The sequence below is a fragment of the Xylanimonas ulmi genome (assembly GCF_004216535.1).
Taxonomy (GTDB): domain Bacteria; phylum Actinomycetota; class Actinomycetes; order Actinomycetales; family Cellulomonadaceae; genus Xylanimonas; species Xylanimonas ulmi.
Map to the genome: position 1 here is coordinate 2803388 of NZ_SGWX01000001.1, position 230686 is coordinate 3034073.

203 protein-coding genes, 7 tRNA genes and 2 riboswitches (2 of these 212 cut by a window edge) are annotated in these 230686 nt (G+C 73.4%); of the genes, 92 read left to right on the top strand and 118 right to left on the bottom strand.

Annotated elements, in window-relative coordinates; all coding sequences use genetic code 11:
• From EV386_RS13010 to EV386_RS13020, 3 genes are all read left to right on the top strand, one after another.
• A protein-coding gene (locus EV386_RS13010) for a winged helix-turn-helix transcriptional regulator (RefSeq protein WP_130415626.1) crosses the window boundary here: on the top strand, positions 1-515 show its 3' portion. 1 nt of this gene lie to the left of the window's left edge; 515 of the gene's 516 nt are visible here — the last part of the coding sequence; only part of the start codon is in view: it crosses the left edge, with 2 bases visible at positions 1-2; it ends in the stop codon at positions 513-515.
• Between the two features lie 109 nt (positions 516-624).
• Positions 625-1890 carry an NAD(P)/FAD-dependent oxidoreductase gene (locus EV386_RS13015; RefSeq protein WP_130415628.1) on the top strand — a complete coding sequence of 422 codons (1266 nt, stop codon included), beginning with the start codon at positions 625-627 and terminating at the stop codon, positions 1888-1890.
• Positions 1891-2006: 116 nt separating this feature from the next.
• Positions 2007-2858: a hypothetical protein gene (locus EV386_RS13020; RefSeq protein WP_130415629.1), complete on the top strand. Its 852-nt coding sequence runs from the start codon at positions 2007-2009 to the stop codon at positions 2856-2858.
• Positions 2859-2926: 68 nt separating this feature from the next.
• Here the strand turns inward: EV386_RS13020 and EV386_RS13025 are convergent, their stop codons facing one another.
• From EV386_RS13025 to EV386_RS13050, 6 genes are all read right to left on the bottom strand, one after another.
• On the bottom strand, positions 2927-4087 hold the full coding sequence (locus tag EV386_RS13025; RefSeq protein ID WP_423218978.1) for a 3-deoxy-7-phosphoheptulonate synthase: 1161 nt from the start codon (positions 4085-4087) through the stop codon (positions 2927-2929).
• Between the two features lie 332 nt (positions 4088-4419).
• Positions 4420-4914, bottom strand: a complete 495-nt coding sequence (locus EV386_RS13030; RefSeq protein ID WP_130415631.1) for an NUDIX domain-containing protein — start codon at positions 4912-4914, stop codon at positions 4420-4422.
• 84 nt (positions 4915-4998) lie between these two features.
• Positions 4999-5940 (bottom strand): ribokinase, encoded by a 942-nt coding sequence (locus tag EV386_RS13035; RefSeq protein WP_130415633.1) that lies wholly within the window; start codon positions 5938-5940, stop codon positions 4999-5001.
• Positions 5937-6893 carry a nucleoside hydrolase gene (locus EV386_RS13040; protein WP_130415635.1) on the bottom strand — a complete coding sequence of 319 codons (957 nt, stop codon included), beginning with the start codon at positions 6891-6893 and terminating at the stop codon, positions 5937-5939. Before EV386_RS13040 ends, EV386_RS13035 begins: the two co-directional genes overlap by 4 nt.
• Before the next feature lies 1 nt (position 6894).
• Positions 6895-8292 (bottom strand): C4-dicarboxylate transporter DcuC, encoded by a 1398-nt coding sequence (gene dcuC / locus EV386_RS13045; protein WP_130415637.1) that lies wholly within the window; start codon positions 8290-8292, stop codon positions 6895-6897.
• A gap of 102 nt (positions 8293-8394) precedes the next feature.
• The gene (locus tag EV386_RS13050; RefSeq protein ID WP_130415639.1) at positions 8395-9393 is read right to left on the bottom strand and encodes a LacI family DNA-binding transcriptional regulator; all 999 of its coding nucleotides are present in this window, start codon (positions 9391-9393) and stop codon (positions 8395-8397) included.
• Positions 9394-9602: 209 nt separating this feature from the next.
• Between EV386_RS13050 and EV386_RS13055 the strand changes: the two genes are divergently transcribed.
• The 4 genes from EV386_RS13055 to galE all read left to right on the top strand — a co-directional run bounded on the left by EV386_RS13055 (position 9603) and on the right by galE (position 13072).
• Positions 9603-9675, top strand: a tRNA-Lys gene (locus EV386_RS13055).
• A gap of 147 nt (positions 9676-9822) precedes the next feature.
• The gene (locus EV386_RS13060) at positions 9823-10575 is read left to right on the top strand and encodes a glycerophosphodiester phosphodiesterase (RefSeq protein WP_242607958.1); all 753 of its coding nucleotides are present in this window, start codon (positions 9823-9825) and stop codon (positions 10573-10575) included.
• 168 nt (positions 10576-10743) lie between these two features.
• Positions 10744-11991, top strand: coding sequence for a M15 family metallopeptidase (locus EV386_RS13065; protein ID WP_130415643.1), 1248 nt, complete (start codon positions 10744-10746; stop codon positions 11989-11991).
• A 58-nt stretch (positions 11992-12049) separates the two neighbouring features.
• Entirely contained in the window at positions 12050-13072 is a 1023-nt protein-coding gene (galE, locus tag EV386_RS13070; protein ID WP_130415645.1) for a UDP-glucose 4-epimerase GalE, read from the top strand.
• Between the two features lie 96 nt (positions 13073-13168).
• On the opposite strand, the gene EV386_RS13075 is transcribed toward galE, so the two are convergent.
• The 3 genes from EV386_RS13075 to EV386_RS13085 are packed head-to-tail and all read right to left on the bottom strand — an operon-like array spanning position 13169 to position 17403.
• On the bottom strand, positions 13169-13846 hold the full coding sequence (locus tag EV386_RS13075) for a hypothetical protein (RefSeq protein ID WP_130415647.1): 678 nt from the start codon (positions 13844-13846) through the stop codon (positions 13169-13171).
• A 1-nt stretch (position 13847) separates the two neighbouring features.
• Entirely contained in the window at positions 13848-15902 is a 2055-nt protein-coding gene (locus tag EV386_RS13080) for a primary-amine oxidase (protein WP_130415649.1), read from the bottom strand.
• Between the two features lie 10 nt (positions 15903-15912).
• Positions 15913-17403: an APC family permease gene (locus EV386_RS13085; protein ID WP_130415651.1), complete on the bottom strand. Its 1491-nt coding sequence runs from the start codon at positions 17401-17403 to the stop codon at positions 15913-15915.
• Positions 17404-17606: 203 nt separating this feature from the next.
• Here EV386_RS13085 and EV386_RS13090 point away from each other — a divergent pair, with 203 nt between their 5' ends.
• Together EV386_RS13090 and EV386_RS13095 are read left to right on the top strand one after the other, a co-directional pair.
• On the top strand, positions 17607-19148 hold the full coding sequence (locus tag EV386_RS13090; RefSeq protein ID WP_130415653.1) for an APC family permease: 1542 nt from the start codon (positions 17607-17609) through the stop codon (positions 19146-19148).
• Positions 19148-19906 (top strand): helix-turn-helix domain-containing protein, encoded by a 759-nt coding sequence (locus tag EV386_RS13095; RefSeq protein ID WP_130415655.1) that lies wholly within the window; start codon positions 19148-19150, stop codon positions 19904-19906. The genes EV386_RS13090 and EV386_RS13095 overlap by 1 nt, the downstream gene beginning before the upstream one ends.
• Before the next feature lie 3 nt (positions 19907-19909).
• On the opposite strand, the gene EV386_RS13100 is transcribed toward EV386_RS13095, so the two are convergent.
• Positions 19910-20260 (bottom strand): metallopeptidase family protein, encoded by a 351-nt coding sequence (locus EV386_RS13100; protein WP_130415657.1) that lies wholly within the window; start codon positions 20258-20260, stop codon positions 19910-19912.
• A gap of 36 nt (positions 20261-20296) precedes the next feature.
• On the opposite strand from EV386_RS13100, the gene EV386_RS13105 reads away from it, so the two are divergent.
• The 5 genes from EV386_RS13105 to EV386_RS13125 all read left to right on the top strand — a co-directional run bounded on the left by EV386_RS13105 (position 20297) and on the right by EV386_RS13125 (position 21576).
• A tRNA-Glu gene (locus tag EV386_RS13105) sits at positions 20297-20372 on the top strand.
• Positions 20373-20470: 98 nt separating this feature from the next.
• Positions 20471-20544 (top strand) — tRNA-Asp (locus EV386_RS13110).
• Between the two features lie 49 nt (positions 20545-20593).
• Positions 20594-20666 (top strand) — tRNA-Phe (locus EV386_RS13115).
• Between the two features lie 143 nt (positions 20667-20809).
• The gene (locus EV386_RS13120) at positions 20810-21226 is read left to right on the top strand and encodes a phage holin family protein (RefSeq protein WP_130415659.1); all 417 of its coding nucleotides are present in this window, start codon (positions 20810-20812) and stop codon (positions 21224-21226) included.
• Entirely contained in the window at positions 21223-21576 is a 354-nt protein-coding gene (locus tag EV386_RS13125; protein WP_130415660.1) for a DUF3618 domain-containing protein, read from the top strand. Before EV386_RS13120 ends, EV386_RS13125 begins: the two co-directional genes overlap by 4 nt.
• 122 nt (positions 21577-21698) lie before the next feature.
• Here EV386_RS13125 and EV386_RS13130 read toward each other — a convergent pair whose 3' ends face one another.
• Entirely contained in the window at positions 21699-21908 is a 210-nt protein-coding gene (locus tag EV386_RS13130) for a BldC family transcriptional regulator (RefSeq protein ID WP_130415662.1), read from the bottom strand.
• A gap of 298 nt (positions 21909-22206) precedes the next feature.
• Between EV386_RS13130 and EV386_RS13135 the strand changes: the two genes are divergently transcribed.
• Positions 22207-22404 (top strand): DUF3073 domain-containing protein, encoded by a 198-nt coding sequence (locus tag EV386_RS13135; protein ID WP_130415664.1) that lies wholly within the window; start codon positions 22207-22209, stop codon positions 22402-22404.
• 84 nt (positions 22405-22488) lie between these two features.
• On the opposite strand, the gene purM is transcribed toward EV386_RS13135, so the two are convergent.
• The 6 genes from purM to EV386_RS13165 form a co-directional block, all read right to left on the bottom strand.
• A complete protein-coding gene (gene purM / locus EV386_RS13140; RefSeq protein WP_130415666.1) occupies positions 22489-23613 on the bottom strand; it encodes a phosphoribosylformylglycinamidine cyclo-ligase in 1125 nt (374 codons plus the stop codon).
• 28 nt (positions 23614-23641) lie between these two features.
• The gene (purF, locus tag EV386_RS13145; protein WP_130415668.1) at positions 23642-25189 is read right to left on the bottom strand and encodes an amidophosphoribosyltransferase; all 1548 of its coding nucleotides are present in this window, start codon (positions 25187-25189) and stop codon (positions 23642-23644) included.
• 10 nt (positions 25190-25199) lie between these two features.
• Positions 25200-25529, bottom strand: a complete 330-nt coding sequence (locus EV386_RS13150) for a hypothetical protein (protein WP_130415670.1) — start codon at positions 25527-25529, stop codon at positions 25200-25202.
• A 101-nt stretch (positions 25530-25630) separates the two neighbouring features.
• On the bottom strand, positions 25631-30415 hold the full coding sequence (locus EV386_RS13155; protein ID WP_130416930.1) for an ExeM/NucH family extracellular endonuclease: 4785 nt from the start codon (positions 30413-30415) through the stop codon (positions 25631-25633).
• A 195-nt stretch (positions 30416-30610) separates the two neighbouring features.
• Positions 30611-30982 (bottom strand): sterol carrier family protein, encoded by a 372-nt coding sequence (locus EV386_RS13160; protein WP_130415672.1) that lies wholly within the window; start codon positions 30980-30982, stop codon positions 30611-30613.
• A gap of 19 nt (positions 30983-31001) precedes the next feature.
• The gene (locus EV386_RS13165; protein WP_130415674.1) at positions 31002-32492 is read right to left on the bottom strand and encodes an RNB domain-containing ribonuclease; all 1491 of its coding nucleotides are present in this window, start codon (positions 32490-32492) and stop codon (positions 31002-31004) included.
• A 216-nt stretch (positions 32493-32708) separates the two neighbouring features.
• Here EV386_RS13165 and EV386_RS13170 point away from each other — a divergent pair, with 216 nt between their 5' ends.
• The 3 genes from EV386_RS13170 (at position 32709) to EV386_RS13180 (ending at position 34875) form a co-directional block, all read left to right on the top strand.
• Entirely contained in the window at positions 32709-33530 is an 822-nt protein-coding gene (locus tag EV386_RS13170) for a formate/nitrite transporter family protein (RefSeq protein ID WP_242607959.1), read from the top strand.
• Positions 33531-33760: 230 nt separating this feature from the next.
• Positions 33761-34351, top strand: coding sequence for an NADPH-dependent FMN reductase (locus EV386_RS13175; RefSeq protein WP_130415676.1), 591 nt, complete (start codon positions 33761-33763; stop codon positions 34349-34351).
• Complete coding sequence (locus tag EV386_RS13180) at positions 34348-34875, top strand: flavin reductase family protein (RefSeq protein WP_130415678.1); 528 nt, start codon at positions 34348-34350, stop codon at positions 34873-34875. Before EV386_RS13175 ends, EV386_RS13180 begins: the two co-directional genes overlap by 4 nt.
• Before the next feature lie 51 nt (positions 34876-34926).
• Here EV386_RS13180 and EV386_RS13185 read toward each other — a convergent pair whose 3' ends face one another.
• The 10 genes from EV386_RS13185 to EV386_RS13230 all read right to left on the bottom strand — a co-directional run bounded on the left by EV386_RS13185 (position 34927) and on the right by EV386_RS13230 (position 46599).
• Positions 34927-36906 (bottom strand): YjhG/YagF family D-xylonate dehydratase, encoded by a 1980-nt coding sequence (locus EV386_RS13185; protein ID WP_130415680.1) that lies wholly within the window; start codon positions 36904-36906, stop codon positions 34927-34929.
• Positions 36903-37814, bottom strand: coding sequence for a dihydrodipicolinate synthase family protein (locus tag EV386_RS13190; protein WP_130415682.1), 912 nt, complete (start codon positions 37812-37814; stop codon positions 36903-36905). Before EV386_RS13190 ends, EV386_RS13185 begins: the two co-directional genes overlap by 4 nt.
• A gap of 174 nt (positions 37815-37988) precedes the next feature.
• Positions 37989-39329 carry an ABC transporter substrate-binding protein gene (locus EV386_RS13195; protein WP_130415684.1) on the bottom strand — a complete coding sequence of 447 codons (1341 nt, stop codon included), beginning with the start codon at positions 39327-39329 and terminating at the stop codon, positions 37989-37991.
• Positions 39330-39497: 168 nt separating this feature from the next.
• Positions 39498-41018, bottom strand: a complete 1521-nt coding sequence (gene arfA / locus EV386_RS13200) for an arabinosylfuranosidase ArfA (protein ID WP_130415686.1) — start codon at positions 41016-41018, stop codon at positions 39498-39500.
• A 78-nt stretch (positions 41019-41096) separates the two neighbouring features.
• Positions 41097-41999, bottom strand: coding sequence for a carbohydrate ABC transporter permease (locus EV386_RS13205; protein ID WP_130415688.1), 903 nt, complete (start codon positions 41997-41999; stop codon positions 41097-41099).
• Positions 41996-42970, bottom strand: coding sequence for a carbohydrate ABC transporter permease (locus EV386_RS13210; protein WP_207216536.1), 975 nt, complete (start codon positions 42968-42970; stop codon positions 41996-41998). Before EV386_RS13210 ends, EV386_RS13205 begins: the two co-directional genes overlap by 4 nt.
• A gap of 227 nt (positions 42971-43197) precedes the next feature.
• Positions 43198-44196 carry a LacI family DNA-binding transcriptional regulator gene (locus EV386_RS13215; RefSeq protein WP_130415690.1) on the bottom strand — a complete coding sequence of 333 codons (999 nt, stop codon included), beginning with the start codon at positions 44194-44196 and terminating at the stop codon, positions 43198-43200.
• A 54-nt stretch (positions 44197-44250) separates the two neighbouring features.
• Complete coding sequence (locus EV386_RS13220) at positions 44251-44574, bottom strand: hypothetical protein (protein WP_130415692.1); 324 nt, start codon at positions 44572-44574, stop codon at positions 44251-44253.
• Between the two features lie 174 nt (positions 44575-44748).
• Positions 44749-45267 (bottom strand): gamma carbonic anhydrase family protein, encoded by a 519-nt coding sequence (locus EV386_RS13225; RefSeq protein ID WP_130415693.1) that lies wholly within the window; start codon positions 45265-45267, stop codon positions 44749-44751.
• A gap of 69 nt (positions 45268-45336) precedes the next feature.
• Positions 45337-46599, bottom strand: a complete 1263-nt coding sequence (locus tag EV386_RS13230; RefSeq protein ID WP_165399938.1) for an LLM class flavin-dependent oxidoreductase — start codon at positions 46597-46599, stop codon at positions 45337-45339.
• A gap of 220 nt (positions 46600-46819) precedes the next feature.
• Positions 46820-46932, bottom strand: a riboswitch (SAM riboswitch).
• A gap of 206 nt (positions 46933-47138) precedes the next feature.
• On the opposite strand from EV386_RS13230, the gene EV386_RS13235 reads away from it, so the two are divergent.
• On the top strand, positions 47139-49358 hold the full coding sequence (locus EV386_RS13235; protein ID WP_130415697.1) for an NADP-dependent isocitrate dehydrogenase: 2220 nt from the start codon (positions 47139-47141) through the stop codon (positions 49356-49358).
• A gap of 97 nt (positions 49359-49455) precedes the next feature.
• Here EV386_RS13235 and EV386_RS13240 read toward each other — a convergent pair whose 3' ends face one another.
• Positions 49456-49845, bottom strand: a complete 390-nt coding sequence (locus EV386_RS13240; protein ID WP_242607960.1) for a hypothetical protein — start codon at positions 49843-49845, stop codon at positions 49456-49458.
• A gap of 99 nt (positions 49846-49944) precedes the next feature.
• On the opposite strand from EV386_RS13240, the gene EV386_RS13245 reads away from it, so the two are divergent.
• Positions 49945-50868 (top strand): CE1 family esterase, encoded by a 924-nt coding sequence (locus tag EV386_RS13245; protein ID WP_165399939.1) that lies wholly within the window; start codon positions 49945-49947, stop codon positions 50866-50868.
• Positions 50869-51041: 173 nt separating this feature from the next.
• Here the strand turns inward: EV386_RS13245 and EV386_RS13250 are convergent, their stop codons facing one another.
• Positions 51042-52295, bottom strand: coding sequence for an ATP-binding protein (locus tag EV386_RS13250; RefSeq protein WP_242607961.1), 1254 nt, complete (start codon positions 52293-52295; stop codon positions 51042-51044).
• A 199-nt stretch (positions 52296-52494) separates the two neighbouring features.
• On the bottom strand, positions 52495-54801 hold the full coding sequence (purL, locus tag EV386_RS13255; protein WP_130415702.1) for a phosphoribosylformylglycinamidine synthase subunit PurL: 2307 nt from the start codon (positions 54799-54801) through the stop codon (positions 52495-52497).
• Between the two features lie 252 nt (positions 54802-55053).
• Here purL and EV386_RS13260 point away from each other — a divergent pair, with 252 nt between their 5' ends.
• Together EV386_RS13260 and EV386_RS13265 are read left to right on the top strand one after the other, a co-directional pair.
• Positions 55054-55440, top strand: coding sequence for a hypothetical protein (locus EV386_RS13260; RefSeq protein ID WP_130415704.1), 387 nt, complete (start codon positions 55054-55056; stop codon positions 55438-55440).
• A gap of 67 nt (positions 55441-55507) precedes the next feature.
• Entirely contained in the window at positions 55508-55903 is a 396-nt protein-coding gene (locus tag EV386_RS13265) for a hypothetical protein (protein WP_130415706.1), read from the top strand.
• Between the two features lie 42 nt (positions 55904-55945).
• On the opposite strand, the gene EV386_RS13270 is transcribed toward EV386_RS13265, so the two are convergent.
• Positions 55946-58057 carry an acyl-CoA dehydrogenase family protein gene (locus EV386_RS13270; RefSeq protein WP_130415708.1) on the bottom strand — a complete coding sequence of 704 codons (2112 nt, stop codon included), beginning with the start codon at positions 58055-58057 and terminating at the stop codon, positions 55946-55948.
• Entirely contained in the window at positions 58054-58776 is a 723-nt protein-coding gene (locus EV386_RS13275) for a TetR/AcrR family transcriptional regulator (protein WP_130415710.1), read from the bottom strand. Before EV386_RS13275 ends, EV386_RS13270 begins: the two co-directional genes overlap by 4 nt.
• A gap of 158 nt (positions 58777-58934) precedes the next feature.
• On the opposite strand from EV386_RS13275, the gene EV386_RS13280 reads away from it, so the two are divergent.
• The 4 genes from EV386_RS13280 to EV386_RS13295 all read left to right on the top strand — a co-directional run bounded on the left by EV386_RS13280 (position 58935) and on the right by EV386_RS13295 (position 64337).
• A complete protein-coding gene (locus EV386_RS13280; protein ID WP_130415712.1) occupies positions 58935-60272 on the top strand; it encodes an acetyl-CoA C-acetyltransferase in 1338 nt (445 codons plus the stop codon).
• 33 nt (positions 60273-60305) lie between these two features.
• Positions 60306-61679, top strand: a complete 1374-nt coding sequence (locus tag EV386_RS13285) for a 3-oxoacyl-ACP reductase (protein WP_130415714.1) — start codon at positions 60306-60308, stop codon at positions 61677-61679.
• Positions 61676-62704: a MaoC/PaaZ C-terminal domain-containing protein gene (locus EV386_RS13290; protein ID WP_130415716.1), complete on the top strand. Its 1029-nt coding sequence runs from the start codon at positions 61676-61678 to the stop codon at positions 62702-62704. Before EV386_RS13285 ends, EV386_RS13290 begins: the two co-directional genes overlap by 4 nt.
• An 82-nt stretch (positions 62705-62786) precedes the next feature.
• Complete coding sequence (locus tag EV386_RS13295) at positions 62787-64337, top strand: amidase (RefSeq protein WP_130415718.1); 1551 nt, start codon at positions 62787-62789, stop codon at positions 64335-64337.
• A 3-nt stretch (positions 64338-64340) separates the two neighbouring features.
• Here the strand turns inward: EV386_RS13295 and EV386_RS13300 are convergent, their stop codons facing one another.
• The 3 genes from EV386_RS13300 to EV386_RS13310 form a co-directional block, all read right to left on the bottom strand.
• Positions 64341-65495 (bottom strand): sensor histidine kinase, encoded by a 1155-nt coding sequence (locus tag EV386_RS13300; RefSeq protein WP_130415720.1) that lies wholly within the window; start codon positions 65493-65495, stop codon positions 64341-64343.
• Positions 65492-66205 carry a response regulator gene (locus EV386_RS13305; RefSeq protein WP_130415722.1) on the bottom strand — a complete coding sequence of 238 codons (714 nt, stop codon included), beginning with the start codon at positions 66203-66205 and terminating at the stop codon, positions 65492-65494. The genes EV386_RS13300 and EV386_RS13305 overlap by 4 nt, the downstream gene beginning before the upstream one ends.
• Before the next feature lie 245 nt (positions 66206-66450).
• Positions 66451-67887 (bottom strand): aminotransferase class V-fold PLP-dependent enzyme, encoded by a 1437-nt coding sequence (locus EV386_RS13310; protein WP_130415724.1) that lies wholly within the window; start codon positions 67885-67887, stop codon positions 66451-66453.
• Between the two features lie 10 nt (positions 67888-67897).
• A riboswitch (SAM riboswitch) is annotated at positions 67898-68010 on the bottom strand.
• Between the two features lie 192 nt (positions 68011-68202).
• Here EV386_RS13310 and EV386_RS13315 point away from each other — a divergent pair.
• Both EV386_RS13315 and EV386_RS13320 read left to right on the top strand, forming a co-directional pair.
• Positions 68203-68682 carry a rhodanese-like domain-containing protein gene (locus EV386_RS13315; protein WP_130415726.1) on the top strand — a complete coding sequence of 160 codons (480 nt, stop codon included), beginning with the start codon at positions 68203-68205 and terminating at the stop codon, positions 68680-68682.
• The gene (locus EV386_RS13320; RefSeq protein ID WP_130415728.1) at positions 68679-69959 is read left to right on the top strand and encodes an O-succinylhomoserine sulfhydrylase; all 1281 of its coding nucleotides are present in this window, start codon (positions 68679-68681) and stop codon (positions 69957-69959) included. The genes EV386_RS13315 and EV386_RS13320 overlap by 4 nt, the downstream gene beginning before the upstream one ends.
• 2 nt (positions 69960-69961) lie before the next feature.
• Here EV386_RS13320 and EV386_RS13325 read toward each other — a convergent pair whose 3' ends face one another.
• On the bottom strand, positions 69962-70633 hold the full coding sequence (locus EV386_RS13325; protein WP_130415730.1) for a hypothetical protein: 672 nt from the start codon (positions 70631-70633) through the stop codon (positions 69962-69964).
• A gap of 258 nt (positions 70634-70891) precedes the next feature.
• On the opposite strand from EV386_RS13325, the gene EV386_RS13330 reads away from it, so the two are divergent.
• The 6 genes from EV386_RS13330 to EV386_RS13355 all read left to right on the top strand — a co-directional run bounded on the left by EV386_RS13330 (position 70892) and on the right by EV386_RS13355 (position 76700).
• Positions 70892-71653, top strand: a complete 762-nt coding sequence (locus EV386_RS13330; protein WP_130415732.1) for an SPFH domain-containing protein — start codon at positions 70892-70894, stop codon at positions 71651-71653.
• The gene (locus EV386_RS13335) at positions 71650-73284 is read left to right on the top strand and encodes a hypothetical protein (RefSeq protein ID WP_130415734.1); all 1635 of its coding nucleotides are present in this window, start codon (positions 71650-71652) and stop codon (positions 73282-73284) included. Before EV386_RS13330 ends, EV386_RS13335 begins: the two co-directional genes overlap by 4 nt.
• Before the next feature lie 158 nt (positions 73285-73442).
• Positions 73443-73958, top strand: coding sequence for a helix-turn-helix domain-containing protein (locus tag EV386_RS13340; protein ID WP_130415736.1), 516 nt, complete (start codon positions 73443-73445; stop codon positions 73956-73958).
• Positions 73959-74152: 194 nt separating this feature from the next.
• The gene (nrdI, locus tag EV386_RS13345; RefSeq protein ID WP_242607962.1) at positions 74153-74710 is read left to right on the top strand and encodes a class Ib ribonucleoside-diphosphate reductase assembly flavoprotein NrdI; all 558 of its coding nucleotides are present in this window, start codon (positions 74153-74155) and stop codon (positions 74708-74710) included.
• A gap of 33 nt (positions 74711-74743) precedes the next feature.
• Positions 74744-75877, top strand: a complete 1134-nt coding sequence (locus EV386_RS13350) for a TIGR04053 family radical SAM/SPASM domain-containing protein (RefSeq protein WP_242607963.1) — start codon at positions 74744-74746, stop codon at positions 75875-75877.
• A gap of 73 nt (positions 75878-75950) precedes the next feature.
• Positions 75951-76700, top strand: coding sequence for an MBL fold metallo-hydrolase (locus EV386_RS13355; RefSeq protein ID WP_130416935.1), 750 nt, complete (start codon positions 75951-75953; stop codon positions 76698-76700).
• Positions 76701-76724: 24 nt separating this feature from the next.
• Here the strand turns inward: EV386_RS13355 and purQ are convergent, their stop codons facing one another.
• The 10 genes from purQ to EV386_RS13405 form a co-directional block, all read right to left on the bottom strand.
• The gene (gene purQ, locus EV386_RS13360) at positions 76725-77438 is read right to left on the bottom strand and encodes a phosphoribosylformylglycinamidine synthase subunit PurQ (protein WP_130415740.1); all 714 of its coding nucleotides are present in this window, start codon (positions 77436-77438) and stop codon (positions 76725-76727) included.
• Entirely contained in the window at positions 77438-77695 is a 258-nt protein-coding gene (gene purS / locus EV386_RS13365; RefSeq protein ID WP_130415742.1) for a phosphoribosylformylglycinamidine synthase subunit PurS, read from the bottom strand. Before purS ends, purQ begins: the two co-directional genes overlap by 1 nt.
• A 180-nt stretch (positions 77696-77875) precedes the next feature.
• Positions 77876-78880, bottom strand: a complete 1005-nt coding sequence (locus EV386_RS13370) for an ABC transporter substrate-binding protein (protein WP_130415744.1) — start codon at positions 78878-78880, stop codon at positions 77876-77878.
• Positions 78881-78936: 56 nt separating this feature from the next.
• Positions 78937-80139 carry a cytochrome P450 gene (locus EV386_RS13375; RefSeq protein ID WP_130415746.1) on the bottom strand — a complete coding sequence of 401 codons (1203 nt, stop codon included), beginning with the start codon at positions 80137-80139 and terminating at the stop codon, positions 78937-78939.
• 10 nt (positions 80140-80149) lie between these two features.
• Positions 80150-81127 carry a PDR/VanB family oxidoreductase gene (locus EV386_RS13380; RefSeq protein ID WP_130415748.1) on the bottom strand — a complete coding sequence of 326 codons (978 nt, stop codon included), beginning with the start codon at positions 81125-81127 and terminating at the stop codon, positions 80150-80152.
• 81 nt (positions 81128-81208) lie between these two features.
• Positions 81209-81970: an IclR family transcriptional regulator gene (locus EV386_RS13385; protein ID WP_130415750.1), complete on the bottom strand. Its 762-nt coding sequence runs from the start codon at positions 81968-81970 to the stop codon at positions 81209-81211.
• Positions 81971-82069: 99 nt separating this feature from the next.
• Positions 82070-83038 (bottom strand): phosphoribosylaminoimidazolesuccinocarboxamide synthase, encoded by a 969-nt coding sequence (locus EV386_RS13390; RefSeq protein ID WP_207216537.1) that lies wholly within the window; start codon positions 83036-83038, stop codon positions 82070-82072.
• Between the two features lie 10 nt (positions 83039-83048).
• Positions 83049-84368 carry a phosphoribosylamine--glycine ligase gene (gene purD, locus EV386_RS13395; protein WP_130415752.1) on the bottom strand — a complete coding sequence of 440 codons (1320 nt, stop codon included), beginning with the start codon at positions 84366-84368 and terminating at the stop codon, positions 83049-83051.
• A gap of 149 nt (positions 84369-84517) precedes the next feature.
• A complete protein-coding gene (gene adhP, locus EV386_RS13400; protein ID WP_130415754.1) occupies positions 84518-85555 on the bottom strand; it encodes an alcohol dehydrogenase AdhP in 1038 nt (345 codons plus the stop codon).
• A gap of 214 nt (positions 85556-85769) precedes the next feature.
• The gene (locus tag EV386_RS13405) at positions 85770-87062 is read right to left on the bottom strand and encodes an adenylosuccinate synthase (RefSeq protein ID WP_130415756.1); all 1293 of its coding nucleotides are present in this window, start codon (positions 87060-87062) and stop codon (positions 85770-85772) included.
• A gap of 129 nt (positions 87063-87191) precedes the next feature.
• On the opposite strand from EV386_RS13405, the gene EV386_RS13410 reads away from it, so the two are divergent.
• Positions 87192-87611, top strand: a complete 420-nt coding sequence (locus tag EV386_RS13410; protein ID WP_242607964.1) for an STAS domain-containing protein — start codon at positions 87192-87194, stop codon at positions 87609-87611.
• A 45-nt stretch (positions 87612-87656) separates the two neighbouring features.
• Here EV386_RS13410 and EV386_RS18850 read toward each other — a convergent pair whose 3' ends face one another.
• Together EV386_RS18850 and EV386_RS13420 are read right to left on the bottom strand one after the other, a co-directional pair.
• Positions 87657-91001, bottom strand: a complete 3345-nt coding sequence (locus EV386_RS18850) for an NPCBM/NEW2 domain-containing protein (protein ID WP_130415758.1) — start codon at positions 90999-91001, stop codon at positions 87657-87659.
• 229 nt (positions 91002-91230) lie between these two features.
• Positions 91231-93435, bottom strand: coding sequence for an ATP-binding SpoIIE family protein phosphatase (locus EV386_RS13420; RefSeq protein WP_130416937.1), 2205 nt, complete (start codon positions 93433-93435; stop codon positions 91231-91233).
• 110 nt (positions 93436-93545) lie between these two features.
• Between EV386_RS13420 and EV386_RS13425 the strand changes: the two genes are divergently transcribed.
• Positions 93546-93938 carry an STAS domain-containing protein gene (locus tag EV386_RS13425; protein WP_130415760.1) on the top strand — a complete coding sequence of 131 codons (393 nt, stop codon included), beginning with the start codon at positions 93546-93548 and terminating at the stop codon, positions 93936-93938.
• 138 nt (positions 93939-94076) lie between these two features.
• Here EV386_RS13425 and fbaA read toward each other — a convergent pair whose 3' ends face one another.
• Positions 94077-95099 (bottom strand): class II fructose-bisphosphate aldolase, encoded by a 1023-nt coding sequence (fbaA, locus tag EV386_RS13430; protein ID WP_130415762.1) that lies wholly within the window; start codon positions 95097-95099, stop codon positions 94077-94079.
• Positions 95100-95420: 321 nt separating this feature from the next.
• Here fbaA and yhfZ point away from each other — a divergent pair, with 321 nt between their 5' ends.
• Genes yhfZ through EV386_RS13470 form a run of 8 tightly spaced genes read left to right on the top strand, consistent with a single transcriptional unit; the run spans position 95421 to position 102986 of the window.
• Positions 95421-96314: a GntR family transcriptional regulator YhfZ gene (yhfZ, locus tag EV386_RS13435; protein WP_165399940.1), complete on the top strand. Its 894-nt coding sequence runs from the start codon at positions 95421-95423 to the stop codon at positions 96312-96314.
• 12 nt (positions 96315-96326) lie between these two features.
• Positions 96327-96707: a PRD domain-containing protein gene (locus EV386_RS13440; protein ID WP_130415767.1), complete on the top strand. Its 381-nt coding sequence runs from the start codon at positions 96327-96329 to the stop codon at positions 96705-96707.
• On the top strand, positions 96704-97063 hold the full coding sequence (locus EV386_RS13445; RefSeq protein WP_130415769.1) for a DUF2620 family protein: 360 nt from the start codon (positions 96704-96706) through the stop codon (positions 97061-97063). The genes EV386_RS13440 and EV386_RS13445 overlap by 4 nt, the downstream gene beginning before the upstream one ends.
• Positions 97063-98460 (top strand): YhfT family protein, encoded by a 1398-nt coding sequence (locus EV386_RS13450; protein ID WP_130415771.1) that lies wholly within the window; start codon positions 97063-97065, stop codon positions 98458-98460. The genes EV386_RS13445 and EV386_RS13450 overlap by 1 nt, the downstream gene beginning before the upstream one ends.
• 20 nt (positions 98461-98480) lie before the next feature.
• A complete protein-coding gene (locus EV386_RS13455) occupies positions 98481-99449 on the top strand; it encodes a phosphotriesterase family protein (RefSeq protein WP_130415773.1) in 969 nt (322 codons plus the stop codon).
• 26 nt (positions 99450-99475) lie between these two features.
• Positions 99476-100561, top strand: a complete 1086-nt coding sequence (locus EV386_RS13460; RefSeq protein WP_207216538.1) for an aminotransferase class V-fold PLP-dependent enzyme — start codon at positions 99476-99478, stop codon at positions 100559-100561.
• 5 nt (positions 100562-100566) lie between these two features.
• Complete coding sequence (locus EV386_RS13465; protein WP_130415777.1) at positions 100567-101733, top strand: alanine racemase; 1167 nt, start codon at positions 100567-100569, stop codon at positions 101731-101733.
• Positions 101730-102986, top strand: coding sequence for a phosphopentomutase (locus tag EV386_RS13470; protein WP_130415779.1), 1257 nt, complete (start codon positions 101730-101732; stop codon positions 102984-102986). Before EV386_RS13465 ends, EV386_RS13470 begins: the two co-directional genes overlap by 4 nt.
• A gap of 182 nt (positions 102987-103168) precedes the next feature.
• Here EV386_RS13470 and EV386_RS13475 read toward each other — a convergent pair whose 3' ends face one another.
• Positions 103169-103774, bottom strand: coding sequence for a TrmH family RNA methyltransferase (locus EV386_RS13475; RefSeq protein ID WP_242608103.1), 606 nt, complete (start codon positions 103772-103774; stop codon positions 103169-103171).
• A gap of 139 nt (positions 103775-103913) precedes the next feature.
• Complete coding sequence (gene purT, locus EV386_RS13480) at positions 103914-105191, bottom strand: formate-dependent phosphoribosylglycinamide formyltransferase (protein ID WP_130415781.1); 1278 nt, start codon at positions 105189-105191, stop codon at positions 103914-103916.
• Positions 105192-105222: 31 nt separating this feature from the next.
• On the opposite strand from purT, the gene EV386_RS13485 reads away from it, so the two are divergent.
• Both EV386_RS13485 and EV386_RS13490 read left to right on the top strand, forming a co-directional pair.
• Complete coding sequence (locus EV386_RS13485; protein WP_130415783.1) at positions 105223-106077, top strand: VTT domain-containing protein; 855 nt, start codon at positions 105223-105225, stop codon at positions 106075-106077.
• Between the two features lie 23 nt (positions 106078-106100).
• Positions 106101-106874 carry an HAD-IIA family hydrolase gene (locus EV386_RS13490; protein ID WP_130415785.1) on the top strand — a complete coding sequence of 258 codons (774 nt, stop codon included), beginning with the start codon at positions 106101-106103 and terminating at the stop codon, positions 106872-106874.
• Positions 106875-106894: 20 nt separating this feature from the next.
• Here EV386_RS13490 and EV386_RS13495 read toward each other — a convergent pair whose 3' ends face one another.
• The 6 genes from EV386_RS13495 to EV386_RS13520 all read right to left on the bottom strand — a co-directional run bounded on the left by EV386_RS13495 (position 106895) and on the right by EV386_RS13520 (position 112429).
• Entirely contained in the window at positions 106895-107677 is a 783-nt protein-coding gene (locus EV386_RS13495) for a YwiC-like family protein (RefSeq protein ID WP_130415787.1), read from the bottom strand.
• Between the two features lie 93 nt (positions 107678-107770).
• Complete coding sequence (gene pyrE / locus EV386_RS13500) at positions 107771-108358, bottom strand: orotate phosphoribosyltransferase (protein WP_242607965.1); 588 nt, start codon at positions 108356-108358, stop codon at positions 107771-107773.
• Positions 108359-108462: 104 nt separating this feature from the next.
• A complete protein-coding gene (locus EV386_RS13505; RefSeq protein WP_130415789.1) occupies positions 108463-109236 on the bottom strand; it encodes an SDR family NAD(P)-dependent oxidoreductase in 774 nt (257 codons plus the stop codon).
• An 85-nt stretch (positions 109237-109321) separates the two neighbouring features.
• Positions 109322-110866: a tripartite tricarboxylate transporter permease gene (locus tag EV386_RS13510; RefSeq protein WP_130415791.1), complete on the bottom strand. Its 1545-nt coding sequence runs from the start codon at positions 110864-110866 to the stop codon at positions 109322-109324.
• Positions 110859-111401 carry a tripartite tricarboxylate transporter TctB family protein gene (locus EV386_RS13515; RefSeq protein WP_130415793.1) on the bottom strand — a complete coding sequence of 181 codons (543 nt, stop codon included), beginning with the start codon at positions 111399-111401 and terminating at the stop codon, positions 110859-110861. The genes EV386_RS13510 and EV386_RS13515 overlap by 8 nt, the downstream gene beginning before the upstream one ends.
• On the bottom strand, positions 111398-112429 hold the full coding sequence (locus tag EV386_RS13520; RefSeq protein ID WP_130415795.1) for a Bug family tripartite tricarboxylate transporter substrate binding protein: 1032 nt from the start codon (positions 112427-112429) through the stop codon (positions 111398-111400). Before EV386_RS13520 ends, EV386_RS13515 begins: the two co-directional genes overlap by 4 nt.
• A 113-nt stretch (positions 112430-112542) precedes the next feature.
• Here EV386_RS13520 and EV386_RS13525 point away from each other — a divergent pair, with 113 nt between their 5' ends.
• A complete protein-coding gene (locus EV386_RS13525; RefSeq protein ID WP_242607966.1) occupies positions 112543-113964 on the top strand; it encodes a sensor histidine kinase in 1422 nt (473 codons plus the stop codon).
• Positions 113961-114674, top strand: a complete 714-nt coding sequence (locus tag EV386_RS13530) for a response regulator (protein ID WP_165399941.1) — start codon at positions 113961-113963, stop codon at positions 114672-114674. Before EV386_RS13525 ends, EV386_RS13530 begins: the two co-directional genes overlap by 4 nt.
• 5 nt (positions 114675-114679) lie before the next feature.
• Here the strand turns inward: EV386_RS13530 and EV386_RS13535 are convergent, their stop codons facing one another.
• The 4 genes from EV386_RS13535 to EV386_RS13550 form a co-directional block, all read right to left on the bottom strand.
• Positions 114680-116491 carry a dipeptide ABC transporter ATP-binding protein gene (locus EV386_RS13535; protein ID WP_130415799.1) on the bottom strand — a complete coding sequence of 604 codons (1812 nt, stop codon included), beginning with the start codon at positions 116489-116491 and terminating at the stop codon, positions 114680-114682.
• A complete protein-coding gene (locus EV386_RS13540; protein ID WP_130415801.1) occupies positions 116488-117369 on the bottom strand; it encodes an ABC transporter permease in 882 nt (293 codons plus the stop codon). Before EV386_RS13540 ends, EV386_RS13535 begins: the two co-directional genes overlap by 4 nt.
• On the bottom strand, positions 117366-118331 hold the full coding sequence (locus EV386_RS13545) for an ABC transporter permease (protein ID WP_130415803.1): 966 nt from the start codon (positions 118329-118331) through the stop codon (positions 117366-117368). Before EV386_RS13545 ends, EV386_RS13540 begins: the two co-directional genes overlap by 4 nt.
• 94 nt (positions 118332-118425) lie before the next feature.
• The gene (locus EV386_RS13550) at positions 118426-119955 is read right to left on the bottom strand and encodes an ABC transporter substrate-binding protein (protein WP_165399942.1); all 1530 of its coding nucleotides are present in this window, start codon (positions 119953-119955) and stop codon (positions 118426-118428) included.
• Between the two features lie 243 nt (positions 119956-120198).
• Here EV386_RS13550 and EV386_RS13555 point away from each other — a divergent pair, with 243 nt between their 5' ends.
• The 3 genes from EV386_RS13555 to EV386_RS13565 all read left to right on the top strand — a co-directional run bounded on the left by EV386_RS13555 (position 120199) and on the right by EV386_RS13565 (position 123769).
• Entirely contained in the window at positions 120199-121026 is an 828-nt protein-coding gene (locus tag EV386_RS13555; protein WP_130415805.1) for an exodeoxyribonuclease III, read from the top strand.
• 150 nt (positions 121027-121176) lie between these two features.
• Positions 121177-122148 carry a zinc-dependent alcohol dehydrogenase gene (locus EV386_RS13560; RefSeq protein ID WP_242607967.1) on the top strand — a complete coding sequence of 324 codons (972 nt, stop codon included), beginning with the start codon at positions 121177-121179 and terminating at the stop codon, positions 122146-122148.
• Positions 122141-123769, top strand: coding sequence for a xylulokinase (locus tag EV386_RS13565; protein WP_130415809.1), 1629 nt, complete (start codon positions 122141-122143; stop codon positions 123767-123769). Before EV386_RS13560 ends, EV386_RS13565 begins: the two co-directional genes overlap by 8 nt.
• Positions 123770-123796: 27 nt before the next feature.
• Here the strand turns inward: EV386_RS13565 and clpB are convergent, their stop codons facing one another.
• Positions 123797-126463 (bottom strand): ATP-dependent chaperone ClpB, encoded by a 2667-nt coding sequence (gene clpB, locus EV386_RS13570; RefSeq protein WP_130415811.1) that lies wholly within the window; start codon positions 126461-126463, stop codon positions 123797-123799.
• 107 nt (positions 126464-126570) lie between these two features.
• Positions 126571-126927, bottom strand: coding sequence for a cupin domain-containing protein (locus tag EV386_RS13575; RefSeq protein WP_130415812.1), 357 nt, complete (start codon positions 126925-126927; stop codon positions 126571-126573).
• 119 nt (positions 126928-127046) lie between these two features.
• Between EV386_RS13575 and EV386_RS13580 the strand changes: the two genes are divergently transcribed.
• The 3 genes from EV386_RS13580 to EV386_RS13590 all read left to right on the top strand — a co-directional run bounded on the left by EV386_RS13580 (position 127047) and on the right by EV386_RS13590 (position 130572).
• A complete protein-coding gene (locus EV386_RS13580) occupies positions 127047-128105 on the top strand; it encodes an alpha/beta hydrolase (RefSeq protein ID WP_130415814.1) in 1059 nt (352 codons plus the stop codon).
• Positions 128106-128244: 139 nt separating this feature from the next.
• The gene (locus EV386_RS13585) at positions 128245-129957 is read left to right on the top strand and encodes an AlkA N-terminal domain-containing protein (protein ID WP_130415816.1); all 1713 of its coding nucleotides are present in this window, start codon (positions 128245-128247) and stop codon (positions 129955-129957) included.
• Between the two features lie 48 nt (positions 129958-130005).
• Positions 130006-130572 carry a methylated-DNA--[protein]-cysteine S-methyltransferase gene (locus EV386_RS13590; protein WP_130415818.1) on the top strand — a complete coding sequence of 189 codons (567 nt, stop codon included), beginning with the start codon at positions 130006-130008 and terminating at the stop codon, positions 130570-130572.
• On the opposite strand, the gene mnhG is transcribed toward EV386_RS13590, so the two are convergent.
• From mnhG to dcd, 8 genes are all read right to left on the bottom strand, one after another.
• A complete protein-coding gene (mnhG, locus tag EV386_RS13595; protein ID WP_130415820.1) occupies positions 130521-130931 on the bottom strand; it encodes a monovalent cation/H(+) antiporter subunit G in 411 nt (136 codons plus the stop codon). The two genes, EV386_RS13590 and mnhG, sit on opposite strands and share 52 nt — an antisense overlap.
• Entirely contained in the window at positions 130928-131404 is a 477-nt protein-coding gene (locus tag EV386_RS13600) for an MrpF/PhaF family protein (protein WP_130415822.1), read from the bottom strand. Before EV386_RS13600 ends, mnhG begins: the two co-directional genes overlap by 4 nt.
• Positions 131401-132042: a Na+/H+ antiporter subunit E gene (locus tag EV386_RS13605; protein WP_130415824.1), complete on the bottom strand. Its 642-nt coding sequence runs from the start codon at positions 132040-132042 to the stop codon at positions 131401-131403. The genes EV386_RS13600 and EV386_RS13605 overlap by 4 nt, the downstream gene beginning before the upstream one ends.
• Positions 132042-133730 (bottom strand): Na+/H+ antiporter subunit D, encoded by a 1689-nt coding sequence (locus tag EV386_RS13610; protein WP_130415826.1) that lies wholly within the window; start codon positions 133728-133730, stop codon positions 132042-132044. Before EV386_RS13610 ends, EV386_RS13605 begins: the two co-directional genes overlap by 1 nt.
• Entirely contained in the window at positions 133727-134296 is a 570-nt protein-coding gene (locus EV386_RS13615) for a Na(+)/H(+) antiporter subunit C (protein ID WP_130415828.1), read from the bottom strand. The genes EV386_RS13610 and EV386_RS13615 overlap by 4 nt, the downstream gene beginning before the upstream one ends.
• A 7-nt stretch (positions 134297-134303) precedes the next feature.
• Entirely contained in the window at positions 134304-137420 is a 3117-nt protein-coding gene (locus EV386_RS13620; protein ID WP_130415830.1) for a Na+/H+ antiporter subunit A, read from the bottom strand.
• Positions 137421-137426: 6 nt separating this feature from the next.
• On the bottom strand, positions 137427-138560 hold the full coding sequence (locus EV386_RS13625) for a hypothetical protein (RefSeq protein WP_130415832.1): 1134 nt from the start codon (positions 138558-138560) through the stop codon (positions 137427-137429).
• Between the two features lie 145 nt (positions 138561-138705).
• On the bottom strand, positions 138706-139281 hold the full coding sequence (gene dcd, locus EV386_RS13630) for a dCTP deaminase (RefSeq protein ID WP_130415834.1): 576 nt from the start codon (positions 139279-139281) through the stop codon (positions 138706-138708).
• Positions 139282-139404: 123 nt separating this feature from the next.
• On the opposite strand from dcd, the gene EV386_RS13635 reads away from it, so the two are divergent.
• Positions 139405-139478, top strand: a tRNA-Gly gene (locus tag EV386_RS13635).
• 19 nt (positions 139479-139497) lie between these two features.
• Here the strand turns inward: EV386_RS13635 and EV386_RS13640 are convergent.
• The 3 genes from EV386_RS13640 to EV386_RS13650 all read right to left on the bottom strand — a co-directional run bounded on the left by EV386_RS13640 (position 139498) and on the right by EV386_RS13650 (position 143183).
• Entirely contained in the window at positions 139498-140544 is a 1047-nt protein-coding gene (locus tag EV386_RS13640) for a pirin family protein (protein ID WP_130415836.1), read from the bottom strand.
• 998 nt (positions 140545-141542) lie between these two features.
• Complete coding sequence (locus EV386_RS13645) at positions 141543-142571, bottom strand: hypothetical protein (RefSeq protein WP_242607968.1); 1029 nt, start codon at positions 142569-142571, stop codon at positions 141543-141545.
• A 60-nt stretch (positions 142572-142631) separates the two neighbouring features.
• Positions 142632-143183 carry a DinB family protein gene (locus EV386_RS13650; protein ID WP_130415838.1) on the bottom strand — a complete coding sequence of 184 codons (552 nt, stop codon included), beginning with the start codon at positions 143181-143183 and terminating at the stop codon, positions 142632-142634.
• A 67-nt stretch (positions 143184-143250) separates the two neighbouring features.
• On the opposite strand from EV386_RS13650, the gene EV386_RS13655 reads away from it, so the two are divergent.
• Positions 143251-143853, top strand: coding sequence for a TetR/AcrR family transcriptional regulator (locus EV386_RS13655; RefSeq protein ID WP_130415840.1), 603 nt, complete (start codon positions 143251-143253; stop codon positions 143851-143853).
• A 3-nt stretch (positions 143854-143856) separates the two neighbouring features.
• Here EV386_RS13655 and EV386_RS13660 read toward each other — a convergent pair whose 3' ends face one another.
• Positions 143857-144687: a helix-turn-helix transcriptional regulator gene (locus EV386_RS13660; protein WP_130415842.1), complete on the bottom strand. Its 831-nt coding sequence runs from the start codon at positions 144685-144687 to the stop codon at positions 143857-143859.
• A gap of 382 nt (positions 144688-145069) precedes the next feature.
• Between EV386_RS13660 and EV386_RS13665 the strand changes: the two genes are divergently transcribed.
• Positions 145070-147691: a helix-turn-helix transcriptional regulator gene (locus EV386_RS13665; RefSeq protein ID WP_130415844.1), complete on the top strand. Its 2622-nt coding sequence runs from the start codon at positions 145070-145072 to the stop codon at positions 147689-147691.
• 108 nt (positions 147692-147799) lie between these two features.
• On the opposite strand, the gene EV386_RS13670 is transcribed toward EV386_RS13665, so the two are convergent.
• From EV386_RS13670 to EV386_RS13680, 3 genes are all read right to left on the bottom strand, one after another.
• Positions 147800-148861 carry a helix-turn-helix domain-containing protein gene (locus tag EV386_RS13670; RefSeq protein ID WP_165399943.1) on the bottom strand — a complete coding sequence of 354 codons (1062 nt, stop codon included), beginning with the start codon at positions 148859-148861 and terminating at the stop codon, positions 147800-147802.
• A 169-nt stretch (positions 148862-149030) separates the two neighbouring features.
• Positions 149031-149432: a hypothetical protein gene (locus EV386_RS13675; protein ID WP_130415848.1), complete on the bottom strand. Its 402-nt coding sequence runs from the start codon at positions 149430-149432 to the stop codon at positions 149031-149033.
• Positions 149433-149566: 134 nt separating this feature from the next.
• Positions 149567-150421: a sugar phosphate isomerase/epimerase family protein gene (locus EV386_RS13680; RefSeq protein ID WP_130415850.1), complete on the bottom strand. Its 855-nt coding sequence runs from the start codon at positions 150419-150421 to the stop codon at positions 149567-149569.
• 137 nt (positions 150422-150558) lie between these two features.
• Here EV386_RS13680 and EV386_RS13685 point away from each other — a divergent pair, with 137 nt between their 5' ends.
• The 4 genes from EV386_RS13685 to ppdK all read left to right on the top strand — a co-directional run bounded on the left by EV386_RS13685 (position 150559) and on the right by ppdK (position 155469).
• Positions 150559-151023 (top strand): PTS sugar transporter subunit IIA, encoded by a 465-nt coding sequence (locus EV386_RS13685; RefSeq protein WP_130415852.1) that lies wholly within the window; start codon positions 150559-150561, stop codon positions 151021-151023.
• Positions 151024-151098: 75 nt separating this feature from the next.
• Positions 151099-151839: an HAD family hydrolase gene (locus tag EV386_RS13690; RefSeq protein WP_207216539.1), complete on the top strand. Its 741-nt coding sequence runs from the start codon at positions 151099-151101 to the stop codon at positions 151837-151839.
• Positions 151840-151849: 10 nt separating this feature from the next.
• On the top strand, positions 151850-152785 hold the full coding sequence (locus tag EV386_RS13695; protein ID WP_130415854.1) for a pyruvate, water dikinase regulatory protein: 936 nt from the start codon (positions 151850-151852) through the stop codon (positions 152783-152785).
• Positions 152782-155469: a pyruvate, phosphate dikinase gene (ppdK, locus tag EV386_RS13700; protein WP_130415856.1), complete on the top strand. Its 2688-nt coding sequence runs from the start codon at positions 152782-152784 to the stop codon at positions 155467-155469. The genes EV386_RS13695 and ppdK overlap by 4 nt, the downstream gene beginning before the upstream one ends.
• Positions 155470-155572: 103 nt before the next feature.
• Here the strand turns inward: ppdK and EV386_RS13705 are convergent, their stop codons facing one another.
• The 4 genes from EV386_RS13705 to EV386_RS13720 form a co-directional block, all read right to left on the bottom strand.
• Positions 155573-157555 carry an NHL domain-containing thioredoxin family protein gene (locus EV386_RS13705; RefSeq protein ID WP_130415858.1) on the bottom strand — a complete coding sequence of 661 codons (1983 nt, stop codon included), beginning with the start codon at positions 157553-157555 and terminating at the stop codon, positions 155573-155575.
• Between the two features lie 227 nt (positions 157556-157782).
• On the bottom strand, positions 157783-157965 hold the full coding sequence (locus EV386_RS13710; RefSeq protein ID WP_130415860.1) for a hypothetical protein: 183 nt from the start codon (positions 157963-157965) through the stop codon (positions 157783-157785).
• Positions 157952-158188, bottom strand: coding sequence for a hypothetical protein (locus EV386_RS13715; RefSeq protein ID WP_130415861.1), 237 nt, complete (start codon positions 158186-158188; stop codon positions 157952-157954). Before EV386_RS13715 ends, EV386_RS13710 begins: the two co-directional genes overlap by 14 nt.
• A 164-nt stretch (positions 158189-158352) precedes the next feature.
• Positions 158353-158670 carry a hypothetical protein gene (locus EV386_RS13720; protein WP_130415863.1) on the bottom strand — a complete coding sequence of 106 codons (318 nt, stop codon included), beginning with the start codon at positions 158668-158670 and terminating at the stop codon, positions 158353-158355.
• A gap of 435 nt (positions 158671-159105) precedes the next feature.
• Here EV386_RS13720 and EV386_RS13725 point away from each other — a divergent pair, with 435 nt between their 5' ends.
• The 7 genes from EV386_RS13725 (at position 159106) to EV386_RS13755 (ending at position 167019) form a co-directional block, all read left to right on the top strand.
• Complete coding sequence (locus EV386_RS13725; RefSeq protein ID WP_130415865.1) at positions 159106-159933, top strand: ABC transporter ATP-binding protein; 828 nt, start codon at positions 159106-159108, stop codon at positions 159931-159933.
• Between the two features lie 68 nt (positions 159934-160001).
• Positions 160002-161033 carry an aliphatic sulfonate ABC transporter substrate-binding protein gene (locus tag EV386_RS13730; protein WP_130415867.1) on the top strand — a complete coding sequence of 344 codons (1032 nt, stop codon included), beginning with the start codon at positions 160002-160004 and terminating at the stop codon, positions 161031-161033.
• Entirely contained in the window at positions 161033-161884 is an 852-nt protein-coding gene (locus EV386_RS13735; protein WP_130415869.1) for an ABC transporter permease, read from the top strand. The genes EV386_RS13730 and EV386_RS13735 overlap by 1 nt, the downstream gene beginning before the upstream one ends.
• Complete coding sequence (acs, locus tag EV386_RS13740) at positions 161881-163947, top strand: acetate--CoA ligase (protein WP_130415871.1); 2067 nt, start codon at positions 161881-161883, stop codon at positions 163945-163947. The genes EV386_RS13735 and acs overlap by 4 nt, the downstream gene beginning before the upstream one ends.
• Positions 163944-165065, top strand: a complete 1122-nt coding sequence (gene sfnG / locus EV386_RS13745; protein ID WP_130415873.1) for a dimethylsulfone monooxygenase SfnG — start codon at positions 163944-163946, stop codon at positions 165063-165065. Before acs ends, sfnG begins: the two co-directional genes overlap by 4 nt.
• On the top strand, positions 165062-166384 hold the full coding sequence (locus tag EV386_RS13750) for an O-acetylhomoserine aminocarboxypropyltransferase/cysteine synthase family protein (protein ID WP_130415875.1): 1323 nt from the start codon (positions 165062-165064) through the stop codon (positions 166382-166384). The genes sfnG and EV386_RS13750 overlap by 4 nt, the downstream gene beginning before the upstream one ends.
• Positions 166385-166581: 197 nt before the next feature.
• Positions 166582-167019, top strand: coding sequence for a CoA-binding protein (locus tag EV386_RS13755; RefSeq protein ID WP_423219002.1), 438 nt, complete (start codon positions 166582-166584; stop codon positions 167017-167019).
• Between the two features lie 19 nt (positions 167020-167038).
• Here the strand turns inward: EV386_RS13755 and EV386_RS13760 are convergent, their stop codons facing one another.
• From EV386_RS13760 to EV386_RS13785, 6 genes are all read right to left on the bottom strand, one after another.
• Positions 167039-167605, bottom strand: a complete 567-nt coding sequence (locus EV386_RS13760) for a hypothetical protein (RefSeq protein WP_130415879.1) — start codon at positions 167603-167605, stop codon at positions 167039-167041.
• 57 nt (positions 167606-167662) lie between these two features.
• Complete coding sequence (locus EV386_RS13765) at positions 167663-167884, bottom strand: hypothetical protein (protein ID WP_165399944.1); 222 nt, start codon at positions 167882-167884, stop codon at positions 167663-167665.
• Positions 167885-167886: 2 nt separating this feature from the next.
• On the bottom strand, positions 167887-168186 hold the full coding sequence (locus EV386_RS13770) for a helix-turn-helix domain-containing protein (protein WP_130415883.1): 300 nt from the start codon (positions 168184-168186) through the stop codon (positions 167887-167889).
• On the bottom strand, positions 168186-168746 hold the full coding sequence (locus EV386_RS13775) for a DUF2975 domain-containing protein (protein ID WP_130415885.1): 561 nt from the start codon (positions 168744-168746) through the stop codon (positions 168186-168188). The genes EV386_RS13770 and EV386_RS13775 overlap by 1 nt, the downstream gene beginning before the upstream one ends.
• An 84-nt stretch (positions 168747-168830) precedes the next feature.
• Complete coding sequence (locus EV386_RS13780) at positions 168831-169673, bottom strand: aldo/keto reductase (RefSeq protein WP_130415887.1); 843 nt, start codon at positions 169671-169673, stop codon at positions 168831-168833.
• Between the two features lie 73 nt (positions 169674-169746).
• Positions 169747-170892 carry a hypothetical protein gene (locus EV386_RS13785; RefSeq protein WP_242607969.1) on the bottom strand — a complete coding sequence of 382 codons (1146 nt, stop codon included), beginning with the start codon at positions 170890-170892 and terminating at the stop codon, positions 169747-169749.
• 155 nt (positions 170893-171047) lie between these two features.
• Between EV386_RS13785 and EV386_RS13790 the strand changes: the two genes are divergently transcribed.
• Together EV386_RS13790 and EV386_RS13795 are read left to right on the top strand one after the other, a co-directional pair.
• Positions 171048-171263 (top strand): hypothetical protein, encoded by a 216-nt coding sequence (locus tag EV386_RS13790; RefSeq protein WP_130415889.1) that lies wholly within the window; start codon positions 171048-171050, stop codon positions 171261-171263.
• Between the two features lie 94 nt (positions 171264-171357).
• Positions 171358-171630 carry a hypothetical protein gene (locus EV386_RS13795; protein ID WP_130415891.1) on the top strand — a complete coding sequence of 91 codons (273 nt, stop codon included), beginning with the start codon at positions 171358-171360 and terminating at the stop codon, positions 171628-171630.
• Between the two features lie 14 nt (positions 171631-171644).
• Here the strand turns inward: EV386_RS13795 and EV386_RS18855 are convergent, their stop codons facing one another.
• Both EV386_RS18855 and EV386_RS13805 read right to left on the bottom strand, forming a co-directional pair.
• Positions 171645-174011 carry a YhgE/Pip family protein gene (locus tag EV386_RS18855; RefSeq protein WP_130415892.1) on the bottom strand — a complete coding sequence of 789 codons (2367 nt, stop codon included), beginning with the start codon at positions 174009-174011 and terminating at the stop codon, positions 171645-171647.
• Positions 174008-177058: an MMPL family transporter gene (locus EV386_RS13805; RefSeq protein ID WP_130415894.1), complete on the bottom strand. Its 3051-nt coding sequence runs from the start codon at positions 177056-177058 to the stop codon at positions 174008-174010. Before EV386_RS13805 ends, EV386_RS18855 begins: the two co-directional genes overlap by 4 nt.
• Before the next feature lie 79 nt (positions 177059-177137).
• Here EV386_RS13805 and EV386_RS13810 point away from each other — a divergent pair, with 79 nt between their 5' ends.
• Positions 177138-177764, top strand: coding sequence for a TetR/AcrR family transcriptional regulator (locus EV386_RS13810; RefSeq protein WP_165399945.1), 627 nt, complete (start codon positions 177138-177140; stop codon positions 177762-177764).
• Positions 177765-177777: 13 nt separating this feature from the next.
• On the opposite strand, the gene EV386_RS13815 is transcribed toward EV386_RS13810, so the two are convergent.
• Positions 177778-178509 carry a GntR family transcriptional regulator gene (locus EV386_RS13815; protein WP_130415898.1) on the bottom strand — a complete coding sequence of 244 codons (732 nt, stop codon included), beginning with the start codon at positions 178507-178509 and terminating at the stop codon, positions 177778-177780.
• Positions 178510-178669: 160 nt separating this feature from the next.
• Between EV386_RS13815 and EV386_RS13820 the strand changes: the two genes are divergently transcribed.
• The 3 genes from EV386_RS13820 (at position 178670) to uxuA (ending at position 182340) form a co-directional block, all read left to right on the top strand.
• Positions 178670-180073: an MFS transporter gene (locus EV386_RS13820; protein WP_278025447.1), complete on the top strand. Its 1404-nt coding sequence runs from the start codon at positions 178670-178672 to the stop codon at positions 180071-180073.
• A complete protein-coding gene (locus EV386_RS13825; protein WP_130415902.1) occupies positions 180070-181089 on the top strand; it encodes an L-idonate 5-dehydrogenase in 1020 nt (339 codons plus the stop codon). Before EV386_RS13820 ends, EV386_RS13825 begins: the two co-directional genes overlap by 4 nt.
• A gap of 129 nt (positions 181090-181218) precedes the next feature.
• Positions 181219-182340 carry a mannonate dehydratase gene (gene uxuA, locus EV386_RS13830; protein ID WP_130415904.1) on the top strand — a complete coding sequence of 374 codons (1122 nt, stop codon included), beginning with the start codon at positions 181219-181221 and terminating at the stop codon, positions 182338-182340.
• A 96-nt stretch (positions 182341-182436) separates the two neighbouring features.
• Here the strand turns inward: uxuA and EV386_RS13835 are convergent, their stop codons facing one another.
• The 5 genes from EV386_RS13835 to hisC all read right to left on the bottom strand — a co-directional run bounded on the left by EV386_RS13835 (position 182437) and on the right by hisC (position 190360).
• Positions 182437-184608: a bifunctional copper resistance protein CopD/cytochrome c oxidase assembly protein gene (locus EV386_RS13835; RefSeq protein ID WP_130416945.1), complete on the bottom strand. Its 2172-nt coding sequence runs from the start codon at positions 184606-184608 to the stop codon at positions 182437-182439.
• A 612-nt stretch (positions 184609-185220) separates the two neighbouring features.
• Positions 185221-186858: a dihydrolipoamide acetyltransferase family protein gene (locus EV386_RS13840; RefSeq protein ID WP_130415906.1), complete on the bottom strand. Its 1638-nt coding sequence runs from the start codon at positions 186856-186858 to the stop codon at positions 185221-185223.
• A 34-nt stretch (positions 186859-186892) separates the two neighbouring features.
• A complete protein-coding gene (locus EV386_RS13845) occupies positions 186893-187873 on the bottom strand; it encodes a transketolase C-terminal domain-containing protein (protein ID WP_130416946.1) in 981 nt (326 codons plus the stop codon).
• Positions 187874-187971: 98 nt separating this feature from the next.
• The gene (gene pdhA / locus EV386_RS13850; RefSeq protein ID WP_130415908.1) at positions 187972-189123 is read right to left on the bottom strand and encodes a pyruvate dehydrogenase (acetyl-transferring) E1 component subunit alpha; all 1152 of its coding nucleotides are present in this window, start codon (positions 189121-189123) and stop codon (positions 187972-187974) included.
• A gap of 160 nt (positions 189124-189283) precedes the next feature.
• The gene (hisC, locus tag EV386_RS13855; protein ID WP_242608106.1) at positions 189284-190360 is read right to left on the bottom strand and encodes a histidinol-phosphate transaminase; all 1077 of its coding nucleotides are present in this window, start codon (positions 190358-190360) and stop codon (positions 189284-189286) included.
• A gap of 156 nt (positions 190361-190516) precedes the next feature.
• Between hisC and EV386_RS13860 the strand changes: the two genes are divergently transcribed.
• The gene (locus tag EV386_RS13860) at positions 190517-190918 is read left to right on the top strand and encodes a phage holin family protein (protein WP_242607972.1); all 402 of its coding nucleotides are present in this window, start codon (positions 190517-190519) and stop codon (positions 190916-190918) included.
• Here EV386_RS13860 and EV386_RS13865 read toward each other — a convergent pair.
• On the bottom strand, positions 190884-192854 hold the full coding sequence (locus tag EV386_RS13865; protein WP_130415912.1) for a lipase family protein: 1971 nt from the start codon (positions 192852-192854) through the stop codon (positions 190884-190886). The genes EV386_RS13860 and EV386_RS13865 overlap by 35 nt on opposite strands.
• Positions 192851-193111, bottom strand: coding sequence for a hypothetical protein (locus tag EV386_RS13870; protein WP_130415914.1), 261 nt, complete (start codon positions 193109-193111; stop codon positions 192851-192853). Before EV386_RS13870 ends, EV386_RS13865 begins: the two co-directional genes overlap by 4 nt.
• Positions 193112-193364: 253 nt before the next feature.
• On the opposite strand from EV386_RS13870, the gene purB reads away from it, so the two are divergent.
• Positions 193365-194843 carry an adenylosuccinate lyase gene (gene purB / locus EV386_RS13875; protein ID WP_242607973.1) on the top strand — a complete coding sequence of 493 codons (1479 nt, stop codon included), beginning with the start codon at positions 193365-193367 and terminating at the stop codon, positions 194841-194843.
• A gap of 16 nt (positions 194844-194859) precedes the next feature.
• Here purB and EV386_RS13880 read toward each other — a convergent pair whose 3' ends face one another.
• Complete coding sequence (locus EV386_RS13880) at positions 194860-195285, bottom strand: helix-turn-helix domain-containing protein (RefSeq protein WP_130415916.1); 426 nt, start codon at positions 195283-195285, stop codon at positions 194860-194862.
• Positions 195286-195813: 528 nt separating this feature from the next.
• Positions 195814-196332 carry an HAD domain-containing protein gene (locus EV386_RS13885; protein WP_130415918.1) on the bottom strand — a complete coding sequence of 173 codons (519 nt, stop codon included), beginning with the start codon at positions 196330-196332 and terminating at the stop codon, positions 195814-195816.
• Positions 196333-196720: 388 nt separating this feature from the next.
• Here EV386_RS13885 and EV386_RS13890 point away from each other — a divergent pair, with 388 nt between their 5' ends.
• The gene (locus EV386_RS13890) at positions 196721-197989 is read left to right on the top strand and encodes a hypothetical protein (RefSeq protein WP_130415920.1); all 1269 of its coding nucleotides are present in this window, start codon (positions 196721-196723) and stop codon (positions 197987-197989) included.
• Positions 197990-197991: 2 nt separating this feature from the next.
• A complete protein-coding gene (locus tag EV386_RS13895) occupies positions 197992-198339 on the top strand; it encodes a hypothetical protein (protein WP_130415922.1) in 348 nt (115 codons plus the stop codon).
• Between the two features lie 149 nt (positions 198340-198488).
• Here EV386_RS13895 and EV386_RS13900 read toward each other — a convergent pair whose 3' ends face one another.
• Both EV386_RS13900 and EV386_RS13905 read right to left on the bottom strand, forming a co-directional pair.
• Complete coding sequence (locus EV386_RS13900) at positions 198489-199049, bottom strand: GNAT family N-acetyltransferase (RefSeq protein WP_130415924.1); 561 nt, start codon at positions 199047-199049, stop codon at positions 198489-198491.
• Between the two features lie 155 nt (positions 199050-199204).
• Positions 199205-199933 carry a hypothetical protein gene (locus EV386_RS13905; protein WP_130415926.1) on the bottom strand — a complete coding sequence of 243 codons (729 nt, stop codon included), beginning with the start codon at positions 199931-199933 and terminating at the stop codon, positions 199205-199207.
• A gap of 58 nt (positions 199934-199991) precedes the next feature.
• Between EV386_RS13905 and EV386_RS13910 the strand changes: the two genes are divergently transcribed.
• From EV386_RS13910 to EV386_RS13915, 3 genes are all read left to right on the top strand, one after another.
• Complete coding sequence (locus tag EV386_RS13910; RefSeq protein WP_130415928.1) at positions 199992-200279, top strand: hypothetical protein; 288 nt, start codon at positions 199992-199994, stop codon at positions 200277-200279.
• Positions 200280-200498: 219 nt separating this feature from the next.
• Positions 200499-200627: a hypothetical protein gene (locus tag EV386_RS18860; protein WP_278025448.1), complete on the top strand. Its 129-nt coding sequence runs from the start codon at positions 200499-200501 to the stop codon at positions 200625-200627.
• A gap of 19 nt (positions 200628-200646) precedes the next feature.
• On the top strand, positions 200647-200868 hold the full coding sequence (locus EV386_RS13915) for a hypothetical protein (protein ID WP_130415930.1): 222 nt from the start codon (positions 200647-200649) through the stop codon (positions 200866-200868).
• Positions 200869-200871: 3 nt separating this feature from the next.
• Here EV386_RS13915 and EV386_RS13920 read toward each other — a convergent pair whose 3' ends face one another.
• The 7 genes from EV386_RS13920 to EV386_RS13950 form a co-directional block, all read right to left on the bottom strand.
• Entirely contained in the window at positions 200872-201486 is a 615-nt protein-coding gene (locus EV386_RS13920; RefSeq protein WP_130415932.1) for a hypothetical protein, read from the bottom strand.
• Between the two features lies 1 nt (position 201487).
• Entirely contained in the window at positions 201488-201943 is a 456-nt protein-coding gene (locus tag EV386_RS13925) for a hypothetical protein (protein WP_130415934.1), read from the bottom strand.
• 35 nt (positions 201944-201978) lie between these two features.
• Positions 201979-202584 (bottom strand): hypothetical protein, encoded by a 606-nt coding sequence (locus tag EV386_RS13930; RefSeq protein WP_130415936.1) that lies wholly within the window; start codon positions 202582-202584, stop codon positions 201979-201981.
• A gap of 263 nt (positions 202585-202847) precedes the next feature.
• Positions 202848-202920, bottom strand: a tRNA-Arg gene (locus EV386_RS13935).
• A 263-nt stretch (positions 202921-203183) separates the two neighbouring features.
• A tRNA-Ser gene (locus EV386_RS13940) sits at positions 203184-203275 on the bottom strand.
• 67 nt (positions 203276-203342) lie between these two features.
• The gene (locus tag EV386_RS13945) at positions 203343-204224 is read right to left on the bottom strand and encodes an EamA family transporter (protein WP_242607974.1); all 882 of its coding nucleotides are present in this window, start codon (positions 204222-204224) and stop codon (positions 203343-203345) included.
• A gap of 13 nt (positions 204225-204237) precedes the next feature.
• The gene (locus EV386_RS13950; protein ID WP_130415940.1) at positions 204238-205161 is read right to left on the bottom strand and encodes a Ppx/GppA phosphatase family protein; all 924 of its coding nucleotides are present in this window, start codon (positions 205159-205161) and stop codon (positions 204238-204240) included.
• 144 nt (positions 205162-205305) lie between these two features.
• On the opposite strand from EV386_RS13950, the gene EV386_RS13955 reads away from it, so the two are divergent.
• Positions 205306-205761 carry a DUF805 domain-containing protein gene (locus EV386_RS13955; RefSeq protein ID WP_130415942.1) on the top strand — a complete coding sequence of 152 codons (456 nt, stop codon included), beginning with the start codon at positions 205306-205308 and terminating at the stop codon, positions 205759-205761.
• 87 nt (positions 205762-205848) lie between these two features.
• Here the strand turns inward: EV386_RS13955 and EV386_RS13960 are convergent, their stop codons facing one another.
• The 3 genes from EV386_RS13960 to EV386_RS13970 all read right to left on the bottom strand — a co-directional run bounded on the left by EV386_RS13960 (position 205849) and on the right by EV386_RS13970 (position 209265).
• Positions 205849-206784, bottom strand: a complete 936-nt coding sequence (locus tag EV386_RS13960; protein WP_130415944.1) for a carbohydrate ABC transporter permease — start codon at positions 206782-206784, stop codon at positions 205849-205851.
• Positions 206781-207770, bottom strand: coding sequence for a carbohydrate ABC transporter permease (locus EV386_RS13965; protein ID WP_130415946.1), 990 nt, complete (start codon positions 207768-207770; stop codon positions 206781-206783). Before EV386_RS13965 ends, EV386_RS13960 begins: the two co-directional genes overlap by 4 nt.
• A gap of 106 nt (positions 207771-207876) precedes the next feature.
• On the bottom strand, positions 207877-209265 hold the full coding sequence (locus EV386_RS13970; RefSeq protein ID WP_130415948.1) for an ABC transporter substrate-binding protein: 1389 nt from the start codon (positions 209263-209265) through the stop codon (positions 207877-207879).
• A gap of 302 nt (positions 209266-209567) precedes the next feature.
• Here EV386_RS13970 and map point away from each other — a divergent pair, with 302 nt between their 5' ends.
• Positions 209568-210347, top strand: coding sequence for a type I methionyl aminopeptidase (map, locus tag EV386_RS13975; RefSeq protein WP_130415950.1), 780 nt, complete (start codon positions 209568-209570; stop codon positions 210345-210347).
• A 153-nt stretch (positions 210348-210500) separates the two neighbouring features.
• Here map and EV386_RS13985 read toward each other — a convergent pair whose 3' ends face one another.
• From EV386_RS13985 to serS, 3 genes are all read right to left on the bottom strand, one after another.
• Positions 210501-210785: a GIY-YIG nuclease family protein gene (locus EV386_RS13985; RefSeq protein ID WP_242607975.1), complete on the bottom strand. Its 285-nt coding sequence runs from the start codon at positions 210783-210785 to the stop codon at positions 210501-210503.
• Between the two features lie 192 nt (positions 210786-210977).
• Positions 210978-211865, bottom strand: coding sequence for an HAD family hydrolase (locus EV386_RS13990; RefSeq protein ID WP_242607976.1), 888 nt, complete (start codon positions 211863-211865; stop codon positions 210978-210980).
• On the bottom strand, positions 211862-213133 hold the full coding sequence (gene serS / locus EV386_RS13995) for a serine--tRNA ligase (RefSeq protein WP_130415952.1): 1272 nt from the start codon (positions 213131-213133) through the stop codon (positions 211862-211864). Before serS ends, EV386_RS13990 begins: the two co-directional genes overlap by 4 nt.
• A gap of 342 nt (positions 213134-213475) precedes the next feature.
• On the opposite strand from serS, the gene EV386_RS14000 reads away from it, so the two are divergent.
• The 4 genes from EV386_RS14000 to EV386_RS14015 all read left to right on the top strand — a co-directional run bounded on the left by EV386_RS14000 (position 213476) and on the right by EV386_RS14015 (position 220584).
• Entirely contained in the window at positions 213476-214048 is a 573-nt protein-coding gene (locus EV386_RS14000; RefSeq protein ID WP_130415954.1) for a hypothetical protein, read from the top strand.
• 7 nt (positions 214049-214055) lie between these two features.
• The gene (locus EV386_RS14005; protein ID WP_130415956.1) at positions 214056-214748 is read left to right on the top strand and encodes a hypothetical protein; all 693 of its coding nucleotides are present in this window, start codon (positions 214056-214058) and stop codon (positions 214746-214748) included.
• Between the two features lie 200 nt (positions 214749-214948).
• Positions 214949-216061, top strand: a complete 1113-nt coding sequence (locus EV386_RS14010) for a diacylglycerol/lipid kinase family protein (protein ID WP_130415958.1) — start codon at positions 214949-214951, stop codon at positions 216059-216061.
• A 23-nt stretch (positions 216062-216084) separates the two neighbouring features.
• Positions 216085-220584 (top strand): hypothetical protein, encoded by a 4500-nt coding sequence (locus EV386_RS14015; protein ID WP_130415960.1) that lies wholly within the window; start codon positions 216085-216087, stop codon positions 220582-220584.
• A gap of 12 nt (positions 220585-220596) precedes the next feature.
• Here the strand turns inward: EV386_RS14015 and EV386_RS14020 are convergent, their stop codons facing one another.
• Positions 220597-221478 carry a glycosyltransferase gene (locus tag EV386_RS14020; RefSeq protein ID WP_130415962.1) on the bottom strand — a complete coding sequence of 294 codons (882 nt, stop codon included), beginning with the start codon at positions 221476-221478 and terminating at the stop codon, positions 220597-220599.
• 116 nt (positions 221479-221594) lie between these two features.
• Positions 221595-222428, bottom strand: a complete 834-nt coding sequence (locus tag EV386_RS14025; RefSeq protein ID WP_130415964.1) for a DUF5926 family protein — start codon at positions 222426-222428, stop codon at positions 221595-221597.
• A gap of 95 nt (positions 222429-222523) precedes the next feature.
• On the opposite strand from EV386_RS14025, the gene EV386_RS18535 reads away from it, so the two are divergent.
• On the top strand, positions 222524-224071 hold the full coding sequence (locus EV386_RS18535) for a CoA transferase (RefSeq protein ID WP_207216540.1): 1548 nt from the start codon (positions 222524-222526) through the stop codon (positions 224069-224071).
• A gap of 192 nt (positions 224072-224263) precedes the next feature.
• Here the strand turns inward: EV386_RS18535 and EV386_RS14035 are convergent, their stop codons facing one another.
• Positions 224264-225946, bottom strand: a complete 1683-nt coding sequence (locus EV386_RS14035; RefSeq protein ID WP_130415966.1) for a glutamyl-tRNA reductase — start codon at positions 225944-225946, stop codon at positions 224264-224266.
• A 49-nt stretch (positions 225947-225995) separates the two neighbouring features.
• Here EV386_RS14035 and EV386_RS14040 point away from each other — a divergent pair, with 49 nt between their 5' ends.
• From EV386_RS14040 to EV386_RS14055, 4 genes are all read left to right on the top strand, one after another.
• Positions 225996-227237 (top strand): uroporphyrinogen decarboxylase, encoded by a 1242-nt coding sequence (locus tag EV386_RS14040; protein WP_130415968.1) that lies wholly within the window; start codon positions 225996-225998, stop codon positions 227235-227237.
• Entirely contained in the window at positions 227234-228727 is a 1494-nt protein-coding gene (locus EV386_RS14045; protein WP_130415970.1) for a protoporphyrinogen/coproporphyrinogen oxidase, read from the top strand. The genes EV386_RS14040 and EV386_RS14045 overlap by 4 nt, the downstream gene beginning before the upstream one ends.
• A gap of 64 nt (positions 228728-228791) precedes the next feature.
• Positions 228792-229862 (top strand): hydroxymethylbilane synthase, encoded by a 1071-nt coding sequence (hemC, locus tag EV386_RS14050; RefSeq protein WP_130415972.1) that lies wholly within the window; start codon positions 228792-228794, stop codon positions 229860-229862.
• Positions 229859-230686 carry the 5' portion of a uroporphyrinogen-III synthase gene (locus EV386_RS14055; RefSeq protein ID WP_130415974.1) on the top strand. It continues 153 nt past the right edge of the window, so the window shows 828 of its 981 coding nt (coding positions 1-828); the start codon lies at positions 229859-229861; the stop codon falls past the right edge of the window. Before hemC ends, EV386_RS14055 begins: the two co-directional genes overlap by 4 nt.

Here is a 230686-nt window from a genome sequence, read left to right on the forward strand (position 1 = left end):
TGGTCGCCAAGATCCGGATCGAGGACCGTGGCTGCCCGCTGTCCGCCGCGCTCTCCTACGTCGGCGAGTGGTGGACGATCCTGATCCTGCACGACTGCTTCGACGGCTACTCGCGCTTCGACGAGTTCCAGTCGAATATCGGCCTGTCGTCCAGCGTGCTCACCTCACGCCTGACCACGCTCGTCGAGCGCGGCGTCCTGGAGCGGAGCCTCTACCAAACCAAGCCCGCCCGCTACGAGTACGTGCTCACCGACCTCGGCCGGTCACTACGCCCCGTGCTCGTGGCGATGGCCGCGTGGCGCAACGCCCAACTGGCGGCGCAGGACCGGCAGATGATCCTGGTCGACACCCGCACCGGGCGCGAGGTTGAGCCGCAGGTCATCGACCCCGTCAGCGGCGACCGCGTCGACGCGGAGCACTTCGCCTTCACGGCCGGCCCCGCGGCGAGCGACGCCATGCGACGCCGGTACACAGACCACGACGGCTCCGCCCGCCCCGAGCACGCCGTACCGTGACGCCTGCCACACCTTCGCCCGCACTCGACGTGCCCCCTCGCGCGGGCGCCGCCGGTGCGGGCAGGATCGTCGGGAACCGCCCCACCGCTCCACGCCTTCGGAGGCCTGTATGACCGCGGAACCGATCGTCGTCGTCGGTGGCGGGCTCGCCGCCGCCCGTGCCGTCTCGACGCTGCGCGAGGAGGGCTACGACGGCGACCTGGTCATCGTGACGAGCGAGCCGCACCTGCCCTACGAGCGCCCCCCGCTGTCCAAGGACTACCTGCGCGGGCATGGCGAGCGCGGCGCCATGTTCCCCTTCGACGACGACTGGTACCGCAGCCACGACGTCGAGGTGCGCACGCACGCCACCGCCGTCGGACTCGCGCCCGACGACCACCGCGTCACGCTCGCCGACGGGAGCACGCTGCCGTTCGGGAAGCTCCTGCTCGCCACCGGCTCGACGCCGCGCACGCTGCCCATCCCCGGCGTCGACCTGCGCGGGGTGCACCTGCTGCGCACGCTCGACGACGCCGACCGGCTCGCCGGGGTGCTGTTGCGCTCGGCGCTCGACGGCGTCGACGGCACAGGTCCGCGCGAGGGCGCCGTGAGCGTCGCGGTCATCGGCGACGGGTGGATCGGACTCGAGGTCGCGGCCTCGGCGCGGCAGCTCGGGCTGGAGGTGACCGTCATCGGCCGGTCCGCGCACCCCCTCAGCCGCGTCCTCGGCCCCGAGATGGGCGAGGTCTACGCGCGGGCGCACGAGCGGCACGGGGTGCGGCTGCGGCGGCGCGCCGACGTCGTCGGGCTCACCGGGCAGGGCGGGCGCGTGACCGGCGTCGACCTGGCCGACGGCTCGCACGTCGATGCCGAGGCCGTCGTCATCGGCGTGGGCGCCTCACCCAACGTGGGACTCGCCGCGAGCGCCGGACTGTCGCTACGCCCGGCCGCCGAGGGGGGCGGCGTCGTCGTCGACGCGACCCTGCGCACCACCCACCCGGACATCTGGGCGGCCGGTGACATCGCGTCGATCCCGTCGGCGACGTACGGCCGGCCGCTGCGCGTCGAGCACTGGGCGCGCGCCAACGACTCGGGCCCGCACGCGGCGCGCGCGATGCTCGGCGCGGGCGACGCCTACGACGTCCTGCCGTACTTCTACTCCGACCAGTACGACCTGGGCATGGAGTACACGGGGTTCGTCGACGGGCCGGGCGGCTACGACGAGGTCGTGGTCAGCGGCTCGGTCGACGACGGCGAGGCCTTCGCCTTCTGGCTGCGCGGCGGCGCCGTCCAGGCCGGCATGGGCCTGAACGTCTGGGACCGCATGCCCGAGGTCGAGCGCATGATCCGCGCAGCAACCCCACCGACCCGCGCGGCGCTGACGTCGTTCGTCTGACGTCGAGCGTCCCGGAACGTCGGCATCCGGGACCGGGAAGCCGACGTTCCGGGACGCTCGAACGGCGCCCGCGGGGGTCCTGTGGATGAGGGGCGGGCGGGGGTGGCGAGACGGGGTTGAGTGTTCCACGTGCCGCGCGCGGCGTGTACGACACGGGCGACGCCGGCCCCGGTGACCGCTATGACCAGCGCCGACAACGGGCGGCGCTGCTCGGCCCGCTCGCGTTTCCCGGCGCCGTCGCCGTCGGTGTGAGCGCGCTCATCCTGCACGGCGTGGCCGGGGCGCCCACCGAGGCGCCGCCGGAGGTCACCCTCCCGGACGGCTCGTCACGGATCGGCGGCGGCCCGGTCCTCGTCCGCCGCCTACCGCTCAGACGCTGGAACATCATCGACGGCATCCCGGTCGCGACGGTCGAGGACGCGCTCGCGCAGGCGGTGCCGCGACTCGGGCAACGGCACGCGCTCGCACTCCTCGACTCGGCACTGCACCAAGGGCTGATCACGCAGGACGGCGTCGCTCGCGCACACGCCGCGGCGGCGGGTCGGCGTGGCGTGGCGCGCACCCACGCGTGGTGGGGGTGGGCCGACGCGCGTGCCGAGTCGCCCGCCGAGAGCTGGGCGCGGGCCGGGTGCCTCCGCCTCGGCATCGCGCCTGACGTCCTCCAGCTCCCCGTCGTCGGGTCGGGTGGCCGAGTCGTCGCGCGCGTCGACCTCGCGTGGCTCCTGAGCGACGGCGGTTGGCTGCTCGTCGAGGTCGACGGGCGCGACGTCCACTCCACGCCCGAGGCGCAGTTCCGCGACCGCAGACGGCAGAACCTGCTCGACACTCGCCGCACGGTGCTGCGACGGTTCACCGGCCGTGAGGCCTGGAACGGCGAGCTGGCCGCCGCCGTCGCGCGCGACCTGCGCGCAGCGTCTTGGCGCCCCCGTCCGCAGACCCGCCCCCTCGCCCTCCACCTCGACGGCTGAGCACGTGCTGGCGAGCGTCCCGCAACGTCAGCCATGGGGACCCGGAGGCCGACATTGCGGGACGTTCGTCAGCGGATCGTCGAGCGGCGCGCGCGGACCGACGTCGCCAGCTCGCGCAGCAGGCCCTCGGTGGTGTCCCAGTCCATGCACTTGTCCGTGACCGACTGGCCGTAGACGAGCGTGTCGAGCGGGCCGGGCGCCTGCGCTCCCCCGACCAGGAAGCTCTCCATCATCAGGCCTGTGATGCCGTGCTCGCCCTGTGCCAGCCGCTCGGCGATCTCGCGCACGACGGCGGCCTGGCGCACATGGTCCTTGCCCGAGTTGCCGTGCGAGGCGTCGACGATGACACCGGCCTCGACCGCGCCGCCCAGCCCCGAGCGCGCCGCGACATCGAGCGCCGCCGCGACGTCCTGCGGCGAGTAGTTGGGCCCGCCGCGCCCCCCGCGCAGGATGACGTGGCAGTCGGGGTTGCCGGCCGTCTCGACGGCGGCCGCGCGGCCCTCGGAGTCGGCGCCGAAGAACGTGTGCTCGCTCGCCGCGGTGACGCAGCCGTCGACGGCGATCTGCACGTCGCCGTCGGTCGCGTTCTTGAACCCGACGGGCATCGACAGGCCCGACGCGAGCTGGCGGTGCACCTGCGACTCGGCGTTGCGGGCGCCGATCGCGCCCCAGGTCACGGCGTCGGCGATGTACTGCGGGCTGGTGGGCTCGAGGAACTCGGTCGCGGCGGGCACTCCGGCGTCGAGCACGCCGAGCAGCACCTCGCGCGCCAGGCGCAGGCCGTGGCGCACGTCGTGAGTGCCGTCCAAGTGCGGGTCGTTGATGAGGCCCTTCCACCCCACAGTGGTGCGCGGCTTCTCGAAGTAGACGCGCATGACGACGACGAGGTCGTCGGCGAGCTCCCGCGCCAGCGGCGCCAGGCGCGCGGCGTAGTCGAGCGCCGCCGCGGGGTCGTGCACCGAGCACGGGCCGACGATCGCGAGCAGGCGGTCGTCCTCGCCGCGCAGCACGTCACGCACCTCACGGCGCGACGTCGTGACGAGGTCGCTGCGCTCGGTGCCCAGCGGCTGCGCCAGACGCACGGCGCGCGGGGCGGGCAGCGCGTCGAGCGCGCGGATGCGCAGGTCGGAGGTCTCGGCCAACAGCTCAGCCTTCCGCAGGTCGGACGCGTCGGTCGCGCCCGGGGCGTCGGCAAGGCTATCGCTGGTGACGGTCTGGCTCATCGTCATGAGTGCGTGGCTCCTGGATTCCGGGTCGGGCGGGGCGCTTGTCGTGACCGGCCCTCCCGCATGCCCGGGTGATCCCGAGCGGCGACCGGAGCGCCTCGTCTCACGACGAAGGCCCTCGACGCCGCGCGTCGAAGGCCTGTGCTGGCTCCGGTGGGTTCGTTGGTCAGGCGTTCGCCCGCCACGCTCCACACGGAGCCGGCGTAAAGCGCCAATACCAACGGGTGTTCACGACGTCGACGGTACGCCACGCCTGCGCGCGGGCCAAACCCGTGTCCACGATGCGAGTCACACGATCAGCGCGGGGCGCGGCCCTCACGCGCGGGGCGCGGCCCTCAAGCGCGGAACACGGCGGCCCCGCCGCCCGCCTCGAACGCGTCCAGGAGCGCGAGCCGCTCGCGCGTCGACGGCTGCAGGTCGGCGGGCAGCGCGTCGCGCGCGAACCAGCCGACGGCGAGGTTCTCGTCGTCGCCCACGTGCGCCGCGGCCGCGGCCTGCGGGGAGGCCGGGCGCGCGGTGAACAGCAGGTCGAGGTACACCGACCGGTCGCCGTTCGCGTACTCGATCTCGTCGGTGGTCGACACGGCCGCGAGCGCCTCGACGACGACGGCGACGCCCGCCTCCTCGGCGACCTCGCGCGCGACCGCGATCCCGGGCTCCTCACCGGGGTCGACAAAGCCGCTGATCAGGGCCCACAGCCCCGAGTCCACGCGCTGGGCGAGCAGCAGCAGCCCGTCGTCGTCGCGCACGACGGCGGTCACGCCGGGCAGCCAGAGCAGGTCGGCGCCCACGCGCTCGCGCAGCCCCGCGACGTAGGGAGGGATCGGCATGAGCCTGAGCCTAAGCGTCCGGCGGGCGCGGGGCCCGACGCCGCGGCGACGGCGCGGGTCCACGGGGGACCCGCGCCGTCGGGCTCAGCGCGCCGTCTCGTCCCCCACGGCGGGCAGTGGAGTCGCGGCGTCGGGGTAGGAGGCCTGCGCGCCCGCGCCGGTCACGGCGTAGGCGCCCACCCGTGCGGCGAACCGCGCCGCGTCGACGAGGCCCACCCCGGCGGCGAGCCGCTGCACGAGCGCGCCGACGAACGCGTCACCCGCGCCCGTGGTGTCGAGGGCCGACACGCGCGGGGCGGGGATGGCGACGACGTCGGGCGGCCCCGCCTGCGCCGTCGCGCACGGCGTGGCGACGAGCGCGCCGACGGCGCCGAGCGTGACCACGACCGAGCGCACCCCGGCCCGGACCAGCGCCGCCGCGACGTCCTGGAGGTCACCCGCGTCGGGCGGCGCGCCCAGGAGCGCCAGGGCGCCGCGGGCCTCGTGCTCGTTGACCACGAGCGGGTCCGCGAGGCGCAGCACGTCCGGGTCGAGGTCGACCACGGGCGCGAGGTTGAGCACCACGCGGGCGGCGGCGGCGCGGGCGGCGGCCTCGACCCCGGACGTGGGGATCTCCCCCTGGAGCAGCACCACGTCGGCGGACGCGATGGCCGCGGCGTTCGCGGCCACCGCGGCGTCGTCGACCGCGGCGTTGGCCCCGGGGACGACCACGATGGTGTTCTCGCCGTCGGCCGAGACCGTGATGAGCGCGAGCCCGGTCGGGCCGGCGACCACGCGCAGCCCGGACAGGTCGATCCCGCTGGTGCGCAGCGTGCTCGTGGCGACGTCGGCGAACTCGTCGTCGCCGACCGCGCCGACGAACGCCACTCGCGCGCCCAGCCGGGCCGCCGCGACCGCCTGGTTGGCGCCCTTCCCGCCCGCGAGCACGGCCATCGACTGACCGGCGACGGTCTGCCCGGGGGCCGGATGCGCGGTCACGCGTGTGACGAGGTCTGCGTTGACCGAGCCGACCACGACGACGCTCATGTCGCCTCCTCCTGGCCGTCCGGCGCCCACCGCGCGCCCAGGAGCACGTCGAGCACACGGCGCATGACCTCCTCGCCGTCGGCGCAGACCGCGGCACGCGCGTTGGGCTGACCCTTGCGCGGCACGCGGAACTCGCAGACGGTCTCACCGCGGGTGTGCGTCCCGTGCAGTTCGACGGCCATACGCACATCCTGCAACTCGAACAGCTGCGGCCATGCGAGGTAGGCGGCGGCCGTGGGGTCGTGCAGTGCCATGGGGCGCGGGGTGACCTTGTCGATCATGCGCAGGTAGAACCCGACGTGATCCGCCAGCAGCGCCGCGTGCGGCTGGCCCGAGGCGCGCAACGCGTCCTCCTCGGCGGTCCGGATCGGCACCTGGCGGGTCACGTTGAGCCCGAACATCTCGATCGGGATGCCCGAGCGCAGCACGGCGTCGAGCGACTCCGGGTCCGCGAAGGTGTTGAACTCGGCCGCCGCGGTGTGGTTGCCCGTCGTGGCCGACCCGCCCATGAACACCAGACGCTCGACGCGGTCGGCGAGGTCCGGGCGCAGGTTGAGCGCCATGGCGATGTTGGTCAGCGGCCCTGTCCCCAGGATCGTCAGGGGGCCCGCCTCAAGTGCGCGCACCAGCGCGCTGATCGCGTCGAGCGGCTCGACCGTGCGCCGGGCGGCGGGCGGGAACGCGCGGCCCACGGTGCCCATCGCGGCCCCGCCGAGCAGGTCCTCGATGGTCTGGGGGTCCTGCGCGAGCGGTTTGGCGGCGCCGCGGTAGACGGGCGCCTCGATCCCGAACGCCTCGACGACGGCGAGGGTGTTGGCGGTGGTGTTCTCCAGGCTCGTGTTCCCGACGACGGTCGAGATCCCCACGAGGTGGTAGTCCGTCGCGCGCGAGACCACGATCATGGCCAGCGCGTCGTCGAACCCGGTGTCACAGTCCATCCACAGGCGTCTCATCTCACGCCCCCACGATGAACCAGGTCATGACCATGGACATGACGATCCCCACGGCCATCGGCACGCACGTGCGCGCGATGAGCTGGCCGACCGACACCTTGACCGCGCCGCACACGATGAGCACGACCGCGGCGACGGGCGACATCGCGCGCGTGAGGTTGCCGACGAACTGCATGGGCAGGATGAGCAGCGCGCCGTTGACGCCGGTCGCCTCCGCGACCTTGGGGGCGATCTCGACGAGCGAGTAGAACGGCGCCACACCACCGGTCAACAGCGCGAGCAGCAGCATCGCGCCGGCGAACCCGAGGAAGAGCACGAGCGCGACCGAGTCGAGGTGGGCGACGGCGTCGGACAGCGCGGACACCACGCCGATCTGGATGATGCCCTCGACCAGCACGTTGGCCGCGACCACCAGGGCGACGACGACGCCGAACCCGGTGCCCATGCCCTTGAAGAACACCATGATGTCCTCCAGGCGGGCGCGGACCGAGCGGCGACGGATCATCTCGGCCGTCGCGGCGATGAGCACCGAGAGCAGGGTGACCGGGATGAGCTCGGCGCTCAGGTCGATCGAGGTGAACTGGCGCAGCAGGAACGGGATGAGCACGAACAGCAGCGGCAGCACGGGCAGGATGGCGTACCACGACGGCGCCGACGGCGCCTGCTCCTGGCTGGCGTTCCCGGCCATCACGTCGACGACGCCGAAGTCACCGCCGCGGGCGGCCGTGCGCCGGTCCATGTAGCGCTGCCAGAAGTAGTGCGCGACGCCCATCACGATGAGCGTGGGGATCGAGATCAGGGCGTGCATGCCGAACACATAGTGGTCGAGCGCGATGCCGAGGCGCTCGGCGGCGATGATGTTGTCGGCGCCGAGCGGGGTCGGCATGATCGTCGCCGTCGTCGCGATGACCGCGGCGGCGGTGATGGGCTTGATGCCCGCGCCCACCATGGCGGGCAGCAGCGTCGCGATGAGCAGCACGGCGAGCGCTGACGCGGACGGCACCGCGAGCGACATGAGGTTGCCGACCCAGAACACGAGCGGCACCAGCAGGTAGGTGACCTTGATCTTGAGCAGTGGTCTGGTCAGGATCGTCGTGGCCATCTGGTTCGCCCCGATGTGCGACATGTAGGCCGAGAACCCGAACAGCACCATGATGATCATGCCGATTCCGGCGGTGGTGCGGGACAGGATCGCGGCGACGTACCCGAACTGATCGAGCCAGGCGTTGCCCGTCGCGGCGATCTCGTACGAGCCCGTGCCGGTGTGACCGAGCACGGGCGCGACCATGAGGATGAGCAGGCCGCCCGCGAACAGGGCGACTGTCGCGTTGACCTTCTTGTGCATGAGCACGCCGACCAGCAGGATGCCGGAGACGGCGAGGAGACTTTCGAGAATCACTTCGGCCCTTTCGTGTAACCGATTCCATGACGAGCGCACGACGCCGCGCCAGGTCGGAAACCTGTCTTGACGCGGGGGAACGCCTCCGTCAGGGGAGGCGCGTCATGCGGCGGGCCCGGTGGACTCACGCACCACCAGGGCGGACTCGAGCACGACGGACGACGCAGGGCGGCCGGCGAGGATATCGAGGATGATGTCGACCGCGAGCGAGCCCATGCGCGCCGGGTCGTGAGTGATGACGGTCAGCGCGGGGCGCAGCCAGCGATACGCGGCGACGTCGTCGTACCCGATCACCGACAGATCGCGCCCGACGGCGATGCCCCGTTCGCGCAGCACGTCGAGCACCCCGAAGGTCATCAGCGAGTCAGCCGCGAGGATGGCCGTCGGAGCGTCGGGCAGGTCGAGCAGCGCCGCGGCGCCGCGGGCGCCGCTGTCCGCCTGGAAGTCGCCCGTCGCGACCAGCTCCGGGTCGCTGTCGAGGCCGCACTCGGCGACCGCGGCGCGGTAGGCGTCCAGCCGCTCGCGCCCGGTCGAGGTCTGCGGCGGCCCGGCGACGATGCCCACGCGTCGATGCCCGAGGTCGGCGAGGTGTGACACCGCCGCGGCGACGCCCGCGCCGTTGTCGGACGTGACGGAAGGCACGTCGACGCCGTCGATGGTCCGGTCGACGAAGACGATGGGGACCCCGAGTGCGAGCAGCTCCCCGAGCGACCCGCCGCCGTCTCCCTGCGGGGCGACGATCATCCCCGCCACGCGATGGGAGTACAGCAGATCGAGGTAGTGGTCCTGCTGCTCGGTCGACTCGTTCGCGTTGCCGAGGAGCGTCGCGAGCCCGGCCGCGAGGGCCTGCCGCTCGGCGCTCTGGGCGATGTCGGCGAAGAACGGGTTGCGGATGTCGGAGACGAGCAGGCCGAGCGTGTCCGCGTGCGGCTTGCGCAGCGAGCGCGCCTGGGCGTTGAGCCGGTAGCCGAGCGCCGACGCCGCCTCGGTGACCCGCCGGCGTGAGCTCTCCGACGTGGCGGGATGCCCGGAGAGCACGCGCGACGCGGTGCCGACCGAGACGCCGGCGGCCGCGGCGACGTCACGGATCTTGACGACCACGGCGTCCTCCTTCGCACTCAGCCCGGCTCGGTCGCGCCGTGGAACCGATTCAACGTAGCAACTCCGCCGACGCCCAACGGCCGTGCGGCACGATCCGAGCCCCGTTCGGCGCGCTTCGGCGCCATCGCACCCGAAGGGGGGCCGCCATCGACTCCTCCGGCGCGAGCCTGACTCCCACCAGGGACCGACCGTGCCGTAATCTCAGGGGTGCCTCGATAGCTCAGTTGGCAGAGCAGCGGACTTTTAATCCGCGGGTCCAGGGTTCGAGCCCCTGTCGGGGCACAAAGATGCAGGTCAGAGCGTTGCGCGATCGAGCCAACGTCCCACGATCAGACTCTTGCCAGACAAAGCCCGCGAGAGTCGGCCTCGCACGCCGTCGGAGTGAACGCCTCCGTAGCGCCCGCGCCGTCGCGGTGCCACGATGTGCGCGTGCCCTCCCCGGTGATCCCCCAGGTCGTCGCGCACCGCGGCAACAGCGCGGTCGCGCCCCAGAACACCCTTGCCGCCTTCGAGTGCGCGTGGCGCGCCGACGCCGCGATGATCGAGTGCGACATCCAACTCTCGTCCGACGGCGCCATCGTCGTCATCCACGACGAGACGGTCGACGACACGACCGACGGCCGCGGCGAGGTCGCCGAGATGTCGCTCACCGACCTGCGCGCGCTCGACGCGGGCGGATGGTTCGCGCCAGCCTTCGCGGGCGAGCGCATCCCCACGCTCGGCGAGGTCCTCACCCTCCTGGGCGACCGCCCCGGCACGGGCCTGCTGCTGGAGCTCAAGGGCGTCTGGTCGACCGCCGACGCCGCGCGCGTCACCGCAGCCATCGACTCCGCCGGCCTGGGGTCGCGCACGATCGTGCAGTCGTTCTACCCCGAGACGGTGATCGCGCTGCGCGAGGCCGCGCCCCACCTGCGCCGCGGCTGGCTCATCGAGCAGCGCCACGAGCCGCTCGCCGACCTGTGCGCCCAACTCGACGTCATGACGTGCAACCCGGACGTCGACCTGGTGCTGGCCGACGACAGCCTGGTGCCGCTGCTGCACGACGCCGGGCTGCAGGTGATGGTGTGGACCGCCGACGACGTCGCGCAGTGGGAGGCGCTCGTGGCCGCGGGGGTCGACGCGATCATCACCGACCGGCCCGACCGCCTCGCGGGCTGGCTCGCGGGCCGGTTCGCCGCCTAAGGCGTCACTACTCAGCGCCACCCTCAAGATCACCTCGCGCCACCCGGGTGTGGCGCGCCGCCACTCAGACGGTCCTCTCGCCCTCCCCTAGTCGTCCCGCGCCCTGCCCTCGGTCACTACGCGCCAGTGGTTTGGTCAGACCACTCACGCCACGACCGAGGAGCCGTCTTGCCTCAGTGCCACCCGACCCGTGCCTCGCTGCGCCAGCCGACCACGCGCGCACGCCGCGTCCCGCGCCGCCGCGCCATGACGACCGGCCTCGCCACGGCCGCCGTCGCCGCGCTCACCGCCACGACGGTGGTCCCCGAGTCCCTCCCCGCCGCGCCGGCCCAGGCCCAGCGCGCCGCCGACACAATCGACGCCCACGCCGTCACCATCTCGGGGACCGCGCCCACGCCGTCGCCCGAGGCCGTCGTGGTCACCGCGGCGCCGCAGACCACGCCCGAGGTCGAGGCGGCCGTCGCCCAGGCGTCAGGCGTGCTGGTCAAGGCCGAGCACGTCGCCGCCGAGAGCGCCGACGCGCCCGCCGAGGACGTCGAGGAGATCGCCCAGACCACCGCCGTCGTGCGCGAGCTGCTGCGGCGCGCCGCGCCCGAGTCCCCGTCGGACGCCGCCGCGGCCGCGCAGGACGCCGCCGAGGCGGCGCTCACCCAGGCCGCCCCCTCGGTCGAGCCCACGGACCTGCCCGAGCCCGCCGACGCGACCGCCGCCCCCGCGCAGGCCGAGAATGCCCCCGAGACGGCCTCCACCACCCGCACGCCGAGCGAGGCCGTCATCGCGGCCGCGGACGCGGCGGTGACCGCGGCGGCCGACGCGGCCGACGTCGCGCTCGGTCCCGCGCTGGCCGTCGCGGCCGCCCTGACCCAGCAGTCCGAGACGCTGAAGGGGCTCATCGAGACCGGATCGTCAACCGTTGTGGTGACGCCCGCGCCGCCGACGGCGGAGCAGATCGCGGCGGAGAAGGCCGCCGAGGCCGCGGCCGACGCCGCCCACCTGGCCGAGCTGGCCGCCTCGGCGGCCGGGTACGGCAACGGGCAGATCCCGGCGAGCGTGCTGCGCGAGCTGCCGTGGGCGCCGGGCGAGTCGCTGCGCGCCGACGCGGCGGTCCAGCTCGAACGCCTGAACGAGGCGTTCTTCGCACGGTTCGGCACGCACCTCGACGTCGTCGACTCCTACCGCTCGTACGCGGCGCAGGTCGCGACCAAGCGCGCCCGCGGGTTCTGGGCCGCCGTCCCGGGCACCTCGAACCACGGGTGGGGCGTGGCGGTGGACCTCGGCGGGAGCGTCGCGCGCTTCGGCGGCGAGGGCTACGCGTGGCTGGCCGAGCACGCCGCGGCCTTCGGCTGGGTCAACCCGGACTGGGCCCGGCCCGGCGGCAGCAAGCCCGAGCCGTGGCACTGGGAGTACACGGGTTGAGCGGACGGTGCGGACAAAGCGCGCGTCGCCCGCCCCGGTCCCCGCTAGCCTGTCAGCCATGCGCGTTCTGGTCGCCGGTGGTGCCGGCTACATCGGGTCCCACACGGTCCTCGCCCTTCTCGCCGCCGGGCACGACGTCGTCGTCGTCGACAGCTTCGCCAACGCGAAGCCGGCGGTGGTGGGGCGCCTCGAAGAGCTGTCCGGGCTCCCGATCCCGGTGCACAGGTTCGACCTGACCGACGCCGAGCGCACCGACGCGCTCTTCGAGGCCGAGCACTTCGACGCCGTCATCCACTTCGCGGGGCTCAAGGCGGTCGGCGAGTCGGTCGCCAAGCCGGCCCTGTACTACCGCAACAACGTCGACAGCACGCTCTCGCTGGTCGAGGCGATGGCCCGCCACGACGTGCGCCGGTTCGTGTTCTCGTCCTCAGCCACCGTGTACGGCGAGAAGGCGCCCGTGCCGTACCGCGAGGACTGGGAGTACCTGGAGTCCACCAACCCCTACGGCCAGACCAAGGTGATGATCGAGCGGATCCTCACCGACGTCGCCGCGGTCAACCCGGCGTGGCGGGTGGCGCTGCTGCGCTACTTCAACCCGGTCGGGGCGCACGCGTCGGGCCGCATCGGCGAGGACCCGTCGGGCATCCCCAACAACCTCATGCCGTTCCTGTCCCAGGTCGCGGTGGGCCGCCGCGAGCGCCTGACGGTGCACGGCGACGACTACCCGACGGCCGACGGCACCGGCGAGCGCGACTACATCCACGTCGAGGACCTCGCCACGGGGCACGTGGCCGCGCTCGACCACCTCGACGCGATGTCGACGCCGGTCCGGGCGTTCAACCTCGGCACCGGCACGGGCACCTCGGTGCTGGCGCTGCTGCGCGCGTTCGAGCGCGCCGTGGGCCGCGAGCTGCCCTACACGGTCGGCCCGCGCCGCGACGGCGACCTGCCCGCCTCGTACGCCGACCCGACACGCGCCCACGTCGAGCTGGGCTGGCGCGCGACGCGCACCATCGACGACATGTGCGCCGACAGCTGGCGCTGGCAGTCCCAGAACCCCACGGGCTACCCCGAGGCCTGAGGCCGCCCGTCCACGCGGCAGTTCGTCGTCAACTCGTGCGCTCGGGCTGCCGCGCTGACGACGAACTGCCGCGTTGACGCGGTGACGCGGTGGCCCTCAGTGCGCGAGCGCCATGAGGGCCACGGCGCCGGCCCCGGCAAGCGCCTCGGCGCGGGCCAGGGCGCCAGGGCCGAGCCCCGTGGCGCGCCTGACCGCGCCGGGCGTGTGGTCCAGGGCGCGGTATGGCTGGGGAATGCGGCCCGGCGCATGGTCTGAGGCCCGGGGTGGCTCGGGGACGCGGCGGAGGGTCAGCGCGACTCCCGCGACGACGACGGCCGTCGCCCCGGCCAAGGCGACCGTGGTCAGTGGATCGGCCGCCAGGTCGCCGAGGCTTCCGAGGCTCCCGGAGTGGCCCGCGTGACCCGCGTGACCCGCCAGGCCACTGGCGCGCCCGCCAGCGCCCGCGCCCGGGGCGACGCCACCGAGCCCGCCGGCGCCCGCGAGCGTCAGCGCGGCCATGACCAACAGGCAGGACACGTGCAGCAGGTGCAGCGGCCGGCACGCGCTGTCGAGGTCCCGGCCGACCGCCGCGGCGACGACGCCCGCGCCGAGCATCGCCGCCGCCCAGAACGGCGCGGGCAGCCCGCCCGGCAGCACCGCGAGGTCGGCCATGGCCAGGGTCATGAGCGCGCCGGTCGCCACGGCGATGACCCGGCCCGTCCCGGCGGGGCGGCGGGCGGCGCACGCCACCGTCACCGCCGCCGGGACCAGCGCCACCACGTGCAGCCCGTGCATGTCAGCCGTGGTGGTGCGGGCAGGGGCCGTCGCCGTGGGCGCCGCCGCAGCACTGCCCGGCCAGCGCCCCACCAGGAGTCTCGCCAGGCGCCCCGGTCGAGGCGAGCGACGACGCGCAGTGCGACGACGTCGAGGCGGGCACGTTGAGTGTGGGGTTGCGGTCGAAGAACCCATAGGGCTTGAGCGTGAACTTCGCGTAGTCGACGGGCATGACGGGCCAGTCCTCCGGGCGCGGGAAGTGCGTGAGACCGAACGTGTGCCATAGGACGACGTCGGCGCCCTCAAGTGAGCGGTCGGCCGCCTGGAAGGCCGGCAGCCCGCCCCCGCCCGCGTGCTGGTTGACGTGGGTGCCCGCGGCGTAGCGCTCGTCGTCGGCGAACTGGGTGACCCACACGTGCTTGGTCGCGAACGCGGCGCGCGCGGCGATCGAGGACTCGGGCGCCGCCATGAGGGTCGGCGTCTCCTGCGGGTAGAGCGCGTAGGCGGTGGGCCGGCCGAGGGCGTTGACGCGCTCGGTCGAGCTGATGTGCCAGGTGCGGCCCACGGCGCCGTCGGCCAGGCGCGCAGCCTGTGACTCCGAGGCCAGGCGCGTGCGCCGCGAGGTGAACGCGTTGCCCCACGGGTTGGCGCCGCTGACCGGCAGGCGCACGGCGTCGACCTCGTCGACGGCGTTGGCCGTGCCGTCGACGTCGAGGTCGAGCCGGGCGGAGAACAGGTGCTGGTGGTAGGGGGCGCCCAGGCCCGGCGCCACCTCGGAGGCGAACGGGTACGGCTGCCCGTCGGCGCCCGCGCCCGGGTAGGCCGAGGAGAACAGGAATCCGGTGAGCTTGGCCTCGCACTCGATGGTGCCGTCGAGGTACAGGTACCAGTAGAAGCCGTAGTCGTAGTTGCCCACCGTGGTGAAGAACGAGATGACCATGCGCCGCTGGCGGCGGGTCTCGTTGACGCCCGTGAAGATGTCGGAGTGCTTCCACAGCACCCCGAAGTCCTCCTCGTGCATGCAGACGCCGTTCTTGACCACGCGCGGCGCGCCCGACTCGTCGGCGAGCGTGACGTCGAGGTAGTGGATCTCGCCCAGGCAGTCGCAGCCCAGCTCGAGCGAGTTCACGTAGCGGCCGAACAGGTACTCGCCCGTGTCGAAGTAGTTCTGCCAGTAGCGCGTGGGCGACGGGTCGGCGTAGGGCACGACCATCTCGGAGATCGAGGCACGGTAGACGACCGGGCGCTGCTCGTCGCCGTCGGCGATCGACATGCGGTGCAGCACCAGGCCCTCGCGCGCGTCGAACGCCACGCGCAGGCGCCAGCCCTCCCACGTGACCTCGCCGTCGTCGGACACCTGGAAGCTGGCGCCCTGGGGCTGGGTGATCTCGATGGGCTTGAGCGTGGTGCGCGGCGGGCCGGCGAGCGCGGGGTCGGTGTAGTTGCCGTGCTCGGCCGGCACGGGCATGCGCGCGTGGTCGATGACGCGGGTGACCTCGCCCGTGGTGAGGTTCACGTAGGCGACCAGCCCGTCGACCGGGTGGGCCCAGGGGTGGTCGGCCTCGTGGTCCATGCGGAAGCCGAACACGCGCGCCATGCGCTTGCCGACCTCGTCCTCGTGGCCGAAGGAGCCGGCCGACAGCGGCACGGTCACGACCTGCTCCGGGGTCAGGCCGCGCGCGGCCAGGGCCGCGACCCACTCGGGCGAGGCGGCCACGATCCCGGGCACCAGCTCGAACTCGGCGTCGAGGATGGGCAGCTGGCCCACCTGTGCGGTGTCGAGCCGTTCGACCGAGACGAGGTCGCCGCGCGTCACGTCGACGACGGCGTCGTGCTGGACGCCCGTGGCGAGCTCGAGGAGCTGCACGCGCACCTGGCGGGTGGGCAGGTCGCCGTCGCCCGACTCCCAGGCGAGCACCTGGGCCTTGGGCGCCTCGAGCAGCCCGACGTAGACGAACTTGGTGGTCTCGCGCACCAGGCCGGCGTCGGCGACGATCGCGGCGGCGGCCGTGATCTCGTCGGCCGCGAGCGTGGCGAGCGGGTGGGGGGCGGTCAGGGTGGGGGTCGTGGCGGTCATCGTGGTCCTCTCAGGCGATGGCGTCGGTGATGCGGGCGTAGGTCTGGGGGCGCCGACGGCGCAGCACGGTCGCCTGCGCCCAGCCGACCGCGGGCAGCGCCACGACCAGGGCGAGCAGCACGCCCGACACGACGCCGAAGCGCTGGGCGCCGGCGGCGTCGACGTCGCCGACCAGCAGGGGGAAGTTCGCGACGATCGCCGCGGCCGCCCCGGCGAGCCCGAGCAGGCCCAGCGCGGGGGCGACGAGGGTGTGCCAGGGGCGGGCGTCGACCCGCGTGCGGCGGAACCACACGATGACGGCCAGCGAGGTGACGGCCATGAGGATCGTGATGGCGAGCGTGGCCACCCCGGCGAACCACGTGAAGACCTGGAGCACCGGGTCGAGCCCCAGCGCCGCGAACACGACCACGAGCGCGACCGCCGTCGTCGTCTGGACCAGCGAGGACGCCGACGGCGACAGGTGCCGCGGGTGCACCGCGCCCACCGCCGCGGGCAGCAGGCCCGCGTTCGACAGGGTGTGCTGGTAGCGCGTGATGACGTTGTGGAAGCTGAGCACGCAGGCGAACATGCTGGTCACCAGCAGCACCTGGACGACGACCTGGCCCGCCGTGCCGAGGTACTTGGCCGCGGTCGCCACGATCATGCCGCCCGGGTCGGCCGCGGCGACGTCGAGCACGTGGTCTGGACCCCACGCCATGACCAGGCCCCACGAGGCGAGCGTGTAGAAGACGGCGACGCCGATCACGGCGGCGTAGGTGGCGCGCGGGATGGTGCGCTCGGGGTCGCGGGCCTCGTCACGGAAGATCGCCGTCGCCTCGAAGCCGATGAACGCGGCGATGGCGAACATGAGGCCGATCGCGGGCGAGCCCGACAGCACCGCGGACGGCGCGAACGGCGCGGCGGACAGACCCTCGTTCCCGCCTGTGATCAGCACCCCGGCCACGATCGCGAGCACGATCCCGACCTCGCCCACCAGCAGCGCGCCCAGCACCTTCGAGGACAGGTCGATGTGGCGGTAGCCCAGCACGCCCACGACGGCGACGATCGCCAGCGCCCACGCCCACCAGGGCAGCGTCGGCAGCCCGAGCCCGGCGAGCGTGCCCGACATGATGAACCCGATGTACCCGTACACGGACACCTGGATGGTCGTGTAGGTCAGCAGCGCGAGGTACGCGGCGGCCAGCCCGGGGCGGCGCCCGAGCCCGTACCCGACGAACGAGAAGAACGCCCCCGGCCGCGGCACGACGCGCGTCATGGCCGCGAGGCCGACCGAGAACAGCAGCAGGATCACGCCGGACAGCGCGTACAGCGCCGGGAACCCGACGCCGTTGCCGAGCAGGATGCCGAGCGGGGCGGCCCCGCCGACGACGGTCAGCGGCGCCGCGGCCGCGACGACCATGAACACGATGGCGACCGGGCCGAGCCGCCCGGTCAGGGCGCGTGGCCCGGCGGCGGGCGGGGCGGCCGGCGCGGGGCCGGCGGTCGAGGTGGGGGCGGTCATCGGACCTCCTGGGTGGGGCGCTGCGCGCAGCGGCGGGTCGTGGCGTGACCAGGGTCGTGGGCCGCGGTTGCCCCGCCGTCTCGGCCCCGTAAACCCTGGCGGCGTGTGTGTGAGACACGTGCGCGCGCCCGTCTCGTTCGCGGTCACATCGCCGAAACACAAGCCGGGGCCCGGCGCAACGAGCCCCCGGTACGGTCGCGCGCGTGAGATCCCGCCCCGTCGTCGCCGTCCGCTCCCCCGTGCACGGTCTGGCGCGGCGCTCGCTGCCCGCGCTCGACGTGCTCGCCCAGCCCGTGTCCGCGGTCGCCCCGGCCGCCGCGGCGACGACGCTGCCGCTGCTCGTCGCGACGGTCGCGGGCGGCGGGTCGGTGCTGGCCTCGGTGACGATCGCGCTGGCGCTCGCGGGCGCGGTGGCCGCGTGCGTCAACCAGTTCACGCGCCGCATCGCCGCGACCGGCTCGCTCTACACGTTCGTGGTGCGCGGGCTGGGACCGCGCGCCGGGGTCGTCACCGGCGTCGCGATGCTGCTCGGGTACGGGTTCATCACGATGTTCGCGCTGGCCGGGGGCGGCTGGTACGCCCAGCTCCTGCTCGCCCGCGCGTGGCCCTCGCTCGCGCACGACGGCGCCGCGGGCGACCTGCCGGCGCTGGTCGTCGTCGTAGGGCTGGGCGCCGTGGCGTGGTGGGTGCTGCGCCGCGGCATCCGGCGCTCGGCGCGCGTCGCGCTCGTGGCCGAGGTCGTCTCGATGACGCTCATCGGGGCGCTCGTGGTCGCGCTGCTGGTCACCGCGGGCCCGCCGTCCGCGAGCGCCCTGACCCCGCACACCTCGCCCGGCGACGTCGCGGTGGGCGCCGTCGTCGCGCTGACGGCGTTCGTCGGCTTCGAGAGCGCGGCCACGCTGGGCGCCGAGGCGCGCCGCCCGTTCCGCACCGTCCCGCGGGCGATCATCTGGACGGCCCTCGGCGCGGGGGTGCTCTATCTGGGCGCCGCCGCGGCCCAGCTCGTCGGCTACGCCCAGGTGGGCCTGGACCTGGCCGCGGGCGTCTCGCCCTCCGACGAGCTCACCGCGGCCTTCGGGGTCGGCTGGGCCGGGCCGGTGCTCGACGTCGGCGTGGTGGCCTCGTTCCTCGCCTGCGCGATCGCCTCCAGCACGGCGCTCGTGCGCGTGCTGTTCACCATGGCGCGCGAGGGTCTGGTCCCGAGCGCGCTCGGGCGCGCGCACCCCGAGCACGGCACGCCGTCGACGGCGCTCGCGATCGCGCTGCCCGTGCTGACCGCGGCGCCCGTCGTCGCGGTCATGGCCGGCGCCCGCCTGTGGCCCACGATGCAGGCGCTGCTCGTGGTCTCGGCCGGTGGGTACGTGACCGCGTACGCGCTCGTGTGCGCGGCGGTGCCGGCGTTCCTCGTGCGCGTCGGGGAGGTGACGCGCCCGGCCGTGGTGCTCGCCGGGGTGACGGCGACGGCGCTGGGTGGCGCTCTCCTGGCCACGCTGGCGCTCCAGACCGGCGCCGCCCGGCGCGCGGGCGCGGCGCTGTTCGTGGCGCTGCTGCTCGCGGGCGCCGCGATGGGGCTGGGGCGCCTGCGCCGTCGTCCACACCTGCGCGCGCGGCTCGGGGTGCATGACGAGCCCGTCGTCGCCGACCTGCTGGGCGCGTCTGCCTGGACGCCCCCGCCGGGCACGCCCACCAACCCGGGCACACCGGGCTCGCCCCGGACGCCCGCCGTCGATGGCGAGGCCGCCTGATGGGCCGCCCGATCTTCGCCCGCCCCGACGCGGCTGCGCGTCTCCTGGGCGCGACCCCACCGGCCGAGGACGAGGTACGGGGCCGTCAGCCGCGCGTCGTGCGCCATGCCCTCCAGGTGCTCGAGTGCGTCGCGGCGTCGGGGGGTGGGATCACCGCGCAGGAGGTCTCGGCGGCGCTCGGCCTCTCACGCGCCACCACCTACCGGCTGGTGCAGGTGTTGGTCGAGGACGAGTATCTGGTGCGCTTGCCCGATTTGCGCGGGTTCGCGCTGGGCAGCCGGGTCGCGGCGCTCGCGAGCGCGCCGCCCCCGCCCGCGCGCCCGCCCCGCGCCGCGCGCGAGGTGTTGGCGCGCCTGCGCGCGGGCCTGCGCGGCGGCGTCCACCTGGTGCGGCTCGACGGCCAGGGGCCGGTCGTGGGCGACGAGGACCCGGACTTCCCCTTGGCGGCGGACGCCGACGTGCGCGGGCTGCTCGACGGCGTCTGCGCCGACCTGGCCGCAGCCGCAGGCGACGCGGCGCGCTCCGCCGGCGACGTCGCGCGCACCGCAGACACAGCCGTCGCGCGCACCGCGGGCACAACCGACGTCGCGCGCACCGTGGGCGCGTGGACGGCGCTGGCCGCCGCCGTCGTCGACGAGGACGGCGCCCCGGTCGCGGCGCTTGTCGCGCTCGCCCCCGCCGACCGCCTCCCCGACCCGGATGCGGCGGCCGAGCGCCTGCGCGCGGCGGCGGACGACCTGGGGCCGCTGCTCGCGTGAGGCTCAGTCCCAGCCGAGTTCGTGCAGCCGCTCGTCGTCGATGCCGAAGTGGTGGGCGATCTCGTGGACCACGGTGATCGCGACCTCATCGACGACGTCCTCGCGCGTCTCGCAGATGGCCAGGGTCGGGTTGCGGAAGATCGTGATGCGGTCGGGCAGGGCGCCCGCGGCCCACGACAGGTCACGCTCGGTGAGCGGGACGCCCTCGTAGAGGCCGAGCAGTTCGGGGTCGGAGGCCGGGGCGTCGTCCTCGACCAGCACGACGACGTTGTCCATGACCGCGGTCAGGTCCGCCGGCACCAAGTCGAGCGCGTCCGACACGGCGTCTTCGAAGTCGGCGCGCGAGAACTCCATCCCCCCATCCTCCCCCAGGTAAGATCGACGCGTCCTGCCCCCATCGTCTAGCGGCCTAGGACCCCGCCCTTTCACGGCGGTAGCACGGGTTCGAATCCCGTTGGGGGTACCAAGGGAGTGTCTTCGCGCAGGTCAGGGGCCGATTTAGAGTTTGGCTCGCTCGTGGGGTACGCTTCTACCCGGCCCAAGCGAGGAGATCGCGAAGGCCAAGGCCCTGTAGCGCAGTTGGTTAGCGCGCCGCCCTGTCACGGCGGAGGTCGCGGGTTCAAGTCCCGTCAGGGTCGCGCATGCGGCGCCCGGTGTCGGCAACGGCCACCGGGCGTTGGTGTCCAAGGCTCTGTAGCTCAGTTGGTAGAGCGCACGACTGAAAATCGTGAGGTCAGGGGATCGACGCCCCTCGGAGCCACCCAGGTCGCCGCGCCACCGCGGCCGCTCGTCAAGCCCCCCGATCCGCACGGATCCGGGGGCTTTGTCGTTCCCGGCACTCCCGCAGCGCCGACGTTGTCGGCTGGGATTGCCGCGACCAGCGTGAACGGGTTGAGTGTGACCATGGATGACCGGGACGACTCCCCCACCCTCGGCAGGCTCGTCGAGCAACTCTCCGAGCAGACCACCCGGCTCGTGCGCGCGGAGATCGCTCTCGCGAAGGCGGAGATGTCCGCCAAGGCCAAGGCCTCCGGGATCGGCGTCGGGCTCATCGCGTGCGCGGGCGTCATCGTGGCCTATGCGATCGGCGTGCTCATCTGGTCCGCCGTCCTCGGCCTGGGCGAGGCGTGGCCGCTGTGGCTGTCGGCGCTGGTCATCAGCGTCGTCATGCTGCTGGCGGCGGGCGGGCTCGTCGCAGGCGGCGTCAGACTGCTTCAGCGGGCCGCCAAGCGCCCCGAGTCGATCGACCGGGTGAGGTCGGACATCGACACGGTCCGCAGCCACCTCGCCACTGCGTCCCACAAGGAGGACCAGCCGTGACTGCGGACCAGCTCCCCCAGCCCGCCGACGGCTCGGCCCCCGGCACGGGCGCGGCCCCCACGGGCAAGGCGCCCACCACGGCCGACCTTCAGGCCGAGGTCGCGCGCACCCGCGCCGAGCTCGGCGCGACGCTCGACGCATTGTCCACGCGCCTGTCCCCCGCCTATCAGGCGAACCGGCTCAAGGACTCGACCCAGCAGGCCGCCACCGACGCGGCGGCGTTCCTCACCGGCAGCGGGCTGCCACAGGACGACGCGCGCCGCGCACGCAACGCCAAGGCGCTACTCGTCGGCGCGGCCGCCGTGGCCGTGACGGTCGCGATCGCCGTCGCACGTCGCGTGCGGCGCTGACGGACCTGTCAACGGACGCCTCATCATGAGACGTCCGTCACAGTGTCACCTCGCGGCGCATCGCTGTCACCTGCGGTCCGCCGGGGAAGCCTCCCGGATCGGCAGCCCCGCCGCGACGACGCCTACTGCACCTGGGTCTCGGCGTCCTCCGACGCAGCGCCCAGCAACGCGCGCACCTCGGCCTCCTTGTATCGCCGGTGACCGCCGAGCGTGCGGATCGACGAGAGCTTGCCCGCCTTGGCCCAGCGCGTCACCGTCTTGGGGTCGACCCGGAAAAGGCTCGCGACCTCGGCCGGCGTAAGCAGAACCTCGGACTCTCCGTGGATCGACATCCGGTACCTCCCTGTCGCAGCAACTGATGACGGGGCTCCATGGCGAGCCCGCGACGCGCGTACGACCGCGTTCACTCATTGTCGCCCCATGGCCGATATGTGCGACTTGGGGGTGGATGAAAACGTCTCATCCACCCCACCGCGTGACACTCCGTCTCGCCGCGGGAGACCGGTTCCGGACGCCGGAGTGGAGAGAATGCCTGGCGCTCATGTACCGTTGGACCTTGAACAGACACGCACTTGATCCGGGGCCGCACGTCTGAGACGTTGCCGCCCCGCTCCACGTTGAGGGGGAGCCATGGGCCGCGGCCGTCAGAAGGCGAAGCAGACCAAGGTTGCTCGCGAGCTGAAGTACTTCAGCCCTGCGACGAACTACCACGCGCTGGAGCAGGAGTTGCGAGGCAGCGGGCACACCGACGTCGCGACCGAGGACCGGTACTCCGCGCATACGGAGGACTACGACAACCCCTCGGCGTGGGACGACGACGAGCGCTGACCCCAGCGCCTCACCGCACGTGACGAAGGGCCGGACGGCTGTGCCGTCCGGCCCTCGTGCGTCTGCGGTGGTGGTTTCGGGTGGTCAGAAGCGGTAGTCGCCCACCAGGCGCACCGCGCCGCCGTCGACGCCCTTGGTGCCGGCGACCAGGTTCGCCGCCGCGTCGTCCGCGCCGAGCTCGGCGACCGTCCCCAGCTCCCACGCCGGCACACCCAGCGCGGCCAGCCGCGCGAGCACGGCGTCGACGCCGTCAGGACCGACCACCGCGACCATGCCGACGCCCAGGTTGAGCGTGCCCTCCAGGTCGGCGGTGGGCACCTGGCCCAGCGCGCGCACCAGCCCGAAGACGGGCGGCGCCTGCCAGGTCGAGCGGTCGACCGTGGCCACGAGCCCCGTGGGCAGCACGCGCGCGAGGTTGGCGGCCAGACCGCCGCCGGTGACGTGCGTGAAGGCGTGGATCGCGGCGCCGGCCGCGGCCGTCTCGTTGTGCTCCAGGAGCGCGAGGATGTCGGAGGCGTACACGCGCGTGGGCTCCAGCAGCTCCTCGCCGAGCGTGCGGCCGAGGTCGTCGACGTGCCGGTCGAGCGACCAGCCCGCGTGCTTGACGACGGCGCGCACCAGCGAGTAGCCGTTGCTGTGCAGGCCCGAGGAGGCCATGGCGATGAGCACGTCGCCCGCGCGCACACGGTCGGGACCCAGCACGCGGTCGGCCTCGACGATGCCGGTCACGGCGCCGGCGACGTCGTACTCGTCGGGCGCGAGCAGTCCGGGGTGCTCGGCGGTCTCGCCGCCGACCAGCGCCGCGCCCGCGACCTCGCACGCCTGGGCGATGCCGCGCACGATGTCGGCGACGCGCTCGGGGACCACCTTGCCCGTGGCGATGTAGTCGGTCATGAACAGCGGCTTGGCGCCCACCACGACGATGTCGTCGATGACCATGCCGACCAGGTCGAACCCGATGGTGTCGTGCTTGTCGAGCGCCTGGGCGATGGCGACCTTGGTGCCGACGCCGTCGGTCGAGGTCGCCAGCAGCGGCGCGCGGTACTCCTTGAACGCCGACAGGTCGTACAGGCCGGCGAAGCCGCCCACACCGCCGAGCACCGCGGGGCCGTGCGTGCGGCGCACGGCGTCCTTCATGAGCTCGACGGCCTTGTCGCCCGCCTCGGTGTCGACGCCGGCGGCGGCGTAGGTCAGGCCTTCGGTGGTCACTCAGTCTCCCTGCGTTCGATGGTCGCGCTCACGGGTGGGCCAGGGCGCTCGCGCCGCCCACGGCGACCGAGAGCGAGCGAAGCCCGTCCTCGGGGGCGCCGAGCGGCAGCTCCTCCTGCTCCAGCAGGTGCTTGCCGAGCTGGTCCTCGGGCGGCAGCTCGATCGGGTACTTGCCCGTGAAGCACGCGGCGCACAGCTGCGAGGCGGGCTGCTGGGTCGCGGCGATCATGCCGTCGAGCGAGATGTAGCCGAGCGAGTCGGCGCCGAGCGACTGGCCGATCTCCTCGGTGGTCAGCCCGTTGGCGATGAGCTCGGCGCGCGAGGCGAAGTCGATGCCGTAGAAGCACGGCCACGTCACGGGCGGGGACGAGATGCGCACGTGCACCTCGGCGGCCCCGGCCTCGCGCAGCATGCGCACGAGCGCGCGCTGGGTGTTGCCGCGCACGATCGAGTCGTCGACGACGACGAGCCGCTTGCCGCGGATGACCTCGCGCAGCGGGTTGAGCTTGAGCCGGATGCCGAGCTGGCGCAGCGTGTCCGAGGGCTGGATGAAGGTGCGGCCCACGTAGGCGTTCTTGGTCAGGCCCTGGCCGAACGGGATGCCCGACTCCTGCGCGTACCCGACCGCGGCCGGGGTGCCCGACTCGGGAGTCGGGATGACCAAGTCGGCCTCGACGGGGTGCTCCTTGGCGAGCGTGCGGCCCATCTCGACGCGCGCCGAGTGCACCGAGCGGCCGGCGATGACGGTGTCCGGGCGGGCCAGGTACACGTACTCGAAGACGCACCCGGCGCGCTGCGGCTCGGCGAACTTGCGCGAGCGCAGGCCGTCGCCGTCGATCATGATGAGCTCGCCCGGCTCGACCTCGCGCACGTAGCTCGCCCCGACGATGTCGAGCGCCGGCGTCTCGGACGCCACGACCCAGCCGCGCGCCAGGCGCCCCAGCACGAGCGGGCGCACACCCTGCGGATCGCGCGCGGCGTACAGGGTGCGCTCGTCCATGAAGACGAGCGAGAACGCGCCGCGCAGGCGCGGCAGCACCTCGAGCGCGGTCGCCTCGAGCGTGTGGTCGGGGTCGCCCGCCAGCAGCGCGGTGACCAGCGCGGTGTCGGTGGTGTTGCCGCGCGCGAGCTCGCCGCGGCGCTGCGCGCCGTAGCGCTCGGCGACCAGGTTCACGAGCTCGGCCGAGTTGGTGAGGTTGCCGTTGTGCCCGAGGGCCACGGTGCCCGACGCCGTCGCGCCGAGCGTCGGCTGGGCGTTCTCCCAGGTGACGCCGCCCGTCGTCGAGTAACGGCAGTGCCCGACGGCGATGTGGCCGTGCAGGGCGTCGAGCGCGGTCTCGTCGAAGACCTGCGAGACCAGGCCCATGTCCTTGTAGACGAGGATCTGCTCACCGTTCGAGGTCGCGATGCCCGCCGACTCCTGGCCGCGGTGCTGCAGCGCGTAGAGCCCGAAGTAGGCGAGCTTGGCGACCTCCTCGCCCGGGGCCCAGACCCCGAAGACGCCGCAGGCGTCTTGGGGGCCCTTCTCGCCGGGCATCAGGTCATGGTTGAGGCGACCGTCAGGGCGCAGAGGCATGCCCCAAGTATCACACGGAGCGCTTGGCGTCCCGCCGTCGGATGCTCCGGCGGTCGACGACGCTCGCCGCCAGTCCGGCGATCAGCGTGGTCAGCGCGGTGGCGCCCATCACCGTCACGGTGAGCCACACGCCGGGCTTGCTGAGCGCCTGGTCGCGCGCCGGGTCGAATGTCGCGAGCATGTACAGCCCGACCGCCAGGCCCAGCACGAGCCCGGCGACGACACCGACGACGAAGAACCCCTTGTAGCGCGGCGCGCGGCGCACGTGCGCGGGGTCGATGACGGCGCGGACCTCGACGTCGTCGGCCTCGGGGATGTCCGGTTCGGGGGTGGTGCTCACCAGGCCAGGGTATCGGCGCGCGGGCCCGGCCCTGTCACGCCCGAGGCCGGGCCCCTCCGTGGGAGGGACCCGGCCTCGGTCTGACACGTCAGGCCTCGACGTCAGGCGATGGCGCCCAGGTCGACCCAGGGGCCGAACGGCGTGGCCCCCGGCTCCTGGTTGCGCGTCCACCACTGGGCCCGCCACAGGTGGCCGTCGTGCGCCACCGTCTCGTTGCCCGTGTAGACCCACGAGTCGGTCCACTCCAGGACCGTGCCCTGCGAGGTCTGCACCTCGGCCCCGACCTCCATCCACGAGCCCCACGGCGAGGCGTCGGGCGCCGCGCCCTGGGTCCACCACTGCGCCTGGTAGACGGCACCCTGGTAGGTCACCCGCTCGCCGCCCGTGTAGACGGCGCTCGGCGAGAACGCCGGGTACTGCGGCGCCGCGGCCTCGACGGTCAGCGGCAGCAGCGTCGTCGTGCCCGACGGCGCGGACACCACCTTGAGCGCGTACTCGCCGGCGGCGGTGTCCGCCGGGATCGTGACCGCGACGTCGGCGCCGCCCGCGGTCACGGGCGCCTCGCCCAGGTCGACGCCCTCGGCCGAGGTGTCGTCGGCCGGCACGAGCGAGACCGCGGCCGCCGTGTTGACCGGCGAGCCCAGCGAGGTGAGGTCGAGCCCGCTGAGCGACGCCGAGGCCGTCGCGCCCGCGGCGACCGTCGCGGGCAGCTCGCCCACCACGGTCCGGGTGCGGGCGAAGGACGGCGTCAGCGGCGAGTTCGCCTGGATGTAGTCGATCCAGGCGTCCCGGTCGACCAGGCCCGAGTCGCGCACGTCGGTCGCCTGCGTGAACGCGCGGAAGTTGTCGCCGCCCGTGCCCAGGAAGTTGAACGTGGCCACCCGGAACGTGTCGGTGGGCTTGACCAGCGTGCCGTTGACGTAGACCGCCAGCACGTTGTCACCGGGGGTCGCGTTGGGGTCGGCCGTGCGGGCCACCCAGGTGACGTTGTCGGACAGGCCGAGGGCCAGGTACGGGCGCGAGGGTCGCGTGCCGTCCGGGTTGGTCTGCCACTGCTGCTCCAGGACCTGCGTGAGCTGGGCGCCGGTGAGCGTCAGCGTCCAGAGGTTGTTGACGAACGGCAGCACCGCGTTGGCCTCGGCGTAGGTGATGACGCCGTCCTCACCGACCTGCAGGTCGGCGCGCAGGCCACCCGGGTTGACGACGCCGATCTGGGCGCCGCCGCGCTCGGGCGAGGCGAGCGAGTCGCGCAGCGCGTTGCCGACCAGGTTGCCGAGCGTGGACTCCGAGGCGCGGTCGTCACGCGTGCCGCCCGTCCAGACGCCGTCCGAGACCGCGCCGCCCGCGAACGCGGTCGTGATGTCGGCCGTGACCTTGCCCACCGGCTGCGAGCCGATCACGTCGGCCTGGGCGAGCGCCGCGTCGACGATGGTCTTGACCTGCGCGACGCGCGGGTAGGCCGCCACCAGCTCGTCGGCCGGTGTCGTCGTGCGGGCGACGTTCTCGACCGTGTAGTCGGTGACCTCGAACGTCTCGGGGTCGATCGTCAGCGACGTGTGGCCCACGAACTCGCCGTAGTTGCCCGTCTGGATGATCGGGCGCGTGCGGTCGGTGCCCGTGATGGGCGCGTCCCACGCGTACTGCTTGTGGGTGTGGCCCGTGAGGATGGCCGCCACGCGCGGGTCGGTGTCGGTGACCACGTGTGCGAACGGCCCACCCGCCGCCACCTCTTGCTCGAGCGTCGCGCCGTCGGGCGTGCCCGCCGAGGCGCCGTCGTGCACGAGCGCGATGACGACGTCGGCCTCGCCGTTGGCGGGGTCGCCGTCCTTGAGCTGGGCCGTGACGCGGTTGAGCGCCTCGACCGGGTCGCCGAAGTCGAGTCCGGCCACGCCCGCGGGCGTGACCAGCGTCGGGGTCTCCTGCGTCACGACGCCGACGAAGCCGACCTCCACGCCCGCGACGTCCTCGACGTCGTACTCGGGCAGCGCGGGCGTCGTCGTGCCCTTGGTGTAGACGTTGGCGCCGAGGTAGGGGAAGTCCGCGGTGTCGGCCACGCGGCCGGTCAGGTCAGCGAAGCCCTGGTCGAACTCGTGGTTGCCGACCGCGCTGACCGACAGGCCCAGAGCGTTGAGCACGTCGAGCGTCGGGGTGTCCTGCTGCAGCGCCGAGGCGAACAGCGAGGCGCCGATGTTGTCGCCCGCCGAGACGAAGACCGTGCCGTCCGGGTTCTGGGCGCGCAGCTGCTCGACCGTGCCCGCGACGTTGACGGTGTTGGCGTCGATCCGGCCGTGGAAGTCGTTGAGGTTGACGATGTCCAGGTCGATCGGGCCGTTCGCGTCGCCCTCACCCTTGGCCAGGCCCACGATGACGGGGTCGTGGTCGGAGGACGCGTACACGTCGGGCGCGTAGAACAGCGTGCCGTGGTAGTTGTACCGGCTGTACTGCAGCGCGACGGACTCCTCGGCGTTGATCTCCCAGACGTCCGCGCCCTGCGCGCGCGCCAGGGCGGGGCCGTTGAGCAGCACGTGGTCGAGCGACCCCGACAGGCCCGAGAAGGAGTACGACCACTGGTTGGTCGCCAGGTGCGAGGCGGCGTCGGTGTAGCCCGCCGCGTAGAGCACCTGCAGCGGGTCCTCCTGCGTGTAGGAGTTGAAGTCGCCGATGAGCGCGACCGACTCGTCCGGGTCGGTCACCGTGGCGAGCCAGTCGCGCAGCGCGGTGGCCTGACGCACACGCGACTCGGTCGAGGCGCCCTGGCCGTCGCCCGTGTCGGCGTCGCCCGGCCACGGGCCCGCCGAGCCCTTCGACTTGAGGTGGTTGACGACGACGAACAGCGGGTCGCCGCCGCCCACGGGGGCGAACTCCTGGCCGATCGGCTCGCGCGCGTTGTCGAACGCCTGGCCCACGGCCGACTGGTCGCCCAGCGCGCGCGAGTCGCCCACACGCTCGACGGAGGCCGGCTTGTAGATGAGCGCGTTGGTGATGACGTCCATGTCGGACGCCGGGGGCAGGTCCGCCGACGACGGCACGAAGGCCCACACCTGGCCGCCCGCGGCGGCGTTGAGGGCGTCGACCAGCGTGGCCAGCGCCTCGTCGTGCGGCTCGCCCAGCGCGGCCGAGTTCTCGATCTCCAGCAGGCCGACGACGTCGGCGTCGAGCGCGTTGATGGCCGCGACGATCTTGTCCTGCTGGCGCTGGAGGCTCGCCGCGTCCCACGCCCCGCGCGGGCCGTTGCCCGGGCAGGAGTTGACGGCGATCGGGGCGCCCGTGCGGTCGGCGTAGTACGAGCAGCCGCCGAAGTCCGCGCCCAGCGTGGTGAAGTAGTTGAGCACGTTGAACGTGCCGACCTTGAGGTCCCCGCCGACGTTCTGCGGGGCCGTGGTGCGGGTGTTCTCGAAGGCGACCGGCTTGGCGCCGTCGGCCGTGACCTGGCGCGTCGGGTCGAGCTTCCACACGTCGTTGCGGTAGTCGACGATGACCGGCTCGGTGAACGTGACCGCCGCGCCCACGCGCACCGGCTCGGTCAGCGAGACGTACGGCGGCGTGAGGCCGCTGTTGGCCGACGACAGGAAGTTGGTCGTGGCGCCGTCGTCGAGCACGACGCCGCGGGCGGCGTTGTCGGCCTCGACCGCGGCGGCCTCGGGCGTGCCCGGTCGGGCGACGTCGGTCGGCTGCAGGAGCGGCGTGTCGCCCGCGGCGAGCCCGACCTCCGAGTACTGGTTGGCCGTGTAGGTGTTCGAGACCGTGAACTGGCCCGGCGCGTAGAGCATCGACTCGAGCGACTCGCGCTGGGGGCCGGCGGCCGGCCAGTCGACGCTCGCCGGGGTGACGGGGGCGGCGTCGGGCAGGACCGTGAGGCTCTGGGCGCTGTCGACCGAGAGCTCGGTGAGCCCGTGGTATTCGCTCACGGTGCCCGTGACCTGGACGGTCTGGCCGATCTGGACGGCGCGGACGGTCGAGGGCGAGTAGACGAAGAGCGCGTCGGAGGCCGTGTGCGTCGCCAGGTCGATCGCCCCGCCCGTGCCGGGGGTCTGGACGACGTAGCCGTCGAGCCCACCGGTCGGGTAGGCGGCCGTGATCACACCCGAGGTGGTGACCGTCTGGCCCACGAGCGGCGAGGCGTCCCCCGCGCCCTGGATCTGGGCGATCGTGTGGGTGTCCTGACCCGGCGTGGGGTCCGTCGGGTCGGTCGGGTCGGTCGGGTCCGTGGGGTCCGTGGGGTCCGTCCCGCTGTCGCCGCTGTTCGACGGCGTCGGCGCGCCCGCCACGAAGTCGGCGCCGTTGACGCCCGTGTTGGCGTGGCCCGTGCGCGCGATCGAGGTGGCGTTGCTGGTCGCCGGCGCGGCGGTGGCGCCCGCCCAGGCGTTGACGCCGCTGCCCCAGCCGACCAGGTCGACGACGTCGGGCAGCGCCGCGCACGCGGCCCCGGCGCAGTTGATGCGGGTCGTGCCCTGCACGAGCGCGACCTTCGCGCCCGTGCCGGACATCGCGATCGTGCCGGTCACGTCGGCCGCGGGCAGCGCGGGCAGCGCGGTATTGGCGCCGAGCGCCTCGCCCACCAGGAAGGAGCCGTGCGCGGGGATGGTGCCGGTCAGGTTGGTCTGGGCGCCGTTCGCCCACGTGCCGCCCGACGAGGCGTACTGGATGGACCAGCCGTCCAGGGTGACGGGTTGGTCGGTCGTGTTCCACAGCTCGATGAAGTCCTGGTTGAGCGGGGCGCCGCTGTTGCCGCCGCCGCCGTAGACCTCGTCGATGACGACGGGCGACTGGGGGGAGACGCTTGCGGCGGCGGGCGCCGCGAGCGCCAGGGTGGTGGGGAAGGCGATCGACGCGGACAGCAGCGCGGCGAGGCCGCCCCTGCGTCGTCGTCCTGCCGGGGACGTGATGGTCACACTGGCTCCTTGATGGATGCGCTGGTAGCGGAGTCACGCAATCAGGCGCAGGTGAACTCGCGGTAACCACCACGTCACGGGCCGGCGTCCACAGAACAACGTCGACAGGGTGACCGGGCTCACACTGCGAGGGGAACCGTAGCGGCCAGGGCGGAGCCTGGCACGTCGGCCCCCCGGCGTGCCCGAGGCTCAGCGGTCCCGGGCCGCCTGCAACGGGAGCAGCCCCGACAGGTCCGCGCGCTCCCCCGACGCCCGCACGCGGCCGTCGGCGACGGCGTCGTCCCAGGTCACTCGGCCCGTGACGAGGCCCAGCCACGTCTCGACGTCGGTCTCCACGACGTTGGGCGGGGTGCCGCGCGTGTGCCGCGGCCCGGGCACCGCCTGGACGGCGCCGGCCGGAGGCACGCGCACCTCGACGGCGTTCCCGGGCGCGACGTCGGCGAGCTCCTCCAGCGTGAAGCGCACCGCCGTCGTCGTCTCTCGCCTCGCGGCCTCGCCGCGCAGCCAGGCGCCGACGGCAGCGCGGCCTGCGGCCGGGTCGGTGCGGCGGCGTGGGGGCATGACGCGACCCTACGCGGCGCTACAGCGTGAACCGGACCCGTCGGTCCGGGATCGACGCCTCGGTCAGCGTCACGCGCGCACGCTCACCCAGCGGCAGGTTCTCGCCGTCGACCCGCGCCCGCACGGCCGGGTCGCGCAACACCACCTCGCCACGCGTCGCGGGGCGGCCCTCGCGCTCCACGACGTCGACCACGACGGCGTCGAACCGCTGGCCCACACGCGGGCCGAGCAGCGCCGCCTCGACGATGTCGACGCACGAGCGCGCGAAGGACGAGGCGACGCGGCCGGTCGCGGCCATCGTCTGCGGCAGGCGCGGCAACGCGTCGACGACCCAGCGCGGCACGTCCCGACCCGCCGAGTGGGCCAGGCACACCTCGGCGCCGTAGCGGTCGACCAGGCGGCGCAGCGGCGCGGTGACGTGCGCGTACTCGGACGCGATCGCCGCGTGGCGCGAGACGCCGTCGACCGCGGGTGAGCCGGCGTCGGGCAGGCGCACCGGCACGCCGTCCGGGCCCGGGACGCCGAACGCGAGGTAGCCGGCGCCGCGGAACAGCGTGGTGGCCTCGTTGAGGAACGCGGCGTGCGCCGGGCGACGCGACTCGAGGCGGGTCAGCAGATCGGGGTACGGCAGGTCATACGGCCAGTCGATGCCGAGCGCGTCGGCGGTGCGGTGCAGCCGCGCGAGGTCGCGCGGGTCCGCGGGCGGCAGCGTGCGAAAGACGCCGACGCCGACCTCGCGCATCATGCGGGCCGCGGCGATGCCCGCGAGCAGCGAGATCTGCGCGTTCCAGCCCTCGACGGGCAGTGTGCGGCGGAAGGTCAGCCCGAACGACCCGTCGCGACGTTGCGCGACCTCCTGCTCCGGCACGTCGAGCGAGACGCCGCCGCGGTCGCGCTCACGCGCCTGACGCAGGCGGCCGACGTCGGCGAGGAGCTGGAGCGACTCGGGAGCGGTGCCGTCGTCGAGCGCGGACTGCGCCTCGCCGTAGGTGAGGCGGGCGCGCGAGCGCACCAGGGCGCGCGCGACGCTCGCCGAGGTGATCTCGCCGTGCGGGTCGAGGCCGATGGTCCACAGCACGGCCGGGCGGTCCTGCGACGGCAGCAGGCTCGCCGCGCCCTCGGACAGCACTGGCGGGTGCAGCGGCGTGCGCGTGTCGGGACCGTAGACCGTGGTGCCGCGGCGGTTGACCTCACGGTCGAGCGCGCTGCCGGGAGTGACGAACGCCGCGACGTCGGCGATGGCGTAGCGCACGATGTACCCGTCGCCCGAGGAGGCGACGTGCACGGCCTGATCGAGGTCCATCGAGCCGGGCGGGTCGATGGTGACGAAGTCGACGTCACGGCGATCCTGCCGGTCGCGCGTGATGTCGCGCTGGGCCGCGGCCCGGGCTTCGTCGATGACATCGGGGGTGAACATGGCGGGCAGGCCGATCTCGGCTCGCAACGCTGCGAGCGCGGCCCGCACCTCGGCGGACGTAGTGGAGGCGAGGCTGAGGTGACGCGTGGGCACGCCTCGACACTAGGGCCGGGCAGCCACGACGGCGCGGCGACGCGGCGAAGTCCCAGCCCCGGGGTGCGCCGAGTGCCGCGCTCGCCCGCCCCAGAGTCGTCGCGTTAGCATGGTCAGACCACATCGCTCGACCTGTCCCCGCCCCATCCCCGCCATTGCGCCACGCCCGAGAAGCCAGAGGCCGTCGTGTCCGAAGTCCTGACCACCCACAGCACTGTGTCGCCGACCGCCGTCGTCGATGAGATGGTCACCACCGGGGCCTACAAGGCGGCCCGACCCGCTCGCAAGATCATGGTCCAGGCGATCCTCGCCTCGTTCGTGTTCGGGGCCGTGACCCTGCTGGCCGGGACGGTCGCGACGCAGACCGGCGTCAACTTCACCGGCGCCCTCGTGTTCCCGATGGCGCTGGTCATCGTCATCCTGCTCGGGCTGGAGCTCGTGACCTCGACCATGGGGCTCGTGCCGCTCGCGTGGTGGCGGGGCCAGGCCCGCGGCGTCGACGTCTTTCGGGCCATCGGCTGGGCGCTGTTGGGCCACATCATCGGCTGCGGCATCTTCGCGTTCGTCGCCTGGGCGACCATCACCGAGATGGGCCACGACCTCGATGCGCCCGTCGCCGTGTGGATCCGCGGCCTGGCCGAGCACAAGACCCACGGCTACCAGGCGCTGGGCGTCGGCGCCGGCCTGAGCCTGGTGTTCCTGCGCGCGGTGCTGTGCAACTGGCTGGTGTCGCTCGGCGCCGTCATGGGCATGACCTCGCGCACCACGGGCGGCAAGATCGCCGCCATCTGGCTGCCCATCACCCTGTTCTTCGGGCTCCAGTGGGAGCACTCGGTGGTCAACCTGTTCGTCATCCCCGCGGCGATGCTCATGGGCGCCGACATCACGTTCGCCGACTGGTGGCTGTGGAACGAGATCCCCGTGATCCTCGGCAACCTCGTGGGCGCCGCGACCCTCACCGGGGCCGGTCTGTGGCTCGCCCACCACGGGTCGATGCCTTGGAGGCGGCGCGAGGTCGCCCCGCGCGTGCGCCACTGAGCCGCCGTCCGGCAGCGTGCCGGTTTCGGATGGTGAGACGTTCTCCCTCCTCAGTGGACGTTCCCCCGCTCAGGCCCTGAACTGACCCCAGGTCACGAGCCCGAGCGACGCGGCCCCACTCCCGGGGCGCGCAGCGATCCCACGGTCGTTCGCTCCGGGGTCTGACCTGGCCGCCGGCCGCCCCCACGGGCGAGTCGCCGCGCGGCGAGCGTGCGACCGAGGAGCCCACGATGCCATCGCTCTCGCCTCTCACGACCCCGGTCGTGATCGTCTCCGGAAACCCCCGCGCCGCTTCCCGCACCCTCGCGGTGGCGCAGACCCTCGCCGCACGCCTGACGGCGCGCCTGGATATCGGCGCCGTCGGCGCCGACGACGTGGCGATCGACGTCATCGAGTTGTCCGACCTCGCGCACGAGCTGTTCGCGGCCGAGCGCCCCGCGGCCGACGCCGCCTTGCGCCGCCTGGCCTCGGCGCCGCTGGCCGTCGTGGCCACGCCCGTCTACAAGGCCTCCTACACCGGCCTGCTCAAGGCCTTCCTCGACCTGTACGGGCCCGACGGGCTGGCCGGCGTCGTCGTCGTGCCCGTCGTCGTCTCGGGCAACCCCGCGCATGCGCTCGCCGGTGAGGCGCACCTGCGGCCCGTGCTCGTGGAGTTGGGGGCCATCGTGCCGACGCGCACCTTCGCGGTGACCGAGGCGCAGCTCGCCGACCTCGACGCCGTCACCGATGCGTGGGTCACCCGTCACCTGTCCGCCCTCGCCCGAACGCTCGGCACGCCCGAGCCGGGCGCCTCCCGCCCGCTCGTGGAGGTCGCGCGATGACCGCCGAGGACCTGGCCCCACTCGAACTGCTGCTCGCCGAACAGGACGAGCCGCAACTGACCCCGGGTGCGTTCAAGGACGTCTTCCGTCGGCACCCGGCGGGCGTCGCCGTCGTCGCGCTGGAGCACGAGGGGCGTCCGGTCGGCTTCACCGCGACCTCCGTCATCTCGGTGTCGGCCGACCCGCCCCTGCTGGCGTTCTCGCTCGCGTCGTCCTCGTCGTCATGGCCCGCGGTCTCACAGGCGCGCACGCTCGCCGTCTCGTTCCTCGCCGACGACCAGGACGACGTCTCGGCCCGCTTCGCGACCAGCGGCATCGACCGCTTCGCCGCGGGCGGCTGGACCGCCCTGCCGACGGGCGAGCCAGTCATCGACCACGCCGTGTCGTGGGTGCGCGCCCGCATCGTCCAGCGCACGCCGGTCGGCGACAGCTACTTGGTCTCGCTGCGGGCGCTTGAGTCGGGGACGTCGGACGCCTCCCCGCTCGTCTACCGTGACCGCGCGTACTACCGCCTGCGCCCCTAATCTGGGTCCCGCAGAGCCTGCCACCCCACCCATCGGTCGGGTGTGGTTTGGTCACTGTGTGGTCGCGGCACCCTTGAGGGCTCGGGATCCCGCGTCGAGCACCTCGACGATGCGGTCGACGTCATACACCGACCCACCCCACATCCCGCCCGAGACGGCCTGCAGCGCCGCCCACAGACGAGTGTCGTCGGGCAGCAACGGGTGCGGACGCATCTGGGGGTGCGGGTTGCGGGCAGCGAGGATCGCGGCCCCCTCATCAGCGGTCACCGGAGCGTCCGAGCCGCCGAGGAAGTCGATGGAACCGACGAGACTGCGGGTGTCGATCCGGATCTCGATCAAGTCACCGTCCCGCAGTTTGGAGATCGGACCGCCAGCAAGTGCCTCGGGGCCGACGTGACCGATGCAGGCTCCCGTCGAGACTCCGGAGAACCGTGCATCCGTGATCAGGGAGATCTGCTTGCCGTAGCTGACGTACTTGAGCGCGTTGGTCACCTGGAAGGTCTCCTCCATTCCGGTGCCGCGAGGCCCCCCGCCGAGGATGACCATGATGTCGCCAGGCTTGACGGACTGGGTCTTGATCGCGGCGATGGCGTCGGCTTCGGCCGTGAACACGCGCGCGGGGCCGTTGTGAAGGAACACGCCGTCGGCGCCGATTCGGGACGGGTCGATGGCGGTGGACTTCACGACGGAGCCCTCCGGAGCGATGTTCCCGGTCGGGAACGTCACGGTTGAGGTGAGACCGCGGGAAGCTGCCGTCTTCGGTGACATGACGATGTCCTCAGCCACCTTGCCCTCCTGCGCACGGAGCGTCTCCTGGAAGCGGATCCGGCGCTCCGAAGTCTCCCACCACTCCAGAACGTCACCGAGAGGGTCGCCCGTGGCGGTGAGCGCGTCGAGGTGCAGCACCCCAAAGTCACGCAAGCGCAGCATTACTTCGGGGACACCTCCCGCGAGGAACATGTGCGCGGTGGGGTGCATGACAGGCCCGTTGGGCAGCACCGAAACGATGCGCGGTACTCGCGCGTTGACCCGCTGCCAATCCTCGACCGTTGGACGACGCAGCCCTGCCTGATGAGCGATCGCCGGAACATGAAGCAGCAGGTTTGTCGACCCGCCAACGGCGGCATGCACCACCATGGCGTTCTCGACCGACTTGTCCGTGAGGATGTCCGACGTCGTCAGACCGCGCGCATGCATCGCGAGCACCGCACGGGCGGCGGCCCGTGCGCCGTCGACCCACACCGGCTCACCGGACGGGGCGAGCGCCGTGTGCGGCAGCGCGAGGCCGAGCGCCTCGGCTACGACCTGGCTGGTCGCAGCCGTGCCCATGAAGTGGCAACCACCACCTGGCGAGGCGCAGGCCCGACATCCGAGGGTCGCCGCATCATCGAGAGTGAGTTCGTTGTTGGAGAAGCGGGCGCCGATTGACTGAATTGCCGCGAGGTCCTCACCCTCGGTGGGCGGCAGGGTGGAGCCTCCGGGAATCAGCACCGTCGGATACTCGCGTTGTGAGGCGAGTGCCATCATTGTTGCAGGCAGCCCTTTGTCACACGTGGCTACACCGAGGATGGCACGGCGACGAGGAAGGGAGCGGATGAGGCGACGCATGGTCTGCGAGCCGTCGTTTCGGTACGGCAGCGAGTCGAACATGCCCTCCGTGCCCTGCGAGCGGCCGTCGCACTGATCAGAGACAAACGTGGCGAACGGCATGCCGCCGAGCTTGGCAACTTGCTCGGCGGCAGCCCGGACCTGCGTCTCCAGTTCGAAATGACCTGAGTGCAGCCCCAGTGCGACAGGTGAGCCGTCGGGGTTGCGTACCCCACCCATGGTCGAGACGATCATGACCTGCGGGCCAAGCATGTTGGCGGTGTCCCAGCCCATTCCGGCAGACTGGGTGAGGCCGAAGATGTCGCCGGACGGCCGATCCCGAAGCATCTGCTGGCTGAGGGGCAGTCGTCCCTGCGGGCCCGGCGCGTTTGACCGGATCGAGTAGATTGACTCGTCTGAGTCGAGTAGAGCGTCGTACATCATCGGACCATCTCCTCCACATCGGCGAGAACACCGGCGATCTGCGCGGCCTGGGCACTACTCGCCTGAAGCAGAGGCGCCGCGGAGTGCGTCTCCATGGCCACGCCGCGCTGCACCATGGCCTCCTTGAGGATCGGGACGAACGGCGAACCGAAGGAGTACAGGGCCATGAGGCGATCGACGACGCGTTGCGTCTCGGCGATGCGGGCCGCTTCTCCGGCGCGAACCGCCGCGGCATAGGCGGCGCAAACCTCCGGGTAGATGTTCGAGAGTCCGCCGACCGCGCCAGCGCCGCCAGAGGCGACGACGTGGGCAAGGTTCTCGTCGAACCCGGCGAAGACGCGGAAGCCTGGGGAGCGGGGCAGCACCGTCGTGATTATGGCGCGCGTGTGGCCGACATCCGAGACCGTGTCCTTGTAGCCCACCACGTTGTCATGCCGTGCAGCGAGGCGGGCCGTCACGCCCGGGGAAATCGTGTACCCGGTGCGCGCTGGATAGTTGTAGAGGTACAGGTCGCCGTCGATCGCCTCGGCGACCTTGTCGAAGTACGCCTCGACAGCCGCTTCTTCAATCGCGAAGTACCAGGGACCAACCACCATCACGGCGTCCGCGCCCGCGGCGAGTGCGTAGTTTGATAGCTCGACCGTCTCGTCAAGGCGCATGCACGCCGTACCAACGATCAACTCGACCCGCCCTGCGACATGGTCGGTCGCCAAGTCTATTAGCTGCGCCTTGGCCTCTGCCGTCATCGAGGCGAACTCGCCGGTGCTGCCGAGGACGACCAGACCGTCGACGCCCCCCTGTACGCAGTGATCGATCACGGCCTTGTTGGCCGCGACGTCGATCTCACCGCCGGCGTCGAAGGCCGTGATGGTCGGCGTGAGGAATTGTGCTGTTTCCACGCGGTGCATTGGGACGCTCCTCCGTCGGTCCTCGGGGACCGTTACTACGGGACTGAGTGGTGAGTGCGAGTTAGGCGAACCTGGAGTGACGAGGAGCTCGCGTCGTGATCACGCCGCGCCGCACCTCGGCACGGAGCAGGTGCGCACCGCCGGTTAACCGGTGCGCGCCCTGCTCCGACCGGTTCACTGCCTGAGCGTGTTGCGCAGTGCGGCCTCTGCCCGCTCAAGAGCATCAGCGGCCGGGACGCCGGACTCGAGGATGCTGTCAAGGATCTCGGAGTTCATCACGGCGATGACCTCGGGCCACGAATGGGTCCGCTGCGAAGCGAGCAGCCCGACCGAGCCCCTCATCTCGAGCAGCGCGTCGAACGGGTTGTTGTAGAAGTACTGCACAAAGCGGTTGTCCGGGTTGTGGGTCACCGCCTCGTCCGACCAGACGCTGGTGTTGACCGGATCGAAGCCGAGCAGCTCCCAGACGCGAACATTCGCTTGCTCTGACAGCTTGGCGAAGGCGACGAACTCGGCTGCCAGCTCGCGGTGCTCGGAGGCGAGCGGAACCGCGGTTCCGGTGCCACCGCCACCGATCGTCACGACGTCGGAGCCGGGCAGGGTGGGCGGAACCGCAACAGCAATCTGCCCTGCGAGGTCAGGCATGTAGTTGATGAAGCGTGAGCCGAACCACACGGGCATGATCACTGCACCGAAGTCGCCGTTGGCGATCGCGGCGAAGCCCTCCTCGGAGTCGGGAGTACCACCTGGAATGATGCCGAGCACGCCCGTCGCGTGCATCTCCTGCAGCATCTCAAAGGCAGCGACGACCTCTGGCGTAGTCAGCTTGAGGATGCCCTCGTCGTCTGTGTAGTCGGCCTCGTGCTGACCAACGAGCAGATGGTGCGTGAACCCGCCCGAGGTCCCAGCGCTGCCCAAATGCGCTCCCGTCTCTGCGTGGAGTTTGACCCCTGCATCACGGAAGTCGTCCCATGTCTCGATAGCAGTCCAGTCGACTCCAGCGGACTCGAGCAGCGGCACGTTGTAGAACGCCACGGTGGCGCCCACGTGGGTAGGGAGCCCTAGCAACATGCCGCCGTGGGTGTACAGGTCGAGCCGCGCCTGCACGAGGTCGTCGAGGTACGGCTCAGCGTAGGGAGCCAGGTCGTACAGAACCTGGGTGCCGATAGTGAAGTTCGGAAACCGCATAACCTCGATGTCAACGATGTCCGGAATCTGCTGGCCTGCCGTGAAGGCCATCTGGAGTTGGTTGTGCATCTCCTGGAGAGGAAGCACGCGCGGCTCGAGGACGATCCCCCGATCGGGGTTCCTGGCATTCCAGGCCGTCGCCATCTCCTGGTAAAAGTCGGCGTGCAAGGCGTTGAAGACCAAGAGGTCCAACGTCGTCGCACCCCCGTCGCCCGCGGTAGCGCCCGCGGCGGGCGCGTCGCCTGCCGCAGGGCCGCAGGCCGAGAGCGCGGCAGCTATCACCGCGGCGGCAGCCGCGGCCATCATCGGTCGCTTCGTCATCCTCATGTCGTTGTCCGTCTCCTTCGACGTATCGGGTCGAGTGCTCGACCTGGCTGCCCCGGTGAGGATCACAGGGGGAGATCGTTGTTGTGGCGTGGGAGATCCACGACCTCGGAAGGCGCGACGAACCGCCGAGCCGCTGACGACCGTCTCCGGCCCATGGAAGAGATGCGCTTAGGCCGGGGTGAGGCGGATCATCGTCCACGAGACCGCCGCCAGTTCGCCCGTCACGTGCCCGGCCGCCAGCGCGATCGACTCATTCGGGGTGGGCACGACCGAATGGCTGTCCTCCGCCGTCGCCTTCCAATAGGGGTCGTCACTCGACATGGTCAGCGCCTCCGCAATCGCCAGACTCGGGAACGCCGTCAGATCGACGTCGAGGGCGACCCGCTCTCCAACGGAGCGGTTGACCACGAAGACCACTACCTGCCCGGTCGCGGGCTCGTGAGTCGCGACCCCATCCACGGTACGCACCTCACCGAACTGCTTCGTCTCATGCGTGGGCGACTCGACGGCGACCTGCAGGACCTGACCCTTGGCATGTTCTGCCGTGAGAGCGAACGGGTGGAAGATCGTCTGCTTCCAGGCCCGTCCGCCCTTGTTCGCCGGCTCAGTCATGATCGGCGCGATGGCGTTGACAAGCTGCGCCTGGGAGGCGGCGTGCACACGGTCCGTGTGTTTGAGCAACGTGACGAGCAGGTTGCCAACGACGACGGCGTCTGCGACTGAGTATTGGTCCTCGAGGAGCGCCGGGGCGATCGGGAAGTCGTCACCCGATGGCGGTACAGACGGCGTTGCCTTCTGGTACCACACGTTCCACTCGTCGAATGAGACGTTGATCCGCTTCTCGTGCTTTCCGGCCGCACGAACGGCGTCCGCTGTGGCCACAACCGAACGAATGAACCGATCCATCTTTTCGGCCGAGGCGAGGAACGAGGCAAGGTCCCCATTCTCCTCGAAGTAGTACTCGTGCGCCGATATGTAGTCGACATGCTCGTACGCTTCCTCAAGGACGGCGTGCTCCCACGCGCCAAAGGTCTTCATCGATGAGTTTGACGAGCCACAGGCGACCAACTCAACGTCTGGATACATGCGCCTCATGGCACGGGCTGTCTCGGTAGCGATCCGCGCGTACTCCTGGGGCGTCTTGTGTCCCGTCTGCCATGGGCCGTCCATCTCGTTACCCAGGCACCACAACTTCACGCGGTAGGGCTCCTCCGCGCCATTCTTTCGACGCCGGTCGGACAAATCAGTGCCACGGGGAAGGTTGCAGTACTCCAGAAGATTCACGGCCTCCGTCATGCCGCGCGTGCCAAGGTTGACGGCCATCATCGGCTCGACGTCGACCCTCGCGCACCATCTCATGAACTCATCGACGCCCACCCAGTTTGGCTCGGTCGAGTGCCAAGCCAGGTCGACACGGACCGGCCGCTCCGCGCGGGGACCAATGCCGTCCTCCCAAGCATAGCCGGATACAAAGTTCCCGCCCGGGTAGCGCACCGTGGTGACGCCAAGCTCCTTGACGAGCTCCATAACGTCCCCGCGAAATCCATCCGCGTCCGCACTGCGGTGCTCAGGCTCGTAGATTCCCGTGTATACGCACCGCCCCAAGTGCTCGACGAAGGAGCCGAAAGTCCGCGCCCGCACGGGACCGACGACGAAGGCAGGACTGACTGACATTGTCGATTTTCGCATCATTGTCCTCGAAGTGATTAGTTGGGTGTTTCGAGCGCAACGCGGACGATCCGACGCGCGCCTGCGTTTCGACTCGACCTACCCCTTGACGGCACCGGCAGTCATTCCGGTGACAAAGAAACGCTGGAAGGCCAAGAACAGGACGAGAATCGGAATCAGAGAGAAGAACGCGCCCACGATAAGGAGGTCGTAGTTGTTGCCGTGTGGCGTCAGTAGTGTGTTGAGACCGATCGGGAGCGTGAAGTTGCTCGGCGAGCGCAGCACAAGGAGCGGCCAGAGGAAATTGTTCCACGAGAGCATCCCGTTCAGGATCGCCATAGCCGCCATTGCAGGAGTCATGAGCGGGAGCACAAGACGGAAAAAGATCCCGTACTCGCTGACCCCATCGACGCGACCCGCCTCGATAATCTCATCCGGGATGCCCAAGAGGTACTGCCGGAAGAAGAATATCGTCATTGCCCGCGCCACCCACGGGAGGATGATTGCAGCGTAGTTGTCCGAAAGCCCGAAGGCGTGCATCTGAGTGAACAGCGGCAGCATCAGCATTTCGAAGGGAACCGTCATGAGAACGACGACGCAGATGAAGAGCGGCGTTTTGAACCGGAACTCATACTTCGCAAATCCATACGCCACGAAGGCCGAGACTAGCAGTGTCGTGACCACTTGTACGACCGTCAACCCAATGGAGTTGGCGAACCAACGGAAAAAGTCACCCGAGTCCGTGAACAGCATGATGTAGTTGTACAGGCCCGCCTGATCCCAGTCGATCGAAAGGTTCAAGCCGTGTCGCATGAGGGCCGTACCATCCTGAAATGTCCCGACAAAGATCGCCCAGAAGGGAATCAGTGTGACCGCAGAGATTAAAAGGAGGAGAAGGCTCATCGCCGAGTTGCCGATCCACCGCTTCCGCCGCGGAGCGGTCCCGAGGGCCGACGAATGCGCTAGCTCCGGCCGCACATCCTTCTGCAGAGGGATACTCATGCTCGCTTCTCCTTCTTGAAGAACCCAGTGAGCGTGAGCTGGGTGAGATTGATAATCAGAACGAGAGCGAGCAGGACCACACCGACCGCCGAGGCGAACCCGAGGTCGTTACGCTCAATACCCAAGCGATAGAGGTAGCCGATGATCGTCAGACCTATGTTCTGGGGCGAGTTGTTCCCACCCCAGAGCATGAAACTCTCCAGGAACATCGAGAGTCCGCCGAACACCGAAATGGTGACGACGAAGATGATCGTCGGCTTGACCTGAGGCAGTGTCACGTGAACGAACGTCTGCCACTTGGAGGCGCCATCGATCGCGGCCGCCTCGTAGTACTCGGCAGGGATCGACTGAAGCCCGGCGAGGAAGTACATCATATTGACCCCTGTCCAGCGCCACAGTGCCAGCACGAGCAGTGCGACGAGGCCCGTCATATCATTGCGCAGCCAGCGTTCGGGGTCGAGGCCGAAGACTCCGAGCATCTGGTTCATGAGTGCGTCCTCACCCTCCGCGAACATCAGGCGGAAAATGATGCCGGCGACGACCACGGAAGTCAGGGCTGGCGTGAACATCGATGCCTTGAAGAATGCTTTGATTCTCGGCGACCCGAGTTTCGAGTTTACCGCGAGGGCCAACAGGAGAGGTATCGGAATGAGGATCACGAGGGTCGCCAGCATGTAGCGAACCGAGTTCCACAGCGCGCGCCAGAAGATTGGGTCGTTCCACATCCGGAGGTAATTCTCGACGCCGACCGGTTCGATGTACCCGGGGACGATGTGCTGGGTGCTCATCACGATTGAGCGGCCGATCGGGTAGATCCAAAAGATGGCCAGCGTGAGAATGAATGGAAAGACGAAGCCGTACGGCGCGACCTTGGGCGAAAAGACCATGGATCTGAACGGACCGTCGGGCCTCTTCTTCGTCAATCGCGTTGGTCGTTTTCCGTGCAACCGCGCGAGCACAGACGTGGTCATCCTCGAACCTCCTGGCCGTGGAGTCGCTCGCCTTCGCGACCCGTTCCTACAGCGGTGTAGATGGTGCTGGCACGAGCGTATGAACGTCGGCTTCCGCGTCGACACAGGTGGCGCAGCCGGCGAGGACTTGTGGCGCGTTTTGAACGTCGATGTGGTCGGTCACAGCGATTGCGTCCCCTCCGACGTCAGCGCCGGGCGGTGTCACGCGATGTCGCAGCGCACCTACGTCACGCGGACTCTCGGCGGACGAGCGTGTGACGCACGACCACTGTCTGCGCGGGGGTTGTCTCACCGTCGATCCGTGCGGCGAGGAGTCGAACAGCCTCGTTCGCGATCTGCTCTCTGCCAGGGTCAACCGAAGTGAGCCGGGGGTCGGATGACTCGCTCTCGCTGATGTTGTCGAACCCAATGACGGCGACGTCTCCGGGCACGACCAGACTGCGCCTGTGTATAGCGTGCATCGCGCCCAATGCGAGGGCGTCGTTCATAGCGAAGACGCCGTCGAGCGGGACTCCTTGGTCGAGTAGGTCCGACATCAGCCTGGCCCCCTCCTTGTGTACCCACCGGTCTGTCTCTGCGATGAGGAGCGGATTGAGTTCAAGGCCCGCCTCTGCCAACCCCGCACGGAGGCCGGCGAGCCGGAGGACCGATGAACCGGCCGTCTCCTCCGCCCGGGTTCCGATCACTGCTATGTCACGGCATCCGCGCTCGGCTAGATGCAGCGCGGCGGCCCTCGCGCCCGCGAAGTTGTCCATGGTGACGTGATCGACCGGCGCGCCGAAGACACGCTCCCCCAGAAGCACCAGTGGGTATCCGACGTCCAGCAACGCCGGTGCGTCCGGGTTCATAGCGATAGGCGAGAACAGCAGGCCGTCCGTAAGTCGCCGCCCCTTCGCGCGGAGCACCTCGAGTTCCCGTTGGCCGCGCTCGCCGGTCTGCTCGATGACCAGCTTTCGTCCGAGTTGCTCAGCGGCGCCCATCACCGAGTAGGCAAGCTCGGCGAAGTACGGGATCCGCAGATCAGGGAGCACGAGCCCGATCAGCCCGGTGCGGCCCTGGGCAAGGTTTCGGGCGCTGATGTTCGGGTGGAAGTCGAGCTGCTGGATGGCGAACTCGACCTTCGCACGAGTCTCGGGACGGATATAGGGGTAGTTGTTGATGACGTTCGAGACGGTCTTCAAAGACACGCCGGCAAGCGCGGCGACCTCACGCATCGTGACGGCCATCAAGAGCCACCTTTCACCATTGATGTCCCCGCTCAGAAGATGACGCGCGGGCGATCACACGACCGCTGGCTGCGCCATTGCGGAGATGGCCATGCCAACGACGAGAAAGATGCAGACGACTACCCCGACTCCTCCAATGAGGAAGCCCGCAGTGGCAGCACCGCGCCCTGGCGCGCCGGTGACACCTGTGCGGCGCGCCCCGAGTACCCCGAGCACAACCGCGATCGGGGACAGGACCGCGAACGCCAGATGCAGCACCATGAACCCCACCAAGCCCGCGGCCGCGAGGACGACAGACGCCACCGCGTACCGGTCAAGGCGATCGCCGGCGGGCCCGATAGCGTCGCCTAAGGCCAGGGCCTCCGTGTGAACTGCCATGTCAACCACTCTTCATCGATCGGTCCAGGGGAAGGGGCCCATTCTCCCGCACACTTTCGGCACCCGGGGGCTCTTGACGCGCCGCGAACTCGACCCCGGCACGGGCGCGCAGGGCGTGCGCTTTGGCGTGCAGGTATGCCCGTCACCCACCCCACCTCAAAGCCCCGTCGCTCGCTACCCCACGGACTCGCGATGCTTGAGCGCGAGCGCCTCGTAGTGCACGGCGTTGCTGGCCACCCGCTCCTTGCCCGCGGCGTCGAGCTCGCCGCGGTCCTTCGCCGGAACCCCGACCGCGAGGTGCCCTGCGGGGATCTCCTGGCCCTCGCGCACCAGGGCGCCTGCCGCGACGAAGGCGCCCTCGCCGATCACCGACCCGTTGAGCAGCGTCGCGCCCATCCCGATCAGGCTGCCGTCGCCCACGGTGGCGCCGTGGACGATCGCGCCGTGCCCGACGCCGACGCCGGCGCCGATGCGTGTCGGGACGCCGTCGTCGGTGTGCACCACGCAGTTGTCCTGCAGGTTCGATCCTGCGCCGAGCACGATCTCGTCCATGTCGCCGCGCAGCACCGCGCCGTAGAAGACGCTTGCGCGAGGGCCGATCGTGACCCGTCCGATCACCGTCGCGGTCGGCGCGAGCCATGCGGTCGGGTCGATCTGCGGAGTGTGGCCGTCAAAGGGAAGCACCGTCGCCATGCTCGGGACCCTACCGGCGCCGGCCGCGCGGGCGCAGAGGCCAGCGCTTCGGCCGCGCTCGGACTCCGCTCAAGCCGGCTGAAGTGCGCCCGCTCGGGCCGGGCGGCGCGCGCCGGACGGGTGTCCCACGCCGGCGCCCTCCCGGGTCGCGACGGCGGACTGCCTGGCCGCCCGGCCCGCCGCAGCAGGCTGCCCGGCCGCCGGACCCACGGCGGCGGGCTGCGGCGCGGCGGCCGCCAGCGCCAGGCGTTCGCGCAGCGTGCCGGCTCGCGCCTCGGCGGGCCGCAGCCCCCGCTCCTCGAGCTCGGGGACCAGTCCGGTCACAATGGCGGTGAGGTCCGCGTCGAGCGCGGCGGGCCGCAGCACAAACCCGTCGACGACCCCGGCCCCGGCCCACTCCGACACGAGTCGCGCGAGGTCGTGCGGCGTCCCGGCGACGACGACGGCGCCGCCACCGGCGTCGGGCCCCTCCAGGTCGCGGACCATCGCCAGGCGCGCCTGGGCGCTGGCGTCCTGCTCGGCGAGCACGACGAAGACCTCGGCCAGCACGCGCACCTGCCCCGGGTCGCGTCCCGCGGCGACGATGGCGTCGCGCAGGGCCGCGCGCAACGCGACCACGCCTGCGCGATCCGGTGCGACGAGGCGCACGACGTCGGCTGTGGTCGCGGCCAGCCGCACATCGGCCGCGTCCCTGACGCGGACGCTGATGGGCGGGCGTCCCTGCGGGAGCGCACGCGCGGGCGTCGGGCGGCGCACGGCGAACCGGACGCCGTCGTGGTCCACGCTCCGGCGGCCCTCGGGGTCGAGCCCCGCCAGCTCGCCTCCGCCGCCGTGCTGCCAGTGCGCGGCCGTGCGGCGCGCGGCGACGGCGGCGAACCCGACGATGCGCTCGTCGGCGTCGGGCGCGAGCCCGACCTGCCAGGCGGCGAGGCCGCCACTGGCGCGCTCGACGCCCGCGATCGCCGACGCGACCTGCGCGGGGTCGAGGTGCAGCGCGTCGACGCCGACGACGAATCCGGCGCCAGGCGCGAGCGGCGCCACCCGCGCGGCGGCGACCGCGGCGTCAAGGCGCCCGATGACGCGGCCGCGGCCGGGGTGGAGCAGGAAGGTCTCGTCGAGCACGACCAGGTCGAGGCGACCCCGGTCCGCGGTGCGCACGAGGCGCACGAAGCGCTCGCCGTCGAACGGGAGCGCGGCGAACCCGCCACGGGCCCGGTGCGCTCCAGGGCGCGCGCCGGCGGCGGTGAGGTCGATCCCGAGGATGACGTGCGGGCGGTCGGCGCGCAGGGCGCGGGGGCCGTCGGGCAGGGCGGGGGCAGGCTGATACGACACGTGGGGCTCCGATCGTGGGCGCAGCCCGTTCCCGCGTCGTGGCGCGGGGGCGTCGGGCTACCAAAGAGCGAGGAACCGCCGTCGGCGGCGAGGGCTTGAGGCCGGTGTGGATCGAGGCTGTGCGGGCTAGCGCCCGCGGGCCGCGTGCGCGGCGTCGCTGGTCAGCGACAACAGCAGCGAGTCTGGCTCCGACGCATGGTTCCTCCTCTGGCCCGCAAGGGGCTCGCGCGTTGTGCGCCGCGAACACGACGCCACCTGGTCCTCACCCGGGGCACCCACCCACGCGGGGGTTGCCGTCCGACGAGCCGGGGCTTGACGTCGGAGCTCATGACCCGAGACCCCCAGGGGGCCTCGACACGCAGGACATTACGGAGCGCCTTCGACCAGAGCAACGGGGGTTTCATATCGCGAGACGCGGATTTGAGACGCAGGGAGTGACGCGGGATTCCGGCGCTCGCGGGCCGTCAAGTATCTTGATGTCGAGAAAACCCGCCCCGCTGTCACGAGCAGCGGCCCAGCACCAGGGAGCGACGCCGCCCATGGCCGGACAGTCCACGATCATCTACACCCACACCGACGAGGCCCCGCTGCTGGCGACGTACTCGTTCCTGCCGATCGTCCAGGCGTTCGCCAGGCAGGCCGGCGTGGCGATTGAGACCCGCGACATCTCGGTCGCCGCGCGCATCCTCGCGCAGTTCCCCGAGCGCCTGAAGCCCGAGCAGCGCGTCGACGACGCGCTCGCCGAGCTCGGCCGCCTCGCCGAGGACCCGAGCGCCAACATCATCAAGCTGCCCAACATCTCGGCATCGGCGCCCCAGCTCAAGGCGGCGATCGCCGAGCTGCGGGCCCAGGGCTTCGACGTGCCCGACTACCCCGAGTCGCCCGAGACCGCCGAGGACAAGGACGTGCGCGCCCGCTACGACCGCGTCAAGGGCTCGGCCGTCAACCCCGTGCTGCGCCAGGGCAACTCCGACCGCCGCGCGCCCGCCTCGGTCAAGGCCTACGCCAAGGCGCACCCGCACCGCATGGGCGCCTGGTCGCCGTCGTCGAAGACCAACGTCGCGACCATGGCCCACGGCGACTTCTTCCACAACGAGAAGTCCGTCGTCATCCCCGCCGACGACACCCTCACCATCCGCCTCGTCGCCGAGGACGGCTCGGTGACGGTGCTCAAGAACGGCCTCGCGGTGCTCGCGGGCGAGGTCGTCGACGGCACGTTCCTGTCGGTGCGCGCGCTGCGCGCCTTCCTGACCGAGCAGATCGCCCAGGCCAAGGCCGACGGCGTCCTGTTCTCCGCGCACCTCAAGGCCACGATGATGAAGGTCAGCGACCCGATCATCTTCGGGCACGTGGTGCAGGCGTTCCTGCCCGCAGTGTTCGAGCAGTTCGGCGACCAGCTGCGCGCCGCGGGCGTCTCCCCCAACGACGGCCTCGCCGCGCTGCTCGCGGCCACGCAGTCGCTGCCCGACGGCGAGGCCATCCGCGCCGCCGTCGCGCGCGGGCTCGCCGACGGCCCCGCGCTCGCGATGGTCAACTCCGACAAGGGCATCACCAACCTGCACGTGCCCTCCGACGTCATCATCGACGCGTCGATGCCCGCCATGATCCGCGGCGGCGGCAAGATGTGGGGCCCCGACGGCGCCGAGCACGACACGCTCGCCGTCATCCCCGACTCGTCCTACGCGGGCGTCTACCAGGCCGCGATCGACGACTGCCGCGCGAACGGCGCGCTCGACCCCGCGACCATCGGCACCGTGCCCAACGTCGGCCTCATGGCCAAGGCCGCCGAGGAGTACGGCTCGCACGACAAGACCTTCGAGATCCCGGTCGCCGGCACGGTCGAGGTCGTGGCGTCCTCGGGCGAGGTCCTGCTCTCGCACGACGTCGAGGCGGGCGACATCTGGCGCGCCTGCCAGACCAAGGACGCCCCGATCCGCGACTGGGTCGCCCTGGCCGTGCGCCGCGCGCGCCTGTCGAACACCCCCGCGGTGTTCTGGCTCGACGCCACGCGCGCGCACGACGCGACCCTCATCGGCAAGTTGGAGCAATACCTGCCGGAGCACGACACCGAGGGCCTGGAGATCCACGTCATGGCCCCCGCCGAGGCCACGGCGTTCTCGTTCGCGCGCATGCGTGCGGGCCTCGACACCATCTCCGTCACGGGCAACGTGCTGCGCGACTACAACACCGACCTGTTCCCGATCCTCGAGGTCGGCACGTCGGCGAAGATGCTCTCGATCGTGCCGCTCATGAGAGGCGGCGGCCTGTTCGAGACGGGCGCGGGCGGCTCGGCGCCCAAGCACGTGCAGCAGCTCGTCGCCGAGGACTACCTGCGCTGGGACTCGCTCGGCGAGTTCTTCGCGCTCGCGGCCTCGTTCGAGCACCTGGCCCAGACCACCGGCAACCCGCGCGCCCAGGTGCTCGCCGACACGCTCGACCGCGCGACCGGCACGTTCCTCGACGAGGACCGCTCCCCCGGCCGCAAGCTGGGCACGATCGACAACCGCGGCTCGCACTTCTACCTGGCCCTGTACTGGGCCCGCGAGCTGGCCGCGCAGCAGGACGACGCCGAGCTCGCCGCAGCGTTCACCCCGCTCGCCGAGGCGCTGGGCGCCCACGAGGGCACGATCGTCGCCGAGCTGCTCGCGGTCCAGGGCAAGCCCGCCGACATCGGCGGCTACTACCGCCCCGATGCGGCCCTGACGACGGCTGTCATGCGCCCGAGCGCCACGTTCAACCAGGTGCTCGCGACCCTCTGAGCCGTCGTCGGCCCCGCTCCTCGCGGGGCGGGGCCGACGGGGGTGGTCCGGGGCCATCGGGTCTCGGACCCTCGAGTCCGGGGCGCCAGGTCCGGCGCTACCAGGTCCAGCCGCGCGAGGCGAGCTCCAGCTCCTCGCGCAGGCGCTCGGCCTCCGAGGTGCGCGCGGTCGCCTCGCCCGGCCCCTCGACCGGCAGCCCGGCCCGGCGGCACGCCTCGGCCAGCAGCGCGTCATAGGCGGCCTGGGCGGCGCGTGTGTGGTGGGCGGCCGCGAACGCGTTGCTCGCCGCGAGCGCCTGGATCTCGTGGGCGATCTCCCCGAGGCGGATCTGCAGTGTCAGGGTGTCGATCGGGTCGCCCTCGATCGAGCGCCGGGCGGCGGCCCGACGGCGGCGCCACTCGCGCACGGCGACATGCGTCAGCACGGCGGCGCCCGCCAGCGTCCACGCGGCGACCGTGCCGAGGATCATCGCGAGCTGCCACGTCATCGCGCCCTCCACGTCCACTGTAGGAGCGCCGCCGCGCTCGCGCGCGCACGCGGGCCAAAGGCGTGGTGTGATCGGCCCACCGGGGGTCATGATGTGCCCATGCCGACCTTCCGGAGGCCGGTGGGCGCCCTGCTCGCCGCGACCCTCCTGCTCGCGCTCGCCGCCTGCGGCGGGTCGCCGACGGCGGCACCCTCCGACGCGGCGATCGCGCCCGGCGCCTCGGGCACGGTCGCGCTCGACGACCGCCCGTTCCACCTCACCGTCCCGGCCGACTACGACCCCGACACCCCCGCGCCGCTGGTCGTCGGGCTGCACGGCTACACGTCCTCCGGGAGCGAGCTCGGCTCCTACTTCGGGCTCGACGCGCTCGCCGACCAGCGGGGGTACCTGCTCGCGCTCCCCGACGGCGCCGTCGACGGCTCGGGCAACCCGTTCTGGAACGCGACCACCGCGTGCTGCGACTTCGCCGACACCGGGGTCGACGACTCGGGCTACCTCGCGGACCTCATCACCACGGTGGAGAGCCAGTACGCGGTCGACCCGGCGCGCGTGTACGTCGTCGGGCACTCCAACGGCGGGTTCATGGCGTTGCGCATGGCGTGCGAGCACGCCGACCTGGTCACCGCCGTCGTCTCGGTCGCCGGCGAGATGACCGACGATCCGTCGTCGTGCGCGCCGAGCGCGCCCGTGAGCGTGCTGCAGGTGCAGGGCGACGCCGACGAGACCATCGCCTACGGCGGGGGCGACAACGGGCCCGGGCGCACCTACCCCGGAGCCGAGAGGACCGTGGGCGACTGGCGGGACCTCGACGGGTGCGCCGCCACCCCGCAGGCCGGGGACCCGCTGGACCTAGAGGCCACGATCGACGGCGCCGAGACGACCACGCAGACGTGGTCCTCGTGCCAGGACGGCGCCGAGGTCGCACTGTGGACCATCGTCGGCGGCCGCCACGTCCCGACGTGGTCGCCCGACTTCGCCCCCACGGTGCTCGACTGGCTGCTGGCCCACCCCCGCGCGGCGTAGCCCCGCGCGGCGTAGCCCCCGCGCGACCTAGCCCCAACGTGACTGGCGACCTGGGGAAACACGCGAGATTGTGGGGATTGCCGTCGGTGACTGTCCGTGCTGTCGGGGCCTGGGGGATGCCGTAGACACCCACTGAGGCGCCCAGGCTTTGTGCAGCGGTCAGCCCCAAGGTATTACGGGCCGAGGAGGGCGAGCGGGACGACGGCGATGCCGTCTCGGCGGCGGTATGCGTAGGGTCCCGTGTTGATGACGACGGCGTCCTGCACGAGTTCGCCCATCTGCTCCTTGAGCCAGAGCAGGTGCTTGACGTCCGAGTCGTTGATCGTGTCGGACAGCTTGACTTCCAGGGCGACGACCCGTCGGTCGTTCGTCTCCACGATGATGTCGACTTCACGGTCTCCGTTCTTGGTACGCAGGTGGCCGACTCGTGCGTCCATCGCCTCGGCGTAGGTGCGCACAGATTGAACGGCGAGCGACTCGAACAGTGCACCGAGCCAGGTGCCCGCGCTCGGAGACGGCACGGCACCTTCGCCGAGCAGCAGTCCCTGGGCGCCGATGCCGACCATGCGCGCCGCCAACGCCGGGTCGACGAGGTGGTGCTTGGGAGAGACGGTCAGTCGCTTGAGCGGCGCGAGTGCCGGAGTCCATGCCTCGACCGGGTCGAGGATGAACAGTCGCTTGAGATGCTCCCGGTAGCCGTCGACCGTGGCGCGCGCGGGCTTGTCAGGGTCCCCGGCGGTCGCGGCATTGAGGATCTTCGTGTACTCGGTCGTCGATGCGGACGCGGCGCCATAGGCCTTGAGCCAGGACATCAATGCCGAGGGCCGGCGCACAGTGACCCCGTTCTCCTGGAGGTCCCTGTCAACGATGCGGTCCAGGTATCCGTCGAGCTGACGGTCGCGGAACCGATCTGGGGCATCGCGGATCCCGGGGAACCCCGACCGGAGGATCTCGCCGACGTAGTCGTGGACGGCGCGCTTGGTGGAGCCTTCTATCGCCGCGCCCCCGGCATGCAACTGCTTCAAGGACACTGTCGGGATCTCGAAGTTGCGCTCGGCCAGTGACATCGGGCGCATCAATAGCCGGACGATCCGACCTGCCCCGCTGTGGATGCGCGTGCCCGGGGCGACATCGGCGGAGCCCGCCAGCAAGAACCTGCCGTACTCGCGCGGGGCGTCATCGACGGCCGTGCGCACCCTGTCCCAGACCTGCGGCTCCAGCTGCCACTCATCGATGAGGACCGGCGGCGTGGCCTGGGCCACGAGGTCGTAGTTCCCCCGGACGGCCTCGCGCGTCCGGGGATCAGAGATCGTGAGGACCGTCTTTGCCCGCCGACTGGCGGTGGCGGTTTTCCCGACCCCCTTCGCGCCTTCGAGGGCGATGGCCACGAGTCCAGCTCGTGCCTCGTCCAGGAAGTCGTCAACCACACGTCTTTGGTAGGTCACCTGGCGAACTTAGCATCTTGACGGCCTTGAGCTAGGCAGATCGTCAGCATCCTACTAGGCGTTTGGTCGTCGCTTGGCTAGGCGTCTTGTCACGCCTCGGCAAGGTCTAGCCCCAACGCCAGCCCGGCGTTGGGGCTAGCCCGGCGCGACGCCTGGGAGGCCCGGGCGGGCTCAGGCGGGCTCAGGCGAACAGGCGCGGAAGGGTGGTCTCGTGGGCCTCGCGGGCCTCGGCGAGCGGGATGGAGACCTCGTCGACGGTGACCGACTCGCCGCCGGTCGTGCCGATCGCCAGGACAGGGACGCCCGCGGCCTCGGCGGCGGCGACGAGCTCGGCCTCGCGGGCCGGGTCGAGCGCGACCAGCGCGCGCGCCGTTGTCTCGCTGAACAGCGCGGCGAACGGACTGACGCCGTCACGCTCGACGACGCCCGCGACCGAGGCGGTCACGCCCACGCCGTAGCGCAGCGACGACTCCGCCAGCGCCTGCATCAGGCCGCCCTCGGACAGGTCGTGCGCCGCGGCCGCCAGTCCCGCGCGGCGGGCGCCGATGAGCACCGAGGCCAGCGCGCGCTCGGCGGCCAGGTCGACACGCGGCGGCACACCGCCCAGGTGGCCGTGCTCGACGTCGGCCCAGGCCGACCCGTCGAGCTCGTCGGCCGTCGCGCCCAGCAGCAGCACGCGCAGGCCCGGCGCGCGCCAGCCCGACGGCACCGCGGTGCGCACGTCGTCGAGCACCCCCAGCACGCCCACGACGGGCGTGGGGTGGATGGCCGAGTCGACCAGGCCGGGGGCGCCCGTCTCGTTGTAGAGCGAGACGTTGCCGCCCGTCACGGGCACCTCGAGCGCCTGGCACGCGTCGGCCAGGCCCTCGATCGCCTCGACGAGCTGCCACATCGAGTCCGGGTTCTCGGGCGAGCCGAAGTTGAGGCAGTCGGTCACCGCCAGGGGCGTGGCCCCCGCCACGGCCACGTTGCGGTACGCCTCGGCGAGCGCGAGCTGGGCGCCGGTGCGCGGGTCGAGCTTGGCGTAGCGCCCGTTGGCGTCGGTCGCGAGCGCGACACCCAGGTTCGTCGTCTCGTCGACGCGGACCACCCCGCCGTCGTCGGGCTGGGCGAGCGCGGTGTTGCCCTGCACGAACCGGTCGTACTGGTCGGTGACCCACGCCTTGGAGGCCAGGTTGGGCGAGGCCAGCAGGCGCAGCGCCGTCGCGCGCAGCTCGGCGGGCGACGTCGGACGGGCCAGGGCGGCGCTCGTGTCGGCGACCAGCGCGTCCTGCCAGGCCGGGCGCGCGTACGGGCGGTCGTAGACCGGGCCCTCGTGCGCGACGGTCTTGGGGTCGACGTCGACGATGCGCTGGCCGTGGTGGTCGATGGTCAGGCGGCCGGAGTCGTTGACCTCGCCGACCACGGAGGTCTCGACGTCCCACTTGGAGGTGATCGCGAGGAACTCCTCCAGCTTCTCGGGCCGGACGACCGCCATCATGCGCTCCTGCGACTCCGACATGAGGATCTCGCCGGCGTTGAGCGTGGGGTCGCGCAGCAGCACGTCGTCGAGGAAGACGTGCATGCCACCCTCACCGTTGGACGCGAGCTCGGAGGTGGCGCACGAGATGCCCGCGGCGCCCAGGTCCTGGATGCCCTCGACGACCTTGGCCGCGAAGAGCTCCAGGCAGCACTCGATGAGCACCTTCTCCATGAAGGGGTCGCCCACCTGCACCGACGGGCGCTTGGCGGGCACGCCGTCCTCGAACGTCTCGGACGCGAGGATCGAGGCGCCGCCGATGCCGTCGCCGCCCGTGCGGGCGCCGAACAGGATGACCTTGTTGCCGACGCCGCTCGCGTTGGCCAGGTGGATGTCGTCGTGGCGCAGCACACCCACGCACAGCGCGTTGACCAGCGGGTTGCCCTGGTAGGAGGCGTCGAACACGAGTTCGCCGCCGATGTTGGGCAGGCCCAGGCTGTTGCCGTAGCCGCCGACGCCGGAGACCACGCCGTGCACCACACGGGCCGTGTCGGGGTGCTCGACGTCGCCGAAGCGCAGCTGGTCCATGACCGCGACGGGCCGGGCGCCCATCGAGATGATGTCGCGCACGATGCCGCCCACACCGGTCGCGGCTCCCTGGTACGGCTCGACGAACGAGGGATGGTTGTGCGACTCGACCTTAAAGGTCACCGCCCAGCCGTCGCCGATGTCGACCACACCGGCGTTCTCGCCGATGCCGACGAGCAGGTGCTCACGCATGGCGTCGGTGACGCGCTCACCGAACCGGCGCAGGTGGACCTTGGAGGACTTGTAGGAGCAGTGCTCGCTCCACATGACCGAGTACATCGCGAGCTCGGCGGCCGTGGGGCGCCGGCCCAGGATGTCGCGGATGCGCTGGTACTCGTCGGGCTTGAGGCCGAGCTCCGCGAACGGCTGCGCCTCGTCGGGCGTGGCCGCGGCGTTCTCCACGGTGTCGAGAGTCGGGCGGGCGGTGGAGGCGGCGGTCATCAAGCTCCTCGAGGTCGCACGTTGCCAGGGCCGGGTGAGCTCCGCGGCGCGTGTGTGCGGCGGTTCCGGCGTCGGCCATGGCGGGTGTGGTGCGCGAGACGCGCGCGCACAGTCTATCCGCGCGGTGCGCGCGCACGGCCCCACAGTCGCCACCGGTCTCCCAGCGCCAAGCCCCGCGCCGGCCCGCGCGAGAGCCGATCCTGTGGCTGTGGCGGGCGTTGGGGCGCTCGGCCACCGGGAGGTGTGTGCGTGATGGCGATACCGGACGGGGTGTGCTGGGGGCTCAGCGATGAGGGCTCGCCGGGCTGGCTCGTGACCCACACGCGGTTGCCCGGCGTGCCGTGGCGCGTGCGCCTGCCCGCGCCGATGCCCGCGGCCTGGGTGCCGCACCTGCTGCTGACGGCGTTCGGGCTCGCGCTCGTGACCTGGATCGGCATGACGTCCTGCGGCCACGGCCTGCTGGTCGCACTGGCCGCGGCGGGCGTGGCCGCGTGGGCGCCCGGGTGCCTGCTACGCCCGTTCGCGCGGGTGCGGCTGCGCCGCGAGGCCTTCTCGGTGCTCTCGGCGCTCTACGAGCGGCCCGACTCCGACGGCGCCGACGGCGCGGGACCCGACGCCCAAGCGCCCCACCACCCATGACACCCGCTGCGGATGCGCGCGTGGCCCGACCGTCGTCCTATGGGGGAAGGGGGAAGGAGTCATGCGCATGAGGTCTGTGTTGCTGACAGGGGTCGGGATCGCACTCGTGGACGGGACGCTCCTGGGCGTCGCCCTCGGCTACGGGCAGTGGGGCGCCGCGGCGGCCGCGCTCGCCGTGGGGCTCGTCGCCGCCGTCGTCCTGGCCTGGCTGACGCCCGTCGGCGCCGCGGCGCCGACGACGGTCACGGTCACGCTCGCCGGGGCCCCGGCGTCCGCGCCGGTGGACGACGACGCCGAAGTGAGACCCGACGCCGAGGTGAGGCCCGACGCCAGGGCGGGCGCCGCGGCCGGCGGGTCCGCTGCGCCGGCGCCGCGTCAGACACCGGCGCAGCCGACACCGGGGCAGGTGGCACCGGGGCAGGCGGCGCCCGAGCCGGCCTACCCGGCCCCCGCCGCGGCCTGAGCCGTCAGCGCGGGCCCGAGCCGTCAGCGCGGGCCCGAGCCGTCAGCGCGCGCGGGCCTTGAACGCCTTCTCGGGCGTGGGCGCCGCACCCGAGGCGCGCTGCGCCTCGTGGTAGGCGCGCGCCTCGTCCTGGCGCTCGCGCTCGGCGCCGGTCGCGATGGCGGCGCGCAGGTGGTCGTCGCCCAGTCCCCACGCGTCGACCAGGTCGAGCACGTGCGGGCGCAGCCGCCGCAGCAGCGTGTGCAGCTCGGACTCCACGGCGCGGGCGCGCGCGCCCGACAGGCGCCCGTGGGCCAGGAACCACCCGAGGTCGCGCTCGATGACGCTCAGCGCGTACACGTCTCGCAGCACGCCGAGCACGGCGCGCGTGCCGACGTCCTTGGTCGCCTCGACGGCCGCGGTGAACGCGTCCCAGCGCACCAGCTCGGCGTGCGAGCGGGCCGCGTCGATGAGCGCGACCTGGTGGCGGTCGAAGATCGCCTGCCCCGTGGCCGGGTCGGCCTTGCGCGCGGGCCGCAGCCCGAGGGTCACGGCCGCGACCTTGGCCTCCACGCGCTCGGTGAGCAGCGCGCGCTGGGCGTCGGCGTCAAAGTGCGCGCCCCGGGTGGGCGGGGCGACGACGTCGGCCACGGCCTGCGCGGCGCGGCGCAGCGGCGCCTTGTGCAGCGCGGCGTCGGCGACCTGGCCGAGCACGAACCGGGCCTTGCCCGGGGCCGTGGCGACCTGCGCGCCGAGCGACGCGGCGTAGTCGCCCACCAGCCGCTTGCCCACGAGCTGCAGCAGCACCGTGTTGTCGCCCTCGAAGGTCGCGTACACGTCGAGGTCGGCGCGCAGGCTCGTGATCCGGTTCTCGGTGAGGAAGCCCGCTCCCCCGCACGCCTCGCGGCACTCCTGCAGCGTCGTGAGCGCGAACTCGGTCGACGTCGCCTTGAGCGCCGCCGCCATGGTCTCCAGGTCCTGACGCTGCTCGGGGGTGTCGCCGCGCCCGCTGAACACGTCGTCGAACAGGTCGAGCAGTCGCTCGTGCGCGTAGTGCAGCGCGTAAGTCTCCGCGATGCGCGGGATCAGCCGACGCCGGTGCGTGGCGTAGTCGAGCAGCACGACCTCCTCGTCCGGGCTCGCGCTGGCGAACTGCCGGCGCTCGGCCGCGTAACGCGTGGCGATGGCCAGGCCGATGCGCGAAGCGACGCCCGCGGCGCCGTCGAGCGAGACGCGGCCCTGCACCAGCGCGCCGAGCATCGTGAAGAAGCGGCGTCCGGGGCTGTCGATCGGTGAGGTGTACGTGCCGTCGGCGGCGACCTGGCCGTAGCGGGCCAGCAGGTCGGCGCGCGGGACGCGCACATGGTCGAACCAGAGGCGCCCGTTGTCGACGCCGCGCAGGCCGCCCTTGAGGCCGTCGTCGTCACCGCCGACGCCCGGCAGGAAGTGGCCCTCCGCGTCACGGATCGGCACGTAGAAGCAGTGCACGCCGTAGTCGACGCCGCCGGTGATGAGCCGCGCGAACACGGTCGCGGCCGTCGCGTGCAGCGCCGCGTTGCCGAGGTAGTCCTTCCACGCCGCGCGGAACGGCGTGTGGATCACGAACTCCTCGGTGTCCGGGTCGTAGGTCGCGGTGGTGCCGATGGCGGCGACGTCGGAGCCGTGGCCGGTCTCGGTCATGGCGAACGAGCCGGGCACCGACAGGTCCATGGCGCCGGGCAGCAGGCGGTCCTGCTGCTCGGGCGTGCCCAGGTGCAGGATCGCGGCGGCGAAAAGCCCCCACTGGACGCCCGCCTTGATCTGCAGCGACGGGTCGCCGCTGACGAACTCCTCGAACCCGGCCAGGTTGGCGCCGTGCGCGTCGCGTCCGCCCAGCCGCTCGGGGAACGCGAGCCACGACTGGTGCTGCGGGTCGGCGGCCATGAGGCGGCACTGACCCAGCACGCGCTCGCGGTGCTCGGCCGTCGTGAGCGACTCGTCCTTCCAGAACTCGGGCTGGGCGGCGCGGGCTCGCGCGGCGGCGCGCCACTGCGGCCAGCGTCCCAGCAGCGCGTCGTGCAGCGCGGCGACGTCGACGTGCGGCCCGCGGGGGTGGCTCGCGGGCTCCTGCTCGGCCAGGTCGGTCGTGGGCTCGACGAGCTCGTCCACAGCGCTCGGCTCGGTCGTGGTGGTCATTCTCGGTTCCCCTCAGTGTCGTGGTGGTGGGGGTGGGCGCCGACGGCGACGCCGGCGGGTTCGCGGTGCAGCACCCCGACGGGGCCCTGCCAGAGCCAGAGCGCGACGTGCTCGGTGAGCGCCTCGCGCGTCATCGCCGTCGCGCCCTGTTCGCGGTGGGCCAGCCACCACTCCCCGGCGCCTCGGACGAAGCCGACGGCTCCGGCGGCCCAGGCCGCGGCGACGTCGTCGGACACGCCGGCGAGCTCGGCGAACGGCCCCGCGACGATCTCGATGACCGAGTCCAGGTAGGCCGACAGGGGCGCGTCGAGCGTCCCGACGGCGCCGGGCGGTCGGTCGTCGGCGGGCTCGACGCCGGAGATCGAGGTGCGCGTGACGAACCAGTACACGTGCGGCGAGTGCTCGATCATCTCGAGGTAGACGCGCACCATGGCCCGCAGTCCGCCGATGGGCGTGGGGGCCTCCTGCGCGGCGCGGGCGAGCGCGTCGTGCATGTCGGCCACGACGGCCGACGAGACCGCCAGCCGCAGCCCCGCCTTGTCCTCGAAGTACCGGTAGACGATCGACTTCGAGGTCCCCGCCGCGGCGGCGATCTCCTCCATCGAGACGCCCGGCCCCGCGCGGTGCACGGCCTTGCGCGCGGCGGCGACGAGTTCGGCGCGCCGGGCCGCGCGGTGGTCCTCCCACCGGGTCGAACGCCCGTCGTGGTCACGCGTCATCGCGGCCTCCTGTGATCCGGCTCACGCGACGAACAGTATCAGGTACTGTGAGTCCTACGTCACAGTCGCCCGGTCACGAGGGGCGGCGAGACGATCGACGAGGATCATCGTGGGTGGCGGCGTCCGCGCCGCACGCCCCAGACAGAAGGACGAGGGCAGTGGCCACACGACCCACCACCACCTCCACCCCGCCCGGCGTGCGCGACGCCGTCGTCGTGGGTGGCAACCGCATCCCGTTCTCGCGAGCCGGGCGCCGCTACGCCGACGCCTCCAACCAGGAGATGCTCACCGCGGCCATCGAGGGCCTCGTGGCCCGGTTCGGCCTGCAGGGCGAGCGGCTGGGCGAGGTCGCGGGCGGCGCCGTGCTCAAGCACTCACGCGACTTCAACCTGGTGCGCGAGTGCGTGCTGGGCTCCTCGCTCTCGCCGCAGACCCCGGCCTACGACGTCCAGCAGGCGTGCGCGACGGGCCTGGAGGCCGCGATCGCCGTGACCAACAAGATCCGGCTCGGGCAGATCGACTCGGCCATCGCGGGCGGCACGGACACGGTGTCCGACGCGCCCATCGCCGTCGGCGAAGGGCTGCGCCGCGCGCTGCTCGAGGCCTCGCACGCCAAGACCCTCCAGGGGCGCCTCAAGGCGCTCGCCAAGCTGCGCCCGGCCGACCTCAAGCCGCTGACGCCGTCGACCGACGAGCCGCGCACCGGCCTGTCGATGGGCGAGCACCAGGCCGTGACCACCGCCCGCTGGGGCGTGACGCGCGAGGCGCAGGACGAGGTCGCGCTGGCCTCGCACCGCAACCTGGCGGCCGCGTGGGACGCGGGCTTCTTCGACGACCTGGTCACCCCGTTCCGCGGCCTGACGCGCGACGACAACCTGCGCGCCGACACCTCGCTCGAGAAGCTCGCCGCGCTGGCGCCGGTGTTCGGCAAGGCGCTGGCCGGGGCGGGCGAGGCCACCATGACGGCCGGCAACTCGACGCCGTTGACCGACGGCGCCTCGGCGGTCCTGTTCGCCTCGCGCGAGTGGGCGACCGAGCACGACCTGCCGGTCCTGGCCCGGTTCGTCGACGCCGAGACCGCCGCGGTCGACTTCGTGCACGGCCAGGAGGGCCTGCTCATGGCCCCCGCGCACGCCGCGCCGCGCCTGCTGGCCCGCAACGGGCTCACGCTCGACGACATCGACTTCTTCGAGATCCACGAGGCCTTCGCCTCGACCGTGCTGACCACGCTCGCCGCGTGGGAGGACGACGAGTACTGCCGCACCGAGCTCGGGCTGACGGGTCCGCTCGGCAAGGTCGACCGCGCGCGCATCAACGTCAACGGCTCCTCGCTGGCCGCGGGCCACCCGTTCGCCGCGACCGGCGGGCGCATCCTGGCCACCGCGGCCAAGGTCGTCGCCCAGCGCGCGGCCGAGACCGGCGCCCCGGCGCGGGCGCTCATCTCGATCTGCGCGGCGGGCGGGCTCGGCGCGACGGCCATCCTCGAGTCGGCGTGACGTCGGCCTCGACGGGAATCAGGGGAGCCATCGATGACTGACGCATACACCCGGGCCGTCAACACCGGCCTGACCAAGACCATCGCCATGCGGCTCGGTCTGCCGCGCCCGGCCCTGCTTCGCCGGCACAAGCCGGGCGCCCCGCTCACGGTGGGACCCGTGCTGCTCGTCTCCGACGCCGCGAGCGCCGCCGACGCCGACGCCGTCGGCAAGGCTCTGACCGGCTGGAGCCTGCGCGTGGCGCGCACCCCCGAGGAGCTCGCCGACGGCGAGCGCTGGGGCGCGATCGTGCTCGTGCTGACCGAGACGGCCCGACCCGCGGACGCCTCGCCCGCGGTGCTCTCGCTGCCGGGGGCGCTCAAGCGCCTGGCCCCCAGCGGGCGGGTGGTGACCCTCTCGCGCGGCGCCGAGCCGGGCGACGCGCCCGCGCTCGCCGCGGTCCGCCAGGGCGTGGACGGGTTCGTCCGCTCGCTCGCCAAGGAGCTGCGCGCCGGGGCGACGGGCAACGGCGTGGTGCTGACCGGAGGCGTCGACGCCGCGCACCCCTCGGTCGCGGCGACGCTGCGGTTCCTCCTGTCGGCCAAGAGCGCCTACGTGGACGGGCAGCTGCTCGCGGTGGGTCCGGCGGACGTCGCCGACGTCGCGTCCGAGCGCACCTGGGAGCGCCCGCTGGCCGACCAGGTCGCCGTCGTCACGGGCGCCGCGCGCGGCATCGGCTCGGCCATCGCCCGCACGCTCGCGCGCGACGGCGCCACCGTGGTGTGCGTCGACGTGCCCGCGGCGGGTGAGGGCCTGGCCCGCACCGCCAACGCAGTGCGCGGCACCGCGCTGCAGCTCGACGTCACCGCGCCCGACGCCGGGCAGCGCATCCTCGAACACGCGCTCGCGCGGCACGGGCGGCTCGACGTCGTCGTGCACAACGCCGGGATCACGCGCGACAAGCTGCTGGCCAACATGGACGCCGCCCGCTGGGACTCGGTGGTCGCGGTCAACGTCGAGTCGCAGCTGCGGATCAACGAGGCGCTGGTGGAGGCCGCGCGCGACGGGCGGATCGCGGGGCCGCGCATCGTGTCGCTCGCCTCGACCAGCGGCATCGCGGGCAACCGCGGGCAGACCAACTACGCGTTCACCAAGGCCGGCGTCATCGGGCACACCGCGGCGACCGCCGGGCTGCTGGCCGCGCACGGCGGCACGGCCAACGCCGTGGCGCCGGGGTTCATCGAGACCGAGATGACCCGGCACATCCCGTTCGCGACCCGGCAGGTCGCCCGGCGGCTGTCCTCGCTGCTGCAGGGCGGCGAGCCGGTCGACGTCGCCGAGGCCATCGCGTTCCTCGCCTCGCCGCTCGCGGCGGGCGTGAGCGGGCAGACCCTGCGGGTGTGCGGGCAGAACCTGGTGGGCCGGTGAGCGCGACGCAGGCCGGTGACGAGCCGGTCGCGCCGGCGCCGGGCGCCGAGCCCCCGGGGCTCGACGTCGAGACGCTCCCCGCGCTGCCGGGCCTCGTGGGCCTGTACGCGCGCGGCGCCGCGGCGTCGGGCCGCATCGCGGCGGGGCGGGCGCTGCCCACCCTGCCCGGGCGGCCTGCGGCCCCGGCCGAGAGCGGGCCGCTGACGCTGCCGCGCACGGCCTACCGCGTGGCGCACGTCGAGACCGACGCCCTGCGCACGCACCTGCGCGACTACCAGCGGCTGCTGCACGAGCCCGGCTCGGACGCGCTGCCGAGCGGGTACCTGCACGTGCTGGCCTTCCCGCTCGCGACCGCGGTCATGGTGCGCGGCGACTTCCCGCTGCCGCTGCTGGGCATGGTGCACCTGGCCAACGACGCGTCGCTGCTGCGCCGCGTCGTGCTGGGCGACGTGCTGGAGGTCCGGGCGTGGGCGCAGGGGCTGCGGCCGCACCGCCGCGGGGTGCAGGTCGACCTCGTCGCACAGGTGTGGGTCGAGGACCCGGGCGGCGCGAGCGCGCTCGCGTGGCAGGGGGTCTCGACCTATCTGGCCAAGGGCTTCGACCCGGGCTCGGCGGGAGAGCCCGCCCCGAGCGCCGTCGAGGCCGACGGCGAGGCCGAGGTGCCGCGGGGCGCGTGGGCGCCCCCGTTGCCCACGGGCCGCTGGGCGCTGCCCGGCGGGACCGGCCGGGCGTACGCGGCCATCTCCGGCGACCGCAACCCCATCCACCTGTCGGCGCTGTCGGCCAAGGCGTTCGGTTTCCGTCAGGCGATCGCGCACGGCATGTACACGGCCGCCCGGGCGCTGGCCGAGGTCGGCCCCTCTCGCGGGGACACCTACCGCTGGACGGTCGAGTTCGCGGCTCCGGTGCTGCTGCCGGGCACGGTCGACGTGTCGATCACCCCGGCGGATGCGGGGCACGACTACGTGGGGTGGAGCTCGACGCGACGCACCCGGCACTTCGCCGGTCAGGTCACGCCACTGTGACGCAGGGCGCGCGGGGGTTCGGCCCAGGACGCCGCAGACGGCAGACTGGACCTGCCCCCGCCGCACTGCCACCGGAGTCGTGATGACCGCCCTGCACGAGCGCACCGCCGTCGAGCTGCGGGAGTTGCTGCTCGCCGAGTCGGTGTCCCCCGCCGAGCTCGTCGAGCACTACCTGGGCCGCGTCGCCGAGCGCGACGCCACGCTCGGCGCGTTCGCGACGCTCACGCCCGACCTGGCTCGCGCCCGCGCCGCCGACCTGCGCCGCGAGCGCGAGCGGGGCGACGCCGTCGGTGAGCCGGGCGACTCCAGCGACGTCGTCGACGACGAGGTGCTGTGGGGCCTGCCGTGCGCCGACAAGGACCTGTGGGATCGGGCGGGCGTGCCCACCGGCTTCGGCTCACGCGCGTTCGCCGGCGCGCACCAGTACGTGCCGCAGGTCAGCGGCGACGTCGTCGCGCAGCTCGACGCGGTCGGCGCGGTGAGCCTGGGCAAGACGGCGACGCCCGAGTTCGGGCTGCCCGCCACGACCGAGCCCCTGGCCGGCCGGCCCACGCGCAACCCGTGGGACCCGACGCGCACCGCGGGCGGGTCGAGCGGCGGCGCGGCCGCCGCCGTCGCGGCCGGGCTGCTGCCGTTCGCACCCGGGTCCGACGGCGGCGGGTCGATCCGCATCCCGGCCGCGGCGTGCGGCGTCGTCGGGCTCAAGCCGAGCCGCGGCCTGCTGGCCGCGGGCGGCGGCCTCGACTCACCGGGCGGTCTCGTGGTCAACGGGCCGATCGCACGCACCACCGCCGACGCCGCGCTGCTGCTCGAAGGCCTCATCACGCGCACGCCCGACGGCGCCGCGGCCCACCCCTACGCGCTGCGCCAGCCCGTCGGCCCGCGCTGGTCCTACCTCGCGGCGGCGCTCGACGGGCAGGTGCCGCGGTTCGGCGCCGCGGAGGCGGCCGGATGCGCCGGACAGGGCAGGTTCCGCCTCGCCGTCAGCGCGTTCAGCGCGTGGGACGGCTTCTACGACATCACCCCGGCGCCCGAGGCCGTCGCCGCGCACGAGGCCGGCGTCGCCGCGCTCGCGGGCCTCGGCCACGACATCGAGTCCGTCGCCTGGGAGCCCGACGCCGCCTACGCCCCAGCGTTCCGCACACTGTGGATGGCGGGCGCGGCGGCCGTGCCGATCGAGGACCCGGCGCGCCTGGCACTGCTCGAGCCCCTGACACAGTGGCTCGTGGGAGTCGGGCGCAAGGTCACCGCCCGCGAATTGGTCGAGGCGCTGCGCGCGCTGAGCGCGTTCGAGCGCGCGACCGTCACGCGGCTGGCGCCGTACGACGCCGTGGTGCTGCCGGCCCTCGGCATGGCGCCGCCCGAGCTGGGCTGGCTCGACGCCCAGGACCCCGAGCGCAACTTCGAGCAGCAGTGCCAGCTCACGCCCTACACGTCGATGGTCAACGTGGCGGGGCTGCCCGCGATCACCGTGCCCACGGTGTGGACCGAGCCGACCGCCACGGCGCCCGCCGGCCTGCCGATGGGGGTCCAGCTCGTCGGGCGCCCCGGCGGCGAGCACACACTGCTCGCGCTCGCAGCCCAGCTCGAGTCGCAGCTGCGCTGGCCCGAGCGCCGCCCGCCGGTCTGGTAGCGCTCAGCTCGGCAGCATCGCCGTCATCCGGGCGCCGCCGCCCTCGTCCGGACCCAGCTCGAGCCAGCCGCCGCGCAGCGCGAGGCGTTCGTGGATGCGGGCGAGGCCGTGCAGCTCGGGCGGGCTCGCGCCCAGCCCCACGCCGTCGTCGACCACCTCGACGACCAGGGCGCGCGCGCCCGAGCGCGTGGCTCCCAGCCGCAGCCGCACGTCGATGCGCCGCGCGCCCCCGTGCCGCAGCGCATTGGTCAACGCCTCCTCGATCGCGCCCACGATGAGCAGGCGGTCGGCGGTGCTCAGTGTGGTGCTCGGCCCCGACAGCAGCACCACCGCCTCGTCGTCGACCTCGAGCGTGGGCAGGACCGAGACCGGGATGCGCTCCAGGAGCAGCAACACCGCCATGTCGATCCCGATGTCGGCGCCCGCCGGAAACAGGGCGTGGCTCAAGCGGCGCACGTCGGTCTCGCGCACCTCGTCCAGGTCGTGCAGGACGCGCGCGATCCGCTCGGCGCGCTCGGACTGACCGCAGCGGTCGAGCTCCTCCGCGATGGCCCGCAACTCGGCCTCCAGCACCACCAGCCGGTGCTGGAGCGAGCCGTGCAACTCGCGCGAGACCTCGCGCCGCACCCGCACCTCCTCCTCCTCCAGCGCCGTCAGGACGGCCGCGAAACGCCGTTCGAGCTGCCCGGTGGTCCGCGCCAGGTCGCGCACGCGGCGCGCCAGGTCGGCGACGGCGAGCCCGGCGGCGGCCGCACACGCCACCAGCGCAGCGAACCAGGCGACCTCGACCACGAGCCACGCGTCCAGGACCAGCGGCGCCTGGTACAGGGCCGCCAGGATCGCGACCCGCCCGACGGCCGCCCCCACCGCGACCAGCAGCACCGGGGAGACGCGCTCACGCGGTGGACGGTCGACCAGCCGCAGGCCCACCACGGCGCCCGCGGCCAGCAGCGCCGGGGCGCCGTGCGCGGCGGTCGCCTGAACGGCGCCCAGGCCCGGCTCGAACGCGTTCGCCGGCACGCCGAGGAGCTCCGCCGCTGGATAGAGCAGCAGGCGCCCCCCGGCCAGCACGGCCAGTCCGACCAGGGACCACGCGACCCACGGGACGCCGGCCGGCGGCGGCCACGCGCCACGCCGCACGCGCACCGCCGCCCTCACACGCTCGTCCCCGAGTCGCGCAAGAACGCCAGGACGGCCGCGACGCGCGGGTTGGCGCGATGGTCGTTGACCCCGAGGATCCGGTAGATCGACCCCAGGTGGTACTCGACGCCCTTGCGCGTGAGTCCGAGCCGTTCGGCCACCGCCTGGTTGGACAGACCCTCCACGACCAGGCGCAGCACGTCGAGCTGGCTCTCGGACAGCGTCGACAGCACCGTGCCGTCACGCGGCTGCGAGGCGTGGGCGACCGCCGGGTCGATCACGACGCGGCCCTGCGCCGTGGCGCGGATCGCGCGTGCGAGCCCGTCCGCGGTCAACGACGACCGCTTCGACAGATAGCTCCACGGTTGGGCCGTGGGATGGTGCGCCTGACGGGCCAGCGCCAGCATGGCGAACGAGGACAGCAGCAGGACACGCAACTCGGGGTCGCGGCGTTGGAGCACCGACGACAGCGCGATGCCGTTGCCGTCCGGAAGGTTGATGTCCGAGACGAGGATGTCGGCCGCCCCGGGGTGATAGCCCCGCCGCGCCTCGAGCGCCGAGGCCCACGACTCGACGACCCGCACCCCGGGGGCCCGCTCGATCTCGCGCTCCAGGAGCGCCCGCATGAGGTCTTCGTCCTCGACGAGGCACACGCGCACGTCGCTGCCGCCCGTCGGCGCGCGGGTGGCCGCGGGGCCCGTGTCGTCGGGGCTGAGGTCGGAGCGCATCTGCGGATTCCTTGCGGGTCCAGAAGTCGTGTCGGTCGCGTGCCGCGGACGCCGACGCCCTCCCGCCGAGACGTGCCTCTCTGCACATAGGGAGTCCAACACCAGCGCCGCACGGTCGCCGACGACTGGCCGACACAGCCACCGCGCCAGGCGCGTTCTGCCTGGACGTGTCCATGACGCTGCGCTCGCGACACGGTGGCGCCCAGACCGCCGGGTGTGGCGTCGCGGGGCGGCCGTGCGGGGTGTCAGTACGTCGCGCAGCCGAACGCGTCGGTGGTCGGCGCCGCGGTCGCCAGCAGGCCGTCCAGGCCCAGGCCCGCCGGGACCGGGCGCGGGTCGTCCACCACGGCCCACAGGCCGTCGACGACGTCGTACTGCGCCTGGGGTCCGTCGGCCACGAGCGCGCGCACCGCGGCGATCAGGCGCTCGACGTCGGAGCCCGGCGTGCCCACCCCCACCGAGGCGCGCACGGCGCCCGCGTCGAAGCCCAGGCGGCCCAGCAGCGGGTGCGCGCAGAACCGTCCGTCGCGCACGCCGATCCCGTGCTCGGCCGACAGGTACGCGGCCACCAGTCCCGGGTCGTAGCCCGCGACCGTGAAGGTCACGACCCCGACCGGGTCGACGGCGTCGTCCCAGACGCGCACCACCCGCACGCGGTCGATCGCCTCAAGCCCCGCGACGAGCCGCGCGCGCAGGGCCGACTCGTGCGTGCGCAGGGCCTCGGGGTCGACGCCGCGCAACGCCCGCGCGGCGGCCGCGAGCGCCACCGCGCCGATCACGTTGGGCGACCCTGCCTCGTGGCGGGCCGGGCCATCGAGCCAGGTGGTCTCGTAGACACGCACGCGCCGCACGGCGCCGCCGCCCGCGAGGTAGGCCGGCGCCGCGTCGAGCCAGTCGCGGCGGCCCACGAGCGCGCCCGCGCCGTAGGGCGCGTACGCCTTGTGCCCTGAGAGCGCGACGTAGTCGACGCCGCTGTGCGCAAGCGAGAACGCGCGGTGCGGCACGAGTTGGGCGCCGTCGAGCGCGACGCGGGCCCCCGCGGCGTGCGCGGCCGCGACGACGTCGGCGACGGGCAGCGCCTCGCCCGTGACGTTGGAGGCGCCCGTGAGCGCGACCAGCGCGTACGGCGCCTGCGCGGCGGCGGCGTCGGTGAGCTCGGCGCGCAACGCGTCGAGCGTCGCCGCGATCGAACCGCGGCCGGCGAGCACTGTCGCGTCGGCGCTGCGCTGCCACGGCAGCAGGTTGGCGTGGTGCTCGATGTCGAGCACCAGCACGCGGCCGGGCCGCCCGGTGAGCGGGTCGGCGGGCACGGCGCCCGCGAGCAGGTTGAGCGCGTCGGTGGTGTTGCGGGTCACGACGACGACGTCGTCGGCGCGCGCCCCGACGAAGGCGCCGATGGTGGCGCGGGACTGCTCGTACAGCGCCGTGGACACCTGCGACAGGTATCCGGCGCCGCGGTGCACCGAGGCGTACAGCGGCAGCACACGCGCCACGTGCGCGGCGACGGCCTCGAGCGCGGGCGCCGAGGCCGCGACGTCGAGGTTGGCGTAGGGCGCCTCGCGCCCGTCGACCAGGGGGACGAGCGTGTCGGCGCCGACGACGGGCAGCACCGGGGCGAGGTCGTCGACCCGGGCCGGCGGAACGGCGCCGGCCGCCGGTCGGTGGTCGGTCACGGTGGTCATGGGAGGTCTCCTCTCGCGCTTGCCGCGCGGTCAGCGCGCGGCCGGGTCGTCACCCGGGGCACCCCGCCGTGAGGGGAGGGTTGCCGGCCAGCGAGCCGGGGCTTGGCGCTGGCGCTCTTGACCTGGTCGACAGCCTCGGGGCGCCACGGCACGCGCGTCAATCGCTGACGCCGCGCATCTCGCGATACGGGACGGCGTGTTCCGCGGCGATACGATCAGCCCGACCATCCCGAGCGGCCGAGTGACGTGGCACGTCGACGCCGCAGCAACCCTCGAACGCAGGGTGCTCCCGCCACGAACGATGGAGGAGGACCCATGAGCGACATCACCGTGGCGCCGGCCGAGGGCTACGCCGGCGACATCACTCCCGCCGACGCCTGGACGCTGCTGACCACCGACCCCGACGCCGTCCTGGTCGACGTGCGCACCCGCCGCGAGTGGGAGCAGATCGGCGTGCCCGACGTCGCCGCCACGGGTCGGCGCGCGGTCTTCACGCAGTGGGTGCTCGACGACGGGACGCCCAACCCGGCGTTCCTGACCGACCTGCAGGCGGCGCTCGCCGACGCCGCCTCGACCGACCCCAAGCTCGTGTTCCTGTGCCGCTCGGGCCAGCGGTCGGTCGCGGCGGCGCGCGTCGCCACGGCCGCGGGCGTCGCGCCGTCGTACAACGTGCTGCAGGGCTTCGAGGGCGCGCCCGGGCCCGACGGCGTCCGCAACGTCGAGGGGTGGAAGGCCGCCGCGCTGCCGTGGCGCGAGACCCTCTCCGACGGCGCCCCCGCAGGCGCCGCCCGGTGAGCGCCCACCCGGTCTTCACCGGCCCGGGCGCGGACGGCGTCGCGCTGGGCGGATCGGGCCGCGGCCCGCTGCCGGCCTCGGCCCGCCTGCGCACGCTCGCGGTGCGCGGCGCCCACCACCGCACCGAGTTCCACGAGACGGCCGAGCCCGTCTTCCTCACCCAGGGCTACGTCTACGACAGCGCCGCCGACGCCGAGGCCGCGTTCGCGGGCGAGCAGCAGCGCTTCGTCTACTCGCGCTACGGCAACCCCACCGTGCACACCTTCGAGGAGCGCCTGCGGCTGATCGAGGGCCCCGAGGCCGAGGCGTGCTACGCGACGGCGTCGGGCATGAGCGCCGTGTTCACCACGCTCGCGGCGCTCGTGCGCAGCGGGTCGCGCATCGTCTCGGCGCGCGCGCTGTTCGGCTCGACCACCGTCATCTACGAGGAGATCCTCGCGAAATGGGGCGTGCGCGTCGACTACGTCGACGGGCACGTGCTGTCGCAGTGGCAGGAGGCGCTCTCGCGGCCGGCCGACGTCGTGTTCTTCGAGACGCCGTCCAACCCCATGCAGGACCTGGTCGACGTGCGCCGCGTGGCCGAGCTGGCGCACGCGGCGGGAGCCGTCGTCGTCGTCGACAACGTGTTCGCGACGCCTGTGCTGCAAAAGCCGCTGCGGCTGGGCGCCGACGTCGTCGTCTACTCGGCGACCAAGCACATCGACGGGCAGGGGCGCGTGCTGGGCGGGGCCATCCTCGGCTCGCGCGAGTTCCTCGAGGGGCCCGTGCAGACGCTCATCCGCAACACCGGCCCGTCGCTGTCCGCGTTCAACGCGTGGGTGCTGCTCAAGGGCCTGGAGACCCTCGACCTGCGCGTGCGCGCGCAGAACGACGCCGCGCTGCACGTCGCGCTGGCGCTCGACGGGCTCGACGGCCTGAGCGCGGTGCGCTACCCGTTCCTCGCCTCACACCCGCAGCACGACCTCGCCGTCGCGCAGCAGGCGGGTGGCGGGACCGTGGTGACGTTCGACCTGGCCGTGCCCGCGGGCCTCGACCCGGTCGAGGCCAAGCGGCGCACGTTCCGGTTCCTCGACGCCCTGCGGATCGTCGACATCTCGAACAACCTGGGCGACGCCAAGTCGATGGTCACGCACCCGGCGACGACGACGCACCGCAAGCTCGGCCCGCAGGGCCGCGCGGCGGTCGGCATCGCGGAGACGACGGTGCGGCTGTCGGTGGGGTTGGAGGACCCGGCCGACATCGTCGACGACGTCGAGCAGGCGCTCGCGGCGGTCTGAGGTCAGGCCAGGCGGAACGGGCGGCCCACGGCCAGACGGGTCAGGCTCGCGCACACCTTGTCGGTCAGCAGCGCGCGCACGCGGTAAGCCCCGGCGGTCACGCCCGCCAGCGGCAGACGGGCGCGCCACTCACCGTGGTGCCAGCCCGACTCGACGAGGCCGGTCGCCACGACCACGCCCTCGGCGTCGTCACGCACGAGCATGACGACCAGCTCACGGCCCTGGTCGTGCGTGCCGAGCCCGAGCTCGCCCGAGGCCACGAGGTGGCCGTCCGAGCCGAGGTCACCGCGCACCTCGTGGCGGCCGTCGACGTGGACGAAGCCGTCGACGAACTCCTCGACGGTGACCCACTCGGTGGCCTGGGCGGTGTTGAACCAGGCGTCGGTGATCCGACCGGTGACGGGGCGGACGCCCGCGTGGCGCATCGACAGCGCCCCGTCCTCGAACTCGACGGACCACAGGCCGTTCTCGACCTTGCCCGTGCGCGCGACTCCGGCCACACAGACCTCGACGTCTGCGTCCTGAACCTGCGAGCCGTAGGCGCGTCCCGTCACGGCAAAGCCGTCGAACGTCGTCAGCCGACGCGGGCATGTGATCAACTCGAGCCGGGGGGCGCGGTACCGACCGGCGTCGGCCGTCGTCGCCGCTGCCTGGGGTCGGTCGATGAGCGTCATTGGTGCACCTTCCTGCACGATTCCCTAAGGGGGGCGACCTATCGTGCGACCGAACCTCGGGCGTGTGCGGTTCGTGCGAGCAAACTGAGTATCGGCGCGCACCCGGTAGAGTGGTGGCGCGGCGAGAGGGAGCGCTCCGCCGCACGCGCGGACATCGCCCATCGATGCACGCGCCAGATCATGCGGCTCGCCCCGGCTCGGTGAGTAGCGTGGTTCCCGGCGCCGGGAGCCTCCGGCCCGTTCGACCTGGGAGATCGAGTGACCGACGGCTTCATCGCCCGTCCCCCGCGGCCCTCGGCGCCCGCGCAGGCGCACGGCTACGCCGAACGCATGGAGCGGATGGTGGCCATGGCCGCCGCCGAGGCCGCCGAAGCCGTGAGCGACGCCCGCGCAAAGGCCGCCCAGCTCCTGGCCGACGCCCGCCGCGACGCCGACGTCACCATCTCCGAGGCCCAGGTTCAGGCGACGACGATGATCGCCTCGGCCCGCGCGGAGGCCGAGCGCGTGCTCGCCGAGGGCCGCGACGACGCCGAGGCGACGCGCCGTGAGGCCGTCTCCGCAGCCGAGGCCCTGACGCGTGAGACCTCCCAGTCCGCGGGCGACGAGCGCCGTCGGGCCGAGCACGACGCCCGCACCACCATCGCCGAGGCGCAGGAGAAGGCGCACCGCCTCGTGGAGGAGGCCCGCACGCAGGCCGCGCGCGTCGAGGCGCGCGCGCAGGCGCTGCGTGACGAGGCCGACGCCGTGCGCGCCAAGGCGCTCGCCGAGGCCGAGGAGACTCGCCGCGAGGCGCACGCCGACGCCGAGGAGAAGACGACGGCGGCCTCCGCGCACGCCGCGAGCCTTGTCGCCGAGGCCCAGGCCGAGGTCGCGCGCGTGCGCGCCGAGGCGGAGCGCAGCACACGCGAGCTCGTCCAGCGCCGCGACCAGATCGCGGTCCAGCTCGAAGCCCTGCGCCGCTCGCTCGGACTCGGCGCAGCGCGTCCCTCCACCGGCGCGACGGACGGAGGCGACCAGTGAGACCCTGGCGACGTTCGCAGCCCGACGAGACGCCCGCCGGCGCCTCGCGCCCCTGGTGGGAGAAGACCCCCGAGGCCGAGCAGGCGGCCACGGAGCAAGCGGCCATGCAGCAGGCGGCCATGGAGCCCGAGTTCGACACGGTCGCCCAGACGGACCAGCCCGCGGCGCCCCCCGTGGGCCCGGCCGCGACGGCGCCGCAGCGCCGCACCGTGCTGGGCGCGCTGCCGCCCTCGTACCAGCCCACCGCCTACTGGCCCGCCGCGCCCGACGCGGCGGCGCCCGTCGTCGCCGGTGTGCCGACGTCGTTCGAGCCCGTCGCCGGGCCACCTGTCACCAAGTCCACCGATCCCGAGGAGTCGCCCGTGTCGCAGGGCACCGACGGGGGCGCCCCCGTCGAGGACGTCGTGCCCGAGCCGCAGGGCCTTGCGGAGCCTGCCGACGCCGGGGAGGTCGGAGCCGAGTCCGCCCCCGCGGTGGACGGACCCGTGCGGGACGAAGCCGCGGATGTGGTCGACGACGCGGTCGATGACATCACGGCCGATGACATCACGGCCGAGGGGGGCGTCGACGACGGGGTCGTTGACGACGGGGTCGTTAACGCTGCGGACGACGGTGGGGTCGCGGGCACGGTGGACGACGCGCATGACGGGGTGGACGAAACAGTGGACGACGCGGCGCGCCCCGTGGCGCACGACGCGCTGACCGGACCGATCCCGGACGACGTCGAGCCCGTCGAGGGCTTCGCCGCCTTCGACGCCGACGCTCTCGCGACCCTGCCGCAGCCCACGCCGGAACTGCCCGACGAGCAGGCCGCAGACCAGACCTCCGGATCCCCCGAGGATGAGCCAGCCCCGATGGCGCCGATCGGCGTCGGGTTCGGCGAGCGCATCGAGCGTCTCATCGCGGCCGCGGTCACCGAAGCCGAGAACACGCGGGCCGACGCCGACCAGGAGGCGGCCCAACTGCTCCAGACCGCACGCCTCGACGCCGAGCACACCCTCGCCGCCGCACAGCGGCAGGCCTCCGAGCTGGTCGCGGCCGCGCAGCGCCGGTGCGAGGACGAGCTCGCGGCCTCGCGCCAGACGCGAGAGGAGGCCGACAAGGTCCTGGCCGACGCCCGTCAGGAGGCTGACGAGGTGCGCCGCCGCGTCCGCGCCGAGGTCTCCGAGCTGCGCTCGGAGATCGACCAGCACGCCCAGGCGATGCTGGCGCGCACGCACGAGGAGACGGGGCGCACCCTCGCCGCGGCGCGCGCCGAGCTCGACGAGCTCGCGGCCCGCAAGACCGAGTTGGAGGGGCAGCTCTCCGCGATCCGCTCGCTGCTCTCCGACGCCGTCGTGGCGCCGTTGCCGAACGAGGTCAGCGGGTTCCTCAGCGAGGCGTCGCTGGACGCGCCGGACGATGACGCTCCGGTCGAGGACGCCCTGGTGCAGGAGGCGCCACCGGAGGACCAGGCGCCGCAGGACGGCAACGACGGCGACGTTCCCGACGACCACGAGTCCGACGGCGAGTCCGACGGCGGCGCGACCGAGCCCGCGGACGGGTCCGCAGAGGCCGCTGGCGCCGCTGAGGCCTCCGAGGCCGCTGGCGCTGAGGCCGCCGAGGGAGAGCCTGCGCGCACGGCCCCGTAGCCCGCGGTTGTCGGCGTCGCGGTCGTTGGCGTCCCGGTCGGGCGGGTGTCGCGTCGGCCCGTCCTCACGCGGGGACCGTGACCACCTGGTGACACCTTGCGCCGCGCCAGACGCCACCCGGGCAGGGCGGCCAAGGGCGTGCGCCGAGACTCGTGCGCATGTTCGCGATCCCCCTCGGATCCCCTGAGCGTCGCCGGGCTCGTGCACGCCGCTCGAGGCGCCCACCGCGCGCTGTGCGGCGCTCGCGGGCGGTGGTCTACATCGCCGACCACGCCGCCGACCCCACGCTGACCCCCGAAGGGGTGGCCGCCGGGCTCGGCATCTCGCCACGTGCGCTGCGGCGCGTCCTGGGCCACACGGCGCTCGACGCCGCGGGCTACATCGCGCACGCGCGCCTCGACCTGGCCCTGGAGACGCTGCGCGACCCGCGGCTGGCGCACCTGAGCCTGAGCGTTGTCGCCGCGCGGGCCGGGTACGCCTGCGCGGCAGACCTGTTGCGCGCCGTCCGTGCGGCGACCGGCCTGACGCCCGAGGCCTACCGCGCCCAGGTGCTCGACGGACCGCGGCGGGGCGACGATCCCACGCGTGGTGAGAGCCCGCGGCGCGGCGAGAGCCAGCGCGGCGAGAGCCAGCGCGGCGACGGGCCACGCCGCGCGGCGCGCCCGCCGGCATGAGCGACGGCGTGACCGAAGCTGTGACCGAAGCTGTGGCCGACGCGGTGACCGCCGCCGTGACCACCCCGCCCGGCTCGGGACCGGCGACCGGTCCCGCCAGCGGCCGGGACTGTGGTCACCGACCCGCAGGACCTTGTGCCCCGTCCCACGCCATCGGGCCACGAGCGGGTGACGCCGGGGAGCAGGATGGGGCGGTGAGCACGCGCCAGGTCCCGCTGTACTACTACTCGTCGGCCTCCGGGATGGTGCGTCTGTTCGCCGAGCGCGTCTGCGCCGACTCGGGGCGCCAGGCGCTCGACCTGGGCGAGCGCGCCGTGCGCCGCTCGGTCCCCGACGGGCCGTGGGTGCTGATCACGCCGTCGTACAAGACGGGCAACCCTGACAACGACACGATCCCTGAGGCCGTGCGCCGCTTCCTGGCCGACCCGGTCACCCGCCGCCGCCTCGCGGGAGTGATCGGCTCAGGCAACCGCAACTTCGGGCGCCACTACCAGGCCGCGGCCCGCCAGATCGCCGCGGCCTCGGGCCGGCCCATGCTGCTGGAGGTCGAGTTGCAGGGCACGCGCTGGGACGTCGAGGACGCCCGGCGCCTGCTCGGCGAGCTCGACGCGACGCTCGCCCAGCGAGTCGTCGCCGACCCGGACCCAGCCGGCCAGCGGCGCGCGGGACACCAAGACCACGAGGGCCACGAGCCAAGCCCTGACCGATCGTCGGGCGCACACCCTCCCGCTGGCGCGGCTCACCCCGGCTAGCCTCGACAACGATTCGACCCGAGGAGCGATCCCTTGCCCGCAGCCCCGCACCCGGCGCCGACGATCGGCGCCGTCCGGCATGAGAACTTCGCCTATCAGCGCGCCCCGATGATCGTGTACTGGGAGCTGACGACGGCGTGCGGTCTGGCGTGCCGCCACTGCCGCGCCGAGGCGGTGCTCACGGCCCCGCCCGGGGAGCTGACGACCGAGCAGGCGCTCACGGTGCTCGACCAGATCACCGAGTTCGGCGACCCGCTGCCGCACGTGGTCATGACGGGCGGTGACCCGCTGCGTCGCGCGGACCTCGACGAGCTCATCACCGCCGCGACCGCGCGCGGCATCGGCGTCTCGCTGGCGCCCGCGGTGACCCCGCTGCTGACCCGCGAGCGGATGGAGGCGCTGAAGGCGTTGGGCGTCCAGGCCATCTCGTTGAGCCTCGACGGGTCGACGTCGGCACTGCACGACGGCGTCCGGCAGGTGCCCGGCACCTACGAGGCGACGCTCGCGGCGCTCGACGACGCCGCCGAGGTGGGTCTGCCCGTGCAGGTCAACACGCTGGTCACGGCCGACACGCTGACCGACATGCCTGCGGTCTACGAGTTGCTCAGCTCCCGCACGCTCATGACGTGGAGCCTGTTCTTCCTCATCTCGACCGGTCGCGGCACGGCGCTGCGCGAGCCGTCGCCGGGTGACGCCGAGCGGCTCATGCGCTGGCTGGGCGGCATCGCGAAGGACGCGCCGTTCGTGGTGCGCACCACCGAGGCGACGCACTACCGCCGCATCGCCGCCGCGCGCCTGGAGAAGGCCGGGCGCACCGCGCAGGAGATCGAGGCGATGCCGATGGCCCGCGGGTTCGGCATCCGCGACGGCAACGGCATCGTGTTCGTCTCGCACACGGGCGACGTGACGCCGTCGGGCTTCCTGCCGCTCGCCGTCGGCAACGTCAAGGAGTCCTCGCTCGCCGACCTGTACCGCGACGAGCCGACCCTGCGCGCGCTGCGCGACCCCGAGGGCTTCAAGGGCCGCTGCGGCGAGTGCGAGTACCACCTGTGGTGCGGCGGCTCGCGCGCCCGCGCCTACGCCCACACGGGCGACCCGCTGGAGTCGGACCCGCTGTGCCCCTACCAGCCGGGAACCCGCACGACGGCGTTGACCGCGACGCTGTAGCCGCTAGCGTGGGGGCGTGCCGACGTCCCTGACCTCGTTCGCCCAGGTGCTGCGCGCCGAGAACCCGGGGCCGATGACGCTCGACGGCACGCGCTCGTACCTCCTGCGCGCCAGGAACGACGGCGTGGGGCACGACGGCGCGGGCCTGGGCGTCGTCGTCGACCCGGGGCCGCTCGATGACGCCCACCTGCGGGCGCTCGCGGGCGCGGGCCCGGTCGGGCTCATCCTGGTCACGCACCGGCACCCCGACCACACAGCGGGCAGCGAGCGGCTGCGCGAGCTGACGGGGGCGCCCGTGCGCGGAGCCGACCCGGCCCACTGCCATGGCGGCGAGCCGCTGCGCGACGGCGAGACGATCGCCGTCGGCGCGCTGCGCGTCGAGGTGATCGCGACGCCGGGCCACACCGCCGACTCGGTGTGCCTGCGGGCCGCAGCGGACGGGGCCGATCCGGTGGTCCTCACGGGTGACACCGTGCTGGGCAGCGGCACCACGGTCATCGCCAACCCCGACGGCTCGCTGGCCGCCTACCTCGCGAGCCTCGACCGCCTCGAACGGGTCGCGACGGCGTCGGATGGTGGCACGCTGCGCGGCCTGCCCGGGCACGGCCCGGTGGTCGAGGACCTCACGGCCACGGTGCGCGCGTACCGCGCTCACCGACTCCAGCGCCTGGGCCAGGTGCGCGAGGCGCTGGTGGAACTGGGCGAGGACGCGACGGCCGACGACGTCGTCGCGCGCGTCTACGCGCACGTGCCGCCGCCCGTGCGGGCGGCGGCACGCCAGTCGGTCGAGGCCCAGCTCGCCTATCTGCGCGCGGACGGCTGATCCGCTGTCAGGCGGCGACGCGCCTCAGGCGGCGACGAGCGCGCTGAGCACCGACGTGAAGAAGCCGAGGCCGTCGACTCCCTGACGCGCGCCCGCGGCCGCGTCCGGCCCGAAGCCGGGCTCGACCGCGTGCTCGGGGTGCGGCATGAGGCCCACGACGTTGCCGCGCTCGTTGGTGATGCCGGCGATGTTGCGGCGCGAGCCGTTCGGGTTCCAGCCGTCGTAGCGGAACACCACACGGCCGGTGTCCTCCAACTCGTCGAGCGTGCGCTCGTCGGCGACGAACTGGCCGTCCTGGTTCTTGAGCGGCACCGTGATGCGCTGGCCCGCCGCGTACTGGTTGGTCCAGGCGGTCGAGGCGTTCTCGACCACGAGCGTCTGCTCGCGGCAGATGAAGTGCAGGTGGTCGTTCTTGACCATCGAGCCGGGCAGCAGGTGCGCCTCGGTGAGGATCTGGAAGCCGTTGCAGATGCCGAGCACGGGCATGCCGCCGCGCGCGGCGTCCGCGACCGACGTCATGGCCGCGGCGAAGCGGCTGATGGCGCCCGCGCGCAGGTAGTCGCCGTAGGAGAAGCCGCCGGGGATGACGACGGCGTCGACGCCGTGCAGGTCGGCGTCGGCGTGCCACAGGGCGACCGGGGTCGCCCCCGCCAGGCGCACGGCGCGCTGCGCGTCGCGGTCGTCGAGCGTGCCGGGGAACGTGATGACGCCGATGCGGGCGCCGGCCGCGCCGACCATCAGGCCGAGACCTCGGCCTCGAAGACGTTGACGACGTCCTCGATGATCGGGTTGCTGAGCATGGTCTCGGCCGCCTGCCGCGCGGCGGCGAGGATCTCCGGCGTCACATCGCCCTCGACCTCGAGCTCGAACCGCTTGCCCTGGCGCACGCCGACGAACTGGGTGAATCCCAGGCGGGGCAGCGCCCCGACGACGGCCTTGCCCTGGGGGTCCAGGATCTCGGGCTTGGGCATGACCTCGACGACGACGCGTCCCACGGGGGCTCCTTCACGTTGGGTCACCGTCGCTCCGGGATCCCTCCCCGGCCTGCGGCAGGATCCGGGGTGAGCGGGAGCACGACGGCGGGGTTCCGCGCGCCAGTCTAGCGGCCGACGGCCCGGGCCCGGCACGCGGCAGCGCCTGACCGGTAGGCCATCAGCGGGCGCCGCCGCGCGCGCTCACGCCGGGAGCATGGTCGCGACGTCGAACGCCTGGGACGTGATCCCGTAGGAGTGCATGAGGTCGGCGATGACCTGCAGGCCCGCGGCGTCGAGCTGCGACTCCCAGAGCGGCAACTCCACGGCCTCGACGACCGCGGCGTCCACCTCGGTGTAACTCGGCACGAGCTCGACGAGCCGCGCGCGGTTGTCGCTCAGGTCCTCGACCGAGTGGGCGAGCGCCGTGCGGAACGCCTCGATCGTCTCCGGGTTCTTGGTGGCGAACTCTCGGGTCGAGACCCACCCGGCGACGGGCATCGACGCGCTCGCGCCCGCGAAGAGGTCCCCGATCTTGCGCAGGCCGGACGCCTGCGCGCTGGCCTGGAACGGCTCGACCTGCCAGATGGCGTCGACGTCGCCCCGGATCAGGGCGGCCTGCATGGCCGGGAACGGCATCTCCAGCAGCGTGACGTCCGAGGGGTCCACGCCCACCTCCTCGACCTGCCGCGTGATCGCGATGGTGCCGATGTTCTGCAGGTTGTTGACCGCGAACGACGCGCCCGCGAGGTCGGCGACCGACTGGATCGGGGACTCGTCCGCGACGAAGACGCCGTGGTCGGACCCGCCGAGGTCGTTGCCGGCGACGAACACGATGGGCAGGCCGCGCTCGGCCGCGAGGAGGGCGGAGGTGTAGTTCGTGTACACGACGTCGTACTCGCCCGCGACGAGCGCCGGGATGGCCTCGGCTCCCCCGCCGGTGACCACGAGCTCGACGTCGAGGCCCTCGCGCGCGAAGAGCCCGGACTCGGCGGCGTTGACGGCCGTGGCGGTATGGACGAGCGGGAAGTAGCCGACGGTGAGGGCGGCGGCCTCGTCGGGGGGCGTGGTGGACGGGTCGGCGTCCGGGGTGGCCTCGCCGCCCGAGCACGCGGCGAGGGGCACGGCGAGGCAGACGGCGAGCGACGCGGTGAGCGCCGCCGCGGGGCGACGGCGCCACGGGCGGGTGCGGCGGGAGATCTCGGCCATGGTGGGCTCCTTCGGGTCGACGTGCTCCGGGCTCGGGGACGTGCGGGGCGCCGCGGTCAGGCGGGGGTCACGGCGACCGGCATGGACGCGTAGGCGCGCAGCGTGTTGTTGAGGTGACGGACCGGCTCTCCGATGGGCTCGATCCGCCGCACCCGGCGGGCGAGCGCCGACAGGACGCAGGCGGCCTCCAGGCGGGCGACGTGCTGGCCGACACAGTGGTGGACGCCCATCCCGAACCCGACATGGCCCGACGGGTCCCGGTCGAGGTCGAACGCGTCGGGGCGCTCCCACCGTCGCGGGTCGCGGTTGGCGGCGCCGAGGAACATCAGGATCTTGTGGCCCGCGGGGATCGTGACGTCCGCGACCGCGACGTCGGTGGTCGCCGTGCGGAAGAAGGTCTGGACCGGGCTGGCCCAGCGGACCGCTTCGTCGAACGCGACGCGCACACGGCCCGGCTCGCGGCGCAGCGCGTCCCACTGGTCGGGGGCAGAGAGGAAGGCGTGCGTCACCGCGGCGATGCCGAGCACCGTCGTGTCGACGCCGGCCGACAGGAGCGATCGAACGATCAGCGGAGCCTGCTCGTGGGTGATATCACCCCGGTCCGCCGCCTGCCAGATCTGCGCGCCGAACCCGCCGGGCCGCAGCGCCTCGCGCGCGCACTGGGCGTTGACCCAGGCGCTGACCTCCGCAATGCGGGCCTTACCGCGCTCGACGAGGTGGTTGGGGGGCCCGAAGGCGTTGAAGAGGTGGTCGCCGTACGGCAGGAGGTTCTCCCGCCCCTCGCGGCGCACGCCGACAGCGTCGGGGAATACCCGCAGCGGGAACGCCTCGGCCAGGTCCGTGACGGCGTCGAAGGTCCCCCGCGCCACCAGGCTCTCGACCAGGTCCTCCGCCTCCGCCTCCCACCGGTCGCGCAGTCGGCGCAGTGCCCGCGGCGTCAGGATCGGCTCGAGCACGTGACGCGGGGCGTCGTGGTGCGGCGGGTCCGTCTCGAGCAGGAGGCTCGGCGGGCGCCAGGGCGCCTGAGTGCGGAAGTTGCTCAGGCCCACGCCCGCCGACGACTCGAAGCGCTGCCAGTCGACGAGCGCGGCGTGGACCTGCTCGTACCGGCCCATGGCGTACACGTCGTAGCGGTCGAGGTGGACGACGGGTCCGGCCTCCCGCAGGGCGTGGTGGAACGGCGCAGGCTCGGCCAGGATCTCGTCGCCGAACGGGTCCTCGTGGCTGGTCGGGAGCGTGTGGGCGCTGGTCGTGGACATCGCGGCCTCCTCAGGCGTCGATGACGAGCCGGTCGCTCGCCGATCGCGAGACACAGGGGTAGAAGCAGTCCCCACGCTCGCGCTCGGCGTCGTCGAGGAGCGAGTCACGGTGGTCGGGCGTCCCGGAGATGACACCGGTCTCGCAGGTGCCGCAGATCCCCTGCCGGCACGAGGACAGGATGGGCACGCCAGCCGCCGCAACGGCGTCGAGCACACTGGTGTCCGGATCGACCCGCACCGTGCGGCCGGACCGCGCGAGTTCGAGCGTGAACGGCGTGCCGCGCAGCGGCGGGGGCAGCGTGCCAGCGGCGAAGCGCTCCAGGCGCAGGCGCCCGGCGGGCAGGTCGGCGCACGCCGCGCGCACCGCGTCCAGGAGCGGCGCCGGGCCGCAGCAGTAGACCTTGGCCCCCGGCGGCTGCCGCGCGATGACGCTCAGGTCCAGCAGGCCGCGCTCGTCCTGCGGGCACAGCTCGACGCGGTCGCCCCAGCGGGCCAAGCGGTCGGCGAAGGCCATCGACGCGCGGGTGCGCCCGCCGTACAGCAGCCGCCAGGGCGTGCCGAGCCGCTCGGCCTGCTCGAGCATGGGCAGGATGGGCGTGACGCCGATGCCACCGGCGATGAAGAGGTAGTGGTCGGCGGGCACGAGCGCGAAGTTGTTGCGCGGACCGCCGAGGTCCACGAGGTCGCCCTCGCGCAGCCGCTCGTGGACGTACGCCGAGCCGCCGCGACTGAGCGGCTCGCGCAGGACGGCGACCTCATAGGTCGAGGAGTCCCAGCGGTCTCCGCACAGCGAGTACTGGCGCGTGAGCCCGGCGAAGGTCAGGTCGATGTGCGAGCCCGGCGTCCAGTCCGGCAGCCGGGTCCCGCCCGGCGCGCTGAGCGCCAGGCGGCAGACGCCGTCGGCGAGCGCCTCCTTGCGCACGACCTCGAGCCGGACCTTTCCCGACTGCGGCACGGGGGCGGTCAGCGGAGCGGCGACGATCGGCATGCGTTGGAGGATGGGGCGTGATCGCTGCCCGCGACTACCGCGTTCCCATTGAATGGGCACAGAGAAGTGATCTGCGCCACATCAGTCGATGGTGACGCGCCCGCCGAGGGCGCGTCCGAGGCCGCGTGCCGCCGTGCGCAGCACGCCGACGCTCGCGCGCGCCTCGTCGTCGTTCGGCACGACCACCGCCAAGGCCGCCACAACGCGCCCGCGGGGGTCGCGCACGGGGACGGCGACCCCCGTGGCGGCCGGGTCGATGAACCCCGCGGTCAGCGCGTAGTCCTGGTGCCGGACCTGGGCCAGCATCCGGCGCAGCGCGGCCGGGTCGGTCACCGTGGCGTCAGTGTAGGCGCGCAGGGGCGCCGCCAGGACGGCCTCCTGCACCGCCGTGGGCCCATTGGCCAGCAGCACGAGCCCGGCGGACGAGGCGTGCAGCGGCAGGCGCCCCGCGACCCGGGTGATGTTGATGACGGCCCCGCGCGCGGAGAGCCGCTCGACGAACAGGACCTCACGGCCGTCGCGGACGCCGAGCTGCGTGTGCTGGCCGATGACCGTCTGGAGATCCTCCATGAACGGCATGGCCACCTCGCGCAGCGCGAGCGCGGGCGACGCGCGCGCGGCCAGCTCCCACATGCGCACCCCCACGCGGATCCGGCGCGAGCCGTCGCGGTGCAGCAGGCCGAAGGTCACGAGCTGCCCGACGAGGCGCGACGCCGTCGAGCGCGGCAGCCGCGCGCGCTCGGCCAGCTCCTGCGTCGTCAACGAGACGGCTCCGGCGTCGAAGGCCTCCAGAACTCGCACGATCCGCGCCACCATCGAGTCCCCGGACGGTGACCGCGCCATTGCGATCCTCCCTTCCCCGTGGGCGACGAGCCTGTCACCGATGGGGTCCGGAAGGGAAGGAGCCCTCGCGCAAGCGCCTCCGAGGCGGTTCGGTCCGGGTCAGCGCAGCGCGGTTCCCGTCAGCCGCTCGTAGGCCTCCAGGTAGCGCTCGCGCGTGCGGGCCACGACGTCGGCGGGCAGCGCAGGCGGCGGGGTGTCGGCGGCGCGGTCCCAGCCCGAGACCGGGGACGTGAGCCAGTCGCGCACGAACTGCTTGTCGAAGCTCGGCTGGGCGTGGCCCGGCTCCCACTCGTCGGCGGGCCAGAAGCGCGACGAGTCGGGCGTCAGGACCTCGTCGCCCAGCACGACGCCGAGCGCGCCCGGGTCGGCCGGGTCCGCGCCCGCCGCGACGCCGAACTCGAACTTGGTGTCGGCCAGGATGACGCCGCGCTCGCGCGCGATGCTCTCGGCGCGCGCGTACACGGCGAGCGTCAGGTCGCGCAGCGTGGCCGCGGCCCGCTCCCCCACCGTCTCGACGACGGCCGAGAACGGCACGTTCTCGTCGTGCTCGCCCAGCTCGGCCTTGGTGGCCGGGGTGAAGATCGGCTCGGGCAGCCGCGAGCCGTCGACCAGCCCCGCGGGCAGCGCGATGCCCGTGACCGAGCCCGAGGCCTGGTACTCGGCGAGCCCCGAGCCCGTGAGGTAGCCGCGGGCCACGCACTCGACCGGGTACATCTCCAGGCGTCGGCAGATCATCGCGCGCCCGGCGACGACGTCGGGCACCAGGCCGTCGAACGGCTCCGCGCTCGCCTCGACCGAGACGACGTGATGCGGCACGAGGTCGGCGAGCTGCTCGAACCACCACAGGCTCAACTGCGTGAGCACCACGCCCTTGTCGGGGATGCCAGGGCGCAGCACATGGTCGTAGGCGCTGACCCGGTCGGATGCGACGACGAGCACGACGTCGCCGAGCGGGTGCGCGCCGCCCAGGGCAGGCAGGTCGGGCTCGTACAGGTCACGGACCTTGCCCGAGTAGACGTGGCGCCACCCGGGCAGGTCGAGGGCGCCGCCCTCGAAAGCGTCGTTCACCAGGTTCCTCTCAGAGCGTCGGGACGGTGATCTCGTCGCGGGCCGCCCGCAGGGCGATGTCCGTGCGGTGCTGCGAGCCGTCGAGCCCCACGAGCGCGACACCGGCGTACGCCCGCTCCCGCGCGGCGTCGAGCGAGTCACCCTCGGCGATCACCGAGAGCACGCGTCCGCCCGAGGCCACCAGCGTCCCGTCCTCGGTCAGGCTGGTGCCCGCGTGCAGCACGTGGACGCCGTCGAGCGCCTCGGCGTCGCCGATGCCCGTGATCGGGTCGCCGCCGCGCACCGCGCCCGGGTAGCCGTGCGCCGCGACGACGACGTTGACCACGGGCGCAGGCGACCAGCGCAGCGGGGGCAGCTCGTCCAGCGTGCCGGTCGCCGAGGCGAGCAGCAGCGCCGACAGCGGCGTGCGCAGCCGGGCGAGCACGACCTGCGTCTCGGGGTCGCCGAAGCGCGCGTTGAACTCGACGACGCGCGTGCCGCGCGAGGTGAGCGCCAAGCCCACGTAGAGCACCCCCGAGAAGGGCGTGCCGCGCTGGGCCATCTCGTCGACCGTGGGCTGCGCGACGCGGGCGACGACCTCGTCCACGAGGCCCGCCGGCGCCCAGTCCAGTGGCGAGTAGGCGCCCATGCCGCCGGTGTTGGGGCCCTGGTCGCGGTCGAAGATCCGCTTGAAGTCCTGGGCCGGCGCCAGGGGCACGACGTGCGTGCCGTCGCAGATGACGAAGAGTGAGACCTCGGGCCCGTCGAGGTACTCCTCGATCACGACCCGGCCGTCCGCGCCGCGCGCTGCCAGCGCCTCGCGCGCATGCTCCAGCGCGGCGTCGCGGTCGTCGGTCACGATGACGCCCTTGCCCGCGGCGAGCCCGTCGTCCTTGACGACGTAGGGGGCGCCGAACGCGTCGAGCGCCGCGGCGACCTCCTCGACCGTGACGCACACATGCGCCATCGCCGTCGGCACGCCCGCGACGGCCATGACCTCCTTGGCGAACGACTTCGAGCCCTCCAGCCGCGCGGCCGCCGCCGTCGGACCGAACACGGGGATGCCCGCGGCGGCGACGGCGTCGGCGACCCCCGCGACCAGCGGAGCCTCGGGCCCGACGACGACGAGCTCGGCGCCGAGCGAGCGCGCCAGCGCCACCACGGCGGCGCCGTCGTTCGGGTCGACGTCGTGGAGCCTCGCCTCGCGTGCGATGCCCGGGTTGCCGGGGGCGGCGTGCAACTCGTGCGCTCCGTCGTCGGCCATCGAGCCAGGGGCGGCGCCCCGCTCGGTGGCGAGGGCGTGGACGATGGCGTGCTCGCGGGCGCCGGACCCGACGACGAGGATCTTCACGTCGGCAGTCTACGGAGCCGGGCGGTCGGCCCGGAGCGCGACGACGGCGGGTGACCGGGGACGAACCCCGGCCACCCGCCGTCGTGCGAGGCGCCCAACCCCCGATGGGCGAGCCCCTCAAGGCATCGCGGTCGCTTCGTGGACCGAGGTCAGTGACCCATGTCCATGACGATGCGGCCGTCGATCTTGGCGGCCTCCATGTCGTCGAAGATGTCGTTGACCTCGTCGAGCGGCTGCACCTTGTAGGTCGGCTTGATGAGGCCGCGAGCGAAGAAGTCGATCGCCTCCTCCATGTCCTTGCGGGTGCCGACGAGCGAGCCGCGGACCGTCAGGCCGAACAGCACCGTCGAGAAGATGTCGAGCGGGAACGCCTCCGGGGGCAGACCCACGAGCGAGACGGTGCCACCCGAGCGCAGCGCGCCGACCGCAGCCGGGAACGCCTTGCCGTTGACGGCGGTGACCAGGCCGCCGTGCGTGCCGCCGCCGGTGACCTCCTTGATCTTGGCGACGAGGTCGTCGCCCTCGGTGATCGCGTTGAACGCGTACTCGGCGCCGTGCTTCTTGGCGAGCTCGGACTTGGCGTCGTCGACGTCGACGGTCACCACACGCATGCCCATCGCGACCGCGTACTGCACGGCGATGTGGCCCAGGCCGCCGACACCCGAGATCAGGACCCACTGGCCCGGCTTGACCTCGGCCTCCTTGAGGCCCTTGTAGACGGTGACGCCGGCGCACAGGATGGGCGCGACAGCGGCGAGGTCGACAGTCTTGGGGATGTGCGGGGCGAACTTCGCGTCGACCAGCATGTACTGGCCGAACGAGCCGTTCTTGGTGTAGCCGCCGTACTGCGCGCTCGGGCACAGCGTCTCGCGACCCGTCTGGCACCACTCACAGTGGCCACAGGCGCTCCACAGCCACGCGTTGCCGGCCCAGTCGCCGACCTCGAGCTCGGTGACGCCCTCGCCGATCGCGACGACCTCGCCCGCACCCTCGTGACCCGGGATGAACGGCGGCGTCGGCTTGACCGGCCAGTCGCCGTGCGCGGCGTGCAGGTCCGTGTGGCAGACGCCCGAGTACAAGGTCTTGATGAGAACCTCGCCCGGCCCCGGCGTGGGGATCGGCAAGTCCTGGATCTCCAGGGGCGCCTTGAACTCAGTGACGACTGCTGCCTTCATGGTTTCCGTCATGGATTCGCTCTCCTTCGAACCGGAGGCCGGCACCGGGGGTGTGGTGCCGCCGGACCTCTCTGCGGCAAGAGTCGCATCGTGGGACGCAACGTTCATTGAGGTCGGCGCGTTGCGCGCAAGCCCTTGGCGCGTTGCCTCAAACCTTGCCGTGATCAGCCTCTCCGTTGGGACGGACATTCGCACGTCGGAGCGAATCGACGTGCGTCCGACCAGGTCAGCGCGAGTGGATCAGGTCGTGAACGCCGATGATCTCATCGCGGCGGGGCCCCACTCCGACGGCCGAGATGCGCGTGCCGGACACTTCTTCGAGATAGCGCAGATAAGCCTGAGCGTTTGCTGGCAGATCCTCGATAGCGCGCGCCCCTGAGATGTCCTCCCACCACCCTGGAAGCTCCTCGTAGATCGGCTTGGCGTGGTGGAACGCGCTCTGGTCGTCGGGCATCTCGTCGAAGCGCTCGCCGTCGACGTCGTAGGCGACGCACACGGGCACCTTGTCCAGTCCCGTGAGCACGTCGAGCTTGGTGACCACCAGGTCCGTCAGGCCGTTGACGCGCGAGGCGTAGCGCGCGATGACGGCGTCGTACCAGCCGGTGCGGCGCGCGCGGCCGGTCGTCACGCCGTACTCGCCACCCGTCTTGCGCAGGTACTCACCCGAGTCGTCGAACAGCTCGGTGGGGAACGGGCCCTCGCCCACGCGCGTGGTGTAGGCCTTGATGACGCCGATGACGGAGTCGATGCGGGTGGGGCCGACGCCCGAGCCGGTCACGGCGCCGCCGGCGGTCGCCGACGACGACGTCACGAACGGGTAGGTGCCGTGGTCGATGTCGAGCATCGTGGCCTGGCCGGCCTCGAACAGCAGCGTCTTGCCCGCGTCGAGCGCCTGGTTGAGCACCAGCGGGGTGTTGGCGACCATCGGCTTGAGCCGGTCGGCGTACGCCAGCAGCTCCTCGGTGACGGCGTCGACGTCGACCGCGCGGCGGTTGTACATCTTGACCAGCAGGTGGTTCTTCTGGTTGACCGAGCCCTCGATCTTGTCGTGCAGGATCTTGGGGTCGAACAGGTCGGCGATGCGGATGCCCAGGCGGTTGATCTTGTCCGCGTACGCGGGGCCGATGCCGCGCCCGGTCGTGCCGATCCGGCGGCTGCCGAGGAACCGCTCGGTCACCTTGTCGAGGGTGCGGTGGAAGGAGGTGATGACGTGCGCCTGGCTGCTGACCAGCAGGCGTGAGACGTCGACGCCGCGCGAGATGAGCGCGTCGAGCTCCTCGAACAGCACCTCGATGTCGACGACGACGCCGTTGCCGATCACCGGGACGACGCCCGGCGACAGGATGCCCGAGGGCAACAGGTGCAGGGCGTACTTCTCGTCACCGATCACCACCGTGTGACCGGCGTTGTTGCCGCCGTTGAACTTGACGACATAGTCGACCCTGGACCCGAGCAGGTCCGTCGCCTTGCCCTTGCCCTCATCGCCCCACTGGGCACCGACAAGCACGACCGCTGGCATGGGGATCCTCTCCCTTGGATGAACGACGCCACGGGCAGTACGGTCAACGAACACCGTTGCGCCGGGCCGCAGGGCAGTTTACCCGTGGTTGACCATCAGGCCCGGGCGAAGTGACGTACTCTCGGCTGCATGATCGAGATCGCGACGTCGTCGACGACGACGACCCTCGTGATCACCGGTGACCTGGACCTCGCCGAGCGTGACCAGTTCCCCGAGATCGCCTCGCGCGTCGTGGGCCTGCGACGCCAACTGCTCGTCATCGATATGTGCCATGTGACGTTCATGGACTCCACCGGCGCGGCGTTCCTCATCTCGCTCGCCGACTCGGGCCGCAAGCGCGGCGGCGCCACCGTGCTGCGCGGCGCCGACGAGCGCGACCTGTTCGTCCTTGAGGTGTGCGGCGCGCTCGAGATGTTCCGCATCGACCGCGATCACACCTGCGAGGGGGCGACGCCCGGCCCCGAGGGCTTCATCCGCCCCCAGGCCCAGACGCCCCCGACCGACGGCGCCGCCACGCTCCCGCAGCGGCGCCGCTCGGCCTCGTCCTGACTGACGCGAGCCGTCACTGACCCGCGGGGTCACTGCTCTTCGGGGTCACTGCCCTTCGGGGTCACTGCGGCGACGGCGCGCGGCGAGCCAGAGGCCGGCCCCCGTGAGCGTCAGCAGCGCTGCGGCGACCGCGCCCAGGAGCAGCGCGTCCGAGCCGGTGGCGGCGAGCCTGTCGCGCGGCCCGACGGACGCCCGGCTCGAAGCGGCGCTCGGGCTCGGGCTGGGGCTCGGGCTGGCGCTCGGGCGGGTGGGGCGCGCGCCGGCTGGGACGCCAGGGCGCGCCCGGCTCGGCGTGGGCTGCGCGGCCGCGCTGGCCGAGGGAGCGGGCGTGGGCGTGGGCGCGACGGTGGGCGCGGCCGTGGCTGACGGGGTGGGCGTCGGCGCGACGGCGTTCGGCGTCGGCGTCGGCGTCGGCGCGACGGCGTTCGGCGTCGGCGTCGGCGTCGGCGCGACGGCGTTCGGCGTCGGCGTCGGCGTGACGGCGGTGGCCGACGGCGTCGGCGTCGGCGTGACGGCGTCGGGATCGGCGCCGCTCGTGGGTGCGTCGTTCGTGGGTGCGTCGTTCAGGGCGAGCGCGAACAGCGTGACGCCCTCGCCCACGACGGGCGATCCTTCGGGCAGCGTGAGGCTCGCCAGGGCGCGGCCCGTGAGCGGGATGCGCTGCGCGAACACCGCGGCGTCGCCGTCGACCAGCCGTGAGTCGTCCACCGGGCCATGGTCGCTCGGCAGGAACGCCGTGGACCTGATCAGGTGCTGGCGCGCCACGGCGAGCGTGGCGACGTCGTCGCGCGACACGCGCCCGGCGTCCCACAGCGGCAGGTCGATGGTGACCTCCTGGCTCGTGCCGTCCTGGTAGGTGACGGTCGCGGTGCGGGGCTTGGCCTCGCCGGTCGAGAAGCCCACGACGAGGAGCGAGCGCCCCTCGCCGCTCAGGGCGATGGTCTGCCCCGCGGCCTTGACCGAGTCGGGCGTGCCGACCGGGCGCGGGTGCCAGTCGACCTGCGCGCCGAACGCGGTGGCCTTGGCGCCGGTGTCGAGTCCCGCGGCCGCGAGCGCCTCACGTGAGAACGCGCGGAAGTCGGTCGTGATGGCCGCGTTGCGGCGGTTGCCGGCGCCGGCGACCGACGTCACGTTGACGGCCTGCTCGAACGTGGGCGCCTCGGGCGCGACGCCCGGGCCCTGGTCGGCGCCGATATTCGGCGTCGCGGGGATCGGCGCGCCAAAGAAGTCGCGCTCCGCTGGGCCGACGACCTCGGCGCCTGCGACCTGGGCGCCCGCGCCGAGCAGCGGCGAGCCGGCGCGCAGCCGGTAGCCGGGCAGGTCACGGGACGTCTGGCCGCTGCCGAGCGCGACGAGCCCGGGGTCGCCGAGCACCGCGCCGGTCTCACCGGCCGGGGGTGTGATGCCGCCCCAGTAGGCGTTGTGGGAGTACACGGCGCCGCTCGTGCGCAGGCTCCCGCCTGGGGAGACGACGATGTTGTTGGTGAACTCGCGCGGGCCCTTCATGTCGTCCTCGAAGGGTCGCGTCGTGCACACGAAGGTGTTGTTGTACACCAGGTGCTTGCCCGTGCCGCTGCTCGCGCCGGCGAGCCGGCAGTCGTCCTGTGCGATGTTGTAGCGCAGCACGACGTCGGTCTTGGTCGCCCCACCCGAGCACCCGCCGACGCAGTTGAGGTAGAAGCCGCCGGAGTTGCCGAACGAGTAGTTGTACTGGAACAGGCACGTGCCGGTGTTCTTGATGTCGCAGTCCCAGGCGGTCGAGTCGTACTTCGACCACGAGCTGTTGCCCACCACGTTGAACTGGAAGGTGGGGTCATCGGAGTTGAAGGGCCACATGCCGGCGAAGTTGCCGCCCCTGAAGGGGTACTTGCCCTGCCCGAGGCCGATGGCCACGTTGTGCTCGATGAGCGGAGCGGCCGAGTTGTGCACCACGACGGCGTCGCCGCCGATGTCGCGCAGGTCGTTGTGGGCGATGTGGACGGCGGTGTTGCGGTCCGTGGACGTGTCGGGGGCCGAGATCTTGATCGCGCCGCCGCCCGCGTCCTTGACGCGGTTGCCGGTGATGGTCACGCCGTGGAACGGCCCCTTGCCGTCACCGCGGACCACGATGGCGCCCGACTGCACGTAGGGCTGCATGTCGGGCGCGTCCTTCTTGGTCGCCCCGCCGACGTCCTCGACGAGGTTGTCGGTGATGACGACGCCGGAGCGCGCCACGCCGTCGGTCGTCTCGTACAGGATGCCGGTGCGGCGCACCGTGGGCTCACCTGGGTTGACCACGCGCATGCCCCGCACGGTCCAGTGGCTGACATTGGTGAAGCGCAGCGCCGCGAGCGCGCCGTCGCCGTTGACCGTCGCGGGCTCGTTCCCGGGACCGTAAGGGCTCACCACGATGGGCGCGACGTCCGCTCCCGAGCCTTTCGGCGCGAACGTCCCGTGGCACTCGACGCCGCGGCGGAACCGCACCGAGTCCCCCGGCCCGAAGGACGCGACGGCGTTGAGCTGGTCGATCGAGCTCAGCGGCGAGGCCTCCCCTCCGTCTCCCGGCGTCGGCGCCGAGCAGTCCACGAAGTGCGCGCGCCCCGAGACGGCGACGACCCTCGCCTCCAGCGAGCCGCGCGCGGTGGCGCCGAACTTCGCCGGGGCCGAGGCGGTGACCGCGAGCGCCCCGGCGGGCGCGTCGCTCGGCACGACCCAGCTCACGATCGCCCGGCCCGCGTGGTCGGCCGTGGCGTGCGCCTCGGCGTCGCCGAACCGCACGGTGACCTGCGCGAGCGGCGTCGCGCCGTCGACGACGATCGAGACGGCGCTGCCCGGCGCGAGGTGGGCGAGGTCGACGCCCTTGGGCGTGAGGCGCAGCGGCGGCGCCTCGAACGTGTCGGAGCAGACGAACCGCAGGTCGGCCCAGTCCGCGTGGTCGTTGCCGGGGCCCTCGGGTCCGGCCTCGACGCGCAGTTCGACCTTGCCGACGCCGCGCAGGTCCACGTTGAGGGGGGCCGCGCTGTCGGTGCCCTTGCGCGCGACGCGGAAGGCCTCCGCATCATCGAGCACGACGACGAAGTCGACGCGGCCCTTGGGGCTCTGGCTGTCGTCGATGCCCACCTCGCCGAGCAGTTGCGTGCACCGATGCCCCACGTCATAGACGATCGACGAGGGGGCGTGCACGCCGAGCCCCTTCGCGTACTTCGTGCCCCGGATCGAGATCGGCCCGCGGTCGGGGTCAGGCACGGCTCTGGCTCCGTTGTTGTGGTCGAGCTCGACCGGACCCCACCCGTTGTCGTCCTCCACCCAGGCGACGTCGCTGGCGTAGTGCGTCCCAGCCGTCAGGGCGCCAGTGGGGCCGTCCGCGGCGGCCGCGGGGCCTGCGAACGCCACGAGCGACGCGCTGGCCACGAGGCTCAGGGTGCTGACAACACCCGGGAGGGCAAGGGACGTGGCTTTACGCCATCGGATGCTCACGCGCGTCTCTCCTTGGGTCACCGGTGACTGGTTGGTCACTCCACTGGTGACCGGCGCCGGACCCCCAGGGTGGCGAATCGGCGGCGCACGGACACGCAAACGAGCACACTCGCACCGCAAACGAACACCAGGGACACGCAGGCCGCGCTGCGCGGCCGCCGCGCTACTTGATCTTGGCCCAGACGAGCTTGCCCGACCCCGCCGGGCGCCAACCCCAGTCGGCGAGCCGCTCGACGATCTGCATACCGAACCCGCCCACCCGGTTGGGGTGGCCGTCGGTGGTCACCGGCGGCGCCGGGTTGGCGTCCTCGACCTCGATGCGCAGGCCGTCGCCCGTGTCGAACAGGCGCAGCGAGATGTGCCCCCAGCCGTGCAGCACGCCGTTGGCGACCAGCTCGGACACCACCAGCTCGGCCGAGGCCGACTCGGGCAGCCCCCACGCCTGACACGAGCGCAGCACCGCGTGGCGTGCGCGCCCGATCGACGCGGGCTCGCTGGGCAGCAGCCACCGCCGCGAGCGCGGGCTCAGGCTCGGCGTCGTCGCGTCGGCCACCGGGTCGGGCAGCCGCACGACGACGATCGCGACGTCGTCCTCGGGCGCGTCGGCCAGGCGCGACAGCAGCTCCTCGCCCACCCCCGCGGCGTCGCGCGCGGTGATGCGCGCCGAGGTCTCGACCAGCGCCTCCAGGCCCACCTTGAGCGAGCGGTCGCGCCGCTCGATGAGGCCGTCGGTGTAGAACAGCAGCACGTCGCCCGGGTAGAGCACCTCGGTGGTGGTGCGCCGCTCGACGAACCCGAAGCCCACGAGCGACCCCCCGCCGCCGTCGAGCTGGCGCACCGTGCCGCCCCGCAGCAGCAGCGGCGGCAGGTGCCCGGCGCGCGTGTACTCCATGTCCCACGACTCGTCCGCGCTCACCTCCCCCGGCACGTCGCTCTCCTCGGGCGCCCGGCGGCGCAGCGTCGCGTACACCAGGCTCGCCGAGCGCGGGATGCGCATGCCCTGCACGAGCATGTCGACCCGGTCGAGCACCACCGACGGCGTCGTGAGCTCGTAGGCGTAGGAGCGCACCACCGAACGCAGCTGGCCCATCGCGGCCGCGGCCTCGACGTCGTGCCCCACGACGTCGCCGATCACCAGACCGACCGTCGAGCCGTCGATGTCGAGCACGTCGTACCAGTCGCCGCCCACCTGGGCGTGCTCGGCGTTGGGGGCGTAATAGGTCCACACGTCGAGCCCGGTCACGTCGGCCTGCTCGGGCAGCATCGCCCGCTGCAGCGCCTCGGCGAGGTGGTGCTCGCGCGCGTACAGGCGCGCGTTGTCGATCGCGGTGCCCGCGCGGCGCGCGACGACCTCGACGACGGTGCGCACGTCGTCGGGCTCACTCAGCACGCTCGCCGTCGTCGCCCCGGCGCCCGCTTCGTCACCGTTCCAGGTGACCAACAGGCCCAGCACCTGACGGCGACCGCCCACGGCGTGCACGACGACGGAGCCGGGCCGCACGCCCGTCTCGTCGAGCACGCGGCGCACCAGGTCGCGGCGCAGCCAGCCCGAGGCGGAGTACGGCGCGTACTCGACGTCGAGGCGCAGCAACACGGGGCCGTCAACCAGACCGTCGAGCAGATCCTGCACGGCGTCGACGGTCTCGCGCGCGCCGTGCGCGCTCGGGGCCGGGTCGAGCGGGTCGGCGTCGCTGCCGCCGACATAACGCGCGTGACGTCGCCCGCGGCCCCCGGGCGGGGCGGCCATGTCGATGCCGTCGGCGTGCAGCAGGCCGTCGTCGTTGAGGTAGAACGCCGCCCACGGCACCACCGAGCGCAGCAGTTCGGCGATGTCACGCAGCGCGTAGGGGTACTCCAGGTCGCCCAGCAGCTCGGTGGTCTGCGCGATGAGGTCGAGGTCGGCGCGCTGGCGACGCTCGACCGCGAGCGTCTGCAACTGGGCCGAGCGCTCGTCGACGTACGCCGACACATCGACGCTGGTGCCCAGGAAGTGCGTGACCGTGCCGAGCACATCACGCCGTGGGGTGAACGTCACATGCGACCAATACGTGGCCCCATCAGCGCGGAGACACTGCATCGTGAAGGTGCCGCCCTCGCCCGAGGCGAGCGCCGGGGCGGCCAGCGCGGCATCCGACGGCTCGACCAGGACATGCTCGAGCGGACCCAGCGACGCGCGTCCCGGGACGGGCGGCGGCGCGGCGACCCCGGCCGTCAGACCGGTCTTCGCCGTGAACGCGTCGTTGACCCACACCAGCGGCAGGCCGTCCTCGTACGCGCCCGTGACGAACATGCACAATGACGTCCCCGCGACCATCTCGGCGAACAGGTCTGGGGACGGTGCGACGTGCTGTCCGGCCAATCCCGCCATATCCTCCTCCGCCTGCCGGTGCGACACGGGACAGATGGTGTCCCTGCTGGTCGCTTAACCGTAATGTGGTCCCCGACAGCACGCGAGGCCGGGCAGTCGAAAGGAGCACCGTGCGGGACACATCGAACCCGAAGCCAACGACGCTCGGCGAAGAGGGTGGGCACGACGGCGTGCCCGAGTTCGGAGACCCCGCGAGCGTCCACCTCATCGTCGGCACATCTCGCGCGCGAATCGTGCTGTCCGGAGAGATCGACGCCGACATCGGGCCCGAGCTCGGCGAGGCCACGGCAGAGGCCGAGGCCACGGGCCTGCCCGTCGAGATCGACGCCCACCACATCACGTTCATGGACTCCTCGGGCGTCGCGTTCCTCGCGCGGCTCGGCTCGCGCATGCCCCACAAGGTGCGCATCCTGCGCGCCCCGCCCACGGTGAAGTTCCTGCTGGAGGTCACCCGGATCGGCGAGCTCCTGGAGATCGTCGACGAGGACGAAGGCCTGGACTGAGATTCACCCGCTGCGCGCCCCACGCGCCGCCGGACCACAACGCAGAACCCTCCGCCCACCGGGGTTGTCCCACGGTGGGCGGAGGGTTCTGAGCGTCGTCGGCGCGTTCGCGCCGGCGGCTGTGCCCTGCGAGTGGGCTCAGCGCATCTTGTTGCCGGCGCTGCGCAGCTGCTGGCTCGCCTCGATGATGCGCTGGGCCATGCCGGCCTCGGCCAGCTTGCCCCAGGCGCGCGGGTCGTAGGCCTTCTTGTTGCCGACCTCGCCGTCGACCTTCAGGACGCCGTCGTAGTTGGTGAAGAAGTGGCCGGCGACCGGACGCGAGTACGCGTACTGCGTGTCGGTGTCGATGTTCATCTTGATGACGCCGTTGTCGACCGCCTCGGCGATCTCCTCGGCGGTCGAGCCCGAGCCGCCGTGGAAGACGAGGTCGAACGGGTTGGCCTTGCCGATCTCGTCGCCGACGGCCTTCTGGATGTCCGCGAGGATCGACGGGCGCAGCTTGACGGCGCCCGGCTTGTACACGCCGTGCACGTTGCCGAAGGTCAGCGCGGTCAGGTAGCGGCCCTTCTCGCCGGCGCCGAGAGCCTTGACGGTCGCGAGGCCGTCCTCAGCGGTCGTGTAGAGCTTCTCGTTGATCTCGGCGACGTGGCCGTCCTCCTCGCCACCGACGACGCCGACCTCGATCTCGAGGATGGTGCGCGCGGCCTGCGAGAGCTCGAGCAGCTCGGCGGCGATGACGAGGTTCTCGTCCAGCGGGATGTCCGAGCCGTCGAACATGTGCGACTGGAACGTCGGGTTCAGGCCCTTCTTGACCTGCTCGGCCTCGAGCGCCAGCAGCGGGCGGACCCAGGACTCCAGGTTCTTCTTGACGCAGTGGTCAGTGTGCAGCGCGATGTTGACCGAGTAGTTCTTCGCGACCTCGGTGGCGTACGCGGCAAGGGCGAGCGAGCCCGTGATGCGGTCCTTGATGGTCGAGCCCGACGCGTACTCGGCGCCGCCCACAGAGACCTGGATGATGCCGTCCGACTCGGCCTCCGCGAAGCCCTGGATGGCGGCGGTGACGGTCGAGGACGACGTGATGTTGACCGCGGGGTAGGCGAACTTGCCGGCCTTCGCCCGGTCGATCATCTCGGCGTAGATCTCAGGGGTTGCGATGGGCATCGTTGATACTCCAAGCAGATGTGGGGGATGTTCCTTGGGCATCCTCCCACGCCTGTGGCCTGACCGTCATGCGGGCGGTCGCGCGCACGCGGTGCGACGGCGCGGACGGCACCAGTCGGCGGGCCATGACAACGCGCGCGACAGGAGTCACCACGGCTTTGCTGGTCTGGCTCACGAATCCAGCCCGCGCCTGCCTTCAAGACCTGCGAACGCCCGCGGACTCACGCTCTCGCGCGACACCCCCGGACCGAGGCGCGCCAAACAAGGGACAATATCCGGTTCTCTGGATACTCTCGTCTTGTGCCGTTGACGGGGATGTTGATGTCTCGAGCGGGCCTCGCGGCCGCCCGGCTCGCTGACGCGCTCAGTGGACTTAACACGGGAGACCGCGTCCCGCGGGTCCAGGACCTGGCAGGGCAGTTCGGCTGCGGCAGGGGCACTGTGCAAGCGGCGTTCGGACTGCTCGAAAACGCGGGCGCACTGCGACTCGTCGCACGCGGCCACCTAGGCACGTTCGTTGACGCGATCGACCACCGAGTGCTGTGGCAACTGTCGGGCGATCGCTCCGTCTCGCTCGCCATGCCCTTGCCCTACACCCCTCGGTACGAGGGGCTTGCGACCGGGCTGGCCGCAGGGTTCGAGGCCACGGGCGTCCCGCTCACGCTGGCGTTTATGCGCGGCTCGGCAGCCCGCCTCCGGTCTCTGCGCGAGGGGCGGTCGGACTACGTGCTGCTCTCGTCACTCGCCATGTCGACAGAGGAGGACCTGGAGGTCGTGCGCGACTTCGGGGACGGCAGCTACGTCGCGTCCCACGTCACGGTGCTCGCCGAGGGCAAGCAGGTCACCGACCCTGACTTGCGGATCGCCGTCGACCGTTCGTCGGCCGACGTGGTTACCCTCGTGCGCCGCGTGTTCGGCGACGTGCCGGCCGATCGTCTCGTGGACGTCTCCTACAACCACCTCGACCACGGGTTCCGCGCGAAGACCATCGACGCAACGGTGTGGAACGCCGATGAGATCCGCCGCCACATCTCGGCCCCGATCACCACCCTGCCGCTCCCCGCGGCACTCGACTCGTCAGACACACGCGCTGTCATAGTCCGGGTCCGATCCGACGTCTCGGTGCCCGTCGCCGTGCTCGACGCGTTCACGAACCCAGTTGTCGTCCAACTCGCTCACGACGTCGTCGCGGGCAACGCCATCCCGTCCTACTGAAGGAGCACCGCTATGAACCACGAGCTTCGTCAGCGCCTCGACGCCTTCCGGGCGACAGACTCCATCCCCTCGCGGGCTGTCGACTTCGTCGAACGCGAACTCGCCATGATCGACCCGCAGGCGACGCTCGACGACGAGCAAGCCGGCCTGTTCGTCTCACACGCGGTGATGGCGGTGACACGCCTAGCCCAGGGCGACGACACCGTGACCGCGCCCGACGAGAACGTCTACGCCGAGGTGGTCTCAAAAGACCCTTCGACGCCGATCACGGCCCAACGCATGGCCGATCGCGTGGCCGAGGAGTTCCGACGACCTCTGCCGGACGCGGAGGTCAAGTTCCTGACCATTCACATCGCCCTGCTGAACCACCACCTGACAAGGGAGTCGTCATGAGAATCATCGCCGGAGGCGTGGGCAAGGCGCAGGTCGCTGACGCCCTCAGGTCAATGCTCCGCCCACACGACACCATCACCGTCAGCAGCGACATGGACGCGGCGCTTAAGCTGCGCACCGGCGACGCCGACTACTACCTCGGCACGTGTCACACCGGCGCGGGCGCCAGCCTCGGCGTCCTCGTTGGACTCCTCGGCGCCGACAAATGCCACACCTTCGGCCGCGCCGCACTCACCGCAGAGGACATCGAGGCCCAACTCTCCGCAGGCAAGGTCGCCTTCGGGTTCTCGGTGGACCAGATCGACGACGCCGTCCCGGCCCTGTGGGCGGCCCTCCTCAAGGAAGAGAAGGTCTGATGTTCGCACTACTCGCTGCCGCCAACGAAGCCAGCGGCGTGCACTTCGCCACCTGGCAGTCCATCACCGTCATGATCGTCACTGCCGTCGCAGCCGTCATGGCCCACAAGGCCCTGGCCGTGTTCAACGACGGCGCGCGCCCCTTCATGCTCGACTTCATCGGCGGCAAGACCACCCGCCCCGCAACCGCGACCGTCGTGTTCGGCCTATCGGCCGGGTTCATTTTCGGCTTCGGCGCCCCTCTCGCGCTGTCGACCGGAGTGCTCAACCCGTGGCTGCTCTTCCTGCCCGCCGAGATCCTCGGTCTCGTCGCTCCGACGTGGTGGCTCGCCGCCGCCGCGGGTCTGGGCTGGGGAGCGATCTCCGCGTGGGGTCTGTCATCGATCAACAACCTCTCCGCAAACCTTCCGGTCGACTTCATCTCGGCCCTCGGCGAGCTCGGGACTCCGATCCTGTGGCTGTTCGCGATCTTCCCGGCGCTAGCGGTGGCGCGTCAGTTCGGCCGCACCAAGGGCCTGATCACGTTCGGCGTCCAGATCGCCGCGACGGTCGCCACCATGAAGCTCTGGCCGAACATCTTCGCCGCCTCCATTGCCATGGCCGCGGGCGTGGTCATGCTCGTCGCATTCGCTGTCACGAAGGACCGCAGCGAACGCAGCGCCGAGGCCGTCGCCCTCGCGAGCATGAGCGACGCAGAGCGAGCCGCCCATGCTGGGAATAAGGCCGTTGCCGCTGCGGCCGTCGACCAACTCTTCGGCCCGAACGCCGCCCGCCTACGCAAGTACCTGCCGTGGTTTGCCGTGCTCGGCGCAGCGGTGGCCGTCCTTTCCGCCACCGGGATCTTCGCCGGCGGCGAGGCGACCTCGTTCCTTGTCGCAGATCGCCAGTTCGTCGAGGCCGCGCAAGTCGACTTCTGGCGTGCGTTCGGGTTCATCCCGTTGATCGCAACGACGGCGTTGGCCTCCGGCGCGTACGCCATGGCCGGTCTGACGTTCGTCTACCCGGTCGGATACTTGATCGGTCACTTCATCGGCAACCCCGCGTTGGCCCTAGTCGTGGCAGCGATCGCAGGTGCGCTGGTGTTCAGCGTCGAGGTCTTCGCCCTCTCCGGCCTTGGCAAGTGGATGCAGCGCTGGCCGTCGATTCGAGAGTCGGCGGACCACATACGAAACGCCATCAACGAGGCCCTCCAAGCGGCGATCCTCGTCGGCTCGCTCATGGTTGCCCTGTCGATGGGTGGCGGCCTAGGGGCGCTGCTCGTCGGTGGACTGTACCTACTCAACGAGGCGCTCGGCCGCCCAGTCATCCGTATGGCCGCCGGCCCCGCCGCAATCCTTGTCTCCGGCGTGTTGCTCAACCTCCTGCACTGGGTGGGTCTGTTCACCCCGGTCGCGTAAGCGGCAGGAGGCTCACGACCATGATCCAGTCCGTCCTTGGCCCGATCGACCCCCACAGCGTGCGCGGGGCCGTACTGCCGCACGAGCACCTCGCGATCGACCTGAGAGTCGAGTTCGACAGCGAGGCTGTACTCAGCGACGACGACACCCCCGCCGTCGCCACTGAACTCGCCGACGCCTCGGCCCGGTTCGGCCTCGCACTCGTCATCGACCAGACCGCGCGAGGCATGGGTCGCGACATCGCCGCGTTGCGGCGGATTGCGACGACGTCGGGAGTACCCGTGGTCGCCAGCACCGGGTGGTACTACGAGCGGTTCCACCCGGCCGCCGAGCCGGGCGATGACGTCGGACGCGCGACGGCACTGCTGATCAGCGACCTGACCGAGGGAGTCGACGGAACGGATGTCCTCGCCGGTGTCATCGGCGAGATCGGCACGCACGGGCAGACCCCGAGCGCGCCCGAGAGGGTGAGCCTCCTGGCAGCCGGTCGCGCGGCGGCGGCCACGGCGCGACCGGTCTCGACCCATGCCCACCTGGGCACGGGTGCCCGAGCCCAGCTTGACTTGCTCGCATCGACGGGTGTCGACCTGAGCCGGGTCAGCATCGGCCACCAAGACCTGACGACAGACGCCGCCCAACATGCCGCGATCGCCGACGCGGGGGCGTACATCGCATTCGACACAATCGGAAAAGAGTCCTACCAGCCCGACGACGTCCGCCTGCGCCTGGTGCTCGACCTCCTCGAGCAGGGCCGAGAGCGAAACCTGCTGCTCAGCAACGACATCTCTCGACGCAGTTACCTCCGCGTCGCAGGCGGCAAGGGATACTCCCACACCCTGGGCAGGTTCGCCGCACGGCTGCGCGCCGCTGGCATCGATAAGCACACCCTTGATCAACTCTTCCGACGCAACGCGTTGCGCTGGCTCACCGGAGTAGACGTCGACGGCGCCGCGGCGCCAATCCCCTCCCCCTGCGAGGAGGCCCTGTGATGACCTTAGTCCGCCCCACTCTCCCGGTGACAACCCCCCTGCCGCACCTCGACGCCGAGGGCGCGTTTGCCCTCCAACAGCGCATTGTCGCCGCCATTTGCGACGAACTGCCTGGCGACGAACTGTTCCGCGCAGACGTCGGCGTCAAGCTCGGCTTAGGACGCCCCCACACGACGGCGCGCGTCGAGCGGGTCCTCGCGCGCACGTTCGACGCCGAGGACGCCTGTCTGGTGCAGGGAGCCGGGACCGGCGCGATCCGCGCCGCGTTGTCCGCTGGTCCCTGGCGCGACGGCCAGCGCCGTTTGCTCGCGCACGACGCCCCGGACTACTCGACAACAGCGACGACCTTCCGCGATGGCCTCGTTGAGGCGGTGCGGGTCGACCTCAACGACCCCGAGGCGGTGGACGCAGCCTTGAAGGCCCCTGACTCGCCCGCCTGGGTATACATCCAGCACACCCGGCAGCGTCTTGCGGACAGCTTCGACCCGATCGCCGTCGTCGAACGAGCCCATGCGCTCGGCAAGCGCGTGATCGTCGACGAGAACTACGCGGCTGTCCGCACACCACGGCTCGGGGTGCAGGTAGGCGCAGCAGCGTCGACCTTTTCCTTGTTCAAGTTGCACGGTCCCGAGGGAGTGGGCGTCGTCGTCGGGGACGCCGACCTATGCGACGCCGCTCACGCCGCCAATTACTCTGGCGGCGGGCAGGTCCAAGGCCCGCAGGCCGTCGCCGCGCTCCAGTCCCTCGTCTCGGCACCCCTGAATTGGGCGCGGCAGTCGAAGGAGGTCCACCGGCTCGCCAGACTGCTCCGCGACGGCGCCGTGCACGGGATCGCCGACGCCGTCGTCGCGAACGTCCAGGACCTGTGTGTCGTGGCGCTGCTCGACACGCCAGTCGCGGACGACGTGCGCGCGCGGGCCTCCCGGTACGGCGCTGCGCCCTACCCTGTGGGGTCCAACTCGCGGTATGAGATCGCACCCATGATCTATCGCCTCTCGTCGTCGACCCTCGACGCACAGCCCGAACTGCGCGAATGGACCCTGCGGATCAACCCGATGCGCGCTGGTGCCGACCTCACGGCTGACATCTTGAGCCGCGCACTGCGAGGCTGAGCGTCGTGTTCCTCGACACCACACTGCGCCGCAATCCCCACCTCATCGAGGCCGCGCAGGCACTGCACGCCGACGGCCTGATTGAACCCGACACATACGTGATCGACGTCGACACCGTGTCCGCCAATGCCCGCGCACTTGCGGCGACCGCCACTGCACACGGACTCGTTCCCTGGGCTGTCATCAAGCAGATTGGCCGCAACCCACTCGTCACCCGGGCGATCACCCAGCATCTCCCGCTTGGCACGGCTATCGACGTGCGCGAGGCACGGGCGCTGCTCGCCGGCGGCGCGCACCTTGGAAACGTCGGGCACCTCGTCCAGATCCCACGCAAGGCGCTGCCTGAGATCCTCGCCGCAGGCGCAGACCATGTCACGGTGTACGACGTCTCAAACCTCCGAGCGGTCGACGCCGCAGCCCGCAGCCTGGGCATCGTCCAGCCGATCATCGCTCGCATCGCCGGACATGCCTCCGATTCCTACCCTGGGCAGGAGGGCGGGTTCGCGCCCTGCGACATGGCCCGTCTCCTTGAGACCACCGAGAGCCTCGCGCACACCCGACTGGTTGGCGTCACAGGTTTCCCCTGCGTCGTGTTCGACCCCGCCCTCGGCAGGCCGCGCGTCACTGCCACGCTTGACGCAGTGCTGCGCGCCGCAGAGGTGATCCGCGGCGCCGGAGTCGAACCCGTCATCAGTCTGCCCAGCCATTCGAGTTGCTCGACCGTCCCGCTGGTCGCGGCGGCGGGCGGCACACACATCGAACCCGGTCATGCGCTGACGGGGTCGACACCCGAGCACGCCGTGCGTGACGACCTCCTTGAGCGGCCCGCGATGGTCTATGTGTCGGAGGTCGGGCAGGAGTCGCCGCGACCCCAGGTCATCGGCGGTGGCTTCTACGCCCGCGGTGGCGCTCGCAACGCACTGCTCGGGAGCGCCGACTCCGCGCGGCGGATCGCCCTGCTGCCCGATCCCCCGGAGAACATCGACTACTACCGTCGCCTGGACCCCTCTTCTGCTGACGTCTCTCCGCGTTTGGGCGAGACGGCCGTCATGGCGTTCCGGACGCAGATCTTCGTGACCAGGTCGCACGTCGCCGTCGTCTCTGGCATCGCCGCGGGCTCACCCCATGTCGACGGAGTCTTCACCGCCCTGGGCGAGGTGGTCGCGGCATGACGGCCACGATCCTGGTGCTCGACGGCTTCGGGGTCGGTGCCATGCCCGACGCGGGCGAGATCCGGTCTGCCGACTCCCGCGCGGACACGTTTGGCTCGCTGTCCCTCTGGGCGGGCGCGCGCGACCGGTCCGCGCTGCGGGTACCCCACCTCGCTGCGCTTGGCCTCGCGACGCTGCGCCCCGACCTCGGGCTGGGGTCTGCGGCGCTGACACTCCCGCGTGTCGCGCGGCGCGCCGCGCTCGGCTACCCCGGAGCCGATACGTTCGCCGGACACCAGACGATGATGGGGGCCGACATGTCCCACGTCGTACTGCGGCGTCTCGAGGAGAGCCTCGACGAGGTGCGCGCGGCGCTCCACGCCGCCGGGCATCGCACCGCGTTGCTCGACGGCGGACCCGTCATCGTCGTCGACGACGAACTGCTGGTCCATGACAACTTGGAGGCGGACCCAGGCCTGATCTGGAACGTCTCGGCTCGACTCGACTACATGCCCTGGGAGTCGATCCTTCACGTCGCCTCCGCGGTGCGCTCGGTCGCTCCCGTGGCGCGCGTCATCGCCGTCGGCGGCTACTCGTCAGAGCCGCTGCCCGCGGCCGTCCGCCCCGGCGCCTTCGGCGTCGTCGGCCTGGACACACCTGCTTCTGGCTTCTATCGCAATGGCGGCCTGCGGGTGCAGCACTTCGGCGCGGACATAGACCACCGCCATCAACTCCCTGAGGTCACCGCCCGCGCGGGTCTGCCGGTCACCCTCATCGGCAAAGCTGCGGACATCCTCGCGACGGATGCAGACGTCGTGCGCCTCCCCGGGGTCTCGACCGAGAGAGTCCTCGCAGACGCGGTGCGCGCGGCTCACAGCGGCGGCCTCGTCGTCGCCAACGTCCAGCAGACCGACCTGGCAGGACACCAGCAGGACCCGGCCCGGTTCATCGAACTCCTTGAACAGGTTGACGCGACTATCCCCAACCTGCTCGACGCCCTGGGGCCAGGTGACCTTCTTGTCGTCGTCGCGGACCACGGCAACGACCCACTCATCGGGCACGCTCATCACACGCGCGAGTACGTCCCGGTGCTGGCCGCCAGCGGCGGCCGACATCGGGCCGACTGCGCGAACGGTGCGATGCGCGGGGTCGATCTGGAGTCGCTCGCCGACGTCGGCGCGTCGGTCGCTGCTCACCTCGGCCTCGACCCGAATGATCTCGCACACGGCTCCCCAACCGACCTTCTCGCGCTCGGCGGGGCGACTCATCGGTGAGAGCGCGCATTCGCTGGGACCGACGTCGCAGCGCCGGTGGCCGGTGTTGCACCTGACGGCGGTTGGCCGCGCTGCGCGGTCTGGACGTCAGTCTGCGCTCTGATCGTCAATCCGATCTGACGACCAGAGCGCAGACTGACGACTAGACCGGGCCCGGAGCCGGTCCAGGCGGGCCGGAGCAGTTAGGGGTGGGGGTGGTGGCGTAGCGCCCAGGCGTACATGGCGATGGCGCCCGCCGCGCCCGCGTTGAGCGAGCGCGTCGACCCGTGCTGCGTGATGTGCACGACGACGTCGCACGCGGCCTGCATCGCGGGCGTCAGGCCCGTGGACTCCTGGCCGAGCACCAGCACGCAGCGCGCGGGCAGCGCGTAGGCCTCGATGGGCTGCGAGCCCGGCACGTTGTCGACCCCGACCAGCGGCAGTCCCGCGGCGCCGGCCCACGCGGCGAGCGCGTCGGCGTCCGGATGGTGGTGGACGTGCAGATAGCGGTCGGTCACCATCGCGCCGCGACGGTTCCACCGCCGTCGGCCGACGATGTGGACACCCGCGACGTTGTAGGCGTTGGCGGTGCGCACGACCGACCCGATGTTGAGGTCGTGCGCCCAGTTCTCGATGGCGACGTGCAGCGCGAACTCGGGGTCGCGGCGCGCGTCGAGGTCGGCGACGATCGCCGCGACCGACCAGTAGCGGTACCGGTCGACGACGTTGCGCCGGTCGCCGAGCTCCAGCAGCTCGGGGTCCCACTGCGGGCCGTCGGGCAGCTCGCCCAGCCACGGGCCGACGCCCACGGCCCGCTCCCGCTCCCCGTCGTCGAGCGCCTCCCGGTGGTTGAGCCTGTCGAAACCACCCGACGGCCCATGCGGGGTGGTTTCGACAGGCTCAACCACCGGGGCCGGGTCAACCACCGGGGCCGGGTCAACGGCCGGGTCAGGCAAGGTCGGTCCTCAGGGCTGCCGCCGCCGCGCGGGCGCGCTCACGGGCCTGGGCGACGTCGGCGCCGCGCGCGAGCGTGACCGCGACGCGGCGCCGGCCGTCGACGCGCGGCTTGCCGAACAGCCGCACCTGCGCCGTCGGGACCGCCAGCGCCTGGTCCACGCCCAAGAACACCGGCACGCCCGACCCCTCGGCGAGCACCGCGCACGAGGCCGCCGCCTCCTGCCCGGGCCCGCCCACAGGCGACGGCGCGGCGACCGGCAACCCGAGCACCGCGCGCGCGTGCAGCGCGAACTCGCTGACGTCCTGGCCCACGAGCGTGACCAGGCCGGTGTCGTGCGGGCGCGGGCTGACCTCGGAGAACAGCACGTCGTCGCCCACCACGAACAGCTCGACGCCGAACAGCCCCCAACCGCCGAGCGCCTCGGTCACGCGCGCCGCGACCTCCTGGGCGCGGGCCAGCACGTCCGGACGCATCGGCGCGGGCTGCCACGACTCGCGGTAGTCGCCGTCGGCCTGCACGTGCCCCACGGGCGGGCAGAACACGGTCGCGTCCCGCCCGTCGGCGCCCCGGTGACGCACCGTGAGCAGGGTGATCTCGTCGTCGAACTCGACGAAGCCCTCGACGATGACGCGCACTGCGTCGTCGGGCCCGTGCGCTGCGGCGCGGCCCCCGGTCTGCGCGTACGCCCACGCCGCCGCGACGTCGTCGGGCGTGCGCAGCACCGACTGGCCCTTGCCCGAGGAGGACATGACGGGCTTGACGACGCACGGCAGCCCGAGCGCGTCGACGGCGGCGCGCAGGTCGTCGAGCGTGTCGACGAACCGGTAGGGCGAGGTCGCCAGCCCGAGCTCCTCGGCGGCCAGGCGGCGGATGCCCTCGCGGTCCATGGTCAGGCGGGTGGCGCGCGCCGTCGGGACGACGCGCACTCCCGTCGCCTCGACGTCGGCGAGCACGTGCGTGGCGATCGCCTCGATCTCGGGCACGACGACGTGGGGGCGCTCGGCGTCGAGCACGGCGCGCAGCGCGTCGCCGTCGAGCATGTCGACGACGTGGGCGCGGTGCGCGACCTGCATGGCCGGGGCGTTGGCGTAGCGGTCGACGGCGATCACCTCGGCGCCCAGGCGCTGCAGCTCGATCGCCACCTCCTTGCCGAGCTCGCCGGCGCCCAGCAGCAGCACGCGCGTGGCGTGCTCGGACAACGGCGTTCCGATCGCGGCCGGTGTGGAACCTGTGGAGAACGGGGCGGGCGGGGTGGGACGAGCGCTCATGCACGCATCCTCCCGCACTACCCTCGCCCTCATGCTCACCGCGTTCGCTGACGCCCTGCCCACGTTCGCGGCATCGCTTCCCGCCGGCCCGGCGCACACGCTCGCCCCGGGCTGGATGGACCCCTCGACACTCATCACCGGGTTCCTGACGGACTACGGCAGCTGGGCGATCCTCGCGATCGCGCTCGTGGTCTTCGTCGAGACGGGGCTGCTGTTCCCGATCCTGCCGGGCGACTCGCTGCTGTTCATGGCGGGCGCGTTCACCGCGCAGCACGCCATGCGGCTGCCGCTGCCGGTCGTCATGCTGACGCTGTTCGTCGCCGCGGTGCTCGGCAACTCGACCGGGTACACGCTCGGACGGACGTTCGGCGCGCGCCTGTTCGACCGCCCGGACTCGCGGGTGTTCAAGCGCCGGTACATCGACCAGACCCAGCGGTACTTCGACGCCTACGGCGGGCGCACCATCACGATCGCGCAGTTCGTGCCCATCGTGCGCACCTACGCGCCCGTGGCCTCGGGCATCGGGCGGATGCCGTTCCGGCACTTCATCGCCTTCAACGCGCTCGGCGCGGCGCTGTGGGCCGCCGGGATCACGTTCGTGGGCTATCTGCTGGGCAACATCGCGTTCGTCAAGGACCACGTCGAGGCCCTGGTGCTGCTCATCGTCGCGGTGTCGGTCGTGCCCATGGCGGTCGAGGTGCTGCGCGAGCGGCGCAAGCTCGCGCGCGCCGCGTCCCCGGCGCTGGCCGCCGGCGGACCGGCGCCGTCGGGCGAGGGCGCGGCCAGCGACGCGATCGCGGTCCCCGTCGGCGCCACGGTCGCCGCGCAGGGCGCGGCGGCGGGTACCTTCGACGACGACGGCGCGCGGCCGCGGCACGCGCGCTGACCCTGCGACTTCTGGAGACACCGATGACCCGCACGATCGAGTCGTGGCTCACCGATATGGACGGCGTCCTGGTGCACGAGGGGCACGCCATCCCAGGCGCCCCCGAGTTCATCACCGCGCTGCGCGACGCCGGCCGGCCGTTCCTGGTGCTGACCAACAACTCCATCTTCACGCCGCGTGACCTGCGCGCCCGGCTGCACACCAGCGGCATCGACCTGCCGGAGGAGTGCATCTGGACCTCCGCGCTGGCCACGGCCCAGTTCCTGCGCGACCAGGTGCCGAACGGCTCGGCGTACGCCATCGGTGAGGCGGGCCTGACGACGGCGCTGTACGAGGCGGGCTACACGCTCACCGAGGCCGACCCCGACTACGTCGTGCTGGGCGAGACCCGCACGTACTCGTTCGAGGCGATCACCAAGGCGATCCGGCTCATCCAGGGCGGGGCGCGCTTCATCGCGACCAACCCGGACACCACGGGGCCGTCGCTGGAGGGGCCGCTGCCCGCGACGGGCGCCGTGGCCGCGCTCATCACTGCGGCCACGGGGCGCAAGCCCTACTACGTGGGCAAACCCAACCCGATGATGTTCCGCTCGGCGCTCAACCGCATCGACGCGCACTCCGAGGTCACGGCCATGATCGGCGACCGCATGGACACCGACGTCGTCGCGGGCATCGAGGCGGGGCTGGCCACGTTCCTGGTGCTGACGGGCTCGACCCGCACCGAGGACGTCAACAAGTACCCGTTCCGCCCGTCCCGGGTGGTCGACTCGATCGCGGACCTCATCGAGCTGGTGTAGCCCCGCCTGGTGTAGCCCGCTCAGGGCAGCGCGAGCGCAATCGCGCCCAGCGCCACCGTCGCGGCGACCTCGCCCAGGCCGAGCGCCTTCGCCGAGGCCCGCCGCGTCGACAGGGCCCACGCGCGCGCCGTCATCGCGGCGAGGAACGCGACGGCCCACCACCACGCCGGGTCGCGCGCCAGCGCCACGGGCACGGCCGCGACGGTCACCGCGGCGTGGTACCCGATCGACGCGAGCGCATACGCCCGCACGCCCCGCTCGCGGATCATCGACTTGACGTAGAGCACCGTGCCGAACAGGTAGGCGAACGCCAGCGCCGCGAGCAGCCCGATCGGGGCGTCGGCGCGTGCCAGCGCCCGCCAGACCGGGCCGCCGTCCCGGCCCGCCGTGTACGCCACGAGTGTCATGATCGACGCCGCGGCCACCAGGGCGCCGCCCGCCAGCACCGACCGCTCGGTGCGCCGCGCGGCCGCCCACAGCCCGAGCGCCAGGAACGGCGCGAACACCGGCGCCCAGGCGATCAGCCGCCAGTCGAGGGCGAGCACGGTCAGCCCGAGCGCGGCCGTGGCGCCGCCGTAGGTCCACATCGCCGGCAGGTACCGCGGCCGGCGGCGCGACTTGAGCCACAGCCCCAGCGCGAAGTAGGCGAAGTAGCCCACGAACCAGAGCGCGAGCAGCGGCACGAGCACCGGCCGGAGGGCGCCGTCCGCGGCGCCACGCGCGACGCCGACCAGGAACGGCAGCGCGAGCATCGCCCACGCCCCGTGCTGGTTGGGGACCCACCCTCCCGAGCGCACAGACACCTCAGGAGCATAGGGGGCGGGCGCTCGCCGGCCGGGGCGTCGGTCGCCTCAGGTGAGGCGCGGTGTCGGGTGCGGCGAGGCCCGGGTGCGCCGTCAGGCGAGGCCGACGTCCTGGAGGCCGAAGAGCGGGTGGTAGGGCACGCCCAGCGCCTCGATCTTCTCCCCCGCGCCCGTCGCGCGGTCGACGATCGTGGCCACCGCGACCACCTCGGCGCCCGCCGCGCGGCACGCCTCGATCGCGGTGATGGGGCTGCCGCCCGTCGTCGTCGTGTCCTCGACGACCACGACGCGACGGCCCGCGACGTCGGGGCCCTCGATCTGGCGCTGCATCCCGTGCGCCTTGGCCTCCTTGCGCACCACGAACGCGTCGAGGTCCTGCCCGCGCGAGGCCGCGGCGTGCAGCAGCGCGTCAGCGATCGGGTCGGCGCCGAGCGTCAGACCGCCGACGGCGTCGATCTCCGCCGTGCCGAACCCGAGCTCCTCCAGGTGGTCGAGCATGACGTGCCCGACGAGCGGGGCCGCCCGGTGGTGCAGCGTGATGCGGCGCAGGTCCACGTAGTAGTCGGCCTCCTTGCCGGAGGACAGCGTCACCTTGCCGTGCACGATCGCGAGGTCCTTGATGAGCTCCAGGAGCTGCTCGCGGGGGGTCGGGGAGAACACGGGAGTCGCAGAGTCGGTCACGACCACCAGGGTACGGGCGCCCCACACCCCGCCCGGTGCTTGTGCCCGCCGGAACCACCCCACCCCGATGGTTGAGCCCGTCGAAACCACCCCACCCCGGCGGGTCAGCGGTACTTGCCGACCGCGCGCACCACCCCGCGCGGCGCGACGCGCAGCAGCGCCGAGGCGGCCTTGTAGCGCAGCGACGGCGTCGAGAGCACGACGCCGCGGCGCACGTCCGCGAGCGCGTCCGCGACCACCCGGGGCGCGTCGAGCCACGCGATCTCGGGCACGCCCGACATGTCCGCGTGCGCCCGCGCGTGGAACTCGGTGTGCGTGAACCCCGGAGACAGGAGCGTCGCGGTCACGCCCGTGCCGCGCAGCTCGGAGGCCAGACCCTCGGTGAAGGTGCGCACCCAGGCCTTGGCGGCCGCGTAGGTGCCGCTCGCGGTGAGCGCGGCGACCGACCCGACGTTGAGGATCGCGCCGCGCCCGCGGCGGGTCATCTGCCCCGCGGCGGCGCGCGAGAGGACCAGCACGGCCCGCACCATGACGTCGAGCGCGCGCACCTCGACGTCGAGGTCCCCGTCGACGAACCGCTGGCTCGTGCCGAACCCGGCGTTGTTGACCAGCAGGCCCACCGGACGGCGGGTCTCGCCGTCCTCGTCGCCCGTGACGGCCAGCCGCTCGGCGACGCGGGTGACGTCCTCGGCCACGGCGAGGTCGGCGCGGATCACCTCGACGTCCACGCCGGCGGCCGCGCGGATCTGCGCGGCGACGTCGTCGAGACGCTGCCCGTCCCGCGCGACCAGCACGAGGTGGTGACGGGCCGTGGCGAGCTGCCAGGCGAACTCCAGTCCGAGTCCGGCGGTGGCGCCGGTGACGAGCGCGGTTCCCATGGGCCCACCCTAGGTCGCAGGTGGGCGCCTGCGCGCGCGCCTGGCTGGGCGACGTCGCAGGTGACTGCGCGTCGCGCCCAGCGGCTCAGACCCGCTCGCGCTTCGGCTCGGCGTGCGCGCCGGCCACCTCGGCGCTGACGCGCCGCTCGCGGCGGCGCAGCCACAGTCCGGCCAGCACGACGACGACGATGGCCCCGTAGGCGAGGGCCGCGAACGGCCGCGACACCAGGTAGGTCAGGTCGCCCTGGCTGATGGCGAGCGAGCGGCGCAGCCGGTCCTCGGCCATCGGCCCCAGGATCATGCCGACCACCATGGGCGCCACCGGATACCCGAAGCGGCGCATGAACAACCCGAGCACCCCGATGCCCAGCAGCAGCAGCACATCCACGGGCGCGAAGTTCACGGCGTAGGAGCCCAGGGCGCCGAACAGCAGGATGCCCGAGTACAGGTAGTGCCGCGGGATCTGCAGGATGCGCACCCACATGCCCACCAGGGGCAGGTTGAGCACGACGAGCATGACGTTGCCGATATACAGCGAGGCGATGAGCGCCCACACCAGCGCCGACTGGTTGGTCAGCAGCAGCGGGCCCGGCTGGATCCCGTAGGACTGGAACGCGGCGATGATGATGGCGGCGGTCGCCGTCGTCGGCAGGCCGAGGGTCAGCAGCGGGACGAGCACGCCCGCCGCGGCCGCGTTGTTCGCGGCCTCGGGCCCCGCCACGCCCTCGATCGCGCCCTTGCCGAACTGCTTCGCGCGGGGGCCGGCGACGCGCCGCTCGGCGGCGTACGACAGGAAGGTGGCCACGTCGGCGCCGCCCGCGGGGATGGTGCCCACGGGGAACCCGATGGCGGTTCCGCGCAGCCAGGGCCGCCACGAGCGCCGCCAGTCCTCGCGCCGCATCCAGGTGCGCCAGCCCTTCTCGATCGGGATGACGCGCACGGGTCCGTGCCGCAGCCGCGAGGCGATGTGTAGCGCCTCCCCCACCGCGAACAGGCCGACCGCCACGACGACGACGTCGACGCCGTCGGCGAGGTTGGGCACACCGAAGGTGAAGCGCTGCTGGCCGGTGAGCGTGTCTGTGCCGACCAGGCCCAGGAACAGCCCGAGCGCCAACGCCGCGATGCCGCGGGAGACCGACGAGCCCAGCAGCGCCCCCACGGTGATGAACGCGACGACCATCAGAGCCAGGTAGTCGGGCTCGCCGAGCCGCACGGCCCAGCGCGCCACGACCGGGGCGAGGAACGTCAGCGCGACCGTGGCGATCGAGCCCGCCACGAACGACCCGATGGCGGCCGTGGCCAGCGCGGCGGCGCCGCGCCCGGCCAGCGCCATCTTGTGGCCCTCGAGCGCGGTGACGATCGAGGCGGACTCACCCGGCGTGTTGAGCAGGATCGACGTCGTCGACCCGCCGTACATGCCCCCGTAGTAGATGCCGGCGAACACGATGAGCGCCGCCGCCGGGTCGAGCGAGTACGTCAGCGGCAACAGCAGCGCGATGGTCATCGCGGGGCCGATGCCGGGCAGCACACCGACGGCGGTGCCCACGAACACGCCGAACAGCGCGTACAGCAGGTACATGGGGTGCAGCACGGTCGAGAAGCCCTCGATCAGCGCGGAGAGGTCACCCATGGAAGAGACCGACTCCCCTCAGCAACGGTCCGGGAGGCAGGCTCAGGCCGAGCATGCCGCCGAACACCAGTTGGATGGCCAGGGCCAGGGCGACGGCGATCAGCACGGCCTTCCACCACGGCCGGGCGCCGAGCGTCACCGCCGCCCCGGCGAACAGCAGCGACCCCGCCACGGGCCACCCGGCGACGTTGATGACCAGGATGTGCGCGACGAACACGCCCACGAGGATCACCACCGTGCGCCAGTCGGTCCGCACGGCCATGTCGACGTCCTCGCCGCCCTCCTCCTCGCCGAGCCGCCCCCGCAGCGCCTGCGCGGCCACCACGGCGCCGGCGACGAGCATGAGCGCGCCCACAAGGAACGGGAAGGCGCGCGGCCCGAGCGTGTTGGCCGACCCCGGCACCACGATCCGGCGCGCGTCCAGGAGCACGAACCCTCCCGCCAGGGCGATCACCCCCGAGAAGCCGAGCTCGCCCAGGCGCCGGCCGCGCGATCGGCGCCGTTGCGCCGTCGCGACGGACAGGTCCGAGCTCACTTGACGAGCCCGATGTCCTTGAGCACGCCCTGGATCTCGGTGATGTTGCCCGCGAGATAGGTGTCGAACTCGTCGCCCGCGAGGAACGCGTCGGCCCAGCCCTTCTCCTCCAGCGTGCCGCGCCACGACGGCGACTGCGCGAGGCCGGTCACCAGCTCGATGAGCCGGTCACGCTGCGCGTCGTCGACCGACCCGGGCGCCACGACGCCGCGCCAGTTGGTCAGCTCGACGTCGTACCCCGACTCGATCAGGGTCGGGACGTCGGGCAGCAGCGCGTCGCGCTCGGCGCCCGAGACGGCCAGCGCCCGCAGCGCGCCCGCGTTGACCTGCTCCGCGTACTCGCTGATGCCTGAGACGCCCGCGTCGACGTTGTTGCCCAGCAACGCCGCGAGCGACTCGCCGCCGCCCGAGTAGGCGACGTAGTTGAGTGTGTCGCCCACGGCCTCAGGCGTGACGCCGGCGGCCTTGAGGACCAGCGCGGCCAGGATGTGGTCGGTGCCGCCGGCTGAGCCGCCCGTGACCGTCACGGCCTTGCCGCGCGCCACGACGTCGTCGACCAGGTCCCCGATCGTCTCGTAGGGCGAGTCCGCCGGGACGACGATGACCTCTTGCTCCTCGGTGAGCCGGGCGATGGGTGTGGTGTCCTCGATCCGGGCCTGCGCCTGGTTGGTCTCGACGGCGCCGACCATGACCAGGCCCATGACCAGCAGCGTGTTCGGGTCGTTCGACGCGGCGATGTTCGCCAGGCCGACGGTGCCGCCGGCCCCGCCGACGTTGGAGACCGACACGCTCGCGGCGAGGTCCTCGGCCTCCAGCCCCGCCTGCATGGCCCGTCCGGTCTGGTCCCAGCCCCCGCCCGGGTCGGCGGGGACGACGATGCTGAGTTTCGTGATCGCTCCGGCGTCGTCCGACTCCCCCGACGCCCCCTGGTCGCCCGACGACAACGCCGAGCAGCCCGCGAGCGCGACCCCGAGGCCGATGGCAAGCGGCGCGGATACGGCCGCGCGGACGGTCCTGACCTGGCGCATGACTCCTCCTCGAGTCCCGGGCCGGGCGTCGTCGCCACGGCCGTACGGGCACGCTAGGCGGCCCCCGCACGCCGCTCGGGCTTACGGTCGTAAGGGACGTTCTGGTCATTGTGGTGACGGCAAGACTCACCACCCCGCTGTGGTGTGAGCCACACTGGGGCATGGTCCGGGCGACGTCGCTGCGCGTGCAGCTCCTGCTGCTGCAGGTCGCGATCGTGCTCGCGCTCATCTGCACGACCGGCGTCGTCGCCTCCTGGGTCCAGGAGCGCCAGCTGCGCGGCGCCTACCTCGACCGCATGACCGGGGTCGCCCAGTCGGTGGCCCGGCTCCCCTCGGTCGTCGACGCCCTCGACGACGCCGACCCCTCGGCCACGATCCAGCCGATCGCCGAGGTGATCCGTCGCGCGTCGGACGTCACCTACGTCGTGGTCGCCGACACCGACGGCATCCGCCACTCCCATCCCGACCCGACGCGCATCGGCGAGCGCGTCTCGACCGACCCGGCGCCCGCGCTCGCCGGGCAGGTGTGGACCGGCACGCAGACCGGCACCCTGGGGACCTCGTGGCGGGTCAAGGTGCCCATCTACGGCACGGCCGACGACGACGCCGCGTCCGCGCCCGTCGTCGGCGTGGCCAGCGTCGGCATCCTGGAGAGTGAGCTGCGCCGCGACCTGCGGGCGGGACTGGGTCCGCTCTTCGGCGCGCTCGCCGCCTCGGCCGCGGTCGGCGTCGTGGCGGCCGTCTGGGTCACCCAACTCGTGCGGCGGCGCTTCTTCCGGCTGGAGCCCGCGCAGGTCCAAGCCCTGATGCGCGACCTCGACGGCGCGCGCGGGCTGACGGCGGCGCTGCGGGCCCAGGCGCACGAGTTCGCCAACACGCTCCACGTCGTCTCGGGCCTGCTCGACCTGGGCCGCGGTGAGGACGCCATGCGCCTGATCGAGCGCGAGACTCGCGACCAGACCGCCCCGGCCCCGCCGGTGCCTCCCGGGGTGCGGGCGCCCGAGATCGCCGCGGTGCTGCGGGTCAAGGCCCGCATCGCCGCGGCGCACGGCATCGCGCTCGTCGTCGACGAGTCCTCGGACGTGTCGGGGCTGGGCGACGACCCCACCCCGCACGACGCGGACCACTACGCCGACCTGCTGACCGTGCTCGGCAACCTGGTCGAGAACGCCGCCGAGGCGGTCGGTCCGGGCGGGCATGTGTCCGTACGCGTCACCGACACCGCCGTCGTGGTGGACGACGACGGGCCGGGCATCCCGCGCGGCGCGCGCCGCGAGGTGTTCGAGGACGGCGTGAGCACCAAGCCGCCGACGCCCGAGCGGCCCGCGCGCGGCGTCGGGCTCGCCCTCGTGCGCCGCGCCACGGACCGCTGGGGCGGGCGCGTGATCATCACGACGTCGCCGCTGCGCGGGGCCCGGGTGGCGGTCACCCTGCCCTGGCGCCCGCCCCCGGCCCCACCCGCGCAGACGCCCGCGCAGACGCCCGCACCGTCGAGCGCGGCGCGGGCGGCGCGGGCGCGGGCCGCGGACCGGTGACCGCAGCCCCCGGGCGGCGCGAGAGCGCACCGCTGCGCGTGCTCGTGGTCGAGGACGACCCCGCGGTCGCCGACCTGCACCGCCGGTACGTCGACAGCCACCCCCGGTTCGCCGTGGTCGGCGCGGCCGCCACGGGATCCGAGACACTGCGCCTGGCCGCCGCACTGCGCCCCGACGTCGTCCTGCTCGACGTGCACCTGCCCGACGGCGACGGACTCGACGTCCTGACCCGGCTGCGGACACTGCCCGGGCCGCCCGCCGACGTCGTGGCGGCCACGGCGGCGAGCGAGGCCGACGCGGTGCGCCGCGCGATGGCGGGCGGCGTCGCGCACTACCTCGTCAAGCCCTTTACCGCCGCCGCGCTGCGCGAGCGGCTCGACGCCGTCTGGGCGGCGCGCGAGCGGCTGCGGCAGACCGCGCACGACCTGGGACAGGACGAGGTCGACCGCCTGCTCGCCCGCGGGGGCCCACCCGCGGCCGGGCTGCCCAAGGGGATCCAGGCGCGGTCGCTCACCCGCGTCGAGGCGGCGCTGGGCGAGGTCGCGCCCGGGTCCGCGGGGCTCTCGTCATCGCAGGTCGCGGCCGCGGTCGGTATGTCGCGGGTCTCGGCGCGGCGCTACCTGGAGCACCTCGTGGACGCCGGGCGCGCCGAGGTCGAGCCCCGCTACGGCGCGACGGGCCGACCCGAGAACGTGTACCGCACACGGTGACCCGGTCAGCGGGTCGCCCCGGCTCCCGCCACGGTCGGGGTCGCCGCCTGAAGCCGCCGCGTGTACTCGTGCCGCGGGTGCGACCAGACCTCCTCGGTGGGGCCCTGCTCGACGATCTCCCCGGCGCGCATGACGGCGACGCGGTCGCACAGGTGCCGCACCACCGCCAGGTCGTGCGAGACGAGCACCAGCGTCAGGCCGCGCTCGTCGGCGAGCCGCCCCAGCAGGTCGAGCACCTGGGCTCGCACCGACACGTCGAGCGCGCTGACCGGCTCGTCGGCCACCAGCACGCGCGGGCGGCACACCAACGCCCGCGCGATCGAGATGCGCTGGCGCTCGCCGCCCGAGAACTGGTGCGGGTAGCGCTCGCCCGCGTCGTCAGGCAGGCCGACCGCGTCGAGCATCTCGCGCACCAGCTCGCGGCGACCGGCGCGCGTGGCGGCCTGCGGCAGCGAGCGCCGGTTGGCGGGGTTGAGCAGCGGCTCGGCGACGATGTCGGCGACCGACATGCGCGGGTCGAGCGAGCCCATGGGGTCCTGGAGCACGAGTTGCAGGTCGCTGCGCACGCGGGCCACCTCGCGCGCCGAGGCGAGCGCGACCTGCCCGGGCCGGGCGCCCGGTCCCGCCAGCCGCACGCCCGCGACCTCGACCGCGCCCGACGTCGGCGCGGACAGGCCGGCCAGCAGCCGCAGCGTCGTCGTCTTGCCCGAACCCGACTCGCCAACGAGGCCGAACCGCTCGCCCGCGGCGACCTCGAACGAGACGCCGCGCAGCGCGTCGACGGTCTGCGGCGGGCGGCCGCGGCGCCAGGCGGTCAGGCCGTACAGCGCCGACCCGCGCGCGCGCACGTAGGTCTTGGTGACGTCGCGGAACGCGATGACGCCGCCCCCGGTGGTTGAGCCTGCGGTGGTTGAGCCTGTCGAAACCACCACCCCCAGCTGCGGGGTTTCGACAATGGTTTCGACAGGCTCAACCAGCGGGGGGCGGGTTTCGACGGGCTCAACCGGCGGGGTCGGCGGGCGGCGCGGCGGGAGCTGCGACGCCTCCAGCAGGCGGCGCGTGTACTCGTGCCGGGGCGCCGCGAAGACCTGCTCGGTCGTGCCGCCCTCGACGATCCGCCCGTCCTTCATCACCAGCACCCGCTCGCACACGCGCGCGACCACCGCCAGGTCGTGGGTGATGAACAGCAGCCCGGTGCCACGGCGCGCCACCAGTTCGCCCATGAGCTCAAGCACCTGCGCCTGCACGGTGACGTCGAGCGCCGTCGTCGGCTCGTCGGCGACCAGCAGTGCCGGGTCGTTGGCCAGCGCCATGGCGATCATGACGCGCTGGCGCTGCCCTCCCGAGAGCTGGTGCGGGTAGGCGCGCGCAGCCGCCGGTGGGTCGGGCAGGCCGACCTCGCCCAGCAGGTCGACGGCGCGACGACGCGCCGCGGCCGAGCGCGCGCGCCCGGCGCCGCCGTCGTGCAGCGTGACGACCTCGGCGACCTGCGCGCCCACGCGCGCGAGCGGGTCGAGCGCCGTCATCGGCTCCTGGAACACCATCGACATGAGCGAGCCGCGCAGCGGCGCCAGGCGGCGGTCGGAGCGGGCGAGCAGGTCACGCTCGCCCGAGACGTCGACGGCGCCCGTCGCGGTGAGGTTGTCGGGCAACAGGCCCAGCACCGACAGCGCCGTGAGCGACTTGCCGCTGCCCGACTCGCCGATGAGGCCCACGCGCTCGCCCGCGGCGACCGTCAGGCTGACGCCCTCGATGAGCGTGCGGTGGCGGGTGCGCACGGTGAGGTCCGCGACCCGCAGGGCGGGCGGGGGCGTCATCGGGTCCCCTTGAGGCGCGGGTCGAGCACGTCGCGCAGCCCGTCGCCCAGCAGGTTGAAGCCCAGCACCGCGACCGCGATGGCGAGGCCGGGGGCCAGCGCGAGGTTGTCGTGCACGCCCAGGTACTGCTGCGACTCCTGGAGCATGCGCCCCCACGACGGGGTCGGCGGCGCCGTGCCGAGCCCGAGGAACGACAGCGCCGCCTCGGCGAGCACCGCGAGGCCGAAGTTCACCGAGCACTGGACCACGACGATGCCCGCCAGGTTGGGCAGCACGTGCCGCCACGCGATCGCCCACGCCGAGCGGTTCGCGGCACGCGCCGCGAGCACGTAGTCGGTGCGCATGATCTGCAGCGTCCCCGACCGCGCGACGCGCGCGAACGCGGGGATGGCACCGATGCCGAGCGCCACCATCGCCGTCGTCGTCCCCGTGCCGAACGCGGCGCCGAGGATGATCGCGAGCAGCAGGCCGGGGAAGGCGAGCAGCACGTCCGAGGCGCGCATGAGCGCCGCGCCCGGCGCCCCGCCGCGCATGCCCGCCACGATGCCGACGGGCACCCCGATAGCGGCGGCGATGCCCACGGCGACCACGCCGACATAGAGCGTGATGCGCGCGCCCGCCATGAGCTGCGAGACGACGTCGCGGCCGAACCGGTCGGTGCCGAGCCAGTGCGCGGCGCTCGGCCCTTGCAGGCGGGCGGCGGGCACGGCCCGCACGGGGTCGTACGGCGTCCACACCAGCGAGACGACGGCGAGCGAGACGACGGCGAGCACCAGCGCCGCGCCGATGATCAGTTGCGGGTGCACGCCCGGGCGCCGCCGCGGGCCGACGGCGGCGACGGCGTCGGGCAAGGGCACGCCCGCGGGCAGGGCGCTCATCGGGCGCCCCCCTCGGCGCGCAGGCGCGGATCGAGCGCGGTGTAGAGCAGGTCGACCACGAAGTTGACCACCACCACGAGCGCGACCAGCACCACGACGATCGACTGCACCGCCAGCAGGTCGCGCTGCTGCACCGAGTCGACCAGCAGCGAGCCGAGGCCCGGCACCACGAACACGCGCTCGACGACGACGGCGCCCACGAGCATCGCGGCCAGTTGCACGCCCACGACGGTGACGACCGGCACACCCGCGTTGCGCAGGCCGTGGCGCACCAGCGCGCCGGCCCGCGTGTGCCCCGCCGCCCGCGCGGTGCGCAGGAAGTCCTCGCGCATGACCTCGAGCACGGCCGAGCGCACGTAGCGTGTGATGACCGCGGCCTGCACGGTGCCGAGCGCGACCGCGGGCAGGATCGCCCGCCGCAGGAACTCGACGGGATCGACGGCCGGCGGCGTCCAGCCGCCCGCGGGCAGCCACCCGGCGTGCACCGCGACGAGCGAGACCAGCAGCACGCCGACCAGGAAGTTCGGCACCGCGACGCCCACCTGCGACGCCCCCGCGATGACCGTCCCCCACACCGAGCGGTGCGTCACGGCCGCGAGCGTGCCCAGCGGGATCGCGACGACCAGCGCGAGCAGCATGCCCAGGCCCACGAGGATGAGCGTGACCTGCACGCGGTCGGCGATGAGCGTCGTCAGGTCGTTGCCCGTGACGAACGACGTGCCGAAGTCGCCGCGCAGCATCCCGCCGACCCACTCGCCGTACTGCGCGAGCAGCGGACGGTCCGTGCCGTGCTCGGCGCGCCAGCGGGCCAGCGCGTCAGGCGTCGCGTTGACGCCGAGCGCCACCACGGCCGCGTCGCCCGGCAGCACACGCAGCACCACGAACACCAGCGCGCTGGCCAGCGCGAGCGTCGCGAGGAACTGGCCCGCGAGCCAGCCGACCTGTCGCCTCACGAGGACCATCGTGCCGTCGTCGGCGACGATCCCGCCTGGTCAGCGTCGCCCGCCGCGGGTTCCCGGCTCGTGGGCGGCGCCGGGATCGTGGGGCGCGGCGGGGTCAGGAGGCCCACGCGAGGGTGGTCAGGTCCATCGACTCGGTGACCGCGTTCGCCTTGACGCCCGTGAGCCCCTTGTCGGCGACGATGAGGGTCGGCGCCAGGTAGAGCACGACGCCGCCCGCGTCGTCGACGATCTGCCGCGCCACCTGGCGCATGCCGGCGACGTACTCGTCGCCCGTCCCGGCGTCGGCCTGCGCCGCGAGGGGCGCGATGACCGAGTCGTCGTAGCCGAGGTAGTAGTCGCGCTGGAACACCGTCAGAAGGTCGTGGGCCTCGGAGTGCTGGATGACCGACATCTGGAAGTCGTGGCGCGTGAAAACCTTGTCGAGCCAGACGGCGGGGAACTCGTCGGTCGTGATGGTCGCGGTGACCCCGACCTCGGCGAGCTGGGACGCGATGAGCTCGGCCGCCGTCGTCGCGTAGGCGAGGTTGGGCACGTCGAACGTGACGCGCAGACCCTCCTGGCCGGCCTCGGCGAGCAGGGCCCGGGCCTTGTCCGGGTCGTACGGGTACACGCCCGTCAGGTCCTCGTAATACGGGTCGGTCGGGGTGACCATGGCGCCGACCAGCGTGCCGTACCCCGCCGAGGCGGTGTCCATGACGGCCTGGCGGTCGATGGCGTAGGCGAACGCGCGGCGCACGCGCACGTCGTCGAACGGGGCGGCGCGGTTGTTGAACGACAGCAGCACGTCGCCCGTCGAGGTGCCCTCGATGACCTGGAGGCTCGCGTTGCCCGCGAGCTGGCGCACCTGGTCACCCGAGGCGGAGTTGAACAGCATGTCGACGTCGCCCGCGCGCAGCGCGTTGACCGCGGCCGTGGTGTCGGTGAGGTAGCGGACCGTGACCGTGCGCAGGCGCGCGGCCCCACCCCAGTAGTCCTCGCGGCCGGTCAGCGTGATGCGGTCGCCCTGGGTGACCTTCGTGACCTCGTAGGGTCCGGTGCCGACGGCGGTGGTCTTGAGGTCGAAGTCGAGGTCGGCGGGGAAGATCGCGCCCACCGACGTGCCGAGGTCGAACAGCCACGCGTTGGAGGGCTGCTTGAGGGTGACCCGCACGGTCGCGTCGTCAACCTTCTCCGTCGAGGCGACGACGTCCATCTTGCCCTTGATGGCGTTGAGCCAGTCGGCGCCCACCCGGTCGAACGAGGCCACGACGTCGTCGGCCGTGAACGGGCGCCCGTCGGAGAACGTGACGCCCTGGCGCAGATGGAACGTGTACTGCGTGCGGTCGTCGGACACGTCCCAACCGGTGGCCAGCAGCGGCACGAGCGAGCCGTCCTGGTCGACCTTGACGAGCGTCTCGTACACGTTGTTCATCAGGAGCTGCGGGATGGCGGCGCCCGAGGTCGTGGTGAAGTCGAGGTTGACCGGCTCGGCGCCGACGGCGATGGTCACGTCGGTGCGCGCGCCCGGGCTGCCGGTCGGGTGCTGCGCGGTGCTGCCCGCGCTGCAGCCGGCGACCACGGCCAGCGCGACCGCGGTGAGCACGGCGACGACGGCGTGCGGTCGGCGCTGAGGCAGGCGTGGCATGAGGCTCCTTCGGGTGCGGACCCTGGGACTGAGTATCAGGGCCCGGATATCGGATGACGCTAGAGCCCCGCGGGTTGGCGATGCAAGCACACGCCGCTGACCTGCGACGACGTCGGCGCCGTGGCACGGAGCGCTCGACCGCACGGATGGTTCGGCGTCTCAGGATCGGTGCGACTGCGTCTCACGATCTCTGGCGGGGTCAACGGGCGTCATCGACCCTGGGCCACTGGCTACAGTGGCGGCGTGCGCCTCGCCACCTGGAACGTCAACTCCGTCCGCGCCCGCGCCGACCGCGTCGTCGCCTTCCTCGAACGCTCGCAGGTCGACGTGCTCGCGGTCCAGGAGACCAAGTGCCGCGACGACCAGTTCCCGTACCTGGCGTTCGAGGCGGCCGGGTACGAGGTCGCGCACGTCGGGTTCTCGCAGTGGAACGGCGTCGCGGTCATCTCGCGCGTCGGGATCGACGACGTCGCCACGGCGTTCGTCGGCCAGCCCGGGTTCGCCAAGGGCGCCGCGGACGCCGACGCGACGGGCGAGGACGCCCCGGACCCCGTGCACGAGGCGCGCGCGCTCGGCGCGACCTGCGGCGGCGTGCGCGTCTGGTCGCTCTACGTGCCCAACGGGCGGGGGCTGGACGACCCGCACTACGCCTACAAGCTCGCCTGGCTGGAGGCGCTGCGCGCGCAGGCGGCCGGATGGCTCACGGCCGACCCCGCGGCCCAGGTCGCGCTCGTGGGCGACTGGAACGTCGCCCCGCTCGACACCGACGTGTGGGACATGGAGCCGTTCACCGGGGCCACACACGTCTCGGCGCCCGAGCGGGCCGCGTTCGCCGCGTTCGCCGACGCCGGGTACCGCGAGGTCTCCCGCGAGCACCTGCCGGCCGAGCACACCTACACCTACTGGGACTACAAGCAGCTCGCGTTCCCCAAGAACAAGGGCATGCGCATCGACTTCGCCTGGGCCTCCCCCGCCCTGGCCGACCGGGTGACCACGGTGCGCATCGACCGCGACGAGCGCAAAGGCAAGGGCGCCAGCGACCACGTCCCCGTCATCCTCGACCTCGCCTGAGCCCCGCTACCCGCCTCGCAGCGGCAGTTTGTCGTCGGCTCGTGCGCTCGAGCGCACGAGCCGACGACAAACTGCCGAACGGAGGGCGGGGATTCGTGATGGGGTGCCGGTATGAGAGCAGCACGGTTGCATGGCGTCGGGGATCTGCGGGTGGCACAGGAGGCGGAGCCCTCACCCGGAGACGGTGAGGTGCTGGTGCGTGTGGGCGCCGTCGGGCTGTGCGGCTCCGACCTGCACTGGTTCGCCGACGGCGGCATCGGCGACGCGACACTGTCACGCCCTCTCGTGCTGGGGCACGAGTTCGGCGGCGTCATCGCCTCCGGCCCGCGCGCCGGCGAGCGCGTCGCCGTCGACCCGGCCGTGCCGTGCGGGGCGTGCGAGCTGTGCGCCGACGGCCACGGCAACCTGTGCCCGCAGGTGAGGTTCGCGGGGCACGGCGTCACCGACGGCGCGCTGCGCGAGGTCCTCGCCTGGCCCGAGCACCGGGCGCACCCCGTCCCGGACACGCTCGACGACGCCGACGTCGCCATGCTGGAGCCGCTCGGCGTCGCGATCCACGCCGTCGACCTGTCCCACCCGCGCGTCGGCGGCACGGTCGCCGTCGTGGGCTGCGGGCCCATCGGGCTGTGCGCGCTGCAGGTGGCGCGCGCCGCCGGGGCGACCCACGCCGTCGCCGTCGAGCCCCTCGCCCACCGCCGCGAGGTCGCCGCGCGCTGGGCCGACGTCGTGCTCGACCCGGCCGCCGACGGGTTCGACGCCGCGCTGCGCGAGGCCGTGGGCCCGCTGGGCGCGCACACCGTCATCGAGTGCGCGGGCAACGACGACGCCGTCGCGATCAGCGTCGAGGCGGCCCGGCCGGGCGCGACCGTGGTGCTCGCGGGCATCCCCGACGACGACCACACCGCGTTCCCGGCGGCTAACGCCCGCCGCAAGGGCCTGACGTTCCGCATGGCGCGGCGCATGAAGGAGGTCTACCCGCGCGCGATCGACCTGGTCACGAGCGGGCGCGTCGACGTGCGCTCGCTCGTCTCGCACCGCTTCGCGCTCGACGACGCGCCGCGCGCCTTCGAGGTCGCCGTGGCCCGCGAGGGCCTCAAGGTCGTGGTGACCCCCGGTGGTTGAGCCCGTCGAAACCACCCACCCAGTGCCCGACCCCGTCGAAACCACGTCGCCCCCGTGGGTCATCGCGGTCGACTGCTCCACGACCGCGGCCAAGGCCGTCGTCGTCGACGCCGCCGGGGCCGTGGTCGCCTCCGCCGCATCCCCGCTGACCACGTCGACGCCCGCCCCGGGCTTCCACGAGCAGGACGCGACCGCGTGGTTCGAGGCGACCGCCGCCGCGGTGCGCTCCGCGGTCGGCGCCCTGGGCGACGCCGACCGCGCGCGCATCGGCGCCATGGCGGTCACCCACCAGCGCGAGTCGTTCGTGTTGCTCGACGACGACGGCGCCCCGCTGCGGCCCGCGATCCTGTGGGTCGACTCGCGGGCCGCCGAGCAGATCGCCCGGATCGGGTCGCGTCCGCTGCCCGACGGCCGCTCGGTGCACGAGGTCTCGGGCAAGCCGCCCGACACCACCCCCGCGATCTACAAGCTCGCCTGGCTCGCCGAGCATGAGCCCGGCGTCGTCGCGCGCGCCGCCCACCTCGCCGACGTGCAGGCCTACCTGGCGCTGCGCCTGGCGGGGCGGCTGGCCACGAGCCACGCGTCGGCCGACACGCTCGGCCTGTTCGACCTCGCCCACCTCACCTGGTCCCCCGCCCTGCTGTCCGCGGCCGGTCTGCGCGCGGACGAGCGTCCCGCAATGTCGGCCAACGCGGCGGTTTCAACGACTTTGCGGGACGCTCGTCCGCGCGCCGGACTCGGGCTGCCCGAGTTGGTGGCCGCGGGGGAGGTCATCGCGGACCTGCGGCCCGACGTCGCCGCGGCCCTCGGACTGCCCCGGCCCGTGCCGCTGGTCGCGGGGATCGGGGACGGCCAGTCGGCCGGGATCGCCCTCGGCGTCGCCGAGCCGGGCGTCGCGTACCTCAACCTGGGCACCTCGATGGTGTGCGGCGTCGAGGTCGCCGAGTACCGCACCAGCCCGGCGTACCGGACGCTCGCCGGCACGCGACCGGGCACGTTCGTCCTGGAGACGGTGCTCAACGCGGCCGCGTACGTGGCCGACTGGGTCACCACCTTCGCCGGCCTCGACCACCAGACGCTCACGGCCCGTGCGACGGCGATCGCCCCCGGCGCCGAGGGCCTGCTGGTCCTGCCCTACTGGAACGCCGCGCAGACGCCGCACTGGGACCCGCTCGCGCGCGGCGCCGTCGTCGGCTGGCACGGGCGGCACACCACCGCGCACCTGTACCGGGCGGTGCTGGAGGGCGTCGCGTTCGAGCTGCGGCTCCAGCTCGACCTGCTGGAGCGGGACACGGGCGCGCGCGTGGGTGAGCTGCGGGCGGTCGGCGGTGGGGCGCGCTCGCCGCTGTGGGCGCAGGTCGTCGCCGACGTCACGGGCCGCACGGTGCGCGTGTGCGCGGACGGCGAGGTGAGCGCCGCGGGGGCGGCGATCCAGGCGCAGGCCCGGTTGAGGACCGGCGCAGTGACGGGCGCCAGCCGCTTCGTCACCGAGGGCCGCGACGTCACGCCCGACGCCGACGCCCGGGCCGCCTACGATCCCCTCTTCGCGGCCTACCGCACCCTCTACCCCGCCCTGCGCGCCACCTTCGCCCTCGCCGCGCCGACCGCCCCCTCCGCATAGGGACGCGGAAGGGGCGGTCGGCGGCGGTCAGGACCCGGGAGTGGTCAGCGTCAGGCCGCCGGTGTCGATCTCGTCGGGGCGGTCGACGCGCACCGTCGAGCCGTCGTGGACCTCGCCCGCGAGCAGCATGCGGGCCAGGCGGTCGCCGATCTCGCGCTGCACCAGGCGGCGCAGCGGGCGCGCGCCGTACGCCGGGTCGAAGCCCTCCAACGCCAGCCACTCGCGAGCCGCGGGGGTCACGTCGAGCTGGATGCGCCGGTCCGCGAGCCGCGCCGCGAACGCCCGCACCTGCAGGTCCACGATCTGCCCGAGCTCGTCGAGCGACAGCGCGTCGAACACCACGACGTCGTCGAGCCGGTTGAGGAACTCGGGCTTGAACGACGCCCGGACGGTGGTCATCACGGCCTCGCGCTTGGCGTCGTCGGACAGGGTCGGGTCCACGAGGAACTGCGAGCCGAGGTTCGAGGTCAGCACCAGGATGACGTTGCGGAAGTCGACGGTGCGGCCCTGGCCGTCGGTCAGGCGTCCGTCGTCGAGCACCTGCAGCAGGATGTCGAAGACCTCGGGGTGGGCCTTCTCGACCTCGTCGAGCAGCACCACCGAGTACGGCCGGCGCCGCACGGCCTCGGTGAGCTGGCCGCCCTCCTCGTAGCCGACGTACCCGGGGGGCGCCCCGACCAATCGTGCGACCGAGTGCTTCTCGCCGTACTCGGACATGTCGATGCGCACCATGGCGCGCTCGTCGTCGAACAGGAAGTCCGCGAGCGCCTTGGCGAGCTCGGTCTTGCCGACGCCCGTGGGCCCGAGGAACAGGAACGACCCGGTGGGGCGGTCGGGGTCGGCGACGCCGGCGCGCGAGCGCCGCACCGCGTCGGAGACGGCGGCGACGGCGGCCTTCTGCCCGATGAGGCGTGCGCCGATGACGGTCTCCATCGACAGCAGCTTCTCGGTCTCGCCCTGCAGCAGCCGCCCGGCGGGGATGCCGGTCCAGGCGGCCACGACCTCGGCGATCTCGTCGGCGCCAACCTTGTCGGCGATCATGGGCGCCTGCTCGGCGACGCCCTCGGTGGCGCCCTCTCGCGCCTCGGCGTCGGCGAGCTCCTTCTCGACGGCGGGGATCTCGCCGTACTGGATGCGCGCGGCGCCCTCCAGGTCGCCGTCGCGCAGCTTGCGCTCGGCGTCGACGCGCAGCTCGTCGAGGTGCGCGCGCAGGTCGCCGACGCGGTTGTGGCCGGCCTTCTCGGCCTCCCACCGGGCGGTCAGCGCGGCGAGGGCCTCGCGCTTGTCGGCGAGCTCGGCGCGCAAGCGCTCGAGCCGCTCGACGGAGGCGGCGTCGCGCTCGGCCACGCCGCGGACGCCCGCGGCGGAGCGCGGCGACTCGTGGGCTGAGTCGGCCGACTCCGACAGCACGACCTCCTCCATCTCCAGGCGGGTGACGGCGCGCTGCAGCTCGTCGATCTCGATGGGCGAGGAGTCGAGCTCCATGCGCAGCCGCGAGGCGGCCTCGTCGACCAGGTCGATCGCCTTGTCGGGGAGCTGGCGCCCGGAGATGTACCGGTCGCTGAGGGTCGCGGCGGCCACGAGCGCCGAGTCGGCGATGGTGACCTTGTGGTGCGCCTCGTAGCGCTCCTTGAGCCCGCGCAGGATCGCGACAGTGTCTTCGACCGACGGCTCGCCCACGAAGACCTGCTGGAAGCGCCGCTCGAGCGCCGGGTCCTTCTCGATGTGCTCGCGGTACTCGTCGAGCGTGGTCGCGCCGACCATGCGCAGCTCGCCGCGGGCCAGCATGGGCTTGAGCATGTTGCCCGCGTCCATGGCGCCCTCGCCGCCCGCGCCCGCGCCGACGACGGTGTGCAGCTCGTCGATGAAGGTCACGACCTCGCCGTCGGACGACTGGATCTCCTCGAGCACGGCCTTGAGCCGCTCCTCGAACTCGCCGCGGTACTTGGCGCCGGCGACCATGCTCGCCAGGTCGAGGGAGACCAGGCGCTTGCCGCGCAGCGAGTCGGGCACGTCGCCCGCGACGATGCGCTGCGCCAGGCCCTCGACCACCGCCGTCTTGCCGACGCCGGGCTCGCCGATGAGCACGGGGTTGTTCTTGGTGCGCCGCGACAGCACCTGGATGACGCGGCGGATCTCGGCGTCACGCCCGATGACGGGGTCGAGCTTGCCGTCGCGCGCGCGCTGCGTCAGGTCGGTCCCGTACTGCTCGAGCGCCTTGTAGGTGCCCTCCGGGTTGGGGCTGGTCACGCGCGCGGATCCGCGCACGACGGGCAGCGCGCCGCGCAGCGCGTCGGGCGTGGCTCCGGCGGCGGTGAGCGCCTGGGCGGCCGGCGACTGCCCGGCCGCGATGGCGATGAGCAGGTGCTCGGTGGACACGTACTCGTCGCCGAGGCCCTGGGCCTCCTTCTGCGCGTTCTCCAGCACGACGGCGGTGGCGCGGCTCGCGCTCGGCTGCGCCGTCGTCGTGCCGCTGGCCTGCGGGAGCGCGACAAGCGCGGCGCGCACGGCGCGGCCGATCTCCTGAGCGTTCGCGCCGACGGCGTCGAGCAGGCCGACCGCGACGCCGCCTTGCTGGGCGAGCAGTGCGGCGAGCAGGTGGACGGGTTCGAGTTGGGGGTTGCCCGCCGCGGACGCCGACTGGACGGCGTCACCGAGGGCCTGCTGGGACATGGTCGTGAACTTGGTGTCCATAGGTGCTCCGTACTGGGTGACAAGGTGCCTGACGAGGGAACCGGCCCAAAGTTGAGTCTATTCCACTCAACTTCTGGGGCAAGCCCTCCAGGCGCTCGACGGCGCCGTCACTCCTGCGGCACGAAGTGCTCCGAGAGCTCGAACGTCCCCGACGTCTCGACGATCACGGCGCGCATCGCCGTCGTCGCCCAGGTCTGGTGGACCTCGCCGACCTCCCAGACGATGAGCGTCCCGGGCCCGACCGACCGCCGCGGGCCGTCGGCCACCGCGACGTGGCCGCTTCCCTCGACCACGGCGAACGCCTGCGCGAGCGGGGCGGCGTGCGCGCCGATCGTGCCACCGGCGTCGATCCGCGCGAACGTCACACGCGTCGAACCGTCGGTGACGGCGGGCAGGAAGTCCATCGCGACGCCCGCGCTCTCGAACCGGAGCAAGGGCGCTGCGGGCAGCGTGAGGATCCTCATCGCCCCACGCTAGGCGCACCGTCGCGCACTGGTGCGCGCGACGGTGGGCCGCGTTCGGTCAGGGCCGAGCGCGCCACCGCCAGGCCACATCGCGCGCCGCCGTCGGGCAGCATGGGGCCATGCACAGCCGCAGCGACGACACCGGTGTCGAGGGCCCCGAGGCCACCGGCGACGACACCTCCCCCGCGTGGCGCCCCGACCTCCTGGGCGACGGCTTCGAGCGGCGCACGCTCCACCTGCCCGACGGGGCGCAGGTCACCTTGGTGCGCCTGACCCCCTCGCTCACCGACGACGACGGGGCCGCCCGCCGCGTCGCGGTGCTGTACGTGCACGGCTTCGTCGACTACTTCTTCCACCCCCACCTGGCGCGGGCCCTCGCCGACCCGGGCGCACTGGCGGGAGGCGACCCGGCTGGCGTGCGCGGCTACGCGTTCTACGCCGTCGACCTGCGCGGGCATGGGCGCTCGCTCGCCGCGCACACCGCGGCGGGCGGCGACCCGAACCTCGTCGCCGACATCGCGCTGCACGCCCGCGACCTTGACGCCGCCGCCGCGGCGATCCGGGCCGCAGGCCACGAGAGGCTCGTCGTGCTGGGCCACTCGACGGGTGGCCTGATCGCGACGCTGTGGGCGGCCGCGCGGCCGGGCCGCGCCGACGCGCTGGTGCTCAACAGCCCGTGGTTCGACCTCAACGAGCCGTGGCTGCTGCGCGGGCCCGGGACGCGCGTGATCGACGCCGTCGCCCGCGTCGCGCCGCGGCTGCCCGTCGGTGGGCTGGCCGAGCACTACGGGCGCGCGCTGCACGTGGTGACCGGCGGCGAGTGGGACTACGACCTCGCGTGGAAGCCGCACGCCGGGTTCCCGGTGCGGGCCGGGTGGTTCCGCTCGGTGCGCGCGGCGCAGGGGCGCGTGCGGCGCGGAGTCGATGTCGGCGTGCCCACGCTGGTGCTGGCCTCGGCCCGCTCGGGACCGAGCCGGCGCGCGCACGACGCGCTGTTGACCACGGACTCGGTGCTCGACGTCGGGCACATCCGCCGCGCCGCCCAGCGCATCGGGTCGGACGTGCTGTTCGTGCCGGTCGAGGGCGGCGCGCACGACCTGGCGCTGTCGCCGCGCGCCGGGCGCGAGGAGTATCTGCGCGCGGTCACCGCGTGGCTCGCGGCGCGGGCGCCCGCCTGACGGGCTGGGCCATCGCCGCCATCGGGGTCGTGGCCGGCGCCGTGATGGACGGTGTGGGGCTGCGGGCCAACCGCGCGCACCGCCCACGATGTCCGATTTCCGCTAGCCCAGGCCGCGGGCCGCGCGTCAGGATGCTGGCATGGCCACCGTCAGCACCGACCCCTTCGCCGAGCGCTACCGCGCGATCGCCGCGCGCGACGCCCGGTTCGACGGCCAGTTCTTCACGGCGGTCCGCACGACGCGCGTCTACTGCCGCCCGTCGTGCCCGGCGCGCACCCCCAAGCCCGAGAACGTCACGTTCTACCTCACCCCGGCCGCCGCGCACGAGGCCGGGTACCGCGCGTGCAAACGCTGCCTGCCCGAGGCCGCGCCCGGCTCACCCGCCTGGAACCTGCGGCGCGACCTGGCCGGACGCGCGATGCGCCTGGTGGCCGACGGCGTCGTCGACCGCGAGGGGGTCGGCGGGCTCGCCCGGCGGCTCGGCTACAGCCCGCGGCAGGTGCAGCGCCTGCTCGTGGCGGAACTGGGCGCGGGCCCGCTCGCCCTCGCCCGCGCCCAGCGGGCGCAGACGGCGCGGGCGCTGCTCGTCGGCGCCGACCTTCCGCTCGCGGACGTCGCCTTCGCGGCCGGATTCGGGTCGATCCGCCAGTTCAACGAGACGATCCACGAGGTCTTCGCCACCACCCCCGGAGCGCTGCGCGCGTCGGCCGCGCGCGTCCATCGGGCGCGGACACACGGGACCGCCGCTGGCGCACACCCCCGGGTGACCGCCGCCGGGTGGACGCACGAGCCTGCTCGCACGTCCGCGCCCGCCGCGTCCACGACACCCGAGCCTGGTCCTCCGTCTGAGCCCGTCGCGCCCGTCGCGACCGACCCAGCCTCGCTCGATCCGGTGCGGCTCACGCTCCGGCTGCCCGTGCGCGCGCCGTTCGACGCCCCGGGGATCTTCTCCTTCCTGGCCGTCCGCGCGGTCGCGGGCGTGGAGTGCGCCTCGTCCGACGACGACGGCGCGCTGCGCTATGCGCGCACGCTCGCGCTCCCCCACGGGCCCGCCGCGGTCGAGGTCACGGCTACGCCGGACGGGTCCGGCGTGGGCTGGAGCCTGCGGCTGCGCGTCGAGCTCACCTCGCTCGCCGACGTCGCCACCGCCGTCACGCGAGTTCGACGGCTGTTCGACCTCGACGCCGACCCGGTCGCCGTCGACACGGCGCTCGCCGCCGACGCCGCGCTCGCGCCGCTGGTCGCCGCGACCCCCGGCATCCGCGTGCCGGGCGCCGTCGACCCGCACGAGCTCGTGGTCCGCGCGATCGTCGGCCAGCAGATCTCCGTGGCCGCGGCGCGCACGCACCTGGGACGCCTCGCGGCCCGGCTCGGAACGCCGTACCGATCCGGGTTCGACGGGTTGACGACACTCTTCCCCACACCCGCCGCGATCGCGGCAGACGTGCCCGTCCCCGTGCCCGGCAGCGACCAGGCCGCCGACCCCGCGCGCCCGCTGCGACTGCCCGCGCGCGGCGTGGCCGCCGTCGTCGGCGCGGCCACGGCGCTGGCCGACGGGAGCCTCACGGTCGACGTCGGCGCCGACGCCGACGAGTTGCGCAGCGCGCTCGTCGCCCTCCCCGGCGTCGGGCCGTGGACCGCCGCCTACGTCGCCATGCGTGTGTTGGGCGACCCGGACGCGTGGCTTGAGGGCGACGTCGCGCTGCTCGCCGGGGCGAGCGCGCTCGGCCTCGCGCCGCCGCCCGACCTGCCGGCGGGGCGCCGCCATCGCGACCTGGCCGCCCGCGCCGCCGCCTGGGCGCCGTGGCGCTCGTACGCGGCGATGCGCCTGTGGCAGGCCGCGGCGCCCTGACCGGCCCTGCCCTGCCCTCCCCTGACCGGACCATCGAGAGGAACCCTCATGCCTGCCGCACGCTCCGCCACCCTCGCCACCCCCGACGGCCCCTTCACCGTGGTCGTCGACGGTGACGCGGTGATCGCGTCCGGGTGGACCGACGACGTCGCCGCGCTGGTCGCGCTCGTGCACCCGTCGCTCCGGCCGGTCGCGGTCACGCCCGACGCTCCCCCAGCGAGCGCACCACCCCAGGTCTCGGGGTCCGGTCTCGCGGCCCCCGCCCTCACTGACGCCGTGCTGTGCGAGGCGGTCGCCGCGGTCGAGGGGTACTACGCCGGGCGCCTCGACGCGCCCAGCGCCGTGCCGGTGCGCCAGCGGTCGGGCGAGTTCCGCCAGCACGCGTGGGACGTGTTGCGCGGTGTGCGGCCGGGTGAGGTCGTGACCTACACCCAGTACGCGCTGCGGTCCGGGCGGCCCGCGGCGGTGCGCGCGGCGGCTGGCGCCTGCGCGATGAACGCGGCCGCGCTGTTCGTGCCGTGCCACCGCGTGCTGCGCACGGACGGAACCCTGGGCGGGTTTCGCTACGGCTTGTCGGTCAAGGAGTCATTGCTCGCGCGCGAGGGCTCGCGGTAGCGCCCGAGGGGGCGCGACAGGTCGTCGACCTCCAGGTCCTGGGAGCGCACCTTGCCCGTGCGGAAGCCCGCACGTCCGACCATGTGCGCCGCGACCGGGCTCGTCAGCAGTTGGAACACCACGACCAACGCCAGCAGCGTCAGCGCGGTGGCGCTGCGCAGCCGCAACGCGACCGCCGTCAGCAAGAGGATCAGGCCGAGCACCTGCGGCTTGGTCACCGCATGCATTCGCGCGAGCAGGTTGGCGAACCGCAGCACGCCGACACCTGCGGAGAACGTCAGGAACGCGCCCAACAGCAGGCAGACCGCCGCGGCGATGTCGGCCAACGCGGTCCAGAACCCCGGTTCGACGTGGGTCATCGCGACTCGTCCCCTCTCGGCGCGCGCGACGGATCGTCCCGCGATGTGTCGGGCTGCGGGCCGTCGGAGGATGGTGGGACGGACGCGGCGTCGTCGGCGCCCGTGGGGCGTGCGCCGCCCGCGCGGCGGCGCGGCGCGTCGAGCGCGTCGAGGGCGGCCTGACGGGCGGCGTCCTCGGCGGCGACCTCCTCGGCCGTGCGGATGCGGCCCTCGCCCTCGGGCTCGACGGCGGCGAACCGCGCGATCGTCACCGAGCCCACGAACCCGACGAGCGAGAGCACCACGAGGATCGGGATCGACTCGGTGCGCCGCGACCACGCGGCCTCGACCGCGACGGCGCCGACGATCGTCGTCGTCAGCAGGTCGAAGGCGACCGTGCGGTCGAGCATCGACGGGCCGCGCTCAACCCGGACGAGCGCGAGGGCGGCGGCGGCGGCGATCATCGCGGTCGCCACGATCACGACGACGATCATGGCCGCTCCTCGGGACGGGGGGCGTCGGGGCTCGGCGCCTGCCCGGACACGGTCTCGCCCGAACCGGCGGGGACAGGGGGCGCCGCGAGGCCGGCGCGGGCCAGGTCGGCCCGCGAGGCGAAGGCGCGCAGGACGCGCTCCTCAAGGTGCAGGGTCTGCTCGCGGACCGCGTCGGGGCCACCCGCCGCGTCCAGGTCGAGCACGTGCAGGTACAGCGTCGCCGTCCGCGTGTCGGCCTCGACCACGAGCGATCCGGGCACCAGCGACGACAGCTCGGCCGTCATCGCGAAGAACACGTCCGGCGCCGGGCGCAGCGGCACCGCCACGACGCCCCCGCGTGGGGAGGTTCCGGGCCGCAGCGCCGTCCACGCCACCTGGAACGAGGCCACCACGAGGTCCGCGGCGAACCGCGCCCCCAGGATGACCGCGCGCCACGGGCGCAGTGCGGCGCGCACGCCCACGGGTGGCAGCGGCAGCAGCGCCACGACGACCAGGCCCGCCAGCAGGCCCGCGAGGAACGTCCCCCAGGTGATCGACCCCCACAGCGCCATCCACAGCACCCCCAGCAGCAGGACCGACGGCCACTGGGCGGCCACGCGGCGCAGCCGGTTGCGGCGGGTCGGTGTCAGGTGCGGCATCAGCCCCCCACCTCCGCGGTCTTGGCCTCGGAGCCGAGGTCGGCCGACTCGCCGACGCCCCGCTCGCCGCCTCCGGGGAACACGGCCTCGATGTAGCCCCGCGTGCCGACCAGAGTGCTGGCGGCCCGCTGCGCGTACCCGTACACGGGCCCCGCGAACACCGTGAGCGCGAGGCCGAACGCCACCAGCGCCGCCGTGGGCGCCACCATGCCACGCGGCAGTCGCGTCTCCTCGCGCACGGTCGGCTCCAGGTCCTCGGGCGCCGTCTGCCAGAACGCCTTGTTCCACGCCTTGACCAGCGCGTACAGCGTCAGCAGCGAGGTCACGACCGACCCGACCACGAGCGTCCACGCCAGCGGCGTGCCGCTGCGCACACCCGCCTCCAACAGGCCCACCTTGCCCAGGAACCCGGACAGGGGCGGGATGCCCGCGAGGTTCATCGCGGGGATGAAGAACAGGACCGCCAGCCCCGGCGCGACGCGCGCGAGACCGCCGAGCCGGTCGAGCGACGTCGTGCCTCCGCGCCGCTCGACCAGGCCCACCACGAGGAACAGCGTGGTCTGCACGGTGATGTGGTGCACGACGTAGAAGATCGCCGCGGCCGTCCCGGCCGTCCCGGCGATCGAGACGCCGAAGATCATGAACCCGATGTGGCTGACCAGGGTGAATGACAGCAGACGTTTGATGTCGTCCTGCGCGACGGCGCCGAGGATGCCCACGAGCATCGTCAGCAGCGCGAGCACCATGAGCACCTGGTCCACGCGCACGGAGCCCGCGCCCGACGCCGGGAACAGCAGCGTCTGGGTGCGGATGATCGCGTAGACGCCCACCTTGGTCAGCAAGCCCGCGAACACCGCCGTGACGGGCGCGGGCGCCGTCGGGTAGGAGTCCGGCAGCCACGCCGACAGCGGGAAGATCGCGGCCTTGATGCCGAACCCGAGCAGCAGCAGGAGTTGGATGCCCAGGCGCACGGCCGGGTCGACGTCGGGCAGCCGCTCGGCGACCTGCGCGAGGTTGACCGTGCCCGTGGCCGCGTAGACCAGCCCGACCGCGGTGAGGAACACGATCGAGCTGAGCAGCGCGACGACGACGTACACGCTGCCGACCCGGATCCGGTCCCCCGTGCCGCCGAGCGTGAGCAGCACGTAGGAGGCCGCGAGCAGCACCTCGAACCCGACGTAGAGGTTGAACAGGTCGCCCGCGAGGAACGCGCCGCCCACGCCCGCGGCGAGCACCAGGAACGTCGGGTGGTAGATCGCGACGGGCAGCAGGTCGCGGCGGTCGGCTTCGTCGGGGTCGCCGCTGCCGCCGTCGGCGGCGCGCGGCTCGCCGGGCACGCCCTCACCCACCATGTCGACGTCGTCGCTGCCGTCGGCGACGCCCTGGGCCATCGAGTACAGCAGCACGCACAGCAGGACGACGCCGCTGACCAGCAGCATGAGCGCGGCGAGCCGGTCGGCGACCAGGTTGATGCCCACGGGCACGGCCCAGTCGCCGATGACGGCGACGACGGGGCCGGAGTCGGCCGCCACGACGAGCACGGCCGCCGTGACGACGACGACGCTGAGTGCGACGACCGAGATGACGCGCTGGACGCGCGCGTAACGGTGCAGCGCGAGCGTGAGCCCGGCCGCGAGCAGCGGGACGAGCGCCGGCAGCGGCAGCAGCGAGGCCGCGGACCATGTCACGGGCGCTCACCCCCGCGCGAGCCGGGCGCGTCGTCGGCAGGGCCGTCGGGCGGGCCGTCGGCAGACCCGCCGGGCGCCTCGCCGGCCGCCGTCAGGCTCTCCTCGATGTCGTCGTGGATCTCGGCCGCCTCCTCGTCGAGCGTCTCACCGGTCTCGGCCGCGTCGACGTCGGCGTACGCCGCCTCGTTGCGCGCGGCACGGCGGGCGATGCGGCGGTCCTCGTCGTCGTCCTGGACCTCGTCGTGGCCGTTGAGCTGCCAGGACCGATACGCCATGGCCAGCACGAACGCGGTCAGCGCGAGCGTGATGACGATCGAGGTCAGCACCATGGCCTGGGCGAGCGGGTCGCTGAGCCGCACGGCGGGGTCGGCGTTGCCCACGATGGGCGCGGCGCCCGCGCGCCCGCCCGCGATGAGCAGCGCGAGGTTCGCGCCGTTGCCCACCAGCACGAACCCGAGCAGCACGCGCGTCAGCGAGCGTTCGAGCAGCAGGTAGACGCCGACGGCGAACAGCACGCCGACCGCCACGACCAGCGCGGCCGAGGGGACGTTGTCGAGCACGATCATCCGGCCCTCACCGCCCCCACACCGCGCCGCGGCCTGCGGCCCCGGCGCCGCCCTCGATCTCGCCCTGGTGGTCGATCTCGGCGCCGAGGGAGCGCAGGATGTCGAGCACCAGGCCGATGACGACCAGGAACACCCCCAGGTCGAAGACCAGCGACGTCACCACGTGCACCGACCCGAAGACCGGCAGGTGCAGGTCCACGATGAAGCTCTCCAGCGCGTGCTGCCCGGCCAGCAGGGTCACGAGCCCGACGCCGGCCGACAGCACCAGGCCCGTGCCCAGCACGCGGCCGGGGTGCACGGGCGCGGCCTCGCCCAACTCGTACCGCCCGCCGGCGAGGTAGCGCACGGCCAGGGCCAGGCCCACCACGAGCCCCGCGGCGAACCCGCCGCCGGGCGCGTTGTGCCCTCGGAACAGCAGGAACAGGGCGAAGACGATCATGGCGTGGAAGACGACGCGCGTGACCACCTCGAACATGATGGAGCGCCGCTCCGGGGCCAGGGTGGGGCCCGCGACGATCCACGTGGTCGAGCGCGCGATGGGCGCCGTGCCCGACGCCGTGCCCGACGCCGTGCCCGACGCCGTGCGCGGGCGCAGCGCGCGCGCGTCGTCGCGCAGGCGTGGCACGCGGCCCGAGCGCTGGCGCAGGAACACGAGCGAGGCCACGCCGGTCGCGGCGACCAGCAGGACCGAGATCTCGCCCACGGTGTCCCAGGCGCGCACGTCGACCAGGGTCACGTTGACGACATTGCGCCCCCCGCCCCAGGTGACCGCCTCGGACGGGAAGTCGACCGAGATGGGCAGGTGCGTGCGGGCCAGGGGCGCGGCGGTGACCAGCAGCATCATCACGAGCCCGACCCCCACCCCGATCGCGAGCCGCACCCAGCGGCTCGCGGCCAGCGGCCGGTTGGAGAAGTATCCGGGCAGCCGCCGCAGCACCAGCACCATGACCACGAGCGTCACGGTCTCGGTCAGCACCTGGGTCAGCGCGAGGTCCGGCGCCCCATGCAGCAGGAACAGCACGGCGTTGCCGTACCCGGTGACCCCGACGAGGAACACGGCCTTGAGACGGCGTCGGGCGCGGGCGGCGAGCACCGCCGCCGCGGCGATGACCGCCACGACGACGAGTTGCACGGGTCGGTCAAAAGGCACCAGGGTCAGCGGCCCGAGCGTGAACGCGTCGGCTCGCCCGACGGCGTCCTGCGTGCCGGGCAGCGTGGCCCCGCGCAGCCCCCAGGCGAGCGCGACGCCGGGGCCCGCGATGAGGACCAGCAGGATCACGCCGAGGTAGAACGGCAGCGAGCCGCGCTGGGTCTGGCCGGTGACGTCGGCGGCGAAGTCGTCGAGGCGGCGCATCGTGCGCCGGTAGACGAGGTCGGCGCCCAGCGGGGACCACAGCCGCTCTTGCAGGCGCTCGATCCGCTCGCGCTGCCAGAACGCGGCCGCCCCGAGCGCGAGCACCCCGAGGGTCACGAAGACCGTCGGCGTCAGGCCCGCCCACAGCGTCAGGTGCCCCGGCTCGCCCGTCGGGTAGGTGTCCGCGTGCGGCGCCAACAGGCGGTCGCCGACCTGTGGCGCCAGCGCGACCACGAGGCCCAGCACCGCGAGCACAAACGGCGGCGCGGCCAGCAGCAGCGGGGGGCGGCGCACCACACCCGAGGCGGGCGGCGCCACGATCGAGCCCGCGGCGGGCGTCGCGGCGGCCGGGCTCGCGGCGGCCGGGCTCGCGGCGGCCGGGCTCGCCGTCGTCGCCGCCGGCGTCATCCCGCCCTCGACCGAGATCGTCCCCAGGGACACGGGCTCGACCATCTGCACCACGGGCGTCACCTTCGCGCGGCGCCCGAACGCGCCCCAGGCGAACCGCAGCCCGTAGGCGACGGTCAGCGCCGAGCCGAGCGCGACGACGACGGTCAGGACCTTGCCGAGCGGGTCGTCGCCGTGCGCCCACGCCTCGAGCGCGGCCTCCTTGGCCACGTACCCGGCGAACGGCGGCAGGCCGATCATCGACGCCGTCGCGAGGATGCCCGCGGCGGCCGTGAGCGGCAGCTGGCGTGCGAGCCCGGCCAGTCGCCGCAGGTCGCGCGTGCCGGTCGCGGCGTCGACCACGCCGACCACGAGGAACAGGGACGCCTTGAACATCGCGTGCGCCCCGAGCAGGGCGAGCCCGGCCAGCGCTGCGCCGCGCGTGCCGTAGCCCAGCAGCAGCACGAGCAGGCCGAGCTGCGACACCGTGCCGAAGGCGAGCACGAGTTTGAGGTCGTGCTGACGCAGGGCGCGGTATCCGCCCAGCAGCAGCGTCGCCGAGCCGACGACCACCACCACCCACCGCCAGGCGGCCAGGCCTGAGAACGCGGGCGCGAACCGCCCCACCAGGTAGATGCCCGCCTTGACCATCGCGGCCGCGTGCAGGTACGCCGACACCGGCGTGGGGGCGGCCATCGCCGCCGGCAGCCAGAAGTGCGCCGGCACCTGTGCGGACTTGGTCATGGCCCCGGCCAGCAGGCACAGCGCGGCCACGACGGCGGGCGCCCCGGTGGGCGGGTCGGCCAGCACCTCGGACACGCGCCACGTGTCGGCCGCGACCCCCAGCACGACGATCCCGACCAGCATCGTCAGGCCGCCCGCGGTCGTGACGACGATCGCCTGCATGGCCGCGCGCCGCGAGGCCTTGCGCTCCGCGTGATGGCCGATCAGCAGGTAGGAGAAGACCGTCGTCAGCTCCCAGAACACGAACATGAGCAGCAGGTCGTCCGCGGTGACCAGACCGGCCATGGCGCCCGCGAACGCGACCAGCACGCCCGCGAACTTGGACATGCCGACCGCGCCGCGCGCGAAGTACGCGCTGCAGTACAGCAGCACGAGCGCCCCCACGGCGCCCACCACGAGCAGCATGAGCCACGACAGGGTGTCGAGCCGGAAGTCGAGCGCGAGGCCGAGGGAGGGCACCCACTCCAGGCGTTCGGTCGGGCCGTCGCCGCGGACCACCGCCCCGGTCTGCGACAGCGCGTACCCGGCGGCCGCGGCGGGACCGCTGGCCAGCACCCAGAAGGCCCTGCGCCCGAGCCACGCGACGAGTGCGGACGCGGCCAGAGCCAGCAGCAGATGGACGCAGACGATGATCAGCACGGGCGCCTACAGGTCGTCCGGGTCGACAAGGAAGTCCGACTCGTCGGCGATCTCGCCTCCCGCGGCGTCCCAGAGCGCGCGGGCCACACGCGCGACGAGCTCGGCGGCGCGCTTGCGCGCGACCAGGTGGCTGTGCGGCGGGCGCTCGCGGTTGGCCTCGATGAGGTCCGGTGGGTCCCAGTGCACGCGGTAGGAGACGCAGCCGCCGCGCGTCCAGGGCAGATCGCGCAGCAGGGGCGGGACGGTCTCGGCGCCGATGACCTCGACCGCGAGGTAGCCGTCGTGCCCGAGGTCGACGACGACGCCGAACCCGTCGAGCACGTGCGGCTCCTGGAGCGCGGCGATGTCCCAGTCGTCGGCCGCGGCGTGCAGACGCCGACGCTCCTGCGGGTCCATGGTGTCGCCCGGGTACAGCGGCAGCTCCGCGATGCCGGGCGGCGGGCCTTGGTACGGCGCGCCCTCGGTCGCGAGCACCGCGCGCGGGTGCACGCTCTGGATCACGCGGTGGCACGCCTGCGGGTCGAGCCACACGTCGGAGTAGAGCGTCAGGTCGACGGCCGAGGCCGGGTCGGGGGTCAGGACGACGCCGGCGCCGACACGCGCCGCGGCGGCCGGGGCCGGGTCGTCCCACATGCCGGCGACGTCGAGCCGCACCGCCCCGCCGAGGCGGCGGCAGGCGGCGATCAGCCATGTGATGACGCGGTCCTCCTCGCGGTTGGGCACGCCCGCGGGGAACGCCCGCGCGATCCCGTCCTTGTCGCCGCCCTCGGCCGGGGGCGGGTCGGGCCACCGCTCGCGCGGGCACACGACGTCGAACACCATCGCGGTCCCGGAGGGCAGACCGGCGTCGAAGCCGCGGCCGGCGGGGGCATAGGGGCCGGTCAGGGTCGTGTGCCGACTCACGCGCAGCACCCCGGGCTCGCCTGGTCCGGCCATGCGCCCCATGGGCACGTCGGCGCCGGGAAGGTCGCGTGGCACGACCTCCCACCGGGTGGTCGCGAACCGTGACAGGGCCAGCACCTCGACCTCGTCGACCTCGACATCGGCGGGGAGCGCGAGCAGGTGGCGGGCCTCGTGGCCGCGTGTCACGGTGCGGGGGAGGGCGGGGTAGGCCGCGGTGTCACCGGCGGTCTGGCCCATGCGTCGCAGCTCCTTCCGTGAGGGCAGGGGCGCAAAACGTTGTCTCGCGCCTTCGTGGCGCGACCGAGCGTAGCGGCGCCTGGGCGTTTGCCCTCCCTCGCTGCGCACAGGAGGCTGAGTGCTCACCCCGCTCCCTCCCTCGGGCTCACACCGCGGTCCGGTGGAAGCTCTGCCACGATCGGCTCGCCGTCGGGCCCCGCTGACCCTGGTAGCGCGAGCCGTATTGCGAGGCGCCGTACGGGTGCTCGGCCGGGCTCGACAGCCGGAAGAAGCACGTCTGGCCGATCTTCATGCCCGGCCAGAGCATGATCGGCAGCGTGGCGACATTGCTCAGCTCCAGCGTGACGTGGCCGCTGAAGCCCGGGTCGATGAAGCCCGCCGTGCTGTGCGTCAGCAGGCCCAGCCGCCCGAGGCTCGACTTGCCCTCCAGGCGGGCCGCGACGTCGTCGGGCAGCGTGATCGACTCGTACGTCGAGCCGAGCACGAACTCGCCCGGGTGCAGCACGAACGGCTCGTCGCCTGTGACCTCGACCAGGCGAGTCAGGTCGGGCTGCTCCTGGGACGGGTCGATGTAGGGGTACTTGTGGTTGTCGAACAGCCGGAAGTAGCGGTCCAGGCGCACGTCGATGCTCGACGGCTGGAGCATGCCCGGCTCGTACGGGTCCAAGACGACGCGACCTGCGTCGAGCTCGGCGCGGATGTCACGGTCGGAGAGCAGCACGGAGCCACCGTAACGGCCCGCCGCCGAAGGCGCGGAACGGGGTCGCTATGAGACGCCGGTTCGGCCGCGGCGCCCGCAATGGGTATGATCGCACCCGCACGCACCGATGACCGGTGCGGCTGCGCGGGTGTAGTTCAATGGTAGAACTTCAGCTTCCCAAGCTGACAGCGCGGGTTCGATTCCCGTCACCCGCTCCAGCGCCTCAGGGCCCGGCCGTCATGGCCGGGCCCTTGTGCGTGGGCGCAGGCGCACATCAGGCATGGTCGGCGCCCGCAGCGGGCCGCCGTCGTACCCGCGCACCTGCCCGAAGCGCCGCGACGGCGCCCCCGCGGTGTACTGGGTGGCCACCCCGGCGGCGTCGGCGGGGTCGTCGGCGACCTGGGCCATCCACTCGTCGCGCGCCCGCGCGACGTCGTCGTGCGAGCGGCCGACGAAGTTCCACCACATGACGATGTCCTCGCCGAACGGAACTCCACCCAGCAGCACCGCACGTGCGGGACTCGGCCCCGCCTCGATGACGAGGCGCCGCTGGCCCGGGCCGACGTAGCCGAGCTGGTCGCGCGGCACGGCCATGCCCTGCAGCCGCACCTGGCCCGCGTCGGTGAGCACGGCGTGCTCGAAGTCCGGGTCGGCGTCGAGCGTGAGGCGCGCGCCCGGGGCGAGGTCGACCTGCGCGCCGACGAGCGGGGTGTACGCGGTGGCGGGTGAGGCCAGGCGGGCGCCGCCCACGGTGAGCGCGCCGAGGAACACCTGCACCCGCGCGCCGTCCGCCTGCGCGACGGGCAGGTCCGCGTGGTGCTCGAAGTGCGGCGCGGCGCCGAGCGCCGACGCGGGCAGCGCCGTCCACAGCTGCACGCCGTGCAGCACCGGTGGGCGGCCGGCCTGGGGCGACTCCTCGGAGTGCGAGATGCCGACGCCGGCCGTCATGAGGTTGAGCTCGCCGGGACGCACCGCCACGAGCGACCCGACCGAGTCGCGGTGCAGGATCTCGCCCTCGAACAGCCATGTCACGGTCTGCAGGCCCGTGTGGGGGTGGGGCGCCACCTGCATGCCGGCGGACTGCGAGACGTCGTCGGGTCCGAAGTGGTCGCAGAAGCACCACGCCCCGACCAACGACCGCGCGCGCTGCGGGATGGTGCGGCGCACCGTCATCGAGCGCGTGCCGCCCAGCGGCACCTGCCGCGCGGTGAGCAACTCGACGCCGTCGCCCGACACCCCCGCCACACAGACCTGTTCCTCGGGGCGCGCGTCGAGGTTGCTCATGACACGACACTATCGACGTGGGGCCGGACGCGGGATCTGGCGGCGGGCCCCCCTGCGGTGGACGCGGTGGCGCCCGGCCGGGCATGGCCGAGGCCCCCCGGGAACGCCGGGGGGCCTCGGAGTCCTCCGCGGACCCTGGCCAGGGGTGGACACCGATCGCCAGGGGCGCCGCGCGTCGACGACGCGGCTCCGGCGGCCGTCGGGCAGAGGGCCGGTCCTCGCGAGGGACCCCCCGACCCGTTCACCACGGCCCTCCGGACGCGGGTGGTCTTCCGGCCCCGCTCGGACACCTGCGTCGTCACCCGCAGCCCGCACCGCGGTACGGGATGGTCCGTCGTTCTCCGGTTGACCGTGTCTCTGGGCGACGGCAAGCCCCGCCGAATCGGGTGGGGTGGACCGTCGCCATGGAGACCAGTAGCCACGATTCAAGCCCCCTGACCGCGGCCGTGCAAGGGGGCCGGGCGCGGTCTGTGACCCTGTGGATAGTCCCACAACGTCGTCCACAGGCTATGCCGCGGAATCCCCACACCGTCCACAGCCCTGGGGACAAAAGATGTGGACGCCGGGTGAACGAAGAGCGTCCGACGACGGCGCCCGTCGCGTCGCGGGGCCACCCCGAGGCGGGTCCACCGGCGCCGCGACGGCCGCGGAGCGCGACGACGGACGAGTGTCGCCTTTGCGGCAGTCGGAGAGCGGATCTCGGATCTTGTGGTACGCGAACCGCATGATCACGCGGCGAAAGCGGCCACGAAGCGCCCGCGCGGCGCTCGCCGCGCCCGCCCGGGTTCCCGCCCCTCGAACGCCCTCCCGCCGGCGCCGCGCCCCTGACGCGCCCCCATCGCGCCCTCACGGCGCACGCCGGTGTGCTATGTGGACGCCCGGTGGATAACAGTTTGCGCAGGTGAGTCCCGCTGTCGGCGCCTATCCACACAACCCTGTGGACACAGCCTGTGGATACTCGCCGGACCCGTCCACCGCCGCCCGCGCGTGGCCTGGCCTCAGACCCAGGCGCGCGCCTGGTGGTGGCGCCCCTCGACGCGCGCGGCCAGTTCGGCGCCCGTCGCGACGAACCCGCCGTCGTCGACCAGGACGCCCGCGATGCGCGCCTGCAGCGCCGTCGCCAGCCGCGCCACGATGGTGGACATCCGTCCGCGGGCGATCAGGTGCAGCCCCGAGGGGTGCTCGGTCCGCAGTTCGTCGGGGTCCTGCGGGATCCATGACAGGTGGTAGGCGAACGGGCCGTACGCCCGCCACTCAAGCACCCCCAGGGCGCGCGGCACGCGGTCGACGTGCGCGACGCGCACCCGCAGGTCGCCGTCGTAGGAGGTGCGCGCGCGGATGGCGTAGGAGAGCGAGCCGTCGGCGCTCGTCGCGCGCTCCTCGGGCTCGGCGGTCGCGACCAGGCCGCGCACCTGGCCGAGCAGGTCGGCGGGATCGAGCGCGTGGGCCGAGTACAGCGACAGGTCGACCGCGGCGCCCGGGTCTGGGGCGAGCGGCGTGCGGCCGTCGACCAGCACCGCCCCGCCGAGCTTGCGGGCCACCGCGACGGCCCACCGCACCACGCGCAGCTCCTCGCCCTCGGGCAGGCCCGCGGCGAAGGCCCGGCTCAGGCCGTCACGGTCGTCGTACGTCGCCGGCCGCTGCGTGCGCTCGGCGCGGACCGGGTCGACGGGCGCGATGGTCCATGCGCGAAAGCCGTGCTGCGCGGCGCGCGCGCCCAGCGCCGCGGCGCGGTCGGCGTCGACGGGGAACGGTCCCGTCAGCGTGTGCCGCTCCCCCAACCGCAGCACACCGGGCTCAGGGTCAGGGTCGACGTCAGGCGTCGCGCCCCGGAACCGCGCGCCGCGCGGGCGCGGCGCCGGCGGACCGGACGGCTCGCGCAGCCAGGCGGCGTCCGAGAACCACGCCGCGGCGAGGCCGGGCATCGCGGCGTGCGGGGCCTGCGCCGTGGAGTCTGCGAGATCGGGGACGACGAGCGTGTGGTCGGCCGCGCGCTCGGGTGGCGCGGCGGCCTCGGGCTGTGGCATGCGGGGAACGGTAGCGCCCACGCCGACGGCGCGGAACCTCTCCCCGCCGCAGCGGGCGCCCTACGCGCCGACGTCGTGCAGGTGGTGGACCACGTCGTGCAGGAAGTACTGCCCGAGCGTGCGGACGGTGAACCGCGACCCGTTGGAGCGCCGCCCGGGGCGTTCGAGCCGCTGCGGCCCGACGGCGTCGAACCGCGCGGCGATCGCCTCGCCGTCGGCCGCCAGCCCGCGCGTGACCTCGGCCGGGTCCTGGCTCGCGTAGTCGGCCTCGACGGCGGCGGCGTCCTGGTCCCAGTTGGCGAACGTCGGATCGTCGTGCGCGAGCATCGCGGCCAGGCGGGAGTCGAAGACCCGGAACACGTCGCGCACGTGCGCGGCGTACTCGAGCGGCGACCAGACGCCGGGGGCCGGACGCGTGCGCACATCCTGGCGTGTGAGCACCGCGGACCAGCGCGGGAGCGTCGCGCGCACCGCGTCGCCCACGCCCAGTGGGTCCGCCGCGGCCGCGTCGAAGCCGCACTCGGGGCAGGGGCGCTCCAGGACCCAGGTCCAGTCCTTGGTGTCGGGATCGATCTCGGGATCGATCTCGGGCACGGTCTCGTCGTTGCGCATCCTCGCAGCGTACGGCCACTTTCCGGGCGAATAACCCGTACTGACAGTCTCACCCTATGATGTCAGCATGCCCAAGATCATCGGGAAGAGCCTGCACGAACACCGCCAGATGACCCGGCAACGGCTCTTCACCGCACTCTCGACGCTCATGGCCGAGCGCGGGTTCGACACCATCACGCTCGCCGACATCGCCGCGACGGCCGGGGTGGGACGCACCGCGGTGTACAACCACTTCCCGGACAAGGAGGCGCTGCTGCTGGGCTTCATCACCCACGAGACCGAGGAGTACGCCCGCCGCCTCGAGCGCGCGCTCGACGGCGTCGACGAGCCGGTCGAGCAGCTGCGCACCTACATCCGCCAGCAGGCCCAGCTCTCGCGCATGTTCCACCTGGCCCCCGGGCCCGACCTGCGCACCGTGCTGTCGCGGCCGACGCTGCAGCGGCTGCGTGAGCACGCCGAGATCGTCGAGTCGATCCTGCGCCGCATCCTCACCGAGGGGATCCGCACGGGAGAGTTCCCCGACCAGGACATCGACCCGACCGTGCAACTCGTCAACGCCTGCCTGTCGGGCCGGCTGATCCCCGAGGAGCCGGTCGCGCGCGAGCGCGCCGTGCGCGCCGCCGAACGGTTCGTGCTGCGTGCGGTGGGCGCCCGCGAGGCCGCGGCCTGAGGCTCAGCTCGCCAGGCGCGAGCGCAGCTCCGACGGCGTCGAGCCCGTCGCGGCCTGGACCGCGCGGCGCAGGGCCAGCGCGCTGCCGTACCCGCACAGCTCGGCCACGTCCTCCAGCGTGACGGCCGCGTAGCGCGGGTCGTGCAGGCGCGAGAGCGCCGAGCGCAGCCGCTCGTGCGCGATCCACCCGCACACCGTGCGCTCCTCGCCCTCGAACAGGCGGTGCAGCGTGCGCGTCGAGACGCCGAAGTGCTCGGCGATGGCCGCGGGCGTCAGGTCGCGCTCGGAGTGGTGGGCGGCGATGTACTGCACGACGCGCGAGCGCTCGACCTGCTCGAGCAGCGCCGTCGAGCGCGTCTCGGGTCGGCAGGTCGCCACGGCGCCGACGAGCTGTTCGACGACGCGCACGGTCTCGGCGCGCACCTCGGGCACCACGCCCGGGCGGCACAGCAGCTCGCGCAACGCCGACGCCGTCGCGCTCGGCAGCACCGTCTCGGGGCCCCACACGGTCAGCGGCGCGTCGTCGAACGTGCCCCGCATCGCGGTGCGCTCCACGGCCACGTCGACCTCGATGAGCAGCGCGCCGGGCGAGGAGACCTCCAGCGGGCGCCAGCCCACGGCGAGCGCCGCGGAGCGGGGGCCGAGCACCTCGATGGTGCCCGCCGTCTTGAGCGAGACCTCGCCGTCGAGCACGACGACCAGGCGCACCGCGCGCCATGGGTGCCCGAAGTTGTCACCCGCGATGCGCGTGGTGATGGGGCCGAGCTGGACCAGCGAGACCAGATACGCGCCGAATCGAGCCGAACGCCGTCGTTCCGACTGCACGGATGCCATGGGATGCGCCTAACCCGCGACCACAGGCAGGGGCGAGTCGCCCGCGCGCGATGACCCGAGCGGGTCGCGCGTGATCGTCCGGCGTCGGCACGTCGTGTGCGTCGCGTCCACGGAGTCCTCCCTGATATCAGACGGGCAGAACCGGCGGCTGGCGTCGGCCCGGGCGGTCGGCGCCCACGCGCACGGGGGGATGTCGCGCGGGCGCCGGCCCTTCGCGGCGTGACCGGCGCGGGGCGGCGAGGGGACGGTGCCGCCCGGGCTTGAGGATCGCTCCCTACCGCGGTCCCTCAACAATCGGGGCCTGGCCAGGCCGCTTGAGGCCATTGGCGCTGCCTGCTCTACCGCGTGGCACTGAGTGGTCCTGTGGGTGACGATGTGCTCCATGACGCCGCACGGAACCCTGCACGTCGACGTGCGCGACGACGCCGTCAAGCACCTTCTCGCCGGCACGAGCGTCGACTTGCAGGGATTGCCCGGCTCGGGGCGCTCCGTGCTCGCACGCGCCGTCGCCGCGGAGCTGGAGGACGCGGGCTGGCAGGTGATCCACGCCCACGGGGTCCTCGCGTTGCGCGACCGCCCGCTGGAGGCGCTGTCGGTCGCCGGACTCGTCGCCCGCCAGGGCGGTGGCCCCCAGGCGCCGACGACGGCGGTGTCCGCCGCGGTGCAGGGCATCACCTCCGCGGTGCGCGGCGGCAGCACCCTGCTCGTCGTCGACGACGTCGACGACCTCGACGAGATCTCCGCGGGAGCGATCGCGGCGGCCCACGCGATGTCCGCGTTCCCCCTGCTGACCACGTCCCGCCCCGCCCCGCGCGTGCTGCGCGCGCCCACCCGCGTCCCGGCGGCCGTGCTGCCGGGGGTCTCGCTGCAGGTCCCGCCGCTGGGCTACGTCGACACCCAGACGCTGCTCATCGAGGCGTTGGGCGGGCCGATCGAGTCGGCCGCGGTCAGCCGGGTGTTCTCCGGATCGGGCGGCCTGCCCGGGCTGAGCCTCGCGCTGGCCACCAGCGCCCGACTGCACGGCTCGCTGCGCCGGGTCGACGGCGTCTGGTCCGCGGGGCCCGAGCTGTGGTCGCCCGAGATGGTGCGCTCGGTCGACCCGCTGCTGGCGCGCCTGAGCCCCGAGGGCGTCGACGGGCTGCACACGCTCGCCCTGGCCGGGACCATCGACGTGACGATGGCGCGTCGCCTCATGCCGTGGGACGTGCTGGAGGAGCTCGACGGGTACCGCCTGCTGCGCTTCGTGCCGCGCGACGACAAGATGCTCGTCAGCCTGTTCCCGCCCGCGATCGTCGAGTTCTTCCGCCACCAGGGGGTCGGGGCGCGGCACCTGCGCGTCGACGAGGCCGTGACGAGCGCCTTCGGCGGGGTCAAGGTGCAGCAGCCGCCGCTCGGCACGGCGCCGTGGCGGCTGGTGGGCGCCGCCGACGCGGGACGGTCCCGCGTGGCGCTCGAACGCGCCGGTGAGGCCGACGTCATCGTCAACCGCCTCCTGCAGGAGCACTGGCACCGCGAGCTGCTGGTGCGTCGCACCGAGTGGGAGGACAACCCCACGCCGCGCACGGCGGCCGTGCTGCTGCGCACCATGCTCGTGACCGGCGCCGACGCCGAGTCGGTGCTCGCGGTGCGCGAGGCCACGCCGCGCACGGGCGACTCACGCGAGCTCGTCGCCTTCGACGACTGGTACGCGCTGTTTCTGGGCGCCGTCGAGCACAACCTCGAATGGGTGCACGCGGTGCTCGAACAGGCGCGTGAGGAGGCCGACGAGTGGGTCCAGCTCGTCGACGGCATCGAGGCCTTCATCGTGCTGCTGGTCGACCACGCGCCCGACCCCGACGAGCTGCCCGCGGCCGCCGACATCGCCACGGCCCCCGTCGACACACGCGAGATCGTGGGCACCGTGCGCGCCGAGCTGCTGCTCGCGCAGGGGCGCTCGGCCGAGGCGCTCGAGGTCATCGACGGGCTGGGCCAGGTGACCTCGACGTTCGCCCTCGCCCGCGTCACCGCCCGCCCCTGGGCGCTGATGCTCGAGGCGCGCCTCGACGAGGCGCTCGCCGAGGCCCAGGACCTGCTCGCCGAGGCCCGCCGTGAGCACGACGTCGAGGGGATCGTCGGCGCCGCGTACGTCGCCGCGCAGGTGCTCACGCTGCGCGGGCGCGCCGGGGAGCTGCGCACCCTGCTCGGGTCGGTGCTGTCCTCGGGGGTGCTGCCCGCGCTCGAACGCCCGCAGCATGTCGCGCTGCTGTCGATGGCCGCGGGCCTGGCGGCCGACGAGGGCCGCGGCACGACGGCGCGCACCCTCGCGCAGCAGGCCCTGGCGCTGCGCACCGGCCCCGGCCCGTTCCCGCTGGGCTCGCCGACGCTCGCGATCGCCCGGCTCGACGGCGCCGACCTGCCGCCGATCCAGGCGCGCGCCTTGGCCGCCGAGCGCCTGTGGTCCGAGGCCGAGACGCTGCTCGAGGCCGGCTACGCGATGTCGGGGTACGTGTGCGGCATGCTCGCCGTCGTCGAGGAGCCGACGCCGCTGCGTGGCTCCGTGCTAGCCGACGTGGCCGCCGAGATGCCGGCGCCGCTCGTGCGCCAGTTCGACAGGTTCGTCGCCGCGCTGTGCGACGGCGACCCCGAGGCGCTCGTCGCGGTCGGCGACCGGCACGCCGACGCCGGCCTGGTGTGGACCGCGACGGCCGCCTACACCGCCGGGCTGTCGGCGCTGCGCGCGTCAGGCGCCGCGGCGCGCGCCGCCGAGGTGCACGAGGAGGCCAGACGGCGTCTGGAGGCGTGGGGCGCGGAGGCCGCCGCGGGCATGCGCTCGGCCGCCGAGGGCGCCGAGCTCACCGCGCGCGAGGACGAGATCGCGCGCCTGGCGGCGTCGGGCATGACGAACCAGGACATCGCCCGCCGCCTGCTCATCTCGGTCCGCACCGTCGAGAACCACCTGCACCGGGTCTTCCGCAAGCTGGGCGTCGACAACCGCGCCGACATGAGCCGCGTGCTGTCGGTCTGAGCGCGCGGTCTGACCGCGCCGCCTGACCGCGCCGCCCGCTGACGCGACGAACCCCCCGCCCGCTCACGGGGTCACCGTGGCGGTCGGGGGGTTCGGGGATCTCGCGTGTTACGCGGTCCAGCCGGTCAGGGCCTCCTGGCGCAGCGCCGAGGGCGTGCGGCCCGTGGCGGCCTGCACCGCGCGGCGCAGGGCGAGGGCGGAGCCGAAGCCGGTCAGGACGGCGAGCTCGTCGAGCGAGGTGCCGGCGTAGCGCGGGTCGCGCAGGCGCAGCAGCACCTGGTCGACGCGCTTGGCCTGCACGAGCTGCGAGACGGACATCTTCTCGCCCTCGAACAGGCGCTGCAGCGAGCGCTTCGACATGCCCAGGTGTGCGGCGAGCGTCGTCGGGCCGAGCTGCGGGTCGGCGTAGTGCGTCGCGATGTAGCGCACCACGTGCATGCGCTGGCTGCGGCGGTTCCAGTCGCCGCCGCTCGGGACGGCGAGCGTCGAGACGGTGCCCGAGTAGAGCGACTCGAGCGAGTCGGTCACCTGGGCGCGCACCGCGGGGGTGAGCGTCTCCACGTCCTGGCGCAGCAGGTCGAGCGCGAACGCGGCCAGCGCGGACAGCAGCGCCGTCTCCGAGCCGCCGACGACGAACGGGGCGGTCTCGGGCAGACCGACCAGCGCGTCGTGGTCCACGGGCACGTCCACCACGACGACGCGGGCGGGCGCGGCGGCGGTGTAGCTGACAGGCGCCCAGCCGAGCACGAGGGCGCCGTCGCGGCGGCGCAGCGTGGCCTGCTCGCCGTGCAGGGCGTCACCGGTGCGCAGCACGACCTCGCCGTCGAGCACGACGACCATGCGCAGCGTCTTGACGTCGTGGCCGAAGTTGTCGGCGGCGGGCTCGAAGCGCAGCGGGCCGTGCACCATGTAGGTGACGTCGAACGAGCCGAAGCGGGCGGTGCGCGTCTGCAGGTGGAACGACTCGGGGCGCGCCGTGACCGGCACGAGCGAGCCGAGCTGGGCGAGGTCCTCATCGCCCTTCCACTCACGCACGCTGACCGCGGCGCCGGGCTCGGGCTCGAAGGGGCACCCCGTGGTGAGGCGCGTGGGGCGGTGCGTGCGGGGGGCGGGCGCGGCGAGGGCCGAGCGACGGGACATCGGTCGGGCCATCGGGGTGCTGAGCGTCATGGGGGTCGTCCTCCTCGTGTCGCCACGACCCTCGGCGCTGGACCGGGCACCCCGGCGCGCATCGTCGGCCACCTGAGTGCTCGATGCGGTCGATGTGAGTACGTCGCGGCCATAAACCCGTGCGGAACGCGCCTGGTCCGACGTCGAAGTCGCAGCAGCCTCCATCACGTCAGCCCTGCCCCCGGCCGCCGGGGGCGGCGACGGCCCACCGCAGGGCGCGCAGCAGCGCACCCCGGGAGGGACACACGAGGTCGGGCAGGCCGAACGCGTAGACGATGTCGCCGAGCGTCAGGCCGAGCGGCGACGGCGCGGCCATCCCGGGCAGGTAGGCCATGGTCCCGGGCAGAAGGCCGCGCGCGACCTCCATCTCGCGCACCTGCTCCCACAGCTCCTGCGTCGGCTGGTCGAGCAGCTCGAACAGCGCACACCGCAGCCCGCAGTCGTCTCCGGCCTCGGGGTCGAGCGTCGCTCGTGCGGCGCAGACGGCGTCGAGCACCTCGGCGATCTCCAGGAGGGTCGAGCGGTCGGCCGCCAGGACGCCTCCCCGGTGGCTGCGGTGGGTGTGTTTCATGCGCGCTCCCGGCCTCGCCCCCAGCCCTACGTGGGGGACCCTCCACCGTCTGCCCGGGCATACTGCCCCAGCGCGCCTGTGGCACTATCCGAACGACATCGTGGCGCTGAGAAACCGTTCTCGACGCGCTCGTCTCACCATGCGTCGGCGGGTAGGTGTCGGCGCTCGGGCGCCGGCGGCCGATACGGCGTCGGAACGGCCGCCAGATAGGAGCGCGCGAACCTCAGCGCGGCCTCCAGGTCGCCGTGCCGTTCGTGCGCCGATCGGTCGCGCCGTGTCGAGATCTCGACGACGACGTCGCCGCGCCAGCCGCGCGCGGCGAGCTCGACGAGCACCTCGGCGCAGTCCATCGAGCCGCGCCCCGGGACCAGGTGCTCGTCACGCGGCACGCCCGTGCCGTCGGCGAGGTGCAGGTGGCGCAGCCGGTCGCCGAAGGTCGCGACGAGCTCCATCCCCGACTGGTGGGCCACGGCGGCGTGCGACAGGTCGAGCGTCACGGAGTCGTAGTCGTGCTCGGTCGCGTCCCAGCCGGGCAGATAGGCGACGTAGTGCCGGTCGCTGCGTGAGCGCGCCTTCCACGGGTACATGTTCTCGACGGCGAGCGTCACGCCCGTGGTCGCCTCCAGCTCACGCACCTGGTCCTGGAAGCCGCGCGCGTAGCGGTACTGCCAGCGGAACGGGGGGTGTACGACGACGGCGCCGGCGCCCAGCTCGCGCGCCATGTCGACGGTGCGGCGCAGTTTGAGCGCCGGGTCGCGGCCCCACACGCCCTGGCTGACGAGCAGGGTCGGGGCGTGCAGGCTGCGGATGGGCATGGCGTGGTGCGCCGACAGGCGCGCGAGCACCGCCGGATCCTGGGTGGCGGGATCGGACCACACCATGACCTCGACGCCGTCGTAGCCCAGCTCGGCCGCGGACTCGAACGCGTAGGCGACCCGTCGCGGGTACACCGAGGCGGTCGACAGCGTCACCGGGATGGCCGGGTCCATATCTCGACGATACGTGTCGGCGCGCGCGGGCGACGGGTGGGCCGTCGCTGCCCGCCGGGTGCGCGACGTGCGCGGGCCTGCGAGTACCGTTCGCCTGATCGCTTCGTCACGGGGCGCACTTCGGGGGAGGGAAAACGATGCACACGCCGCTCGTGGTCTGTGCCCCCGTCGCCGGGACCGTCGTGGCCGTCACCGACGTCCCCGACCCGGTGTTCTCGGCCGGGCTCGTCGGTCCGGGCACGGCCATCGCGCCCGACCCGTCCCGGGGCGCCGACGTCGTCTCCCCCATCGACGGGCGCGTCGTCAAGCTGCGCCCGCACGCGTTCGTGGTCGCCGCCGACGACGGCCGGTCGGTGCTGGTGCACCTGGGGATCGACACCGTCGAACTGCGCGGCGCCGGGTTCGTGGCCCACGCCGCCGAGGGCGACCGGGTCGTGGCCGGACAGCCCGTCACGTCCTGGGACCCGACGGCGGTGCGCGACGGCGGACGCTCGCCCCTGGTGCCCGTGGTCGCGCTCGACGCGGACCCCGCCTCGCTCACCGGCCTGCCCGGCCCGGGGTCGGCCGTGACGACGTCCGACGTGCTCTTCACGATCGGATGACACCCGCGCGCAGGTGATCTTCGCCGCCCCGCGCCGACCGCACCCGCCCGCAACCCGCGCCGTAGGCTGGCGCGCATGGTGCGCGCGGTGGTGTTCGACGTCGGCGAGACCCTGATCGACGAGACCCGGATCTGGACCCGCTGGGCCGCGCGGCTCGGCGTGCCGGCCCTGACGTTCCACGCCATGCTCGGCGCGTGCGCGGCGCTCGACCTGCCGCACCAGGCCGCCTTCGACCTGGTGCGACCGGGCCTCGACCTGGCCGCCGAGGAGGCCGCGTGGGCGGCCGCGGACCCCGACGGCCTGCGCAACGGGTTCGACGCCGAGGACCTGTACCCCGACGTCGTGCCCGCGCTGACCGCACTGCGCGCCGCGGGGCTGCGGCTCGTGATCGCCGGCAACCAGCCCCCGCACGCGCTGACCGCGCTGCGCGCGATGGACCTGCCCGTCGACGCGATCCGCAACTCGGCCGAGCTCGGGGTCGAGAAGCCCGACCCGGCGTTCTTCGCGGCGGTCGCCGACCTGGCGGGCGTCGACGCCTCCGAGATCGCCTACGTCGGCGACCGCGTCGACAACGACGTGCTGCCGGCCGCCGACGCGGGCATGGTCCCCGTGCTGCTGCGCCGCGGCCCGTGGGGGTACCTGCATGCGCACCGCCCGCAGGCCGCGCGAGCCCACGTCGTCGACTCGCTGCTCGACCTGCCGGGGCTGTTCGCAACGCCAGGCGCCCACATCGCGCCAGGATCAGGGGCCGTGGCGCGCCATGTGGCCGAACGGACCGGGCCGTCGACCGGCGCCCCCGGGACGGCTCCCGCCTAGTCTGAGCGACATGACCGCACCGGGGCGCGTAGTCGACATCCACGTGGTCGCCGACTCGACGGGCGACACCGGGGCGCGCGTCGCCCGCGCGGTCCAGGCGCAGTACCCCGACCTTGAGGTCGTCGTCGTGCGCCACCCCCGCATCCACGACGCCGCGGGGGTCGACGACGCGATCGCCGCGCTGCGCGAGGCGCCCGGCGCCGCCGTCGTGTTCTGCACCGTCGTCGACATCACGCTGCACGACCGCGTCGAGGCCGCCTGCCGCGAGCTCGCGGTGCCGTTCGCCGACCTCATGGCGCCCGCGCTCGACGCCGTCATCGCCCGCACCGGCCGGCACCCCGCACGCATGGTGCAGCCGGTGGGCCTCGCCGCCGACTACTTCGAGCGCATCCACGCCATGGAGTTCGCCGTCGCCAACGACGACGGGAACCTGACCGACTCGCTGACCGAGGCCGAGATCGTGCTGGTCGGAGCCTCGCGCACGGGCAAGACGCCGCTGTCGATGTACCTGGGCTACCTCGGCTACCGCACCGCCAACGTGCCGCTGGTGACCGGGGTGGCGCCGCCGCCCGAGCTGTTCGAGGCCGACCCGTGGAAGGTCGTCGGCCTGACGATCGACCCCGAACGGCTGCTCGCCATCCGGCGCCGACGCGTGGACCTCATGGGCGCGGGCGGCCTGCCCGTGGCCGGGGCCCAGGGCGGGCGCCTGGGCGGATACGCGGACCTGGTCGGCATCTTCGACGAGCTCGACGAGGTCAAGCGCATCCAGCGCCGGCTCGGCTGCCCGGTGTTGGACACCACCGCGCTCGCGCTCGAGGAGGCCGCCGGCCGGGTCATCGAGCTGGTCACCGCACGCCGTCGTGCGCTCGCCGCGCACGCCCCGAACCCCACTCCCCCCGACTCCGCTCCCCCCGCACGCCCGCTACCGGAAGGACAGGATCGATGACCGCATCGGCCACCCCCACCACCCCCGCCACAGCGGCTCCGGACCACGGCTACGTCTACGACTTCGCCGAAGGCGACGCAGGCATGAAGTCCCTGCTCGGCGGCAAGGGCGCCGGCCTCGCCGAGATGACGCGCATCGGCGTGCCCGTCCCGGACGGCTTCACGGTCACCACGCAGGCGTGCGTGGCCACGATGCAGGCCGACGGCGTCTGGCCCGAGGCCCTGTGGGCGCAGATCGAGGCCCGCCTCGACGCGCTCGAGCGGCGCACCGGACGCACGCTCGGCGGCGGCGAGCGTCCGCTGCTGGTCTCGGTCCGCTCGGGCTCGGTGTTCTCGATGCCCGGCATGATGGACACCATCCTCAACCTCGGCATCAGCGACGACGCCGCCGCGGCCCTGGCCGCCGAGACCGGCAACGCGCGCTTCGCCTGGGACTCCTACCGCCGGTTCGTGCAGATGTACGGCGAGGTCGTCGAAGGCGTGCCCGCGCACGCGTTCGAGGACGAGCTCACCGCGCTCAAGCACCGTCGCGGCGCGGGGCTGGACACCGACCTGAGCGTCGACGACCTGCGCGAGCTCGTGGCGACCTTCCGCCGCGTGGCGCGCGCGAACGGCGCCGACATCCCCACCGACCCGCGCGAGCAGCTGCGCCGCTCGGTGGGCGCCGTCTTCGCCTCCTGGGACAACCCGCGCGCCCGGGTGTACCGCGGCCTGAACAACATCTCCGACGACCTCGGCACCGCCGTCAACATCCAGCAGATGGTGTTCGGCAACCGCGGCGAGTCGTCCGCGACGGGCGTCGCGTTCACGCGCAACCCGTCGACCGGGGCCAAGGAGCTCTACGGCGAGTTCCTGGTCAACGCCCAGGGCGAGGACGTCGTCGCCGGCATCCGCACGCCGCGCCCGCTGGCCGAGCTCGAGTCGGTGCTGCCCGAGGCGTACGGCCAGTTCATCGACACCATGGCGCTGCTCGAGAGCCACTACGGCGACATGCAGGACATCGAGTTCACCATCGAGGAGGGCAAGCTCTACCTGCTGCAGACCCGCAACGGCAAGCGCACCGCCGCGGCCGCCCTCAAGGTCGCGCGCGACATGGTCGACGAGGGCGTGATCGACCGCGCCACCGCGCTGCGCCGCATCGAGCCCGAGCAGCTCGACCAGCTCCTGCACCCGGGCCTCGACCCCGCGCACACGGCCACCCCGGTCACGCGCGGCCTCAACGCCTCGCCCGGCGCGGCCGTCGGACGCCTCGTGTTCGACGCCGACACGGCCGCCGAGCGCGGCAAGGCCGGCGACGCCGTCGTGCTGGTGCGCTGGGAGACCACGCCCGACGACATCCACGGCGTCGTCGCGGCGCAGGGCGTGCTGACCGCGCACGGCGGCATGACGTCGCACGCCGCCGTCGTCGCGCGCGGCATGGGCAAGCCGTGCGTCGCGGGCGCCGGCGAGCTGCAGATCGACGCCGCGGCCCGCACCGTCACCATCGGCAAGACCGTGCTGACCGAGGCCGACACCGTGACGCTCGACGGCTCGACCGGCAACGTGTACCTCGGGGCGCTCGACCTGGTGCCGCCGCAGATCACCGACGACTTCCGCGAGGTGCTCGGCTGGGCCGACGAGGTGCGCCGCCTGGGGGTGCGAGCCAACGCCGACACCGGCCCCGACGCCGCCAAGGCGCGCGAGCTGGGCGCCGAGGGCATCGGCCTGTGCCGCACCGAGCACATGTTCATGGCCGCCGACCGGCTGCCGGTCGTGCAGCGCATGATCCTCGCGTCCGACGCCGAGGCCCGGGGCGCCGCCCTCGCCGACCTGCTGCCCATGCAGCAGAGCGACTTCGACGAGATCTTCGCGGCCATGACCGGGCTGCCGGTCACCATCCGGCTCATCGACCCGCCGCTGCACGAGTTCCTGCCCGACCTGGTCGAGCAGTCGCTGCTGGTGCAGCGGCTCGAGGCCGCGGGCGCCGGGGCGCCGCCGTCGGACGAGCTGGTCGCGGCGCGCACGCTGCTCGCGCACGTCAAGCGGCTGCACGAGATGAACCCGATGCTCGGCACGCGCGGTGTGCGGCTGTCGCTGCTGTACCCGGAGATCTGCGTCATGCAGACGCGCGCGATCATCCGGGCCGCGATCGCGGTGCTCGGGCGCGGGCTCGACCCGCACGTCGAGATCATGGTGCCGCTCGTGGGCTTCGCCGAGGAGCTGCGCCGCATGCGCGAGGTCATCGTCCGCACGGCCGACGAGGAGATCGCCGCGGCGGGTGTGGCGCTCGACTACACCGTGGGCACCATGATCGAGCTGCCGCGCGCGGCCCTCACGGCCGACCGGGTCGCCGAGCACGCCGACTTCTTCTCCTTCGGCACCAACGACCTGACGCAGACCGCCGTCGGCATCTCGCGCGACGACGCCGAGGGCTCGTTCCTCGCCTCGTACCTGGAGGCGGGCATCGTGCCGGCCAACCCGTTCGCGTCGATCGACGCCGAGGGCGTGGCCGAGCTGGTGCGCATCGGCGTGACCAAGGGCCGGTCGACCAAGCCGGGGCTCAAGACGGGGGTGTGCGGCGAGCACGGCGGCGACCCGGCCAGCATCGCGATCTTCGACGCGATCGGGCTGGACTACGTCTCGTGCAGCCCGTACCGCGTCCCCCTGGCCCGCCTCGCCGCAGCCCGCACCACGCTGGGCGGCTGACGCCCGGGCGTCTGGTCGTCGGTTTGTGGTCTGGTCGTCGGATGGGAACGACGACCAGACCGCGAGCCGACGACCAGACCGCGCGGCCTTCGCCGCCGCCGCGTTAGCCGCGCAGGGGGAGGGTGAGGGTCGTCGCGCCGGTGGGGGTGACCGTGATCGGCACGCCCCAGTCCTGTTGGGCCAGGTGGCACGCGGGGAACTCGCCCTCGGCGTCGCAGCTCGCGGCCTTGGCGGTCACGTGCAGAACGCCCTCGCCGATGGCCGGGTTGACCACCAGGTCGCGCAGCAGATCGGTGCCCGTGCCCTCTCCCGCGAGCAGCAGCTCGGGCGGCGTGGCGCTGACCTGCAACGACGCGGACGGCCCCCAGCGGTCGTCGAGCTTCTGCCCCGGCGCCGGCACGAACGGCACCTCCAGGCGCAACGCCCCGGGCCCGACGGCGGTGGCCGGGCGCTGCGTGCGGCGCGCGCCGCCGTCGAGCACCTCGCCCGCGAGCGACGCGGGCAGCGCGATCCGCGTGAGCCGGTGCGCCGCAGACTCGACGACCAGCAGGCGGACGCTCGCCTGGCCCGCCCCGGCCTGCCCGTCGGCGCCCGAGTCGACCTCGACCAGCACGTCGGACGGTTCGGCCAAGCCCGTCGCGATGGTCGTGACCTGCCCGGACAGCGGGTCGTAGCGGCGCAGCGCCCCGTTGTAGGTGTCGGCGACGACGGCGGAGCCGTCGGGCAGCGTGGCCACGCCGAGCGGGTGTTGCAGCAGCGCCTGGCCGGCGTCGCCGTCACGGTGGCCGAAGTCGAAAAGCCCCTGCCCGACGGCGGTGGAGACCTCGACGTCGCCGGCGCGCGGTGTGACGCGGCGCAGCGCGGATGTCTCGGAGTCGGCGAGCCAGAGCGTCTCGCTCGTCGCGCCGGTCGCCGGGTCGAGGTCGCGGCGCACCGCGAGCCCCGACGGCTGCGCGAACCACGCCGTGCGCCCGGGGCCGTCCTCCAGGCCCTCGTTCATCGTCCCGGCGAGCAGGGTGAGACTGCCCTCCTTGGCGTCGAAGGCCCACAGCGTGTGGTTGCCGGCCATCGCGACGACGAAGGCCGCCAGCTCCTGCGACCACGCGACGTCCCACGGCGACGACAGCCGCACCCACGTGGGCGGGAGCCGGTCCGGCACGGGCAGCTCGGGCGACCCCAGGCCGTAGGCCCGCGGCGGGCGGCCAGGCTCGGCGACGTTCTCACGACCGCCCACCATGAACTGCTCGCCCGTCCCGGCGACCGTGACGACCTCGCCGGAGTCGAGCGAGACGCCGCGCAGCGCGTGGTTGACCGTGTCGGCGACCAGCACGTCGTACCCGAGCCAGGGGCGCAGCTCGTCGGGCACCAGGCACAGCCCGTTGGGCTCGGAGAACCGGGCCACGTCCGCCGGGCCGTCGACCAGCCCGCGCTCGCCCGAGCCGATGCGCCGCACCAGCGTCTCGCCGTCGGGCGCGAGCCGCGCGAGCGAGTGGTGGCCGGCGTCGGCGACCAGCAGGTCGCCGCCCGGCAGCGCGATCGCCTTGGCGGGGAACCGCAGCGTGCCCGACGTCGGCTCGGGCGGCACGTACGGACCTGCGCCGCGGTGCAGCGTGCCCTTGGCCTCGTGCTCGGCGACCAGCTCGGCGACCAGCGCCTCGAGCGCCGAGGCGTGCCCCTCGCCCGCCATCTGCGCGACGACATACCCCTCGGGGTCGACGACGACGAGGGTCGGCCAGGCGCGCGCGGTGTAGGCGCCCCACGTGACCAGGTCGGGATCGTCGAGCACGGGGTGGCGCACCTCGTAGCGCTCGACGGCGGCGGCGAGCGCGACCGGGTCGGCCTCGTGCTCGAACTTGGGTGAGTGCACCCCGACGATCACCAGGACGTCGCGGTGCCGCTCCTCCAGCTCGCGCAGCTCGTCCAGGACGTGCAGGCAGTTGACGCAGCAGAACGTCCAGAAGTCCAGCACCAGGATCCGCCCGCGCAGGTCCTCCAGGCGCAGTGACGTGCCGCCCGTGTTGAGCCACCCTCGGCCGACGAGCTCGGAGGCGCGGACGCGGGGGGTGCGGGTGGGGGTCGTGGTCATGGCGTCAGTGTCTCAGCGGGCCGCGCAGGGATGAAGCCGCGAGGGCTCCCCTCTCACTCCGCGAGAATCGTCAACCGTGCCCACGGGCGAAGCGCCGGAGCGGCTCGGCCCTGGGCCGTCAACCCCACGCCGAACGGAGAGCATGGATTCGTGGGCGATATGGATCCGTGAGCGGTGGGCGCCGTGTCTGGACTGCCAGCGGCGGGGCGCTCGCGGTGCCCGCGGGGCTACTCGGGGAGCCATGCCTCCAGCGCGGTCTGGGCCTCCAGGAACGCCGAGAAGACGGATTCGCGCTCCTCCTCGGGGGCCGCGCGGTAGGCCTCCAGGCACGCGCCAGCCAGGGCCGCGATGAGACGTTGGCGCAGGTCGCAGAGGGCCAAGTCGCGGCGGGCCCGCTCAGAGGGCGTCATGGGGCGCGGCACGCTTGATCCACTCGCGGTCATCCGGGGCCCCGTGCGCCGTGAGCCAGCGGTCGAGTTCCCTCCAGGCGTCGCCGTAGGCGACCAGGATCTCCACCTTCTCCGGGCCGCTCGCGCCGGCCTGCTGGGCCTCCAGGGTCGCCAGGTAGGAGCCCGTGGCGACGGCGTGTTGCAGCGCCGGGCGCGCGAGGCAGAGGGCGTCTTGCATGTTCACGCGGCCTCCTCCCGGGCGTCGTCGAGCGAAGCCGCGCGCGGGTCGGGGGCGAAGTCGGCGGTCACGTTGTCATCGGTCACGAGGTGGACGGTAGAGGCCCCCGGGGACAACTCCTCGGGGAGAGCGTGCGACCGGGCGAGCCCCGTCCTGCGGGGCGGCGCGTCTCACTCCTCGAACGTGCTCCAGTGCACGCCGCCCACGATCGGCGCGTCGCGGCGCGCCGGTGCGGGCCGACAACTGTCGGCCATGCCGCAGTACAGGTTGATCTCGCGTCCGACCTCGACGACGGCGAAGGTGTCGGCGCCTGGGTCGAGCCCGCGGTCGCGGATCATCTCGATGACGATGTTGCGCCGATCCGAGCGGTCGTGGGACGCGTACTCGGCGCACGTCGTCATGCCCGCGGACGCGCATCCCGCCGACAGCGGCACCGACGCGCCCGCCACGGCCGCTCCGATCACTCTCCACACATGACGCGACGCCATGGCCCGCCTCCCCGTTGATCGCGTTGGCCCATCGTCGCCGCAGCGGGTACGCCGCGCGCTGCCCCTGAGGGTGTTTTTCACCGCCCGGATCACCCCTGGTCATCGGGCACCGGCGGCGTGAATCTCACGATGCAGTCCCTCCGGTCGACCGCATTCTGAGACACGGGTTGTTCCACCTCGGCGGTCTGTCTAGCGTGCAGTCCAAGAGATGGGACAGTCTCACCAGTTGAGACGCCTCGCGGCCCACGGCACAGGAAGGAGGGGCCATGCGCACCACCCGCACCGCCCCCGAACCCTGCCGCCGCGGCTGTCGAATGCGCCACACCGCCGGCAGGTGAGCCCTGCGGCCCCACGAGGCCGCCCCCTGCCAGCGCGCAGTCGTCCCGCGGCCGCCGGCGATCCCCGGTCGCTCCCCCACGGAGTTCAGGACCACCCATGACCAACCTCATCCACACCCCGGCCGCGCCACGAACCCTGCCGCCCACCGCCGCGCACACCGTCCGCATCGATGGCGTCACCCGCTCGTTCGACACCCCGACCGGCCCCCGGCATGTGCTGCGCGACGTCGACCTCACGCTCACCGCGGGCGAGATCGTCGCCGTCGTCGGCCCCTCGGGCTGCGGCAAGTCGACGCTGCTGCGCCAGGTCAGCGGCCTGGACACCCCGTCGTCGGGCCGCATCCTGCTCGACGGCGCCCCGGTGACGAGCCACGATCCGCGCACCGCCGTCGGCTTCCAGGAGCCGCGCCTGCTGCCGTGGCGCACGCTGGCCCAGAACGTCGCCCTCGGCCTGCCCCACGGCACACCGCGCTCCGCGGGCCGCGAGCGCGTGGCCGACCTGCTGCGTCTCGTGGGCCTCGACACGTCTGCCGACCTGCGCCCACGCCAGGTCTCGGGCGGCATGGCCCAGCGCGCCTCGCTCGCCCGGGCGCTGGCCCGGACCCCGGGCGTGCTGCTGCTGGACGAGCCGTTCGGCGCGCTCGACGCGCTGACCCGCCTGCGCATGCAGGACCTGCTGCTCGACGTCCACGCCGCCGAGCCGACGACGGTGCTGCTGGTCACCCACGACGTCGAGGAGGCGCTCTACCTCGCCGACCGGGTGCTGCTGCTGCGCTCACTCACCGGCGGCGCGGAGGCATCCGCCAGCCTGGCCCGCGTCGTCGAGGTGCCCGGCCGGCGCCCGCGCGACCGCGCCGACCGGCGCCTGGCCGCACTGCGCGCCGAACTGCTCGAAGGCCTCGGCGTCACCCCGCACCGCCGCTGACCCCCGACCACGCAACGCCCGGCCCGTATCCCCCAACCATGTATCTCCAGACCGCGAAGGACCACACCATGCGCACCCGACCCGCCCGCCTCGCCACCGCCATCGCGGCCCTCGCCGCCGCGACCATGCTGGCGACGTCCGGCTGCGTCTCTGGCGAGGGCGCCGCGGCGTCGTCCAAGGACGACGCCGCCGGCTCGCAGTGGAGCACCGACACGCTCTCGATCGACTTCGCCACCTACAACCCGCTGAGCCTGGTCGTCAAGGACCAGGGGCTCATCGAGAAGGCCCTCGGTGACTCGGTCGAGGTGACCTGGCTGCAGTCGGCCGGGTCGAACAAGGCCAACGAGGCGCTGCGCGCCGGCGCGGTCGACGTCGGCTCGACCGCCGGCTCCGCCGCGCTGCTTGCCCGCTCCAACGGCTCGCCCATCAAGACCATCGACGTCTACAGCCAGCCCGAGTGGGCGGCGATCGTGGTCCGCAAGGACTCGGACATCACCTCGGTCCAGGACCTCGCGGGTAAGTCCGTCGCCGCGACCAAGGGCACCGACCCCTACTTCTTCCTGCTTCAGTCCCTGGAGGAGGCGGGCGTCGACCCGGCCGACGTCGAGGTGCAGAACCTCCAGCACGCCGACGGGCGCGCGGCGCTCGACAACGGATCGGTCGACGCGTGGGTGGGCCTCGACCCGATCATGGCGGCCGCGCAGGCGGAGTCGGGCGACACGCTGCTGTACCGCAACGTCGACTTCAACACCTACGGGTTCCTCAACGCGACCGAGGATTTCGTGACCGAGCACGCCGACGTCGCGCAGGTCGTCGTCGACGCCTACGAGCAGGCCCGCACCTGGGCGATCGCCCACCCCGACGAGGTCTCGGCGCTGCTGGCCGACGCCGCCGGCATCGACCCGCAGGTCGCCGACACCGTGATCCAGGAGCGCACGCACCTGGACATCGACCCGACGCCGGGCGCCGCGCAGACCAAGGTGTTGCAGGTCGTGGGCCCGATCTTCGTGGCCAACGGCGATGTGCCGAGCCAGTCCCAGGTGGACGACGCGCTCGCGACGCTGTTCGACACCCGGTTCATCGAGAAGGCGACACACTGATGTCCGCGAGCGTCCCGGAGGTCCGCGCCGACCTCGCCGGCCCCGCAGACGCGGCGGCGCCGGTGGGGACGGCGCCGCGCGCCCGCGGCGGGCTGCTGGCCCGCCGCCCGGTCGCCGTCCTCCTCGGGCTGGCGCTGCCGCTCGCGCTGATCGTCGCCTGGCAGACGGTCACCGCCACGGGGTGGGTGCCGGCCTACCAGCTCCCCGGGCCGACGGCGGTGTGGGACGCCGCGCTCGACCTGCTGCGGCGTGGCGACCTGGGCCAGCACGTCGCGATCTCGACGCAGCGCGTGCTGCTGGGCTTCGCGATCGGCGCGGGCGTCGGGCTGGTGGCGGGCTCCGCCGTCGGGCTCTCGCGGCTCGGCGACGTGCTGCTGAGCCCGACGCTGGCGGCGCTGCGCGCGGTGCCGTCGCTCGCGTGGGTGCCGCTGCTGATCCTGTGGCTCAAGATCGGCGAGGACTCGAAGGTCACGCTCATCGCGATCGGCGCGTTCTTCCCCGTCTACACGACGCTCGCGGCGGCGCTGCGGCACGTCGACCCGCAGTTGGTCGAGGCGGGCCGGTCGTTCGGGCTGCGCGGGTTCGCGCTGCTGCGCACGGTGCAGCTGCCCGCCGTGCTGCCCGCGCTCGTGGCGGGGCTGCGGCTCGCGCTCGCGCAGGCGTGGCTGTTCCTGGTCGCGGCCGAGCTCATCGCCTCGTCGATGGGCCTGGGCTGGCTGCTGACCGACTCGCAGCAGAACGGCCGCGTGGACCGCATCCTGCTCGCCATCGTGCTGCTGGCCCTGCTGGGCACCGCGACCAACGCCCTGCTGGGCCTGGCGGAGAAGCGCCTGCTGAGGAGATGGTCATGACCGTCACGTCCGCCGCGACCGAGGCCCGCCTCGTCGAGACCCGCGTCTATGCGCCGTCGACGGCGTTCGCGGCCCAGGCCAACGTAGGCCCCGACGCCTACGCGCACGCCGCGGCCGACCCGGTCGCCTTCTGGGAGGCCGCCGCACGCCGCCTCGACTGGGACACGCCGTGGCACACCGCCCACACCTGGGCGCCGCCCGTCGTCGACCCCGACACCGGCGACCTGACGACACCGCGCGCCACCTGGTTCGACGGCGGCCGCCTCAACGTCGCCGTCAACTGCGTCGACCGGCACGTGGCGGCCGGGCGCGGCGACAAGGTCGCCCTGTACTTCGAGGGTGAGCCGGGCGACCGGACCACGGTCACCTACGCCGACCTCCAGCGCCGCGTCGCGCAGGCCGCGCACGGGCTCACGGCGCTCGGCGTCGGCCCGGGCGACCGCGTCGTGGTCTACCTGCCCGTGCTGGTCGAGACGGTCGTCATCGCGCTCGCCTGCGCGCGCGTCGGCGCCGTCCACAGCCTGGTGTTCGGCGGCTTCTCGGCCGAGGCGGTGCGCTTCCGCCTCCAGGACACGCGCGCCAAGCTGCTGGTCACGAGTGACGGCCAGTTCCGCCGCGGCGTGCCGACCCCGGTCAAGCGGCATGCCGACGAGGCCGCCGCGGGCCTGGAGCACCTGGAGCACGTGCTGGTGCTGCGCCGGGTGAGCGACGCGCTGGGCGACGCGCCCGGCGAGGTCGCTGGCGCCCCGCTCCCGTGGACCCCGGGGCGTGACGTGTGGTGGCACGACGTCGTCGACACGCAGCCCACCACGCACGAGCCGCAGGCCTTCGACGCCGAGCACCCGCTGTTCGTCATCTACACCTCCGGCACCACGGGCAAGCCCAAGGGCCTGGTGCACACCAGCGGCGGATACCTCACGCACGCCGCGTGGGCGCACTGGGCGCACTTCGACGCCAAGCCCGACGACGTCCACTGGTGCACCGCCGACCTGGCCTGGGTCACCGCGCACACCTACGAGATCTACGGCCCGCTGGCCAACGGGCTCACGCAGGTCATCTACGAGGGCACACCCGACGCCCCGCACCGCGAGCGCCACCTGGAGATCATCGAGCGCTACGGCGTGACGGTGTACTACACGGCGCCCACGCTCATCCGCACGTTCATGTCCTGGTTCGGCCAGGCGCTGCCCGAGGGCCACGACCTGAGCAGCATCCGCCTGCTGGGCACGGTCGGCGAGGCCATCAACCCCGAGGCGTGGGTGTGGTTCCGCCGCACGTTCGGCCGCGACGAGACGCCCGTGGTCGACACGTGGTGGCAGTCCGAGACGGGCGCCGCGATGGTCGCCCCGCTGCCCGGCGTCACGGTGCTCAAGCCGGGGTCGGCCACCGTGGCGCTGCCCGGGATCGACGTCGCCGTGGTCGACGACGACGGCCGCCCGGTCGGCCCGGGACGTGCGGGCACGCTCGTGGTGCGCCGCCCGTGGCCGGGCATGGCCCGCACCGTGTGGGGCGACCCCGAGCGCTACCGCGACGCCTATTGGCGCCGGTTCGCCGGGCACGGCCCGCACGGCGGCTACTACGTCGCGGGCGACGGCGCGACGCTCGACGACGACGGGTACCTGTGGGTGCTCGGCCGACTCGACGACGTCGTCAACGTCTCGGGGCACCGCCTGTCGACCATCGAGATCGAGTCGGCGCTCGTCGCGCACCCGCGCGTGGCCGAGGCCGGGGTCGCCGGGGTCCACGACCCGGTGACCGGCCAGGCGGTCGCGGCGTTCGTCGTGCTGGCCGGTGACGGCGGCCCCGCTGATCCCACGGCCCACGCCGACGACGTCGCCGACCTGCGCGCCGCCGTCGCCGTCGCCATCGGTCCGGTGGCCAAGCCGCGGCACGTCGTCGTCGTGCCCGAGCTGCCCAAGACCCGCTCGGGCAAGATCCTGCGCCGCCTGCTGGCCCAGCTGTGGGACGGCCAGGAGCTCGGCGACACCACATCCCTGCAGAACCCGTGGGCGGTCGGCGAGGTCCGCGCCGCCGTCACCGCACACCGAGGAGGCCACGCATGACCGCGACGTACGCCAACGACGCCGACCGCACCACGCCGCTCAAGTTCGCCTACTGGGTCCCCAACGTCTCGGGCGGCCTGGTGGTCTCGACCATCGAGCAGCGCACCGACTGGGGGTATGAGTACAACCGCGACCTGGCGCGGATCGCCGAGGACAACGGGTTCGAGTACGCGCTGACCCAGGTGCGCTACGCCGCGAGCTACGGCGCCTCGCAGCAGCACGAGTCGACGGCGTTCTCGCTGGCGCTGCTGCTGGCCACGCAGCGGCTCAAGGTCATCGCCGCGGTGCACCCGGGGCTGTGGCACCCGGGCGTGCTGGCCAAGTGGATCATCACGGCCGACCACCTGTCGGGGGGCCGCGCCGCGGTCAACGTGGTCTCGGGCTGGCTCAAGCAGGAGTTCGTGAGCTTCGGCGAGCCGTGGCTCGAGCACGACGAGCGCTACCGGCGCACGGGCGAGTTCATCGACGCGCTGCGCGGCCTGTGGACCGAGCAGGGCTTCGACCTGCGCGGCGACTTCTACCGCTTCCACGACGCGACGCTGTCGCCGGCCCCGGTCGACGTGCCCGGCCGCGCCCACCCGGAGATCTTCTTCGGCGGCAACTCGACGGCCGCGCGGGCCACCGCAGGCGCCCACGCCGACTGGTACTTCTCCAACGGCAAGGACCTCGACGGGTTCAGTGAGCAGTACCACGACGTCACGGACGCGGCGAAGGCCGCGGGCCGCGGCATCCGGTTCGGCCTCAACGGGTTCATGATCGCCCGCGACACCCAGGCCGAGGCGCGCGAGACGCTGCGCGAGATCGTCGCCAAGGCCGACCGCCCCGCCGTCGACGGCTTCCGCTCGGCGGTCCAGCAGGCGGGCGCATCGACGGCCGACAAGAAGGGCATGTGGGCCGACTCGACGTACGAGGACCTGGTCCAGTACAACGACGGCTTCCGCACGGGGCTGATCGGCACGCCCGAGCAGATCGCGGAGCGCATCATCACCTACAAGCGCCGCGGCGTGAGCCTGTTCCTGCTCGGCTACCTGCACTTCCAGGAGGAGGTCGCCCAGTTCGGCCGCAGCGTGCTGCCACTCGTGCGCGAGCTCGAGGCCGAGGAGGTCCGCACCGCATGAGCGAGCACCGCTTCGGCTTCCGCACGCGCGCGCTGCACGCGGGCTCGATCCCCGACGCCGCGACCGGCGCGCGCGCCGTGCCCATCTACCAGACGACGTCGTTCGTGTTCAACGACGCCGACGACGCCGCGAACCTGTTCGCGCTGCAGAAGTACGGCAACATCTACAGCCGCATCGGCAACCCGACGGTCGCCGCGCTCGAGGAGCGCATCGCCTCGCTCGAGGGCGGCATCGGCGCGGTGGCGACGGCGTCGGGCATGAGCGCCGAGTTCATCACCTTCGCCGCGCTCGTCGGCGCGGGCGACCACGTGGTCGCCTCGGCGCAGCTCTACGGCGGCACCGTCACCCAGCTCGACGTGACGTTGCGGCGGTTCGGCGTGGAGACCACGTTCGTGCGCGGCACGGACCCGGCCGACTTCGCCGCCGCCATCCGGCCCGAGACCAAGGTGGTGTACACCGAGGTCGTGGCCAACCCGTCGGGAGAGGTCGCCGACCTGGCGGGGCTGGCCGAGGTCGCGCACGCGGCGGGCGTCCCGCTCGTGGTCGACGCCACGCTCTCGACGCCGTACCTGGTGCGGCCCATCGAGCACGGCGCCGACATCGTCATCCACTCGGTCACCAAGTTCCTCGGCGGGCACGGCACGACGCTGGGCGGCGTCGTCGTCGAGTCGGGGCGGTTCGACTGGGGCAACGGCAAGTTCCCGCAGATGACCGAGCCTGTGCCGAGCTACGGCGGCATCCGCTGGTGGGGCAACTTCGGCGAGTACGGGTTCCTCACCAAACTGCGCTCGGAGCAGTTGCGCGACATCGGACCGGCGCTCTCACCGCAGGCCGCGTTCCAACTCTTGCAGGGGGTCGAGACGCTGCCGCAGCGCCTGGACGCGCACCTGGCCGGCGCCCGCGCCGTGGCCGAGTGGCTCGAGTCCGACCCGCGCGTGTCCTACGTGTCGTGGGCCGGGCTGCCCTCGCACCCGCACTACGAGCGGGCCAAGCGGTACCTGCCGCTGGGCCCCGGGTCGGTGTTCGCCTTCGGGGTGCGCCCCGGCGGCGGCGCCCAGGGGCCCGACGCCGCGCGCGACGCGGGGCGGGCGTTCATCGAGGCGCTTGAGCTCGCCTCGCACCTGGCCAATGTGGGCGACGCGCGCACGCTGGTGATCCACCCGGCCTCGACGACGCACCAGCAGCTCGCGCCCGAGCAGCTCGCGGCCGCCGGGGTCCCGGCCGACCTCATCCGCATCAGCGTGGGACTTGAGGACGTCGAGGACATCCTGTGGGACCTGGACCAGGCCCTGACCAAGGCGACGGGAGAGGTGCGATGAGCGGCACAGTGGGCACGGTGGGCGCGGCGGGCACGGTGGGCACGGCGGGCGGCCTCCTCACTCCGGCGGACGCGGCGGCGTGCGCGCTGCCGGGCGCGGCGGCGTCGGGCATCGCGGGCACTGCGGGCGCGCCGGGCGCCGGCCCGTCGTCGCACGCCCGCACATGGCAGGGGCCGAGCGCTCCCGAGCGGCTCGCGCTGCTGCGCCGCACCACGAGCGTCGCGATCGTGGGAGCGAGCGACAACCCGGCGCGGGCCTCCTACTTCGTGGCCACGTACCTGCTGTCGAGCTCGCCGTACGACGTGTACTTCGTCAACCCGCGCGCCACCTCGATCCTCGGCCGGCCCGTCTACCGGTCGCTCGCGGACCTGCCGGTCGCCCCCGACCTCGTCGACGTGTTCCGGCGCCATGAGGACCTGCCCGACGTCGCACGCGAGGCCGTCGCCGTCGGCGCGAAGGCGCTGTGGCTGCAACTCGGATCGTGGAACGAGCAGGCCGCGGCCATCTCCGAGGCGGGCGGCCTCGACGTCGTCATGGACCGCTGCGTGAAGATCGAGCACGCGCGCTTCCACGGGGGCCTGCACCTGGCGGGCTTCGACACGGGCGTCATCAGCAGCAGGCGCGCGCGGGGGTAGGCGAAGGCGGCCTCATCCCTCACCACACGCCCCGCAGGAGCGCGGGCACGTCGAGATCGCGGACGCCCAGCGCGACCCGGAACAGGACGCGCTGGGCGTTCGCGCCCAGAAGCACCTCGTACCCGTCGCCCGACGACGTCATCGACAGCATCGAGAGCGCGAACCGCAACCGGTTGACCGCGCGGACCTGCGCCCGGGGCCAGACGAACCGCGCGCAGCGGGCTGCGCGCGTCTCGTGCGTCAGGGCCAGGCTCCGATCGGTGAGCGCCATGAGCCCCTGACTCCACGCGCCGTTCGCCCGGACCTGGACCCCTGCGGGCGCGGGAAGCGGCAGCGGGTCGTCGTCGACGAAGCACGGCCAGGACGCGACGACCCGCTCGTCACCCGCCAGGACTGCGCGCAGGCCGCCTGGGCGCGCCTGCCCATCGCGCTCGTCGCCGATCAGCGCGGGCGCGTATCGCGTGGCGACCACCCGCTGCCACCGCTGGACGTCCTCACCGTCGACAAGGTCCGCCAGGTGTCGCGGCCAGTCACTGATCGACTCGGCGAGAGTGGTCACGACCCACGGCGGCGAGATCGATGGCACGGTCAGGTCCCCCTCCCCAGCGCGCGCCCCATCGCACACGCTCGACGCGTCCACACCTCACAGCGCCCGCACGGCCCCCACCACACGCACGACCACCGGCACGCCGTCGACCGCGGGCGGCACGTCCTTGCGCGCCCGCACCGTCTCGACGTTGACCTGCAGCACCCAGTCCGACGGGCCGCCGCGCTGGGCGAGCCCGACCCCCGTGACGCCGTCGAGCCTCGCCACGGCGTCCCGCAATGTCTGCTTCGCAGCTCTGGCCGCGTCGATGGTCGCCATGGTCACCTCCCGAGGTGCACACCTCCATTGTGCCCCGGTTCGGCCGCGGGCGGGCGGGGCGCGGTCTGCGGCGCGAACCCCTCGGAGCGCTCCGGCGCGTCGGGGACCCAGCGCAACAGGTCGCCCGGCTGGCACTCGAGCGCTCGGCACAGCGCGTCGAGCGTGCTGAGGCGGACGGCGCGCGCCCGACCGTTCTTGAGCACCGCGAGGTTGGCGGGGGTGATTCCGACGCGCTCGGCGAGCTCGCCGACGCCCAGACGGCGCCGGGCCGCCATCACGTCGATGTCGACGACGATGGGCATCAGATGACCCCGCCGAGCTCGGCGTGCAGCGCCGCGGTCTCGTCCGTGAGCGCCACGGCCCGCACGAGCAGGGCGCGCAGCACGACGACCAGCAGCGTCACCCCGGCTCCGCCCACGATCGCGCCGCACGTGACGAGCAACAGGCCGGGTTGCAGCATCCCCGTCGCCACCGTCAGCGCCAGTGCCGCGACCGCGAGCGCCGTCGCCACCGCACCGGCCAGCACGATGCCGTCGACGTACCGGAATGCGGCATGGCTGAACACGGCCGACTCGGCGACCAGCGTGAGCAGGCGCCAGACGCAGACGACGGCGACCTGCACCATCGCGAGTCCCGCGATCACCATGACCAGCAGCGGCCAGCGCAGGAACGCCGCCTCGGGGAGCGTCGTCGCCATCTCGTCGGCGATCAGCGGGACGAAGAGCGCCTGTGCGAGCAGCACGCCGACGAACACGGCGCCGAGCACGAGGCGCAGCGCGCCGAGGGTCAACGCGCCGGTCTGCCCGACCCGTCCCAGGACGGTGTCCACGCGCCGCTGGGCGCGCGAGACGAGCGATTCCATGGGGCCTCCTTCACCATTGCCTATCGATAAACGATCGTATCCTCTCGATATTCGATAGGCAAGGGAGCGCGGGGAGGCGCCGGATCAGCGGTCGGTGCGGTTCTCCGTGTCGGGGTGCGAGCCGGTGCGCCCATCACGGTTGAGCCCGTCGATCGCCGCCATGTCCTCCTCGCCCAGCGCGAACCCGAAGATGTCGGCGTTCTCGGCGATGCGCGCGGGCTTCGCCGACTTGGGGAAGACGACGTCGCCGCGTTGCACGTGCCAGCGCAGCACCGCCTGGGCCGGGGTGACGCCGTGGCGGGCCGCGACGTCGGCGATGACCGAGTCGCCCAACACCGTCCCCCGACCCAGCGGCGACCACGCCTGCGTCACGATCCCGTGCGCGGCGTCGAAGGCGCGGACCTCGTCCTGCCGCAGGTAGGGGTGGGCCTCGACCTGGTTGACGGCGGGAACCACCGTCCCCGTCTCCAGCACGCGCTCCAGGTGCGCGGGCTGGAAGTTGGAGACGCCGATCGCGCGCGCCCGCCCCGAGGCGGCGATCTCCTCCAGCGCGGCCCACGCCTGGGTGTACAGGCCGAGCGCGGGCAGCGGCCAGTGGATGAGGAACAGGTCGACGTAGTCCGTGCCCAGCGCGTCGAGCGAGCGCGCGAACGCGGCGAGCGCGGCGTCGTGCGCGTGGAACGCGTTGTTGAGCTTGGTGGTGACGAACACCTCGGCGCGCGGCAGCCCGCTCGCCGCGAGCGCCTGCCCGACCTCGCGCTCGTTGCGGTACATCTGCGCGGTGTCGACGTGGCGGTAGCCCGCGTCGAACGCGCACAGCACCAGGTCGCGGGTCTGGTCAGGCGGCAGCTTGTAAGTGCCGAACCCGAGCTGCGGGATCAGGACGCCGTTGTTGAGCCGGAGGGTGGGGATGGCGCAGGTGCTCACCGCCCCAGCATCCCCGACCGCTGGTGGCCGAGCCCGTCGAAACCGCCGAAACCGCCGCCCGGAGCGATCGGTGTCACATCAGCGTGACCCCCAGCGCGTCGAGCACCGCGTCGATCGGGTTGAGGTACGTCAGCCCGGAGCCGTCCGGACCGCCCGTCTCCGAGCCGGCGAACAGCAGGCCCAGCGCGGCGCCGTCCTCGCGGAACACCAGCGACCCGGAGTCACCGCCGCGCGAGAACGGCCCGCCGCCCGTCGACTCGACCTCGATCTGCCCGTCGAACCCCAGCACCCCGAGTTCGTCGCCGTACCCGACCAGCACGTCGTCGAGCTCGATGGCGCTGACCCGCCCGTGGGTGAGCGACGTCGTCCGCCCGACCTTGGCGACCCGCTCCCCGCCCCGGGCCGGCGCCGTCACGCTCACGCGCCCGACCTGCGGGTAGGTCGCGTCGACCTCGACGCCGTCGTCGAGCAGCGCGAGCGCGGCGTCCACGCGGTGGTGCTCACCGGGAGCGAGCGGCGCCCACCTCGCCAGCGCGCCCACACGGTCACGCGGCGCCGCGCCGCCGTCGGCGGGCCCCGGCTGCACGACGACGTCGCCCGCCGCGGCCTGCGGGGACCCGGCCAGCACATGCCAGTTCGACAGCGCGTACCGCACGGGCGCGCCGTCGGCGGCGTCGACGACGAAGCCGCCCAGCGTGCCCGCGGTGACGGCGGCGTTCGCGATCGAGACGCCCGGCCGCAGCGGTCGCGCCCGCCCCGTCTCCCCCAGCGCCCGCGCGCTGGCGACCGGCGGGCGGGGGCCCAGCGTGCGGATGCGCCCGGTGCGGCGCACGTCGACGTCGGCGCCCGCCTCGGCCGCGATCCTGCGCACCACCGCGCGCGCCGCCGGGACCCCGAGCCGGTAGCGGACCGCGACCGCGTACGCGCCGTCGGCCCCCGAGGCCCGAACGCCCGGCGCCGCGTCGACCGGCGCCGCGTCGCCCGGCGCCGGGGTGAGCCCGAGCGAGAGCGTGGGCGCGCGCACGGCGTCGAGCGACGCCCGGCGCACCGCGGCGCTGTCAGAGGCGGCAACGTCCCGGGCGCCGCCGTCGAGGCCCGCGCCGCCCGGGACCACGACGTCGTACGCGGTCACGGCGCCGTAGCGGTCGGCGAGCTCGCGCGCGAACCCCAGAAGCTGCTCCTTGAGGCAGCGCGCCTGCGCGAGGTCCATCATCGTCATGGCGCGAGTGTGTACCCGGGCGCCCACATCGACGGGTGGGCGCGCGGAGGGGCGCGGCACGCCATCGGCCCGCAGCGCCCAGGTCCCCTTTGTACGCTGCGGCAGCCGACGAGCCCGACACGGGGCTCTCGCCCGCAGCGTGAGGGAACCACAGCATGGCGACACCACCGATGGAGGCGGCCGAGCCGCACCCTTCGACCGAGCCGACGCCCGAGGCGCTGCTCGCGGCGGCCCGATGGGCGCTCGACCACGACCACCAGGCGCTGCTCGCCCACCGCGTCGCCCGGCTGAGCCAGGCGCCGTGGGACGTCCAGGACGCGGCGGACCGCCACCTGATCCGCAGGCATCGCGAGGCCGCGCTCACCCACTGATCCGCCCCCCGCGACGCACGGCCTCGCGCCGTGCTCGCCGGAACCCGACCGCGAAGTCGCGTCACAAAGCCGGCGATCCGACCTCTCTTCACATGTGACGTCCGACTCTCGCGTGGCCGACGACGGCCCTCGGCGCCCCACCGCCCGCGGCGGTGGCCGACTCGCGCCGACCGTCACGCGCGACGAGGTGCGGGCCGCGATCCTTTGGGCGATCGACCACGACGTCGCGAGCCTGGTCCGCCATCGACGGATCGCCCACACGGTGCATGACGAGGGCCGGCGGCGCCGCTCGGACGCCGACCTCGTCGCGAGGTGGCGCCGAGCGGCCCAGCCGGCCCTGGACGCGGTGCGAACACCCGCCCCCTGATCGGTCTGGGGACCTCAGACGGTCGCGGTCAGCAGACGCCCCACGCGCGTCACGCGCGCCCGAGCCGTCGCGAACACCGCCAGGCCCAGCCCTGCGACGCCCCACAACACGAGCCCGATGACCGCCGCGCCCACGCCGCCGGCGGCCGGCACCACGAGCCCGACCAGGGCCTCGCGGGCCGCGCCGATCGCGAGCAGGTCGGCGACGCCGTCAAGCCAGCCGGGCACGGTCGCCACGACACCCGTCGCGATGACCAACACCGCCATGAGCAGGCTGACGCCGCGCGCGAGGTCGCCCAGCAGCAGGCAGAAGCCCTGGTGCAGCGCGACGAAGACGAGCGAGGTCAGCATCCCGAGGCCGATCGCGCCCAGCCATCCGCCCACCGACAGGTGCTCGACGGCGGCGATGACCACCCCGACGACGGCGCCCGTCCCGGCCGCGATGAGCGCGGGCAGCGCCAGGTCGGCCAGTGCGAGGCGCACCGCGCCGCGCGTGGCGCCGAGCACGCGCGAGCGGGAGGGCCGCACGACCGTGGTCAGCCCGAGCGCGCCCAGCCACAGCGCGACGACGGCGAACAGCGGGCCGGTCGAGCCGGTGTCGAGCGTGTCGTCACCCGGCGCCTTGACCGGGTCGGCGACGACCGAGGCGAGCGTCGCGCGCTCGCCGTCGGAGTAGACCGGGATCTGGTCGACGGCCTGCCCGAGCCCGTCGGCGAGCTGGTCCGCTCCCCCGACCAGCTCTCCCACTCCGGTCGCCAGGCCGGTCGCGCCCGACGCGACGCCGTGCGCGCCCGCGGCCAGGTCGCCGACCCCGGAGGCGAGGTCGCGCGCGCCGCCGGACACGCCCGTGGCGCCGGTGGCGAGCGCCCGGACGCCCGAGGAGACCTGCGTGGCGCCGGCCGACACGCCCGAGGCGGCGTCGGCGATCTGGCCGACCCCGCCCGCGAGGTCACGGGCGCCGCCCGCGAGGTCCGTGGCGCCCGAGGCGACGGTGTTGGCGGCGCCGTGGAGCCGGCCGAGCCCGTCGGCGAGCTCGTGCTGACCGGCCGCGGCCTCCTCCATGCCGTCGGCGACCTTGGTCGCGGCGTCGGAGAGGTCCTTCACGCCCTGCGCGGTCGTCGTGAGCTGCCCGCGCAGATCGCGCACCTTCTCCAGGGCGCCCGAGGCGCCACCCAGGTCCTCGAAGTCCTGCTGGAGTTCGGCGAGGTTGAGGGCGACGAGCTGGGCGCACAGGTCCGCGTCGATCGCCGGCGGCGTGGCGCCGCACGCTGTCACGAGCGCGGTGAGCGCCTGGCCGATCCTGTCGCTCATGCCATCGAGGTCGTCGAGCCACGGCAACGTGTCCGGATCGGGAACCTGGGGGATCGCGACGTTGATCTGTGCGAAGCCCGCGTCGAGCTGCGCGACGCCGTCGGACACGCCGCGCGCGCCCGCGGCGAGCTTGTCGCCGCCCGCCGCGGCGGCCTGCGCGCCCGACGCGCTCTGGCCGATGCCACCCGCGAGCTGCGAGGCGCCGCCCGCGAGCTGGTCCGCGCCTCCCGCGAGCGCCGACGCGCCTCCCGACGCCGACGACGCGCCGTCCGCGAGCTGGCCCGCACCGCCCGCGAGCGCCGACGCGCCGCTCGACGCCGCCCGGGCGCCCGAGGCGAGCCGGCCCGCGCCGTCCGCGAGCTGCGCGGCGCCGCCCGCGGCCGAGGTCGCGCCGTCCGCGACCAGGCCCGCGCCGTCCGCGAGCTGCGAGGCGCCGTCGGCGGCCGAGGTCGCGCCGTCCGCGAGCTGCGAGGCGCCGTCGGCGGCCTGCCCGAGCTGTTCGCCCAGGGTGTTGAAGCCGACCAGCACGTTGTCGACGTACGTCTGGGTGAGCGAGGAGCCCATGACCGTCGTCGCGGTCGAGGCGACGACCCGCGCGAGCACCGCGTCGGCGACGCGGCCCCCCGGCGGGGTCGCCACGTCGATGGTCGCCTGCCGCGCCTGGCTGGGGTCGTCCCCGCCGAACGAGGTGGCGGCGGCCGAGAAGTCCTTCGGGATCGTCACGACGGCCGCGAACGTGCCATCAGCGAGCCCGGCGGCGGCCTGCTCCTGGTTGGTGACCTCCCACTGGTAGCTCGCGTCCGAGGCAGGGACCGCCTTGGGCGTCTGCTCGGTCGCCGGCGCCACGCCCGAGACCAGTCCGGCCGCGAGCTGCCGCCCGAGCGGCACGTACTGGCCGTTCACGGTGACGGGCTCGTCGTTGTTGACGATCGCGGCGCGCACGGTGTCGAGCCGATCCGCCGGGTCCCACAGGGCCGTGAGCAGCAGCCCGAGCACCGCGAGCGGGAGCAGCGCGACGGCCGCCAGCCGCCAGACCCCGGCGCGGGCGCCGGTACGGGTCAGGGCGTTCACTTCGACACCTCCGCGTTGTCGTTTCCGGTGTTCGGGGTGGTTTCGACAGGCTCAACCAGCTGGGGCGGGGTTTCGACGGGCTCAACCAGCTGGGGCGGGGTTTCGGCGGGATGCGCCTGCGACGCCTGCGCGAGGTCGAGCGTGAGCGCGTCCGGCAGCAGGTCGGACGCGTCGGCGCCCGTGGTGCCCACCAGCACGGCGACGCCCTGCGCCCGCGCCGCCCGCAACGCCGCGGCGAGCGCGTCACGCCCGTCACGGTCGCCCAGGGCGTGCGCCCGCAGCACGACGACGGCGCGCGGCGCCCCGCGCAGCGCCTCGACGACGGCCCGCGCGGCCGCGCCGTGCGCACCGGACTGGTGCGCGTCGTCGGACGGCGCCGCGTCGATGACGGCGACGCGGCCGCGCACCGCGGAGGCCCGCTCGGGCAGCACGTACCCGGCCACCTTGACCGCTCCGGCGTCGGGCTTGAGGCGTCCGGCGAGCGCGAGCAGCAGCGCGTCGGTCGAGGCGACGGCGTCGGACCAGACCACGAGGGCGCCGCCGTCGGGCACCCGCACGGTGACGGGCCCGACCAGGGGCGCCTCCGACGGGCCGTCCACGACCAGGCCGTGCGCGACGACGACGTCGGTGGCGCCCGGCTCGGGCCACTCGGCGAGGGCGAGCTCCTTGGCCAGCCCCTCGCCCTCGACGTCGAAGTGCGGCAGCATCCGGTCGAGCCAGCGCGGGATGTACCAGGCGCGCTCGCCCAACAGAGCCATGACCGCGGGCACCAGCACCATGCGGACCACGAACGCGTCGACGGCCACGCCCACGGCCAGGCCCAGCGCGATCGGCTTGAGGTTCATGTCGCCCTCGGGCACGAACGCCACGAAGACGCCGAACATGATGACGGCGGCCGCGGTGACCACGGGCGCCGAGCCGCGGAATCCCGAGCCCACCGCGCGCCGGGCGCGGTCGGGGCCCTGGCTGTGCACGTAGTCCTCACGCATGCGCGAGACGAGGAACACCTCGTAGTCCATCGCGAGGCCGAACAGCACGCCCATGAGCACGATGGGCATGAAGCTGATGACCGGCCCCGTGCGCGTGATGTTGAGCGCCTCGGCGAGCACCCCGTGCTGGAACACGAGCGTGACCACACCGAACGCCGCGCCGACGCTCAGCAGGTAGCCGAGCGACGCCTTGACCGGAACCCACACCGAGCGGAACACCATGGTCAGCAGCACCAGGCACAGGCCCACGACCACCAGGCCGAACGGCAGCAGCGCGGCGCCCAGCTTGGCCGAGACGTCGATGCCGACGGCGGTGAAGCCCGTCACCGCGATGTCGACGCCGTACTCCTGCTGGAAGTGGGCGCGCAGCGAGCGGATCTCGTGCACGAGGTCCTCGGTGGCCACCGACGTCGGGCCGCCCTCGGGGATCACCTGGATGATGCCGGTGTCGGCCGAGGGGTTGGGCGTCGCGAGCGGCACGTCGGCCACGCCCGGCAGGTCGCGGATCTCGTCGGCCATGGCGTTCATGAGCCCAACCGGGTCGGTGCTCGTGACGATCGACGCCGTCACGATGAGGGGCCCGTTGAAGCCCTCGCCGAACTCGTCGGAGATGAGGTCGTAGGTGATGCGCGCGCTCGAGTCGCGCGGCAGCACGCCGGCGTCGGGCAGCGCGAGGCGCAGGCCGGTGGCGGGCCAGGTCAGGGCGCCGAGTGCGGCGACGACGAGCACGATCGTGACGATCGGCCAGCGCGTGACCACACGCACCCACCGCCCGAAGAACCCCTCACGCCCGGCGATCGCACTTCCGTCGCCGGTCGCGCCCCCCTCGCCGGTCGCACTCCCCTCGCCGACCGAGCCACCCCCGCCGACGGAGCCACCCTCGCCGACCGAGCCACCCTCGCCGACCGAGCCACCCTCGCCGACGGAGCCTGTCGAGACCCCGTCCGCGGGACCTTCGGCCGCCGCGACGCGCTGGGCCGCGGCTCGCCCACGGCGCCCACCGCGCCCGCGGCGAGCACGGCGGGCCTTGGGCGCCTTCGGGCGCAGGCGCTCACCGGCGAATCCGAGCAGCGCGGGCAGCAGCGTCAGCGACACCAGCACCGCGATGCCGACGGCCGCCGCGGCCGCGACGCCCATGACCGTGAGGAACGGGATGCCGGCGACGCTCAGGCCCACGAGCGCGATCATCACGGTCAGGCCCGCGAAGACGACGGCGGAGCCCGCGGTCGCGACCGAGCGCGCGATCGACTCCTCGACGCCGAGCCCGTCGCGCAGCAGGTCACGGTGTCGCGAGACGATGAACAGCGCGTAGTCGATGCCGACGGCGAGGCCGAGCATGACGGCCAGCATCGGCGTCGTCGACCCGATGGTCGCGACCGACGTCGCCGCGAACAGCAGCCCCATGCTGACGCCGACGCCCATCAGGGCGTTGACCAGCGGCAGCCCTGCGGCGACGAACGAGCCGAGCGTCAGCACCAGGACGATGAGCGCGACCACCAGGCCGAGGCCCTCGGTCACGGAGATCGACGGGAACTCGGTGGCGAAGAGCTGACCGCCGAGCTCGGCGCGGGCGCCGTCGGGCAGAGCCGCCTGGAGGCTGCCTGCCTCGTCCTGGAGCGCCTCCTTGGTCGAGTCGAGGATCGAGCCGAGGTCGCCGTCGAGCTGGACCTGGACGATCGTGGCGGAGCCGTCGTCGTTGACCGACGCCGCGAGCGTGTCGTCGTAGGGCGAGGTGACCGCGACCACCTGGTCGATGTCGCCGAACGCCTTCACCGCCTGCTCGATCGGCGCGCGCATGTCGGCGTCGGCGATGGCGCCGCCGTCGGGCGCGACGACGACGACCTGCGCGGACACGCCGCTGACCTGCGGGAAGGTCGCGGCGAGGCGTTCGAGCGCCTGGTTGGCCTCGGTGCCGGGGATGGTGACCTCGTTGTCGAGGCCTTGCATCACCAGGCCCGCGACGCCGCCGAGGACGGCGAGGATCACGACCCAGCCGACGACGACGAGGCGGCGGGCGCGCAGCGCCCAGCGGCCGAGCTGGTAGAGGACGGAGGACATACCTCTCCTGTGGTTGTGGCGTGGCGTCTTTCGATACACAACTGTATCCGATACAGGACTGTATCGGTACACTCGTTGTGTGACCCAACCTCCGCCGCTCTCGGCCCGTCGCGCACAGACGCGCGAGCGCCTGCTCGACGCCGCCGCCGCCGTCTTCACTCACGTCGGCTTCGGGGCCGCGTCGGTCGAGGCCATCGCCGAGGAGGCGGGCTTCACCCGGGGCGCGTTCTACTCCAACTTCGAGAGCAAGGAGGCGCTGTTCCTCGCGCTCACCGAACGGCAGTCACGCCGCCACCTCGCCGCCCTGGAGGCCGCCGTGGCCGCACTCGACAGCGGCGTGGTGCACGAGCGTCACCTGGAGCGCAGCGTCATCCGCTCAGTGCTCGCCGCCGTCACCGAGGGCAAGATGCCCGAGCGCGGCTGGTACCCCATCAACGCCGAGTTCGAGCTGCTGGCGATGCGCGCGCCCGAGATCGGGGCCGCCTGGACGGCGCAGCAGCGCGCCATGCGCGCCGAGCTCACCGAGGTGCTGGGGCGTCTGCTCGGGGGGCTGGGCCTGCGCTTCACCACCGACCCGGGCATCGCCATCGACCTGCTGCTCGGCGCGTGGGCCGCGAGCGCGCGCGACGCCGCCGTGGCCGACGCCCCCGACGTCGCCCCCGCGGCGCTGGAGGCGCTGGTGGACCTGCTGATCACCCAGGAGTAGCCCGGCGACCCGGTCAGGACCAGACCGGGATATTGCGCCGCACGGGCACGGCGTCGTCCTGCGAGCGGAACAGCTGGGGCGACCGCGCCCGAATCTGATCGATGTCCGTGAAGACCGCGCGCAGGTGGGCGCGCATCTGGCGGGCCGCGCGATCCAGGTCGCCGGCGCATACCGCTTCGAGGATGGCGTCGTGCTCGGCGACGAAGGCCCCGAGAGGTGTCGCCCGCAGGCCGAGCCGGCGCGCTCGATCCAGGTGCACCTTGGCCGTGGCCACGGTGTCCCAGACGCCGCCGTTGCCGGCCAGGTCGAGCAGACCTCGGTGGAACTCGTCGTCGAGCCGCAGGAAGTCCTCGACGCCGTCACGGACCTCGTGCTGCGCCTGGACGTTCCGCCTCAGCGCGGCGACGGCCTCGGCGTCGGGCGGCCCCTGGGTGGCGAGCGAGGCCAGCGAGGCGAGTTCGACCGCCTCGCGCAGGAACTGTGCGTCCGAGACGCGCTGCGGGTCGATCCGGGAGACGAAGGTCCCGACCTTGGGGAAGACCTGGACCAAACCCTCGTCGGCGAGCCGGATGAGGCTCTCGCGCACCGGCGTGCGCGAGACGCCCAGCGAGGCCGCGAGCGCGTTGATCGAGATCGGCGAGCCGGGAGCCAGGTCGAGCGAGACGATCCGTCGCCGCAACTCCTCGCGCACCTCACCGCCGCTCGTGCGCGGTTCGGGGCGGGCGCCCGTCGCGAGGGTCGGCATGGCCGCAGTCTACGGGATGGAGCGACGCTTATATATTTGGCCTTGCGTACCAGTCCTGGTATACCTCTAGTCGCGCCGCCCGATGGCGGCGCCGGGTGTCGCGCTCACGGCGCGGGGACCTCCGACGACCCGGCATCAGGACCGAGCAAGGAGACAGACGGTGCAACGAAGCATCAGTGCGACCGACACGGCGTCGGTGACGCAAGGGCGAGAGCGCAGCACAGGCGACCTCGCCAAGGCCGCGGTGTCGGGCTGGCTGGGCACGGCCATGGAGTTCATGGACTTCCAGCTGTACTCGCTGGCCGCGGCGATCGTCTTCAACGACGTGTTCTTCCCCGAGATCAACCCCGCCCTCGGACTGATCGCGGCGATGGGCACCTACGGCGCCGGGTACGTGGCCCGACTGGCCGGGGCCGTCTACTTCGGGCGCATGGGCGACCGGCTCGGACGCAAGAAGGTCCTCTTCCTGACGATCGCGCTCATGGGCGCCTCGACAACCCTGATCGGCGCGCTGCCCACCTACGCGCAGATCGGGATCCTCGCCCCGATGCTGCTGGTGGTCCTGCGTCTCGTGCAGGGCTTCGGCGCCGGCGCCGAGATCGCCGGGGCGACCACCATGCTCGCCGAGTACGCGCCGCCACGACGGCGCGGCGTGCTCGCCTCACTCGTCAGCCTCGGCACCAACACCGGGACGCTCGCGGCCACCGGCGTGTGGGCTCTGCTCGTCGCCGTCCTGCCAGACGAGCAGCTCGTGACCTGGGGATGGCGTCTGCCGTTCCTGATGAGCTTCCTGCTCATGGTCTTCGCGGTGTGGATCCGGCGGCACCTGAAGGAGAGCCCGGTCTTCGAGAGCCGGGTCGACGTGGACGAGGACGGCGTCGCCCTCGACCACTCCGACCTCGTCGCGCTCGTCGAGCTCGACGCCGACGTCGAGGGCACGCTCGACGCGGCGATGCGCCAACGCAAGGGCCGCGCGTTCTTCCTCGCGTTGGGCCTGCGGTTCGGGCAGGCCGGCAACTCGGGCCTGATCCAGACCTTCCTCGTGGGCTACCTCACCGCGACCCTCCTGCTCGACGCGTCGATCGCCACGACCGCCCTGCTGTACAGCTCCCTCGTCGGCTTCGCGACCGTCCCGATCGTCGGCTGGATCGGCGACAAGGTCGGACGGCGTCCGGTCTACATCGCGCTCACCGCCGCCGCCGTCGTCCTGGCGTTCCCGCTGCTGCGGCTCGTGTCCGAGGGCCACACCGTGGCCCTGACGCTCTCGATGATCCTGCTGCACAACATCGCCGTGCTGGGGCTGTTCTCTCTGGAGAGCGTGACGATGGCCGAGCTGTTCGGCGCGCGCACCCGGTTCACCCAGTTGGCGCTCGCGAAGGAGATCGGCGGCATCGCCGCCACCGCGATCGGCCCGATCATCGCCGCCGCGCTGACCGTCGCCACCGGCTCCTGGTGGCCGATCGCCGCGATGATCGTGGCGTACAGCGTGATCACGCTCATCTCGGCGGCGCTTAGCCCCGAGGTGGGCGGACGCGACCTCGTGCGGCTTGAGGACGCGGCATGAGGGCCGTGCTGGTCCACGGACCCGGCGACCTGCGGGTCGAGGAGCGCCCGGACCCCACCCCCGGCGACGGCGAGGTGCTCGTGGCCATGGAGTGGGGAGGCATCTGCGGCTCCGACCTGTCCTACTGGAAGCACGGACGCTCCGGCACCGCCCAACTGCGCGATCCCATGGTCCTGGGCCACGAGGTCGCCGGCACGGTCGTGGGCCTCGGCCCGCAGGTGGACGGCGTCGACCTCGGCCACAAGGTGACCTTCCACCCGGCCACACCGGAGGGCGACACGGCCCTTCCGGAGCGCCTCGCCGGGCGCACGAACCTCCATGAGCGAGTGCGGTACTTCGGCTCCGCCGCGTTCTACCCCCACACCGACGGCGGCTTCAGCCAGCTCAAGACGGTGCGCGCCGACCAGGTCCGGACTCTGCCCGAGGGCGTCACCACCTTCGAGGGAGCGATCGTCGAGCCCTTGGCGGTGGCGATGCACGCGGTGTCCCGGGCCGGAGTCGTCGCCGGACGCGACGTGCTGGTCAACGGCTGCGGCCCGATCGGGCTGCTCGCCATCGCAGCGGCCCGTCACGCCGGGGCACGTTTCGTCGTCGCCGCGGACCTCTCCCCCGCCGCGCGACTGATCGCGAAGGCGATGGGCGCCGACGGCGTGTACGACCCCAGCGTGGGACCGCTTCCCCGGGATGTGGAGGTCGTCATCGAGGCCTCCGGGGTGCCCGGCGCCCTTCAGGGCGTCCTGCACGCCGCCGCGCGCGGAGGAGTCGTCGTCCAGGTCGGCAACCTGCCCGGGGTCGGCGCGCAGTCCGTGCTCGGCGACCTCGTGACCCGTGAGCTGACCTGGATCGGGTCCTACCGCTTTGTCGACGAGGTCGACGACGCGATCCAGGCGATTCGGCGCGGGCTCAACGTGCGCCCCCTGGTGGGCGGCGTGTTCGACATCGACGACGCCGAGGCCGCGATGCGCGCCGCCGCCGACCCGACGCGCGGCGGAAAGGTCATGCTCCGCCTGAGTTGACCGCCCAGCCCCTGGTCTCGACGGGCTCGACCACCGGGTCCGGACCGCGGCGGCCGGACCACCGGCGGTCGAGCCTGTCGAGACCCCCCACCCGCACGCACCCCCCTTTTGAGATGAGAGGCGCCCCCGATGAAGATGGGCTTTCGCTGGTACGGCGACGGCAACGACACCGTCGCCCTTGACGACATCCGCCAGATCCCCGGCGTCACCACGATCGTGTGGTCCCTGCACCACAAGCAGGCCGGGCAGGTGTGGACCGAGGACGAGATCGCCGAACAGATCGCCCGGATCGAGGACCTGACCCCCGACCACCACGCCCGCGGGGTGACCAAGACCCTGCGCGCCGACGTCGTGGAGTCGGTCAACGTGCACGAGTCGATCAAGCTCGGCAAGACCGTCCTGGGCCTGGACCGCGACACCGCGATCGACAACTACCGCACCACCATCGCCCGGCTCGGGCGGGCCGGGGTGCGCGTGGTCTGCTACAACTTCATGCCCGTCTTCGACTGGCTGCGCACCGACATGTTCCACCCCCTGCCCGACGGCTCCACCGCCCTGTACTACGAGAAGGCGATCGTGGACCAGATGACCCCCGAGTCACTCATCGCCTCGATGAACCTCGACGACGGCGGCCTGACCCTGCCCGGCTGGGAGCCCGAGCGCCTCGCGTCCTTCCAGGAGCTCAAGGACGCCTACGTCGGGGTCACCCGCGAGGACATGTACGCCAACTACCAGTACTTCCTGGACGCCGTGATCCCGGTGTGCGAGGAGTACGACGTCAAGCTCGGCGTCCACCCCGACGACCCCGCCTTCGACATCTTCGGCTGGCCCCGCGTCGTGTCCCGCAAGGCCGACCTCGCCCGCGTCCTGTCCCTCAACCCCAGCCCCCACCACGGCCTGACCCTGTGCCTGGGCTCGTTCGGCTCCAACCCCGACTCCGACCCCGTCGACGCCGTCACCACCTTCATGGACCGCATCCACTTCTCCCACGTGCGCAACATCAAGCACTACCCCAACGGCGACTTCACCGAGGTCGCCCACCGCGCGAACGAGGGCTCCATCGACACCGTCGGCATCATGCGCGCCTACGCCGCGGCCGGATACACCGGCTACATCCGCCCCGACCACGGCCGCCACCTATGGGACGAGAACCGCGGCAACACCCCCCGCCCCGGCTACGGCCTCTACGACCGCGCCCTCGGCGTCCAATACCTCCTCGGCTGCTGGGACACCGCCACCTACCAGGCCTGACCCACCCCGCCCCCAGATCAGAGCACTCCAGGTGTGCGGGGGCCCGGCCACGCCCACCGGCGCAACCGGGCCCCCCACACCGACGAGCGTGAGCGCTCAGTGACCGGGCCCGTCAGCGGCGTCGCGCTTGGCCATCCGATCCAGCATCGCGTTGTACTCCTCCAGTTCGGCGTCGCCGTCGCGCTCGGCCTGACGGTCGCGGCGGCGCGCCTCACGCTCGTCCGAGCGCGCCCACAGCACGGCCACGGCGATGGCCAGCGCGAGCGTCGGCAGCTCGCCGATGCCCCATGCGATGTCGCCGCCACGCTGTTGGTCGGCGATCGCCGAGCCGCCCCACGCGCGGCCCATATTGCCGAACCAGTCGGCGGCCAGCAGCGTCGTCTGACTCATGAGCGCCACACCGAAGAACGCGTGGAACGCCATCGTGGCGAACAGCAGGATGATCCGCTGCGGGTAGGGCGGACGGCTGGGCCCCGGGTCGATGCCGATGAGCGCGTTGGCGAACAAGTACCCCGCGAGCGTGAAGTGCACGACCATCCACACGTGCCCGACGTGCGAGCGCAGCGACCAGTCGAACAACGGTGTGTAGTAGAAGACGATCATCCCGGCCACGAACACCAGCCCGGCGATCAGCGGCTGGGACACCGTGCGACCCCACCGCGAGTGCACGAACCCGAGCACCCACTCGCGCGGCCCGCGTGACCCGTCGCGCCGCCCGGGCACCGCACGCAGCAGCAACGTGATGGGCGCGGCGAGCACCAGCAGCAGCGGCACCAGCAGCGCGAGCACCATGTGCTGGACCATGTGCGCGCTGAACAGCACCTCGCCGTAGATGGTCGGGCCGCCGTTGGTGTCCCACGCGACGACGGCGACGCCCAGGCACCAGGCGATGGTGCGGCCCACCGGCCAGCGGTCGCCACGACGGGCGAGCCGACGCACCCAGGTCAGGTAGACGACGACGGCGGCCGCGCACGCGAACGCGAACAGCGGGTCGAGCCTCCACTCCGTGACCCACCGCGCTCCGGTCAGCTCGGGAGGCAGCGGCGATCCCGTGAGCTGGTAGGCGGGGCTGGTGTCGATCGCGACGTCGTCGCGCACCGGCGGCGCGGAGGCGGCCAGCCCGACGGCGACGCCCATGACGGCGCCCATGACGAGCACCTCGACGGCGGCGAGCCGTGCGAACAGCCACGCCCGCGCCGGCCCCAGCGCCGCCACGCTCGACCCAGGACGCTGGGTCACGCGGGCCGTCGCATGGACGCCGTCGCGCCCGGCGGACAGGTCGCGCAGCACCCGACGGCGATGCGCCAGGCCGAGCGCGCCCAGACCCGCGAGCAGCACGGCCTTGGTCACGAGCAGGATTCCGTACCGAGTGCCCAGATCGCCGAGGTCGCCGACCCGGATCCACGCGGACACCACGCCGGAGAACCCGACGGCGACCAGGCACCACGAGGCGATGATCGAGAAGCGCGGCACCGCGGCCTCCCACGCCGTCACGTCCCCGGCATCCCCGGCGCCCCCTGCGCCGCCTCGCCGGGCGTCGCTCCGGGCGCCACGGGCGCCACGGCGGGCGTCACGCTGCGCGACGATCACCAGCACCCCGATCGCGCCCAGTCCGCCGACCCACAGCGCCGCGCCCACCAGGTGTAGGAACATCGCGCCGACCGCGAGCGTGTGGCTCGCGGCGCCCGCAGCGTGGCCGGTCGACGACTGGTAGGCGAACGCAGCGAGCGGCGCCAGGCACGTCCACAGCGCGCCCACCGCCCCGTTGACCGCGAGCGCCAACGCCGAGGTCACCGCCGCGAGGATCACGATCGTCAGGTTGGTGCGGCCGAGCTCGATCTCGGTCAGGAACTGCCACAGCCCGGGCCCGAAGCCGGGGGCGTCGAGCCGCGTCGCCGAGATGTCCGCGTACTGCAGCACCAGCTCCGCCAGGCCGGCGAGCGCCCAGACCGACGCGGCGACGCCCGCCGTCGTCAGCGCTGTGCGCTGCGCTTTGCCCGGGGCGACCAGCGCGGCCGCCGTCACCAGGGCGCCGAGGGTCAGCGCCGAGGCCAGCTCGGCGAGCACGGAGAAGACCGGCCCACCCCAGCGCACGACGGCGCCCGCGTCAGCGAAACCCTCGAGCGCGGCGAACGCTCCGGTGAGCGCGCCCGCGCCCCACGCCGCCGCCAACGCCACCACGACGACGGCCGGGCCGACCGCGACCAGCCACCGCGCGCGATTGCGAGGCTCTACGGCGGAAGTTGCGACGTCGGAGGTGGAGCGCACGGTCACCCACCCAGCCTAGGCGAGCCAATCCCCCAATCCCCCACTCCCCCACCGCCGCCCGGCCCCCACCCGCCCAGGCCCGCCACACCAACCCCCGCCCCCCGCCAACCCGCGCCCACCCCACCAGCCCCCGCCCCGAACTCCCCGGTCGCCGACCCCGCATCCTCCCCCCACGGTGTTCGAGCATCCGCGCGGTGTTCGAGCATTCGTCGCGGTGTTCGAGCCCCCGGGCGCTCGAATTGGGCCCAACCACTCGACATTCGCGCGAATGCTCGAACTCGCCCACCCGGTACCCGAGGGCCCCGCCACACCGTGTTCGAGCATCCGAGCCGTGGTCGAGCAATCGGCGCGGTGTTCGAGCCCCCGGGCGCTCGGATTAGGACCAACCGCTCGAACACGGCTCGGATGCTCGAACTCGGCGGCGGCCCATCCGGGGGCACGGCGGGCGGGAGCGGGGCGCACGGCGGTCAGCGGGCGCACGCGGGCGCGGGCGCGGGGCAGCGGTCGGGGCGTCCGGTCGGCCGGGGTGCCCGGACGCGGGGCAGCGGTCGGGCTGGGCGACCGGACGCGGTGGCGGAACGGGCTCGAACCGCGGGGGCGCGGGTGGGTGGATCAGAGCCAGACGAGGCCGCGGGCGGGCTCCTCCAGGACGCGCGCGACGTCGGACAGGAACCGCGAGCCGAGCTCGCCGTCGACGAGGCGGTGGTCGAAGCTCAGCGCGAGCTGGGTGACCCAGCGCGGCTTGATCTTGCCGTGGTGCACCCACGGCTGCTGGCGGATCGCGCCGAACGCGAGGATGCCAGCCTCGCCCGGGTTGAGGATCGGTGTGCCGGTGTCGATGCCGAAGACGCCCACGTTGGTGATCGTGATGGTGCCGTCGGACATGTCCGCGGGGGTGGTGCGGCCGGCGCGCGCGGTGGCCGTGAGGTCGGCGATCGCCCGGGCGAGGTGGAGCAGGTCGAGGCGGTGGGCGTCCTTGATGTTGGGGACCACGAGGCCTCGCGGGGTCGCGGCGGCGATCCCGAGGTTCACATAGTGCTTGTAGACGATCTCCTGCGCGGCGTCGTCCCAGCTCGCGTTGATCTCCGGGTGTCGGTTGACCGCCATGAGCACCGCCTTGGCGGCGATGAGCAACGGCGTGACCCGCACCCCGGTGAACTCGCGGTCCTCCTTGAGCGCCGCGACGAGCTTCATCGTCTTGGTGACGTCGACCGTGTGGAACACCGTGACGTGCGGCGCGGTGAACGCGCTGGCGACCATCGCCTCCGCGGTGCGCTTGCGCACGCTCTTGACCGGCACACGCGTGCGTCGCGCGTCAGGCGAGACCGAGCCCGACGCGAGCCACGGCTGGTCGTCGTCCGGGTAGGTCGCCAACGCCTGCGGCTTGGCGCCCTCCGCGTGCGCGACGACGTCCTCACGCGTCACGATGCCGCCTGGGCCCGTGGGGAACACCGAGGCGAGGTCCACGCCCAGGTCCTTGGCGAGCTTGCGCACCGGCGGCTTGGCGAGCACCCGGCCGAACGACGACGTCGCGCCCGCCGCGGGGACGGAGATCGCTCCGGGGTCCGGCGCGACACGGGCCGGGGCCTGGGCGGCGGCGGCGCGGGGTGTCTCGACAGGCTCGACCACCGGGGCGGCCGGGCGGCGGGGGGTCTCGACAGGCTCGACCACCGAGGTGGCCGGACGGCGGGGGGTCTCGACAGGCTCGACCACCGAGGTGGCCGGACGGCGGGGGGTCTCGACAGGCTCGACCACCGAGGTGGCCGGACGGCGGGGGGTCTCGACAGGCTCGACCGCCGAGGTGGCCGAGGTGGCCGAGGTGGCCGTGGCGGCCTGGGCGGCCGCCGCTGCGGTGCGGCGGCGTCGTCGGGCGGGGGCGGCGCCCTCGGCGGTTCCATAGCCGACCAGCACCGAGCCCGAGCCCGAGTCCTGCGCCGTCTCGCTCTGCGCCACGGCGTCGGCGGGCGGCGTCGGCGCCGAGGCCCCCGACGGCGCGGCGGGCGCGGCGGCGTCGGTCGTGACCTCGATGATCGGCGTGCCGACGTCGATGGTCTCGCCCTCGGCGACCAACAGCGCCGTCACGGTCCCCGCCCAGGGCGAGGGCAGCTCGACCAGCGACTTGGCGGTCTCGATCTCGACGATCACCTGGTTGACGGCCACGGCGTCGCCGGGCTGGACGCGCCACTCGACGATCTCCGCCTCGGTCAGGCCCTCCCCGACGTCGGGCAGGGGGAATCGCTGCGTGCTCACGGATGTCCTCTCTGGGGCCTGGTCAGGGGCCTGGTCAGTAGGCGAGCGAACGGTCGACGGCGTCGAGCACGCGCTCCACGCTCGGCAGGTAGTCGTGCTCGAGCTTGGCCACGGGGTAGGGCGCGTGGAAGCCGCCCACACGGATCACGGGCGCCTCCAGGTGATGGAAGGCCTCCTCGGTCACGCGGGCCGCGACCTCGGCGCCCACGCCGTGCGCCGACGGTGCCTCATGCACGACGACGCAATGGCCCGTGCGCCGCACGCTCGCCACGACGGCGGGCACGTCGAGCGGCGAGATCGCGCGCAGGTCGACCACCTCGGCGGCCGTGCCCTCGCCGGCGAGCGCGTCGGCGGCCTTGAGCGCGGTGGCGACCGTGGGGCCGTAGGCGACGATCGTCACGTCCGTGCCGGGGCGGGCGACGCGGGCGGTGTCGAGGATCCCGGCCGCGGGGGCGGCGTCGAGGTCGACCTCTCCCTTGGACCAGTACCGGCCCTTGGGCTCGAAGAAGATGACCGGGTCGGGGGAGGCGACGGCCGCGCGGATCATGTCGTACGCGTCCTGGGGCGTCGACGGCGAGACCACGCGCAGGCCCGCGGTGTGCGCGAACAGCGCCTCGGGGCTCTCGGAGTGGTGCTCGACGGCGCCGATGCCGCCGCCGAACGGGATGCGGATGACGACGGGCACGCGCAGGCGCCCCCGTGAGCGGTAGTGCATCTTCGACAGCTGCGTGGTGATCTGGTCGAACGCCGGGAACACGAACCCGTCGAACTGGATCTCGCAGACCGGCCGGTAGCCGCGCAGCGCCAGGCCGATCGCGGTGCCGACGATGCCCGACTCGGCGAGCGGCGTGTCGACCACGCGGTGCTCGCCGAACTCGGCCTGCAGGCCGTCGGTCACGCGGAACACGCCGCCGAGCCGGCCGACGTCCTCGCCCATGATCAGGGCCTTGTCGTCGTCGGCGAGCGCCGCGCGCAGTCCGAGCGTGATGGCCTTGGCGAACGTGAGGGTCGCCACGCCCGACGGCGCGGGGGGCGCCGCGGGGGCCGGTGCGGTGGTGGTGGCAGCCGCGGGCGCGGCGGGCGCCGCGGTCGTGGGCTCCAGCGCCTGGGCGGTCATCGCGTCGCCTCCGTCAGGGTCGCGTCGTCGTCCTGCATCGCCTGCTCGTACTCGGCCTGCCACGCGCGATCGTGCTCGACGGTCGCGTGCGCGGTCGCGTACACGTGCTCGAACATGGCCGAGGTGGGCGGCGCCCCGAGCGCGCGGACCTCGACGCGCAGCCGCTCGCCGAGCGCCTCGGCCTCGGCCTCGACGCCCGCGGCCCACGCCTCGTCCCACTCGCCCTCGGCCCGCAGCAGCGCGGCGAGCCGGTCGATCGGGTCGCGACGGCGCCAGTACGCCTCCTCCTCGCGCGATCGGTAGCGCGTCGGGTCGTCCGACGTCGTGTGCGCGCCCATGCGGTAGGTGAACGCCTCGATGAGGGTCGGCCCGCCGCCCGAGTGCGCCCGCTCGAGCGCCTCGAGCGTGACGGCGTAGCAGGCGAGCACGTCGTTGCCGTCGACGCGCACGCTCGGGATGCCGAAGCCCGGGCCGCGGTCGGCGAGCGGCACGCGCGCCTGGCGCGTGGTCGGCTCGGAGATGGCCCACTGGTTGTTCTGGAGGAAGAACACCTGGGGCGTGTTGTTGACGGCCGCGAACACGAGCGCCTCGTTGACGTCGCCCTGGGCGGTGGCGCCGTCGCCGAAGTAGACGACGACGGCGGTGTCGAGGGCCGCGTCGCCCGTGCCGACCAGCCCGTCGCGCTGGACGCCCATGGCGTAGCCCGTCGCGTGCAGCGCGTGCGAGCCGATGACCAGCGTGTACAGGTGGACGTTGTGCTCGGCCGGGTCCCAGCCGCCGTGGTCCTGGCCGCGGAACAGGCGCAGCCGGTCGACCGGGTCGACGCCGCGCACCTGCATCACGCCGTGCTCGCGGTAGCTGGGGAAGACGTAGTCCTGGGGGGCGAGCGCCCGGGCCGAGCCGACCTGGGCGGCCTCCTGGCCGGTCGCCTGGGCGAACAGGGCGAGCTCGCCCTGACGCTGCAGGGCGGTGGCCTCGTCGTCGAACCGGCGCGTGAGCGCCATGTCGCGGTACAGCCCGCGCAGGTCGTCCCCCGTGAGGGTGGCGACCCGGCCGCGGTAGGCCGCGTTCTCGGTGGTGGCGACTCGCGCCCCGTCGGGGTCGAGGAGCTGGACCAGCCCCGCCTCGCCCGTTCCGTCTCCGCTCACGCCGACTCCCTCCGAACCTACGGTTTCGTAGCCTACGCAAGCGTAGGTTGGCGAGAGGCGACAGCGCCGTACAACGGGGAGCCAATGTCGTCGGCGTGTCTTTGGAGGTTCCCTCCAATGTCTAGGCGCGCGCCACGCTCGACGCAGCGCCCAGCCCGGGTCAGCCGGCGTGCCGCCAGCCGCGTGCGATCGCGAGGAACGCGTCGTTGGCCTCGACCTCGCCGACGCTCACGCGCAGGCCGTCCCCGGCGAACGGGCGCACCAGCACCCCAGCCTCGCGGGCCTGCGCGGCGCGCTCCATGGTCGCCTCGCCGAGCGGGAACCAGACGAAGTTCGCCTGTGACTCGGGCAGGTCCCAGCCCTGCTCGCGCAACGCCGCGACCACCCGGGCCCGCTCGGCGACGAGCGCGTCGACGCGGTCGAGCAGCTCCGCCTGCGCCTGCGGCCGCAGCGACGCGAGCGCCGCCTGCTGGGCCACGTGCGAGACGCCGAACGGCGTCGACACCGCCCGGATGCCCGCCGCGAGCCGCGGCTCGGCGACGGCGTAACCCACGCGCAGCCCTGCGAGCCCGTAGGCCTTGGACAGCGTGCGCAGCAGCGCCACGTTCGGGTGGCGGCGCAGCACATCGACGCCGTCGGCGGCCTGCGGGTCGCGCACGAACTCCAGGTAGGCCTCGTCCACCACCACGAGCACGTGCGGCGGCACGGCCGCCAGCAGCGCGTCGAGCTCGTCGGCGCGCACGGCCGGACCGGTCGGGTTGTTGGGCGTGCACACCAGCAGCGCGCGCGTGCGCGGCGTGACGGCCGCAGCCATCGCCGGCAGGTCGAGCCGCCCGTCGTCGGCGAGCGGCACGGTCACGGCCACGCCGCCCGCGACGGCCACGGCGATGGGGTACGCCTCGAACGAGCGCCACGGGAACACGACCTCGTCGCCCGCGTCTACGACGGCGGCCAGCACGTGCGCGAGCACCGCGACCGACCCGTTGCCGACCACGACCTGGTCGGCCGGCACGCCGACGTGCTGCGCGAGCGCCTCGACCAGCTCGCTCGCGTACATGTCGGGGTACCGGTTGGTGTCCGCGGCGGCGTCGGCGATCGCGCGCACGACCGACGGCAGCGGCCCGTACGGGTTCTCGTTCGACGACAGCTTCCACACGCGCGCGCCCGGGTCGGGTCGCGCGCCGGGCACGTACGGCGGCAGCGCCTCGACGGCCGGGCGCAGCGGGACGCGCGCCAGGCCGGTGGGGCGGTCGGAGGCGGGGCGCTCAGAGGCGGGGCGGTCGGAGGCAGGGCGTGAGGCGGTCTCCACGGCGCCCAGCATGCCACGACAGATGGACTCGCCAGCGCCGTGATCAGCCACGCCGACGCCGCCCGGCGTGCCACGATGGCGCCTATGAACTTCGTCGTGCGCGTCCTGGTGACCGCCCTCGCCCTGTGGGTGACGAGCCTCGTCATCCCCTCGCACGTCGACATCGTCGACGACGGCACCCGGGGAGGGACGGTGCTGGCGGTGCTCGCCGTGGCGCTGGTCTTCAACCTGGTCAACCTCGTGGTCAAGCCGGTGGTCAAGGTGCTCTCGCTGCCGCTGTACCTGTTGACGCTCGGGCTGTTCACGCTCGTGGTCAACGCGTTCATGCTGTGGCTGACGGTGTGGATCACCGACAAGAGCTGGTTCGGCGACCAACCGTGGGGCCTCGACATCAACGGCGGCTTCTGGTGGTACGTGCTCGCCGCGCTGGTCATCGCGATCCTCCAGGTGGTCATCGGGGCGTTCGCCCCGAAGCGGCGGCACTGAGGCCGGGCGCCCCCTCCTGCTGCGGCACGGGCGGCACGGGCGGGCCGGGCGACGGCGACGGCGTCGGCCCAGGCGTGGGCCACTCGGGCTCACCCTCGACGCGCCGGAACGTGTAGAAGGAGGACCGCGCGGACGTCCCGTCCAAGACGGCCTCGATGCGGGTGAGCACGCCGTCGACCGGGACGTTGCCGCTCTCGGTCGCGATGCGCAGCGTGCGCAAGTGCGTCGCCAACCCGTGGGCCTGGGCGACGCTGCCGGACGCGGCCTGGTCCGCCGCGTCCGACGAGTCCATGAGCCGCCGCGTGACCGTCACCCGGTCCTTTGTCGTGGGGTTCTCCAGCCCGGAGTGTCCGTCGAGGTTGCTGACCAACTCCTCGTCGTTCTCCAGGTGCAGCACCGGCACACCGCGCGGCGCCGCAAAGGTGGCCGTCGGCGCGCCCGCCGTGACCAGCGCCGCGATGGGGTGCCTCGCGGTGAGCTCGGGTGACGAGGCGAACGCCATCGCCGCGATGCCGCCGAGGCTGTAGCCGACAAGCGCCACCGGCTCACCGTCCTGCGCCCCGGCCCGCGTGAGCGCCTCACCGATCGCCGCCGTGAACTGCGCGGCCCGACCGGCCATCAGATCAAGGTCGGTGACACCGTCGAACGGGTTGCCCTCGCTGACCAAGGCCTGCGTCCCCGGGATCAACACGGTCCACGTGACCGCGCCGTCGTCGTGCGTGACGCGCTCGACCACCATCGTCCCGGCGGGGACGTCAGCCGCCGAGCGCCCCGGCGCCGTCGAGCTCCCGGCGAGCTCGCTGAGGCGGCCGATCGCCTCCTCGACGCCGCCTGCCGGCGTCCGCGACCATGAGGGGCCGGGGCCCGGTACCTCGGTGACGCGCACGCGCGTCACCGGCTGCACGGCGCGGACCAGGGCCCTCAGCGAGCGCGTGCCTCCGCGGACGGACAGGTCACCGCGGGCCCACACAGGCGTGACGACCGCGACCCCGGCGGCGAACCCGCCGATCAGCTCGTCCGTCACCGGCGCGAACAAGCGGCTCAGGACCGCCGGGCCCTGCGACAGCCAGCCGCTCTCCGGCGACGGCTCGCCCCCCGCCTTCCCCGCTGGCGGCGCCTCGCCCGTTGCCTGCCGCTCCGGCGGCGCCTCGCCCGCTGCCTGGCCTGCCTTCGGCGCGTCCTGCGCCCCGCTCCCGGAGCGGGCGCCGCTTCCGTTCGAGGCCCCACCCACCGCCCCGAGACCGGCCGCCGCGCTCGGTGCGCCACTCGGCCACGGCGCCACGGTGTCGAGCCGCCCGGAGCCGGTCACCGGGGCGAGCACAGGGCCCAGCACGGGGCCCAGCACGGGGCCGAACGGCAAGGTCAGCGACCTCCTCACCGCGGCGCGCAGCCAGCCGGGCGCCGTCGCGTACGCCGTAAACGACAGCTTCTGAAGGTTCGTCGCCGCCACACCCGCGGTCACGGCGCGCACCGTCGGGGACAGCGAGACCGCAAGCCCCGCGGCAACGCCCAGGGCGCCGTAGGCGGCGCCGACCGCACGGTCGGCCATCGACTCGCCCTCCTCGTAGAGCCCGGCGGCGCGCAGCAGGCTCTGCGAGAGCAGGGCGCACCGTTCGGCGTCGCCGTCGAGCTGTCTCGCGACCTGATGCGCGTCGTCGGCGAGCGCGCGCAGTCGCGCCGGCTGCCCCGCATCGCACCAGCCCACGGCGCCCACCCCGGCGTCCAGGCTCGTGGGCGCCACGGTCGATCCGTCGAGCGTCTGCTGCCAGGCGGCTCGGTCGAACGCCTCCGCCGCCCTCGCCGCCCGCAGCGCGGCCGTCTTGAGCTGGTCGTGCGCGGCCCCGGCGTGCGCCGCCGCGCAGCGCACGACGTCGGCGTCGGCGGTCGCGAGCGCGCTGCCGCCCGTGACGCGCAGCGTGTCACGAGGGTCGCTCACCGCGACTCCAGCCGCTGGACGGCGAGGCTGACCGTGTCCAACGCCGTCGCGTCACGCCGGGCGGCGACGACGACGTCGGCGAGCCGCTCCCGGAACGCGTCGGCCGCGCGCGACCTCCACCCGAGGGCGCCCGCCCGCCCCAACTCGTCGAGCGCGGTCGCCAGCGCATCGCGCGCCGCGCGCAGTTCCGTGCCGGCGTCACGTCCGAACGCCAACCCCGGCTGCCACCCGGCGCCGCCCCCTGTCATTCCTGCCACGTGCCCCCTCCACCCCCTGACCGTCCGCGATGCTCGCCGACCTGCGCCCCACGCCAGACCGACGGCGCGACGCTAGGCGGCCGGCGGCAGCCGCCGTCGTGCGCTGCGGACGGCCTGTGCACAACCCCGGGCCACTGGTCGCTGGGGACCGAACCCGCGACCTGCCCCCTGGCCGGACGCCACCTCATTGAGCGCGCGCCCGACCCGCCAGGGGCACGCCGCCCGCCACGGGCGCCGTGGGAGAATTGCGCGCGTGACCTCCCCCGTGCCGCCCACGTCGACCACGTCCGCCCGCGTCTCCCTCGCCGACGTCACCCCGCCCATCGCGCTCGGACCGCTTGATGGGCGCTACCGCGCCGCCGTTGCGCCGCTGGTGGACCACCTGAGCGAGGCCGCGCTCAACCGGGCGCGCGTCCACGTCGAGGTCGAGTGGCTCATCACGCTGTGCAACGGCGTTCCGGGGGTCGCCTCGCCCGTGGTGCCCGGGGCGCCCGCGCTCAACGACGCCGAGGTCGCCTACCTGCGCACGATCCCCGCGACGTTCGGCGGTGACGAGATCGCCGAGCTCGCCGCCATCGAGCGCGAGACGGTCCACGACGTCAAGGCCGTCGAGTACTTCATCAAGCGCCGCATCGCTGCGGCGCCCGAGGCCCTGGGCACCACCGCGCTGCCCGCGGCCAGCGAGCTCGTGCACTTCGCCTGCACCAGCGAGGACATCAACAACCTCTCCTACGCGCTCATGGTCGCCGGGGCCATCCGCGACGTCTGGCTCCCGGCCGCCACCGCGCTGGCCGACCAGGTCGCCGATCTGGCCCGCGACCTCGCCGACGTCCCCATGCTCAGCCGCACCCACGGCCAGCCGGCCACGCCCACCACGCTCGGCAAGGAGCTCGCGGTGCTGTCCCACCGCCTGCGCCGCCAGCTGCGCCGCGTCGAGGGAGCCGAGTTCCTGGGCAAGCTCAACGGCGCCACGGGCACCTACGGCGCGCACGTCGTCGCCGTCCCGGGCGTGGACTGGCCCGCGGTCTCGCGCGCGTTCGTCGAGGGTCTGGGCCTGACGTGGAACCCGCTGACCACGCAGATCGAGTCGCACGACTGGCAGGCCGAGGTCTATGCCGACGTCGCGCGCTACAACCGCATCCTGCACAACCTCGCGACCGACGTGTGGACGTACATCTCGCTCGGGTTCTTCACGCAGATCCCCGTCGCCGGCGCCACCGGGTCCTCGACGATGCCGCACAAGGTCAACCCGATCCGGTTCGAGAACGCTGAGGCCAACCTCGAGATCTCGTGCTCGCTGCTCGACACGCTCGGCGCCACGCTCGTGACCAGCCGCCTGCAGCGCGACCTGACCGACTCGACCACGCAGCGCAACATCGGCCCCGCGTTCGGCCACTCGCTGCTCGCGATCGACAACGTGCGCCGCGGCCTGACCGCGCTGCACGCCAACGCCGAGCTCATGGCCGCCGACCTCGACCACAACTGGGAGGTGCTCGGCGAGCCCATCCAGTCCGCCATGCGCGCCGCGTCGGTGGCCGGCGTGCCCGGCATGGAGAACCCGTACGAGCGCCTCAAGGACCTCACGCGCGGCCAGCGCGTCGACGCCGCACGCCTGCGCGAGTTCGTCGGCGGCCTCGGCCTGCCCGACGACGTCGCCGAGCGCCTGCAGGCGCTCACCCCGGCGTCGTACACGGGGCTCGCCGCACGGCTGGTGGCCGACTACCTGGCCTGACCGGGACGCAACGGCGTCAGGAGCCGCCGTTGGGCCGCATCGGCATCCGGTAGACGACCTCGACGCCCGGGCGGCGGGCGAGCACCAGCCCGACGGCGGCGCGGTGCCACGACGCGGGCAGCGGCATCTCGCGCTCGCCCGCCTCGGCGACGTCGGCGTCGGTGCGCCACGTGAAGAGCCGCGGCTCGGTCATGCGGTCGAGCCGGGCGTGGAGCCGCTCGACGAGCGCCCCGTGGCGGGCGGCGAGGCGTTCGACCTCGACCCGGACGCCGTCGGGCACGGGGCGCACGCCGGACTCCCAGCGGTGCACCGAGCGCTCCGTCACGTCCAGGTGCGAGGCGAGCCATCGCGTCGTGAGTCCGAGACGCTCGCGCGTGCACCGCAGCGCGGCGCCCGACAGGCGCTCGCGTGTGCCCGTCAGCCTTCTCTGCGGCAGCCTCATGACCGGCCCCCGCCCTGGCTCGACACCCGCACGACGCCGCTGCCCGGCGGTCCCTGTCCCCCACCTGGTGCGTCCCTGGTCGCTGTCGCGCCAGGTGGGCCCAGGTGCGGGCTCCCGCGGAAATGTCGGGGATTTCGTCTCGTCATCGCGCGCCCTTCCGTCGTCGATCGCTCACGCCCGAGCGCGACGCCGACCACCGACGTCACGCAAGACACGGCTCGCAGCTCAGACCTGAGGCGGGCGCTCACGGCGCCGGCCCTCGCGGTCCGGGCTTGCGCCGGGACCAGGACGCCACTTCGTCAGGCCGCGTCGATGCGGCCAGTCGTTGCTCAGTTCGAGCGGTCGTGCGGGCGTCCCCAGACTCACCCCGGGATAGAGCGTCCGAGGCGAGTAGTGCAGGCGTCGATCACAGTACCAGGCACGGTCATCAAGACGGCGGGGCCGCTGACCAGGGCAATCGCTCTCGGGCGACGTGACGCAGGCTCGTTCAGCCCGCGCGGCCGCCGGGCTCTCACGCGGCGCTGGCGCTCAGGCGCGGAGGAACTCCTCGACGCGCGCGATCTGCCAGTCCTCCAATCCGGACGCGGCGAACGGCCGCAGCAGGAGGGCCTCCCCGGGCAGCGCCGCCAGGATCGCCCCCGAATGGGCGTCCAGCTCGTCGTCCACAAAGACGAACCGGTCGCCGGCCTGCGCTCGGATGACGGCGAGCTTCCACCAGTCCGGCTCCCACACCCTGCGGCCCGACCCGTCCGGGGGCGGATCCGCGGCGACCGGGAAGTCGCCCAGCCCGACGGCCGGCGCGAAGCGGGTGCGGGCGTGCCGCCCCCATGTCGTCAGCCAGCGCACCTGCGCGAGCCCGTCAGCGTGAACCCGGTTGAGGAAGTCGATCACTGTGGGCCGCACATGGATCGGGTAGACCTCGCGCGCTCCATCGCCCTCATCGACTGCCACGTCGTAGCGGACGTACTCGTCACGGTTCCTCGCGTTCGACTTCGGGAAGGCGTTGACGACTCCGTCGATGTCGAGGAACAGGATCGGCGCCGACATCGGGCCTCCTCGCCTGGGAACTCGTGCTCCTGCTCGGCCAACTCCTCGGCCCGCAGCGCTGCGTGCTTGGGCCCGTAAGCCTACGACGGCGGGGTGTTGTCACGGCACGCCTTCGACGCACTGCGTGGCTGGCCATGCGACAGCACGCGGCTGCGGACACGCGGGCGTGCTACGGAGCGGTCGCACAGGTGGTCGCGGTCCACGGCGGCGCCGACATCGGTGTGCGCAGACCTGTGCGTTCGCGATCGACTCAGTGCGATTCGTCGACGCAGCCCCCGGCCGCACAGTTTGCTGCGTGTCGAGCCCCAGGGTCCGGCAGCGCAGCAACCGGCCCCGTTCATGGATGGCTCGCTCTCACAACTGCTGCCCGACCCAAAGGAGTATTCGCATGGGACAGCTTCGTCGATGCGGACGCGACGGGGGACGAACCACCCTGATCGGCGTCGTCGCAGTATCGGCCCTGCTACTCGCCGGAGTGCCGACGGCCACCGCCGCCACACCGGGCACAGCTCCCGCCCCTGTCGCTGCGCAGGGTGAGGAGGTGATCGGCTCTGGACCGTCTGGCGACTCAGAGGCGATCGCTGCCGCAGCCGAGGGCTACGAATCAGGCGATCTGGCGGCAGCGGCCGAGCTCGCCAACTCGGCGAGCGCCGTCACCGCGGTCCGTCTGGGTGAGTCGGCTTCGCACGATGAGACGGCGACGGCCGCCACTGACGCCGGGACGGTTCGAGTCTCCGCTGACGGGCGTGTGACCGCTGACGCCGAGACAGGGCTCTCACTCACTGTTGACCTGGGCGCATCCGCCACAGACGTCCATTTGGTTGGCGGCGCCGTGGTCGCGTCGGAGGTGGCGCCGTCGACCGACATCGTCACCCGCGCCACCGGCGATGGCGTCCAACTCGTGGCGATCCTCGCAGATGCGGACGCCCCGAACGAGGTTGCGTTCCCGCTCGGCCTGCCCGACGACGCCGATTTGGTTCAGCAAGCCGACGGGTCGATCTCGGTGTTCGCTGACGTTCCGACGCAGGAGGCGTCGCCCGAGGACTTGGAGCGCCTCACCGCGGAGATCGACTCCATCATCGGTGACGCGGACTCCGAGGATGATCTCAGCGATGCGCAGTGGAAGCAGATCGCCCAACTCGCACCAGCCGAGGTCACGACGACCGTCGCGCGGCGACAAGTCGCCACGATCGAGCCCGCGTGGGCGCTCGACGCGCACGGCGAACACGTCGAGAGCCACTACGAGGTGACCGCCTCTGGCGTTGTCCAGGTCATCGACACCGACGCTCACACCGCATTCCCGGTCACCGCGGATCCCAACTGGGTGTGGTGGACATGGACCTCGGCTCAGTGCGTTGCGAATCTCGCGACGATCGTCTTCGGAGCCGCGAAGCTCGCAAACGTGGCCGTGAAGATCGGCAGCCTTGTCAAGAAGAGCGCCGCACTGAGCAGGGCAGTGAAGAGGATTGGCGGCGGCGCGGCGCTGATGAAATCAATCTACTTCGCCGCGAAGGGGTTCGTCGAGGGCAGGATCGGGAAGTACTTGACTCGCACCCAGTACCTCGTCCTCTCTGGAATGGCCTCGGCAACACTCGATCTCATAGGGGATGCCCTCGGAGTTGGCTCGTGTGTCTCGTTGGTGAAGGAGATGATGTAGACATGTTTGAGCTCACACTCCTCGTCCTCGGATCAGGTCTCCTGATTGGGACATGGGGAGTGGCGCTCTGGGGCAGCGCCAAGGGCACGTCACTCCTGGCTGACCTTCTCGCGATCGTCCTCGCATTCGGGATGCTGGCGTACCTCTGGTCGCCCGCGCCGACGCCGGTGGCCTGGGCACGGTCCCACGGGTGGATTGCCAGTGAGCCCGGGGGGCTCGCGGTGGCGGCGGGCGTCCTCGCCACGGCTGCGGTGGTCATCTTCATCGCCCGTCGCATTGGCCTGATCGAGGGCCTCGCCAAACGGCTGAGTCGCGCAGCGACGGGTGAGGAGGAAGAGCCACGACACTGAGTTGTGATCCGTGGGGAGCCGGGTGGTCCGGGGGACCTCCCGGCTCCCCCGGAACCGTACGAGGCCGTCTCCCGTCACACACTTCTTGCCGCCCTGGTCATCCCGGTGTTCCGCGGTGTTTCCGCTCCCGCGGGGCGGGTCGGCTCAGGTCAGCGTGCCACCAGACGACGGAGAACCTCGTCGTCCAGAACTCGGTCGCCGTAGACGAGCCGCACCGCCTCGGGGTTCGGGTTCCCGGCGTCAGGACCGCGCCAGGCGAGCGAGAGCCCGAGCTTCTCCGCCGTGCGCCGCGACGCAGTGTTGTGCTCGAGGAGAATCGCCGTGACCGGTGCACTGGGCTTGAGGCGGGCGGCGGCATCGAGCCCGGCCCGGGCGATCTCGACCGCGAATCCTTGCCCCTGCTGGGCGGGCGAGAGCCTGTAGTAGACGTTCCAGACACCTGTCGGGCGCAACCGGACCCCACCGATCCCCACGAACGCTCCGTCATCGAGCCGGCGTGCGGTCCAGTACCCCATCTCGTCCCGAGCCCAGTCCGCAAGGTATGCCTCGACGTCGACCGCTGTCCGCTCCCGAGTGCGGTGCCGTCCGCTCGGAAGGTGGGCCCACACCTCTGGGTCAGCATGGAGGACATGCAACTCGTCGAGATCCTCGGCGCGTACCGGACGCAGGTCGAGGCGTGATGAGGTCACGGTGGCGCTCGCGTCCGTCACGAGGTGAGCATACGAGACCGCCGCCTCGCGACTGACCGTCGGCTCTGCGGGACTCAACTCAATTCTCGTCCTCGTCCTCGTGCGGTAATGAGGCAGGCGTGCCCTGTGCACTGGCAGCGAACCGCGTCTCCCATGCCAGCCGCGCTTCCGCGTCGTCACGGGAGCGGGTCGTTCGAGTGCTCGCTCCCGTCCGCCATCTGTGCCCTCCCGGTCAGCCAGTCGCGTAGGGCGTCGTCATCGCGGCACGTGACGACTTGGACGAAACCCCGGTTGCCAGCGTGGTTTGGTGCGTGACGCAGGTGGTCGTTCCAGTCGAACGCGCACTGGCGGGCAGCCGAGACCAGGTTGCTGATCGCCTCGTCACGCGTAGCACCCGTGCCGACGACCGACGGGATGGTCCCGACGACGGCCACCCACTCGCCCTCGTGAAACACCTCGACGTCCGGATCGATGCTGGCGGCCTCTGGCTCGTAGACCGCGGCGACGGCTGGCGGGAGCGGGCCGACGGGCTCGGCTCGGTAGTACAGGTGCGAGGTGTGGCCCGCGTCGTCGTACGGGTCCCGCTGCCGCTCGACCCACACGTACCGGACCATGACGACGTCGCCGGTCTGCGCCACGCACGGAACGGTCAGGCCGACATGGACGTCTGCGGGCGCCGGTGAGGTCAGCAGGTGAGCCCCGCCCGGCTGGGGCCCTGGGACGTCGTACCTCTCGTCTGCGACCCACGGGCCGGTGACCTGCGCCAGGTAGAGGCCGTCGTCGGCCCACCCTGTCCGGTCGAACGCCTCGACAGCGTGCCGGTCGCACAGGTCCGCGCTGAACACCGCCCAGGTCTGGCCCAGGCGCCCGCACACCTCGCAGCGGGGATCGACCTCAAAGCCCATGACCGCATCCTCCCCGACACCTCGACGCGGCGCCCCGTCGCAGCGCACGGTGGCAGGCATGACCGAGAGGGACGGCCAGTGGGATTGGGACGCGCTGGCGGCGAAGACCTCCGACCTGAGCGACCCGGCCGTGATGGACGCTGCGTGGAGCGCAGAGGCGGACCGCCAGGCCACACTGCGCGCCGAAGCCCTCGAAGCGCGCGACGACCCCGCCGACCGAGCCGCGGCCCAGGCTCTCGCGGCCGAGAGGGGCGTCCCAGCCCCGTGGCCCGCGCAGCCGTCAGGCCCCGCGTACACCAGCGCCGAGGCCGACGAGATGCTCGACGACATGAAGGCCGACCACTGAGGGTCGCTGGCGCCTCGACCGGGCCTGCGCCGGGGAGGTCGCCGCAGGTCACAGCGTGTGTGGCCCACGTTAGGCGCGCCGTCGCCCGGATCGCCCCACTCACCTCACCCCCGCGGATTCTGACCCACGATTAGTGACGGAATCACAGTTGAGGTCGTCGAGGGTTGGGGCGCCCTGGCGCAGGAGCCAAGGGCAGACTGGGGGCCGACGCGGGGGTCCGTGGATGATTCGGGGTATGGCCGCCGCATCCGCCGCGCCGCCCTGGCCGCGCTGGACGACGACCTGACACGGCTGTGCGACGAGCCGGACGCCGCCGAGGTCGAGGAGGTCAGGGCGCTGCTGGCGTGAGGTGCGTCAGGATGGACGCATGCCCGAGCCGCGCACCGTCCGCCAGACCGTCACGCTCGACGTCACGTACGACGTCGTCACCGAGGCCGAGATCGCCGCCGACGTGGACGCGTGGATCGATCGCGTCGAGGAGGGGCACTGGCTGCTCATCGAGCGCCCCTCAGGGCACCACGTCGTCATGCGGCCGTACATGGTGGCGCTCGACGGGCCGCGGGGGCCGGTCGAGGATCAGACTGGCTGACGGCTACGCGTCCATGCCGAGCAGCGTCACCCGCGCACGCTCACAGAAGCCACAGCCGCACCGGGCGATCAGGGACCGCACCCGCTCGGCCGCCAGCCGCGCGTGCTCCATGCAGAGATCGGCGCCGCCCCACGGGTCGTCGCGCAGGTGCAGCATGACCTCGTTCTCGCGGTCACACCCGGTGACGTAGCAGCGGGTCGGGTCCGGCAAGGCCGAGCGCACCAGCACGCGGGCGGCGCGCTCCGAGACCTGCTCGATCGTGACCACCGGGGTGGTGCGCCACACCGTCGGAATGCCATCGCCGCGCAGGTCGAGCCACAAGACTGCGTCGGCGCCGACGCGCAGCCCGTCCCCTCGCTCGCCGGTCATCGAGTCGAGCCAGCCCGCCCCCAGCAGCGGCATCCACTCGCTGTCGCGCCGCAGCGTGGCGGCCAAGAACTCTCCGTCGACCGGGGTGGTGTCCGCGCGGGGTAGCCGCTGCACCCGTGGCGCGGTGTCCGGGTCCTGAGTGTCGATGAGGTGCCGGGAGCCTGACGCGGTCGTGACGAGCCACAGCCCCGGCTCGGACGTCGGGTCGAGGGACGTCACCGGGTGCGGGTCGGGCGGCAGGTCGGGCACCTCAGCCGTCCTGCCCGGGCTGCCGCGTCGCTCGGCTCGCCGCCCACGCGCCACGTCTGCGGGTGGCGGCCAGTTGCCAGTCGGCGTGGGCCTCGCGCTCGGCCGCCTCGTACTCGGCGACCTTCTCCTCGGGCGTGCGTCCGACCGGCGGCTGGTGGACGGGCGCGGCCAGGACGTCGGCGGCCGCCAGCACGGCGTCGACGTAGTGGCGGTCCGTGACGACGTCATCCGTGACCATGCTCGCCTTGGTGCGCCCCGAGGCGACCCACACCCTGTCGACGGCCGCTCGCGCCGCAGCGATCAGGGCGCGCAGGTCGTCGTCCGAGAGCCCCTCGGCGTCGTAGCCGACATGGTGGCGGACGTAGCCGACGCGCCCCTGGTCGTCCTCGCCGCGCAGGTCGTCGAGGATCACCCCGTCGATCGTCTGCCCCTCCCAGGTCGTCTCGCGCTCGCTCATGCGCACAGCCTGCCGCACCACGCCGACGTGACGCGTCACCCGTGCGCCAGCGCCTTCCGACCCCGCGCGGTCGCGGTCGCCAGGCACCCGAGCCAGATGTCGGTGGTCTGCGCCGTGGCGACGCCATGGCCGTTGAGCCTCACGCCCAGGTCGCGGATCGTGTCGACGAGCGCCGCCCTCTGCCCCTGGGTCAGGGCGTCCCCGCCGAACGGCAGGAAGAGCGCTCGGTAGGCGGCGGCGAAGTCCTCGTCGGCCTCCATCGCGGGAGTCCAGCGGGCCGCAAGCCACGCGAAGGGACCAAGCCGCCGCATCGGTCGACGCCCGGCGAGCGCGCCCATGACCCGGCGGGCCTCCCTCGCCGACGCGGCGGACACCGCGCCCCTCGCGACCGGCGCGGTCCCGCGGAGCCACGCGGCCTGCTCGAAAAGCGTCGCGACTTTCGCCTGCGGCGAGGTCTTGAACGCGCGTCGCGGGCGATCGACGGGCAGGTAGTCGTCGTGGCCGACGATGCCGACGGCGAGGTACTTGGCCGCGTACCGAGACCCGGTGTCTACGGCGTCGTCGGCCGTGTCGTGGACCTCGTCGAGCCACTCGGGGTGGCGCGCCAGATATTCGGCCCGCAGCGCGCTGGCGGAGGCCACGTCTCGCGCGCCGCTGCGGGTGCTTTCGCCGGGTTGGCTGTGCTGGCGATGGGGCGACTGGGACGGGCCATGTCTGCTCTACGGGGCCGTGCAAAAGCCTGCGAACCGGACGCGTTCCGTCGGTTGGCAGGGGCCGTGCCCGAGTCAAAATGGGGCGCAAAACGGGGCATTCGCGAGGCGCAGCCTCTCTCGCTCGCGAGACCTCAGAACATGAAGAAGGCCCCTGACCTGGGCTTTCGCCTGATCAGGGGCCTTGCATTCGGTGCGCTCGAAGGGATTCGAACCCCCAACCTTCTGATCCGTAGTCAGATGCTCTATCCGTTGAGCTACGAGCGCGTGGCCGACGATCCGAAGCAGCGCCCCGGGTGACCGGCCGTCGAGAACACTACAACGAGTCGGCGGTGATCCCCAAACTGTGCCCGGGGTTCGTGACGCAGCACACGGCGCGGGGCGGGCATGGCGGGCTGGTGGTTCGACAGGCTCAACCACCGGACCGGGCCCACAACCACCGGGCCGGGCGACAACCCCGGGACCGGGGGCACTCCCACCGCCGGCGGGCAACAGAAAAGGCCCCGGGCTCTGGGCTGCCGGGACCTTCCTGGCGGAGACGGAGGGATTTGAACCCTCGAACGGATTGCTCCGTTACCACCTTAGCAGGGTGGCGCACTAGACCTGACTATGCGACGTCTCCTCGCGAAGGCTGTAGCCACCGCGACCGCCAGGGTACCCGGAACCGGACGCCGGAACCAAAGCGCTGGTCACGCGCGTGCCGTCATGACGATCGCCCCCGACACCAGTGCGAGCCCGACGACCTCTCCCCAGCTCGGCGCCTGGCGCAGCACCACGGCGCCGACGACGACGGCGGTGGCGGGCAGCAGCGCGGTGAGCACCGCGAAGGTGGCCGTCCCCACGCGGCGCAGCACCACCTGGTCGAGCACGTACGGCGCCACGGAGGAGCACAGCGCCACGACGAGCAGGAACGCGAGCACGCGCGGGTGCGCGACGACGTCGGGCGCGGTGTGGCCCCAGACGGGCGCGAAGGCGAGCGCGCCGGCCACCATGCCGACGGCCAGTGAGTCGATGCCGGCGCCGGCGCCGGCGACCCGCTTGCCCAGCACGATGTATCCCGCCCAGCAGGCTGCGGCGACCGCGATGGCCGCGAGCCCGGTGACGGCGTCGTCGTGCGGGATGCCTGACTCCAGCGTGACGCCGGCGAGCAGCACGACGCCGGCCGAGGCGACGAGGATGGCGGCGCGCTCGCGCCAGCCGCGCCCGGTCACGGCGGCGACCGCGACGGGCCCGGAGAACTCGATCGCGACGGCGACTCCCAGCGGCAGGTGGTCGATGCCGATGTAGAAGGCGACGTTCATCGCGGCAAGCACGACGCCGAAGGCCGCCGCCCAAGCGAGCTCGCGCCCCGTCCAGCGCCGCCGCCACGGGCGCCGCCACGCGACGAGCACGACGGCGGCCAGCACGATGCGCCACCACCCGACGGCGGGCGCGTCGAGCGTGTCGAACAGTCCGACGGCCACGGCCGCTCCGACGTAGAGCGTGAGCCCGGAAACCAGGAACAGCGCGGGCGCGGGGACCCGGCCGGCCGTGGCGGCGACCGCCCGGACTCCCGGGCGGCCCCGGCTCACAGGAGGCCCCGGCTCACAGGTTCTCAAGGTGCCGCAGGATCGCGCCCTCGCGCAGCGCCCACGGGCAGATCTCGACCTCATCGACCTTGAGCGCGCGCATGGCCTCCTGGGCGACGACCGCTCCGGCGACGATCTGCCGCGCGCGCCGCGGCCCGATGCCCGGCAGCACGGTGCGGTCGGTCGAGGACAGGCGCGCCAGGCGCGGCGTCCAGTCCTCCAGGTGGGCCAACCGCATCCGGTAGCGCTGCCCGGCGCCGAGCACCTCGCGAGGCATGCCGGCCAGGCGGGCGAGCGAGCGGAACGTCTTGGACGTCGCGACGGCGTGGTCGCCGGCGAGCGTCGCCCCGGCGCTGAGCGCCCCGCCGAGCGTGTGGCGCACGTGCTCGCGCAGTGCGGCGACGTCGGCGCCGGCGGGCGGGTCGGCCTCCCACAGGAACTGGCGCGTCATGCGCCCCGCGCCGAGCGGGACGGACAGCGCGACGTCGGGCTCCTCGTCGGTGCCCGCGGCGATCTCGAGCGAGCCGCCGCCGATGTCGAGCAGCAGCAGCCGCCCAGCGCCCCAGCCGTACCAGCGGCGCGCGGCGAGGAACGTCAGGCGCGCCTCGTCGACGCCCGCGAGCACCTCGATGGGCACACCCACCCGCTCGGTGAGCATGTCGAGCACCTGCGGGCCGTTGGCCGCCTCGCGCACCGCCGACGTCGCGATGGCGAGCGTCGCCTCGACGCCCTGCTCGCGCCCGACGGCGGTGGCGCGCGTCACCGCGGTGTCGAGCGCCGCGACGCCCTCGTCCGAGATGGAGCCGTCGGGCTCGAGGTAGCGCATGAGGCGCACCTCGAACGACTCGGACGCGGCGGGCACGGGGCGGGCCCCGCGCGCGGCGTCGAGCACGGCCACGTGGACGGTGTTGGACCCGATGTCGATGACTCCCAGGCGCACGGGCCCACGCTAGCGCCGAGATCGCCCCTTGACCTGGTGGTCGTCCGCGCGTCACGCGCCGCGCGCAGTGCGGCGCCGTGGTCGGCGTCGCGCACGACGACGGTACTTTCCGCCTGCCACTGGCCACGACTCCAAGGAGGGCTCATGTCCCTGATCAGCGCTGTCACGTCCGTTCTTCGCAACTATGCGACCTTCACCGGTCGCGCCCGTCGCTCCGAGTACTGGTGGTTCGCCCTGGCGTTGGGCGTCGTCGGCTCGGCGCTCACCGTGGTGCTGACCGGGGTCGCCGCCAAGTCGATCGACCTGGAGGCCGGCACGATCGGCAGTGGCTACTTCGTGGCCATGGTCCCGCTGTGGATCTGCAGCCTGGGGGTGCTCCTGCCGTCGCTCGCGGTGACCGTGCGCCGTCTGCACGACACCGACCGCGCGGGCTTCTGGATCCTGATCACGCTCGTCCCGATCGTCGGGGCGCTCGTCCTGCTCGTGATCCTCGCGACGCCGGGCCAGCGCGCGCCGAACCGGTTCGGGCCGGATCCCCAGGCCGAGAGCCTGGCGGACCTGCCCCCGGTGGGCGACCCGGCCGGCTTCCCGGGCGCCTGATCCACCCGCCGTTCGGTCGCGCGGACGCGCGACAGCGGGGCCGCGCCATCGTCGGCGCGGCCCCGCCGTCGTGCGTCGTGCGTCGCCTTACCCCTTGACCGAGCCCGCCAGGAGCCCGCGCACGAAGTAGCGCTGAAGCGACAGGAACACGACGAGCGGCACGATCATCATGATGAACGCGCCGGCCGACAGCAGATGCCACGCGCCGCCGCGGGTTCCGGACAACTCGGCGACGCGCACCGTCAGCGGCGCCACGTCGGGCGAACCGCCGACGAACACCAGCGCCACGAGCAGGTCGTTCCAGACCCACAGGAACTGGAAGATGCCGAACGCCGCGATCGCCGGGATCATCAGCGGGAACACGACCCGGAAGAAGACCTGAACGTGTCCGGCGCCGTCGACGGTCGCCGCCTCGACCAGCGAACGCGGGATGTCCTTCATGAAATTGTGCAGCAAGAAGGTCGCCAGCGGCAGCGCGAAGATCGAGTGCGACAGCCACACCGTCCAGAACGACCCGGCCAAGCCCCAGTTCACGAACTGGCGCAGCAGCGGGATCATCGTGACCTGGATGGGCACCACCTGGAGCGCGAACACGAAGACGAACAGCCAGTCGCGCCCTTTGAAGTCGATCCAGGCGAACGCGTACGCGGCCAGCAGCGCGACGGCGATCGGAATGACGACGCTCGGCAGCGTGATGACGATCGAGTTGACGAAGAACTGCGCCAGGTTCGTCGAGCTGCCGTGGAGGGCGGCGTCGTAGTTGTCCCACGTGAACCGGGCGTCACCGGTGAACAGGTCGCCGAAGACGGTCCACCAACCACTGCGTCCGATGTCGATCTGCTTGCGGAACGACGTGATGAACAGGCCGGCGGTCGGCAGCGTCCACAGAATCGCCAGGATGATGGCGATACCTGAGGCCCACGGGTTCGACAGGCGGCGGCGGGCCTTTCCCGCGCGTTGGCCGAGGGTCGAGGCGGCAGATGTCGTGCCCGCTTTCGAGCCGGTTGACGGGATCGCGGTCATCGGACCTCCTCCGACAGGCGTAGCTGGCGAACGTTGTAGGCGATGATCGGGATCACCAGGACGAACAGCAGCACCGCGAGCGCGGCGCCGAGCCCGGAGTTGAAGGCGCGGAATGACTGGTTGTAGAACTCGAGTGCGACCACCGACGTGCCGAAGTTGCCGGCCGTCATGGTGCGCACGATGTCGAAGACCTTGAGCGTCGCGATGGCGATGGTGGTCAGCACGACGACGAGCGTCGGGCGGATGCTCGGAATGGTGATGAAGCGGAACATCCCCAGCCCCGAGAGCCCGTCGAGCCGCGCCGCCTCGACGATGTCGTCCGGGATGGCTTTGATCGCGGCCGACAGCAACGTCATCGCGAAGCCGGTCTGGATCCAGATGAGGACGACGATGAGGAAGAACGTGTTCCAGGGCTGGTCGATGAGGAACTGCTGTGGCGGGATGCCGAGCCACACCAGCACTTGGTTGAGCAGCCCGACCTGCTGGATGCCCTGCTGGTCGGGACGGAACTCGTAGACGAACCGCCAGATGATCGAGGCGCCCACCATCGAGATCGCCATCGGCAGGAAGATCAGCGCCTTCGCGAACCGCTCGAACCGGCTGCGGTCGACGACGACCGCGTACACGAGGCCGATGACGGTGGCCAGGACGGGCACGACGATGACCCAGATCGCGGTGTTGCGCAGCACCAACAGGAACTGCGCGTCGGTCAGGGCGGTGACGTAGTTGTCGAGCCCGACGAACCGAGTGCCGTCGCGGTTCAAGAACGAGTTGCGGATCGTGTCGATGGCCGGGTAGACGAGGCCGAATCCGAGGCCCAGCATCGGCAGGCCGAGGAACCCGAGGACCAGCATCCATTTGCGGGGGTTCTTCGGCCTGTCGACGAGGAACAGGATCAGGGCGACGACGCCGATGAACAGCACGATCGCGAACAGCATGAGCGTGAACTTCTGAGCCGGGCTGCCGGCCGCGGTGAGCCAGTCCATGACTCTCCCTCCTGAAGCGCGAACGGGGACACGTGCGGCCGAGGGCCGCGCCGTCCGGGGATGCTTCTCGGCTCCCCGGACGGCGTCGGCCCTGGTCCCGTGCTGGTCAGTCGGAAGGCCAGCCGTTCTCGATCTGGTCGACGACCTGCTGCGTGGACTGGCCCGTCAGCCAGTTCACGATGCCGGTCCAGAACGAGCCCGCGCCGACCTCGGAGGGCATCGCGTCAGACGCGTCGTACCCGGCGACGGTCGTCGGGTCGGTCAGCACCTGGTAGACGTACCGGTCGAAGTCGTTGGCCAGCAGCGACGGGTCGAGGTTCTTGTTCGCGCTGACCCAGCCGCCGCCCGGCGTGCTCTTGGCCTTGACGTTGGACCAGTCGGTGCTGGCCAGGTAGGTCTGGAACGCCTGGACCTCGGGCTTGTCGTTGAACGCCGCGATGAACGGGCCGGCCACCAAGGTGGGCCGCTCGTCCTGCGTCATCGCGGGCAGGTAGAACGCCCACACGTCGCCGTCCTCGGCGACGTTGGTGCCCTCGGGCCACTGCGCGGCGTAGAAGTTGGCGGCGCGGTGCAGCCAGCAGGTGCCGTTGAGGATGCCCTGACCGGCGTCGGTCCACGGCGTCGTCGCGATCGAGCGCACGTCGCCCAGCCCGGCGTTGACCAGCTCCGGGTTCTTGAGGATCTTGCCGGCCTCGTCCCACGCCTCGACGATCTTGGGGTCGTTGAACGGGATCTCGTGCTCGATCCACTGGTTGTAGACGTCCGGTCCCGCCACGCGCAGCACCATGTCCTCGATGAAGTCGGTGCCCGGCCAACCGGTCGCGTCACCCGACTCGACACCGGCGCACCACGGCGGGCCGCCGGCGTCGCTCGCGATCTGGTCGCTCAGGGCGAGCAGGTCGTCCCAGGTCTGGGGGACCTCGTACCCGGCGTCGGCGAACGCCGTGGGGGAGTACCAGACGAACGACTTCACGTTGGCGTCATATGGAGCGGCGTAGAACGTGCCGTCGACCGTGCCGTACTCCTTCCACTCGGGCGAGAAGTTCGCGTCGACCTCCTCCTCGACGGCCTGGGGCGCTGGGGTGACCGCGTCGAACTGCCGCACGAGCGTGCGCAGCATGCCCGGCTGGTTGATGATCGCGATGTCTGGCGGGTTGCCGGCCTGGATGCGCACGGGCAGTTGCGCCTCGAACTCGCGTGACGGCTCGTAGTTGATCTCGACGCCGGTGCACTCGGTGAACGGCTTGTAGGAGTCGATGTGCGCCTGCGACTCGGGGTCGACGATCGAGGTGTAGACGTGAACGGTCTTGCCGCTGATGTCGCCGAACTGCTCGTACGGCGCGCAGTCGATCTCGGGGGCTGCGCCGGTCTCCTCGCCTCCACCCCCGCCGTCGTCGCTGCTGCAGGCGGCAAGAGCGAGCGCCACGACGGCGAGGCTCGCACCCGCCGCGAGCGTCCGACGACGATGGCGAGCGCTCGTTGCTTTGCGTGTCATGATCAGTCCTTTCGGTCCGTCTGTAGCCACGGCGATCCTGAGGGCGACGTGAGATACACCACCCTCCGGAACCACCTGACCGCTACCTGTGCGGTCGCGCAACCGCACTCCTCCACCAATAGCCGCTTTGTGTGGCTTGCGACCGGTCTGTGACCGAGTCGCAACCTGTGCGTCCGCTGGGAGTTGCATGTGGCGCGGGGTGTGGCGTGGGCTTGTGGCGCTCGTGGCGCCCTTGCGACGCGCGAACCGTAGGATCACACCGGCAGACTGGACCCGTGCGCTGGTGGAGGAAGAGGACCCCGATGATCGAGCTGAGGACCCCGCAGGAGATCGAGCAGATGCGACCTGCGGGCCGGTTCGTGGCCGACGTCCTGCTCGCCTGCCGCGACGCCGCCAAGCCGGGCATGAACCTGCTCGAACTCGACGCCCTGGCCCATCGGATGATCAAGGACCGCGGCGCGACGTCCTGCTACATCGACTACCACCCGTCGTTCGGCGCGATGCCGTTCGGCAAGGTCATCTGCACGTCGGTCAACGACGCGGTGCTGCACGGCCTGCCCCACGACTACGTTCTGCGTGACGGCGACCTGCTCTCGATCGACTTCGCGGCGTCGGTGGACGGGTGGGTCTCGGACTCCGCGCTGTCCGTCGTCGTCGGACAGGCGCCCGACGCCGACCGCCTGGCCGCCGACCAGAAGCTGATCCGCACCACCGAACAGGCGCTGGAGGCCGGCATCGCGGCGGCGACCGTGGGGCACAAGATCGGCGACATCTCCGCGGCGATCGCGCAGGTGGCGCACGCCGCGGGCTACGACATCAACACCGACTTCGGCGGGCACGGCGTCGGACGCACCATGCACGGCGACCCGCACGTGCCCAACGACGGGCGCCCCGGGCGCGGGTTCCCGCTCAAGCCGGGCCTGGTCATCGCCGTCGAGCCGTGGTTCCTGGAGACCACCGACGAGATCTACACCGACCCCGACGGCTGGACGCTGCGCTCGGCCGACGGCTCACGCGGCGCGCACTCCGAGCACACCATCGCCATCACCGAGGACGGCCCGGTCATCCTGACCGCCCGCTGACCCGCCCCGGGTGGTTGACCCTCCCGGTGGTTGAGCCTGTCGAAACCACCGCTCGCACCTCCCCGGTGGTTGAGCCCGTCGAAACCACCCACATCCGCCAGCGAGTGGTTTCGACAGGCTCAACCACCGGTGGGGGCCGTGGTTTCGACAGGCTCAACCACCGTCGGTCTCTCTGCCGTTCGGCAGCCGGGCCGTCCTTGAGCGTGAGAGCGCAGGCAGGTCGCCGAAACGCCCCTCGATCAGGGCCCGTCGCTTGGCGCGCGACCATCCCTGGACGCGCTTCTCCCACGCGAACGCCTCGTCGATGCGCTCGAACTCGGCGCTGAAGACGAGCCGCACCGGCAGGCGCCGCCGGGTGTAGACAGCTCCGAGTCCGCTGCGGTGCTGCTCAAACCGCGCGTCGAGGTGCTGCCAACGTAGTAGCTGCCGTCCGAGCACTCGAGGATGTACATGTGCGCCATCGGCGGAGCGTCGCAGATCCGACTCCCGCGCGGGGAAAGCCTGTGGACAACGCGCAGCACCCGGCGGTGGCGCGCGCTGGTGGTTGCGCCTGTCGAAACCCCCTGACCGCGACCCGTGGGGTGGTTTCGACAGGCTCAACCACCGAGGCCTGGGGGCGGGGGGTGCGGGCTACAGGAGGGTGCGGAGGGTCAACGCGGCGCCGTCGTGCGCGACCGGCAGCGTGCCCTCGTTCGCGGCCGCGCGCACCGGCTCCTCGGCGTCGCCCATCGCGACGCCGCGTGCGGCCCACCGCAGCATGTCGACGTCGTTGTAGCCGTCGCCGATCGCCAACGTGCGCTCAGGCGGCACCGCGAGCGCCGCGCGCACCTTCTCCAGCGCCGACGCCTTGGTCACGCCCAGCGGCGCGATGTCCATCCACGCCGACCAGCCGACCGCGTACGTGACGTCCGCCAGACCCAGGTCGGCGACGGACGTGTGGAACTCCTCGGTGGTGGCCGACGGCGCACGCACGACGACGCGAGTCACCTCCTCGTTCCACAGGTCCTCCAGCTCCACGACCCGGTGCTCGCCGTCGAGCTCCCCGTCGGGGAACAGCTCGGTCAGGCGGAACCCGACGCCGACGTCCTCGACCGCGAACCGCGCGCCCGGCATCTGCTGTGCGAGGCGACGCAGCGCCGGCTCGGGGTCGAAGGTCACCATGTCCTCGACGGCCCAGCCGTCGGGCATGCCGCCGTCCGCGCGCACCGTCACGGCGCCGTTCGAGCAGACCATGTAGCCCGAGTCGAGCCCGAGCACTCCGGCGACCGGCGTCATCGCCACGAGCGAGCGCCCCGAGGCGAGCACCACGTGGTGGCCCGCGGCGGCGACGTCGCGCACCGCGTCACGGACGGCGTCGGACAGCGTCTGGTCGAAGTGCAGCAGCGTCCCGTCGATGTCGAGGGCGACCAGCCATGGGTCGGGTGCGGGGGTCTCGACAGGCTCGACCAGCGGGGGCGGCTCGACCAGCGGGGGCGGCTCGACCAGCGGGGGCGGCTCGACCCGTCCGGCGTCGCTCACGCGACCGGCTCGAGCACCTCGAGCCCTCCCAGGTATGGCCGCAGTCCCTCGGGCACGACGACGGAGCCGTCGGCCTGTTGGTGGTTCTCCAGGATCGCGACGATCCACCGTGTGGTGCCCAGCGTGCCGTTGAGCGTGGCGACGTTGCGGGTCTCGCCCGTCTCGGTGCGCTCGCGCACTCCCAGGCGGCGCGCCTGGAACGTGGTGCAGTTCGACGTCGAGGTGAGCTCCAGCCAGCGACCCTGCGTCGGCAGCCACGCCTCGCAGTCGAACTTGCGCGCGGCGCTCGTGCCCAGATCGCCCGCGGCGGTGTCGATGACGCGGTAGGGCAGGTCGACCTTGGCGAGCATGGCCTCCTCCCAGGCGAGCAGGCGCTGGTGCTCGGCGGCGGCGTCCTCGGGCCGGACGTAGCTGAACATCTCGACCTTGTGGAACTGGTGCACGCGGATGATGCCGCGCGTGTCCCGCCCCGCCGAGCCGGCCTCACGGCGGTAGCAGGCGCTCCACCCGGCGTAGCGCGCGGGCCCGTCGGCCAGGTCGATGATCTCGTCGGCGTGGTAGCCCGCGAGCGCCACCTCGCTCGTGCCGACCAGGTACAGGTCGTCCTTCTCCAGGCGGTAGATCTCGTCGGCGTGCGCCCCGAGGAACCCGGTGCCGCGCATCGTCTCGGGCTTGACCAGGGTGGGCGTGATGACGGGCGTGAAGCCCACCTGCACGGCCTGGTCCATCGCGGCGTTGAGCAGCGCGAGCTCCAGGCGCGCGCCGATGCCGGTCAGGAAGTAGAACCGGGCGCCCGAGACCTTGGCGCCGCGCTGGGTGTCGATCGCGCGCAGCCCCTCACCGAGCGCCAGGTGGTCGGCCGGCTCGAAGCCCTCCGCGGCGAAGTCGCGCGGCGTGCCGACATGCTTGACGACGACATAGTCCTCCTCGCCGCCGGCGGGAGCGCCCTCGACGACGTTCGCGATGCGGTAGAGCACCTCGTCGAGCTGGGCGGCGGCGTCGTCGGCGTCCTTGGACAGCGCCTTGACCTCGTCGGCGAGCTGGCGGGTGCGCACCAGCAGCGCCTGCTTCTCCTCGCCCTGGGCCCGGGCGACCTGCTTGCCCATGGCCTTCTGCTCGGCGCGCAGCGTCTCGAACTCGGACAGCGCCGACCGTCGCCGCGCGTCGGCGTCGAGCGCGAGGTCGACGAGGGCGGGGTCGTCGCCGCGGGCCACCTGGCTCTCGCGGACGACGTCGGGGTTGTCGCGCAGCAGACGCAGATCGATCACGCGTCGAAGCCTATCCGGGCCGGGCCGGACACGAGGCGGGGCGTGCCGGGCGCGACAGGTGGGCCGCCCACCGCGCTCCACGCAGGTGCGGCATGAGCGCCGGACGGCCGCCTGGTCGACTGATCGGTAGGTGACATCGCACGTTCATTTCGACGTCTTTGTGCATGAGGAGATCACTGTCGGCGCGGGTGGGGCACGACGCGACGGGCGCGAGCCGGACGCGGGGAGGACGCGCTGGCGCCTGCCTACGATCCGGTCGCGGTGGCGCGGCGTGGAGCATCCCGTGGCTCCGGACCTCCTCAAGGTGAGCGCTGTGAGAAACGATGCGAAAAGGAGACCAACGTGGGCCGATCCGGCACAGCTCGATGGGTGATCGGGGCTGCCGTCCTCTGCGCGGTCGTCGCGGGCTGCGCGCCGGGCGGAGCCGACGGGCCGGCCGCCGCGCAGGCGGCCGCATCCGACGTTCCCTTCGACCCCGAGACGCTGCGGCCCGGCGACCGGATCCCCGCGGGCCAGGCATACCTCGCCCGCGCCGCCGGGAAGCCTGTGTTCACCACCGCCAACACCGACCCCGGCGTGGTCGTGGTCTTCTCCCCCGACGAGCCACTCCCCCAGGCCATCAAAGACGAGATCGCCAGCGAGACCGACCCTATGAAGCGCCTCGGCATCGTTTATCCGCTGAGCAAGGCGGGGATGCGGATGATCGTCTTGTCCCGCGCGCGATTCAGCACCGGCCTCACCTACTCATTCATGATTACTGACCCTGATCCGCTTGATGCGGGCATGGGGTGGACTGCGGACTACAACCCGATCACCGTGCAGGGCATCGGGTTTATGACGCACGAGGAGGCCATGGCGTTCATCGAGCCCTGGCTGGAGGGCTACCCCGGGCAATTCCTGGACCTGACGCAGTAGGCCCGACATGTCCCGCACCCACGCACCTTGGCTCACGGCCGCGTCGCTCGTCGCGGTCGCCGGACTCGCCGCCGGATGCTCGGGCGGCGCGGCGATGACCTCGCCAACACCCTCAGAGCCCGCCACTGCGCGGGCCCCCCACTCACCACGGCCCGAGGCGCCGACCGAGCCGTCCGAGGCCGCCAGCCTCGACCCCGCCCAGGTCACCGAGGCGCTCGACCCGCTGTTCACCGCCGACGGGCGCGCCTACGCCGCCCTGCGCGCCGGGGACAGCGTCGCCAAGGCCGACTACCCCGAGGCGATCCGCGCCGGACTCGCCCTGTACCGACACGAGGACGGCTCCGCGCTTGTGGTCGAGCCCGGCCAGCCCCTGCCCCAGGCGCTGCTCGACGAGGTCGCCGCCATGATGGACACCGACCATGACTTCTGGGCGCTCAATCGATCCATGTCCAAGGTGAAGAGCGCGCTCTCCGGGACGGGGACCGGCTTGTTCATCGTCGTCCCCCACTTCGACCTCACCCGCAACGCCTTCGTGGGCTACGCGGTCCGAAGCGTTGCCTTCACGGACAACACCCCCGGACGCTGGGGCGCCGCGACCGTTGAGGAGGCGATCGCCGAGGCGATGCCCGCGCTGCAGGCCCGGCCCGACATCCCACTCATCGGAGTCGACGGCCAAGTCATCGACGTCCCCCGAGACTGACCGGCCGCGACGAGCGCCAGCGGTTGCGCGTGTCGAAGCCGGGGGAACCTTGAGGCCGGACCAGGGCGGTCGCACGCGCGCTCCTGGGGCCAGCGGAGCCGCCCTGGCGAGCGCGGAGACCGCCGGGTGGCGAACGCCACGACGGGCGCGACTGGCTCACCCACCGGCGGGGGCGGGCTGGGGCGTCTAGCGTTCCCTGCATGAGCTGGGAGTTGTGGCTGGCGATCACCGCCGCGGTGATCGCTCTCGTCGCGCTCACCCTGGCGCTGGTGCTGTGGTCGCGCGCGCATCCCCGCGCCCGCGTGGACGCCGTCGCGCTGGTGGGCGACGGCGTCGCGCGCGAGACCGGCCCGCGCATCGCCGTCGTCGTCAACCCGTCCAAGGAGGGCGCGGCCGCGCTGACCGCGACGGTGCGGCGGCTGTGCGCCAAGGCCGGGCTGCCCGAGCCGATGCTGTACGAGACGACCGTCGAGCGGACGGGCGCCGCGCAGGCGCGTGAGGCGGTCGCGGCGGGCGCCGACGTCGTCGCCGCGGCGGGCGGGGACGGCACGGTGCGCGCCGTGGCGAGCGCCATGGTCGGCGCCGACGTTCCCATGGCCGTGCTGCCCGTGGGCACCGGCAACCTGCTGGCGCGCAACCTCGACGTGCCGCTCACCTCCGTCGAGGACGCCGTCGCGCTGATGATCTCCGGCCGCGACCGGCACATCGACGTCGGATGGGCGCGCGTGACCGAGACCGACGTCGGCATCGACGGCGAGCCGCGCCCCGAGGCCGCCACCCTGGGCGACACGCAACTCTTCCTGGTCATCGCGGGCCTGGGCTTCGACGCCGCGATGGTCGCCGACGCCGACGACACGCTCAAGCGCCGCGTCGGCTGGGTCGCCTACTTCCTCGCCGGGGTGCGCCACCTGCACGGGCGGCGCATGCGCGTGCAGATCGGGCTCGACGACGGCGAGCCGGTCACCACGCGCCTGCGCTCGATCATGGTCGGAAACTGCGGCCGCCTGCCCGGCGGCGTCACACTGCTGCCCGACGCCCGGCTCGACGACGGCGTGCTCGACGTCGCCGCGATCGACACGCGCGGCGGGCTCGCGGGGTGGGCGCAACTGCTGGGAGAGGTGGTCATGCAGGGCGCCGGGCTGCGCAACGACCTGCCCGGCAAGATCGGACGCATCGACCACGCCCGCGCGCGCCGCACCCGCATCCGCGTCGACGGCGGCGAGCACGCCCAGGTCGACGGCGACCCCATGGGCCGGGTGATCGAGCTGGAGGTCTGGGTGGATCCCGGCGCGCTGCTCGTCCGGGCGCCCTGACCCGCTTCTCCTAGGCTGGGCCGGTGACTTCTCGTGCCCGGGCCGCCCTGACCGCCGTGCGCGCCCCGGGACGCGGGGTGGTGCGGGGGCTCGTGCTGGGCTTGGTGGTCATGCTTCTGGGCGCGCCCGTGGCGGCCGCGGCCCCCACCCCGCCGCCCACCCCCACGCCCGTCGTCGTCGCCGGCGTCTCCGGGCTGGAGTGGTCCGACCTGGACCGCACCCGCACCCCTCACCTGTGGTCGCTCGTCGCGGGTGGCGACGTCGCCTCGATCTCGGTGCGCACCCCCGCGCAGGAGCGCACCTGCCCACTCGACGGGTGGCTGACGATGTCGGCGGGCAGCCGGGTGACCAGCACGGCCCCCGACGCGGCCACGGAGCCCGAGGGCGGCGAGCTGCGCTGCCGCACGCGCCCCCAGATCGTGACCGACATCCCCGGCGAGCCCGGACCGCGGGCGGCCGCCGTCCTCGGCTGGGGCCAGCTCACCGCGTCCGACGCCGCCGCGACCGGCTCGCTGGGCACGCCCGGACGGCTGGGCGACGCGCTCGCCGCCGCGGGCGTGTGCTCGACAGCGGTCGGCCCGGGCGGCGCCGTCGCGCTGGCCCGCTCGGACGGGAGCGTGGACCGCTACCTGCCCGACCTGACGGACACGGCGGGCGCCTCCGCGCTCACGTCCGACGACCTCGCCGACGCGCTGACCGCGTGCCCCGTCGGCGTCGTCGACCTCGGGGACCTGCCCGACGGCGCGACCGAGCGGGTCGAGGCGCTGCGGGAGCTCGACACCGCCGTCGGCGTCCTCGTGCGCTCCCTGCCCGGCCAGACGCGGCTGCTCGTGACCGGCATCGCCGACACGCCGCTCGGGCCGCGCGGTCTGCAGATCGCCGTCCAGCGCGGCGACAGCCGCGGCGCGCCCGCCTGGCTGCTGTCGGCGTCCTCGCGCCGCGAGGGCGTCGTGGTCACCAACGACCTCGCCGCGACCATCGCCGTGAGCGCCGGACTCGACACCTCGGGCTTCGACGGGTCCCTGCTGGAGCGCGGGCACGCGCGGCGCCTGGACACGCGCGCCACAGTCGACAACCGGCAGTACCTGACGACGCTCACCGAGGTCGCCCCGCCCATGAACTGGGCGGTGCTCATCCTCATCGGCCTGGTCGTGGCCGGATGCGTGCCGGCGCTGACCCGCCGCACGTCGGTGCGGGCGCGGGGCCTGGCGACGTCGGCGCTGACCGTCGTGGCGTGCCTGCCCGCGGCGGCGTCGCTCGCCACGCTCTCGCGGTGGTGGTCCTCCGCGGCGCCCGGACCCGTGCTCGCGGCCGCGGTCGCCATCCCGGCCACAGTGCTGGCGCTCGTCGCGTGGGCGCTCGACCGGCCGCTGGGCCGCGCCCTCGGGGGGCCCGCGTGGCGGCGGCCCGTGGCGCTCGCGGCGTTGACGTGGACGGTCCTGACCGTCGACGGGCTGACCGGCACCACGCTGCAGCAGGGCTCGCCGCTGGGCTCCTCGCTCGCGGACGGCGCACGGTTCTACGGCTTCGGCAACACCGTGTACGCGATCTACGCCGTCGCGGGCGTCGTCCTGGCGACCGGCGTCGCCGTCGCGCTACGGGCGCACGGTCGCCGGCGGGGCGCGCTCGTGGGCGCGGCCGCGGTCGCCGCCGTCACCGTGATCGTCAACGGGCTGCCGTCGTTCGGCGCCGACGTCGGCGGCATCATCTCGCTCGTGCCCGCGTTCGTCGTGCTCCTGCTCGTGCTGTCCGGGCGGCGCCTGACCGGCAGAACCTGGGCTGGGGTGACCGGGGCGACCGTCGCCGTCGCGGCGGTCATCGCTATCGGCGCCTGGCTCGCCCCGGGCGGGTCGCACCTGGGCCTGTTCGTGCAGCGCATCGTCGACGGCGACGCCGTCGCGCTGCTCGCCTCGAAGGCCGCGGGCGCCTGGGCCACCGTCTCGCACGTGCCGGGTGCGCTGGCCGCCGTCGCGGCCGTCGCGCTGTTCTGGGCCGTCGTCGCCCCCCGCCGCCGTCCGTGGCGCGCGGTGGGCGCGCTCGAGGCGCTCGACCGGCGCTACGCCGAGCACCCCGAGCTGCGGGCCGCGGTGCTCGCGCTCGTCGTCGTGGGCGTGCTCGGCTCGGCGCTCAACGACACGGGCGTCGGCGTCGCCGTCATCCTCTCGATCCTGGCCGCCGCGACGCTCCTGTCGGGCGTCTGGACTCTCGCCGGCGCCGGCGCCGGCGAGCCGAGCGCGCTCCGGGCGCTCCGGGCGCCCCGCGAGCCTGCGCGCCTGGCGTCGCTGGGCGGCGGGGCGCTGCTCGTGCTGCTCCTGGTCGCGGGCATGGTCCCCCCCACGTCGGACCACGGCGTCGCGGGCGCGCAGTCGGGCGCCTCGCCGACCGCCGACGGCGCCGCCGTCGGATCCCCCGGCACGCCGCTCGTCGTCATCGGCACCTCAGGCCTGCGCTGGCCCGACGTGCGGCCTGACGGCGCCGCGGCCCCCGCACTCGCGCAACTCCTGGCCGACGGCGCCGACGCGGGCGGCGTCGCCCTCCCCGTGGGCCGCGCCGCGCGCTGCGCGGAGGGAGGCTGGCTCGCGCTGTCGGCGGGTACGCTCGCCGAGGTCGCCACCCAGCGCGGCCCCGACGGGCGGTGGGCGTGCCCCGCGCTCGACGCGACCCCGACCGCCGACGGCGGGGCGCGCGTGACCGACTGGGACGACCTGGAGGCGCTGCAGGAGGGATCAAGCCTCGGCGCGCGGCTCGGCGAGCTCGGCGCCGCACTCACGGCGCCCACCGCGGCGCCCGGGAGCACGCCCGTGTGCGCGACCGCCGTCGGGCCCGGCGCCGGCGTCGCGCTCGCCGACCGCAGCGGAACCGTGGCCCGCTACCGCAGCCTCGACGCCGCGCTCGACCCCGACGGTGACGCGTTCGACTGCCCCGTGACGCTCATCGACGCCGGGGCGGTCGACCGCACGGCGCCCGACCGCGCGACGGCAGTGGCCGCGCTCGACGCCACCGTCGGCGCGCTCGTGGCGCAGGCGCCGCCCGACGCGACCGTCGTCGTCGTCGACGTCGCCCCCCAGCCCGGCGCGCGGCCCGCGCTCGGCGTCGCGCTCGCGCGGCCCCCGTCGGGCCTGGAGGACCCGCCGCGGTACCTGTCCAGCTCCGCGACGCGCACCGACGGCGTCGCACGCCTGCTCGACCTGCCCGCGACACTGCTCGCCGCGGCCGGCCTGGAGGTGCCCACGGCGCTCGACACGACCCCGCTGCTGCGCGCCGGGGTGCGCCCGCCCGGCGCGGACGCGACCGCAGACGCCCTCGCCGACATCACCATGCGCGACCAGGTGCGGCGCTCGACCTACGTGTGGTTCGTCGACGCCCCGATGTGGACGGGCCTCGGGCTCGCGGCGCTCGTGTGGCTCGTGGGAGCCGTCCCGGCCCTGCGCCGCCGCGTCCCGGCTGCGGTGCGACGCGTCGTCGAGGTCGTCACCTACGCCCTGGCCACACTGTCCGCCGCGGTGTTCCTCACCGGGCTGACGCAGTGGTGGAAGTTCGGCAACCCGACCCTCGCCCTGTGGGTCGGCGTCGCGCTGACCGCCGCGATCGTCGCGGGCCTGGCCACGCTCGTTCCCCGCGCCCCCGCCTGGGGACGCACCGGCGCCATCGCCGGGATCACGTTCCTGGTCCTGACGCTCGACGGCGTGCTCGGCACCCCCCTCAACCGCACCTCTCCGCTCGGCTCGGCGCCGACCTTCGGCGCGCGGTTCTTCGGCTTCGGCAACCCGACGTTCTCCGTCTACGCCGTGACCGGGCTGCTGTTCGCCGCCGCGGTCGGGCAGGCGCTCCTGTGGCGCGGGAACCGGCGCGCCGCCGGCATCTGGGTCGCCGTCATCGGCGCCGTCGCCATGATCGTGGACGTGTGGCCCACCTTCGGCGCCGACCTGGGCGGCGGGCTCGTGCTCGTGCCCGCGTTCGTCGTCGTCGGGCTCGCCGCCGCGGGATCGCGCGTGACGTTCCGGCGGTTCGTGCTCGTCGCGGCCGCGGGCGTGGGCGCCGTCGGGCTCGTGGGGCTGCTCGACTGGCTGCGCCCCGAGGCCGAGCGCTCGCACCTGGGCTGGTTCGTGGACCAGGTCATCACCGGCGACGCCTGGGTCATCGTGGTCCGCAAGGCCGCCGCCGCCGCGCAGTCGGTGCTCGGCGGGCCGACCATCTGGGTCACGCTCGCGGTGTTCGCGCTCGCCGCCGTGCCCCTGCTGGGCACGACCCGCGTCCGCGCCCGATGGACGCCGCGCTGGTTCGCGCGCGCCGAGGAGCAGTGGCCGCTGCTGCGGCCCGCCGTCGTCGGCATCTGGGTCGCGGCCATCGCCGGGTCGGTCGTCAACGACTTCGGGGCGCGCATCGCGATGATCGCGCTGGTGCCCGCCGTGCCGCTGCTGCTGCTGGCGGCGCTCGACGCCGCCGAGGTCGACGCGCTCGACGACGACGCGCTCGACGACGACGCGGCCGACGACGACGAGCCCGCGCGGAGGCCTACCTAGGCGGGTCGGCGCTCAGTGCCGCACCGAGTCCGAGCGCACGCCGCGCACCGCGTCGAACGCCCCCCGCATCCGTCGGGCGTTGACCGCGACCATCACGTCGCGGTACTGCGCGGCGCGGTGCATCTGCCCCTTGAGGTCGTTGCTCGACGGGCGGTGCTTGAGGTCGCACGGCACCTCGACGGCGACGTAACCCTTGCGCAGCAGGTCGATCGTCATCCCCGTCTCGACGCCCCAGCCACGCGCGAGCGGCGTCGCGGCCTCGAACGCCTCACGGGTCAGACATCGCATGCCGCTCAGGGGCTGCGTCGGCGTCCAGCCGGTCAGCGCGTGGATCGCGCGGCGCGCGGCGCCGACGACGATGCCGCGCCCGCCCGCGCCCGGCTGCGGCGGCAGCAGCGCGATCGCCAGGTCGGCGACGCCCTCACGCACCGGGGTCACGAGCGGCGCAGTGTTGACCGCGGTCTCGCCCAGGTCCCCGTCGACGAACAGCAGCAGGCGCGCGGGCCGTCCGGAGGCGTCGCGCATGGCCACGACGGCCGCGCCCGTCTCCATCGCCGCGGCCTTGCCACGGTTGTGCGAGTGCCGCACGACGACGGCGCCGGCCGCGCGCGCGGCGTGCTGCGTGTCGTCCACCGAGCCGTCGTCGACCACCAGCACGAGGTCGACGTGCGGGATGGCGCGCGCCGATCGCACCGTGGCCGCAATCCGCTCCTGCTCGTCCTTGGCTGGGATGACGACGGCGACGCGCTGCTGATCGCGGGCGCGGCGACCTCCGTCGGGCCGCCGTGTCTTGGCGATCGGAAGCTCGTCCTGGCCGATGGGCTCGGCCGAACCAGTCGCTGGCTCCGTCGCCAGGTCAGGGTCGGTCCGGCCCTTCACATGGTCGGCGTTCACGCGTCCTGCCTGCAGCGTCGATGGGAAGAAATGCAAAGGATTACCCGCAAAACCCTACTCCCCCGGTAGCGAAATCCCCTGATGCCTAGCGTACCCGCAGGTCGGGGTACGGGGCGTCAGCGCAGCGTGACCTGCCGCGAGACGATCCCGGCCCGGGCGCGGCGCTGGTTCGCGTCGAGCGGGTCGGTCACGGCGAGCGCCTCGTCCAGGCGTGCCGCGAGCGCCGCGGCGGGCGCCTCGACGTCGGCCGCCTCGGTGCCCGCAGGCAGCTCCCAGACCGGGACCACGAGGCCCGCGGCGCGGAACATGCCCAGGAAGCGGCCCTGTCCGCCGTCGGCCAGCGCGAGCGCCGACTCGCGGCGTGCGTGCAGGCGGGCCAGCGCGTCCACGACGGCGTCCTCGTCCTCGGTGCGCGCCCAGCGCAGGAACTCCCGGCTCATCCGGCACCAGTACGCGTGCTCGACCGAGGTCAGGCGCACGGTCGGGATCGTCGCCTCGGCCGCCTCGGCGAGCGAGGCGTCGATCTCTGCGGTGCGCTCCGCCGTCGCGTCGACCCAGAACTCGTAGTCGTCGCGCACCGTGACCTCGAACGGGACCGTGGGGTCGAGGATGTCCTGCAGGCGCGGGCCGTGGGACGGCGTGGCGACGATGGCGGTGCCGGGCTCGGCGTCGATCGCCTCCAGCAGCGCGCCCGCGAGGTCGCGCGACAGGTCACCCGAGCTCAGCGCGCCCTGCACCGCGAGCAGCAGCGTGCCGTCGGGGCGGTTCATGGCCGCGTACCCGCCAGGCAGCATCGTCACGACGACGACGTCGCGGGCGCCGTACTGCGCGGTGGTGCGGGCCGTGCCCGTCGCGGCGGGCACGATCTCACGGAACGCGACCCAGTCGGGCTCACCGGGAAGCCCCTCGAAGGGGCGCAGCACGAAGTCGGTCGCAGAGGTCTTGGCCATGGCCGCGATCCTAGTCGCCGCTGGGGGCCCCGGCCGGGCCGATCGGGTGCGTCCGGCCCTGGTGCGCGGCGTCCGATCGTGCCTACGGTCGAGGCGTGGACGCTCATCCCATCGGGACCGCCCTGGTCGCCGACTACGAGGCGGGCGCGGGCGTCGCGCCGTCGGGCGTCGACCCGGATCGCGGCGGGGAGCCGGGGCCGTGGCTCGCCGCGACGCTTCCCGTGCTCGACCTGGCCGCCGGGTCGGTGCGCGCGCTGCTGCGCGCGGCCGTGCGCGCGGGCGCCACGGGTCCGCTCGCCGAGGCCCCGCTCGACCTGTCCCGCCTGGCGGCGTCGTTCGCCTCCGACCGCCTGCTGCGCCTCGACGGCCACCCGGTCTCGGCCTGGTCGCCGCTGTCGGGGTTCTTCCGCACGGCCGACGGCTGGGTCCGCACGCACGCCAACTACCCGCACCACAGGCACCGCCTGCTGGCCGCTCTGGGGCTGCACGGTGGCGGGTCGCGCGCAGACGGCGCTCCCGCTGTGGGTGACCCCGCGGTCCCGCCCACCGTTTCGCGCGGCGACGGGCCGACGGCGCGCGCCCACCCACTGACCGACATCCGAGCCGAGGACTTCGCGCGGGCTCTGGCGTCGCTCACCGCGCGCGAGGTCGAGGAGTCCGCCACGGCGGCCGGGGCGATCGCCGTCGCCGTGCGCATGGAGGGCACCTGGCGCGCCTCACCACAGGGCGTCGCCGCGGCCGAGGGACCGCTGGTCCGCCTGACGGTGCGCGAGGACGTCGGGCCGCCGCGGCCACTCGCCGGGGCCGGCACGCCGCTGCCGCTGGCCGGCGTGCGGGTGCTGGACCTGACGCGCGTCATCGCCGGGCCGATCGCCACGCGCGCGCTCGCACTGCTGGGCGCCGACGTGCTGCGCGTGGACCCACCCGTGCCCGCCGAGATCCGCTGGCAGCACCTCGACACCGGCCAGGGCAAGCGCAGCACGTTGCTCGACCTGCACGACGACGGCGACCGCGAGCGCGCGCAAGGGCTGCTCGACGCGGCCGACGTGCTCGTGACCGGCTACCGTCCGGGCTCGCTCGCGCGGTTCGGGCTGCGCGTACCGCCGGGCGGGGTGCGCGCCCGAGTCAGCGCGTGGGGCGAGTCGGGGCCGTGGGCCACACGCCGCGGGTTCGACTCGATCGTGCAGGCGGCGACAGGCATCGCGATCATCGAGTCCCCCGGCGGCGAGCCCCTCAGCCCCCCGACCCAGCGCGGCCAGTCCTTGGGCGGCCCATCCCTGGGCGACCCATCCCCGGGCGGTGAGGCGCGCGCGGCGCCCCGGCCCGGCGCCCTGCCCGCGCAGGCGCTCGACCACGCGACCGGGTACCTGCTCGCGGCGGGCGTGCTCGACGCCCTCGCCGCGCGCGCCGCCGACGGGCGGGGCCGCGACGTCGTCGTCTCCCTCGCTCGGACCGCGACCTGGCTGCTCGACGCCCCGGGCCGCGACCCAGCGCACCCACCGGCCGCCGACCCGCCGCTCGCGGCATCGGTCAGTCACGGCCACGCCCCCGAGGTCACGACGGCACGCCCCGCCGTCCCCGGCTTCGACGACTACCCGACCCCAGCCCACCCCTGGGCCACCGACCACGCCACCTGGCGCTGACCCCACCCACGAGTTCGAGCATCTGCGGGATGCTCCAGCGGAGTTCGAGCATCCGTCGAGGTGTTCGAGCAATCGAGCGCTCGAACATCCACCCCATTGCTCGAACACCGCTCAAATGCTCGAACGCGCTGCGGCCAGCGGGCGGGCAGCGGGCGGCGCCGATGCGCGGCGGGGTGGCGGGGTGGCGGGCGGTCAGCGCGGGTCGGGGGTGCGGCGTAGGAGGGTGCGGCGTTGGCGGGCGGGGTGGGTGGCGGCCTGCGCTGTCGCGGCCTCGGCCTCGGCGGCCACCGCCCGTTCGGCGGCTCGCGCCCGGGCGAGCGCCTCGGCGCGCACCTCCACGATCCGCCCGTGCAGCGCTGCGTGGACGCGCTTGCGCACGTCACGGGCGATCTTCTCCAGGTCGTCCTCGTCGGGTTCGGCCGGGCGGCCCCGCTCGTCGACCTCGCCGTGCGCCGCCAACTCCTCGCGCAACCGGGCCACCGCCTCGTCGATCTCGGCCTGCGCGCGGCGCTCGGCCTCGTCGAGCAGCGCGACCACCGCGGCGTCCGCTGCGCGCCCCACCTGATGCTCGGCGAACTCGCGCGCCGCGTCGTCCACCAGCCCGCGCGCCTGCTCGACGACGGCGCGGGCCGTGGCAGGCGCGTGCGCCTTGAGCGCCTGCAGGTCGTAGAGCAGCACACCTTCGACGTCGGCGACGGCGGGGTCGACGTCGCGGTGCAAGGCCAGGTCGAGCACGACGAGCGGGCGCGGGGCCTCACCGTGTCGCGGGCGAGCGCCCTCGCCGGTGCGGGCCGCGGCGCGCTCGGCGGCGCGCACCCGGGCGCGGGCCACCGCCGCGGCGTCGAGCACGAACGAGAGCGAGGCCTCGGGCGCGGCCGGCGAGACCGCACCGGGCGCGTCCGCGCCGGCGAGACGACCCGTGTGGGGCAGGTCGGCGGGCACGCCTCCCGGCCGCGCCTGGTCTGCGCGCGCGACGTCGGCGCGTGCCGCGTCGTGCGCCGCCTGGCCACCGCCCACCGCATGGCCTCCGCCCACCGCATGGCCTCCGCCCGCCCGACCGTCCGGGGCGCCGCCGTCACCGGGGCCACGACCCGTGCGGCCGCGAGCGCCCGAGACCGAGACCACCAGGTCCGCCTCCGCGAGCGCCTCGACCAGGGACTCCTCGTCGTCGCCCAGCGCGACGACGTCGTGCCCGTCGGCGAAGGCCTGCGCGCGGCCCGACTGGGAGTAGACGCGCACGTCGTCGGCCCCGCGACCGCGCAGCGCCGCGACGCTGGCGCCCGCGTAGGAGCCCGTGCCGATGAGCACGGTGCGCACCGCGCGCCACTCGGGCAGCCAGTCGGCGGCGAGGTCGAGGGCGAGCTTGACGATCGAGCGGCCCGTGGCGCCCAGTGACGTCGAGGCGCCCACACGCTTGGAGGTGCGCGACGCCGTCTGGAACAGCAGCTCAAGGGTCTTGGACGTGGTGCGCTCGTCGCGGGCGACCTCGAGCGCGCGCTTGACCTGCCCGGCGATCTCGCGCTCGCCGATGACCATCGAGTCGAGTCCCGAGGCGACCGTGAACAGGTGCTCGGGCACCTCGGAGCCGGTGCGCACGGTGAACGAGTCCGCGGCGAGCTGCGCCGTCACGCCCGACGCCTGCGCGACGAGCTCGGCGACGTGCTCGGTGGCGTGCCGCAGTGCGGGCCCGTTCATGGGCGCCTCGACGTCGAGGTAGACCTCGAAGCGGTTGCAGGTGGAGACGACGACGGCGCCCTGGACGGGTCCGCAGGCGCCCACGACCGTTCGGCCCACCGACGAGGAGCCGGACGACAGACGCTCGAGTGCGTCGAGGTCCAGCTCGCGATGGCTGGCGGTCAGGGAGAGCAGTACCACAATCCCTGGACTTTATGCGCCTTGCGTACCCAAGGCAGAATCCTGGTTCGTGACCTCACACACTCCCGCCGTCACCTCGTCAGGCGCCTCCCGCGACGCCTCGACACTCACGGCGCCCCGCTCACTTGCGGCCAACCACCCACTCGTTGACGGCCGGACGACGGCGTCGCCGCTGGTCAGGGCGCTTCGAGGTGATCGTCCCGAGCGCCTTCCGGTGTGGTTCATGCGCCAGGCGGGACGCTCGCTGCCGGAGTACCGGAGCCTGCGCGAGGGCATCGGAATGCTCGACTCGTGTCTCAACCCGCCGATTGCGACCGAGATCACATTGCAACCCGTGCGGCGCCACGGGGTCGACGCGGCGATCTTCTTCTCGGACATCGTGGTGCCGCTGCGGCTCGCAGGCGTCGACGTCGACATCAAGCCGGGCGTCGGTCCCGTCATGGACCAGGCGTACCGCACCCCCGAGGACGTCGCGCGACTGGTCGAGCGCACGCTCGACGACGACGCGCTCGCCCCGATCCGCGAGGCCGTGGCGCTGACCGTCGCCGAACTGGGCGGCACGCCGCTCATCGGGTTCGGCGGCGCCCCGTTCACGCTCGCCGCCTACCTGGTCGAGGGCCGCCCCTCGCGCGACCACCTCGCCGCGCGCACGCTCATGCACGCGGACCCACAGACCTGGGACCGGCTGGTGGCCTGGACCGCGGACCTGACCGGCGCGTTCCTGCGGGCGCAGGTGCTCGCGGGGGCGTCGGCCGTGCAGCTCTTCGACTCGTGGGCCGGGTCGCTGTCGCTGGCGGACTACCAGGCGCGCGTGGCGCCGTCGTCGGCGCGCGCGCTGTCAGCGGTCGCTGGCCTGCGGGCGGTCGCAAACGTGCCTGCGGGCGCGGACCTGTCGGCGGGCGGACCCGGCGACGGCGACGGCGACGGCACAGGCGACGGCGCGGGCGTCGGCGTGCCGGCCATCCACTTCGGCACCGGCACCGGCCACCTGCTCGGCGCCATGCGCGACGTCCTGACCACGGCGGGCATCGCGGACCGGACGGTCGGGGTCGACTACCGCACGCCGCTCGATGAGGCGCTGGCGCTGGTGGGCGACGGCGTCAGCCTCCAGGGCAACATCGACCCCGCGCTGCTCGCCGCGCCGTGGGACGTGCTCGAGGCCCATGTGCGCGACGTCGTCGCCCGTGGCGCCCAGGCACCCGGGCACGTGGTCAACCTGGGGCACGGGGTGCCCCCCGAGACCGATCCCGCGGTGCTGACGCGCGTGGTCGAGACGGTGCACGCGCTGTGAGCGGGGACGGGGTGGTTTCGACAGGCTCAACCACCGGAGGCGGGGAGCGGGTTGACGCCGTCGTCGTGGGCGGCGGGATCGGCGGGCTGACCGCCGCGCGCGCGCTCATGCGCCGCGGCCTGCGCGTCGTCGTCCTGGAGGCCGACGCGCTGCCGGGCGGGCCGGTGCGCGGCGGCCACTTCGCGACGCTGCCGCAGGTGCCCATCGACGTCGGCGTGGAGTCGTACGCGGCGCGCGGCGCGGCCGTGACCGCGCTGGCCGAGGAGCTCGGGCTCCAGGTCGTGACGCCTGCCGCGGCCCAGGCCTGGGGATATGCCGCGGGGCGCACGTTCCCACTGCCCAAGGCGGGCATCCTCGGCATCCCGTCGACGCCGTGGGCCGCCGACGTGCGCCAGGCGATCGGCTGGCCGGGCGTGCTGCGCGCGAGCCTCGACCGCGTGCTGCCCGCGGGCCGCGCGGACACGTCCTCGCTGGGCGCGCTGGTGCGCTCGCGCCTCGGCGCGCGGGTCGCCGACCGGCTCGTGACGCTCGTCGCGGCGGGCGTGCACTCGGCGACGCTCGACACGCTCGACGTCGACGCCGTCGCGCCCGGACTGCTCGACGCCTTCCGCCGCGAGGGCTCGCTCTCGCGCGCGGTCGCCTCGCAGCGGCGCGCGGCGCCCGCCGGGTCGGCCGTGCGCGGCGTCGACGGCGGCGTCCACGCGATCATCGAGGCGATGGTCGGCGAGCTCAACGCCGACGCCGAGCGCTGGGACGCGCGCCCGTCGGCCGAGCTCGCGGCGGGCGCCGGGGTGCGCACCGGACGCCGTGTCGTGGCCGTCGAGCGCGAGGACGGCGCCGAGGGCGGCGCGTGGCGCGTGACGGCGTCGGGCGCCGAGGGGCCCGTCACGCTGCGCGCGCCGCGGCTCGTGGTCGCCACGCCGCAGATCGCCCCGCTGCTGACCCCCGTCGTCGGAGCCGAGGCGCCCACGCCGACGCCAGGAGCGCCCATCGCGCTGGTCGCGCTGCTGATCGACGCGCCCGAGCTGGACGCCGCCCCCCGCGGCACGGGAATGCTCATCGCGCCCGACGCCGCCGGCTCGGGCGGATCGGCCGTGTCCGGGGTCGCGGCCAAGGCGTTCACACATGCGACCGCCAAGTGGCCGTGGCTCGCCGACCGGGTGCGCGCGGCCGCGGGGCCCGGCGCGCACGTGGTGCGGCTCAGCTACGGGCGCCTGGGCGACGGCGCCGTCGACCCCGACGTCGAGCGCGCGACGCACGACGCCTCGGCGCTGCTGGGCGTCCCGCTGGCCGGGCGGGTGCGCGATCACCTGGTGCAGCGCTGGGACGGCTCGCTGCCGCCGCCGACCCCCGCCTACCGGGCCGCGCTCGGCGGGTTCACCGACGCCGTCGGGCGCACCGACGGGCTCGCCGTCGTGGGGGGATGGATCGCGGGCACAGGGCTGGCGTCGATCGTGACGCACGCCCAGACGGCGGTCGCGGAGCTGTGAGGGTGTGACGCATCGCGCCACCGGCGGTTTCCGTCCAGCCCGCGCGGCGCGCGAGACTGTGCGGGTGACCTCCCCCAGCGCCCCCCTCCGGCTCGGCACCCGCGGCAGCGCGCTCGCCACGACGCAGTCGGGGCTCGTCGCCCGGCGGATCGAGGCGCTGACGGGCCGCAGCGTCGAGCTGGTGCGGATCCGCACCGAGGGCGACGTGCGCACGGGCTCGCTCGCGAGCCTCGGCGGCACGGGCGTGTTCGTGACCGCGCTGCGCGAGGCCCTGCTCGACGGGCGTTGCGACGTCGCCGTCCACAGCCTCAAGGACCTGCCGACGGCTCCTGTCGACGGCCTGACGATCGTGACGCCCGAGCGTGAGGACCCACGCGACGCCCTGTGCGCGCGCGACGGGCTCACGCTCGAGACGCTGCCGCGCGGCGCGCGGGTCGGCACCGGCTCGCCGCGCCGGGCCGCGCAGCTGCGCGCCGCCCGCCCCGACCTCGACGTCGTCGACATCCGCGGCAACGTCGACACGCGGCTGGCCCGCGCGCTCGGCCCCGACGCCGACCTCGACGCCGTCGTGCTCGCGTGCTCGGGCCTGGCGCGGCTCGGGCGCTCCGACGCCGTAACACAGGCGCTCGAGCCGGTCGTGGTGACGCCCGCGCCGGGGCAGGGGGCGCTCGCGGTCGAGGCGCGCACCGCGGACCTGTCCGAGGGCGGGCCGCTCGCGGCGGCGTTCGCGGCGCTCGACCACCGCCCGACCCGGCTCGCCGTCATCGCCGAGCGCGCGCTGCTGGCCCGCCTGGAGGCGGGGTGCGCGGCGCCTGTCGGCGCGATCGCGCGCGTCGAGGACGACCAGCTCGCGCTCGGCGCCGTCGTCGCGCGGCTCGACGGCGGCGAGCGGCTCAAGCACCGGTCGGCCGCGGCGCTGACCGGCGATGACGCGCGTGACGACGACGCCGCCCGCACCCTCGGCGTGCGCGTCGCCGAGGCGCTGCTGGCCGACGGCGCCGAGCGCATCGCGCCGCTCGCGGGCTCGGGCGCCCGGGAGCCGGGCCGCGAGCCGGCCGCCCGCCCGGCGCCGGACCCGGCGCTCGCCGACCCGACGGCGTCGGGCGCCCCAGGGCAGGAGTCCGGTCGCCCGTGACACCTTCTGCGGAGCCGACGCCGCTCGCCGGGCGCACCGTGCTGGTGCCGCGCGCCCCCGAGCGGGCCGGGGCGCTCGCCGGGCTGCTGCGCGACCTCGGCGCCGAGGTGCTGGTCAGCCCCGTGACGACGACGGCGCCTCCCGCCGAGGCCGGCCTCGACGCCGCGGTGCGCGCGCTCGACGGCGTCGCCTGGGTGGCCGTGACCAGCGTCAACGGCGTCGAGGCGCTGACCGCCGCCGCGGACCGCGCCGGGATCGCGCTCGCGCGGGCCGCCACCCGTTGGGCCGCCGTCGGCCCCGCGACGGCGGCCGCTTTGCGGGGCGCGGGCGTCGAGGTCGCACTTGAGGCGGCGGGCACGGCGGCCGACCTCGCGGCGGCCTTCCCCCCACCGCCCGGCCCGGCCTCGCCGACGGGCCCAGCGCGCCCGCCGAGCCCGGCGTCGCCGTCCGGCCCGGCGTCGCCACCCGGCCCGGCGAGCGGGCGCGGCGAGCCCACAGAGTCCGAGCCCGCAGAGGCCGGGCCCGACTCGGCCCCACCCGTCTCGCACGAGCCCGCGCGCCAGGCCGCGACCCCGGACCGCCGCGTGCTGCTGCCGCTCGGCGACCTCGCGCGCACGACGCTGGCCGACGGGCTGCGCGCCCGCGGGTGGGACGTGCGCGGCGTCGTCGCCTACCGCACCGTCCCCGCCGCGCTGCCGCACGACGTCGTCGCCGCGGCCCGCGCTCGGCGCCTCGACGCCGCCGTGGTGGCCGCGGGTTCGGCCGCGCGCGAGCTCGCGCGGCAGCTCGGAGGCGACGCCCCACCCGTCGTCGCGATCGGGCGC

Coding starts and splice junctions, on each gene's coding strand:
- EV386_RS13015 (WP_130415628.1), top strand. CDS start 625: ATGACCGCGGAACCGATCGTCGTCGTCGGTGGCGGGCTCGCCGCCGCC.
- EV386_RS13025 (WP_423218978.1), bottom strand. CDS start 4,087: ATGACGATGAGCCAGACCGTCACCAGCGATAGCCTTGCCGACGCCCCG.
- EV386_RS13030 (WP_130415631.1), bottom strand. CDS start 4,914: ATGCCGATCCCTCCCTACGTCGCGGGGCTGCGCGAGCGCGTGGGCGCC.
- EV386_RS13035 (WP_130415633.1), bottom strand. CDS start 5,940: ATGAGCGTCGTCGTGGTCGGCTCGGTCAACGCAGACCTCGTCACACGC.
- EV386_RS13040 (WP_130415635.1), bottom strand. CDS start 6,893: ATGAGACGCCTGTGGATGGACTGTGACACCGGGTTCGACGACGCGCTG.
- galE (WP_130415645.1), top strand. CDS start 12,050: ATGCGCGTTCTGGTCGCCGGTGGTGCCGGCTACATCGGGTCCCACACG.
- EV386_RS13075 (WP_130415647.1), bottom strand. CDS start 13,846: ATGCACGGGCTGCACGTGGTGGCGCTGGTCCCGGCGGCGGTGACGGTG.
- EV386_RS13080 (WP_130415649.1), bottom strand. CDS start 15,902: ATGACCGCCACGACCCCCACCCTGACCGCCCCCCACCCGCTCGCCACG.
- EV386_RS13085 (WP_130415651.1), bottom strand. CDS start 17,403: ATGACCGCCCCCACCTCGACCGCCGGCCCCGCGCCGGCCGCCCCGCCC.
- EV386_RS13095 (WP_130415655.1), top strand. CDS start 19,148: ATGGGCCGCCCGATCTTCGCCCGCCCCGACGCGGCTGCGCGTCTCCTG.
- EV386_RS13100 (WP_130415657.1), bottom strand. CDS start 20,260: ATGGAGTTCTCGCGCGCCGACTTCGAAGACGCCGTGTCGGACGCGCTC.
- EV386_RS13120 (WP_130415659.1), top strand. CDS start 20,810: ATGGATGACCGGGACGACTCCCCCACCCTCGGCAGGCTCGTCGAGCAA.
- EV386_RS13130 (WP_130415662.1), bottom strand. CDS start 21,908: ATGTCGATCCACGGAGAGTCCGAGGTTCTGCTTACGCCGGCCGAGGTC.
- EV386_RS13135 (WP_130415664.1), top strand. CDS start 22,207: ATGGGCCGCGGCCGTCAGAAGGCGAAGCAGACCAAGGTTGCTCGCGAG.
- purF (WP_130415668.1), bottom strand. CDS start 25,189: ATGCCTCTGCGCCCTGACGGTCGCCTCAACCATGACCTGATGCCCGGC.
- EV386_RS13160 (WP_130415672.1), bottom strand. CDS start 30,982: ATGCCCCCACGCCGCCGCACCGACCCGGCCGCAGGCCGCGCTGCCGTC.
- EV386_RS13175 (WP_130415676.1), top strand. CDS start 33,761: ATGCCATCGCTCTCGCCTCTCACGACCCCGGTCGTGATCGTCTCCGGA.
- EV386_RS13180 (WP_130415678.1), top strand. CDS start 34,348: ATGACCGCCGAGGACCTGGCCCCACTCGAACTGCTGCTCGCCGAACAG.
- EV386_RS13185 (WP_130415680.1), bottom strand. CDS start 36,906: ATGATGTACGACGCTCTACTCGACTCAGACGAGTCAATCTACTCGATC.
- EV386_RS13190 (WP_130415682.1), bottom strand. CDS start 37,814: ATGCACCGCGTGGAAACAGCACAATTCCTCACGCCGACCATCACGGCC.
- EV386_RS13195 (WP_130415684.1), bottom strand. CDS start 39,329: ATGAGGATGACGAAGCGACCGATGATGGCCGCGGCTGCCGCCGCGGTG.
- arfA (WP_130415686.1), bottom strand. CDS start 41,018: ATGCGAAAATCGACAATGTCAGTCAGTCCTGCCTTCGTCGTCGGTCCC.
- EV386_RS13205 (WP_130415688.1), bottom strand. CDS start 41,999: ATGAGTATCCCTCTGCAGAAGGATGTGCGGCCGGAGCTAGCGCATTCG.
- EV386_RS13210 (WP_207216536.1), bottom strand. CDS start 42,970: ATGACCACGTCTGTGCTCGCGCGGTTGCACGGAAAACGACCAACGCGA.
- EV386_RS13215 (WP_130415690.1), bottom strand. CDS start 44,196: ATGGCCGTCACGATGCGTGAGGTCGCCGCGCTTGCCGGCGTGTCTTTG.
- EV386_RS13220 (WP_130415692.1), bottom strand. CDS start 44,574: ATGGCAGTTCACACGGAGGCCCTGGCCTTAGGCGACGCTATCGGGCCC.
- EV386_RS13225 (WP_130415693.1), bottom strand. CDS start 45,267: ATGGCGACGGTGCTTCCCTTTGACGGCCACACTCCGCAGATCGACCCG.
- EV386_RS13235 (WP_130415697.1), top strand. CDS start 47,139: ATGGCCGGACAGTCCACGATCATCTACACCCACACCGACGAGGCCCCG.
- EV386_RS13240 (WP_242607960.1), bottom strand. CDS start 49,845: ATGACGTGGCAGCTCGCGATGATCCTCGGCACGGTCGCCGCGTGGACG.
- EV386_RS13245 (WP_165399939.1), top strand. CDS start 49,945: ATGCCGACCTTCCGGAGGCCGGTGGGCGCCCTGCTCGCCGCGACCCTC.
- purL (WP_130415702.1), bottom strand. CDS start 54,801: ATGACCGCCGCCTCCACCGCCCGCCCGACTCTCGACACCGTGGAGAAC.
- EV386_RS13260 (WP_130415704.1), top strand. CDS start 55,054: ATGGCGATACCGGACGGGGTGTGCTGGGGGCTCAGCGATGAGGGCTCG.
- EV386_RS13265 (WP_130415706.1), top strand. CDS start 55,508: ATGAGGTCTGTGTTGCTGACAGGGGTCGGGATCGCACTCGTGGACGGG.
- EV386_RS13270 (WP_130415708.1), bottom strand. CDS start 58,057: ATGACCACCACGACCGAGCCGAGCGCTGTGGACGAGCTCGTCGAGCCC.
- EV386_RS13275 (WP_130415710.1), bottom strand. CDS start 58,776: ATGACGCGTGACCACGACGGGCGTTCGACCCGGTGGGAGGACCACCGC.
- EV386_RS13285 (WP_130415714.1), top strand. CDS start 60,306: ATGACTGACGCATACACCCGGGCCGTCAACACCGGCCTGACCAAGACC.
- EV386_RS13295 (WP_130415718.1), top strand. CDS start 62,787: ATGACCGCCCTGCACGAGCGCACCGCCGTCGAGCTGCGGGAGTTGCTG.
- EV386_RS13305 (WP_130415722.1), bottom strand. CDS start 66,205: ATGCGCTCCGACCTCAGCCCCGACGACACGGGCCCCGCGGCCACCCGC.
- EV386_RS13310 (WP_130415724.1), bottom strand. CDS start 67,887: ATGACCACCGTGACCGACCACCGACCGGCGGCCGGCGCCGTTCCGCCG.
- EV386_RS13315 (WP_130415726.1), top strand. CDS start 68,203: ATGAGCGACATCACCGTGGCGCCGGCCGAGGGCTACGCCGGCGACATC.
- EV386_RS13325 (WP_130415730.1), bottom strand. CDS start 70,633: ATGACGCTCATCGACCGACCCCAGGCAGCGGCGACGACGGCCGACGCC.
- EV386_RS13340 (WP_130415736.1), top strand. CDS start 73,443: ATGTTCGCGATCCCCCTCGGATCCCCTGAGCGTCGCCGGGCTCGTGCA.
- EV386_RS13355 (WP_130416935.1), top strand. CDS start 75,951: ATGACGCTCGACGGCACGCGCTCGTACCTCCTGCGCGCCAGGAACGAC.
- purQ (WP_130415740.1), bottom strand. CDS start 77,438: ATGGTCGGCGCGGCCGGCGCCCGCATCGGCGTCATCACGTTCCCCGGC.
- EV386_RS13370 (WP_130415744.1), bottom strand. CDS start 78,880: ATGGCCGAGATCTCCCGCCGCACCCGCCCGTGGCGCCGTCGCCCCGCG.
- EV386_RS13375 (WP_130415746.1), bottom strand. CDS start 80,139: ATGTCCACGACCAGCGCCCACACGCTCCCGACCAGCCACGAGGACCCG.
- EV386_RS13380 (WP_130415748.1), bottom strand. CDS start 81,127: ATGCCGATCGTCGCCGCTCCGCTGACCGCCCCCGTGCCGCAGTCGGGA.
- EV386_RS13385 (WP_130415750.1), bottom strand. CDS start 81,970: ATGGCGCGGTCACCGTCCGGGGACTCGATGGTGGCGCGGATCGTGCGA.
- adhP (WP_130415754.1), bottom strand. CDS start 85,555: ATGACGGAAACCATGAAGGCAGCAGTCGTCACTGAGTTCAAGGCGCCC.
- EV386_RS13405 (WP_130415756.1), bottom strand. CDS start 87,062: ATGCCAGCGGTCGTGCTTGTCGGTGCCCAGTGGGGCGATGAGGGCAAG.
- EV386_RS13410 (WP_242607964.1), top strand. CDS start 87,192: ATGATCGAGATCGCGACGTCGTCGACGACGACGACCCTCGTGATCACC.
- EV386_RS13420 (WP_130416937.1), bottom strand. CDS start 93,435: ATGGCGGGATTGGCCGGACAGCACGTCGCACCGTCCCCAGACCTGTTC.
- fbaA (WP_130415762.1), bottom strand. CDS start 95,099: ATGCCCATCGCAACCCCTGAGATCTACGCCGAGATGATCGACCGGGCG.
- yhfZ (WP_165399940.1), top strand. CDS start 95,421: ATGTCTCGAGCGGGCCTCGCGGCCGCCCGGCTCGCTGACGCGCTCAGT.
- EV386_RS13440 (WP_130415767.1), top strand. CDS start 96,327: ATGAACCACGAGCTTCGTCAGCGCCTCGACGCCTTCCGGGCGACAGAC.
- EV386_RS13445 (WP_130415769.1), top strand. CDS start 96,704: ATGAGAATCATCGCCGGAGGCGTGGGCAAGGCGCAGGTCGCTGACGCC.
- EV386_RS13450 (WP_130415771.1), top strand. CDS start 97,063: ATGTTCGCACTACTCGCTGCCGCCAACGAAGCCAGCGGCGTGCACTTC.
- EV386_RS13455 (WP_130415773.1), top strand. CDS start 98,481: ATGATCCAGTCCGTCCTTGGCCCGATCGACCCCCACAGCGTGCGCGGG.
- EV386_RS13470 (WP_130415779.1), top strand. CDS start 101,730: ATGACGGCCACGATCCTGGTGCTCGACGGCTTCGGGGTCGGTGCCATG.
- purT (WP_130415781.1), bottom strand. CDS start 105,191: ATGAGCGCTCGTCCCACCCCGCCCGCCCCGTTCTCCACAGGTTCCACA.
- EV386_RS13485 (WP_130415783.1), top strand. CDS start 105,223: ATGCTCACCGCGTTCGCTGACGCCCTGCCCACGTTCGCGGCATCGCTT.
- EV386_RS13490 (WP_130415785.1), top strand. CDS start 106,101: ATGACCCGCACGATCGAGTCGTGGCTCACCGATATGGACGGCGTCCTG.
- EV386_RS13505 (WP_130415789.1), bottom strand. CDS start 109,236: ATGGGAACCGCGCTCGTCACCGGCGCCACCGCCGGACTCGGACTGGAG.
- EV386_RS13510 (WP_130415791.1), bottom strand. CDS start 110,866: ATGGGTGACCTCTCCGCGCTGATCGAGGGCTTCTCGACCGTGCTGCAC.
- EV386_RS13520 (WP_130415795.1), bottom strand. CDS start 112,429: ATGCGCCAGGTCAGGACCGTCCGCGCGGCCGTATCCGCGCCGCTTGCC.
- EV386_RS13535 (WP_130415799.1), bottom strand. CDS start 116,491: ATGACGCCCCCGCCCGCCCTGCGGGTCGCGGACCTCACCGTGCGCACC.
- EV386_RS13540 (WP_130415801.1), bottom strand. CDS start 117,369: ATGAGCGCCCTGCCCGCGGGCGTGCCCTTGCCCGACGCCGTCGCCGCC.
- EV386_RS13545 (WP_130415803.1), bottom strand. CDS start 118,331: ATGGTCCTCGTGAGGCGACAGGTCGGCTGGCTCGCGGGCCAGTTCCTC.
- EV386_RS13550 (WP_165399942.1), bottom strand. CDS start 119,955: ATGCCACGCCTGCCTCAGCGCCGACCGCACGCCGTCGTCGCCGTGCTC.
- clpB (WP_130415811.1), bottom strand. CDS start 126,463: ATGGACACCAAGTTCACGACCATGTCCCAGCAGGCCCTCGGTGACGCC.
- EV386_RS13575 (WP_130415812.1), bottom strand. CDS start 126,927: ATGAGGATCCTCACGCTGCCCGCAGCGCCCTTGCTCCGGTTCGAGAGC.
- EV386_RS13580 (WP_130415814.1), top strand. CDS start 127,047: ATGCACAGCCGCAGCGACGACACCGGTGTCGAGGGCCCCGAGGCCACC.
- EV386_RS13585 (WP_130415816.1), top strand. CDS start 128,245: ATGGCCACCGTCAGCACCGACCCCTTCGCCGAGCGCTACCGCGCGATC.
- EV386_RS13590 (WP_130415818.1), top strand. CDS start 130,006: ATGCCTGCCGCACGCTCCGCCACCCTCGCCACCCCCGACGGCCCCTTC.
- mnhG (WP_130415820.1), bottom strand. CDS start 130,931: ATGACCCACGTCGAACCGGGGTTCTGGACCGCGTTGGCCGACATCGCC.
- EV386_RS13600 (WP_130415822.1), bottom strand. CDS start 131,404: ATGATCGTCGTCGTGATCGTGGCGACCGCGATGATCGCCGCCGCCGCC.
- EV386_RS13605 (WP_130415824.1), bottom strand. CDS start 132,042: ATGCCGCACCTGACACCGACCCGCCGCAACCGGCTGCGCCGCGTGGCC.
- EV386_RS13615 (WP_130415828.1), bottom strand. CDS start 134,296: ATGATCGTGCTCGACAACGTCCCCTCGGCCGCGCTGGTCGTGGCGGTC.
- EV386_RS13625 (WP_130415832.1), bottom strand. CDS start 138,560: ATGGGCCAGACCGCCGGTGACACCGCGGCCTACCCCGCCCTCCCCCGC.
- EV386_RS13640 (WP_130415836.1), bottom strand. CDS start 140,544: ATGAGCAACCTCGACGCGCGCCCCGAGGAACAGGTCTGTGTGGCGGGG.
- EV386_RS13645 (WP_242607968.1), bottom strand. CDS start 142,571: ATGCCACAGCCCGAGGCCGCCGCGCCACCCGAGCGCGCGGCCGACCAC.
- EV386_RS13650 (WP_130415838.1), bottom strand. CDS start 143,183: ATGCGCAACGACGAGACCGTGCCCGAGATCGATCCCGAGATCGATCCC.
- EV386_RS13655 (WP_130415840.1), top strand. CDS start 143,251: ATGCCCAAGATCATCGGGAAGAGCCTGCACGAACACCGCCAGATGACC.
- EV386_RS13660 (WP_130415842.1), bottom strand. CDS start 144,687: ATGGCATCCGTGCAGTCGGAACGACGGCGTTCGGCTCGATTCGGCGCG.
- EV386_RS13665 (WP_130415844.1), top strand. CDS start 145,070: ATGACGCCGCACGGAACCCTGCACGTCGACGTGCGCGACGACGCCGTC.
- EV386_RS13670 (WP_165399943.1), bottom strand. CDS start 148,861: ATGACGCTCAGCACCCCGATGGCCCGACCGATGTCCCGTCGCTCGGCC.
- EV386_RS13675 (WP_130415848.1), bottom strand. CDS start 149,432: ATGAAACACACCCACCGCAGCCACCGGGGAGGCGTCCTGGCGGCCGAC.
- EV386_RS13680 (WP_130415850.1), bottom strand. CDS start 150,421: ATGGACCCGGCCATCCCGGTGACGCTGTCGACCGCCTCGGTGTACCCG.
- EV386_RS13685 (WP_130415852.1), top strand. CDS start 150,559: ATGCACACGCCGCTCGTGGTCTGTGCCCCCGTCGCCGGGACCGTCGTG.
- EV386_RS13690 (WP_207216539.1), top strand. CDS start 151,099: ATGGTGCGCGCGGTGGTGTTCGACGTCGGCGAGACCCTGATCGACGAG.
- EV386_RS13695 (WP_130415854.1), top strand. CDS start 151,850: ATGACCGCACCGGGGCGCGTAGTCGACATCCACGTGGTCGCCGACTCG.
- ppdK (WP_130415856.1), top strand. CDS start 152,782: ATGACCGCATCGGCCACCCCCACCACCCCCGCCACAGCGGCTCCGGAC.
- EV386_RS13705 (WP_130415858.1), bottom strand. CDS start 157,555: ATGACCACGACCCCCACCCGCACCCCCCGCGTCCGCGCCTCCGAGCTC.
- EV386_RS13710 (WP_130415860.1), bottom strand. CDS start 157,965: ATGACGCCCTCTGAGCGGGCCCGCCGCGACTTGGCCCTCTGCGACCTG.
- EV386_RS13720 (WP_130415863.1), bottom strand. CDS start 158,670: ATGGCGTCGCGTCATGTGTGGAGAGTGATCGGAGCGGCCGTGGCGGGC.
- EV386_RS13725 (WP_130415865.1), top strand. CDS start 159,106: ATGACCAACCTCATCCACACCCCGGCCGCGCCACGAACCCTGCCGCCC.
- EV386_RS13730 (WP_130415867.1), top strand. CDS start 160,002: ATGCGCACCCGACCCGCCCGCCTCGCCACCGCCATCGCGGCCCTCGCC.
- EV386_RS13735 (WP_130415869.1), top strand. CDS start 161,033: ATGTCCGCGAGCGTCCCGGAGGTCCGCGCCGACCTCGCCGGCCCCGCA.
- acs (WP_130415871.1), top strand. CDS start 161,881: ATGACCGTCACGTCCGCCGCGACCGAGGCCCGCCTCGTCGAGACCCGC.
- sfnG (WP_130415873.1), top strand. CDS start 163,944: ATGACCGCGACGTACGCCAACGACGCCGACCGCACCACGCCGCTCAAG.
- EV386_RS13750 (WP_130415875.1), top strand. CDS start 165,062: ATGAGCGAGCACCGCTTCGGCTTCCGCACGCGCGCGCTGCACGCGGGC.
- EV386_RS13765 (WP_165399944.1), bottom strand. CDS start 167,884: ATGGCGACCATCGACGCGGCCAGAGCTGCGAAGCAGACATTGCGGGAC.
- EV386_RS13770 (WP_130415883.1), bottom strand. CDS start 168,186: ATGCCCATCGTCGTCGACATCGACGTGATGGCGGCCCGGCGCCGTCTG.
- EV386_RS13775 (WP_130415885.1), bottom strand. CDS start 168,746: ATGGAATCGCTCGTCTCGCGCGCCCAGCGGCGCGTGGACACCGTCCTG.
- EV386_RS13785 (WP_242607969.1), bottom strand. CDS start 170,892: ATGACGATGATGGACCTCGCGCAGGCGCGCTGCCTCAAGGAGCAGCTT.
- EV386_RS13790 (WP_130415889.1), top strand. CDS start 171,048: ATGGCGACACCACCGATGGAGGCGGCCGAGCCGCACCCTTCGACCGAG.
- EV386_RS13805 (WP_130415894.1), bottom strand. CDS start 177,058: ATGTCCTCCGTCCTCTACCAGCTCGGCCGCTGGGCGCTGCGCGCCCGC.
- EV386_RS13815 (WP_130415898.1), bottom strand. CDS start 178,509: ATGCCGACCCTCGCGACGGGCGCCCGCCCCGAACCGCGCACGAGCGGC.
- EV386_RS13825 (WP_130415902.1), top strand. CDS start 180,070: ATGAGGGCCGTGCTGGTCCACGGACCCGGCGACCTGCGGGTCGAGGAG.
- uxuA (WP_130415904.1), top strand. CDS start 181,219: ATGAAGATGGGCTTTCGCTGGTACGGCGACGGCAACGACACCGTCGCC.
- EV386_RS13860 (WP_242607972.1), top strand. CDS start 190,517: ATGAACTTCGTCGTGCGCGTCCTGGTGACCGCCCTCGCCCTGTGGGTG.
- EV386_RS13880 (WP_130415916.1), bottom strand. CDS start 195,285: ATGAGGCTGCCGCAGAGAAGGCTGACGGGCACACGCGAGCGCCTGTCG.
- EV386_RS13885 (WP_130415918.1), bottom strand. CDS start 196,332: ATGTCGGCGCCGATCCTGTTCCTCGACATCGACGGAGTCGTCAACGCC.
- EV386_RS13890 (WP_130415920.1), top strand. CDS start 196,721: ATGGGACAGCTTCGTCGATGCGGACGCGACGGGGGACGAACCACCCTG.
- EV386_RS13895 (WP_130415922.1), top strand. CDS start 197,992: ATGTTTGAGCTCACACTCCTCGTCCTCGGATCAGGTCTCCTGATTGGG.
- EV386_RS13905 (WP_130415926.1), bottom strand. CDS start 199,933: ATGGGCTTTGAGGTCGATCCCCGCTGCGAGGTGTGCGGGCGCCTGGGC.
- EV386_RS13910 (WP_130415928.1), top strand. CDS start 199,992: ATGACCGAGAGGGACGGCCAGTGGGATTGGGACGCGCTGGCGGCGAAG.
- EV386_RS13915 (WP_130415930.1), top strand. CDS start 200,647: ATGCCCGAGCCGCGCACCGTCCGCCAGACCGTCACGCTCGACGTCACG.
- EV386_RS13925 (WP_130415934.1), bottom strand. CDS start 201,943: ATGAGCGAGCGCGAGACGACCTGGGAGGGGCAGACGATCGACGGGGTG.
- EV386_RS13955 (WP_130415942.1), top strand. CDS start 205,306: ATGTCCCTGATCAGCGCTGTCACGTCCGTTCTTCGCAACTATGCGACC.
- EV386_RS13960 (WP_130415944.1), bottom strand. CDS start 206,784: ATGACCGCGATCCCGTCAACCGGCTCGAAAGCGGGCACGACATCTGCC.
- EV386_RS13965 (WP_130415946.1), bottom strand. CDS start 207,770: ATGGACTGGCTCACCGCGGCCGGCAGCCCGGCTCAGAAGTTCACGCTC.
- EV386_RS13970 (WP_130415948.1), bottom strand. CDS start 209,265: ATGACACGCAAAGCAACGAGCGCTCGCCATCGTCGTCGGACGCTCGCG.
- map (WP_130415950.1), top strand. CDS start 209,568: ATGATCGAGCTGAGGACCCCGCAGGAGATCGAGCAGATGCGACCTGCG.
- EV386_RS14005 (WP_130415956.1), top strand. CDS start 214,056: ATGTCCCGCACCCACGCACCTTGGCTCACGGCCGCGTCGCTCGTCGCG.
- EV386_RS14010 (WP_130415958.1), top strand. CDS start 214,949: ATGAGCTGGGAGTTGTGGCTGGCGATCACCGCCGCGGTGATCGCTCTC.
- EV386_RS14025 (WP_130415964.1), bottom strand. CDS start 222,428: ATGGCCAAGACCTCTGCGACCGACTTCGTGCTGCGCCCCTTCGAGGGG.